The following is a 193,211-nucleotide window of genomic DNA, read 5'->3' as shown; positions in this document are numbered from 1 at the left end:
CAACAACACGGTGTCGCTGGACGACTATCCGTTCTATTTCACCGGCCACAGCCTGGCCGCCGAGGCCTGCGACAACTGGATCGAGGAATTCGAGGCGCTGCGCCAGGCCGAGGGCTACATCCATTTCACCGTGCACCCCAAGGCCGCCGGCGGTTCCGGCACGCCGGCGCGCGCCGCCGCCATGGACCGCTTCCTGGCCCATGTCGCCGCCCAGCCGGACGTGCACTGCATGACGCTGGAAGCCCTGGCCCGCCATTGCCTGGCCCACCCCGCCGCCTGGAGAATCGCATGACGGGCCCCAAGACCGTACTGGTCACCCTCAACGTGCAGGGCATCGGCCCCGAAGCCGCCACCCGCCCGGAACACGAACTGCACGGCCGCGACGGCCATGGCCGCTATACCTATGGCGGCGGCCTGGCGCGGGTGCTGGACATGCTGCGGCGCCAGGAGATCCGCGCCACGCTGTTCTGGCCGGCCTTCGAGGCCGAGCGCTGCCGCGACCTGCTGGAACAGAGCCTGCGCGACGGCCACGAGGCCGCCTCGCAGGGCAACGCCTTCGAGGACCTGGCCACGCTCGGCGAGCGCGAGGCCGAGGTGCTGCAACGCGGCCGCGACCGCCTGGCGGCGCTGACCGGCCAGGCGCCGCGGGGCTTTCGCTGGACCGGCGGCGGCTTCAGCCCGCGCACCCTGCCGCTGCTGCGCGAGCTGGGCTACCGCTACGACAGCAGCGCCATCGACGACGACGCGCCCTACGCGCTGGACGCGGACGGCGCGCCCGGCATGGTCGAACTGCCGTGGAGCGAAGGCCTGTGCGACGCCAGCCATTTCGGCCGCCGCGTCACGCAGGACCGCGCCTATGCGCACCTGGCCGAACAGGGCGACGCCCTGCTGGCGGCCGAGGGCTACGCCTGCCTGACGCTGCACCCGCGCGCCGACAACGGCGTGGGACGCGCCGCCCGGTTGCAGATGATCGAGCGGCTGCTCGACCGCCTGCGCGCGGCCGGCGCCCGCTACGCGCGCTGCGACGACCTGGCGCGCGAACACGCGGCCGCCGCCTGACCGGTGCGCCGCCCCTGCCGGGGCGGCCGGACCGCTATCCCCGGGCAAACCCTCGGTAATATTGGCGCCAAAATAAGCTAATATTTTTGCAACATTCCCTCCTCTCCCCCGACCTCACGGCGCCTGGCGCCGCTATCCGTCCATGACCCAGATCACCCAATTCCCGTTCGTATCGGTCTCCGGTACTCCCGAGGCCCGCGGCCGCGCCTATGGCCAGCAAGCCGCCGATCGCGTGCGCAAGAGCGCCGCCATGTACGGCCAGACGCTGGTCGACCTGGGTTACGACGCCATGGCGCGCACCCGCCTGATCGAGAGCTTCGCCCGCGAGATCGAGAACTTCGCGCCGCACTACCTCGAGGAAATGCGCGGCATCGCCGCCGGCGCCAACGTGCCGTTCGAAGACATCGTGATGGTCAACGCCCGCACCGAGGTCATCGCCAAGGCCCGCGCCGAAAAGAAGAAGGCCGCCGAGCTCGAACCGGGCGACGGCTGCACCGGCGCCCTGATCCTGCCGACCCGCTCGGCCAATGGCCGCCTGATCCATGGCCAGAACTGGGACTGGCGCGCCGAGTGCGCCGACACCGCCATCGTGCTGCGCGTGCGCAACGACAACGGCCCGGACATCCTGACCTTCGTCGAGGCCGGCGGCCTGGCCCGCAGCGGCCTGAACAGCGCCGGCGTGTCGATCACCGCCAACTACCTTGAATCCGACCGCGACTTCCGCCAGCTCGGCGTGCCGCTGTCGCTGATCCGCCGCAAGGTGCTGGAACAGGAACACTTCGCGCTGGCGATCAAGGCGGTCAGCACCACCCAGAAGTCCTGCTCCAACAACATCATGATCGGCATGGCTGCGGGCTTCGGCGTCGATTACGAATGCACCACCGATGAAGCCTTCCCGATCTACCCGGGCGCCGACGACCTGATCGTGCACGCCAACCACTGGGTCAGCGAAGTCGCCCTGGGCAAGCTGCGCGACACCGGCCGCGCCAGCACTCCGGAAAGCGCCTACCGCGACTGGCGCGTGCGCCGCCTGTTGAACGAAAAGGACAAGCTGACCCGCGAAGACCTCAAGCGCGCGCTGTTCGACGACTTCGGCGCGCCCTACTCGGTCTGCCGCCCGCCGCGCCCCGGCAGCCACGACAACCTGTCGGCCACCGTCGCCATGGTCGTCATGGAACCGGCCGCCGGCCTGATGGAAGTGGCGCCCCTGCCGGCGCTGAACCGCACCTTCACCCGTTACAGCCTGGACGCCGAGCCCGAGCTGCTGGCCGCGGCCTGAGCTTTCCCGGTCCCATGACCGCCGGCGGCGGCCGGATCCCCCGGCCGCCCGCGCAACCCCTGGAAACGCATCGATGAAAACAAAACTCCTGAATACCGCGGTTGCCCTGGCGCTGGGCACGCTGGCCGGCTCCGCCCTGGCCCAGGCGCCGGCGCCGCTGCGCATCTCGTTCACCGCCGACATCCGCTCGACCGAGCCCGGCGTCAACCGCGACAGCAACAGCGACGCGGTCGTGCTGCACATCGTCGAAGGCCTGGTGGCCTACGGCGAGGACGCCGAAGTCCGCCCGCTGCTGGCCGAATCCATCGACATCAGCCCCGACGGCAAGACCTACACCTTCAAGCTGCGCCAGGGCGTCAAGTTCCACAACGGCGCGCCGCTGACCTCGGCCGACGTGCTCTGGACCTGGCAGCACTACACCGCCGCCAACTCCGGCTGGCGCTGCGCCAGCGAATTCGATGGCCGCGGCACCGTCAAGGTCACCGGCGTCGAGGCGCCCGACGCCCAGACCGTGGTCTATCACCTGGAAAAACCCAGCAGCCTGTTCCTGGCCTCGCTGGCGCGCGCCGACTGTGGCGGCACGGGCATCCTGCAGAAGGCCTCGGTCAAGGCCGACGGCAGCTGGGACAAGCCCATCGGCACCGGCCCCTTCGTCTTCGCCGAATGGAAGCGCGGCGAGTACGTGCGTCTGACCAAATTCGCCGACTACGCCAACCGCGACGGCAAGCGCGACGGCTACACCGGCTCCAAGCGCCCCCTGGTCGATGAAGTGCGCTTCGTCATCGTGCCCGACGACTCCACCGCCAAGGCCGCCCTGCAACGCGGCAACATCGACATCATCGAGGACGTCTCCAACAACGACGTGCCGGTGCTGCAAGGCACCCCCAACGTCAAGGTCGCCTACGCGCCCGTCATGAGCATGACCGCGCTGCTGCTGCAGACCAAGGACCCGCTGCTGTCCAATCCCAAGATCCGCCAGGCCCTGGCCCACGCCATCGACTACGACCAGCTCGCCGCCGCCGTCACCGAAGGCCTGGCCAAGCCCAACAACTCCATCGTCCCGCTGGTCTCGCCGTACAACGACGCCACCCAGAAGGAAGGCTGGAAATACGACCCCGCGCTGTCCCAGAAGCTGCTCAAGGAAGCCGGCTACAAGGGCCAGGAACTGGAGCTGATCACGACCAAGCGCTACCCGCAGTCGTACAACTCCGCCGTCATCATCCAGGCCATGCTGCAGGCCGTCGGCATCAACGCCAAGCTGTCCGTGTCCGAATGGGCCACCCAGCTCGACCGCTACAACGCCGGCACCTACCAGATGATGACCTTCCCGTATTCCGCCCGCCTGGACGCGGCGCTGAACTACGAAATGGTCACCGGCGACAAGGCCAAGCAACCGCGCAAGGTCTGGGACAACCCCGAAGCCCAGAAACTCCTGGACGCCGCCTCGGTCGACACCGACCACGCCAAGCGCCAGGCCTCCTTCGACCAGCTGCACAAGCTGTTCCTGGCCGACGTCCCCAGCATCCCGCTCTACAACGGCCTGGACATCGGCGCCTTCCGCACGGACATCAAGGGCTACACCCCCTGGGCCGTGAAGAAGCCGCGCGCCTGGGAAGTCGAACGCGTGGCGAAGTAAAACCACAGCAACCCGCCCCAAAACAAAGAGGCCGCGAAAGCGGCCTCTTTGCATTACAGGCATGGTGAAAGAAAGCCCGGCGGCAATCCAGCATGAAAACCTAAACCCGCCCCACACCGTCCAACCAAAGCCACAACAAGCAGCGCCCGCCACCCGCGCGCAGCGCCAACCTCAACCGCAAGCCACCACGTAAGCTCAAAAAGGCCGCCCGCGCGGCCGCCTTTGAGCGGGCCCCGCAAGCCCCTCCCCCGCCCCCCCGTTGCAGCCAGGAACCCAAGCAAAAAAAAACCGCCCCGGCAACCGTCAAGTTTCAACGGTCGAGTCCGGGGCGGCGTTGGCCTGCCGTGCGCGGGGCGTGTAGATGCGCCCGAGGGAAACCGTAGGGAAGGCCGTAGGCCTGGACGAGGTTGACAACGGGGCAGTCCGGAGCGAACGCTCCGGACCGCAATCGTAGCCCCGCGCACGGCAGGCCAACGCCGCCCCGGACGGCCCCCCAAAAAAACCGTCCGACAAAAAACCTACGAACTACTTACTTGCCAACGACCTTAGTCTCCCAAGCCCGCGGCTTCCCCTCCCAAACCGAAAACCCCTCGACCCGCTTATTCGTCGCCCAAGCATCCGCCCCGTTATAAAGCACCAGCAACGGCGTCTGCTCCAACATCAACGTATGCAGCTGGTCGAACAGCTTCTGCCGCTTGGCCGGATCCGATTCCAGGAAACTCTCGTCGATCAGCTTCTGCGCCTCGGGATCATCCCAGACCTTGCGCGGCTGCTTGGACTTGTCGCCCGCGAACTGCTCGAAGCTCAGCGCCGGATCGATCCGCGAAGAGAACGTGAACGAACTGATCTGGTACTTGCCCGTGTTGTAGCGGTCCAGCTGCGTGGCCCACTCCAGCACCTCGATCTTGGCATTGATGCCCACCGCCTGCATCATCGCCTGCGCGATCACCGCCACCTGGTAGCTCGGCACGTGCGCGCGCTTGTTGGCGTAGATCACGATCGGCTCGCCCTTGTAGCCCGCTTCCTTCAGCAGCTGCTGCGCGCGCGCCGGATCGTACTTGTAGGTGCGCTTCTCGGTCTCCTGGTAATAGGCCGACCCGGCGTACACCGCCGAGTTGTTCAACTGGCCCAGGCCTTCGGAGGCCGCCGCCACCACCTGCGGAATGTCCAGCGCCGCCGCGATCGCCTGGCGCAGCTTGACGTTCTTGAGCACCGGATCCTGCGTCTGGAACAGCAGCGTGTGCTTGGTGGCGTCATGCGGGCTCATCACCGACACGGTCGCGCTCTTCTTCAGTTCGGCCACGTCCGTGATGGTGATCTGGCTGGCGTCGATCGCGCCCGACACCAGGCCGGCCTTGGCGGTCGAGGGGTCCGGCACCACCAGGAACTTGACCTCGTCGGCCAGCGGGCGCTTGGCGCCGACGTAGCCGTCCGGCTTGTCGCCGGCGCTGGGCGAGACGTAGTCCTTGAACGCGGTCAGCAGCACGTATTCGCCGCGCTTCCATTCCTTGAACTGGTACGGACCCGTGCCGACCGGCGCCTTCCATGAGCCATCGGCGTTGACCGAGTCCTTGCTCAGGATCGCCGTCATGCCGCAGTCGGTGCGGGCCAGCGAATCGAGGAACACGGCCGACTTGCGGTCGATCTTCATGATGACGGTCTGCGCGTCGGGCGCGGACACGTCCGTGACCTTCAGGCCGTTGCGGCCGTCGAAGTCGCTGCGGCAGCGCCAGTCCGTCTTCGCGTCCATGTAGCGCTGCCAGCTCCAGATCACGTCGGCCGACGTCAGCGTGGCGCCGTTGTGGAACTTGACGCCGTCGCGCAGCTTGAAGGTATAGGTCAGGCCGTCTTCCGACAGGTCGACCGACTTGGCCAGCAGCGGCGCCACCGTGCCGTTCTCCCGGTAGCCGACCAGGCCTTCCACCATGTTCAGCACCACGCCGTCGGTGGTGTTGTCGCGGTTGACGCCCGGATTGGTCGAGCGGATGTCGGCCGGCTGGGCGATGGTCAGGGTGGCGGCCTGGGCCGCGCCTGCGGCGGCCAGGGCCAGGCTGAGCGCGAGCGCTCGGGATACAGGAAGGTGGTGCATTGTAAAAACTCCCCCGGGGGCATGCGACGCCGGATTCATAACTATATTGGCGCCAAAAATAGCTGCCCATTATGAAGACTAATGGCCGATGCGGTATCCGGGGTATCCCTGAAAGCGGCCCCGAAATGACCGCGGCGGCCTCCTTTTTCAAGGAAGGCCGCCGCGAATGGGGCAGCGATCAGGCGGCGCGGGTCAGGAAATGTCCTGGCCGACGTGCTGGGCGATGATCTTCTGCAGGCGCTTGACGTCGCGCGCCTCGAGCGCCTCGACCATGTCGAAGTGCTCGCGGGCCGAGATCTCGATGCGCGAGCGCGTCACCCATTCCTTGGCGGGGGCCGCCGGCCCGCGCGCGCGGGTTTCCTGGATCAGGGCCGCCAGTTCGCGGTTGGCGCACATGTCGTACATCCCGGCGTGGAACGCCAGGTTGACCTCGTACTGCTCCAGCAGCGTGCCATCCTGCAGCAGCTTGGAGAAACGCTCGGCCAGCGTGCGCAGGGCGCGCACCTTGGCCGCCGTGACATTGGGCATCAGGTCGGCCGCGGCGCCGGTTTCCAGCAGCACGCGGATATCGCGGATCTGCACGTGCTGGTCCGGGTCCATCGTGTAGACGTGGTACCCGCGGTTGGGGATATGCGCGATCAACCGCTTGGCGGTCAATTGGTCGAGCGCCCGCCGCACGTCCAGGCGCTTGGCGCCGTAACGTTCCTGCAGGTCGATCTGTTTCAGCCACGCGCCGGGGCCGTATACCCCCGACTGAATATCCAGGGCAATACGGTCAACCAGGCCCGGCTGTGTCGCCGCCGCTTTCGGCATGGACCACTCCCGTGAATCAAATCCAAACCGCGTATTTTATGCATAAGTCCGCGCCGGGACGGCAAGCCCGGCCGGCGCGGACCCGTCCCCTCAGGCCGTGGCCCGCGACGGCTCCTGCTGGTCCAGGCGCCAGCGCAGGCGCACGCCGCCGGTTTCGGTCGATTCCAGGGCTGGAATCGCCGACAGCAGGCTGCGGGTGTATTCCTCGCGCGGCTGGTCGAACACCGCGTCGCGCGAACCCTGCTCGACGATGCCACCGTCGCGCATCACCACCACCCGGTCGGCCACCTGCTCCACCACGCCCAGGTCGTGGCTGATGAACAGGCAGGAGAAGCCGTGGCGTTCCTGCAGGTCGGCGAACAGGTCCAGCACCTGCGCCCGCACCGTCACGTCCAGCGCCGACACCGGTTCATCGGCGATGACGAAGGACGGCCGGCGCACCACCGCGCGGGCGATGGCCACGCGCTGGCGCTGGCCACCGGACAGTTCGTGCGGAAAGCGCTTGGCGTATTCCGAGCCCAGGCCGACTTCGGCCAGCACTTCGTCGACGCGGCGGCGCTTGTCGGCGGCGGGCATGTCGACCAGCATGCGCAGGCCTTCGCCCACCAGCTCGCCGATCGTCATGCGCGGGTCGAGCGACGAATACGGGTCCTGGAACACCATCTGGCAATTCAGGCGGTAGTCGCGCCAGGCCGGCGAACGGCGGTTGACCTGCTGGTTGCGGAACAGGATCTGGCCGGAGGTCGGCGACAGCAGGCCGGCGATGGCGCGGCCCAGCGTGGTCTTGCCCGACCCCGAGCCGCCCACCACCGCCACCACTTCGCGCGGCTTGACGTGCAAGTCGATGCCGTTGAGCGCGCGCTTGGCGCTGGTGCGCGAGAACAGGCGCTGGTGGCCGGCGTAGTCGACCACCAGGTTCCTGACCTCGACGATCGGCGCTTCCTGGATCGGCGCGCGCGCCGGCTGGCGGCGCGGCATGGCGTCCAGCAACTTGCGGGTGTAGGGATGCTGCGGGCGTTCCAGGATGCCGGCGGTGGTGCCGGTTTCCAGCACCTTGCCGTGCTGCATCACCACCATGCGCTCGGTATAGCGCGCGACCATCGGCAGGTCGTGGCTGATCATCAGCACGGCCGTGTTGTGCTCGCGCGTCAGGTCGACCATCAATTCCAGCACGTCGCGCTGCACCACCGCGTCGAGCGCGGTGGTGGGCTCGTCGGCGATCAGCAGCGCCGGCTCCAGCAGCATCACCGAGGCCAGCATCATGCGCTGGCGCATGCCGCCCGAGAATTCGTGCGGCCAGGCCTCGATCGCGGCCTTGGGGTCGCGGATGCCGACCCGGCGCAGCATCTCCAGGATGCGTTCGCGGCGCTGCGCCGTCGACAGGTCGCGGCGATGCAGCTTGAGCCCTTCGTCCAGCTGGCGTCCGATGGACATGGACGGGTTGAGCGAGGTCATGGGTTCCTGGAACACCATGCCGATGCGCGCGCCGCGCAGCTTGCGCAGCGCGGCCGGGCTGGCCTGCGTGACTTCCACGCCCTCGAAGCGGATCGAGCCGCCGGCCACCACCAGCGGCGGCGGCGTCAGGCCCATGATGGCGCGCGCCGCCTGGGTCTTGCCGCTGCCGGACTCGCCGACGATGCCGACCATTTCGCCCGGCGCCACCTCGAAGGACACGCCGCCGACGATTTCGCGGCCACCGCGGCCGACGGTCAGGGACAGATTCGATACGGTTACCAGTGCGCTCATTGCACGCCCCTCATGCGGGGATCGAAGCGGTCTCGCACCGCGTCGCCCAGCAGGTTGATCCCGAGCAGCGCGAGCGCGATGGCCAGGCCGGGAAGAATGGAAAGATAGGACGCCTGCGCCATGAACGGACGGGCGGCGGCCAGCATGTTGCCCCAGGTCGGCGCGGGCGGCGGCACGCCCAGGCCCAGGAAGGACAGCGCGCTTTCCGCCAGGATGACCCAGCCGAACATCGAGGTCGCCAGCACCGTCAACGGCGCGACGCAGTTGGGCAGCACGTGGCGCACCATGGTGTAGAGCTCGGAGTTGCCCAGCACGCGCGAGGATTCGATGAACTCCTTCTCGCGCAGCGACAGCACCGTGCCGCGCACGATGCGGGTCACCGACGGCGTGTAGGCCAGGCCCAGCGCCAGGATGATGCCGTACTTGTTGGCGCCGACCACGGCCAGCAGGCCCAGCGCCAGCAGCAGGCCGGGAAAGGCCAGCAGGGCGTTGTTGAAGGCCATGATGATGCGGTCGGTCCAGCCGCGCACGAAGCCGGTCAGGGTGCCGATGATGGTGCCCGCCACGATGGAGAAGCCCACCGTCAGCAGGCTGATCCAGACGCTGCTGGAGGCGCCGGCCAGCAGGCGCGACAGCTCGTCGCGGCCAAACTCGTCGGTGCCCAGCAGGAATTCGCCGCCGGGCGGCTTCAGGCGCGCCACGAAGTTGATCTTGAGCGGGTCGTGCGGCGTCCAGAAGGCGCCCATGATCGCCGCGACGATCATCGCCGCCACGATCACGCCGCCTATCAGCGCGTTAGCTGCAATTCGCTTTTTCATTCGGCGGTCACTCTCGGGTCAAAGATGGGATAGCAGAGGTCGATCAGCAGGTTCACGATCACGTAGATCACGCCGACGAACAGCAGGCAGCCCTGGATCACGGGATAGTCGCGGGCGAAGATCGAATCCACCAGCAGCCGGCCCAGGCCGGGAATGGTGAACACGGTTTCGACCACGGCGATGCCGCCGAGCAGGTTGCCCAGCACCAGGCCGATCAGCGTCCAGGTGGGGCCGAAGGCGTTGCGGAAGGCGTGGCGCATCAGCACCGCGGATTCCGACAGGCCCTTGGCGCGGGCGTGGGTGATGTAGTCCAGCCGCAGCACTTCCAGGGTGCTGGCGCGCGCCATGCGCATCAGCACGCCGATCTCGTGCAGGAACAGCGTCAGGATCGGCATGGCCAGGTACAGCAGGCCGGCCTTCCAGTCTTCGCCGATGGACACGTAGCCCACCACCGGCAGCCATTGCAGCTTCAGGCCGAAGAAGATCAGCAGCAGCAGGCCGAGCCAGAACGTGGGGATGGACACCAGCAGCGTGGCGGTGCCAACCAGGATCAGGTCGGGCGCCTTGTTCTGCTTCCAGGCGGCGATCATGCCGGCCGGCACGGCCACCAGCGCGGCGAACAGCACGGCCACCAGCACCACGCGACCGCTGATCAGGAAGCGGTCCCACACCAGCGGCAGCACGGGCTGGCCGGTGTTGATGGACGAACCCAGGTCGCCATGCAGCATGTTGCCGAACCAGATGCCGAACTGGGTGGGCCAGGTCTGGTCCAGCCCCAGTCGCGCGCGCAGGTCGGCCAGCGCCGCCGGCGTGGCCAGGTCGCCCAGCAGCAGCTGCGCGGGATCGCCCGGAATCAGGCGGATCATGACGAACACCGCCACTGCCACGATCAGCAGTGTCGGAATGGCCATGACGATACGGGATAGCGCGAAACGCAGCATGGCCCTCTCCTATCGCGGCAGACAGGCGCTCGCGCGCCCGCTGCCGATCTTGTTTTTGATGTTATTCATTTCGCAGTTTGCGCAGTTCGGCGGCCAGGAAGTCCTGCACCTGGCCGACGCACTTGAGGCCGTCGTGCGGCACGTTCTCGACCACGTCCAGTACCGCCTTGACGCCGGCCGCCTCGAACGAGCGGCGCAGCGATTCCAGGCGTTCCGGGCGGGTGGCGCCGGCCGAGTTGGCGCCGGGCATGAAGAACTTGCCGCCTTCGCGGTGGGTGATTTCCCAGGTTTCCAGGTCGGCCTTGCCGACGATCATGTGCACCGCGACCTGGCGCAGGGCCTCGATGTCGACGGCCTTGCCGAAGCGGGCCTCGGCGCCGCGCACGCCGACCCACCAGTCCTGGCTGGGATCGAGCAGCGTGACCGAGCCGGGCGCGCCGATCGAGGCGGCCCACAGGGTTTCGGGGTGCAGCAGGGTGTAGCGGTTGACGAACTGGCCGCCGCCCGAATAGCCGAACAGGGCGAAGCGGCTGAAGTCACGGCCGAATTTCTCGCCGACTTCGGCGACCATGCCTTGCAGGATGTGGTCGTAGCGGATGTCGCCTTCGATCAGCTGCTTGAAGCCGTCGCGGTTGCCGTCGCCCAGCGGGCTGACGGGGAACAGCGGGCACAGCACGATGCAGTCGTTCCAGCGGGCGAATTCGGCGAAGGCGTCGCGGTATTCGACGAAGGCGCGGCCGGTGCCGTGCATGATCACGACCAGCTCCATGGGGTGCTTGGCCTGGTCGATGTGCGGGGGGACGTACATGCAGTACGAGAAACGCGGGTCGATGCGCGAGGCGAAGACGGTGCTGTGGCCAAGGTCGTACATGGCGCGGGCGCGGGCGGCGTCGGGGGCCAGGGCGGGTGCTGCGGTGGACTGCATGATTTCCTCGATTCCCGGGGGCTTGTGGGCCGGGGTGTTGCTGGCGGGGGGATGTTTACCTAAATTGGCGCCAATTTTAGGAACAGGGTGGGTTGGGGGCAACTGGGGGGAATCCCTAACGGAGGGGTGTTACGGGGGGGTGATGGGCCGCTTTTTTGGGGGGCCGGGTGGGTTCTTTTGACGCGTGGCGGACGGGCCGGGCGGAGGGCGGGGCTACGATTGCGGTCCGGAGCGTTCGCTCCGGACTGCCCCATCCTCATCCTCGTCCGCCTTCGGCTCCCTTCGGATTCCGTCGGGCGCATCTACACGCCCCGCCCTCCGCCCGGCCCGTCCGCCACGCTGCGTCAGCGCGGGTTGGGGCGTCGCTGGGGGGGGCTGGTGTGCTTGGGCGTTGTGGGGTGGGTGGATGCAGGAGGGAATATCTTGCGGGGTCGCCCCGAAAGGCCGCGCGGGCGGCCGTTCGGGGCATTTGGGTATTTGGCGCGGGGGGTGTGCTTGGTTGTCTGCGTTGTTCTTACTTCGCTGTTTGTACCTGTGGCGGTGTGGAGGTCGGTCCGTCAGGGGTGGCGAGGGGGGATACGCATTGGGGGGCGTGCGGCAACGCTGGGGATGGCGCGGCGGGGGCGTGCCGTCGCCGGTGGGATGCGGGCGGGTCAGTCCAGTTTGTAGCTTTTGAGGTGGATGCTGGTTTCGGTGGCGGAGATGGCCTTGATGAGGCGGACGCGGTCCAGGACGCGGGACATTTCCTCGATGTTGGAGACGCGCAGTTCGGCCAGCAGGTCCCAGCGGCCATTGGTGTCGTGCAGGGCGACGACGGCGGGGTCGCCCAGGAGGATGCTGACGACGCGGCGGGTTTCGTTGCCGTCGACGGCGATGTTCATCCAGGCGCCGATCTGGTCGGGCTCGGATTCCGGGCGCAGCCTGACGGTGTAGCCGACGATGACGCCCTCGTCTTCCATCCGCGCGATGCGGTTGTTGATGGTGCCCCGTGAAACGTCGAGCTTTTTAGCCAGGGTGGCGACGGTCGCGCGTGCGTCGGCGCGCAACAGCCCCAGCAATTGCTGATCTAGTGTGTCCATGATTGTTCCCGCTTGTTCCCGCGTAAAAATTGGCGCCAATTTCGCATCTTATACGGATTCGGCACGATACAGGAGCGGGATGACCGGCTGGCCGGCGTGCCCGCGCCTGGGGCGCTTTTGCCACGGCCCCAATTTACCGCGTTTGGCAGGGTATTGATTTCTGGCGGTTTTTTGCCCTACTTGCCCACGATGCGCCGGGCCGCCCCGACCACCGCCAGCGTCAGCGCGCCGGCGGCGATGCCGAAGACGGCGCTGAGCAGGGTCGACAGCAACATCGACAGGACGCCGCCGCCGGCGACCGCGGCCACGTGCTCGATGGCCGCGCCCAGCGGCGCGATGCCATGCGTCAGGATGCCGCCGCCCACCATGAACATGGCGGCGGTGCCGACGACCGACAGGGTCTTCATCAGGTAGGGCGCGGCCACCACGATACGCTGGCCGAACCAGGCCGCCACGCGCGCGCGCCGCTGGCTCAGATACAGGCCCAGGTCGTCGAGCTTGACGATGCCCGCCACCAGGCCGTAGACGCCGACCGTCATGATGAGCGCGATGCCGGCCAGCACCACCGACTGGCGCAGCATGTCGGCGCCGGCCACGGCGCCCAGGGTGATGGCGATGATCTCCGCCGACAGGATGAAGTCGGTGCGCACCGCCCCCTTGATCTTGTCGCGCTCGAACGCCACCATGTCCACCGACGCATCCTGCAGCGCCTCGGCGCGGGCAGCGTGATTGCCTTGGGCTGAGTCGCCGTGCGGCAGGAATTTGTGGGCCAGCTTCTCGACCCCTTCGAAGCACAGGAACAACCCGCCCGCCATCAGCAGCGGCGTCACGGCCCAGGGCGCGAAGGCGCTGATCACCAGCGCCGACGGCACCAGGATCAACTTGTTGATGAATGATCCCTTGGCCACCGCCCACACCACGGGCAGTTCGCGATTGACCGGCACGCCCGAGACCTGCTGCGCGTTCAGCGCCAGGTCGTCGCCCAGCACGCCGGCCGTCTTCTTGGCCGCGACTTTGGTCATGACGGAGACATCGTCCAGGATGGTGGCGATATCGTCGAACAATGCAAAAAAGCTGCTGCCGGCCATATTGGCCCCCATGCCGAGGAGATGCCTGAGTGTACAGGCGGCCGGCTGCCCGGCAAGGCCGGAGCGCCCCCGGTTCCTGGCCGTTTGCGGCCGCCGGTTGTCCGTCCATGGCCGCCGCGTGGCGACGGCCCCCGGTATGCTGGGCGGATGACCTGCCGAGGAATCCGCCATGCTTGAACTACGCCCCAGCTGTGAGCACTGCGACGCCGACCTGCCGCCGGCCAGCGCCGACGCGCGGATCTGCAGTTTCGAATGCACGTTCTGCGTGCGTTGCGCCGACGAGGTGCTGGGCAATGTCTGCCCCAACTGCGGCGGCGGCTTCGCGCCGCGGCCGGTCAGGCCGGCCGCTGACCGGCGCAACGGCAACTTCCTGGGCAACTATCCGGCCAAGACGGCGCGCAAGCACCGCCCGGCCGACCTGGCCGCGCACGCCGCCTTGCTGCGCCAGTTGCGGGACGTTCCCGCGCGGGAACGCTAGCCCCGCGGCCGCACCGCCTCGGCCTCGGCGTTCTCGAACAGGATGTTGTTCTCCAGGTGGATGTGGGCCATCAGGTCCTGCTTGAACGTGCCGATCCCCAGGTACAGCGCGCGCCAGGTGTTGCAGGCGGCGCGCGGCAGCGTCAGGTCGTGCGTCAGCGCCATCAGGCGCTCGACCGCCACGCCATGGTCGTCGTGTTCCATGCGCATCATGGTGATCGGCATGACCGCCATGGCGCCATGGCCGCGCGCCAGCATCGGGAACAGCACCTGTTCCTCTTTCTGCATATGGCTTTCCAGTTCCTGGCGCATGTCGCGCAGGTGGTCGGCCAGGCCGGTCGGGCAATCGGGGCTGTCCGCGTGCACCTGCTCGACCTTCATCGCCAGCCGGATCAGTTCGGGCAACTGCTGGCGATGGACCTCGTGGTAGCGCGCCAGGATGTGGTCGATCAGGTCACCCGGACTCGCTTGACCCCAATCGCGCTCGTCCGACGCCGTGCCCGCCAGGGCCTGCAGGCGCGCCTCGATCTGGGCCGCGTCCAGCGAGCGCTGCGCCGCCGCCTCGGCCAGGCTTTTCTTGCCGCCACAGCAGAAGTCCAGCTGGTACTCGTGGAACACCTGGGTGGCGCCGGGAATGCTGCGGGCCAACTGGCCCAGGGATTGCTCAACCATGCTCATTGCGTTTCTCCATGCTTCATGAGGGTGCCATAGCAGTAGCGAGATCCGTGCCAGGAAAAGCTTGCGCCAAATCAAGGGTTTGCAAATTAAAGGGTAAAAACCACCCGGCGTCGGTACGGTATTAATGACCCGCAAGGGTACGATCAACCCATGCAAAACCTGTTGCTTACCGACCTGGTCGTGGACCTGCCCGCCGCCGTGCGATTGCAACGGCTGGCGGCCGGGCTGCGCGCCCATTTCCGCTGCGGCGCCGTCGCCCTGCTGCAGCTGGAGGCCGACCACCTGCGTCCGATCGCCGTGGACGGCCTGACCCAGGACGCGCTCGGCCGCCGCTTCGCGGTCCAGCAGCACCCGCGGCTGGCGGCCATCCTGGCGCGCCGCGGCGTCACCTGTTTCCACCATGACAGCACCCTGCCCGATCCGTACGACGGCCTGATCAACGGCATGGCGGGCGAGCCGCTGCCGGTGCACGACTGCATGGGCACCAGCCTGCACATCGAGGGCCAGCCCTGGGGCGTGCTGACGCTGGACGCGCTGGAGGTCGGCACCTTCGATGCCGAGGCGCAGTCGGACCTGCGCGAGATGATCGTGCTGGTCGAGGCGGCGCTGCGCGTGACGCGCCTGGAGGCCGAAACCCGCGCCCTGCGGCTGGCGCGCGGCGCGGCGCCGACGGACAGCGCGGTGGCCGACGACAGCGACATCCTCGGCCAGAGCGAGGCCATCGGCCGGCTGCTGCACGAGATCGAGGTGGTGGCCGATTCCGAGCTGCCGATCCTGTTGCTGGGCGAGACCGGCGTCGGCAAGGAATTGTTCGCGCATCGCGTGCATCGCCAGTCGCGCCGCCGCGGCAAGCCGCTGGTGCACGTGAACTGCGCGGCGCTGCCGGAGTCGCTGGCGGAAAGCGAACTGTTCGGCCATGCCAAGGGCGCGTTCTCGGGCGCGATGACCGAGCGGCCCGGGCGCTTCGAGGCCGCCAACGGCGGCACGCTGTTCCTGGATGAGGTGGGCGAGTTGCCGCTGGCGGTGCAGGCCAAGCTGCTGCGCACGCTGCAAAACGGCGAAATCCAGCGGCTCGGCGACGACCGCCCGCGCACCGTGGACGTGCGCATCGTCGCCGCCACCAATCGCGACCTGCGTGCCCTGGTGCGCCAGGGCGACTTCCGCGCCGACCTGTATCACCGGCTGTCGGTCTATCCGGTGCCGATCCCGCCGCTGCGCGAACGCGGCCGCGACGTGCTGCTGCTGGCCGGCCGCTATCTGGAACTGAACCGCGCCCGCCTGGGGCTGCGCAGCCTGCGGCTGTCACCCGAGGCCGAGGACATGCTGAGCCGCTACCGCTGGCCCGGCAACGTGCGCGAGCTGGAACACGTCATCAGCCGCGCCGCCATCAAGGCCGTCAGCCACGGCGCCCCGCGCAACGAGATCGTCACGCTGGGCGCGGGCCTGCTGGATCTGGAGGACGGCGCCCTGCCGGCGCCGCCGCCCGAGGAGCCGGCGCTGCCAGCGGGCGCCACGCAGACGCTGCGCGGCGCGGTCGACGCCTGCCAGCGCCAGGCGATCCGCCGCGCGCTGGACGCGCACCAGGGCAGCTGGGCCGGCGCCGCGCGCGCGCTCGAGATCGACGCCAGCAACCTGCACAAGCTGGCTCGACGGCTCGGTTTGAAGGGCTGAGGCGGCTACATGGCGTAGCGCAGCGTCAGCATGGCGCTGCGCGGTTCGCCGTAGAGGTTGTAGAAAATGCCATAGCCCGGCGTGCGCAGATAGGTGCGGTTGAACAGGTTGTTGACCGACAGCGCCATGTCCCAGTGTTTGTCGATCTGGTAGCCGACCCGCGTCGAGACCGTGGCATAGCCGCCCTGGCGCTGATCGGACGTGTACACATCGCTCTGGGCCTGGACGCCGACGCCAAACCGCCAGCCGCGCAGCGCGCCGCCGAAGTCCTCGGCGCCGAAGCGGTACTGGGTCCACAGCTTGAACAGGTGCTTGGGCAGGACATCGGCGCCGAAACGCTGGCCGACGTTGGCGGGATCGGAGTCCTGCAGGTACTTGGCCTGGGTATAGGTGTAGCCCGCCGACACGTCCCAGCCGGGCGCCGGGCTGCCGCTGATCTCGGCCTCCCAGCCCTGGCTCTGCACCAGGCCCGCGGAGCGATAGCACGACCCGGTGGGCGTGCCGTCGCAGCCGACGTGCTCCGGGTCGGTCATGGCGCGGTTCTTGTCACGGATGCGGAAGAACGCCAGCGAGGCATTCAGGCGGCCGTCCAGGAATTCCCCCTTCAGGCCCGTCTCCATCTGCCAGCCCACGCGCGGCTTGAGCGCCTGGTTGCTGAAGTCCTTCTGGGATTGCGGCACGAAGATGTCGGCGTAGCTGCCGTACAGCGAGACATCCCGGGTCACGTCCAGGATCACGCCGCCGAACGGCGTGAATTCCTTGTCGGCCTTGTTGGCGCCGGTCTCCCACGCCGTGACGTCGGGAGCCACGGCGCGGCTTTTCTCCCGGTAGTCGGTCCAGCGTCCGCCCAGCACCAGCGTCAGCGGATCGGCCAGCCGGAAGCGGCCGGAGGCATACAGGCCGGATTGCGTCGTCAGGCTCTCGTTGCGGTTGCGCACCGGCGCGGCGTAGATCTCGTTGAAATCATGGTCGTTCAGCGGATCGACGTCGGTCAGCGTGGCGAAACGGCTGCCGGTGATCGAATCGTAGCGGGCGTAGTTGTACCCAACCGTCAGGATATGTTCGCGGCCCAGCAGCGGGACCGGCCCCGACAGGTGCACGTCGCCCTGGTCCCATTCGAAATCGTTGGCGATCCTGCCGACCATCATGCCGCTGCGGCCCGTCGCCACATCCAGCGGCGCCGACGCGAACGCGGAATAGCCGCGATAGCGCGTCTCGCGGTGCAGATAAGCGGCCTTGAACTCCCAGCCGCCGGCCAGGCGCTGGGTCAGGTCGGCGCCGTAGTCATAGGTGCTGTCCTTGGACATCTTGTCCGGTCCCACATAGGACGAGCGGCCCGGCACGCTGCCATCGGCATACAGCGGCAGGCCGTTGAAGTTGCGGAAACGGCGCTCGTTGTAGGTCGCCGTCAACCCCAGCGTGGTCCGCGGCGTCAGGTCGTATTCCAGCACGCCATAGAAGGTGCGAGGCTCGAGGCGGCCCTCGTCGTAGAACTTGTCCTCGTCCTGGTAGGCGCCCACCAGGCGCCCGCGCAGCGTGCCGGCCGCGTTCAACGGACCGCCGCCGTCCGCTTCCACCCGCCGGTGATGCCACGACCCGGCCGAGATCGACGAGGCGAAATGGGCCTCGTCGCGCGGACGCTTGCGCACGTAGTTGATGACGCCGCCCGGCTCGCCGGTGCCGGTCAGCAGGCCCGACGGGCCGCGCAGGATCTCGACGCGGTCATAGATGGCCAAGTCCAGGTGCGGACTGTAGTCCTGCTGCGGAATGCCGTCGTACTGCACGCTGGTGGAAAAGCCGCGCGCGTTGAATTTCTCGGTGCCCTCGTAGTCGGAACGCGTCATGCCGGTCACGTAGGTCAGCGCCTGGGCCACGGTGGTGCTGCCCTGGTCGTCCATCTGCTGGCGCGTCATGACCGAGACCGACTGCGGGATCTCGCGCAGGGACTGCGCGTCCTTGGTCAGGGTGACGGCGCGCGCGGCGTACGATCCCGATCCCTCGGTCGTGGCAATGCCGCGCCCGTCGACCGTGACGGCTTCCAGCACGGTCGCGCCGCGCGGCGCCGGCACCAGGGTGTAGCCCGCTTCGCTCCTGGCCGCCCGGTAGCCGGTGCCGCGCAGCAGGACGTCGAATCCTTCGTCGACGCCATAGGCGCCCTTGAGCCCGCCGCTGACCACGCCCGCCAGGCTGCGCACGTCGAAGGCGATTTCGGCGCCGGACTGCTGCGCGTAGCGGCTGAGCGCCGGCGCCAGCGGGCCGGCGGGAATGTCGTAGTGCATGGCCTGCGCGGCCGCGCCTTCGGCGCGCAGCGGCGCGGCCTCGGCCAGCATCAGGCCGGCCGCCACCATCAGGGGCAGCCCGCGGACCAGGGGAAGGAATCCGGCTTGCCGGCGCGCGTTCGAACCCGCACGCGCGGCGCGGCGGCGTAGTGAAACCATGTCATTGCATCCTGTTCGGTTGTTCTCTTTGTTTGACGAACAGGAATCCGGAAGTGGAACCAGCGCCGCAAAATATTTCCGCGCGCTTGCTACGGCGACGGCGCCATGTCGACCTGCAACAGGTAAGGCGTATAGCTGCGGACGCGCAGGCCGGGCAGGCTCGCGGCCAGCAGCCTCAAGGCCCGATCCGTATCGTCCAGCGGCAGCACCGCCGAAATCCGCACCCGCGACAGCGCGGCGGCGTCGTACCCGATGTACCCGCTGCGATAGCGCTCCAGGGTCCGCAGCACATCCGAGAGCGGTTGGTCTTCGACGAACAACCGATGATGGTTCCAGGCGTCCTCGACGGCGCGCGCGTCGATCGCCTCCAGCGCGCCGGCCCCCGCCGCAGTGAAGCGCAGCTGCTGCCCCGCCGCGACCGTGATGCCGTCGGCACTGGCGGCGCGCTGCTGCGCGGCCGTCTGCACCCGGACGCTGGATTCCAGCACCTTGAGCAGCGTCGACGATTCGCCGCGGCTGACGATGAAGCGCGTGCCCAGCGCGCGCATGCTGCCGTCGCGCGTCTCGACCAGGAACGGCCGGCTGGCGTCCTTGGCCACTTCCACCAGGATTTCCCCCTGGATCAATTCGATGGCCCGGCGCGCGGCGTCATAGCGCAGGTTCACCGCACTGGCACTGTTGAGCATGATGCGGGTGCCGTCCGGCAGGGTCTGCGTCTGCCATTGACCGGTGCCGGCCCGCAGGTCGGCCATGAGGTAGGCCGGCGGATAGGCCTGCAACGCCAGCCAGGCCGGCACCGCCAGCGCCAGGGCCAGCAGCAGCGCCACCGCGTGCGCCCTGGCACGCCGCAGCCTGCCAGGCCGGGCCAGGACCGTTCCCAGCGCCGCCGCGCCCTGCGCGCTGGTGCCCGTGCCGCGGACTGCGTCGGCATGGCCGATCAGGCGCTCCATGCGCGCGGCGGCGGCCGCGTGGCGCGGGTCCGCGCGCTTCCAGGCCTCCAGGTTCGCGCGAGCGCGGCGCCGCTGGGATTCGTCGTCGGACGACAGCAGCACGATCCATTCGGCCGCCTGGGCGGCCAGCGATTCGGTGTCGGTGGCGGTCACGGGAGGCGGGCCGTTCAGGCGTCGAGGCTGTTGCAGTGGAGCAGCACCTGGATCAGGTACTTCTGCACCATCTTGGTCGAGACCGCCAGGTGGCTGGCGATGGCGGCATGGGTCTGCCCTTCGAGGTAGTGCAGCAGGAAGGCCGCGCGCGCCTTGGCGGACACGCCTTCGAGCACGCGGCAGATGTGTTCCAGCGCCTGCGCCGCGACCAGCAATTGTTCGGGCGAGGGATAGACCGGCAGCGCCTGGGCCGCGCTTTCGAGTTCGGCCAGGTAGGCGCGTTCGAGGTTGTCGCGCCGCGCCCGGTCCACCAGCAGGCGCTTGGCCGTGGTGGTCAGGTAGGCGCGCGGTTCGTTGATCGGCAGGCAATGGCCCTGCAGGGCGTCGCGCGAGGCCAGCAGGCGCTCGAAGGTGTCATGCGCCACGTCCGCCGCGTTGTGCGCGCATCCCAGGCGCCGGCGCAGCCAGTTGAACAGCCAGGAATGATGGTCGCGGTACAGCCCGTGCAGCTGCTGCCGCACCCCCGATTCTGCCGCCACCATGTCCCCCGTGTCCCGCCGATTGATTGCAAATGAGAATTTTTATCAATTTAGAATAAAAAAACGGCGCGCGCAAACCTGCGCGCGCCTTTGCGTGGCCCGCTCAGGCCTTGACGTACACCCAGGCCTGCGCGCCGGACTTGAGCCGCACCGAGACCCGCTTGTAGTCGGACACCTCGTAGCGGTCGGCGGCTTCGAGTTCCTGCGCGGTGATCTCGAACACCATGCCCGGCACCTCGTCTTGCGGGTCGTCGCTGGCGCTGACGATGGGATGGCGCGCCAGGCCGCTGGTCTTGATGACCTCGGGATCGGTGATCTCGACCCAGCGCTGCACATAGCCGGTCATGGCATCCGCCCTGCCGTTGAGTTCGCGGCCGAAGTTGGCGCGTTGCACGGCCTTGTCCTGCAGGGTTCCGTAGGAGAAAAGCAGAACCCCGGTTTCGTTCGAGTCAGGCACCTTTGTGTCCTTTAGGAAAATTTGTATACCTGACTGTACACCAGCCGCGCGCCGGCGCGGCCATCCCGGACACCCGGGAGCATGCGCCGTGCGCCGGCGGGCGCCGGGCTCACGACCTCGGGATCTTCTTCAGGCAAACATCGACCACGGCCATCACCTGCGCGCCCAGCCGTTCGCGCTCGGCGTTGTTGGTATTGGTCGCCAGCAGTTCGTCGTAGCGCAGGAAATCCTTCACCGGCACCTTGGACTGCAGGCCGTCCATCACGCACTGGCAATAGCCCTTGGCCTTGGCGTCCACGTCGCTGGCGGCGATGGCGGGCGGCGCCTTGGCCTTGAAGCCTTCCAGGCAGGAACCGTAGGTGGCGCGTTGCACCTCGGGCGGATATTCCGTCTTCTTGCCGCAAGCGGCCAACAGCAACAAAGCCATTGCGCCCGCGCCCAGGGCGGCGCGGCGGGACCGGACTGTCATGGCGTTCCTCGGTATTCGATCGACCAGCGCCGATTGTGGCATGGCCGTGGCCGCGCCGCATCCCGGCGCGGGAGCCGGCCCCGGCCAGCCTGGCGTGGTCCTTACTTACGGGCGTGCGCCCCGCCGGACCGTCCGGCCCAGGGAAAGAGGCGCAAGAAGCGGATAGCCCGGCCGGCCCGGCATGCCTATCGTCGGGGATCACTCCCCCAACGGAAAGGAACGATCATGCAGCAACTGACCGGCAAAGTCGCGATCATCACCGGCGCCAGCTCGGGCATCGGCTACGAGGCGGCAAGACTGTTCGCCCGCGAAGGCGCCCGCCTCGTGGTGGTGGCGCGGCGCCAGGCCGAACTGGAACACCTGGTCGCGGCCATCGAGGCCGATGGCGGCCTGGCCGTGCCACTGGCCGGCGACGTGCGTGACGAGGCCGTGGCCGAGGCCGCCGTCACCCTCGCCGAACGCCGCTTCGGCGGACTGGACATCGCCTTCAATAACGCCGGCATGACCGGCGACGCCCTGCCCCTGCACCAGGTTCCGCCCGACGCGTGGCGCCAGATCCTGGACACCAACCTGAGCAGCGCCTTCTTTGGCGCGCGCCACCAGATCCCGGCGATGCTGCGGCGAGGCGGCGGTTCGCTGGTCTTCACATCCACCTTCGTCGGCCACACGGCGGGCTTTCCCGGCATGGGCGCCTATGCCGCCAGCAAGGCCGGCCTGATCGGCCTGACCCAGGCGATCGCCGCCGAATATGGCGCCCAGGGCATCCGCGCCAACGCCCTGCTGCCGGGCGGCACCGACACGCCGATGGGCCGCGCCTCGATGGATTCGCCCGAGGCGCGCCGCTACGTCGAGAGCCTGCATGCGCTCAAGCGCCTGGCCAGCCCCGCCGAGATCGCGCGCTCGGCCCTGTACCTGGCGTCGGACGCGTCCAGCTTCACCACTGGCACGGCATTGCTGGTGGATGGCGGGGTGTCGATCAATCGGGGGTAATGGCGCCGCCGTGGACATTCTCGCGCCGCAGACGCTCGGCAAAGAATCAGTCGATTGTCCTAGAAACGCGCAACAAGCTTGATACGTGTGGGCAGGAACCTTAGAAAGTCCCAGGTTCCTGCATCTTTTTGCTTTGGCAGGCCGTAAACCTTCCCAGCCGTACACAACGTCAAGGTGCTCAGCCAGCATCAATATGGCTTTCGTCTGCGGATCGGTGCGTACCGCGTCCTGTTCGATATCGCAAACACCGTCCGCATCATTGACGTTCAAGAAGTAAAGCGGCGCGACGACAATACCTATTGATACAGACCGGGAAAATTCCATGCGCCTGCACCCCACCATACTTGAGTCCGACGGCAAGCCCGCCTTTGTCGTCCTTCCCTACGCGGAATACCTGGCGCTGACCCGCACGAGGGCGCGACCGGCTCGACGCCCTGCGCGGGTGCCCTCGGATGGCTCGATTCCCCATGAGGTCGTTGCGTTGATGAGCGGCAATGGATGGAGCATCGTACGCGCCTGGCGAGAATACCTGGATATCACCCAGATCGACATCGCTACCCGGCTGGGCATACGTCAACCCAGCTACGCGGCGATGGAAGCCCCCGATGCCAATCCTCGAAAGAGCACGCGTGAGCGCATCGCGGCAGCCCTCGGCATCCAGTTCGACCAGCTCGACGTGTAGCTCGGGAAAAGGAATGGCCCTTCAGGCGCGCCATTCCCCCGCAGTGATCACCGATTGCCTTAGGTCCGGACGACACCATCGATAGCAAACCGGCCAAGCCCCACTCAACTCATGTACACGCCGCCGTTGATCGCATAGTTCGCGCCGGTCACGAATGCCGCCTCGTCCGATGCCAGCCAGGCGCACAGGCCGGCCAGGTCCTTGGCGGTGCCCAGGCGGCCCACCGGCACGCTTTCGATGATGCGGTCCAGCAGCGCCGGCGGGAACGCCTTGACGGTGTCATCGGCGATGAAGCCCGGCGACACCAGGTTGACGGTGACGCCGCGCGCGGCCACTTCCTGCGCCAGCGAGCGCGTGAAGCCGATGACCGCGCCCTTGGCGGTGGCGTAGTTGATCTGGCCGATCTGGCCTTTCTCGGCGGCGACCGAACCGATGTTGATGATGCGGCCCCAGCCGCGCTCGGCCATGCCGTCGACCACCTGCTTGGTGCTGTTGAACAGCGTGTCCAGGTTGCTGCGCAGCACCGCCGACCAGTCGGCGTGGCTCATCTGGCGAAAGCGCATGTCGAGCATGGCGCCGGCGTTGTTGACCAGCACGTCGATCTCGCCGACCTCGCGCCGCACCTTGGCGAAGGCGGCCTCGGTCGAGGCCCAGTCGGTGGCGTCGCCTTCCGAGGCGATGAAGTCGTAGCCCAGCGACTTCTGTTCCTTCAGCCAGTGGTCCTTGCGCGACGAGCGCGGCCCGCAGCCGGCGATGACGCGGTGGCCCGCGTGGTGCAGCGCCTGGCAGATCGCGGTGCCCGTGTGGCCCATCCCGCTGGTGACGTAAGCAATGCGCAAAGCCATGAACGTGCTCCTTTCAAGAAACGTGGGAAGGCGCCGCCGTCAGGCGACGGCGCCGACCAGGGGGAACAGACCGAACGCCAGCGCGGCCACCAGCATCACCAGGCACACCATCGTGGCCCACTTGAGCGAATAGCGCTGGTGGTCGCCGAACTCGACGCCGGCCAGGCCCACCAGCAGGTAGGTCGACGGCACCAGCGGGCTGAGCAAGTGCACCGGCTGGCCGATCAGCGAGGCGCGCGCCATCTCCACCGGCGAGATGCCGTAACCCTGCGCGGCTTCGCTCAGGATCGGCAGCACGCCGAAGTAGAAGGCGTCGTTCGACATGAAGAAGGTGAACGGCAGGCTGACCAGCGCGGTGATGCCGGCCAGGTACGGCCCGAGCGCGTCGGGGATCACCGCCAGCAGGCTGCGCGACATGGCTTCCACCATGCCCGTGCCCGACAGGATGCCGGTGAAGATGCCCGCCGCGAAGATCAGCGACACCACCGACAGCACGTTGCCGGCGTGTTGCGCCACGCGGCGGCGCTGCTCGGCCAGGTTCGGGTAGTTGATGATCAGCGCGATCGCGAAGGCGATCATGAACAGCACCGGCAGCGGCAGCACGCCCATCACCAAGCTCACCATCAGCGCCAGCGTCAGGCCGGCGTTGACCCACAGCAGCCTGGGGCGGCGCAGGTCGTGGTCGACCTCGATCTCGGGCAGGTTCTTGGGACCGTCCTCGTCATAGCCGGCGTGCAGCGAAGCGCCGTCGGGCAGCGACAGCACGCCCAGGCGGCGGCGTTCACGCAGGCCCAGGAAGAAGGCCAGCATCAGGATCGCGACGATGGCCACGCCCATCACCGGCACCAGCGGCACGAAGATGTCGCCGGCGTCCACGTGCAGCGCGCTGGCGGCGCGCGCGGTCGGCCCGCCCCACGGCGTCAGGTTCATGACGCCGCTGGCCAGCATCGCCAGACAGGTCATGGACAGCGCGTTCATCTTCAGGCGGCGGTACAGCGGCAGCATCGACGCCACCACGATCATGTAGGTGGTGGAGCCGTCGCCGTCCAGCGAGATCACCAGCGCCAGCACGGTGGTGCCGACCACGATCTTGAGCGGGTCGCCCTTCACGGCGCGCAGGATGCGGCCGACGATGGGGTCGAACAGGCCGGCGTCGATCATCACGCCGAAGTAGAGGATGGCGAACATCAGCATGACGCCGGTTGGCGCGATCTTGCGGATGCCGTCGAGCATCATCTTGTCGATGCCGGCGCCGAAGCCGCCGAGCAGGGCGAAGATGATGGGGACGAGGATCAGCGCCACCAGGGGCGACAGGCGCTTGGTCATGATCAGCGTCATGAACGTGATCACCATGCCGAAGCCAAGCAGGGTCAAAAGCATGAGGGGTATCTCCGGACTCGTTGTTATTTGCACGCCGGTGGGGCGCTGGGGGGGAAGACTAGGAAGAAAAGCTGTCTGGAACCTGTCGTTTTTTGGGGGGTCGGGGTCGGATGGGGGGTGTTGAGCAAAGAAGGGGTGTAGGCCGTCCGGGGCGGGGTGGGTGTGGCGGAGCGCGCCTACGATTGCGGTCCGGAGCGTTCGCTCCGGACTGCCCCTTCCTCATCCTCGTCTTCGCCTTCGGCGACTCCTTCGGATTCCGTCGGGCGCATCTGACGGCGCGCTCCGCCACACCCACCCCGCCCCGGACTACCGGTTTCTTGGTTTGATGCGTTGCTGGACCTCGACGGCATGGGGCGGGTTTGGGGGGCCGCCTTTTTGGGCCGCGCGGGCGGCCCAAACGGCATTCGCGGTGGGGGATGCGGGGCGGTGTGCGCTGTGCGCTGGTGGAGAGGAAAGGGCTTTATGACAGGGGGTTACAGGGGGACGGATGTCGTGACGGAGGTGTGGAACGCTATGCGACAATTCGCGCATGCGAATTCTGGTGATCGAGGATGATGAGGATCTGGCCGACGCGCTTGTGCGTCGGCTGCGTCGTCTTGGGCATGCGGTCGATTGCCAGAGTGATGGGTTGAGCGCGGATGGGGTGTTGCAGTACGAGACCTTTGACTTGGTGATATTGGATATCGGGCTGCCGCGCATGTCGGGGTTCGAGATCCTGCATCGGTTGCGGGATCGGGGCAGCAAGACGCCGGTGCTGGCGTTGACGGCGCGGATCGATATCGAGGATCGGGTCCATGCGCTGGATACGGGGGCCGATGATTACCTGGCCAAGCCGTTCGACTTTCGTGAGCTGGAGGCGCGTTGCCGGGCGTTGTTGCGCAGGCCCAGCGTGCAGGCGGCGGGGGTGTTGCGGTTTGGCGAACTGGTGATCGACAGCGCGGCGCGGCAGGTCAGCCTGGCGGGGCAGCGCATCGATCTGCCCAAGCGCGAGTACAGCCTGCTCGAGATCCTGCTGGCCGGCATGAACCGCGCGGTCAGCAAGGCCGAGATCGCCAACAAGCTGTTCGCGTTCGATGATGATGCCGCGCCCAATGCCATCGAGGTCTATATCGCGCGGCTGCGCAAGAAGCTGGAAGGGTCGCCGCTGCGCATCGAGACGCAGCGCGGCACCGGCTATCTGCTGACGGCGGTCGAGGATGCCGACGCCGCCGCGGCGCCGCGGGACTGAGGCGGTGCGGTCCCGCCGCATTTCCGTGCGCCGGCGCCTGCTGGCGATGCTGCTGGCGCTGTTCGTGGCGGGGCTGGGCACGCTGTACCTGCTGGTGCGCGGCTATGCGCAGCAGACCGCCGACACCACCTACGATCAACTGCTGCGCGCCTCGGTCCTGTCGATGGCCGACAGCCTGCAGCTGGTGCAGGGCGAATGGCAGATGGACATGCCCTACGCCGCCCTGGCGCTGCTGGAACAGGCGCCGCGCGACCGCGTGTTCTACCGCGTGGCGGCCGCCGACGGCGCGCTGATCTCCGGCTACGCCGACCTGTCCGCCCCGCCCGGCCACGGCGCCGACGCCGGCGCCGCGCCGCAGCTGTTCACCACCGACTACCAGGGCCAGCCCGTGCGCGTGGCCTGGATGGAACGCAAGATCGCCGGCCCGCGCGCCACCGAGAGCGCGCTGATCCAGGTGGCGCAGACGCGCGAAGCCCGCAACGCGCTGGCCGAGAGCATCCTGTGGCAGGGCACGCTGACGCTGATCGGCTTCACCGCGGCGGCGCTGGCGCTGGCCTACTGGGGCCTGCAGCGCTCGCTGTCGCCGATCCGGCGCATCGAGCGCGAACTGGCCGCGCGCAGCGCCGCCGACCTGCATCCGATCGCCGCGCCCGTGCCCGAGGAACTGGACACGCTGGTGCATTCGCTCGACGGCTTCATGGCGCGGCTGTCGGAAAACCTGGACACCCTGCGCCTGTTCATCGCCGAGGCCGCGCACCAGCTGCGCACGCCGCTGGCCGCGCTGCACGCGCAGATGGAAGTGGCGCTGGACGAGGAAGACCCGGCCGAGCAGCGCCGCAGCCTGCTGGCGGTGCTGCGCAATGCCGAGAAGCTGTCGCGGCTGGTGAACCAGCTGCTCAGCGACGCCAGCGTCATCCACCGCAGCAACGTGCGCAAGTTCGCCCCGGTGGACCTGGCCGAACTGCTGTCCCAGGCCGTCTACGACACCGTGCCGCAGGCCGACCCGCAGCCCGACGTGCGGCTGCACCTGCCCGACGCGGAAGATGGCGCGCCGCCCCGCATCGCGGGCGACAGCCTGATGCTGCGCGAGGCCTTCAAGAACCTGATCGACAACGCCCTGCGCCATGGCGCCTCGGCCGATGGCCACATCGACGTCCGGCTCGAGCGCCAGGACGCCGGCTGGCGCATCACCGTGGCCGACCAGGGGCCGGGCATCCCGCCCGCGCTGGCGCAAAGCGCCTTCGAGCGCTTCTCGCGCGGCCCCAATCCGCGCACGCCCGGCGCAGGCCTGGGGCTGTCCATCATCAAGCGCGTGGTCGACATCCACCAGGGCCGCCTCAGTCTCAGCAACCGCCCCGGCGGCGGCCTCGAAGCCTCCGTCCTCCTCCCCGCCAACGCCCATGACGCCTAGACTTGCGCTGCTCTCACGCCTGGCCGCGGCCGGCGCCGCCCTGCTCCTGGCCAGCGCCAGCCTTGCCGCCGAGACCAGCGCCGACGGCCTGTCGCTGGGTCCGGCGGACAGCAGGAACGTGCTGGTGCTGCACGCATCCAACAGCGTGCAGGTGTTTCGCGGCGTGCTGGAAGACTTCAGCCAGCTCAATCCCGGCGTGCGCCTCGAATACACCGAGCTGTCGACCCAGGCCCTATATGCCGAAGTGGTGAGCCGCGCCGCGCAGGCGCCGGGCGAGAAGGCCGGGCCCGACCTGGTCATCAGCAGCGCCATGGACCTGCAGACCAAGCTGGTCAACGACGGCCACGCGCAGCCGCATGTGTCGCCGGACACCCGCGCCCTGCCCGCCTGGGCCAATTGGCGCGACGAGGTCTTCAGCATCGGCACCGACCCCATCGTGATGGTCTACGACACCCGCAAGCTCGACGCCGCGCGCGCGCCGCGCACCCGCCGCGAACTGCTGGCGTTGCTGCAGGCGCCCGACCAGCCGCTGGCCGGCCGGATCTCGACCTACGACGTCGAAGGCAGCGGCATCGGCTACCTGGCCGCCACCCAGGACGCGCGCCTGGACAGCCTGGCCGGCGCGCTGCTGGCCGCCTTCGGCCGCAACGGCGTCAGCGTGCACGAATCGACCGAACACGCGCTCGACAAGCTGCAGCGCGGCGACACCACGCTGGCCTACAACCTGCTGGAATCCTATACCCGCCACCGCATCGACCAGGGCGCGCCGCTGGCCATCATCTACCCGCAGGACTACACCCTGATGCTGTCGCGCTCGGCCATCATTCCACGGCAGGCGCCGCGCGCCGACCTGGGCGCGCGCTTCCTCGACTACCTGCTGTCGCCTCGCGGCCAGGACATGCTCGCGCGCCAGTCCGGCATGCGGCCCGTCAGCGCCTCGGTGGTGCCGGCGGCGGGCGTGCGTCCCGTGGCGCTGGGCGTGGGCTTGCTGGTGTACCTGGACCCGCTCAAGAAGCGCCACTTCCTCGACCTGTGGCGCGCCGCGGCGCAGCCGCCGGGCAAGCCGGACTGAGGCGGGCCGACCGCCCACGCGCGGCGCGGGGTTCCCTGCCGGTGGCGGGCGCACCCGCCGCCGCCAGGCATTGCGACACGACGAACGCTAGCCGCCCAACTGCCCGCCCGCGCGCACCAGGTCCGCCAGCGTGCGCACCTGCATCTTGCGCATGACGCGCCCGCGCCGCACCTTGACCGTGATCTCGCTGACATTGAGCTCGGCCGCGATCTGCTTGTTCAGCATGCCGCGCACCACCCGCTCCATCACCGCCTTCTCGCCGTCGGTCAAGGTGTCCCAGCGGGCCTGGACCTCGTCCGAACCCGACGCGTTGGCCAGTTGCGCTCGATCCTTTTCCACCGCGGCGTGGATCGTGTCCAGCAGATCCTGGTCGCGAAACGGCTTGGTCAGGAAATCCACCGCGCCCAGCTTCATCGCCGCGACCGACATGGGAATGTCGCCGTGGCCGGTGATCATCACCACCGGCATGCGCCGCCGCGCCTGCTGCAGGCGGCGCAGCAGATCCATGCCACTCTGCCCCGGCAAGCGCACATCCAGCACCAGGCAGGCGGGGCCGGCGCCCGGATCGGCGTCCAGGAATTCCTGCGCCGAGCCGTAGCCGCGCACCGGCAGGCCGACCGAATGCATCAGGTCTTCCAGCGACTCGCGCAGCGAGGCGTCGTCATCGACGATGTGGATGGTGGCCGGCTCGGGCCGCGTGCTTGCGATCATGAAGACTCATCCTCGGCCGCCGCCGGCAGCATGAAACAGAACACCGCGCCCTCGCGCGCGGCCGGCTCGGCCCACAACCGGCCGCCATGGCTTTCGATGATGCCGCGGCTGATGGTCAGGCCCAGGCCGGTGCCCTCGGGCTTGGTGCTCCAGAAAGTATCGAACAGGCGTTCGCGCGCCTGCGGCGTCAGGCCCGGACCGGTATCGGTCAACGAACACTGCACCTGCCCCGCCTCCTGGCTCGACAGGCGCAGCGTCAGCTGGCGCGCGCCGGCCGGCGTCTGCTGCATCGCCTCGATGGCGTTGAGCACCAGGTTGACGAGCACCTGCCCCAGCTGCACGCGGTCGCCCAGCACCGCCGGCACGCGCTCCTGGATGCGGGTGGACACCACCACTTCGTTGCTCGCCAGCTCGCCGCCGGCCAGTTCCAGCACCTCGCCGATGACCTCGGCCAGGTCCAGCCGCTCGCGTTGCGGCGCGGCATTGCGCGCATCGCGGCGGATGCGCGCCACCACCTCGCTGGCGCGGTGCACGTCGCCGGTCATGCGCTGCAGGGCGCGCAAGGCCCGTTCGATGTTGGGCGGATCGTGCTCCAGCCAGCGTTGGCAGGCGCTGCCGCTGGTGGCGATGGCCGCCAGCGGCTGGTTGATCTCGTGGGCGATCGAGGCGGTCAGCTCGCCCAGGCTGTGGATGCGCGCCATGCGCGCCAGCTGCGTGCGCGCCTCGAATGCCGCGTCCTCGGCCGCCGCCCGCTTGAGCGCCAGGTAGGTGGTCACGCCGATGGCGGCAATGCTGATGAGCGCATTGATCAGCCCCAGTTCGCGCAGCACGCCGCCGTTGGGCGTGAGGTACAGGCTGAGCAGCGTCAACGCCGCGCACGCCACCGCGACGAGGGTGACGCCGCGCCGCGGCAGGAAGCTCAACGCCGCCAGGATCACGGCCACGTAGAACACCGCCACGGCGATTTCCAGGCGGGTGAAGGTATCCGCCAGGAATATCACGGCCATCAGCGCCACCAGCAGCGCGACGCCCGCGCCGGGGCGTTGCTTCAGATACCTGGCCGGCTTGAGGAACATGGCGCTGCGACCCCGTTGAATGGACGCCGGCGCCTGGCCCCGATGGCCGCACGCCGCGAGATGCCATTGTAGAGACAGGCGCGGGCCCCGGCGCGCTTTCGGAAAGCCGGCATATACCAAGGTATATGCCCGCCATCCCAACGGCATCTCGCCCGCGCGGAGGCCGGTTCCTATAATTTTCGGGTCCCCCCACGGCGCGCCCCCAGGCCGCGCCGCCCCGCCAACGCCTACCGGCAGCCCCCCCATGAAACCGTCCATCAAGACCCTCTGGATCGTCCGCGGCGCCGTGCTCGTCGGCATCTGGATCGCGCTCGGCGTGATCCAGGCGCTGCACGGCATCGCCTGACGCAATCGGGCGGCGCCCGGCCGCCCGATTCTCCGTTGCGTCGTCAGGGCAGGAAACACAGGATCCCGCCCACGCCCAAGGTCCACGCCAACAGCATCGGCAATAACAGCCGCAGCGGGATCAGCGGGCCATCCGGCAGGTCCGGCGCCTGCCCCGACTGGCGGAAGGCGGCCCGTTCGATCTCGTAGGCGTGCATGTCACGCGAGAACTTGCGCATTTCCTCGAAAGCCTTTTCCATGTCGTCTCTCCCGGCATGTCAGTACCACCGGCCGTAGCGGCGGATGTAGAGGGTCTTGACCTGCTGCGTCAGCGCGATGTAGGCCAGGATGGTCAGCGCCAGCCAGCCGAAGTAGATCGGCGGCAGGGCCACGAACCCGATGGACTCGGCGATCGGCGAGAACGGCAGCCAGCACGCCAGCGCGATCGCGGCGGTGGTGGACAACAGCACCGGCAGCGACGCCGTGCTCTGCAGGAAGGGGATCTTGCGGGTACGCAGCATGTGCACCACGAAAGTCTGCGACACCAGGCCCTCGATGAACCAGCCCGAGTTCATGATGGTCTGGCCGCCGTCGCCGCCATGCAGGGCATAGGCCGCGCCCGCGCCGAACACCGTCCACATCAGGAAATACGTGGTGATATCGAACACCGACGAGGTGGGTCCCAGCCACAGCATGAAGCGCTGGATGTTGCCCGCTTCCCACTTGCGCGGCTTCTTCAGGAACTCGTCGTCCATGCGGTCCCACGGCAGCGTCAGCTGCGAGATGTCGTACACCAGGTTCTGGATCAGCAGCTGCAGCGACAGCATCGGTTCCCACGGCAGCCAGGCCGACGCCACCAGCACCGAGAACACGTTGCCGAAGTTCGAGCTGGCGGTCATGTTCAGGTACTTGAGGATGTTGCCGAAGGTCTCGCGGCCCTTGATGACGCCTTGCTCCAGCACCATCAAGTCCTTTTCCAGGAGCACGATGTCGGCGGTTTCCTTGGCGATGTCGGCGCCGCTGTCCACCGAGATACCGACGTCGGCGTCGCGCAGCGCGGGGGCATCGTTGATGCCGTCGCCCAGGAAGCCCACGGTATGGCCGTTGGCCTGCAGCGCCTTGACCACCCGCGACTTCTGCAGCGGCGTCAGCTTGGCGAACAGCACCGCGGTCTCGGCGCGGCGGCACAGCGTCACGTCGTCCATCTGCTCGATGTCGGCGCCCAGCAGCACCCGCGCATCGTCGTCGCCCAGATCCAGGCCCACTTCGCGGCAGACCTTGGCCGCCACGATGGGGTTGTCGCCGGTCAGCACCTTCACCGCCACGCCGTAGTCATTGAGCGCGCGGATCGCGGCCCGCGCCGAATCCTTGGGCGGATCCAGGAACGTCAGGAAGCCGCGCACCACCAGCCCGCTTTCATCGCTGGCCTGGAACTGCGTGCGGCCGCTGTCCTCGAGGCGGCGCGACGCCACCACCAGCACCCGGAAGCCGTCGCGGTTGTAGGCCTCGGCGCTGCGCAGCAGACGCTTGCGCATGGCGGCGTCCAGCGGACGCTCCTGCCCGTCGATCATCACGCCCGAGCTCACCGCCAGCATTTCCTCGACCGCGCCCTTGGTGATCATCTCCAGGCCGCCATCGACGCTGCGCACCACCACCGACAGGCGCCGGCGCACGAAGTCGAACGGAATCTCGTCGACCTTCTCGTGGTGCGCGCTGCGGTCCCAGCCGCGCAGCTCGCGCGCCCGGGCCAGGATGGCGCGGTCCATCAGGTTGCGCTGGCCGCTCTGGTTGGCGCTGTTCAGCCAACCCAGGCGCAGCACCTGGTCGTCGATGTCGCCGTCGACGTTGAAGTGGTGCTCCAAGATGATGCGGTCCTGCGTCAGCGTGCCGGTCTTGTCGGTGCACAGCACATCCATCGCGCCGAAGTTCTGCACCGAGTTGAGCCGCTTGACCACCACCTTGCGCCGCGCCATCGCCACCGCGCCCTTGGCCAGGTTGGCCGAGACGATCATCGGCAGCATTTCCGGCGTCAGCCCCACCGCCACCGCCAGCGCGAAGGTCAGCGCGGTGACCCAGTCGCCCTTGGTGACGCCGTTGATGACGAACACGATCGGCACCATCACCAGCATGAACTTGATGAGCAGCCACGACACGCTGTTGACGCCGCGGTCGAAGCTGGTCTCGACCCGCTTGGTCGACACCACGTTCTTGGCCAGCGAGCCGAAATACGTGTTCGGCCCGATGCCCACCACCACCGCGGTAGCGGTGCCGCTGACCACGTTGGTGCCCATGAAGCAGATGTTGGCCAGGTCCAGCAGGTCGGCGTTCTCGCCCGCTTGCGCCTCGGCGCGCTTGGCGCTGACGTTGCCCAGCGTGTCGTACTTCTCGACCGGCAGCGCTTCGCCCGTCAGGATCGCCTGGCTGATGAACAGGTCGCGCGATTGCAGCAGGCGGATGTCGGCCGGGATCATGTCGCCGGCCTGCAGTTCGACGATGTCGCCCGGCACCAGTTCGTTCATCGGCAGTTCGCGCCGCACCGGCTCGCTGGAGTGGCTGTCGCGGCGGACCACCGTGGCGGTGCTGCGCACCATCGACTTGAGTTTCTCGGCGGCGCGGCCCGAGCGGTATTCCTGGATGAAGCGCAGCAGGCCGCTGATCGTCACCATCGTCAGCATGATGGTGATGCCGGTCCAGTCGCGGTCGGCGGGCGCGGCGAACTGGATGTCGGTGAAGTAAGACACCGCCGCCAGGCCCAGCAGCACCAGGATGAAGGGATTGCGGAAGGCGCGCAGCAATTGCAGCCACGCGGGCGCCGGCTTGTCGTGCGCGACCTCGTTCAGGCCATCGACGGCGCGCCGGGCGGCGACCTCGGCATCGCTCAGGCCGGCGCGCTGCGTCTGCAGCGTCTGCAGGCTTTCGTGCACCGACAGGCCGGCATGGCGCGCCACCGGCATCGTGCGGTTCTTGCCCTGCGCGGCGCCGGCCGCGGAGGTCTTCTCGCTGCGTGGCCCGCGCGGGGCCGGCAACGAGGCTTCTTGGACTTGCTTCATGTTCGCTGCTCCCACCCGCGCACCGCCGGTGGGAGCCCGCCATTTTCAAGGCGCGAGCGTCCCCCGTCCACGGCCCGCGCGGGCTTGGTGGATATTGAGAATCGGGTAAGGCGGAATCAATGCGGGACGGGAACGGCCGGCGCCTGCGCGCGCGGCGCCGGCGCCACGCCGACACGCAGCGTATGCACACCGAGCTCGCGGCACAGATCGCTGAGCCACGTGATCACGGGCCAGGGATTGCCGCTGTCGCTGCGCAGGCTGATGGCGGTGCAGGCCTGTTCGCCGTCGGTCGAATAACGCACGTCGGCCACGGTTTCCGACCGCTGACGCAGCTCTTCGTAGAGGCGCTTGCGGATCAGGGCCAGCACCGCGGGGCTGCCGTAGAACGTCAGGTTGATGAAGGCCGGCGCGGGGGCCGCGCGGCGCTCGGGGTTGGGGGACAGGATATGGGACAGCATGCGCGTCTCCTGGAAACAGGCGATTTCGCCCGCTAGGGATTCAGGTGGCGCATGCAAGCCGTCGCGGCTCCGGTACGATCCGGGTGGGCGTGGCGGCTGGCAAAATAAAGACGTGCAGACCCGCTATACCCGGCATGCGCCGTAGGTTCTGGTACTTCCGTCGTCTTCCACGGCGGGCTCCTTAGGGTTGCAACAGGCGGCAGTGTAGGTCCGGGACGGCGTTCCGAACAGGTCATGTGGCGTATACGTTGGTATAGCAATGGAGCAGCCGGCCAGGCCAATACCGGGCGGCCGGGCAACCGCCCGCCACGACGGCCGGCGGTCGATCACGCCAGGAACGCCGCCACCTCATCCGCCGTCAGGTAGCGCGTGAACGTCATCGACGGCTGCTGCGCATCATGGATCGCGCCATTGAAGCCCGACCAGTTGCGCTTCAGGCCTTCATCGCTCTCCAGCGCGATCAGCACCCGCTTGCCGCCCTTGGCCTGGTTGTCGCGCAGCGCCGCCTCGCCCCACGACAGGCGCATGTCGTTCAGCAGCTTGCCGCCGGCGTAGGCATCAGCCTGCAGCCACTGGAAATCGGCGCTGTCGCGTTCGGCGTCGGGCTCGCGCGCGGCGATCTCGCGCCGCACGCCCAGGGCTTGGACATGATCGCGCATCAGGTTCTGCAGCAGCGTGAAGGCATGGAAGTTGTTGTTGATGCCATGCGCCCGCGCCACGAACCCCGTTCCCGACGTCGGCAGCACCACCACCAGCTCGTCCTCGTAGCTGATGCGCGAGGCCAGCCACAGGTAGTGCAGCTGCTCGAACGGCACGCTGTCATTGAGCGTCGTCATGGCGTAGAGCAGGTCCATCAGCTCGGCATCGGCGACGAACGCCTGGTGATTGCGCTGGTCGCGCATCAGCATCGCCATCATCGGCAGCACCAGCGTGTCGATGGCCGCGACCTGCGCATCGAACGCCCAGCGCTGGTCCGCGGGGATGGCTTCGAGCCGCGCCACCGCATCGTTCCAGGCCTGGCGGTCGGCCTCCTCCACCTCGGTGTCGTCTTCCTCGACCTCCAGCGCGCAGCAGGGCCGCAACGCTTGCAGCCAGGGGCGCAGCAGCGCCTGCAGCGTGGGGAAAAGGATGACGGGATCAGCGCCGTCCTCCACCAGAGAACCGCACATCAGCGCCAGCGCCGACGCGCGGCTGGGATGCAGGGACGGCAACAGCTCGGCGCAGAACCGCAGGCTGGCTTCGGTATGCGCCGGGTCCTCGGCATCCTGGTAGAACGCGCGCACCTCGGGGCGCTTGAAGAACGCCTCGAGGGTTTCCACGTATTCGGCGGAGGTGACCGGGGAACGGAGCGCGGCGGCAAGCGTGGCGTGGGAAGCGGACATGGAGCGGGAACCGGAAATGATCGTTGTCGGAAAGGCGGCGTACGACTGCCGCCCGCGCGGCGACGACGCCGCGCACGATGCGATCGCAACCGTCCGGGCAACGTCCCGCGGGCCAGTGTACCGAACCGCGGCGCGGCGTTCTGCGGGCCAACGGCGGCAGAACGCCGCATTGCCTCGGCGCAATCGATACCATAAAATGCGAAACACTCTTATTTGCATTTAGGCTGCCACCTCAGCCCCCGGGAGACGCCCATGGAGGCTGACCACTGCGATCCGCGGCAGCAAGTCCACACCCTCTACCGCGACCACCATGCCTGGCTGCAGCATTGGCTGCGCCGGCGGCTCGGCAATGTCGGCGACGCGGCCGACCTGGCCCACGACACTTTCGCGCGCATCCTCGATTCCCGCCTGCCAGCGGTCCTGCATGAACCGCGCGCCTACCTCACCACGGTGGCCCGCGGCATCCTGGTCAACTGGTATCAGCGCCGCGCGCTGGAGCAGGCCTATCTTGACGCGCTGGCCAGGGTGCCCGAAGACCAGGCACCCTCGCCCGAACGCCAGCTCATCATCCTGCAGACCCTGCACGAGATCGACGCCATGCTCGATGCCCTGCCGGCGCCCGTGCGGCGCGCCTTCCTGCTGTCGCAGATCGAGGGCCTGACGTATGAAGCCATCGCGCGCGAGATCGGCGTATCGCTCATCACCGTCAAGCGCTACATGGCGCGCGCCTTCCGGCAATGCCTGGCATGCATGGACGACGCATGAGCGCCGCGAACAACCCCATCCTCGATGAAGCCGCCGAATGGCTGGTCGTGCTGCATGCCGGCACGGTCTCGGCCGACGATCACCGCGCCTGGATGGCCTGGCGCGCGCGCAGTCCGGCTCATGAACACGCCTGGCAACGCGCCGAGCGCCTGATGGGCCAGCTGGGGAACATGCCGGCCGCGCTCGCGATGCCGGCGCTGGATCGTCCGCGCGCGCGCCGGGCGGCGCTGGCCAAGCTGGCGGCGCTGCTGGTCGCGGCCCCGGCGGCCTGGGGTGCGTGGCGCTGGTCCGATGCCGAAGGCTGGACCGCCGACTATCGCAGCGCCACCGGCGAACGCCGCGACCTGCGCCTGGACGACGGCACCCGGCTGACGCTGAACACCGGCTCGGCCGTCGACATCCGCTACGACGCCGGCCAGCGCACCGTGCTGTTGCGCAGCGGCGAGATCCATATCGAGACCGCGGCCGACCCGCGCCCCTTCGAGGTCCGGACCCGCGACGGCACGCTGCGTGCACTGGGCACGCGCTTCACCGTGCGGCAGCAGGACGACCATACCCAGCTCGCGGTGCAGGAAGGCGCGGTACGCATCACCACCGGCCAGGACCAGCGCGTGCTGCCGGCGGGCGAGCAGGCAGACTTCTCGGCGCGCGGCATCGACAGCGCGCCGCTCAGTCCCGCCAGCGGCGCCTGGCTCCAGGGCATGTTGCTGGCCGATGCCATGCCGCTAGGCGAGGTGGTGGCCGAACTGGCCCGCTACCGCAAGGGCGTCACGCGCTGCGATCCGGCGGTCGCCCACCTGCGGGTATCCGGCACCTTCCCGCTGGCGGACACCGACCGCGCTCTGGCGATGCTGGCCGCCACCTATCCCGTGGCGGTCGCCTCCCGGCTGGGCGGCTACTGGGTCACGCTGGGGCCGGCCTGAGACGCCGGCCCGGCCGGCCTGCGCCCTACCATTTGTAGGTCACGTTGGCCACCACGCTACGCCCCGCGCCCAGCAGGCAAGCGCTGTTCAGGAAGCAGCCCGCCACGTAATACCTGTCCGTCAGGTTGCGCACGTTGAGCGAGGCGCTCAAGCCCTTCAACGACGGCGTCGCGCGGCCGAAGTCATAGCCCACCATGGCGTCCACCAGCGTGTAAGCCGGCACCTTGAAGGTGTTCTGCGCGTCGCCGAAGGTGCTGCCCGTATAGCGCACGCCAGCGCCCAGCGTCAGGCCGTCCAGCGCCCCGCTGGACAGGGTGTAATCGGTCCACAGCGACAGCAGGTGGCGCGGCACGCGAACCGGCGCCTTGCCCTTGTTGCTCAGACCCGCGAAGTTGGGATTGTCCTTGGTGACTTCGACGTCGTTGTAGGTGTAGGACGCGATCACGTTCCAGCCGCGCAGCGGCCGCAGCACGCCTTCCAGTTCGATGCCACGCGAGGTCACCTCGCCTTCCTGCACGCTGAACGAGGTGTTCTGCGGGTTGGGCGTCAACACGTTCTGGCGCCGCAGGTCGAACGCCGCCAACGTCACGTAGCTGTCGGAGCCCGGCGCCTGATACTTCACGCCCACTTCGTACTGCCTGGCCGTCTCCGGCTTGAACTGCGCGCCGTTGATGTCCGACCCCGTCAGCGGCGAGAAGGACTCGCTGTAGCTGACATAAGGGAAGAAACCACTGTCGAACGCGTAGCCGAGCCCGGCGCGGCCGGTGAAGTCTTCGGCCGCGGAATCGGCGCGGGTGCCCAGCAGGAGATTGCGGCTGCGCTGGTTGACCCAGTCATAGCGCCCGGCCAACGTCGCCACCCAGCGGTCCAGCCTGACCTGATCCTGCAGGTAGACGCCCAGCTGGCGCGTGCTGTCCTCGGTGCTGAGCAGCGAGGTGTAGCGCGACGTGTCGATGCTGACCCGCACCGGGTGGTAGATATTGATCGCCGGCGCGTTGCCGGTCTGCGTGTCGGCGTTGCGCTTGTTGTATTGATAGTCCAGGCCCGCCAGCAGCGTATGGTCCAGCGCGCCCGTGGCGAACTTGCCCACCAGGCGGTTGTCGGTGGAATAGGTATCGCTGTCGTACGTACGCAGCTGGTAGTAGCGCGCGATCATGGTGTCGTTGATGACGCCGCTGTTGCGGAACAACTGGTCTTCGAAGCCCTTGAAGTGACCGTAGCGGAAATTCTGCTGGAAGGTCCAGGTATCCGAGAACGCATGGCTCAGTTCATAGCCGATATTGGTCAGTTCGCCCTGCTCCTTGTCGAACCCCGGTTCGTTCAGCGAGCGATGGCGCGGCACGCGGCCGTTGGGGTTGGAGCCGTCCAGCACCGAATACGGCAGATTGCTGGTGAACAGGTTGCGGTTCTTCTGGTACGAAGTCAGCAGCGTCACCGAGGTGCGCGCGCTCGGCGCCCAGGTCAGGCTCGGCGCCACGTAGATGCGGTCGTCGGCAATGCCGTCGATGCCGCTGTCGGCATTGCGGCCCAGCGCCACCAGGCGGTACGCCAGCGTGCCCTGCGCGTCGATGACGTCGCCAATGTCCATGGTTCCCTGCAACCGGTCGTGGCTGCCGGTCGACAAGCCCACTTCCCGGTGCGACTCGAACAAGGGCCGCTTCGATACGACATTGATGATGCCCCCCGGCGACCCCTGGCCATACATGACCGACGACGGCCCTTTCAGCACCTCGATCCGGTCCATGCCATAGGGCTCCGGCGCGAAGTAGCCGGTGTTGTTGTTGCGCAGGCCGTCGGTGAAAGCGTTGGTGGTGAGCTGCTGGAAGCCGCGCACCATCAGCGTGTTGTCGGTGGGATTGTCGCCCGCCACGTTGGCGTGCACGCCGGCCGTGTAGCTCAACGCGTCGGTGACGGTCTGCACGCCCTGCGTTGCCATGCGCTCCTGCGTCACCACCGAGATCGACTGCGTGGTTTCCATCAACGGGGTCGCCGTCTTGGTCGCGGTGGTGGCGCCACCGACCAGATAGGGATTGGCGCCGGAATAGCCCGACGCGCCTGTCACGGTGATGGCCGGCAGCGTGGTGGCGTCGGCGACCGATTTGCGCAGGGTATAGGTGCCATCGGCGCGGGCCGTCATTTCCAGCCCGCTGCCCGCCAGCAATCGCCGCGCCGCCTCGGCCCGGCTCAATTCGCCCGACACGCCGGGGCTGTGCAGGCCATCGGTCCAGGACGGCTCGAACGCCAACGAAATGCCCGATGCCAACGCAAAGCTGGCGATGGTCTTGCCCAACGGGCCGGGCGGGATGTCATAGGCCTGGCGGGCCTGGATATCGACCGGCGCGGACGTGGCGGGAGCCTGGGCCTGCGCCGCGGCACCCGCGGTCAGGCTGCCGGCCAGCAAGGCAAGGGAAAGCACGCGGCGGCTGGCGGAAGGGGAACGCATGGAAAAGCCTCTCGGACTGGGGAAGATAGCCTGTATGCCAGCCGAGAAAGCAAAAGGTATCAGGGGGGAGACGACTTTTTTTCATCAGCGCCGGAATTACAATGGCCGCGCCCCTTCCCGTCCGAGCTACGCCATGCCTGCCGCCCCCGATATCGCCACCGCCCTGGACGCCCCGCCCGAGGTGCTGGATGCCGACGAACGGCGCTTCGTCGGCCAGATCCGTGAACACGGCTGGTTCCGCACCGAGATTTTCGAGTCGGAAGGCCAGCCCGGTTTCTCGTTCACCACCGGTTTCTGGGTCGGACACGGATTTCCCGAAATCATCGTGTTCTCGCTGCCGCCGCAGGTCACGCATGACGTGCTGTGGAGCCTCTACCGCGCGGTGGCGGCCGGCGAGCCGCCGCCGATCGGCGTGCCCACCGCGGGCATCTTCGGCGGCTTCGACGCCCTGCTGGCGCCGGTCGACAAGTCCCATTACCCCGAGCACCTGGGCTGGAACCGCTGGTTCCACGGCGGCGATGACTTCCCCTGCGTGCAGCTGTTCTGGCCGGACAAGTCCGGCCGCTTTCCGGGGCAGGCCGGCGCGCAGGCGGCGTTCCAGGCGCTGCAACCGGATCTGTAGGCCAGCGACTGGAGCTGGCCGGCCGCCAAGCCGGGGCCATAGTTCCCGCGCGGGACGCTGTCAGCAAGGCGTCACCGAAGCTGTGTAAAATCCGTGCCGTCGCATCTGCAATGGATGCGCATCGCTGCGACAGCGATCTTCGTGGACCCGGCACCGCCGGGTGGCTCGGCCGGGCGCCTATCCCTCGGACAATTCCAAGCGACTTTCGGCTCGCTCCAACACTTCCCCCTTCGTAGCGACGCCGCGCTTGCTGACTTCAGGTTGGCCAAATCATGTCTTTTCTTTCCACACTGCGCCGCGACTGGCTGGCCCGTCCGCGCGCCGACATCCTCGCGGGCATCGTCGTCGCCCTCGCGCTCATTCCGGAAGCCATCGGCTTTTCCCTCATCGCGGGCGTCGACCCCAAAGTGGGCCTGTACGCTTCGTTCTCGATCGCCGTCATCATTTCGCTGGTCGGCGGCCGGCCCGGCATGATCTCGGCGGCCACGGCGGCCGTCGCGGTGCTGGTCGCGCCATTGGTACGTGACCACGGCGTCGACTACCTGTTTGCCGCCACCGTTCTGATGGGCGTCATCCAGGTCCTGGCCGGCTTCCTGCGGCTGGATCTGCTGATGCAGTACGTGTCCCGGTCGGTCGTCACCGGGTTCGTCAACGCGCTCGCCATCCTGATCTTCATGGCGCAGCTGCCCCAACTGACCAATGTCACCTGGGTCACCTATGCCATGGTGGCGGGCGGACTCGCCATCATCTATCTTTTTCCGCGCGTGACGCGGGCGGTCCCTTCGCCGCTGGTCGCGATCATCGTGCTCACCACCCTCAGCATCCTGGCCGGCTTGCATGTCAATACCGTCGGCGACATGGGCAAACTGCCCTCCACCCTGCCCGTCTTCCGGCTGCCCGAGGTGCCCTTCACCCTGGACACCCTGCGCATCATCCTGCCCTACTCGCTGACGATGGCGGCGGTGGGCCTGCTCGAATCGATGATGACCGCCCGGATCGTCGATGACATGACCGACACACCCAGCGACAAGCGGCGCGAATGCAAAGGCCAGGGCATCGCCAACTTCGCCACCGGCTTCTTCGGCGGCATGGGAGGCTGCGCGATGATCGGCCAGTCGGTCATCAACGTGAAATCCGGCGGCTCGACCCGGCTGTCCACGTTCGTCGCCGGCGCGTTCCTGCTGTTCCTGATCGTGGCGCTGGGGCCGCTGGTGGCCCGGATACCCATGCCGGCGCTGGTCGCGGTGATGATCATGGTCTCCATCGGCACGTTCAGCTGGCGCTCATTGCGTGACCTGCGCACCCATCCCTGGCAGTCGTCCGTCGTCATGCTCGCCACCGTGGTCGTGGTGGTGTGGACCCACGACCTGGCCCGCGGCGTGCTGGTCGGCGTGCTGCTCAGCGGCGTGTTCTTCGCCGCCAAGGTCAAGCGCCTGCTGACGGTCGAATCGCGCCTGTCCGAAGACGGCACGACCCGCACGTATGCCTTCGCGGGGCAGGTGTTCTTCGCGTCGACCGACCGGTTCGCGGAAATGGTCGACTTCAAGGAGCCGGTGGCGCACGTGGTGCTGGACGTGGTTGCCGCGCACTTCTGGGACATCTCCGCCGTCGGCGCGCTGGACCGGGTGGTGGTCAAGCTGCGGCGCGCCGGCGCGCGGGTCGAGGTGCGTGGGCTGAACGAGGCCAGCGCCACGCTGATCGGCCGCTTCGGCGAGCACGGCAAGCCGATCAATAGCGGTAATTCACCCCCAGCATCGCACTGAACGGCGCCCCGTAGTAGTTGCTGTAGACGTTGGTGCTGGCGTAGTACTTCTTGTCCAGCACGTTGTTCAGGTTCAGCGTGGCCGACCACTGGCGGTTGAACTGGTAGCGCGCCATCAGGTCCAGCAGGGCATAGCTGCCCTGCGACGACTCGAACTCGCGGCCGCCCGGGCCGCGGCTGGTGAAGCCGCTGGCGCTTTCCCAGCGCACCCCGCCGCCCACCGTCAGGGCGCTCCAGTCGCCAGGCAGGCGGTAGGTGGTGTAGAACTTGGCGATGTGGCGCGGCAGGCCGACCTGGGTCGAGAAGCCCGTCGGCAGGCGGCGATCCACGTACGCATACGACAGCTGCATCTGCCAGCCGGGCATGAGTTCGCCGCTGAGCTCGGCTTCCACCCCGCGCAGCACCGCGCCATTGGCGGCGACGTAGGCGCTGTCGCCATTGGGCGCGAGCTTGTCGCCGTCGAGCATGGCGTAGTTGTCCTGGCGGGTGCGGAACAGCGCCAACGCGCCGTTCAGGCGGCCGTCCAGCCAGGCGGACTTCAGGCCGATCTCGTAGGTATTGCCCTTGATCGGCGCGATGCCGCTGCCCGACACGGTCTGCGCCTGCTGCGGCAGGAAGATGCTGGTGTAGCTGGCGTAGGCGGACAGCGTCGGCGTCAGGTCATAGACCACGCCGGCATACGGGGTGTACACGCCCTGCTCGCGCATGTTGTCCGGATAGGCCGAACCGTCGGTGTAGGTATAGGACGCCTGCTGGTCCCACCAGGTGACGCGCGAGCCCAGCACCACCGACAGCGCGTCGGTCGGGCGCAGGCGCAGCGCGCCATAGATCGCGTTCTGCTTCTCGGTGTAGTAGCGCTTGCCGTTGACCTGCCACTGCGGTTCCGGCATGTCACCATCCCAGGCGCGGATGTCCGGAATGACCGGGTCGTAGCCCGGCGCGGTCCACAGCCGGTAGGTGTCGTAGTCGGCCTTGGTGCGGGAAAGGCTCACGCCCAGCACCACGTCATGGCGGCGGCCCAGCGCGTCGAAGGCGCCGCTCAGGCTGGCGTCGAGCGCATTCTGGGTCTTCGGGATCGGCCACTTGGCGACCCACACGGACGCCCCCTGCCCGGTCTGCGGATTGGCCCAGCCATTGCTGCTGAACCAGCCATAGGTGCGGTCGTTGTCGTCGCCGGTGCGTGATAGCGTCAGCGACCCTTTCCATGATGACGAGAATTCATGGTCGAGCGTGGCGAAGACGTTGTAGCGCGTGCGTTCCTGGCGGCTCCAGTTGGTGGCGGAATTGAAGCGCTGGCGGAAATCGGTCTGGGAACCGTCGGCGTAATAGGCGGGAAAGCCGAAGTACGAGCACGCCGTGCATTTCTTGCGCTGGTATTCCGCGCCCAGCGTCAGCAGGGTGCGTTCGGTCAGGTCCGCCTCGACGACGCCGTACAGCAATTGCGAATCCTGCTTGACGCGGTCGATGAAGGATCCGCCCTCCTGCCAGGCGCCCACCAGGCGCCCGCGCAGCTTGCCGGCTTCGTCCAGCGGGCTGCCCAGGTCGAACTCGGTGCGCCGGTAGTCCCACGATCCCACGCTGGCGCCGACGCCGGCTTCGAATTCGCGGGTCGGCCGCTTGCGCACCAGGTTGATGGAGGCGGCGGGATTGCCCGCTCCGCTGAGCAGGCCGGTGGAGCCGCGCACCACCTCGATGCGGTCATACAGCGCGGTATCCAGCCCCAGTGCGTTGAAATCCTTGTGGGTCGGCACGCCGTCGACCTGCATGTTGGTGATTTCCATGCCGCGGGCATACAGGCCCTTTTCGTTGTCGTCGGCCGAGCCCTTCTTCTTGAAGATCAGGCCCGGCGTATTGACGATGGCATCCTCCAGAGTGTTCAGGCCCTGGTCGGTGAGGCGCTGGCGCGTCATCACCGAGACCGACTGCGGCGTCTCGCGCAGCGTCATCGGCAACCGCGTGGCGCTGGTCGAAACGCCCACCGTGTAGGAATCCGTGCCCTCGCTGGGCACGGGTTCGCGCGCGCCCAGCACCTCGACCGGCGCCAGTGTCTGGGTATTGGCGCTACGCAGGCCGTAGCGGTTGCCGCCCTGGCTGACGGCCTCCAGGCCGGTGCCGGCCAGCATCGCCGCCAGGCCCGGCGCCACGCCGTAATCGCCTTGCAGGCCGGCGCTCTGCTTGCCCTGGGTAAGCTTGGCGTCGAACGACAGCACCACGCCCGCCTGGGCGGCAAAGCGGCCCAGCGCCAGCCCCAGCGGACCGGGCGGCACGTCGTAACGGCGAGTGGCCTGGGTGGCCGCGGCGTCCTGGGCCAATGCGGGCGGGACGGCGCTGATGGCCGTCAACGCGATGAAGACGGCGCGCGCCAGGGGCGCGAGCAGGGGAAGATGGCGGTGAGGCAAGGAAGAAGAAGGCATGGACTCAGGTTTCCGTGAAGCAAATCCGACGTAATCTCAGCTAAGTCGGATGAGCGCGGAAAAAGGACAATGCCTGCGAGAAAAAAAATCAGCCGCGGGCGACGACCCGGACGTAATAACGGGTGAAGCGCGAGACGCGCACCGGCAAGGCGCGTGCCACCGCGGCCAGGGCTTCGTCGGTATCGTCGACGGGAAACGCGCCCGACAGGCGCAACGCCGCCACCTCATCATCACATCGCAACAGCCCCGGCCGGTAGCGGTCGAGCCGGGCAATGAAATCGTCCAGCCGCCAGTTATCCACCACCAGCAGCCCGCGGGTCCAGGCGTCCGGTTCGCCGGTGAAGGCGCCCGCCACGTGCGCCCCCGAAGGCGCCAGCGTGCCCTCCTCGCCCACGTTCAGGATCACCGTGGGGCCGCCCGCGGCCGGCTCCAGCGCCACGGCATGGCGCAGCACCGCCACGCGCGTCAGGTCGTCCTGGCGGGTCACGGTGAAGCGCGTGCCGAGCGGCCGCACCGTGCCATGCGACGTGACCACGCGCAGCGGCGGCAGGCCGGGCCTGGCGTTTTCGGTATCGACCAGGATTTCTCCGGCATGCACGAAGATGCGGCGATCACCGGCGCTGACGTCCACCGCGCTGGCACTGTCGAGCCAGAGCAGCGTGCCGTCCGCCAGCCGCAGTTCGCGGCGGTCGCCCGCGCCGGTGCGATAGTCCGCCAGCATCCGGTCCAGCGGCATGCCGCGCCAGGCGACCAGGCCGCCGGCGCCCAGCAGCGCCACCGCGCCCAGCCCGTTGCGCAGCGCGGCGCGACGGCGCGAGAAATGCTGGTCGGCGCGGTTGAGGGTGTCAGCGGCCAGGCGCGCCGGCGCCGCTCCCAACGTGCCGCGCAGATTCTCGACCTGGCGCCAGATGCGCGCGTGTTCCGGATCGGCCGCCAGCCAGCGCCCATGCGCCGCCACGTCGGCCGCGCTGACGTCGTCCGCACAGAGGCGCGCGTACCACTGCGCCGCCGCGGAGATGGTCTTGTCCGCCATGGCCGCCTACTGCCTGGCCAGCGCGTACACCAGGCAATGCTCGGTGGCGCGCGCCATGTACTTCTTGACGGAACTGACCGTCACGCCCAGGCGGGCGGCGATCTCGGCGTAGCTGGCCCCTTCCAGCTGGGACATCAGGAAAGCGCGCCGCACCTTGTCGCCCAGGCCGTGCAGCATGGCGTCGATCTCGCGGATGGTCTCGAGCAGGATGGCCTGAGTCTCGGGCGAAATGGCGCTGGCCTCGGGCTGCTGCGCCAGGGTCTCGAGCCAGGCGCGCTCCAGCACCTGGCGGCGGATGTGGTCGACCAGCGTGCGCTGCGCCACCGTCGCCAGGAAGCTGCGCGGCTGCCGCACGCCCTGCAGTTGCGCCATGGAAGCGGGCGACGCCAGCAACCGCAGGAACGTGTCCTGGGCCAGGTCGGCCGCCTCGGCCGGCACGTTCAGGCGCCGCAGCAGCCAGCCGCGCAGCCAGCCGTGGTGGTCGCGATACAGCCTGCCGAGCTCGCGGTGCTCCAGGGATTCCGTGGACGACATGGCCGTGACGAATGCGTTTTGAGGATTTCGGGAATGGGAATTGTAATCATTATTGATGGAGGCGTTAAATCCCCCCTTTCCCGTCCTCACTGCGCGAGCCGGCCACACCCTTGCGGCCGGCCCCTGACCGATCCACCTAGAACTTGTAGCTGACCTTCATCCAGACGTTGCGCGGCGTGCCATAGTTGTAGCCGTTGTAGCCCCCCAGCCCGCTGTAGTAGCGCTTGTCGGTCAGGTTGTCGATGTTGATCGACGCCGCCACCTGCTTGCTGAACTCGTAGCGCGCCATCAGCCCCAGCAGCGTCACGCCGCCTTGCGAGGCACGGCCCAGGCCGCTGGACTCGTCGTAGTAGATGCCGCTCTGGTAATTGACGCTGCCGCCGACCGTCAGCTTGTTCCACGCCCCCGGCAACCGGTAGCTGGCCGCCAGCCGGAACAGGCGCTCCGGGTAATTGGGCAACAGCAAGGCGCCCTCGTTGTCGCGCTTGGCGAAGTAGGTGTAGCCGCCCATCACCTGCAGGCCGCGCGCCACCTCGCCCGCCACCGTCACCTCGAAGCCCTTGCTGCGCGCGCCGGCCACCGACCGGTACGGCGTGCTGCCATCGGGCAGCGGCGGCGCGCTGGGGTCCTCGACCGGCACGTTCGCTTCCTGCGTGCGAAAGAGAGCGAAGCTGGTGTTGAGCTTGCCGTCCAGGTGCTCGCCCTTCAGGCCCAGTTCGTAGTTCTTGCCGGTCTGCGGCGGCAACAGCGCGTTGGACGAATCGCGTTCCGATCGCGGAATGAAGATGCGGGTGTAGCTCGCATAGGCCGAGAAATTGTCGTTCAGGTCCACCACCGTGCCGGCATACGGCGTGAATTCGCCGTTGACCTTGGCGGTGGGGTTGGTGGTCCAGAGATTGGCGGGGCCGTTGTAGGACGAGGACTTTTCCTCGTACCAGGTGGCGCGCCCGCCCAGCACCAGCGACACCGGCTCGGCCAGTTTCAGGCGGGTGGAACCGTAGACGGCGGTTTCCTTGGCGTCCAGGAAAGTATTGAAGTACGTGTAGTAACGGCTTGGCTTCGGGAAATTCTGCAGCTGGTAGAAATTCAGCGGGCGCCGGTCCCAGCCATTCGGATTGGCCGAATTCAGGTTCAGCTCGCTGGTGTAGTCATTGACGCTGACGCCCAGCGCCGCCTGGTGCTCCATGCCGAAGGCCTGGAACGGGCCGGTGGCGTACAGGTCGAACGACTTGTTGGTGGAGGTGGCCGGGTTCTGGCGGATCTCGATGGTCGAATCGCCATTCTGCTCGACCGGGAAATACTCGAACAGGTAGCCCCAGAGGGCCTTGCGTTCGTTCTTGAGCCGGCTGGCATCCATCTTGACGCGCCAGCCGTTGGCGAAGCGGTGGTCCAGCGTGACGAAGATCTTGTCGCTGTACATGTCCCACTGGCTCCACGGCGTGCCGGGGTTGAACGAGCGCGAGAAATTGGTGCGGCTGCCGTCGCTGTAGAACAGGGGCGCCTGGCCGAAGTTGGCGCCGTCGATGGCGGTCTTCTGGTGTTCGAAGCCCAGGCTCAGCGTGGTGTTGGACGCAATATCCGCTTCCAGGATGCCGTAGAAGACATCGTCGGAACGCTTCTTGTCGTCGATGAAACTGTCGCCCGCGGTGCGCGAGCCGATGACGCGCCCGCGCAGGCTGCCGCTGGCGTTCAACGGACCGCCGACGTCCAGTTCCAGGTTGTAGTTGTTCCAGCGCCCCACGCCCGCGGTGGCATGGCCGGCGAACTCGCTGGTGGGCCGCTTGCGCACCAGGTTGACCGAGCCGCCCGGCTCGCCCACGCCGTTGAGCAGCCCGGCCGCGCCGCGCACCACCTCGATGCGATCGTAGATCACGGTGTTGATCATGCCGATCTCGGCCGCCGGCGTCTTGAACGCGAACGTCGGCACGCCGTCGATCATGGTACTCAGGGCGAAGCCGCGCGAAGTGAAGGTGACGCGCTCGTCGAGCTTGTCGGCGACCACGCCGGGCGTCTGCCGCAGCACGTCGTCAAGCGTCACGAGATTCTGGTCGTCCATCTGCTGGCGCGTGACGACGCTGACCGATTGCGGGGTTTCGCGCAGGGACAGGTCCATGCGCGTGGCGGAAGTGGCCACGCGGGTGGTGTACGAGCCCGTGCCTTCGCTCGGCGCGTCGCCATCGCGGCTGCCGGTCACGGTGACGGCCGGCAGCGCGGTCACGTCCGTCGCCGGCATGCGCCGCAGCGTGTAGCCGCCATCCGCGCGCCGCACGGGTTCCAGGCCGCTGCCCTGCAGCAGCTGGCGCAAACCCTCCTCAAACCCGTAGCTGCCGTCCAGGCCCTGGGTGGTCAGGTCCCGCGTCAGCGCCGGATCGAACGACAGCAACACGCCGGCGCGCGCGGCATAGGCCGACAACGCGGCGCTGAGCGGGCCGGGCGCGATCGCCACGGCGGAGGTCTGCGCCTGCAGGGGCGCGGCCAGGGCGGCCAACGGCAACGCGAACAGGCGGGCGCCGCGCAGGACGCGGCGGGACGCGCTTGCGCGCAGGCGGGGGAAACGCGGGGGCATGACGGGGTAACTCCTCACGGTGGGTCTTACCCTCGTAGCCAGTCGAGACGCGAAAAGTGCTAATCGCGTTACAAATTCGTTCCGCTGGCGCCGCGCGGCAGCACCGATACCCAGTAGCGCGTGCGGTAGCGCAAGCGCAGCGGCAGCGTGTCGGCCACCGTGGCCAGGACACGGTCGGTGTCGTCCAGCGGAAAGGCGCCGGAGATCGGCAAGTGCGCCACTTCCGGCGCGCAGTCGATCCAGCCGCTGCGATAGCGCTGCAATTCCGCCAGGAAAGTCCGCAGCGGCATGCCGTCCACCTGCAGCATGCCGCGCTGCCAGGCCGACGGGTCGCCGGACACCGGTTCGAGGCCGGCGCCGATGCCGTCGCCGAAACTCAGACGCATCCCGGCCGGCACCTGCCGCGCGTCATTGGCCGCCACCCCGCTGGGCAGCACCCGGACCGCGCCTTCCAGCACCTGCACGGTCGACACGCCATCGTCGCGCCGCACCACGAAACGCGTGCCCAGCGCGGTGATGCTGCCTTCGCGGGTACGCACGATGAAGGGCCGCGCGATCCGCTCGGGATCGCGCGCGGTCTCGACCAGGATCTCGCCGGCATGCAACGCGATCAGGCGCTGATGGGCGTCGAACAACACGTCCATCGCGGTGGCGGCATTGAGCACCACGCGGCTGTGATCGGCCAGCACCACTTCGCGGCGCGCGCCGGACGGCGTGCGGTATTGCGCCACCCAGCCACGCCAGGCCTCGTCGCGGCAGGCCAGCCAGCCGGCGCCTCCGGCGCTGGCCAGCAGCGCCAGCTTGCCCAGCGCGCGTCGGCGGCCCGCCGAGCGCGGCCGCTCCAGCACCGGCAGCACCCCTTTGGGCAGCGCCTCGAAGCGTCGGGTCAGGGCTTCGGTGCGCAGCCAGGCGCGTTCGTGTTCGGGATCAGCCCGCCGCCAGGCCTGCCAGGCCTCGTGGTCGGCCGCGCTGGCGGTGCCCGAGGTCAGCCGCAGGAACCACTCCACCGCGCCGTCCAGCGCGCGCGGATCGATGCCCCCCGCCCCGCCGGCGCTCACGGCGCCAGTTCCAGGCACTGGCGCAACGCGCGCGCAATATACAGCCGCACCGATCCCACGGAGACCCGCAGCGTGCGGGCGATTTCGGCATGCGTCATGCCCTCGAGCTGGCAAAGCAGGAATGCGCGCCGCGCCGCCACCGGCAAGCCATCGAGCATGGTGTCGATCTCGACCAGGGCCTCCAGCGCCAGCGCGCGCGCCTCGGGGGACGGCGCCAATGGTTCAGGCAATTGCGCCAGCGTTTCCAGGTAGGCGCGCTCCAGGTCCTTGCGCCGCAGGTGATTCACCATCAGCCCATGGGCGATGGTGGCCAGATAGGGACGGGGCTCGCGGATCTCGCCAGGCTCGCGCCGGCTCAGTACCCGCAGGTAGGTGTCGTGCACCAGATCGGCGGCATCCAGCGCGCAGCCGAGCTTCTTGCGCAGCCAGCCTTGCAGCCAACCCTGGTGATCCTGGTAGAGCGCATGCAAGGGATGCTGCGGGGAAGGGTCGGAGGCAGCCATGGGGGTCGCGCGGGCAGAGATGAGAATGACTACAATTTACAATACTGCGCCCACCCGTGGGGAAATCCAGCCATCACCGTGGTATCCGCGCCGCACCCGCCAAGCCCCGTCCTGGGCGTCGACGGCGTCGCCCTCCCCTCACCACGTCACATAGAACATCGCCTTGGCCAGCACCACGATGCCGACCATGTGACAGAAGACACTGATATGTATGCGCCGCTGCAACGCCGGCGCCAGCCGCCGCTTGCGGGCCAACACCAGCGCCGAGACGACGTGGAGCGCCACGCTCACGGCCAGCGCGATCTTGACCGATAGCAGGATGCCCAGCGGCGAGCCGGCCGGGTGCGCCAGCATGCCGCGGTATTGCCACGCCAGGCCCAGGCCGGCCAGGTACAGCACCAGCACCGCCCACGGCACCGTCCCGCGCACGCGCGGGCCGAGCTGCGCGCCAAGCGCCTTGCGCACCTCGGGCGGCAGGCGCCGATGCACCGGTTCCAGGAACAGCACCTCGAAGGTCACCGTGCCAACGAAGACGAAGGCGGCCAGCAGGTGCAGGATCAACAGCAAGGGATAGGTGTTCATGGCGGTGCCCGGATAAGTCATCAGAACCGGTAGGTCACGCCCGCGCTGAACGCCCGGCCGTTGCCCGGCAGGAAGATCGGCATGGCCGCCGTCGCGCTGTTGCGGATGGCGTAGCTGCTGGCGTAGGTCTTGTCGGTCAGGTTGTCGGCCTGTGCGTAGGCGCTCCAATGCGCATCGTGTTCGTAGGCGATCTTGAAACCCAGCAGCGCGTAGGCATTTTGCTGCGTGCCCGGCGCGTTGGCGTGGTTGGTCTCAGTGTCGCTCATCAGCCAGCGCAGGTTGGGCCCCACTCGCCAACCGCCTTTGCGGTACATCAACTCGGCGCTCAGCAGGTGGCGCGGGACGCCGGCGATGCGGTTGCCCTGGAACTCGCCCTCGCGGAAGCGGAAATCGCTGAAGGTGTAGGCAACGCGGTAGTCCAGCAGGCCATCGCCCGGCGCCGGCAGACTGCCCGACAAGCCGGCCTCGATGCCCTGGTGGCGGGTGCGGCCGCGGTAGTTGTAGGTGCCGGCCGGCGTGCCGTTGGCGTTGGTGACGGACATGAGTTCATCCTGCACCCGGCTGCGATAGAGCGACACGGTCCAGCGCAGGTCGCGGCCGGCCACATCGAAAGTGCCATCGCCGCCGATCTCATAGGTCAATGCGCGTTGCAGGTCGAGCTTGCTCATGGAGGTCACGGCGGTGGCCGGGTTCATGGGCGCGGGCACCTCGCCGTTGACAATCTCCCAGAAGGTCGGTGCCTCGTTGCTGCGGCTGACGTTGGCGTACCAGCGCTGCGTCTGCGCCGGCTGCCAGACGATGCCCAGGCGCGGGGTAGCGTAATTCCAGTCCTGGTCCAGAGTCTTGCCGCTGCCACGCTCGCGCGCATCGCGCACGGCCTGGGTGTACTTCAGGTCGCCGACCAGGCTGAGCTGTCCAGTAAGGTGCCAATCCAGGCCGACCAGCGCGCTGCGGTTCTCGGCCGTCAAGGCATAGTTGCCGAAGCGTTGCAGGCGGCGGCCATCGGCCGGACGGATGGCGTAGAGGTCGCGGTCCATGTTGCTGCGCTGCCAGTCCAGCGCCACGCGGTAGTCGACGCTGCCGGCCTTGCCGGCCAGTTGCCACGCCAGGCCGTAGGTATCGCCGTCGGTGACATTGGCGACCTGCGGGTTGGTGAAGTCGTCGTTGGTGCGCTGCCAATAGAGGCCGGCGGTCTGGTTCAGGTCATCGCTGCCCCAATAACTGCGGTTGGCGATGCGGAACTGGCTGGTGTCGCGGTGCGGATCACGGTTGTAGACGTTGTTGGCCAGGTCCTGCGGCGAATTGCCGTCGCCCAGCACGCCGCGCGGATCCGCGTACATGCGGGCCTTGGGCACCGGCTGGGGAATGTCGAACTTGAGGTCGGTGTATGACAGATAGGTGCGGTTCTCGAAGGTCCCGCGACGAAAGCCCAGGTTGCCCTGGAAGCTGGAGCGTTCGGACGCGGAATGATGGCGGTAGCCATCCGACTTGTCGTAGCCGAAGCTGAAGCGGCCATCCAGGCGCTCGTCCTCGAAACCCTTGGACAGCGTGACCGAACGCGTGCCGAAGCTGCCCGTGCCGAGCCGGACCAGGTCGCTCTGGGTGCCCGTGAGCGACTGGAAGTCGACCTCGCCGCCCAGCGTCGTGGCCCCGGGCGACAGCGCGTTGGCGCCGCGCCGCACGGCAACCAGGCCTGCATTGCGGGGTTCGAGCAGGCTGATGACGAAAGAGCCGTCGGCATCGTTCAGCGGCAGGCCGTCCTGCATCAACAGGATGCCGCGGCTGAGCGGATTGCTCTGGATGCCGGAACCGCGGATATTCAGCCGCGGCTGGTCCAGTCCGCCGAAGAATTCCTGCACCACCACGCCCGGCTGGTAGTCGAGCGCGTCGCGCAGCGTGACCAGGCGCACCTCCTGTTGCGGCAGGATCAGGTTGGTGCCGCCCGGCACGGCCTGCTGCTCGGCCTGGACCCGCTGGGGACCGGGATCGAGCCCGCGCGTGGCGGACTCGCCGGACACGACCACCGGCGACAGCGAGGGCACGGCCCGGTCGGCCGTGGCGGGAGGCAGCGATTGGGCATGGGCCGCGGACAGGCCGAGCACACCCAGGGTAAGGCTGGACGCCAACTGGCGCAGGAGGGGGGACGTCATGCGAGTACTTCCACGTGGCAAGGAAAGAAAACGTTCATGGCAAGGCCGGCGAACGGGGAAAAGGCAGGAAACCTTGGGAACATCCGTGTCAGGGTGCGGCGCCGGCCTCCAGCAGCAGCGCGCGCAAGCGAGCGGCGGACAAGGCGCCGGTGGCATCCGGTTCGATCGGGATGACCTCTCCCTGCCGCACCAGCACGCAGCGGTCGACCAGGCCCAGCAGTTCCTCGGGGTCGTGGCTGATGCACAGCAGGGCCGCGCCGCTGCGCGCCAATTCCTCGCGGCAGCAAGCGGCCAGCTGGCGACGCAGCGCTGGATCCAGCGCGCTGAAGGGTTCGTCCAGCATCAACAGGTCGGGGCCCGGCGCCAGGGCGCGGGCCAGGGCCACGCGCTGCGCCATGCCGCCCGACAGCTCGCCGGGCCATGACTGCATCGCCGCGTCCAGGCCCACCCGGCCCAGCCATTGCGCCGCCAGTGCCCGCGCCCCGGCTGGCGCGTGGCCGGCCGCGCGCAGCGGCAACGCCACGTTGTCCAGCGCATGGCGCCAAGGCAGCAGCCGCGGCTCCTGGAACATCAGCACGGCGTGACGGAAATCGTTGCGCAAGACGCCGGCGCTGGGCCGCGCCAGGCCGGCGGCCAGGCGCAACAGGCTGCTCTTGCCGGCGCCGCTGGGGCCGATCAGCCCCAGCCGCTCGCCCGGCCGCAGGCGCAGGTCGACATCGCGCAGCACGGATTGCGCGCCGTAGCGCAGGGACAGGCCGCGCAACTCAAGCATGGCTCGGCTCCATCCAGCGCCCCAGGCGCCGCTGCAGGGGTTGCAGGAACACGAATTCCAGCAAAGCCACCAGGCCCAGAATCAACAGCACCCAGGCGTACAGCTCGGCCGTGTCGAAGGTGCTGCGGGCATTGGCCAGCGCATAGCCCACGCCGTTCTCGGCGCCCAGCACTTCGGCCATGACCACCAGCCGCACGCCGCCGCAGGCGGCGATCAGCAGGGCCGCCAGCAGCGGCGCGCTGAGCGCGGGCAGGTACAGGTGCCGCAGGCGCAACCACGGGCCATAACGGTAGACCTGCGCCATCTCGATCAGCTTGCGGTCCACGTGCAGCATGCCCTTGACGGTGTTGACGTACATGCCGGGCGCCATCATCAGCGTGGTGATGAAGATCACCATCGACGAGCCCAGGCCGAACCACAGCATCGCCAGCACCACCACGACCACCGGCGGCATCGCCATCAGCAGCCAGCGCAACGGCTCGATCAGGCCACGCAAGCGGGCGCTGTGGCCGGCCAGCATGCCCAGCGCGAAGCCCAGCGATGCGCCGGCCAGCACGCCCACGCCGATGCGCATCAGGCTGACGCCGGCATTGGCGAAGAACTGCGGACTGCTCACCAGCGGACCGATGGCGCGCAGCGCGTCCCAAGGCGTCGCCATGAGCAGCGGCCCAAGCTGGCGGGCGGCCAGGTGCCAGGCCAGCAACAGCAGCAGCACGCCGGCCACGCTCCAGGCGCGCGAGGTGCGCAGGACAGGCGCGCCCAGGCGCGAAGCGGATGGGCCGCTCATGGTCCGTAGAAGCCGGCGGGCGGCAGGCCGCCGCCGATGGCTTGGGGATAGCGGTTGGCCAGCAACTGGTACAGGGCTTCGAGGTCGGGCCGCGCGTCACGCGCGCTGCGACTCTGCAGGCGCGTCTGGCGGATGGCGGCTTCGAGCGCGGCCTGCGGCATGTGCGGCAGATGCTCCCGCACCAGCGCCGCGCATTCGGCGGGGTGATCCATGCACCAGCGCGCCGAGGCCGCGTAGGCGCTGTCCACCGCCTGGCACAGTGCCGCGTCGTCGGCCACGCCGACAGCGGCCATGATGCCCGCCTGCGGCAGGGAGGGCTGGGCGGGAAACGCGGCGCGCCAGGCCTGCTCCAGGCTGGGGCCGCGATGCAGCGCGGGCGCGCCGGCCTGCTGCCGTGCCCGCCACAGCAGCAGCGACGCCATGGGTTCCACCAGCAGCGCGTGTTCCGCCTGGCCGTCGAGCATCAGCGCGATCGCGTCCTGGCCGTCGCGTGTGCGGCGCAGCTTGACGGGCGCCAGGCCGCGCGCGGCCTGGGCTTCGAGCAGCGTGTCCAGCAACACCGCCGGCAGGTCGCGCTGAAACGGCACCGCCAGCTCGCGGCCGGCCAGATCCTCGAACGACGTGATGGACGCATCGCGGCTGACCAGCCAGAGAATGCCCCAGACCGAGATGTTCAACAGCCGCACCGGCAAGCCGCGGTTGCGCAGCAACGCCGGCAGCGTGCTGGGCGTGGCGCTGAAGTCGACCTCGCCGTTCACCAGCAGCGCGCGCAACTGATCGGCGCTTTGCCACAGGCGGAAGCGCACGCTGTCCGCCTGCGCGGCCAGGGCGCCGGTCGCGGCCATGTGCATCAATGGGTAGCTGACCACGGCGCCAGGCCCGGCCTGCGTCAGCGTGGCGCGAGGGCGGGCGCGGGCCACGCCCCAGCCTGGCAGCAGCGCCGCCGCGGTGATCGCGGCGCAGAAGCGGCGGCGCGTCGGGGGAATCTTCATGGAATTTCAAATGGGAATTGTTATCGTTTAAAATTTTCCCATTCACGCGGAAAGACCCAGAATGACAAATATCAATCTGCCCGATCCGGTCGCGGCGGACCTGCTCGCCCGCCATGCGCTGCTACGCGGCCTGCCGCCGCTGGCCGCCGCCGAAGTCGCGGCGTACTTGGTGGGCGACGCCGTGCCGCTGCGCGCCGAGGCCGGGCAGACCCTGTTCGGCGAAGGCGACGTCGCGCGCCACTACCTGCTGGTCGGCCAGGGCCAGGCCGAGGTCATGCGCTATGGCTTCAACGGCGACGAACGTGTCTTCCGCGTATTCGAGCCGGGCACGCTGATCGCCCATGCCGCCATGTTCATGCCGCACGGCCGCTATCCGATGCAGGCGCGGGCGCGCACCGCCTTCCAGGGGTGGCGGCTGTGCCGGCGCCGGCTGCATGAGGCCTGCCGCCAATGGCCCGACCTGGCGCTGGCGCTGCTGGCGGGACTGAGCAAGAACCTGTATGACCAGGTCAACAAGGTCGACTGGATGACGTCCAGCTCGGCGCCGGAACGACTGGCCAACTACCTGATGGGGCTGCGCGAACGCCAGGGCGACGTGGTGACGCTGCCGCTGAACCAGCGCCAGCTGGCCGCGCATCTGGGCATCCGCGCCGAAACCCTGAGCCGGTTGTTGAACGATTGGCAGACGCAGGGCCACGTCAGCGGCAAGCGCCGCGAATGGGTGCTGCACACGCCGGCCTACCTGGAAAAACTGGCGACGACGGCAAAACGGCCGTTCTGAGGGGCCGGCCCATCACGCCCATGACGGCGCGCGGGCCACGATGCGGCGGCCGCCAATGACATTCGTCATCGGCGCGGCCTCCCGGCGCGCGGACAATGGGATGGATCCTTTTCCTCCCCTCCGTCATGCCCTCCACGCCCCCCGACCTGCCCGAAGCCCCGATCAGCGAGCACGACATCCATCGCCTGGTGCACCGGTTCTACGCCCGCGTGCGCCAGGACGCCACGCTGGGCCCGATCTTCGAGGCGCGCGTGACCGACTGGGATGCCCACCTGGCCATGCTGTGCGACTTCTGGTCCGCGCTGCTGCTTGGCACACGCCGCTTCAAGGGCGCGCCGATTCCGGCGCACGCGCGCATCCCTGATCTGTCATGGCCGTTGTTCCAGCGCTGGCTGGCGCTGTTCCATCAGGTCACCGCGGAACTCGGCCCGCCGGCATTGCAGGCGCAGGCCGACGCCACGGCCGAACGCATCGCCGCCAAGCTGTGGCATGTCTGGCAGCACCGGCAGACCGCGCCCAGCCTGCCGGACACCCTGCCCGCGGGCGTGCGGCCCTACCGGGACAGCCCGATGTTCACGCCCGACAACCTGCCGGCCGCGCTGCGCGCCGCACATACGACCAAGGCGGGAACCTGGGGATTGTTGACCGTGCACAGCGGCGTGCTGCGCTACGCACTGGACGATCCACCGCATACCGAGGTGGTGCTGGCCGCCGGGCAACGCGTGCTGATCGCGCCGCAAGTGCGGCACCACGTGGCGTTCGAACTGCCGGGGAGTTTCCAGATCACGTTCTGCCGGGCGGAGCCGGGGGACGGGAACGGCCCGGCGGAGACCCCGCCGGCCGCATGAAGCGTCGCGCCCGCCCGGGGCGCGACCGCCTTACTTCTTCTTGCCCGAGGCGTCCTGCTCGACCACCATGTCCAGCACGTACACCTTCGACGGCGCATCGGCGGGCGGGTTCTTCCAGTCGTAGCGCTTCACACGCAGCACGGTACGCACGCCGTCGCGATGATCGTAGCCTTCGATCGACTGGTACAGCGGATGCCAATCCTCCTGCGGCGGCAATTGCACGCCGGCGTCGTTGTAGCGGCGCTCGCGCACCATCAGGCACTGGTAGCGCGGAATCATGGGATGGCTGCAATCGGCGCGCTTGGGCGCCACTTCCAAGAACATGGTTTCGCCGGCGCTGCCATACAGGGTTTCAGGCGTCGGCTCGCCGACGAACTTCAGCACGCTGCCATCCTGCGCCACCAGTTCCAGGGCCGGTTCGGTCGACTCGCCGCTGAGCGTGGCGCGCAGGTCGCCCTTCAGGCGCTGGCCGATCTCGGCGTCCAGTTTCATCAGGCCGGGCTCGCACGCCTTCATGGTCGAGGCGAGGTTGGCCACGCGCAGCACGCCGTCCTTGTAGGTGTAGCCGCCGAATTGCGTGTTGCAGCCGCCACGGATATTCATGCCGTCAGCCGAGAACGACAGGCGCAGCGGTTGCTCGATGCCCTTTTGCAGCGCGGGAATGGCCTTGCCCGAGGCATCGGTGGCCGCAGCCAGACGCCAGTAATAGGCCGGCAGGCTCAGGGCGGACCGGGACGACGACGCGGTGGTGGACATGGTGGATGATCCTTCGCCAGGAGAGGAAACCGGCGCGCAAGCCTGCAGCAGCGCGGCGCAGACGGACGCCAGGAGAATTGTTTTTTTCATGGTGGGTTCCTATCAGCCGTGTGGCACTGATGAAAACCCGGATTCTACGTCCGCGCCATGGACGAAAAAGGCGGATCGCGCCCTGGGACGTATCCAAATCTTGCCACGCGGCTGAACGCAGGCTGACAGCGGCAATGGCGCCCAGGCCCCTCGTGCCGCAGTGACACCGCCCGAATTGCGGCACGCGCCACGCGCGGATCGCGGCCGCATGCCCGATTACAGTCTGACACTCACGCGCGCCGGCGCCATGAAAAAGTCTGCACATCTGTGCAGATCTTTGCAGTGGCGCAAGCGGCCGCGCGGCCCGGGCGGCGCGCGCCGGGCCGGCCTCACGCCACGCGCAACAGGCCCGCGTCTTCTTGCACCCGGCCTTGCGCCACCAGGGCCGCGACCGCCAATCCCAGCCGCGCCTCGGCATCCGCCAGCGTGCGCGACAACCCGAGCATGCGGCATACCGACTTGATCACGTCCGCCCGGGGCGCGCTGCCGGTCATGGCCAGCACCTGCAGGATGCCATTGGCCAGCTCTTCCAGGCAGACATCGTCCAGCCGGCGGCGGGAGGCCTCGTCTTCGGCCGCGCCGCGGAACCCGGTCCAGGCCGCCGGGTGCACGCCAGCCGGCCAATAGAACGTGACCTCGCCTTCCTGCGTGCGGCCCGAGGCGGCGGGCGCCAGCATGCGCAATCGTTCGACAATGCGCACGCCGGTACGCTCCAACCCCCAGGCGCGCGCCACGCGGCGGTGCAATACCGTCTCGGGCAGCGGGCCTTCGGTCTCGATCACCTGCCGCAGCGCCTCGGCCAGCGGCGCATTGCTGGCGCGGTCGTGGAACGCCGCGGCATCGCCGCGCGGCAGGTCGGCGACCCGGTACGTGGAGAAACCATCCGCCAGGCCCGCCGCGCCGCCGGCGGACGCGTCAGCCGCCGGCGCCCCCTCTTCCGTGACGATCGTGAAGGTGACCTCATCCTCGGCGTGCGCGGAGGCGTCCTCGGCAGTCGGCTGCGCCGCCGGGGTGTCCTCCTCCCGCGCCAGTTCCGCCTCCAGGCGGACCAGCAGCTTTTCGACTTCGCGCTCGGGGTTGATCCACCAATCGGTCGACCAGATCCGGTGCAGGCGCCATCCCAGGCCTTCCAGCACCACCTGGCGCAGGCGGTCGCGGTCGCGCGCCGTCGCGCCGGAGTGATAGGCGCGGCCGTCGCATTCGATGCCCAGCAGGTATCGGCCCGGCGCGCGCGGATCGACCACGCCCATGTCGATGCGGTAGCCCGAGCAGCCGACCTGCGGATGCACCACCCAGCCCCGTTCGCGCAGCACCTTGATGACCTGCGTCTCGAACGGACTGTCGGGCTCACGCCCGGTCGGCAGCGACTGCTCGACCAGCGCGCGCGGCCCCTTCAGGGCGAATTCCAGGTAATGCTTCAGATCGCGGACGCCGGCGGCGCGCACGCGCGACAGGTCGATCTGCTCCGGCGCCAGGGTGCTGTAGATCACCACCCCCTCGCGGGCCCGCGAGATCGCCACGTTGAGCCGGCGGTGCCCGCCTTCGCCGTTGAGCGGACCGAAGTTCATCGTCATCTTGCCGGCGGCGTCCGGCCCGTAGGTGATCGAGAAATAGATCACGTCGCGCTCGTCGCCCTGCACGTTCTCCAGGTTCTTGATGAACAGCGGCTCGCGCGACTGCGCGGAAATGGCCTTGTCCAGATCGGCGTTGGCCCGGCGCCGCGCATCCAGCAGCGTCTCGATGAGCGACTGCTGCGGCTGATTGAACGTCACCACGCCCAGGCTCTGGCGGCGGCGCGCCGGATCCAGGTAATGCTGCTCGATGCCCCTGACGATGGCGTCGGCCTCGGCGCGATTGCTGCGGCTGCCGCCGCGGTCGTAGACGCCCGCCACGCGCTCCAGCCGCACCGCGACGTCGTCGGTGACCGGCGACGGGAAGGTGATGAGCTGCGAATCGTAGTAGGTCACGTTGCTGAACGTGATCAGGCTTTCATGCCGGCTGCGGTAGTGCCATTGCAGGCGCAGGCGGTTCATGTCGGCGCCCAGGCATTCGTCCAGGATGCTCTCCAGGTCTTCGACCTGGCCGTCGTCGCCGGCGCCGTCATCGTCGTTGGCGGACTTGCTGAAAAAGCTGGTGGGCGGCAACTGCCTGGTGTCGCCCACCACCACCAGTTGCTGCCCACGGGCGATGGCGCCGACCGAATCCCATACCGGAATCTGCGAGGCTTCGTCGAACACCACCACGTCGAACTGCGAATGGCCCGCGTCCAGGTATTGCGCGACCGACAACGGCGACATCAGCAGGCATGGCTTGAGCTTGGGCAGCAGCGAGGGCAGGCGCTGCATCAGCTGGCGCACCGGCACGTGGCGGGTCTTCTTCTGCAATTCACGGCGCAGCAGGCCCAGTTCGCTGTCGGGGCTGACCAGGATGGCGTTGTTGGCCGGCACCTTGCCCGCCAACAACGCGCCGATATAGGCCGAAGTCAGTTGCTGGAAGCGGTCATCGGCCTGGCGGAACTCGCGGATCTTGCGCTCATGATCGGCGCTGGAGAATGATCGCAGCAACGGCGAACGGTCGATGACCTTCTTGACCCACCAGTTGCGATAACTGAAGTCGAAATGGGCCTCGACCTGGGCCAGCGGCACACGGCCTTGTTCCAGCGAGGCCACCAGCCCCTGCAACTGCATGCCAATGGCCTGCTCGCGCGCCTGGCGCCACACGCACCACGGCATCAGGCTCTGCTTGTGGCCGCGCCACTCGGCCAGCACCCCCTGGATGCGCGCCAGCGCGCCGGCCTCGTCCTCCTGGCCATGCAACGGCGCGGTGGGCCGGGCCTGCGCGTCGACGGCCGCAAGCCGGTCGCGCAGCGCTCGCCAGGCATCGCGCGTCTCGAGCAGGCGCTTGCCCAACGTCGCGCCAGGCGACAGGAAGGCGCGATTCTCGGCCACCAGCGGTTGCAAGTGCGTGCGCAGCGCGATCGCCGCGGCGGGGTCGCCGGCCATCAACGTGACCGCCTCGGCGAAACGCCCGGCCCATTCTTCATGGCGCCCGACCTGATCCCAGTCGGTATCCAGGCCGGCATAATCGTTCAACAGCAAACGCTGGGCGTCGGCCTTCAAGGAAGCCAGCTCGCGGTCCTCGGCGTTGACCCGCGCCAGCGGCGCCAGCATGGCGGCAACGGCCGCCTCGTCCGGACGCGCGCCATCGACGCGGAACGCGGCCAGCCGCTTGCGCAGGCCGCGCTTGGCGAAGACGGCCTTGGGCCACCAGGTGGCGCAGGCGGCTTGCCACTCGACAGCCAACGCCGTCGCATCCAGGTCCGCCAGCCGCGCCTGCCAGGACGGGCCGACATCGGCCCAGTGCGCGTTGCGCGCCAGGCCGTGGCGCGCCATGGCCTGCACCTGTTGGCGCGCGGCCGGATCGTGCGCCTGCGCGGCCAGACCCGCCGGCACCCGCGGCGCCGCCAGCAACACGTCGACCAGCGCGTCCAGCCGGGCATACGCCGCCAGGCTCAGCCCGTCGACCGGCAGGCCCAGCCCCTCGCCCGCCGCGCCGGCGCATTGCTTGAAGGCGTCCACCGCCTGGTCCAGCGCCTGCGCCGCCGCCAGCAGCGCGTCCTGCCAGCTCGGGCTCCATTCGGTCATGCCGATGTGCGCCAGCGGGTGGCCGTGCAGCCTGCCCAGTTCGGCGGACAGCGTCGACATGCGCCGCGCCGTCTCGCGCAGTTGCGCCAGTTCCTTTTCGCCATGGGCCTGGGCATCGGGCCAGAACATGGGCGACGGCTCCTGGCCGGCATGCTGGATGCTGGTGCCGATGGCGTCATAGACCGTCAGGCCATTGTCATGCCGCTGGTGCAGGGCTTCGACCAGTCCGTTCAGTTCCTGGCGCAGCACGCCCAGCCGCTCGGCCTCGCGGCTCCATTCCTCGCTGGTGCGCTGGCTGCCGAGTTCCAGCGCCTTGCCCAGCTGTTGCAACACCTCGGATTTACGCGCCTTGGAGGAATGCAGTTCCAGGCAGAACGGCCCCAGGCCGATGCTGGCCAGGCGGCGATGCACCACCTCCAGCGCGGCCATTTTCTCCGAGACGAACAGCACCGTCTTGCCGCGCGCCAGCAGATGCGCGATCAGGTTGGTGATGGTCTGGCTCTTGCCGGTGCCCGGCGGCCCTTCCAGCACCAGGTCGCGGCCCGCATCGACGGCGCAGATCGCCTTCAATTGCGACGAATCGGACAACAGCGGCGTCAGCAGGTCCTCCGGCCGGTAGTGCTCGTCCAACCGATCGAAGCGGGGATCCCAGGGCGCTTGCGCGAAGGCCTGGCCCGGATGGTCGATCAGGTGCTGCACGACGCGGTTGGCCTTGAGCTGGCCGGTGCGGTCCTGCAGGTCTTTCCACATCAGGTATTTGGTGAACGAGAAGATGCCCAGGTGCACCTGCTCCAGCACTTCCCAACCGGGGATCTCGCGCACCGCCAGGCGGAACGCCTGCAACACCCGCGCCACGTCCACGCCCTTGTCGTCGGTGGGCAGCACGTCCAGGCCGGGAATGCGCAACTCGTAGTTGTTGCGCAGCATCTGCAGCAAGGTCGGATTGATGATGGTTTCGTCGTCGTGACGCACCAGCCGGAAACCGCTGCGCACGGATTGGCGCTGCAGCGATACGGGCATCAGGATCAGCGGCGCCAGGTGTGCGCTTTCGGCGGTGGGGTGCTCGGTCCAGCGCAGCATGCCCATGGCCAGGTACAGCGTGTTGGCGCCGCCCTCCTCCAGGCCGGTGCGCGCGGCGCCGAAGATCGCCAGCAGGTTCGCGTCCAGCGCCTCCTGCGGCACGCGGGCGATCAGTTCCCGGTTGGCCAGCGCTTCCAGCGCCATATCGTCCAACGGCGCGCGGCCGCCCCGATCGACGTGCACCTGCGCCACGCGCGGGTCGTTGCCTTCCATCAGCGCCGCCGGCAAGGGGCGGACGCGGAACTCGCTGCCGTCGGCAATCGCGTCTTCCAGCCGGCCCAGGTCCGGCACCACCAGCGGCAACGTCGATTTGGTGTTCTTGAAATTCAGCAGGCGGTTGCGCAGCGTCAGGTCCAGCAGGCGCGACTTCCATTTGGCCAGCCGGCCTTCGGGGGTATCGTCGGCCGGTTCCAGGCTGATGACGAACTCGGGATCCAGCGGCGGCAGCGCGGGCGTCGGCTCGATCGCGGCCGGCGCTTCGGTGGCGTCGGCCCCTGCGGGCGCCATGCCGACGGCGCGCGAGGGCAAGGGCTTGATCTGCAATTCGCGCGCGCGGTGCACGTCGATGGCATAACGGAACGATCCCTCTTCGCGCAGGTGCGCCGCGCCCTGCTCCAACGCCAGCCGCAGCGACGGACGGAAATTCGGGTGCTGGGCAATGCCGGTGGCTTCGAACGCCAGGAACTCGCCACTGTCCACGCGCTTGCGCACGGCCTGCACGTCATCGGTCAGCGGATCCGCGAAACAGGCCGAATGCAGCCATACCCCGACCCATGCATGGCCCTCCTTCATCAGGATCACGGGGCGCAGCCCGGCCTGCTCCAGGCACGACGAGAACAGCATCGCGAGATCGAGGCAGGTCGCCACGCGGGCGTCCAGGATGCGATCGGGCGTGCGGATCTTCTGGCCGTCCACGCCGAACGAGGCGGGCGGCTCGGCGTAGTGCAGCGTTTCGGCCGCCAGCGTGCTGTAAATGGCCGATACCTGCTTCCAGACCACGTCGCGGCTCTTGGACTGGTAGCCGTTCATCGTCAGGTCGCTGTGCTGGCCGCGCAGCAGCCGGGCCGCCTTGCCGATCAGCGCGTCCACGGCGGGATTGTTGGGCATCGAGAAAGCGGCCAACAATTCCGGCAGCGCGCGCGTGCCGGCCCACTGGTCGTAGGCCAGCACCGACACGGGCCGCGAGGCGCGTCCCACTTCCTGGCCGGCGGCCAGCGCCGTCACGTCGATGGTGGCGCGCTGCGATTCCTGCAGCTCGGCCAGATAGGCATGGTCGGGGGTCAGGTCCAGCGGCGCGATCCGGCGGATCTCGCCCGGCACCAACGCGTCGAACCGCAACCGGACGCCCTGCGCGAAGGCCGGATTGCAGCGGATGTGGACCTCGACGTTCTCGAACGTGCGCGACGAGCGGTTGGTCAACCGCAACGACCGCACGATCGGCACCGCGTTCTGGATGGAGGCGTAGCCCAGGGTCGGATCGGCTTCGATGTCGATGGCGATGGCGTCCAGCGCCTCCGGCGCCGGACCGGCGGTCGCGCCGGCCTGCGCCGCGCCCTCCTGGATGGCCGGGGGTTCCAGGTCTTGTCGCTTATCCATCGCTCTCTCTCTGTTCGGTTCATCGCCCGCGGGCCGCGGCGGCGCACGATGTGCGGCCATGCTGGCCGCGCAGGCGCCGGACCCGGGGAGCCGTCGGGCGGGCAGTCTACGCGTTGCGCGGGCGTTGTGGAACAGGCCGCGGCGGCAACGGGTTTCGCCCAGCGACTATAGACTGAAATATCGCCTTCTCCGGGCGGGCAGCGGCTTTTTTCAGGGCCCGGACGGCCGAGTGCCAGCGAATCATGTCGCACTTGCGGCCGGCGTCCGGCGCCGGCATCCGCCGCGATGGAATATTCACGCCGGCCGCCGTGTCTACAGCCAGGAGGACTCGCGCCCCCCAGGCGCCGGGTCACGCCCGCCCCATCGCCTGTCGGTGCGCCGTCCGCGCGCCGACAGGCCTTACCGGAGAACCCCCATATGCAGTCGCATCCGCCGAAGTTGATCCCGCGTGTCGCCAGCGCCCTGCTGGCGCTTGCGTGCCTGGCCTCGCCCGCCGCCTGGGCCGCGCAGGACCTGAACGTCTACGGTCCGGGCGGCCCCGCCCCCGCCATGAAGGAGGCCGCCGAAGCGTTCGGCAAGCAGCACGGCATCCAGGTCAAGGTCACCGCCGGCCCCACGCCGGCCTGGGCCGAACAGGCCAGGCAGGACGCCGACGTGCTGTTCAGCGGCGCCGAGAACATGATGAGCGGCTTCGCCACCGCCCTGCCCGGCGTGTTCGACCTGCGCGACGCGCGCACGCTCTACCTGCGCCCCTCGGCGATCCTGGTGCGGCCGGGCAACCCCAAGGGCATCCAGGGTTTCAAGGATCTGCTCAAGCCCGGCATCAAGGTGATGGCGGTATCCGGCGCCGGCCAGACCGGCCTGTGGGAAGACGTGGCCGGCCGCCTTGGCGACATCGAGACCGTGCGCGCCTTCCGCGCCAACCTGGTGCTGCCCGAGGCCGGCAACAGCGCGCAGGCGCGCAGCCAGTGGACCGAGGACAAGGGCATCGACGCGTGGCTGATCTGGAACATCTGGCAGGTGTCCAACCCGACGCTGGCCGACGTGGTGCCGGTGGAAGAGCCCTACCGCATCTACCGCGACGCGGGCGCGGTCGTGACCCGGCATGGCAAATCCAATCCGCAGGCGCAGGCCTTTGTCGACTTCCTGACCTCGGCCGACGGCCGCGCGATCTTCAAGAAGTGGGGCTGGAAGACGGACTGACCCGACGGGAACGCGTCAGCGGCGTTCAGCGATAATCAGGCAACTCCACTACCGCCTGGTTCATCGCCAGGCCACGCCGATGCGTATCCGCGCCGCTTTGCTGCTTTGCCCGCTGGTCCTCGCCCTGCACGCGCCGGCCGCCCTGGCCGACACCCGGGTGCAATCGCTGGACCAGGTTCCCGGCGCCATCAAGACGCAGGACGCCCGCAAGATGTACGACAGCCAGATGAGCGGCGCGCCCCGGCCCGACGGCCTGGGCACGCAGTTGCCGGCCGGCTTCAGCAGCGACTTCCTGCTCCAGCAACTGGCTCCCGGCCAGAACCCCAAGCGCCTGCTGGTGGCCGGCGCCAAGGCCTGGCCGCAGCGCCCCGGCGCCTACGTGGCGCTGGTGTGCCTGGCGGCCAGCGCCGAGCGCGCCGAACGGCTCAAGAAGTTCGGCGACGGCGACTGCAGCAGCCTGTCGCACGACGAGGACCGGACCGACGTCTGGGTCGGCGTCTTCGACTCGGCGCCCGGCGCCGCGCCCAGGCTGGTGGCGCGCACCGAATCTCCCGTGACCACGCCGACCGATTGGAGCGACACCGACATCGATCCGCCGATCGACCTGGCGATGCAGGACGCCGGCGCCCCGATGCTGTCCACCCCGGCCAGCTGGAAACGCTTCGACCTGGCGCCCTACAGAATTGCGCCCGACAACACCGCGTTCGGCCTGCGCGCCGGCTGGAGCGAGGGCTACTCGGGCGGCGGCGCCGACTTCGAGGCCCTGTATCTGTTCCGCATCGACGGCGCGACGCTGCGCGTCGCCTTCGCCCGACCCATGTCGTTCGTCAAATCCATCGCCGGCGACTGGAATCCCGATGGCACGCGCGAGCATGACGAATCCGACGCCAGCAATTCGCTGGTGATCCTGCCGGGCAAGACCGGCGGCTATTTCGACATCCAGCTGCGCCAGCAGGGCGGCAAGTGGAAGCGCACGTTCAAGTGGTCGGCGCAGAAGCAGGCCTACGAATAGGCGCCGCTTGCCGCGCCGCCCGGATCAGCCCAGCACCTGGCGGCGCGGACGCCCCTGCACCGCGGCCATGCCGATCGGGTGCCCGGAGGCAGGCACGGCGCGCTCCCGGCCCCAGGCCCGGATGCTCTCGATCTGCTCCGGCGCGGTCTTGGACAGCGGCACCACATTGCGGAAACTCTGGCGGAACAAGTCCGGCGTCGCCGCCGCGTCGCCATTGAGATAGGCCTCTTTGACCACCTCGCGCACCGCCGCCTCCAGGTCGGAGCCGGCGAAGCCGTCGGACGCCTCGACCAGTTCATCCATCAGGTCATCGGACTGTGCCTGTTTCAGGCCGCGCTTGACGTAGATGTCGATGATCTCGCGCCGCTCGACCGGGGTGGGCAGATCGACAAAGAACAGCTCGTCGAAGCGGCCCCGGCGCAACAGCTCCGGCGGCAGCTTGGACACGTCGTTGGCGGTCGCCACCACGAACACGCGGGCGCGCGCCTCCTGCAACCAGTACAGGAACTGGCCCACCAGCCGGGTGGACGTGCCGCCATCGCTCGAACCGCCGGTCGCGCCGGCCAGCCCCTTCTCGATTTCGTCGATCCACAGGATGCAGGGCGACACGTGATCGGCGGTGGCCAGGGCATCCTTCAGGCGTGACTCGCTCTGGCCCAGGTATTGGCCGTGGATGGTGGACAGGTCCAGGCGGTAGAGCGGCAGGCTCCAGCTGGCGGCGATGGCCTTGGCCGAAAGCGACTTGCCGCAGCCCGGCACGCCCACCAGCAACACGCCGCGCGGCGGCCGGATGCCGCGTTCGCGCAGGTCGGCCGTCAACAGCGGGCGCTCCTTGTCGAGCCAGGCCTTGAGGCCGCCCAATCCGCCGACACTCAGTTCATTGCCGCGCACCGACACACGCTCGATGCCGCTGATGTCGGCGAAGATGCGGTCCTTCGCATGCATCAGCTCGACCATGTCGGCCTTGGTGATGCGGCCGTTTGCCAGCAGCGTGGCAATGATGTTCTCGGCCTCGATGCGCGAGATTCCCGCCAGGATGGCGGCAGCGCGACGCTCGTCGTCGGCATCCCATTCGATCGGGAAATGACCGCGGTAGGCATCCAGGTTCTCGCGGATGATGGCCTGCATCTCGTCTTCGGTGGGCGCCGACAGCGTCAACGCCATGCCCGCCCGCTGCAGCTGCCCCCAGACCGGCTTGGTGGTGATGACCACCACCACGCCACTGTGCTCGGCCGCCAGCATCACCACGTCCAGCAGATGACGGGCGGACGCGGTGTCGTCCTCGATATCGGAAACTTCGGTCAGGACGCACGACAGGTTCTGGCGCTGCGCGAACTGCTGGCTGGCGAAATCCACCGCGCCCGTCACCGAACGGTCTTCGTTGACCGAGCGTCCGCCCACCAGCTCGCGCGTGCCTTGGGAGAGCGTGTGGACATACACCGGCGCGTTCAGCGGCGCCACGACCTCACGCAGCAGATCCAGCACGCGGCTGCGCTCGGCGCTGCGGATCGAAATGAAGGGAATGCGCGCCTTGAGATAGCGCGTCAGCGTGGCCTTGAATTCGGTGGTGTCGCTCATGGATCGCTCAACTGAGAATGTTTCGACGGCGCATGCCCGTGGCCGGAGCCTCCGGCATCGGCGCCATGCCGGGACGCGCATCGGCCAGGACAGGCGGCGCCGTCAAGGCCTCATATCGTGACAACGGGTTATTGCGCAGCAGCACCGCGAGGCGGCCGCTGCGATCGGTACGCGCGCTGTTCTCCAGCGATTCCTGCGCGCGCTGGACGAACTTGCGGACCTCATCCGTCAAATGCGTGCGCAAGGTGTCGGGAAAGGACTCGACGCCCGCGAGCCGATGCAGAAAATGCAGCGCATGGCGCGCGTTGAGAATGGCGCGCACGATCAGGCTCTCGTCCATGCCCACGCGCAGATCGCGCGTCAGGTGTTCGGAGCAACGGGTCAGGCGCGTGTTGAACTCGGCCACCATGCGTTGCGAGAACAGCGTCGCGACCCCGCCGGCCCACGACAACTCGCCGCGCCGCATCCGATCCAGGCAGGCTTCGTCCTCGGTGCCCACAGCCAGGCGGTCCAGGCAGGCGCTCCATTGCGCATAGGTGCGCGGGACGTCCGTGTCGGGCGGCACCATCAGCGGACACGGCGGATGAAAGGCGCGGCGGGCAACAAGTCCCAGGCCGGCAGCGCGCCCGCCAGGGCGTCGCAATGCTCCGCCGTCGTGACGATGGTCGCGGGCACGGGTTCGGGCGCGGCGGACGCTGCGGCCGAGGCCGATTCGACCGGGGTATCAGGCGCCGCCTGCGCGGCGCCGTGGATCTGACGGGTCATCGCTACGTCCTCAGGGCTGGATCATGACTCGGCGCACCGAATCGCGCGACGAGAGAATGTGCTGCTCGGGGCTGATGCCCTCGAGATAGGCCGTCACGTGAGTGGCCACGCCGTCACGCTCGGCGATTTCGCGCCGCACTTCCACCACTTCCGCCAGGCAGGCCTTCAGCGCCTCGGTGGTTTGCGTGCACAGTTTGGCGAAATCAGCCTGGACGGCCTTGCGCGCATCCAGGTACTGGATGCGGCTGCCCCAACACACCAACAGCAGGAACACGCCCACCGCCGGCAGGAACCAGCCGGAGGAAAGACCATGAATGATCAGGAACACCCCGCCCGCCAGCACCAGCCAATTCCACAGGGGCCACCGCATCTCGCTCAACCTGAGGGTTGCCCGCGCGGCGATTTCCTGCTCGAGGCTCTGCACCAGTTCGGTTTCATTGTCCCCATCCCGCGTCACGCCCTGCCAATCCTCGATGCTCAAGGACACATCGGCGGGCACCGACAGGCGGGTCTTGGCGGTCACGTCGCCATAGCCATCCAGGATCCAGTCGCGCGAATGCGCCACCGCGAAGCGCTGCGTGGCCCGGGTCACGTGCGAAACGTCCGGATGCATGGCCGCGTTGGTCAGCAATTGCGTGAAATCCACGCCCTCATCCAGCACTGACGCCTGCAGGTCGTAGCGCGCCTGCGCGGCGCGGCGGTTGCCGCCCTCTTCGATCACCAGGCGGCACAGCTCCTCCTGGCGGCGCAAGGGCAGTTCCTCGTCATCGAAACTGGTCACCAGCTTGCTCAACAGTTCGTCCACCGCCGCCAGCACGCTGGCGGCAGGCCGGATCTCGCCCTGGAACATGGACTGGAAGTGCGCCAGCACCATTTCGTGCGTGGCGGCGCTGTTGATCGCCTGGTTCAACGTCGGCCAGGTCGGGCTGAAGCGATACAGATTGGGATAGCGGGCCGAATGATCCTTGGTCGGCGTCTTCGACAGCAAGGCCTTGCCCCATTGCACGCGCTGCGCCTCGATGAAGCCGGCCTGCTCGGACAGCTCGGCGATCCAGTCCGCGATCCGCTTGCCGCAATGCAGCGTCACGTCGACCCCGAACACGCCGTTGGCCAGGGCGTCCACCATGACAACCGTCTGACGGTTCAGCTTGTACGGGTTCTGCATGCCGAAGTAACGATCCAGCCAGGTCCGGTTGACCTCGTTGCGGCCGGCGCGGCGCGCGATCAGGGCGAAGAACAGCGAGGTCTTTTCATCGTCGCGGCGGATGGCCTCGGCCAGCGCGCGCTCGGCCAGCTCGCGGTTGTCGCCCAGCCAGGCCGACAGCGCCACCAATGCCGGCGCCAGCCAATAACGCGGCGCCGAAATCATCAGTTCCTCGGTCGCGCCGCGCAGGGTTTCCTTGCGCACCAGCTGGATATCGGACGCCTGCAGGATGCCCGTGGCGTGGCGGCGCACGATGCCGTAGTACTCGTACTTGGTTTCCAGTTCCTGGCGTACCTTCACCTGGCGCGTCTCGGCCAGGGCCAGTTCCTTGGCCTTCACGTCCGACTCGACAAAGTCGGCAAACGCCCGCTCCAGCCGTGACAGATCGGCGCGGGTCTGGTTCAGTTCGGCGCCCATCACGCCGACCCGGTTCGACATCGTGGAAATCGTGTCGTTCAGGTTGCGCAACGAACCCAGGATGCCGCTCAGGTCGGCGGGTCTTACGGTATTGGTGGTCGCCATGATTATGAAGGTTCAACCATCGATAATGGCGGTCTGCCCCGTCGGACTGACCGTGATCAGTTTGTCGGCATAGACCTCGATAAATGCATACTGGCCGCCCCGCGCCAATGCGCGCGCGCGATCCATGCCGTTCGGCACGGGCTGGCCACGCCGGAAATGCTGAATGATGCTGCCGGTGCGGTCGAGGGTATGGACCTCGAAATCATCGCCCAGGAAACACTTGGCCAATATTCCGATCGGCAGGTTGTCGATATGGATATCGGGAAACTCCTGGCGCAGCGCTTCCATCAACGCTTCGGTGGCGGCCACGCTGTGCACGTGCCCGCCGGCATCCAGGCGGGTCATCGCTTCGACATACGCGCTTGAACGCTTCTGGCGCAGACGCGCCTGCAATTCAGCGCCGGCCAGCCGCGTCCTCGGGCCCGCGGGCGCCGCATCGACCCGCAGGGCCGCGGCGACCTCGGTTTGCGGGGGTTTCACTCCCAGGATGAAACGAGCCATGGCTACCGACGAAACCGGTGAGGTTTCGTCCCTGAAATCGTAAAGAGGTGAATCTTATACCGATCTCCGTTCCATTCAGATTAATGACAGCGCATCGCGCGCCAAAAAATCAGGCTGCATCCACATAATTCGGTTTGCCGCCCAGGAACTTCAGCAATTCCTCGGGCTGGCTGACCTGCGCCAGCGGAATGAAATACACCTCGTCCGGCACGTCCTGGCGCTGCACCGGAATGATCTGCAGATAATCCGGCGTCAGCGCCATCAGTTCGATCTTGTCGTTTTCATATTCGGATTCGAAATGGCTGCCATTCTGGTCCAGCACGAAGCGGTCCGGATAGAAGCGCGCCGATCCCTTCAGGCTCGCGGCGCCCTTGAAAATGGTCTTGCGGATCATGCGCTTGAGCACCCATTTCGGCGTCGGCTGGCCATTGCCCAGGCCCTTGATGATGCGGCGGGTCTTGGCGGCGGCGATGAAGCTCAGCGCCATCAGCAGCATCACGCTGGCGAAGACCGCGGTGTGCGCGCCGACCTTGCCGGTGGTCAGCTTCTCGATGCCGACGATGACGATGGACGCCAGGAACGACCCGTGGCGTATCCAGGTCCAGGTGCGCGTGGCCGCGTTGACCACATCGGCGGCGCGCTGGCGCTGCGCCAGCAGATGGGCTTCCAGCGTCTCGAGGGGCAGGTCGTAGTCGGCTTGGCTGATGGGTACGGCGTCGGTCACGGCAGGGCCTTCTTGGATACGGACAAAACCCCGGATTATGCCTGCCCGCCGTGCGCCCGGCCCCTGGCCCTGCCCGCGCACCCACGGCCCGCGGGTTTTCCCGTCCCGTGCCAGGGGGATACTCGCCATGAAAAAACCCGCAGGTCCCATGATGGGGACGTGCGGGTTTTTCGATCCGGGCGCCAGGCGCCCGCCGGATCAGCCGATCACGCGGAAGCGTTCGGCGTCGTCCATGAAGCCCTTGTCGCCGAAGCCGTTTTCGTTCGAGCCGAACGGCATCTGCGCGCGCAGCTTCCAGCTGGCGGGGATGTTCCACTCGCGCGCCACGGCGGCGTCGATCAGCGGGTTGTAGTGCTGCAGGCTGGCGCCCACGCCGGCGTTGGCCAGCGCGGTCCAGACCGACAGCTGGGCCATGCCGCCCGCCTGCTCCGACCACACGGGGAAGTTGTCGGCGTACAGCGCGAATTTCTCTTGCAGGCTGCGCACCACGTCCTGGTCTTCGAAGAACAGCACGGTGCCGACGCCAGCGGCAAAGCTCTTGAGCTTGGCTTCGGTCTTGTCGAAGCCTTCGGCCGGGGCGACCTTGCGCACTTCCTCGATGGCCAGGTTCCACAGCTTGTCGCTTTCAGCGCCAAACAGGACCACGGCACGCGAGCTCTGCGAATTGAACGACGAGGGGCTGTGCTTGATCGCTTCCTGGATCAGGGACGCCAGTTCCTCTTTCGAGGCGGACAGGTTGCGGCCCAGCGAATATTGCGTACGGCGCTTCTTCAGTGCGTCGAGGTATGCGTTGCTCATGAGGATATGCCTTTCGACTGGTAGATAGAGGGTAAGGAGTGAGCAAATTCTACTGGCCGATGCCGCGAGCGGCCACCTTTCCGGGCCATAAAACGGCGCTTTTTCCCGGAACAAACTGTTCCAGTTTTGTAGCGAATGGCTCTCGACACAGAGGATGGCGCATCGATTCGCCTGGCGCGCCTCGTGCCCTCAAGCCCCTTCCGCACCGCGTCGATCTTCAAGGCCTGCTTGAAGATCGGTTGAAAATCATTCGTTTCCCAGGCCCGCCGCGAACGGGGATAGTGCCTGCACCGAACAGGCCCTGCGCCTCGCCCCCGATCCTTCGCCCCCGCCGGCAATCCGCGGCGCGGCGGCCTTTCCTGGAGATTTCCCATGCCGGCAGACGCCGATTCCTTTGTCGTTCAACTAGATGGCCAGGCCGCCACCCAGGCGGACCTGGCGCCGCTGGCGTTCGCCGGCTACGCGCACTTCACGGCGCTGCAGGTGCGCGATCGCCGCGTGCGTGGCCTGGACCTGCACCTGCGGCGGTTGCGGACCGCCTCGCAAACCCTCTTCGGCCAGGCCTTGCCGGACGGGGAGATCCGCGCCCGCCTGCGCGCGGCGATCCAGGCCGGACCGGCCGACCAGTCGCTGACCGCCACGCTCTATTCACCCGCGGGCGAATTCACCGTGGCCGGCCCGGACGCGCGGCCGCGGGTATTGGTGCGCACCGGTCCGCCCGCTGGCGGGCCGGCCGGTCCGCTGGCGCTGGCCACGGTCGCGCACGAACGCCTGGTGCCGGCGATCAAGCACGTCGGCGAAGCCGCCAAGACCTATTACCTGCGGCAGGCCGCCGAGGCCGGCTACGACGATGTCGCGTTCGTCGACCGCCAGGGCCGCCTGAGCGAGGCGTCGATCTGGAACCTGGCGTTCTGGGATGGCGAAGCGGTGGTGTGGCCCGAGGCCGACATGCTCATCGGCACCACCATGGGCATGGTGCAACGGCAATTGGCGCGGATGGGCGTGCCGCAGCGAACCCGCCCGATCGCCCCCGCCGACGTCGCCGGACTGCAAGGCGCGGCGGTCATGAACTCGTGGACGCCGGGCATCGCGGTCAGCCGGGTGGCCGACATCGCCCTGCCCCCGGCGCACGCCTTCATCGAACAGCTGCACCGCGCCTACCAGGCCGAGCCGCTGGCAGACGTGTAGCGCGCCCGGCCAGGCATCGTTGCCGCCACGCGCCGGTGGCGGCGATGCAATCAGGCCGGCAACAGCCGTCCGTTGCCCGCGGGCGCGATACGCCCAACCGCCATGGCGCCCGCGCCGCCGACGCGGAACGCCGAGACCGCCTGCCGCAGGTCCGCGGCCTGCTCGCGCAGCGCCTCGGCGCCGGCCGAGGCTTCCTCGACGCGTTGCGCGTTCTTCTGCGTGTCCTCGTCCAGTTGCGCGATGACCCGCGCCACGTGCTCGATGCGCCCGGTCTGCTCGACCGAGGCCTGCACGATGCCGTGCATGGTCGCCGTGGTCTGGGTGATCGAGTCCAGGATCAGGTCCATGGTCTGCCCCGCGGCGCCGACGCGCTCGACGCCCTGGCGCACGGTTTCGGCCGACTGGCTGATCAGCGTGTTGATCTCCTTGGCCGCCGTGGCCGAGCGCTGCGCCAGCGAGCGCACTTCGCTCGCGACCACGGCGAAGCCCTTGCCCTGCTCGCCCGCCCGCGCCGCCTCGACCGCCGCGTTCAACGCCAGGATGTTGGTCTGGAACGCGATGCCTTCGATCACCGACGTGATCTCGGAAATCTGCGCCGACGCCTTCGACAGGTGCTCCATGGTGTCGACAACGGCATGCATGGTCTGGCTGCCCTGGCGCGCGGCGTCCATGGCCTGGCCCGCCATCACGCCGGCCTCTTGCGCCTCGTGCGCGTTGCGCTTGACCGCGCCGGTCAGTTCTTCCATCGAGTCCGCCGTCTGGCGCAGGGCGCGCGCCTCGTCGCTGGTGCGGGCCGACAGGTCGGCATTGCCTTCGGCCAGCTGCACGCTCACCACCGACACCGCGTCGGCATGCTGGCGCACGCCGCCAACCACCGAGGCCAGGTTGCGCTGCATCCCCGCCAAGGTAGCCAGGATGCTGCTCTCGTCACCCGGTTTGACCGCGATCGGGCTGGCCAGGTCGCCGGCGCTGACCGATTGCGCGATGCGCTTGAGCGCCGCCGGTTCCGCGCCCAGCGCGCGGGTGATACGGCGGGCGATCAGCCAGGCCAGGCCCGCGCCCAGCAGGATGGCCACGCCGGTCAAGGCCAGCATCAGCTGCTGGAAGTCGATCCCCACGCGCCGCGCCATGTCGCTCTGGTCCTTCATCAGGCGCTCTTCCAGGTCGATCATGCGGTTGATGGCCGCCAGCCACTGCACGAACAGCGGCCGCGCCTGGTCCAGCAAGGGCCGCGCCTGCGCCGCGTCGCCCCGCTCCAGCGCCGCCAGCAGGCGCTGCACCACGGGCAGCGTGCGCGCCTCGACGTCCTTGATGCCGGCCAGCGTCTCGCGTTCCTGGTCCGACACCTCGGCACCCTGGACGAACAGGGCATCCATCGGCACGGCCGCCTCGTCGTACTGGCGCTTCAGGCGCTCGATGTCGGCCACCAGCGCGCGCAGCTCGGCGGGATTGGCCAGCACGGCGTCGCGCAGCGCGATGGAACGGTCATGGACGCTGCCGCGGAAGGTGATGGCGTAGCGCTGCTTGACGCCATGACCTTCGTTGATGGCGCTGAGCGCGCCGTTCATGCGGTTCACCTGGGTGATGCCGACCACGGTCAGCAGCACCATCAGGCAGAGAACCACGGTGAATCCGAGCATGATCAGGCCGCCCGTGCTGCGCAGGGTGCGTGAGGGGGAATGGGAGTCCTGCATGAAACCTCCTGCGGCAGCCGGCCGGGCCGGGCAATGCCTATTTGATTAATTAAATATAACTATTAAATACGTATTGTTAATTATATATAACTATTGTTGCAAGGGAACACTCTCGTCCATGGCGTGAACGCCCTTGCTGCCGGCGGTGTACGTGCAGGGTGGACGAAGCAGATGGGGCGGATATTCCCGCCGGCGCGCGTGGCGAGCCCGCGAAGGCCGACACCTTCGATGCGGGACAGGCAGATTTCGGACTGGGCGCATCGATGTCAGACTAGACGCGTGCCCACCCGGAGATTCCCCCGATGCTGAAAGACCGACGATTCCAGATCTGGCTTGCCGTGTTCGCCGTCATCGTGGGCTGGCACATCGCCCTGCTCTGGCCCAGGAGCGCCGAGTATCCGTCCATCGGCGGCGGCGGCTACGATCTCTCGAACTTCGTCTACACGCTGACCTTGCTGGCGTTCACGGGGCTATGGTCGCTGATCGCGGTGCTCATCGGCATGGCGCGGCGCGATGCCCTGGCGGCCAGGCGCGCGAACTGGCTGGCGGCGGTGGGCGCGGTCACCTTCGTGCTGGCGGCCATCGCCTACGGCGGCCATCTGCGATAGCGGTAGCGCGGCTCGCACGCCATCCCCAGCCCCGCGGGCAGGCCTGGCACGCATAAAAAAGCCGGCGCACAAGGCGCCGGCCAATGCATCACACCGGTATCCGGCGGCCACGGGACGAGCCCGGGACCGCCGGCCGATCAGGCGGCATCAGGTGCCGACCGGGGTACCGTCCTGCTTCCAGATCACCACCGTGGCCGGACGCGGCCGGCTGGCGGTGGCGTCGTCGGGCCACTTCGAGGCCATCAGCGGATTGTTCTGCGCATCCGTCACGCTCGGGCCTTCGCCCGGGTGCTGGATGTTGATGAACAGGAACTTCTGGTCGGGCGTCCAGGTCAGGCCGGTCACTTCGCAACCGATCGGGCCGGTCATGAAGCGGCGGATCTCCTTGGTGGCCGGGTTGGCAACCAGCATCTGGTTGTTGCCCTGGCCGGCGTAGACGCCGGTGTTGGAGTAGTTGCCGTCCGTCTCGATCCACAGCAGGCCGCGCTTGTCGAAGGCCAGGCCGTCCGGGCTGTTGAAGGTGTTGTCCGCGGTGATGTTGGCCGAACCGCTGCGCAGGTCGGTGCGCGGATACAGCGTCGGGTTGCCGGCCAGCACGAAGATGTCCCACTCGAAGGTCAGCGACGCCGGATCGCCGTTCTTCTCGCGCCAGCGCACGATCTGGCCGTACTGGTTGCCGGTGCGGGGGTTGGCGTCGTTGGCGCCCGGATGCACGGGGCCGCCGGGATAGCGGGCGCTGCCGCTGCCGCGCGAGCTGTTGTTGGTCAGCGTGACGTAGGCTTCGCGGGTGGTCGGGTGGGTGGTGATCCACTCGGGCCGGTCCATCGGCGTCGCGCCCACCGCGTCGGCGGCCTGGCGCGTCTTGACCAGCAGTTCGCCCATGTCCTGGTTGAACAGCGCGCCCAGCGTGCCGCCGGCCTGCGCCGGCGTGTCGAGCTTGAGCGGGATCCATTCGCCCACGCCCATGGCATCGCCCTGCGCGGCGCCGTCCAGGAAACGCGCGACGTACAGCGTGCCCCGGTCCAGCAACAGGCGGTTCAGCGCCGGGCGAGCCGGATCGTACTTGCCGTCGGACACGAACTTGTAGATGTATTCGCTGACCTGGTCGTCGCCCATGTAGACCACCACGCGCTTGTCGTCGGCCAGCGTCATCGCGGCGTTCTCGTGCTTGAAGCGGCCCAGCGCGGTCAGCTTCTTGGGCGTGGAGTTCGGATCGAACGGATCGATCTCGACCACCCAGCCGCAGCGGTTGTATTCATTGGGCTCCTGCGCCCAGTTGAAGCGGTTGTCGTAGTGATCCCAGCGGTACGAGCTGCTGGAGGTCTTGCCCGAGCCCTTGTAGCGCTCCATGTGCGCCTGGTATTCGGCATCGGGGTAGTTCACCGTGGCCGGGTCGGCCGTGCCGACGCCGAAGTAATCGGTGAAGTTCTCTTCGCACGTCAGGTACGTGTTCCACAGCGTGTAGCCGTTGCCGCAGTTGCCGAAGGTACCGAAGCAGCGCGTGCCCGACGGGTCGGCGTTGGTGCGCACCAGACGGTTGCCCGCGGCGGGGCCCACCAGCTGCATGGCGACGTTGGCGTTGACGCTGCGGTTGAACGGCGAATCCAGCACCGCTTCCCACTTGCCGTTGGCCAGGCGCAGGTGGCGCACCGATACGCCGTGCGCGTGCTGCGATTTGCGCACCCAGTCCAGGTTCCACTGCGCGTTGCCGGGCTGCACGCCGACGGGGTAGAAGTATTCCGGCGTGGTGTATTCGTGGTTGGTGACCATCAGGCCTTCCACGCTGCTGCCGTTGACGCTGTCGCTGCCGTCGATCGGGAAGAAGTGCAGGCCGTCATGGTTGTAGCCCAGCTGGCGGGCCTGGTCGTCGCCGCCGTTGCTGGCGTCGGCCTTGAACGCCGGCGCGCCGGTGAAGAGCGGATCGCCCCAGCGGCTGATCACGGCGAACTGGTAGCCCTCGGGGACCACCACGGTGTCGGCGGTGCTGATGGGCACGGCCTTGAAATTGAGCTCGACCGGCTTGGCGGGCGTCTCGCCGCCCGGGTTGGTGCCCGGATTGCCATTGGACGAATCATCATCGTCATCGCCGCCACAGGCCGTCAGGCCCGCGCCCATGAAACCGACCGCGCCGGCGCCCAGGCCAGCCTTGAGGAAGCCGCGGCGCGACACCGCGCGTCGCACCACTTCGTTGAAATGCGGTGCCGTGGAGGGGTTGGACGGGATGTCGTCCTGGTCCGAAGAACTCATCAGTTTTCCTGTCATTGTCACTGTTGTTGACTGGCTCACCCGCGACCCAGCCTGCCGGCATGATCGCTGTCGAAGATGACGGGGCAATAACAGCTAAATGAAAGGTTTGATGCGGACGTGGAAATCGTTCCGCCCGAAGTCGCGCGCGGGCGACTGACGCGGCACAAGCGAAAGCAAAAGGCCCGCTGGAACTTGCGTTCCAGCGGGCCTTTTACGAGGAATTCCTGGTGCCGACGGCGAGACTCGAACTCGCACAGCTTTCGCCACTACCCCCTCAAGATAGCGTGTCTACCAATTTCACCACGTCGGCTAACTTTTGCCAGAAAAGCCATGCTTTCCTGGAAAGTCGAACATTCTATCACGCAATTGGCGCTTCGCGTCAATTCATGCCGCGCCACCGGACACCCACGCTACCCGGCATGCCATCGCCAGTCCTGACGTCCGCGCCGGCCGCCTTACCGCCTGGGCAACAAGCCCTTACAAGCCGCGCCGCGCCTGGCATCAATCTGTCATGTCGGCCGGCAATACTGGCGTCGCCGTGCGCACACCCGGGACCATTCCCGGGGAATTCCCCCCGGATATTCATATGAAAGGGAATTCGTTGGCGCGCATGCCTGGCCGGCTTACGATGCCAGCCATACACAACAGGGCCTCAGGCCCGTAGAAAGGCTCCACCATGCAACGTCTGATATCCCCGATCCTGACCCGCCGTCCCACACTGCTCGCCGGCCCGCGCAGCTCCCGCCGCTACGATGCCGTCGTGTCTCTGCGGGCCTACCGCGAAGCGCGCCAGCTGCGCGAATCCGCCGAGCGCATCCTCGCCGTCTCGGCGCGCCACATGCTGCCCGGCGCCTGAGCGCACTGCAGGCAAGACCCTCGGCGATCCAAGGCGGAACGCCATAGAAAAAGGCCGGCGATAGCCGGCCTTTTGCATGGGGTCGGGACGCTTACTTGGCGGGCGTCTCGGCCGGCTTGTCGCCAGCGGCGGGGGCCGGAGCCGACGGCACCGAGGCGTCCGGCTTGGCGGCCGGCGCCGAACCGGCGCCAGGAACCGACGAGGCGGCGCCCGGCACGGACGACGCGCCCGGCACCGACGATGCGCCGGCGCCTTGCGGGGCGGGCGCGGCGCCCGGCACCTGCGGCACGGAACGGTCGGCCGGGAAGTTCTGCATCACGCCGGACTCGACGGCCGGGCCGCTGGTGCCCTTGTGGCTGACGTAGGCCAAGCCGGCCGTGGAAGCGAAGAAGACCACCGCGGCCCACTTGGTGGCGCGCGACAGGAAGTTGGCCGCGCCGGTGGCGCCGAACAGGCTGCCCGACGAGCCGCTGCCGAAAGCGGACCCCATGTCGGCGCCTTTGCCCTGCTGCAGCAGGACCAGCACGATGATAGCCAGCGCCGAGATCACTTGGACGGCCAGCAGAAGTTTGAGCATCAAGGGCATTACAGACTCCGGAACGGAAACTTAGATGGCGGCGATTCGCAAAAATTCTTCGGCCACGAGCGACGCGCCGCCGACCAGGGCTCCGTCGATATCAGTCATGGCGAACAAACTGGCGGCATTGGCAGCTTTGACGCTGCCGCCGTACAAAACCTGCACCTGGGCCGCGCCCAGCGCGGCCAGGGCGGCGCGGATGGCGCCGTGGACTTCCTGCGCCTGCTCGGGGCTGGCGGTGCGGCCGGTGCCGATGGCCCAGACGGGCTCGTAGGCCAGCACCATGCGCGACACGGCCTCGGCGCCCAGCGCCAGCACCGGCTTGAGCTGGCGCTCGATCACGGCCAGCGTGTTACCGCCTTCGCGGTCGGCCAGGGACTCGCCCACGCAGACCACCGGGGTCAGGCCGGCGGCCAGGGCCGCGCGGGCCTTGTCGGCGACCATCTGGTCGGTTTCACCGTGCAGCACGCGGCGCTCGGAGTGGCCGGCCAGCGCATAGCGGCAGCCGAATTCCTTGAGCATGGCGCCCGAGACTTCGCCCGTGTAGGCTCCCTTGTCGTGGGCGCTGACGTCCTGCGCGCCCCAGGACACGGCGCTGCCGGTCAGGGCCGAGGCGGCCTGCGCCAGGTACGGAAACGGAACGCAGACGCCGATTTCACAATGGCTGGCGGCATCCGCGGCGCGCAGTTCGGTCAGCAACGCGGCGTTCTCGGCCAGGTTGCCGTGCATCTTCCAGTTGCCCAGCACGAGGCGGGAGCGGTGTTCGACTGAAGTCATGGCGCAAATGTCAGAGTGGGTGAACCCGGGGGAAAAGCACCCGCCCACGGGCTGGCCTGGAAATAATTCCAGGCGAAACCCGTGATTGTATCCTGTTGCGCGGCGCCGCGCCGAACACCGCGCGTTTCTTACATGGTCAGGATGATTTTGCCGATGTTCTCGCCGCTTTCCATCATGGCGTGGGCCTGGGCGGCCTGGGCCAGCGGGAAGGTGGCGTGCACGATCGGCTTGATGGCGCCCTGCTCCAGCAGCGGCCAGGCGTGCTCGCGCAGCGCCCGGGCGATGGCGCCCTTGAAGTCGACCGGACGCGGCCGCAGGGTCGAGCCGGTGATGGTCAGGCGGCGGCGCATGACCTGGCTGGTATCGACATTGGCCTGCGCCCCGCCCAGCTGGGCGATGATGACGATGCGGCCGTCGTCGGCCAGGCATTGCATGTCGCGGGCGATGTAGTCGCCGGCCACCATGTCCAGGATCACGTCGACGCCGCGGCCGCCGGTGGCGTCCTTCACTTCCTTGACGAAGTCCTGCGTCTTGTAATTGATGCCGCGCGTGGCGCCCAGGGCCTCGACCGCGCGGGCGCGGTCATCGCTGCCGACGGTGGCGTAGACCGTGTGGCCCATGGCGCGGGCCAGCTGGATGGCCGTGGTGCCGATGCCGCTGGCGCCGCCGTGGACCAGCAGGATCTCGCCATCGGCCAGGCGGCCGCGGTCGAACACGTTGCTCCAGACGGTGAAGTAGGTTTCCGGCAGGCCGGCCGCCTCGATGTCGGACAGGCCCTTGGGGATCGGCAGGCACTGCGCCGTCGGCGCGACGCAGTATTCGGCATAGCCGCCGCCCGCGACCAGGGCGCAGACCTTGTCGCCCACCGCGAAGCCGCTGCCGGCCAGGTCGCCGCCGACGATCTCGCCGGCCACTTCCAGGCCCGGCAGGTCGGACGCGCCGGGAGGCGGCGCGTAGTTGCCCTTGCGCTGGAACACGTCGGGGCGGTTGACGCCCGCGGCGCTGACCTTGATCAGGACTTCGCCCTTGCCAGCCTCGGGCGTGGGGCGTTCGGCGGGAACCAGGACCTCGGGGCCGCCCGGGCGGGAGATTTCTACAGCGTGCATCGCGTGCCTCCTTCGCAGCAAATGGATTATTATTGCGCCCTTTACGGCAAGTCGCGTTTTCGCCAGGTAGAGTGTTTGCCTGGCGGCCGGATTGCCGCTTGCGCAGTACATTGCGCATCAGGAAGCGTGGCAGAGTGGTCGATTGCACCGGTCTTGAAAACCGGCAAGGGGTTAAACCCTTCGTGGGTTCGAATCCCACCGCTTCCGCCAGAAGACCGCCCACAGCCCCCCAAATCCCCTCGGCTTGCCCACGTCGCCTGCTTGCGCCAGGCCGGGACGGCGCGCGTCCGTTCTCGCGCATGTGGCGCAAATATCATTAACACCTGAACAAGCCCTGAATAGAAACGATTTCGTCTACTATCTGGCGCATTCCGGGTGGCTCGCGGTGGCGAACCCGGTCAAGAACCGGCGACACAGCCAGGTGCGATCCGTATGCCCAAATTCAAAGACGCATTCAAGTCAGGCTTGTTCCGGCTGTCCCCCGCTTTGGCCGCGCGCTGCGGCGTGCAGTTTCCGCTGCGGGCGCCGAACCGGGCCTTCCTGGAACAGCAGATTTTCGACTATCTCAACCAGCAGGCGGACGGCCCGCAAGGCCCGGGGCGCTGCCTCTTCCTGGGCATGGGCGAATACACCTGGCACTATCCGCGGCTGCTGAAGCCGGAATTCCATTCGCTCGACATGGATCCGGAACAGGCCCGCTACGGCGTGCCTGGCCGCCACCTGACCGGCAGCGCCACCGAGATGGCGGCGCTCTACGAGCCGGGCTATTTCGACGTGGTGATCGCCAACGGCCTGATCGGCTACGGCCTGAACGAGCAGGCCGGCTACGAGCGCATGCTGGAGCAATGCCACGCCGTGCTCAAGCCCGGCGGCCTGCTCATCCTGGGCTACAACGACACGCCCGAACGCGCGCCCTTCCCCGTGCACATCGACGCGCTCGGCCTGTTCGCCCCCTTCGTGCCGCCGATCGCCGGCGTCGAACAGTCGCGCCATCCGATGCGCGACAAATACCACCACGTGTTCCTCTTCGCCCGCCGGCGGGAACGCGACGCCGTCGCGGCCTGAACAAGCGTCAGACGAACGGCGACCTGTCCTATTTGTTGATGACGGCGCCGTCGCCGCGATGCTCGCGGCTGCCCGCCCTGGCGGGCGCCTCGGGCTGGGCCGTGGGCACGGCCTCCGGCCGCTGGCGCTGGATCTGCTCCAGCCGCTGCGCCGCCTCGTCGCCCTTCATCTCCGCCACCCGGCCGCGCACCACCGCGTCCATGTACTGGCGCGTGAAGGGTTCGCCCACGCGCCAGGCGTCGCCCTCCTGCAAGAACTCGAAATCGCCTTCGAACACCTGCCAGTCGGCGCGGCCGATGGCCGACATCAGCCGGTCGCGATACTCGGCCTGCAGGCGGCATGACCACCTGCCACCGCCAAGATCCTTGCAGTCGCCCAGCGGCTGCACATTGCGCACGGTGCGCGTATCGGTCTCCGGCGGCAGGCCCCTGCGCTCGCGCTGCCGGTCATACGCTGCCTTGCGCGCCGCGCCCCGGGTCAGCTCGTCGAACGCCGCCGCGCCCTGCTCGAAAGCGGCGGCCAGCCGCGCCGCGCCAGCCGGCTGGCCGACGGCGCGCGGCTTGCCATCGGCATCCAGCTGGCCGTAGCGGGCGCGCACCACGCGCGGATCCGCGCCGGCGATCATCATCTCGCCCTTGTCGTTCGGGCCGATGGTGTAGGCCAGGGAGGACGTGGCCTCGCCGGCCTTGAGCGTGGCGATGCAGCCACGCGACCGTTCGGGCTTGATGTAGCCGACTTCCTTCACATCCGAAAACGTCGCCAGGTACAGGTCGGCGGGCGCCACGCCCCCGACCAGCGGGTTGCGGGACATCTGCTGGATGCGCGAGGTGAACATGCTGGCGCGCAGGGTCTTCTGCACGTCGGCGTCATCGCACCGCGGCGGCGTGGCCGGCGCGAACAGATACCAGGCCGCCGCGGCCACGGCGATCACGCCACCGCCCAGCCAGGCCCAGCGCGGGCCGGGAAAGGCGCTCTTGAGCGCGACCTGGCGTATCTGCCGTTCGTATTCCTCGAGCTTGCGCTGCATCAGCGCGTCCATCTCGGCCAGCGCCTGGCGGCGCGTGGCATTGCCGGCGAAGGCGGCCTCGGTCACGGACAGCTCGCCGATGGCGGCCAGGTCCTCGTCGGACACGATGTGCTCGTCCACCAGCCAGAACAGCGCCTCGCCCAGCGAGGCCCAGGGTTCCGTGGTGGCGTCGCCCAGCCGCTGGCGAGCGGCGTCGTGGTGGTCCTGGCGGATGACGCCGTCGGTCAGCAGGCGGTCGAGCAACGGAGTGGAGACGATAGCCATGGGCGCGCGGCGGCGGGCCGCCTGAATGAGGACGGCACATGATACCGCCGCCGCATTGCCGTCCGCCGCGCGGCGCCGGCTCAGGCGGCCAGGGCCGCCGGGTACGTCCTGGGAATGCCCGCCGCCGCCACGCCGCTGCGCAAGGTCTCCTGCGGCAGCGATGCCGCCAGCAAGGCGCGCGCGGCCAGCAGCCGCGGCAGGTCCACGCCGGTGCGATAGCCCATGCTCTCCAGCATGAACACCAGGTCCTCGGTGACGATGTTGCCCGACGCCCCCGGCGCGAACGGGCAGCCGCCCAGCCCGCCAAGGCAGGCGTCGAAAGCGCGAATGCCTTCGTCCAGGCCGGCCAGCGCGTTGGCCAGCCCCAGCCCCATGGTGTCGTGCAGGTGCAGCTTCACCAGCCGCGCGCCAACCGCGTCCTGCGCTGCCCGCACGGCTTCGCGCACGCCCGCCGGATGGGCGTAGCCGACGGTATCGGCCAGCGCGATCTCGTCGACGCCTGCGCGCATCACCGCCGCGGCCACCTGGGCCACGCGGCGCACCGGCACCGCGCCTTCCATCGAGCAGCCGAAGGCCGTGGCGACCGCCACGTCCAGCCGCACCGGCCGCGCCTGCGCCCGCAGCCAGTCGGCGATGGCGGCCACGGCCTCGACCTGCGCGTCGGTGCCTTTACCGACGTTGGCATGGCTATGCGTGTCGCTGACCGACACGGGGATGGCGATGACGTGCGCGCCCGCTTCGTAGGCGGCGATAGCGCCCTTCAGGTTGCAGGCCAGCGCGCACACCGTCACGCCGTCGATGGCCAGCGCTTGCGGCAGCACCTGCCCGGTATCGGCCATCTGCGGCACCAGCCGCGGCGACACGAAGCTGCCCACCTCGATCTCGCGCAGCCCGGCCGCCGCCAGCTGCCGGATCCAGCGCAGCTTGTCGTCGGCGGCCATCATGCCGCGCGCCATCTGCAGGCCGTCACGCGGCCCGACCTCGCACAACCTCACTTGCTGTTCCATGGCGTTTCCCTGGTCGAATGCCCCGGCCGCTACTGCTGCACCACGATGCCGGCGGTGGCGATGGTCTGGCGCGCCTTGCCAATGTCCGAACGGATCAGCGCGGCGAACTGTTCCGACGACACCGGATCGGCTTCCAGCCCCTGCGCGGCGAGCGCATCGCGCACGTCCTGGCGCGCCAGCAGCTTGTTGAAGTCGGCGTTCAGCCGCGCCACCACGGCGGCGGGCGTCTTGGCCGGCGCCAGCACGCCGTAGTAGGTCACCACGCTGAAATCCTTGTAGCCCAGCTCGGCCACGGTCGGCACGTCGGGCAGCGCAGGATTGCGCTTGGGCGACGTCACCGCCAGCGCGCGCACCTTGCCGGCCTTGATCAACGAGGCCGCCGACGAGATCGACGAACCGGCGAACTGCAGGTGGCCGCCCATCAGGTCGGCCAGCGCCGGCGCCGAGCCCTTGTACGGCACGTGCTGCATCTTGAAGCCGGCCTCGTGCTGCAGCATCTCCATGGCGATGTGCACGCCGCCCCCCGTGCCCGAGGTGCCGTAGGACAGCGTATTGGGCGCCTTGCGGGCCGCCTCGATCACCTCCGGCAAGGTCTTGTAGGGCGAGCTATCGGACACCAGCAGCACCATCGGCGTGGTCGCCACCAGCGCCACCGGCACCAGGTCCTTGACCGGGTCGTAGGCGACCTTCATCAGCAGCGGAATCAGCGTGACGTTGTCGGACTGCCCGATCACCAGGTCATAGCCCTGCGCCGGCGCGCGCGCGGCCTCGGCCAGCCCCAGCGCCGTGCCGGCGCCCGGCTTGTTCTCGGGCACCACGGACCAGCCATTCAGTTCATGCAGCTTGTTGCCCATCAGGCGCCCGATGTAATCGGTGCCGCCGCCCGGCGTGGATGGGATGATGATGCGGATGGGCTTGCTGGGATAGTCCTGCGCGTGCGCCACGCATGCGACGGCCATCGCGGCCACCGCCAAGAGTCTGCGGATCATCGGATTGTCTCCTCTTTGATGGATGTCTTGGCGGTCTGGCGCCGCCTCGACGGGGGACCGGCTCTACGGCCGGTTCATGTCTTGTCCTCGCAATGCACCACGCCCGCCGCGCGCAGGGCGTCGATGCGCGCGGCATCCAGCCCCAACCCTCGCAGGATGGCTTCGGTATCGCGGCCCTGGGCCGGCGGATCGAACCGCTTGCCGGCCTTCAGGCCATCGAATTCGATCGGCAACGCCGCCGCCGCGATTTCGCCGCCGTCGGGCAGCGCGGTGGCCAGCAGCGCACCGCCGGCGTTCAGGTGCTCGTCGTGCAGCAGGTCGTGCGGCTGGCGGATCGGCCCGTACGACAGATTGGCGGCTTCCAGCGCCGCGCACAATGCGTCGGTCTTCCAGGTCTTGAGGATCGCGCCCACGCCCGGCACCAGCCACGAACGCGCCGCCTCGCGGTCCACCGCGGTGGCCAGGCGCGGATCGGCGGCCCATTCCGGCGGCAGGAATTTCCGCGCGAAATTACGCCATTGGGCATCGCCCACCACGGCCACGAACACCCGTCCGTCGGCGGTCTCGAAGACGTCGTACACGCCCCATGGCGGCTTGCGCTCCGCGCCGAAAGGCTTGGGCGCGGTGCCGGTCAATTGGTATTGCGCGATGAACTGTGCCACCAGCAGCAGGTTGTTCTCGAACAGGCCCGAGCGCACGTGGCGGCCGCGGCCGGTGACGTGGCGGTCGTGCAGCGCGGCCAGCGCGCCCACCACGCCGAAGGTGCCGCCCAGGATGTCGTTGACCGACGCCGCCACCCGCTGCGGCGTGTCGGCGCCGCCGTTGATGTAGGCCAGCCCGCCCATCATCTGCACCACTTCATCCAGCGCGGTGCGGTGCTTGTAGGGGCCCGACAGGAAGCCCTTGAGCGACACGTAGATCAGCCGCGGGTTCTCGGCCGACAGCGAGGCGTAGTCCAGCCCGTACTGCGCCAGGCCGCCGTCGCGGAAGTTCTCCACCACCATGTCGGCCTGCAGCGCCAGCTGCCGCGCCAGCGCCTGCCCCTCGGCCGATTTCAGGTCGATCGACAGGCTCTGCTTGTTGCGGTTGAAGACGGGAAAGTAGCCGCTGCCCGAGCCCTTCAGGCGCCGCGTGCGGTCGCCGTCGATCGGTTCCAGCTTGATCACTTCGGCGCCCAGGTCGGCCAGCGCGAGGCCGGCGGCCGGCCCCATGATCATGTGGGACAGCTCCAGCACCTTGATGCCGCGCAAGGGCAATTCGCTGTGGTCCATGAAGGGTGAAGCCGGTGCTGCGCTCATCGACATTTCCTCTGCCTGCGGCGTGAGGGCCCGGGCGCATGCCCCAGGGCCGGTACGCAGCCATCATCGCGGGCGCGGCGACATCGTGAAAGCGGTCTTTCATCACCGGGGCATTCTCGTTTCGGAACGTCCGGGTAAGCCCTAAGCCTGGTCCACACGACAAGGAACTGCGCACGGAACCCCTAGGACACGGCGCCCAGGTGCGCCAGCAGCGCGCGCGCCGCGGGCGGCAGCGCGTCGAGTTCGCGCACGGCGATGCACAGCGGCGTGCCCGACCAGGGGCCGGACAGGGCGATGAAACGGATATCCTGGCTGGCATGGCGCGGCTTCAGGTACATCGGCACCACCGCCACGCCCATGCCGCGCGCCACCAGGTTGCAGATGGTCTCGTGCGAGCTGACGCGGGCGCTGATGCGGCGCGTCACGCCGGCCTCGCGCGCGGCCTGTTCGAACACCGCGCTGATGCCGTTGTCGCGGTTCAGCTCGATCTGCTCATAAGGCAGCAACTGCGCGTAGTCCAGGATCTCGCTGTCGGCCAGCAGGTGCTGGCCCGGCACCACCGCCGCCAGTTCGCAATAGCCACAGGGAAACACCTGCAAGCCATCGTGGCCGAAGTCCGAGCCCACGGCCACATCGGCGCGGCCCTGCAACACCTCCTGGAACACCTGCTGCGTGGTGCTCTCCTCCAGCGCGATCTCGATCTGCGGATGGGCGCCGCGAAACGACTGGATCTGCGCCGGCAGGTCGCCCGACAGCGCCGCCACGCTGACGGCCAGCCGGATGCGGCCGCGCACCCCGGTGGCGAAACCCGCCATCTCGCGCCGCATGCGCTCCATCTGCTGCAGCACCCGCCGGGCATGATCCGCCAGCGCCTGGCCCGCCGGCGTGGCCTGCACGCCCTTGACGTCGCGCGCCAGCAGCGGCACGCCCAGGGCCTCCTCCATCTCGATCATGCGCTTGCTGACCGCGGACGGCACGATGTTCTCGCGCGCCGCGGCGCGGGCCAGGCTGCCCTCTTCCAGCGCCGCCAGGAACAGGCGCAGGGAAACCGGGTCGATATCGCGGGGATGGGCGGGGGTGGGCAACGGACGCTTCATGGCGGCAAGTGTCCCGCGTTGGCGGCTCGGGCCGGGATCGGGGTTTTCCCGAGCCGGCCATCCGGCGCGTCCGATACACTGCGCCTGGCCATTGCGCGGCGCACCCGCGCGACGCAGGACACTCCCCGTTTGATCGGCAACCAGAATAAGACTCGCATCATGCAGTGCCCCAAATGCAATTGGCAGAACCCGGCCTCCCACACCCAGTGCTTCAGCTGCCACGCGCCCTTGCCCGCGCCGGCGGCCCCGCGCGCGCCCGCCGCCAACGTGCCGGCCCTCCCCGGCATCTGGCCGCGGCTGGCCGCGAGCGTGATCGACGCGGCCAGCATGATCGCCGCCATGTTCGCGTTCTCCGCCGCCGCGTCCCTCAGCTATGAAGCGTTGCTGGAGCGGCCCCGCCCCCTGGCGCTCGTGCTGGCCGCCGGCCTGCTCGGCCTGCTCTTGCCCGCCTTGATGGACGCCTGGGGTTCCGGTTCGCCCGGCAAGCAGCTGTTCAAGCAACGCGTGGTCACGCGCGACGGGCAGAGTCCCGGCCTGCTGCGGTCCCTCTGGCGGCATTTGATGAAGTTCCCCCTGAACCTGGCCCTGCCCGGCGTGTTCCATCATATCCAGCAGGCCATGTTCGGCGAACGCGCCATGCACAACTGGGCCGCGGGGACTTACGTCGTCTCCAGCCGGGCCGATCCGCGGGCGATCCAGGCGGCCCTGGGCCAGACGCGTTCGATCACCGGCGCCGGCAAGTTCCTGTTGTTCGCCGCGGGCGCGGTGGTGCTGGTCCTGGCCGGCTTCGTGCTGGCCGCGTTGACGCTCGGTCCGCGCGACGCCGACAACCCCGTGGTGGCGGACGTGCGACGCCTGGACCTGGTGTCGCAGCCGGTCCGGATGCTGGCGGAAAACCACTACCGCGGCACCGGCAAGTTCGCCGCGACCGCGCAGGACCTGGGCGTGACGCGCGAATCGCTGGCCTCCAGCGGCTTTTCCAATCTGGAGCTGAATCCGGTCAATGGCGTGCTCCGCTTCACCATTGCCGGCCCCGCCGATGCCGATGACGCCTCGCCCCTGGCGGGCAAGCACCTGGTCTACCTGCCCGAGTTGCGCGCCGAACGCAAAGGCGGCGGCATCCGCCGCTGGCAATGCGGCAGCGACGATATCGCCGTGAGCGACCGCCCTTACGGCTGCCGCCACGCCGCCGCCCCCTGATGCCCGCTTGCCGCCCGAGAATTCCCCATGTCCAATCTGATCGAATCCATCCTGCGCGCCGATGACGGCGGCGACACGCCGCGCATGCTCGCGCTATGCGAACAAGGGCTGCGGGAACAGCCGAGGATGCCGGACCGGCTCCGGCGCCGCGGATCGCTCAGGCCGCGGCGGGCGAAGGCGCCCAGCCGTAGCCTTGCAGCAGGTCCAGCAGGCAACGGCGCGCAACCGCCACCGCCTCGTCGCGCAGCGCATCGGCGCGCCAGCCCATCTCGATGGCATAGCCCGGCATGGCAATCGGGCACGGCAACAGGCGCAGGCCCGCCACCGCCGCCAGACCGCGCGCGGCATGCGTCGGCAAGGTCGCCAGCGCCTCTCCGCCTTGCAGCAGGAACGCCAGCGCCGAGAAATGCGTGGTGGCCGCCAGCACCCGCCGCTTCAATCCCTGGCCGTGCAGCACTTCATCGACCACCCCGATGAACCCGCCCGACGACACCAGCACGTGCGGACGCCGGGTGAACTCCTCCACGGACAGCGCGTCCTGCCCCGGCGCCAGGCTGGCCGGATCGACCAGGCAGGCATAGCCGCCCTGCCCCACGGTCACGCGCTGCAACGCCGGCGCGGTCAGGCCGCCGGAGGCGATCACCAGGTCGACCTCGCGCGCCATCAGCATGTCGGCCACCAGGCGGCTGTGGGTCTGGCGGAAGATCAGCCGCAGCCCCGGCGCCGCCACGGCCAGCGCCGCGATCGCCTCGCGCCCCAGCGCGATCTCGAAATCGTCCGACAGGCCCAGCGTGACGGACCGCCCGCCGAATCCCGCCGCGCCCGGCCGCGCCAGCGACAGGCTCTGCCGGCACTTGTCCAGCGCCTCGCCGATGATCGGCCGCAGTTCGCGCGCCCGCAGGCTGGGCGACAGGCCGCGTCCGGTGCGCACGAACAGCGGGTCGGCGTACAGCACGCGCAGCCGCGCCAGCGCCGCGCTGACCGCCGACTGGGTCACGCCCAGGCGCAGCGCGGCGCGGCCCGCGCCGCCCTCGTCGTAGATCGCCTCGAACACCTTGAGCAGGTTCAGGTCGGTCGACTCGATATCGATTTGGTTCATATCATTTATCGCCAGGCGGGATTGATTGATTTTAGGCCGCCCCCGACACTAGGCCACACCTCCTCTCTCCCCTCAAAAAGGAACCCCCATGACCGCCACCACCGTCGCCGCGCTGCAGATCGGCGCCTCGCCCGAAGGAAAGGAAGCCACCCTGGAACGGATCCTGGCCTTCGAGGGCGAGATCGCCGCCTCGGGCGCCACGCTGGTGGTCATGCCCGAAGCCCTGCTGGGCGGCTACCCCAAGGGCGAGATCTTCGGCACCCGCCTGGGCTATCGCCTGCCCGAAGGCCGCGAAGCCTACGCCCGCTATCACCAGAACGCCATCGACGTGCCCGGCCCCGAGACCGACGCGCTGGCCGCGCTGTCGCAACGCACCGGCGCCAGCCTGGTGATCGGCGTGATCGAACGCGCCGGCAGCACGCTCTATTGCACCGCGCTGTACTTCGATCCCGCCACCGGCCTGGCCGCGAAACACCGCAAGCTGATGCCCACCGGCACCGAACGGCTGATCTGGGGCCAGGGCGACGGCTCCACCCTGCCCGTGCTGGAGACCGCGGCGGGCCGCATCGGCGGCGCCATCTGCTGGGAAAACCACATGCCGCTGCTGCGCACCGCCATGTATGCCAAGGGCGTGCAGATCTGGTGCGCGCCCACCGTCGACGAACGCGACATCTGGCAATGTTCGATGCGCCACATCGCCCACGAGGGCCGCTGCTTCGTCATCAGCGCCTGCCAGGTGCAGCCCGCGCCCGCCGAGCTGGGCGTGGACGTGCCCGGCTGGGATCCGCAACGCCCGCTCATCAACGGCGGCTCGCTCATCGTCGGCCCGCTGGGCGACGTCCTGGCCGGCCCGCTGCATGGCCAGACCGGCCTGCTGACGGCAACCATCGATATCGACGAATTGGTGCGGGCGCGCTATGACTTCGACGTGGTCGGCCACTATGCGCGCCCCGATGTCTTCACCCTGGAAGTGGACGAACGCGCCCGGCAGACCGTGCGTTTCATCGGCTGAGTTTTCCACATGGGCGGCTTTGCATGACGGGCCGCCCGCCTGCTGATGGTATAGTCACGCCCGCCGGATACCGCAGCGCGCTCGCGCCGCACACCAGGTATCCCATTGCGGCTTCCTGTCGGAATCCCAATGCCCGAGTGGTGAAATTGGTAGACACAAGGGACTTGAATCCATTTGAGCCCTCCGGAGGAAACTCCAGAGGTGTAGCCCGTCAAACTCGGCGAATGCCCTGGACCTGTTCCGAGCCAACGCCGAGCCAAGCCCGGTTCGAAAGAACCGGGAAGGTGTAGAGAGCAGACGGCGGGCACCTAAGGCCGCAAGGCTATGGTGAAGGCGTGCTCCAGACCACGAACGGCGCTTGACGCGCCGGCGGCGAAAGCCGAAGTGGTACGAAAATCCCTCGGCCGCAAGGCCGTACCGGTTCGATTCCGGTCTCGGGCACCATTGCCGTCCCCTTGATCCGGAGACCTGCGTGAAAGCTGCCGCATTGTTCACCCTGTTGTTGCTGTCCGTGGCCTGCTGGCCGCAGGACGCGTCGGCGAAAGACTCCCCGGCCGCCAAGCCCGCCTTCTGGCAACGCGGCGCGGGCCAGCCCTACGAGGTCGCCGACAGCACGGTGTGGGACGTGCCCGATCCCGTCTCCGGGCGCGCCTACCAGGTGTTCGTCGCGCTGCCGCCCTCCTACGCCGATCAACCGCAGCGCCGCTATCCGGTGCTCTACGTCACCGACGCCGACTATGCCTTCCCGATCGTGCGGCAGATCGCCCGGCGCCTGAACGGCGAAGGGCCCGCGGTGGAGGAATTCATCCTGGTCGGTCTTTCCTACGCGAAGGGCGACGGCGGCATGCACAGCCGGCGGCGCGACTACACGCCGACGCCGGCCGGCACCAAGGACGCCCCGGCCGGCGATATCCACGGCGAATCCGCGTCCTATATCGCCTATCTGCGCGATGGCGTCGTGCCGTTCATCGCCAGCCGTTACCGCACCGACGAGCAACGGCGCCTGTTCCTCGGGCATTCCTACGGCGGCCTGCTCGGCGCCGAGATCCTGCTGAGCGATCCGCGCCTGTTCAATGGCTACATCCTGGGCAGCCCGTCCCTGTGGTACGACAAGCGCTACATGCTCGGCCGGGAGGTCGCCTATTCCACCCGCCACAAGGACCTGCCGGCGCGGGTCTACATGTATATCGGCGAATACGAGGAAGTCCGCAAGGGCGATCCCCGCTATGCCAGGACCTACAACATGGTGTCGGACACGAAGGCACTGGAATCGGCGCTGAAATCCCGCCACTATCCGTCGCTCAAGATGCGCGTCGACATCCTGAACAACGAAAACCACCTGACCGTCGCGCCTCGCGGCTTCACGCAGGGCCTTCTTTACCTGCTTCCCGATCCCCGCCGATCTTGACCACCCTGCCCGCTCCCCCGCCCTTCATCGTCCTGGACGCCTGCGTCCTCATGTCCGGCATCCTGCGCCGGCTGTTGCTGCGCCTGGCCGAGGCCGGCGTGTTCCAACCCGTCTGGACCGAACGCATCGGCGAGGAATGGCGCCGCAACGCCTGCCGCATCTGGGACATCCCGCCCGAGGTGATGGCCGAGTTCTGGGCCGAGATGAACGCCCGCTTCCCGCAGGCCAGCGAGCACGACACCCAGGTCTACGAGGCTTCGCTGCGCTATAGCGACCCCAAAGACTTCCACGTCATCGCCGCCGGGCTGGCGCGCCGCGCCCGCTGCGGCCTGGCGCAGACGCCCGTGGTGCAGGTGCTGACCTGGAACCTGAAGGATTTCAACCGCTCGGAACTGCGCCGGCAAGGCCTGGACGTCTACAACCCGGACCGCATGCTGGCGCAGTGGTGGCAGGACGGCGCCGACCGCATGCGCGACGCGATCGCGCGGATCCCGGCGGATTATGTGGCGCTGGGGCGCGAGCCCGAGCCGCTGGCCGCGACCTTGCATCGCGAGCGGCTTTACCGACTGAAGAACCAGGTGGGCCGGGATCCCGGGCTGGCCGGTCTCACAACGCATTCCAACGCGTGATCACCGTGTACAACGACGCGATCCGCTCCAGCAAATCGCCAGCCTGCCCGAAGCAAGCGTCGAAATCATAGGCCGCGTTGACAAAGCGCCGTGCGATCTCGACTTTTGCAGTGGTGTTGCACTGCTTGAGGCGACCATTTTCCTGCGTCACGAAATAGTTATCCCGGAAAACCGCCGGCAGGTAGTTCTCGATCGTGTATCCCTGGGTCACCCAGCATCCGCAGGAAGGCGACTCCAACTGCTTGATGGCCGTGCGAACCCGCTCCTTTGCATGGTCAGCCTTGGCGGATTGGGGCACCCCGGCGGCATCCAGCCTGTAATCCAGGTCGCTATCCATCAGCACAAAGGCATTGCGGTTCAATTGCAGCAAAGCGCGCAGGATCTCGTCGCGTTCGCCCGCTAAATGGCTCAACACCGAGCCTCCGTACCAGAAAATGGAATACGAAAGACCGCGCTCAAACAACGGCTTTCCTTCCTTGACGCAGTACAACCGCAACCAATATTCAAGATAAATTGCGTCGGACGGCCCCTCGACCCAAACAACGCCGTTGGCTTGCAGGAAATCGCTCTGGCGCACCCCCAGGTCTTCCATCAACCGGAGCGCGTGGCCGTCGGCCAGGGTCTCTCGCAAGCAATGCGTGTCGGCCTGGAATATCTTGGGCGTAATTTCCTGCCATGACCGGGAATCGATTAACGCGGCGGAATGCGTCGAGATAAACAGCTGCAGGCTCCGTTGGCGCGCAATCGAACTCAAGCGCCGTGCCAGCAAGTGCTGAAGGCGGGGATGCAGGTGCGTCTCCGGCTCTTCGATCAGGCAGATGCTGCCCTCCGGACGGCGCTTGATCCAGCCAAGCAATGACGCGAGCGCGCGCCAGCCGGATGGCAACTGCGCAAGATTGACGTGATTGGTCTGCGACAGGTCGTCCGACAGCCACATACTCACCCGCGCACCGCTCATCGGCTCGACCGGCCTTGCCCGTTGCCTGGGCCACAACTCCGCCAGAAACGAGGGCTGGCTCAACGCGTGCGCTTCGTCCATGCTGGATGCCAGACCATTCAAGTAGGGACCGATTTCACTTAACTCGGCCGCGATCGACTCGATATCCAGCGCCTGCAAGTCTGCATCGTAGAACTCGATGTCCTTGTCCAAAAGCTGCATCAACTCCGCAATGGGATTCAGCGATTCGACGTCCGGATCGAACTTCTTCAGATCGGCTTGCCTCTCTGTCAGTTCACCCTCTGGCGATACCACCGCGAGCGCCAGGGATTGCCAATCCAGCGCATCATCGACCTCGCGCGATATTCGTTGGGAAAAACGGCCGATCACGCGCCAACCATTGCGCAACGCCACATCGAAACCCGCCTGCGTATCGCTCTTTGTGTTCTCACGCTGCATCGTCGCCAATCTGGTCGGATCGGCCAGGCAAGCAATCAGATCCAGCACGGTGGACTTGCCTGCACCGTTGACACCGATGAACAGATTGATTTGGGCGGCCTCAAATTTCTCCAGGCTCCCCAGCCAGTGCAGAAAGTCCTTCTGCGTCCTGATCGGGCCACCGGAAATGGTGTTGAGACGGCGCAATGACGAGAATCCGAAATAGGCGACATGCCGGTCAGCCTTGCCCGATCCAATATCAATGAAGGGATTGAGGGAAAACACGGGCACAGGCGGGGCGTGCGTGCCAAGCACGCGGTACTCGAAATAGGGTTGCCTGCCTTGCCGAATCCGCTCGGGCGGCGTCGGCCGTTGCAGCACGATCATGTCCGTACTCATCAACGGGAGCGCATGCAGCAACGCCTGCACTTCGTCGATAAGGTCATTGCCCAAGGCCGCCCCCCCTCCCGCCTCGCCTGGTGACGTTTCCCTGGAGCCCGGCACTCCGGGCAGCAACGGCATGAAGACGACGTCCTTCAGTGTCCGGACGCCATGGCTTGCCTGCCGCGTCGAGGCGCCCTCTTTCGCGTGGGGCAGGAACAGCGCACCTGGCACACAGTGCCATTCCCGCGCTCGATCCTGCCAGACCAGTGACAACACACAAACGCCATCACGGCCCGCGACCAGATCAGGCACCACCGCCAGGGGGAAATGGCGCCGATAGGCGTCAATGTCCAGGCCCAGCGCCATGCGCCGCGAGCTGGAATTGCCACCAGGCGACAAGGAGGGGACCGGAAACTCGATGCAAACCACCGGCGCCGGCATCCTGGCCAGGGCCGGCAAGCTCAGGTTTCCGGTATTGGCCGAGTCAATGGTGAGTTTGGCGTTGAGAAAAAGGTATTTTTCGCTTGCGCGCAAGGCGTTCGCCACGCCGTCCCGGAAAGCTAGTGCTTCGTCTTGAAATGACGTGCCGGTCGCCAAGCGAGCATGCGAAAACTCGTCCAGGAATTGAGCCGCATAGTCCAGCGTGCCTTCCGGTGACAAAAAAATAGCCTGCATGAGTGCGACAACCGCCCGCCCCTGACTCAATGGTCGTGGTTGCTGGCCGCGAAACCGGCCGCGTTCAGGATGTCGATCACTTCCTGGATGTGCTCCGGCCCGCGCGTCTGCAGCACGAAATCGACTTCCACGTTGCGCACCGGCAGTGAGGTGAACGCGCGCTGGTGATGCACTTCGGTGATGTTGGCCTGCGCATCGGCGATCAGCTTGGTGGCGTGCGCCAGCGCCCCGGGCAGGTCGCGCAGGTCGACGCGGATGCGGGCCAGGCGGCCGGCGCGCACCATGCCGCGCTCGATCAGTTCGCCCAGCATCAGCGGGTCGATGTTGCCGCCGGTCAGCACCAGGCCGATGCGCTTGCCCTTGAACCGCTCGCTGCCCGCTTCCTGCGCCCGCAGCAGGGCCGCCAGGCCGGCCGCGCCGGCGCCTTCGACCACGGTCTTCTCGATTTCCAGCAGCACCACGATGGCGTGCTCGATGTCGGCCTCGCTGACCAGTTCGATGTCATCGACCAGCCGGCTGACGATGGGCTGCGTCAGCCCGCCCGGCGATTTCACCGCGATGCCTTCGGCGATGGTGTACTGGCCCTGCGGCATCGACACGCCCTTGACCGCGGCGTACATGGCGGGAAAACGCTCGGTCTGCACCCCGATGATCTCGATGCCGGGCTTGAGCGCCTTGGCCGCGGTGGAGATGCCCGAGATCAGGCCGCCGCCGCCGATGGCGATCACCAGCATGTCCAGCTGCGGCTGGTCTTCCAGCATTTCCAGCGCCACCGTGCCCTGCCCCGCGATCACGGCTTCGTCGTCGTAGGGATGGATCATGATCAGCCCGCGCTGCCTGGCCAGCTCGTAGCCATGCGCCTTGGCGTCATCGAAGGTATCGCCGGCCAGCACCACCTCGGCGCCGAAGCGGCGCGTGTTGGCGACCTTCACCGTGGGCGTGAAGCGCGGCATCACGATCACGGCCGGCACGCCCATGCGCTGCGCATGGTAGGCCACGCCCTGCGCGTGGTTGCCGGCCGACACGGCGATCACGCCCGCGCGGCGCTCCTCGTCCGACAGCGTCAGCATGCGGTTGAGCGCGCCGCGCTCCTTGAAGCTGGCGGTGAACTGCAGGTTCTCGAATTTCAGCCAGATCTCGGCGCCGAAGATGTCGGACAGCGTGCGCGACAGCGTGAACGGGGTCTTGAGCACCTGGCCGCGCAGGTTCTCGCGGGCGGTCTGGATGGAAGCGATATCGATCACGATGGAAATCCCGTTAGCGCACCGGCAGGAAATTGAAGAGTAAAAGGCCTTGCGCGTAGTTGATGCCGATACGGCGTGAATTCTCGCCGAGCAGGTTGGCGATCAGGTCGAGTCGGCCGATGATGGCGCCGAATTCGCGCTCGAAACTGAGGTTGGTGGCCTGCGGCGACATTTCATTGGCCAGCAGCAGCGGCTCGCCCTGGTTGTTGCGGCGCGACGCCAGCAGCCAGGCCGCCGCCTCGACGTTCCGTGCGGCATTGTAGACCCGCTGTCCGTCGAGCGCGTCGGTGGCGTACAGGCGGGTCTTGCCGTTGTGGGCGGCGATGATGGTGTCGGCCAGCCCGTAGATGAAGGCGCCGACCCGGTCGCCGGTGTAGTTGGGGTCGAGCGAGACCGCCAGGATCTGGATGTCGTGCAGGCCGCTCAGGTCGGCCGGCGGGATGCGCACCTCGACCGCATGCCGTACCCGCGCCACCGCGGTCGCGTGGTCGGGCGCGCCGGTCTTGCGCCATTCGCGCGGATTGCGGCGATAGAGCTTGTCCAGCAGGCTGTAGAGGCTGGCCAGGTTGTCGCGCACCTCAAGCGTGACGGTGCGGTTGAAATCGGTCTGGACCAGCTGGTCGGCCGACATCCCCTCGCCCTTGGGCGACCCCTGGCCCGGCCCCGGCGGCGACATGCAGCCCGCCAGCAACGGCCCGAGCAGCAGCATCGCGGCCGCCGGCGCTCGCCATCGCGTCATGCTCGATCCATCCGTATCCCCCTGTCTGGCGCCTGGCCGGCTCATGCCGCGCCGGCGCTCGTGTCACGCGCAAGACTTTACCGTAAGGGACGCAAAGATGGGAGATGCGGGGGATTCGAAGACGAAAGAAGATGAATCAGCCCGGGACCGCGCCAAAGAAAAACGGCGCCTCGCGGCGCCGTTCTTCAGCAGGGAAAGGCAGGCCTTATTCGGCTTGCGGTTCCGCTTGCGGGGCGGCTTCGGCAGCGGCTTGCTGCTGCTCGATGCCACCGATTGCCTTGATGGACAGGCGCAGGCGGCCCTTGTCGTCGGCCTCGATGACCTTGACGCGGACTTGCTGGCCGACCTTCAGCACATCGTTGATGTTGGCGATGCGGTAGTTGGCGATTTCCGAGATGTGCAGCAGGCCGTCGCGGCCCGGCAGCACTTGCACGATGGCGCCGAAGTCCAGCAGGCGCAGGACCGAGCCGTCGTAGACCTGGCCCACTTCGACGTCGGCGGTCAGCTCGACGATGCGGCGCTGGGCTTCCTTGGCCTGCGCTTCGTCGACGCTGGCGATCACGATCGTGCCGTCGTCGGAGATGTCGATCTGGGTGCCGGTTTCTTCGGTCAGCGCGCGGATGGTGGCGCCGCCCTTGCCGATCACGTCGCGGATCTTCTCGGGGTTGATCTTGATGGTCAGCATGCGCGGGGCGAAAGCCGACAGCTCGCCGCGCGAACCGTCCAGCGCTTCCTTCATCTTGCCCAGGATGTGCAGGCGGCCTTCGCGAGCTTGCGCCAGCGCCACTTGCATGATTTCCTTGGTGATGCCCTGGATCTTGATGTCCATCTGCAGCGCGGTGACGCCGTTTTCGGTGCCCGCGACCTTGAAGTCCATGTCACCCAGGTGATCTTCGTCACCCAGGATGTCGGTCAGCACGGCGAACTTGCCGCCGTCCAGAATCAGGCCCATGGCCACGCCGGCCACGTGATCCTTGACCGGCACGCCGGCGTCCATCATGGCCAGCGAGCCGCCGCAGACCGAAGCCATCGACGACGAGCCGTTGGACTCGGTGATTTCCGACACGATGCGGATGGTGTACTGGAAGTCTTCCGGAGCCGGCAGCAGCGGAATCAGCGAGCGCTTGGCCAGGCGGCCGTGGCCGATTTCGCGGCGCTTGGGCACGCCGATGCGACCGGTTTCGCCGGTGGCGAACGGAGGCATGTTGTAGTGCATCATGAAGCGGTCACGGTACTCGCCCATGAGCGCGTCGATGATCTGCTCGTCCTGCTTGGTGCCCAGCGTGGCCACGACCAGCGCCTGGGTTTCACCGCGGGTGAACAGGGCGCTGCCGTGCGCGCGGGGCAGCACGCCCAGGCGCACGCTGATGGGGCGCACGGTGCGGGTGTCGCGACCGTCGATACGCGGTTCGCCGTTCAGGATCTGGCCGCGGACGATGGCCGATTCCAGCGAGAACATGATGTTGTCGACGGTCACGGCGTCAGGCAGCGCCTCGCCCTTTTCGGCGGCGGCGGCGGCCAGCTTGGCCGACACGTCGGCCGACACTTCGCGCAGCTTGGTGGTGCGAGCCTGCTTTTCGCGGATCTGGTAGGCGGCGTTCAGGCCTTCCTGGGCGGCCGCGGTCACGGCGGCGATCAGGGCCTCGTCCTTGGCGGGCGCTTGCCAGTCCCAATCGGGCTTGCCGGCGTCCTTGACCAGTTCGTGGATGGCGTTGATGACGGCCTGCATCTGCTCGTGGCCGTAGACCACGCCGCCCAGCATGATTTCTTCGGACAGCTGGTCGGCTTCCGATTCCACCATCAGCACGGCGTTTTCGGTACCGGCGACCACCAGGTCCAGCTTCGACGACTTCAGCTGCGACGCGGTCGGGTTGATGGCGTACTGGCCATCGATGTAACCCACGCGGGCGGCGCCGATCGGGCCGTTGAAGGGGATGCCGGAGATGGCCAGGGCGGCCGACGCGCCGATCATGGCGGCGATGTCCGGATCGATTTCGGGGTTGACCGACAGCGTGTGGATGACCACCTGGACTTCGTTGTAGAAGTCTTCGGGGAACAGCGGACGCAGGGGACGGTCGATCAGGCGCGAGGTCAGCGTTTCCTTCTCGGACGGCTTGCCTTCACGCTTGAAGAAGCCACCGGGGATGCGGCCCGCGGCGTAGGTCTTCTCGATGTAGTCGACGGTCAGGGGGAAGAACGTCTGGCCGGGCTTGGCCTTCTTGGACGCCACGACAGTGGCCAGGACGACGGTGTCCTCGATCGACACCACAACGGCGCCGGAGGCCTGGCGAGCGATTTCGCCAGTTTCCAGGACGACCGTGTGCTGGCCGTACTGGAACGATTTTGTCACTTTATTGAACATGACGATTATTCCTTACAAATGAAAAACCGTGGCCGTCGCGACATGCGTCGCACCGACCACGGTTGCGTCATGGGGAGCCAGCCCCGTCGATCACTTGCGCAGACCGAGTTTTTCGATCAGTGCGCGGTACGAATCGGGATTGCGGCCCTTGAGATAGTCGAGCAGCTTGCGGCGACGGCTGACCATACGCAGCAGACCGCGGCGCGAGTGATGGTCCTTCATGTGTTCTTTGAAGTGACCGGTCAGCTCGTTGATACGGGCGGTGAGCAGAGCCACCTGAACTTCGGGGGAGCCGGTATCGCCTTGAGCGCGTTGGAACTGCGCAACGATATCGGATTTCTTGATGTCAGCTACGGACATTGATGACCTCTTCGGACATGCGACAGGGCCGAGGCGCCCTGACGTGGTTTGGAAAAAATCGCTGCCGGCGGTAAGCGTTGTTGCGTTCTCACTGCTGCTTCGAGACTGCCCTGGCAATGCCGGAAAACAAGGCCAGGGCCCCATTTCGATCCGATCCAGTCCAGCCCCGTTGCCGGCGCAAAGCATCGTGCAAAATCAATACACTTGATAAAGCCTGCTGATTATAGCCGATTCGCTAGAATTACCCCAGTGACACCGCCAACTCGCCGCCGGATGCCGCATCGCCATCCCGGCGGGAGGCCACAGGAGCAATAATATGTCGAATTATTACAAACTTGCCCGCACCACCCTGGCCGCCGCGGCCCTCGCCAGCCTGGCCGCCTGCGCCAACCTGGCCCAGGTTGCCCCCGGCACGCCCCTGGCCGACGTCCAGGCCCAGTTCGGCCGGCCCAACTTCGAATGCCCGCAGGCCAACGGCGGCCGCCGCGTGATCTGGACGCAACAGCCCATGGGCCAGTATGCCTGGGGCGCCAATGTCGGCACCGACGGCCGTGTCGACCGCGTCATGCCGCTGCTGACCGATGCCCACTTCAAGGTGCTCGAACAGGGCCAGTGGAGCCCCGAGCGCGTGCGCTGCGAATTCGGGCCGCCCGCCCGCATCGAGGAAGCTGGCCTGGGCGAAAAGCGCGAAGTCGTGTGGTCGTACCGCTACAAGGAAAACAGCGTCTGGAATTCGCTGATGTACGTCTACATGGGCCGCGACGGCAACTCGCTGACCCACTTCCATCCCGGCCCGGACCCGATGTACGACGATGACCGCTTCATGTGGCGCTGAGCTCCACCCGGTCCGCCAATGAAAAACCCGCCGGAAGGCGGGTTTTTCATTGCCAGGGCCAGGTCAGGAAGACTGGCCGCGGCGCTCCTGCTGCAGCCGGCGGGCGCGGTTCCAGCGCCAGGCCCAGATGACCCAGCCCGAAAAGCCGTACAGCACGAACAGGCCGAACAGCACCACCGGGGGATCGCTGGAGACGAACACGAACACCGCCACCACCAGCAGGATGCCCCAGAACGGCACGCTGCGGCCCAGGGCGAAGCTCTTGCCGCTGAAGAACGGGGCGTTGGACACCATGGTGATGCCGGCGTACATGGTCAGCGTGAACGCGACCCAGGCCATCACGCTGTCGTGGATCGGCAGCTTGTTGTCGACCGCCAGCCACACGAAGCCGGCCACCAGCGCCGCCGCCGCCGGGCTCGGCAAGCCCTGGAAGTAGCGTTTGTCGACCACCGCGATATTGGTGTTGAAGCGCGCCAGGCGCAGCGCGGCCCCGGCCACGTAGACGAACGCCGCCAGCCAGCCCCAGCGGCCCAGGTCGTTCAGGATCCATTCGTACATCACCAGCGCCGGCGCCACGCCGAACGAGGTCATGTCGGACAGCGAGTCGTATTGCTCGCCGAAGGCCGACTGGGTATTGGTCAGGCGGGCCACCCGGCCGTCCATGCCGTCCAGCACCATGGCCACGAAAATGGCGATGGCGGCGACCTCGAAGCGGTTGTTCATGGCCTGCACCACGGCATAGAACCCCGCGAACAACGCCGCGGTGGTGAATGCGTTGGGCAGCAGGTAGATGCTTCGGTGGCGGTTCTCGGAATCGCGCATGGAAAAATTGGGCATGGTCTCAATTACTTACGACAGACATTGAAAGGTTAACTCATCTGGCCCCGCAACGGGCCGCAGCAAGGGCCATGCCCGCCGCGATCCGGCCCCGCCGGCGCGAAAAGCGCCGCCCGCGCCCCGGTGGCGCGCCCGCCTCGGGCACTTTCCGCGCAAATAAAAACGGCATGCCCTCGCGAGGCATGCCGCTTTCGGCCGGCGCGCGCGGGGCGCAAGCCCCGCGCGGAAACCGGAATCAGTTCTTGGACTTGTCCACCAGCTTGTTGGCGGCGATCCAGGGCATCATGGCGCGCAGCTTGCCGCCCACCACTTCGATCTGCGATTCCGCGTTGATGCGGCGGCGCGAGGTCAGCGTCGGGGCGCCGGCGGTGTTTTCCAGGATGAACTTCTTGGCGTATTCGCCGGTCTGGATGTCCGTCAGGCACTGGCGCATGGCCTTGCGGGTTTCGTCGGTGACGATCTTCGGGCCGGTTTCGTACTCGCCGAACTCGGCGTTGTTCGAGATCGAGTAGTTCATGTTGGCGATGCCGCCTTCATAGATCAGGTCGACGATCAGCTTCAGTTCGTGCAGGCACTCGAAGTACGCCATTTCGGGCGCGTAGCCGGCTTCCACCAGCGTGTCGAAACCGGCCTTGATCAGTTCGACGGTACCGCCGCACAGCACGGCCTGTTCGCCGAACAGGTCGGTTTCGGTTTCTTCGCGGAAGTTGGTTTCGATGATGCCGGCACGGCCGCCGCCGTTGGCGCTGGCGTACGACAGGGCCACGTCACGCGCGGCGCCCGACTTGTCCTGGTAGACCGCGACCAGGTGGGGCACGCCGCCGCCTTGCTTGTAGGTGTTGCGCACCGTGTGGCCGGGGGCCTTCGGGGCGATCATGATGACGTCGATGTCTTCACGCGGCACGACCTGGCCGTAGTGGACGTTGAAGCCGTGGGCGAAGGCCAGGGCGGCGCCCGCCTTGATGTTGGCGTGCACTTCCTTGTTGTAGACCGAGGCGATGTTCTCGTCGGGCAGCAGCATCATGACGATGTCGGCCGACTTGACGGCTTCCGCCACTTCCTTGACTTCCAGGCCGGCGTTGGCGGCCTTGTTCCACGAGGCGCCGCCCTTGCGCAGGCCGACGATGACCTTCACGCCCGACTCATGCAGGTTCTGCGCGTGCGCGTGGCCTTGCGAGCCATAGCCGATGATGGCAACGGTCTTGCCTTTGATGAGGGAGAGATCGCAGTCTTTGTCGTAGAAAACTTTCATGGGGTGCTCCAGATATCTTGGATATTCGTTGGTTCGTATGTAGGGTGCGGCTTGGCCTGGAAGGCCGGTCAAATCTTCAGAATCCGTTCACCGCGGCCGATGCCGGACACGCCGGTGCGTACGGTTTCAAGGATGGCACTGCGGTCCAGGGCCTCCAGGAAGGCCTGTACTTTTTCCTGCACCCCGGTCAATTCGATGGTGTAGGACTTGTCGGTCACATCGATGATGCGCCCGCGGAAGATGTCCGCCATGCGCTTCATTTCCTCGCGTTCCTTGCCGACCGCGCGCACCTTCACGAGCATCAGCTCGCGCTCGATGTGCGCGCCTTCGGTCAGGTCCACGACCTTGACCACGTCCACCAGGCGGTTCAGGTGCTTGGTGATCTGCTCGATGACTTCATCCGAGCCGGTCGTGACGATGGTCATGCGCGACAGCGTGGCATCCTCGGTCGGCGCCACGGTCAGGGTCTCGATGTTGTAGCCCCGCGCCGAGAACAGGCCGACCACGCGCGACAGCGCGCCGGGCTCGTTTTCGAGGAGGACGGAAATCACGTGCTTCATGGTGGCCTCCTTACAGGTCTTCAGAGCCGAGCAGCATTTCGGTCAGCCCGCGGCCGGCCTTGACCATCGGCCACACGTTTTCGGTGCGGTCGGTGATGAAGTCCAGGAAGACCAGGCGCTCCTTGTGCTTCTTGAACGCTTCGCGCAGCGCCGGCTCGACGTCGGCCGGGCGCTCGATGCGCAGGCCCACGTGGCCGTAGGCCTCGGCCACCTTGACGAAGTCGGGCAGCGAATCCATGTACGACTCGGAGTAGCGCGAGCCGTAGTCGATCTGCTGCCACTGCCGGACCATGCCCAGGAAGCGGTTGTTCAGGCAGACGATCTTGGGCGTCAGGCGGTACTGCGCGCAGGTCGACAGTTCCTGGATGTTCATCTGGATCGAGGCCTCGCCGGTGATCACGGCGATGTCATGACCCGGATTGGCCATCTGCACGCCCATGGCGTACGGCAGGCCCACCCCCATGGTGCCCAGGCCGCCGGAGTTGATCCAGCGGCGCGGCTTGTCGAACTTGTAGTACTGCGCCGCCCACATCTGGTGCTGGCCCACGTCTGAGGTGACGAAGGCGTCGCCGCCGGTCACTTCCCAGAGCTTTTCCACCACGTACTGCGGCTTGATGACTTCGTCCGAGTTGGCGAACTTGAGGCATTCCTTGCCACGCCAAGTCTCGACCTGCTCCCACCACTTGGCGATGGAAGCCGGCTTGTGCTCGGCGGCGGCGGCCTCGTACTGCGCGCTCAGGTCGGCCAGCACATCCTTGACGTTGCCGACGATCGGGACGTCCACGCGCACGCGCTTGGAAATCGACGACGGGTCGATATCGATATGGATGATCTTGCGGGCGTTCTGGGCGAAGTGCTTGGGGTTGCCGATCACGCGGTCGTCGAAACGGGCGCCGATGGCCAGCAGCACGTCGCAGTGCTGCATCGCCATGTTGGCCTCGTAGGTGCCGTGCATGCCGGGCATGCCCACGAACTGGCCGCTGCTGGCGGGGAAGCCGCCCAGGCCCATCAGGGTGCTGGTGCAGGGCGCGCCCAGTTGCGACACGAGCTTGTTCAGCTCGGGCGCGGCGTTCGACAGGATGACCCCGCCGCCGGTGTAGATCATCGGCCGCTCGGCGGCCAGCAGCATCTGCACGGCTTTCTTGATCTGCCCCTGGTGGCCCTTGTTGACGGGCGCGTAGGAACGCATCGAGATCTCGCCCTTGGGCGGGGTGTACTTGCACTGCGCGACGGTGATGTCCTTGGGGATATCCACCAGCACCGGGCCGGGACGGCCGGTGCGCGCGATGTAGAACGCGCGGCGCATGGTTTCGGCCAGGTCCTTGACGTCACGCACCAGGAAGTTGTGCTTGACGCAGGGACGGGTGATGCCGACGGTGTCGCATTCCTGGAAGGCGTCCTCGCCAATGGCCGCAGTGGGCACCTGCCCGCTGATGATGACCATCGGGATGGAGTCCATGTAGGCGGTGGCGATGCCGGTGACGGCATTGGTCACGCCCGGACCGCTGGTCACGATGCAGACGCCGACCTTCTGCGACGAGCGCGAGTAGGCATCGGCCGCGTGCACGGCGGCTTGCTCGTGACGAACCAGGATATGCTGGAATTTGTCCTGCTTGAAAATCGCGTCGTAGATGTAGAGCACCGCGCCGCCAGGGTAGCCGAAAACGTGTTCCACGCCTTCATCGGCCAGGCAGCGCACGACGATATCGGCGCCATTCATTTCCATGTTGTCATTCCTTTCAAAACCGGCCCTGCAACCCTGACTGCTGCGCGCCCGGATACGGCGGCAACTGAACCCATACCGGCTACGGCAACATGATCCGGCGCTTAGCGGCTCACGGAGCCACGCCACCCGGACACCCTGCCGACCCGGCACACGCTCGACAGAACGCAGTGCTAACGCCCCTTGGGGACGCTGGAGGTCGAAATGGAAGCCTTGGCAACACACGCTTGTGGCGCGGCCAACGGCAAATGTATCTGCTGCGGGATGGCTGGGAGGTGACCCTGGCCATCCGCCTCATCGCACCGGTTTCGGATAGGCAGACCGGCGCAAGTGGAGCAATTTACCGCGTTGCGTCAAAGCTAGCAAATCGAGGTTTCGCGGACGTTGCACGGAAGTCGCGCCGGACCCCGCGGGAAAGTCCGGTAACCATCCGACCCCTAAAAGGCCGCCAGCCTCTCTATACTTGACGCGTCACCCGGAACCGAGTCCCGCCGCCCATGGATCTGCGCATTGCCAGCATTCGCCGCTTCCTCTACAGCCACTACTTCTTCGGAGGGGTGCGCCAGGGGGTGGGCATGCTGTTGCCGGTGCTGGTGCTGGGCGGGCTGTTCGGCCACTACGCGACCGGCCTGGTCGCCACCTTCGGCGCGCAATGCCTGGCCATCATCGACCAGCCCGGCGGCCCGCAGCGGCACCGCACCAACGAGATGCTGGGCGGCGCGGCGCTGGGCACGCTGACCGTCATCATCACCGGCCTGGCCTCGACCCACCCCGTGCTGATCTGGCTGGTGGTCATCGCGCAGTGCTTCGTCTATTCGATGCTCACCGTGTTCGGCAAGCGCGGCGGCCTGATCGGCTTCGCTGGCCTGCTGCTGATGACGCTGACCATGCATTCGCCGCTGGAACCGCACGAGGTGCTGGCGCACGCCGCCGCGACGCTGGGCGGGGCGCTGTTCTACGTGGCGTTCAGTCTGGGATTTTCACGGCTGTTCTGGCTGCGCGAGGAGCAGCAGGCGATGTCGGTGGCGCTGTTCGCCACCGCCGACTACGTCGCCGCGCGCGCCGCCTTCTACGACGAGACCGCCGACCTGGACGAGGCCTACCGCAACGTCATCCAGCGCCAGTCCATCATGACCGAAAAGCACCAGGCCGCGCGCGACATGGTGCTGCGCGCCCTGCCCCGCGGCAAGGGCCTGGGCGACCGCCGGCGCGTGATGATCTGGAACATGTTCGTCGACATGCTGCAGTTGCTGGATACGCTGGTGGCCACCCACACCGACTACGCCGCGCTGCGCCGCGCGCTGGCCGGCAACGACTGCCTGATGTTCATGCGCGACGCGCTGGTGAAGATGTCGCTGGAGCTGAACCGCATCGCGCTGGACGTGTCGCGCGGCCGCAAGGTGCAGTACCGCAGCAGCGCCAAGGCCGAGCTGCGCGCCATCGAATACGAGATCGAACAGCTCAAGCAGCAAGGCCTGGGCGAGCGCGAGCCCGAGATGCTGGCGCTGATCGTGCAGGTGCTGCGCCGGCTGCGCAACTCGGCCCGCATCGTCGACCGGCTGGCCGATCACACCGCCGCTTCGCCGCACGCCAAGCCCACCGACGTGCTGCGCATCAACAAGTCGCTGACGCGCTTCATCTCGCGCCAGGAATTCCGCGTCGGCCTGCTGACCAGCAACCTGCGGCTGGACTCGCCGCACTTTCGCTACGCGCTGCGCGTGACGGCCGCCGCCGCCATCGCCATGACGCTGGCCAGCCGCTGGCTGTCGCCGGCGTTCTCGGCGCACAACTACTGGATCATGCTGACCATCGTCATCATCATGAAGCCGGGCTTCGCGCTGACCCGCCAGCGCAACGGCTGGCGCCTGATGGGCACGCTGATCGGCTGCATCTGCGCGCTGCTGCTGTTCAACGTCACCGACAAGCCCGCCATCCTGTTCGCGGTCCTGCTGGGCGCCTGCATCATGGGCAACAGCATGGTGCAGCTGAACTACATGGCCAGCGCCATCTTCAACACGCTGTTCGTGGTGCTGGTGTTCCACTTCGTCTCGCCCGGCACGGTGTCGATGTCGGTGATCGGCGAACGCGCCATCGACACCCTGATCGGCTGCGCGCTGGCGCTGGTGTGCAGCTACATCCTGCCGTGGTGGGAGGCGCGCTACCTCAAGCCGCTGGCGGCGGCCGCCACCCGCGCCAACCGCGAATACCTGGTGGCCGGCATGCGCTACGTGGAAGCGATGCAGGCGCACGGCGCGCCGGTGGGCGCGGCCGCCGACGCGACGCCCGCGGTCACCGACGCCGACCTGGCCTGGCGCCTGGCGCGCAAGAACGTGCACATCGCCTTCAGCAATTTCGCCGAGGCCTTCTACCGCATGATGAGCGAGCCCAAGTCGCACCAGGTCAGCGTGCCCGAGCTGAACAACCTGCTGATCCAGAACCATGTGCTGGCCTCGCAGATCACCGCGGCCATTCCCATCCTGGCCGCCCTGCCCGCCACGCCCGAGGCGGTGCAGCGGGCGCTGGCCGGCATGGTCGACCTGCTGGACGAGAACCGCGCGCAGGCGCCCGCCGACCTGCCCACCCAGTTCGACACCGAAGGCGAGCAGGCGGCGCTGGTCTATCCGGTCAAGCAGATGCTCAAGGCCACCCACATGATCCGCCAGGAACTGCACGCCCTGGCCGATCCACAACATGCGCCGCCGGTGGCGGCGCCGGCCTGACGCGTCCCTCTCGCCGCGTGCAACGAAAAAAGCCGGCCCCTCGCGGAGCCGGCTTTTTCAATGGCGCGTCCGGGCCGCTCAGAGCTTGCGGCGGAACACCAGCTTGTTTTCGGTGGAGGCCGAGGCGTCGTACTGGTAGCCTTCCAGGTCGAAGCCGTGCAGGCCTTCGGGCTTGGACACCTTGTGCAGGATGGCGTAGCGCGCCATCAGGCCGCGCGCGCGCTTGGCGTGGAAGCTGATGATCTTCCAGGCGCCGTTCTTCCAGTCCTGGAACACGCACTGCACCACGCGCGCCTTGAGCGCCTTCAGGTCGACCGACTTGAAATACTCTTCCGACGCCAGGTTGACGATGACCGGCGCCTTCTGGCCGGCCTGGCGCTCGTTGAGGTAGTCGGCGATGCCGCTGCCCCAGTACTCGTACAGGTTCTTGCCCTTGGGCGTTTCCAGGCGCGTGCCCATTTCCAGGCGGTACGGCTGCATCAGGTCCAGCGGCCGCAGCACGCCGTACAGGCCGCTGAGGATGGCCACGTGTTCCTGGGCCCAGTCCAGCTGCTTGGCCGACAGCGTGGAGGCCTCCAGGCCTTCGTACACATCGCCGTTGAAGGCCAGCACCGCCTGGCGCGAATTGGCCTGGGTGAAGGTGCGCTTCCAGTGGCCATAGCGCTGCACGTTGAGTTCGGACAGCGCCGGGCTCAGGCTCATCAGTTCGGAAATGTCGTCCGCGGTCTTGGTCTTCAGGACCTTGATCAGGCCGGCGGCCTGGTCCACGAACAACGGCTGGGTGTGCGTCTCGACGTGCACCGGCGAGTCGTAGTCCAGCTTCTTGGCGGGGGAAAGCAGAAACAGCATTCGAAGATTCCTTTGATCAGCGCGCCGTCCAGCCGCCATCGACGGAGACGGTGGTGCCGGTGATTTGCGCGGCGGCATCGGAGGCCAGGAAAACGGCCGTGCCGCCCAATTGTTCGGGCGTGACGAACTGCAGCGACGGCTGCTTTTCGCTGAGCAGTTCGCGCGCGGCGGTTTCCTGGTCGACGCCATTCTTTTCGGCCAGCGCCGAGATCTGCTTTTCAACCAGCGGGGTGCGCACCCAGCCCGGGCAGATGGCGTTGGCGGTAATGCCCTGGCCGGCGGCTTCCAGCGCGGTCACCTTGGTGAAGCCCACCACGCCGTGCTTGGCGGCAACATAGGCCGACTTGTTGGCCGAGGCCACCAGGCCGTGCGCCGAGGCGATGTTGATGATGCGGCCGAAGCCCTGCTTCTTCATGTGCGGCAGCGCGGCGGCGGTGCCATGGAACACGGCCGACAGGTTCAGCGCCAGGATCGCATCCCATTTTTCCGTGGGAAAGTCCTCGATCAGCGCGGTGTGCTGGATGCCGGCGTTGTTGACCAGGATGTCGATGCGGCCCATCTGGCGCACCGCGTTGTCGATCAGGCCGCGCACGGCGTCGCCCTTGGACAGGTCGGCGCCGTCGTACAGCACCTTGACGCCATGCTGGGCGGCCAGGCCGGCGCGCACCTTTTCGATCTCGGCGGCGTCGCCGAAGCCGTTCAGGACGATATCGGCGCCCTGCGCGGCCAGCGCGGTGGCGATACCCAGGCCGATCCCGCTGGTGGAACCGGTGACGACTGCGACTTTTCCTTTGAGCATAGATGTTCTCCTGTGGCGGGGCGCGGAAGGCGGGCGACGGCCAAGACACACCGGCCGGCGCCGTGGGCGAAACACGGGCTGAAAAACAGCGTCAAGTGTAGCTGCCCGGCAAGGCGCCCATCATGCCATGTCCCCACGCGCCGCGGGGTCAAGGGCGCGGCGGCGGATCGGGCCGCGCCGCCGAGGGCGCCGGCGGCGCGGCATCCTGCCGTTCCGGCGCCGAGCCAGCGGCCGCTGGCGGCGCCGGCTCGGGCAGGTCGGCCATGCCGCCAAACCGTTCGGGAACGCGCTCGAGCAGCTTGATCAGGATCGGCACCACGCCCATCGACACCGCCACCACCACCGCCAGCACGTCGCGCTGGTCCAGGTCCATCAGGTGGTTGTCCCAGGCCTCGTTGAAGATCGCGAAGCTGAACTCGCCGCCCTGCGCCAGCACCATGGCGAACAGCAGGCGGTGATAGCGCGGCAGGCCCAGGACGCGCGCGAAGCCGTACAGCACCACCGCCTTGACCAGCAGCAGCGCCGTCACGCCGCCCAGGATGAAGCCCCAGCGCTCCGCCACCACATGCAGGTTCACGGACATGCCGATGGCCACGAAGAACAGGCCCAGCAGCAGGCCCTTGAACGGCTCGATGGCGTTTTCCAGTTCATCGCGATAACGCGACTCGGCCATCAGCACTCCCACCAGGAAGCCGCCCAGGCCGGCCGACAGGCCCGCGTAGTTGAACAGCTGGGCCGTGCCGATCACCATCAGCAGCGCCGCCGCGGTGAACAGTTCCTTCAACTGCGCCTTGGCCGCCCAGCCCAGCAGCCGCAGCCGGTAGGCCACGGCCACCACCGTGACCGCGATCAGCGCTTCTTTGAAAGACGGCTCGGCGGCGCCGCCCGATCCCAGCAGGCCGGCCGCCACCAGCATCGGGATCGCCGCCATGTCCTGGAACAACAGCACGCCCAGTGCCGAACGTCCCATCGGCGCGCGCGTCAGGCCGCGCTCTTCCAGCAGCCGCATGGCCACCGCGGTCGACGACAAGGCCAGCGACAGCCCGCACAGCACCGCCGCCTGCCAGCCCATCCCGGCCAGATGGCGCAGGGCCGCGCCGAACACCAGCCCCAGCAGCAGTCCGCAGGCCAGCATCTGCATCGCGCCCAGCGCGAAGACCTCGCGGCGCATCGCCCACAGGCGCCGGGGCGCCAGTTCCAGGCCGATGATGAACAGCATCATCACCACGCCCCATTGCGACACATTGACCATGTCGCCCACGTCGGTCACCAGCTTCAGGCACGACGGCCCCACCAGTACGCCGGCCAGCAGGTAGCCCGGGATCGCGCCCAGCCCCAGCCGCTGGGTCAGCGGCACGCACAGGACGGCGGCAAGCAACAGGATGAGGATCAGATTCATCGGCGCGATGCGTGCGGATCGAGACAGTCCGATTCTGCGCAAAGAATGCCCAATGGGGAAGTCGGGGAAACCGTCTGAAGCGCCCGACATCGAAAGGCTTTACACAAAAGTTTTTTTTGCTGTAGAATTGCGGGCTTCGCTGCTCCGACAACGCAGATTCTTCCGACCAGGAATCTGATCGTGGGAAACCAGGAACCGCTGATGGACTAACCCCCAGCACCGGCCACTGGAATTTCACCGTTGCGGAACCCAGCCACGGAGAGGTGGCAGAGTGGTCGAATGTACCTGACTCGAAATCAGGCGTACGGTATCCCCGTACCGTGGGTTCGAATCCCACCCTCTCCGCCAGTATTCAAAAAAGGCCAATCCCCCGGGATTGGCCTTTTTCTTTGCGTCTTTTGCTACCGCCCGGTCCCGCCCCCTACCCTTCGGCCACGATCTTCGCGTCCAGGATGGTCTTGGCGTACTTGCGCTGCTCGTCGCGCATGAAGTCGGCGAAGCGCTGCACGCTGCCGCCGCCGTCTTCGGCGCCGACCTGGGCCAGCTTTTCCTGCACGTCGGCCATGGCCAGGACGCGGTCGATGTCCTGGTTCATGCGCGCGATCATGTCGGCCGGCATCTTCGCCGGGCCGACCATGCCGAACCAGATGCTGGCCTCGAACCCGGGATAGCCCTGTTCGGCCACCGTCGGCACGTCGGGCTGGCTCTTGGAGCGCTGCTGCAGCGTCTGCGCCAGGGCCAACACCTTGCCGGACTGGATCAGCGGCGTGGCCGTGGTCATGCCCTCGAAGCAATACTGCACGTGGCCGCCCAGCAGGTCGTTCATCAGCGGCGCCGATCCCTTGTAGGGCACGTGCAGCACGTCGATGCCGGCGCGGGCCTTGAAGATCTCCAGCGCCAGGTGCTGCGCCGAGCCGCTGCCGGCCGAGCCGAAGATGATCTTGCCGGGCTGCGCGCGGCACAGCGCCACCAGGTCGGGCAGGGTCTTGGCCGGCTGCGCCGCGCCGCCGATCAGCAGGGTCGGCGTCTTGCCCACCAGCGCGATGGGCGAGAAATCCCGTTCGGCCGAATAGGCCAGCTTGGGCTGCAGGCCGGGCGCGATGCCGTGGCTGTTGACGTGCGCCATCAGCAGGGTGTTGCCGTCGGGCGGCTGGCGCGCCACCTGTTCGGCGGCGATGATGCCGGCCGCGCCGGCGCGGTTCTCGACGATCACCGGGATGCCCCACATCACGCCCAGCTTCTGGCCCAGCAGGCGCGCCAGCACATCGGTGCCGCCGCCCGCCGGAAAGCCCACCACGATCTTGACCGGGCCAGGCGGCAGCGGTGGCTGCGCCCTGGCCGATGGCAGGACGAGCGCCGCCCCCAGCGCCGCGGCGCCGGTAATGAATTCCCTACGTTGCATGGTTGTCTCCTCGCGCGCCGGGTCCATGCCCGGCGACTGTTGGTAAGCCTTGCCCGCCGCGGCCGGCTGGGGCCACGGCGTCCTGCGGGTGCTGCGATCGCGGTCAGGCCGCGGGCGCCGCCAGCCGCTGCGCCAGTTGCGCCGATTGCGCGGCGTCCAGTTCCACCAGGGGCGGCCTGACCGTGGCCCAGGCCGGATCGTTGCGCCGCTGCGCGATCGCGGCCTTCATCGCCGGGATCATCGGGTACGACTGGAAGATGGCGCGGGTCTCGTTCAGGGCGCGCTGGCGGTCCTCGGCGCCCGCCTCGCGCCACGAGCGGTACAGCGCGACGATCGGCGCGGCATTGACGTTGCCGGTGGCGGTGATGCAGCCCGCGCCGCCCGCCCGCATCGTGTCGAGCAACACCGTTTCGGTGCCGGCGAACACATCGAAGCCGCGTGGCTGGAAGTCGCGCAGCATGGCCTGGGTGTTGGCCCAGTCGCCGGAACTATCCTTGATGCCGGCGATGATGCCGGGGAACTCGCCCAGCAGCCGGTCGATCAGCCCCAGGCTGATCGGCACGCCCGACACCGGCGGGATGTGATACAGGTAGATGCGCAAGCGCTCGTCGGCCACCCGTTCGATCACATGGGCGAAGGCGCGGAACAGGCCCTCGTCGCTGACGCCCTTGTAGTAAAACGGCGGCAGCATGAGCACGCCGCCGCAACCGGCGCCGACCGCGTGGCGCGTCAGCTCCACCGCGTCGGGCAGCGCGCAGGCGCCGGTGCCGGGCATCATGCGCGCGGCCGGCAGGCCGGCCTCGAGCAAGGCGTCCAACAGATGGCGCTTTTCCGCCACGCTGAGCGAATTGGCCTCGGAGTTGGTGCCGAAGATCGCCAGCCCCGCGCCCTGTTCCAGCAGCGCGCGGCAATGCCCGACGAAGCGCGGCGCGCTCGGCGACAGATCCGCATTGAAGGGCGTGAGGACCGGGGAATAGACGCCTTGCGGCCGGTCCGCGGCTCGTGTGCTCATGAAGACTCTCCTGTCAGCGGCCGATACGGGTCCACTTGCCGTAGCGTTCGACCATGCGTTCATCGAAACCGAATCCCAGCCCCGGCTCCTGGTGCAGCACCACGCGGCCCTGTTTGTGAGTCAGTTGGCGGTCCACCAGCTTGCGGAAATTCAGGACCTGATCGTCCCAGAAAAACTCAACATAGCGCGCATTGGGCGTGGCGGCCACCAGCGGCGCGTGCACGTCGTGGAACCAGTGCGGGCACACCACCACGCCGTAGCTGGCGGCGGTGGCGGCAATGCGCTTCCATTCGGTGATGCCGCCGCACACCGCGGCGTCGGTCTGCAAAATGCCGGCCGCGCCCTTGTCCAGCAGCTCCTTGTGGTACCAGCGGCCATAGCCGATCTCGGCGGTGGCGATGGGCAGGTGCGTCAGGCGCGCCAGCTTGGCGTGGCTGTCGATGTCATCGGGACCGAAGGGCTCTTCGATGAAGTACGGCTCGTACTGCTCGAAGCGGCGGATGTACTGCATGGCCTGGGTCACGTCCTGCCAGGCGTTGTTGCAGTCCATCATCAGCTCGACGTCCGGCCCCACGGCCTCGCGCGCCGCCTTCAACCGCGCCTCTTCCTCGCGCGGCGACAGGCGGCCGGTCTTCATCTTGACGGCGGCAAAGCCCTTGGCGACGTAGCTCGCCATTTCCTCGCCCAGGTGCTGCGGCGTCTTGCCATCCAGGTAGTAGCCGCCGCTGGCGTAGGCCGGCACCGACTCCAGTTCGACCGCGCCCAGGAACTTGTGCAGCGGCAGCCCCGCCGTCTTGGCGTTGAGGTCCCACAGCGCGATGTCGAGCGCGCTGAGCGCGCGCATCACCGTGCCCTGCCGCCCTTGCAGCAACGCTTCCTGGTACATGGACTGCCACAGCCCTTCGACCGCGTGCGAGTCCTTGCCCAGCAGCACCGGCGCCAGCAGGCTCTGCACCGCGGCCTCGAAGATCGCGCCGCCGGCGCTGCCGACGTAGCAAAAGCCGATGCCTTCGACGCCATCGGTGCTGCGGACCTTGACCAGTCCGTAGTGGCGGGTGGAGACGGTGCGGTTCGAAAACGAGGTGACCTTGTCCAAGGGCACCGCGGCGGCGCAAACGTCGATGGATTCAATGATGGGCACGGCTGGCTCCTGATAACGGGAATGGTGCGGGTTGCGCTGCCGGCGCGCCTTGCGCCGGCGCAACGCTCAAGCGCATTCTTGCCGCCGCCAAAGAAACAAACAATTATCTTGATCCATATTTAGAATATGAAAAAAACATCTTCCCGAGGCGCCAGACGATGGATTCGCGATTCCTGCAGACCTATGTGCACGTGGTGGAACTGGGCTCCATCGCGCAGGCCGCGCGCCACCAGGGGCTGACACCGGCCACCGTGCAACAGCGCCTGCGCGCGCTGGAGGCCGACATGGGCAGCGCGCTGATCGCGCGCTCGGGCCGCACGGTCAAGCCAACCGCGGCCGGCACCCGGATCCTGGAACGCGCCCGCAACGTGCTGCGCGATCTGCGCGACCTGCGTTCGGCGGCCACCGAGTCCGACCTGCCGGCCGGCCCCTTGCGCCTGGGCGCCACGCCCACGGCGCTGACCGGCATCATGCCGCCCGTGCTGCGCACCTGGGCGGCGCGCCATCCCCATATCGAGATCTATATCGAGCCCGCGCCCACCACCCTGCTCTACGGCAAGGTGCTGGCCGGTGAACTGGACGGCGCGCTGCTGGTGCATCCGCTGTTCGCGCTGCCCAAGTCCTGCGTCTGGCGCGACCTGCGACGCGAGCCGCTGGTGCTGGTGACGCCCGCCGACATGGCGGTGTCCGACCCGCTGGCGGTGATCGCGCGCGAGCCCTACATCCGCTATGACCGCAGCGTGGTGGGCGGCCGCATGGCCGACGACTACCTGCGCGCCCGCGACCTGCGGCCGCACGTGCGCTTCGAGCTGGACGGCATCGACTCGATCGCCAAGCTGGTGTCGGAGGGGTTGGGGGTGGCGCTGCTGCCGGACTGGGCCACCACGGGCGCGTCCGCGCCAGTCAGGCGCTGGCCGCTGCCGGCCCCCTGTCCGGCGCGCAGTGTCGGCGCGATCTGGCCGCGCTCGGGCGTGCGATCCGAATTGATGCGGGTGTTCGTGGAGATGGCGGAACGCCAGGCGGCGGCGGAGCGCTGAACCACCGCGCGCGGCGGCCGCCTGACGGCCGGCGAACGAGGCTGCTGCCGCGCGCCGCGGCCTAGGCCGCCACGCCGGCCAGCAATTGGCCGTTGCGCGCCACCACCTTGCCGCCGGCGATCACCAGGCGGCGCGGCGCGCGCTGCGCCACCGCCTCGGCCACGCCGCTGGCCGCCACCAGCACCAGATCGGCGCGGGCGCCAGGCGCCAGGCCGTAGTCCGCGAAGCCACAGGCGCGGGCCGCGGCGGCGCTGACGCAGTCGAAGGCCCAGCCGATCTCGTCATCGCGGCGCAGGTCGTTGCGCAGGCCGATCATCATGGCGCGCGCCAGCATGTCGGGGCTGCCGTAGGGCGTCCAGGTATCGCGGATGCCGTCGTTGCCGCCGAACAGCGTCACGCCGGCTTCGCGACAGGCGCGCAGCGCCGGCACCGGGCGCGATGGCGGCGCCGTGGTCAGCAGCGCCACATCCAGCGCGGCCAGGCGCTTGAGCAGGCCGTCCAGGCGCCTGGCGTCCACGCCGCCCAGGCAGAACGCGTGGCTGATGACCACGCGGCCGCGCATGTCCAGCGCCTGCACGCGGTCCAGGATCAGGTCGAGCGAAAAGGCGCCCAGGTCGCCCGGCTCGTGCAGATGGATATCGATGGGCTTGCCGTGCTTTTCCGCCAGATCGAACAGCACGTCCAGCGATTGCGCCGGATCGCGGTCGATGGCACAGGGGTCCAGTCCGCCCAGCACGTCGGCGCCCGCGGCCAGGCCCGCATCCAGCAATGCGGCGGTGCCCGGCCGGATCAGCAGGCCCGATTGCGGAAACGCCACGGTCTGGATCTCGACCAGGCCGGCCAGCGCCTCGCGGGTGGCGTGCACGCCGTCAAGGTGGCGCAGCCCGGCATCAGTGTCGACATCGACGTGGCTGCGGATGCGGGTGGTGCCTTCGCGCAGGAAAGCCAGCGCCAGCGCGCGCGCATGGCTGGCCGCGTCATGGCCGCTGGCGGCACGCCAGGCGCGCTCGTTGTCGATGCGGTCGGTCAGCGCCGGCCCCACCTGGTTCACGTACCAGGGGGAATCCCAGGTGGTCTTGTCCAGATGGGTGTGGCCTTCCACCAGGCCGGGCAACAGCAACGCGCCGCCGCCCTGCTCGCGCGCCACGTCGGGCGGCGCCTGCAGGTCGGGGCCGATGCCCGCGATGCGGCCATGGCTCATCAGTACGTCGGCGGCCGCGCCATCGGGCAGGCGGACGTCTTGCAGCAGCATGTCGGTCATTGCGGCGTCCTAGGGGCGGGACGCGGCCGCCAGGCGGCCGCGCGGCGACGCCGGGTCAAGCCTGTTGCGGCGGTTCGATCCAGAAGAAACGCTGGCCCTGGCGCAGCATGTCGGCCACGCCTTCGGCGCCCAGGCGATAGTCGGTGCCCATCAATGTGGCGCCACCGTCGTCGTGAATATGGATGACGGCCAGCGGGTCATTGGCCATGGTGTACCAGTAGTAACCGGGCTTGAGATCGTGCAGGTCTGTATTCATGCGTCGAGTATACAAACAACCTTGCGACGTATTCAAAAAGACACACAAGTAACCCTTTGCCTGACACGGCGCCTGCGACGCGTCATACTGTTCCAGGCGAGGCTCCGGGAGCCCGCCATGTTGGCACGCGTCGACTCGGCCGCAGCATTTCTGGTGTAAGTGCGTCGATCGTGAGGGGAACAACACAGGTATGAAAAGGCAAGCACTCCAATTCAGCGAGCCGCTCAAGCAAGCCATCCTGAATGGCTCCAAAGTGCAGACCCGGCGCATCGTCAAGCCTCAGCCCACCAAGCCGACGACTGCCTGGTACGCCGACGCGGCGGACTCCGGCAAATGGGTCGCCATGGGGCCGGCGCGCGACGGCGCGAGCGAACTGCGCAAGACCTCACCCTGGGTCAGCTGCCCCTATGGCAAGTCGGGCGAGAGCATCACGCTCGAAGACGAGAGCGGCAAGCCGTTCGCCACCGCGGTCGTGGTGGGCGTGCGCATCCAGCGCCTGCAAAAACTGTCTGAAGCCGACGCGCGCGCCGAAGGCACGCAGGCGCTCTATCACGCGTCCGCGCTGTTGCCGGGCGTGCCGCTGCAAACAGCGTTTGCCTTGACCTGGTGCGAACGCTATGGGGCGCACGCCTGGGCCGCCAATCCGTGGGTCTGGGTGGTCGAATTCCGCTGCCAGCAACCGGGCGAGGAATAGCAACGCGGCCGCGGGCCGGGCCATCGCGCGCGGATCGACGCCTGGCGCGGGCATACCGGTGTTGTTGCCAGGGATCACCCAACGCCGTGATGGTGACGACCTGTAACCCCCCTGCCTGACTTCACCGCATTCCACCTTATTTCAGTCGATTTCAGACGAGGGTTTACCAGAGCGGGATTCGCCTGCCGCGCCGCAGCACGCGGGTCCGCGGCGCGCCCGCAACCGTTGCGGATTGTCGCTATTGAGGGACGGTCGTTTACCCATGCCGATCCGAAAAGATCGAAAATAGCCTCAACGGAATACTCAACTTTGCTGCATAACGCAGTAGGCAGGTGCAACATGAAAAAATGGCTAATCGCTGGGGCCGGTGTCGCCGGCCTGCTGATCTCCAGCGTCGCGTTGGCCCGCGTCGACGTCGGCATCTCGATCGGCGTCCCCGGGGTCGTGTACCCGGCGCCGGTCTATGTGGCACCCGCGCCCGTCTACGTGGCGCCGGCGCCCGTCTACGCCCCGCCGCCCCCGGTCTACTACCGCCCGGCGCCCGTCTACGTCGCGCCCCCGGTGGTGTACCCGGCGCCGGTCTACATCCGCGGCGGCGGCTACTGGGGCCACCGTGGCGGCTACTATCGCGGCCCCGGCCCGGGCTATTACCACGGCCGCGGCGGCTGGCACCGCTGATCGATCCGCGCCGGCCGGTGACGCGGCGCCCAGAAAGACAAAGGCCACTCCTGGGAGTGGCCTTTTTTTCTGCGGCGTAATTTCCGGTACGCCGCGGAAAGCAGGTCAGGCCGCGGGGGCCTGAACGGGTTTGCCGGCCGTGGCGGCCGGCGCTTGTTGCGACGCCGGGGTGGGCTTGCCCGCGGCCCAACGCGACGATTCCTGAACGAGGTCAATCCAGCGGCGCGGGGCGCTGGAGGCCCGCCACCAGCCATTATGCGGACGCATGTGCAAACTCCGGTTCACCGTTGAAACGAACACCATTGATTTCTTCAAACAACTGCCGACTTTCCTGCTCGGCTTCGTGCAAGCTTGTGAACGGCGCCTGTCCTGGCACGGTCCAGCATTTTTCCGGTGCGGTTCCGCCTACGCGACGGGTCCATATCTGCACGCGAAAGCCCTGCTCGTCTTCCTGAGCCACAGAGCATCTCACACGAAAATCTCCAATCATTCTTGAAGTCATGGACAACTCCTTGTTATATAAGTGAATGATGCGTGTCGAACGCAGGTGTATTGTGCCGCAACTATCCGGCCCTTTTATTGAAAATACACAATTGCTCACATCAAAATCAAGCACTCGTGTCGTCAAGATAATCTCCCGAGACGACAGAATTATGTCTCGATCATAAATAAGGCGGGTTTTCCCGCCATCCGCCGTGTGGCCGACTTGCGCTAACAGCAAGCGGCGTGCCGGACCCGATGAGGAAAATAAAAAACGGAGCCCTTGGGCTCCGTTTTTTATTGCGCGCGCGATTTCGGCGTCAGGGCTTCAATACCGTCAGGCCGCCCATGTAGGGTTGCAGCGCCTCGGGCACCAGGATGCTGCCGTCGGCCTGCTGGTGGTTTTCCAGCACGGCCACCAGCGCGCGGCCCACGGCCAGGCCGGAACCGTTCAGCGTGTGCACGTATTCCGGCTTGCCCTGGGCATTGCGGAAACGCGCCTGCATGCGGCGGGCCTGGAAGGTTTCGCAATTGGACACCGACGAGATTTCGCGCCAGGTGTTCTGCGCCGGCAACCAGACTTCCAGGTCGTAGGTCTTGGCCGAGCCGAAGCCCATGTCGCCGGTGCACAGCAGCACCACGCGGTACGGCAGCCCCAGCAGTTGCAGGACGCGTTCGGCGTGGCCGACCATGTCTTCCAGCGCCTCGTAGGACTGGTCGGGCTGCGTGATCTGCACCATTTCGACCTTGTCGAACTGGTGCTGGCGGATCATGCCGCGCGTGTCGCGGCCGCCGCTGCCGGCTTCGGAACGGAAGCACGGCGTGTGGGCGGTGAGCTTGAGCGGCAGGTCGGCGGCGGCCTGGATGGTGTCGCGGGCGACGCTGGTCAGCGTGATTTCCGAAGTGGAGATCAGATACTGGTCTTCGCGCACGAACGGCTTGCCGTGCTCGTCGACCTTGGGATCGTCATCGCCGCCACCCTTGGACACGGCGAACATGTCGTCCTTGAACTTGGGCAGCTGGCCAGTGCCGTAGAGCGTCGAGGCGTTGACGATGTACGGGGTGTAGCACTCGGTGTAGCCGTGCGTGCCGGTCTGCAGGTCGAGCATGAACTGCGACAGCGCGCGGTGCAGGCGGGCGATCGGACCGCGCATGAACGAGAAGCGCGCGCCCGACAGCTTGGCCGCCATGTCGAAGTCCAGGCCCAGCGGTTCGCCCAGGGCGACGTGGTCGCGGGCCTCGAACGGCAGCGCCGGCGGATTGCCGTCGGCGCCGGCCGCGGCGGGCAGCCAGCGGCGCACTTCGACGTTGTCGTCGGCGGATTCGCCCAGCGGCACGCTGGCGTGCGGCAGGTTCGGCACCGACATGAGCAGCTCGTTGAGCGGCTGCTGCAGGGCGGCCAGCTCTTCTTCCAGCTGCTTCAGGCGCTCGGGCACGGCCTGCGATTCGGCCATGACGGCGCTGGCGTCCTCGCCCTTGGCCTTGAGCTGACCGATCTGCTTGGCCAGCGCGTTGCGGCGGGCTTGCAGGGATTCGGTTTCGGTCTGGACCGCCTTGCGGCGAGACTCCAGCTCGTTGAACCGTTCCGTGTCGAAGGACACGCCACGGCTCTTGAGGCGGTCTACGACGGTTTGCAGGTCTTTGCGCAGCAGTATCGGGTCTAGCATGGTGATGTCGGTGAGATTGCGGGAAGCAACGGGCGGCGCCCGTTACCGTTTCTTGGCACGTTCTTGCGCGTCCAGCTCGCGCAGAAATGCCAACTTCTGCTGGATTTTAGCCTCCAGGCCGCGATCGGTCGGCCGATAGAAGGAAGGCTTGAGCCCATCGGGGAAATATTGCTCGCCCGCGGCATAGCCATGCGGCTCGTCGTGGGCATAGCGGTAGGCCTTGCCATGGCCCAATTGTTTCATCAACTTGGTGGGCGCGTTGCGCAGGTGGATCGGCACCGGCGCGCTGCCATGTTCGGCGGCGAATTTACGGGCCTGGTTGTAGGCGTTGTAGACGGCGTTGGACTTGGCCGCGCAGGCCATGTAGACCACCGCCTGGGCCAGCGCCAGCTCGCCCTCGGGCGAGCCCAGCCGCTCGTAGATATCGGCGCCATTCACGGCCAGGTCGGTGGCGCGCGGATCGGCCAGGCCGATGTCCTCGACCGCCATGCGCACCAGCCGGCGCGACAGGTACTTGGGATCGGCGCCGCCGTCGATCATGCGGCAGAACCAGTACAGCGCGGCGTCGGGGTTGGAGCCGCGCACCGACTTGTGCAGCGCGCTGATCTGGTCGTAGAAGGCGTCGCCGCCCTTGTCGAAGCGCCGCAGGTTCTGCGACAGCGAGATCTCGAGCCAGGCCGCGTCGACCGTGTCGCGGCCGGCCGCCTGCGCCGATTCGGCCACCACCTCGACCGCGCTGATCAGGCGGCGCGCGTCGCCATCGGCCCAGGCCGCCAGCTGTTCGCGCGCGTCGGCGTCGATCAGGATGCGGGCCCCCTCGTCGTGGCCTTCGTTGAACGCGGTGATGGCGCGGTCGACCAGCTGCTGCAGTTCCTCGGGCGTGAGCGACTGCAGCACGTAGACGCGGGCGCGCGACAGCAGCGCCGAGTTGACCTCGAACGAGGGATTCTCGGTGGTGGCGCCGATGAAGGTGAACAGCCCGCTTTCGACGTAGGGCAGGAACGCGTCCTGCTGCGCCTTGTTGAAGCGGTGCACCTCGTCGACGAACAGGATGGTGCGGCGGCCCTGCCCCTGCGCCACCTGCGCCACGGTGACGGCGTCGCGGATGTCCTTGACGCCGCCCAGGACGGCGGAGATGGCGATGAACTGGGCGTCGAAACCGTCGGCCATGAGGCGCGCCAGCGTGGTCTTGCCCACGCCCGGCGGCCCCCAGAAGATCATGGAATGCGGACGGCCCGATTCGAACGCCACGCGCAGCGGCTTGTCCGGCCCCAGCAGGTGCGACTGGCCGACGACGTCGGCCAGCGTGCGCGGACGCAGGCGCTCGGCCAGGGGCACGTAGGGCCGATGGGCGGGATCGGCCGCGAAGAGATCGTTGCTCATTGGCAGCAGATGAGGGAATACGGCAAGGAAATCAAGCCAGTATTACAACATGTCCGGCCGCCCTTCGCCCCTGGCGGCCGGGCCGGCGAGCGGCGTGCGGCGCCCCAGCCGGCGGGCCGGCGCGAAACCGCCGTTTCAGGCCAGTTCCGGCGTGGAAAACCGGCGGTTGGCCAGCACCGGCAGCACCTTGCGGGCATGCGCCAGGCGCTCGGGATCGATGTCGGCGAACACCAGCGCGGGCGCCTCGCCGGCCTGCGCCGTGACCACGCCCAGCGGATCCACCACCATGCTGCAGCCGATGTTGCGTTCGCCGCACTCGCCGGTGGCGGCGACGTAGCAGGTGTTTTCCAGCGCGCGCGCCGTGACCAGCACTTCCCAGTGCTTTTCCTTCAACGGGCCGCGCACCCAGGCCGCCGGCAGCGCCAGCAGGTCGGCGCCGTCCAGCGCCAGGCGGCGCGCCAGTTCGGGGAAACGCACGTCGTAGCAGGTCATCAGGCCGACCTTCAGGCCGCCGATCTCCAGCAGCGGCGGGATGTCGTTGCCGGGCGTGACGTTGGTCGATTCCTTCATGGTGAAGGCGTCGTACAGGTGCAGCTTGCGGTACTGCGACACGATGCGGCCATCCTGCAGCGTGACCAGCGTGTTCCAGACCCGGCCGTCGCCCGTCGGCACGTGCACGCACATCATGGTGGCCAGCGACGAGCCGCGGCTGGCCTCGAGCAGGCGCGTGATGAAGGGGCCGTCCAGCGGCTGGGCGGCCTTCAGCACGATCTGCGGGTCGGTGATGTCGCGCGCCAGGATGCCCTCGGGCAGCACCAGCAGGCCGGCGCCGCCCTCGCGGGCGCGCGCCATGAGATCGACGCAGACCTGGGCGTTCTCTTCCCAGACGCGGCTGACGGCGAACTGGCCCAAAGCGACTTTCAGCATGACTCTTCCTTGTGTGGGGCGGCAAACAGGCATCGCCGCGGATTTCCTATTGTCGCGCCAATGGCCGCGAGCGGGCGGCGGCCTGTCGGGTCGCCCGGGTGGCGACGGCCAGCGGCCGCCATCGCAGGCAACAACTACGGGTAACTCCCAACTGCCGCTTGTAAATTTCTTTCACGATAATGAAAAAAAACGGATTTGCCGTAAATATTTTCCAGACACGAGCGCCCACCATGCCCCAATCCTCGATCACCGCAGCCCCCCTGGACGTCAACGGCAAGGGCCTGGGCGCGTTTCCGGCGTCCTGTACCAACGCCGACGTGGCGGCGCTGAACTGGGACCTGCTGGCCGAGGACGTCAGCCTGCCGGTGGCGGTGCTGTACGAGACCCGCGTGCGCCACAACCTGCAGTGGATGCAACGCTTCATGGAAGCGTACCGCGTCAAGCTGGCGCCGCACGGCAAGACCACCATGAGCCCGGCGCTGTTCCAGCGCCAGATCGACAACGGCGCCTGGGGCATCACCCTGGCGACCGCGCCGCAGGTGGTGGCGGCCTACCACCACGGCATCCGCCGGGTGCTGATGGCCAACCAGCTGGTCGGCCGCGCCAACATGGCGCTGATCGCCAACCTGCTGCGCGATCCGGCTTTCACCTATTTCTGCATCGTCGACTCGGCCGCCAACGCCGCCCAGCTGGGCCGCTACTTCGGCGAGCAGGGCCTGGTGCTGCCGGTCCTGATCGAACTGGGCCCGGCCGGCGGCCGCACCGGCGTGCGCGACGACGCACAATTGCAGGCCGTGGTCGAGGAAATCGGCCGCTGGCCCGGCCTGGCGCTGGCCGGCATCGAAGTCTACGAAGGCGTGCTGCAGGAGGAAAGCGCCATCCGCGCCTTCCTGCGCCGCGCCACCGACGCGCTGCGCGGCCTGGCGACCGCCGGCCGCCTGCGCAAGAACGGCCCCGCCCTGATCTCCGGCGCCGGCTCGGCCTGGTTCGACGTGGTGGCCGAGGAATTCTCGCAACTGGACATCGGCGCGCCGCTGGAAGTCGTGCTGCGCCCGGGCTGCTACCTGTCGCACGACGTCGGCGTCTACCGCTCGGCCGCCGAGCGCATCAATGCCCACAACCCGGTCGCCCACAAGATGGAGCCGGGCCTGCAGCCCGCGCTGCAAGTCTGGGCCTACGTGCAGTCGCTGCCGGAACCGGGCCGCGCCATCGTCGCCCTGGGCAAGCGCGACGCCGCCTTCGACGCCGGCCTGCCGACGCCGTCGCTGCGCCATCGCCCCGGCCAGAACGCCGCCCCCGGGGCCGCGCCGGCGCACTGGAAGCTCACCGCGATGATGGACCAGCATGCCTTCATGCAGATCGACGACGCGGACGACATCCAGGTCGGCGACATGATCGCTTTCGACATCTCCCACCCCTGCCTGACGTTCGACAAGTGGCGCCAGGTGCTGCTGGTGGACGACCAGTACCGCGTCATCGACGTGGCCGACACCTTCTTCTGACCGCCGCACCCGCGCGCCTCGCGCGCGGCTCCCTTGCGATACGAACAAGCCCCACGCCCCGGGGGGGCAAGACAGCACTCGGGCACCCGGCGCCTTTTCCGAATTACGCGACAACCTGTTTTTGAACCTCTGGAGAGAGAATCATGAACTTCCGTACCTCCCGGCGAGGCGGTGGGCTGAAGAGCCTGCTCGCGGCCGGCGCAATTGGCTTGACCGCATTGTCGACCCCCGCCCTCTGTGCCACGCCGGTCAAGGGAGGCACGATTTCCGTCGCCACCATCGGCGAGCCGCCGACGCTCGACCCGATGACCAGCACCGCCGACCTGGTCGGCATCCTGACGCAGCACTTCTTCGAGACGCTGTACACCTTCGACGCCAAGTGGAACCTGACGCCGCTGCTGGCCGACAAGATGCCCGAGGTGACGCCGGACGGCCTGGTCTACACCATCGCGCTGCGCCAGGGCATCACCTTCCATGACGGCTCCAAGATGGATTCGTCGGACGTGCTGGCCTCGCTCAAGCGCTGGACCGAGACCGCCACGCGCGGCAAGATGGCCGCCAAGGTCATCGCCAACATCGAGGCGCCCGACGCCAACACCATCCGCATCACGCTCAAGCAGCCGTACGCGCCGCTGACCGCGCTGCTGGCGATGAACAACGCCGCCGCCGTGATCATGCCCAAAGGCAAGATCGCGCCGGTGCTGACCGAGATCGTCGGCACCGGCCCCTACCAGCTCAAGGCGCGCGTGCCGGACCAGTACATCCAGCTGACCCGCTTCGACGGCTACAAGCAGCGCGAAGGCGAGCCCGACGGCTACGGCGGCGCGCGCAAGCAATACCTGGACGAGATCCGCTTCGTGCCGGTCGGCAATGCCAACACCCGTTCCGAAGCCGCCGCCGCCGGCCAGTTCGACTACGTCGACTCGCTGCCGGTGGAAGCGCTGGACAAGCTCAAGGGCGGCCGCTCCGACCCGGTGATGCTCAAGCCCTTCGGCTGGCCGCGCCTGGTGCTCAACACCAAGCAGGGCATCATGTCCAACCTGGCGGTGCGCCAGGCCGTGCAGCTGGCGCTGAACGAAGAGGACATGCTGTACGCCGCCTTCGGCAACAAGGACTTCTACAAGCTCAACGGCGACCTCTATCCGGAAGGCTACCCGTGGGCCACGTCGCTGGGCGGCAAGGTCTACAACAAGGGCGATGCCGCCGCGGCCAAGAAGCTGCTGGACAGCGCCAACGTCGCCGACAAGAAGATCCGCATCCTGACCAGCCAGCAATACGAGTTCCACTACAAGATGGCGCTGGTGGCCGCGGAATACCTCAAGGCCGCCGGCTTCACGGTGGACATGCAGGTGGTGGACTGGGCCACGCTGACGCAGCGCCGCCAGGATCCGGCCGTGTGGGACATCTTCATCACGCACAGCGTGTTCCTGCCCGAACCCGCGCTGATCGACTTCCCGTCCAAGGACGCGCCGGGCTGGTGGGACACGCCGCGCCGCGCGCAGGTGATGGATGCCTTCAACCAGGCCCGCACCCAGGAAGAACGCGTCAAGCGCTGGGCCGACGTGCAGCAGGCCGTGTATGACGAAGTGCCGTTCGTGAAGGTCGGCGACTTCAATGCCCAGGCGGCCCGCTCGCCGTCGCTGCAAGGCGTCAAGCCGGCGCCGTGGCCGTTCTTCTGGAACGCCTGGAAGGCGCCGAAGTAAGCCGCGCCACGGGGCGGGCCGAGCCGGCCTGCCCCGCGGCAATCCCAGCGCCCGCGTCGGCGCGCCGATTTTTAGGATGCCACTGTGTTGCGTTATCTCTTGAACCGGCTGGTCGGGCTGGTGGCCGTGATGTTCATCGTCGCGACCATCGTGTTCGTCATCATCCGCGTCACGCCCGGCAACCCCGCCGCCGTGATGCTCGGCCCCCAGGCCAGCCAGGCCGACATCGCCGCGCTGGAACACCAGCTGGGGCTGGACCGCCCCCTGCCCGTGCAATACGTGTCGTGGCTGGGCAAGCTGGTGCAGGGCGACCTGGGCCAATCCATCTTCATGAACAAGCCGGTGCTGGCGGCGCTGGCCGACCGGGCCGAGCCGACCCTGCTGCTGACGCTGATGTCGCTGTTCATCGCCACGCTCATCGCGCTGCCGGTGGGCATCCTGTCGGCGGTCAAGCGCGGCACCACGCTGGACCAGTCGGTGCTGTCGTTCTCGATGTTCACCTCCAGCGTGCCGAGCTTCTGGCTGGGCCTGCTGCTGATGCAGCTGTTCTCGGTCAAGCTGGGCTGGCTGCCGGTGTCGGGCTATGGCGGCCCCGACGCCTCGTTCGCCACGCGCCTGTCGCACCTGGTGCTGCCGGCGGTGGTGCTGGGGCTGGTGAACTCGGCGCTGATCACCCGCTTCATCCGCGCCAGCATGCTGGACGTGCTGCGCGACGACTACGTGCGCACCGCCCGCGCCAAGGGCCTGACGGAAACCCGCGTGATCCTGAAGCACGCCGTGCGCAACGCGCTGATCCCGATCCTGACGGTGCTGGGCCTGACCACCGCCCTGTTGATCAGCGGCGCCGTGGTGACCGAGACCGTGTTCGGCCTGCCCGGCGTGGGCAGCCTGGTGGTGTCGGCCGTGCTGCGCCGCGACTATCCCGTCATCCAGGGTGCGCTGCTCATCATCGCGGCCATCTACGTGCTGATCAATCTGTTCATCGACCTGCTGTACCTGCTTGTCGATCCGCGCGTCCGTTACTGAAGCCACTGACATGACGACTCCAACTACAGTTAACGCCGGCGCCGACCGCTGGCAGGTGTTGCGCCTGCTGGTGGCCCGCAAGACCGTGCTGATCAGCCTGATCGTGCTGGTCGTGCTGGTGGCCGCGGCGCTGCTGGCGCCGTGGGTCAGCCCCTACGACCCGTTCAAGCTCTCCATCATGAACCGGCTCAAGGCGCCCGGCGCCGTGCACTGGTTCGGCACCGACGACTTCGGCCGCGACGTGTTCAGCCGCGTCATCTACGGCGGCCGGCTGTCGCTGATGGTGGGCTTCTCGGTGGTGATCCTGTCCAGCGTGCTGGGCATCGCGCTGGGGCTGATCGCCGGCTTCTTCCGCTCGGCCGACAAGTTCGTGTCGCGCCTGATCGACGCCATGATGGCCTTTCCCGACATCCTGCTGGCGATCTCGCTGGTGGCCGCGCTGGGCCCATCGCTGGTGAACGTGGTGATCGCGCTGGGCATCGTCTACACGCCGCGCCTGGCCCGCATCGTGCGCGCCTCGACCCTGGTGATCCGCGAGCTGCCGTTCGTCGAGGCCGCCCGCGCGCTGGGCGTGTCGACCTGGCGCATCGTCACCGTGCACGTGCTGCGCAACCTGCTGTCGCCGATCCTGGTGCAAGGCACCTTCATCTTCGCCTACGCGATCCTGGCCGAAGCCGGCCTGTCGTTCCTGGGCGTGGGCGTCTCGCCCGACATTCCCACCTGGGGCACCATGATCAACGCCGGCCAGCAGTACATGGGCTCGGCCGACTGGATCATGATCTTCCCCGGCATCGCCATCGTCCTGTCGGTGCTGTCGCTGCAACTGGTCGGCGACGGCCTGCGCGACGTGCTCGATCCGCGCCTGCGCAAGGAGCTGTAATCATGACCGCAAGCACCCGAGACATCGTGCTGTCGGTGGAAGGCCTGAAGACCTGGTTCCACAGCCGCGACGGCATCGCCAAATCGGTGGACGGCGTCACCTTCGACCTGGCCCGCGGCGAGACGCTGGCCATCGTCGGCGAATCCGGCTCCGGAAAATCGGTCACCAGCCTGTCCATCATGGGCCTGCTGCCCAAGCCGGCCGGCCGCATCGAAGCGGGCAAGATCCGCTTCCGCGACCGCCGCGGGCAGGAACACGACCTGGCCCACGCCTCGCCCGCCACGCTGCGCCGCATCCGCGGCGCCGAGATCGCCATGATCTTCCAGGAGCCGATGACCAGCCTGAACCCGCTGTACACGGTGGGCGACCAGATCGCCGAGGCCGTGCTGCAGCACGAGGGCGGCTCGCACGCGGCGGCCATGAAGCGCGCCCGCGACATGCTCGACCGCGTCGAGATCCCCGCGGCCGACCGGCGCGTCAACGAATATCCGCACCAGATGTCGGGCGGCATGCGCCAGCGCGTCATGATCGCCCTGGCGCTGGCCTGCAACCCCGCCGTGCTGATCGCCGACGAACCCACCACCGCGCTGGACGTGACGGTGCAGGCCCAGATCCTGGACCTGCTGCGCCGGCTGCAGGCCGAGATGAACATGAGCATCCTGTTCATCACCCACAACCTGGGCGTGGTGGCCGAGATCGCGCATCGCGTCGCGGTGATGTACGCCGGCCGCGTGGTCGAGGACGCCGGCGTCTATGACCTGTTCGAGAAGCCCACCCATCCGTACACCCGCGGCCTGCTGTCCTGTCTGCCGACCGCCGCGCTGCTGGCCTCGGGCGAGCGCCTGCGCGCCATCCCCGGCAACGTGCCGAGCGTGCTGTCGCTGCCCGCCGGCTGCACCTTCGCGCCGCGCTGCGCGCTGGCCGACGACGCGTGCCGCCGCGACGTGCCCGAACTGGTGGCGGTGCAGGACCAGCACCGCGCCCGCTGCATCAAGGTGACCCCGCTATGACCGCAAGCCCCCAACCCGCGCGCGCCGCCGAACCGCTGGTGCGCATCGAGGACCTGAAGGTCCACTTCCCCACCTCGCAGGCGCGCAACGCGCCGGTGGTGCGGGCGGTCGACGGCGTCAGCTTCGACGTGCCGCGCAACACCATCGTCGGCCTGGTGGGCGAGTCCGGCTCGGGCAAGACCACCACCGGCCGCGCCCTGCTGCGCCTGTTCGCGCCCACCGCCGGCCGCCTGCTGTTCGACGGCCAGGACCTGACCAAGCTGAACGAACAGCAGATGCTGCCGTGGCGCCGCCGCATGCAGATCGTGTTCCAGGATCCCTACGCCAGCCTCAACCCGCGCATGACGGTGGCAGAGATCCTGGGCGAGGCGCTCGACACCCATAAACTCGCGCAGCACCGCCGCGCCGCCCGCATCGGCGAACTGCTCGAGCGCGTCGGCCTGAACGCCGACCACAGCCGCCGCTATCCGCACGAATTCTCCGGCGGCCAGCGCCAGCGCATCGGCATCGCCCGCGCCCTGGCGGTGGAGCCGGACTTCATCGTGGCCGACGAACCGGTGTCGGCGCTGGACGTGTCGGTGCAGGCGCAGGTGCTGAACCTGCTGCAGGACCTGCAGCGCGACCTGGGCCTGACCATGCTGTTCGTGGCGCACGACCTGGCGGTGGTCGACTACCTGTGCGACGAAGTGGTGGTGATGTACCTGGGCCGCGTCATGGAACGCGGTCCGACCAGCGAGGTCTACGCGCGGCCGCGCCATCCGTACACCCGCGCGCTGCTGTCGGCCGCGCCGGTGCCGGATCCGCGCGCGCCGCGTTCGCGTATCCTGCTCAAGGGCGACATCCCCAGCCCGGTCAACCCGCCGTCGGGTTGCGTCTTCCGCACCCGCTGCCCGCACGCCATCGAGGCCTGCGCCTCGACCGAGGCGCGCGACGTCAACGTCGGCCCGGGCCATTTCGCCGCCTGTTCGCGCCTCGGCGATCCCGAACTGGCCGCGTAGCGCCTCGCCCGCATTGACCCAGGAACACCACATGAACATCATCCGCGACATCGTCTTCCAGATACGCAGCCGCCGGGACGACCTGAGCGTGACCGAGCGCAAGGTCGCCGACGCCATCCTGGACAACATCATCTGGAGCGCCAGCGCCACCGTGGACCAGCTGGCGGCCAAGGCCGGCGTCAGCATCGCCACCATCTCGCGCTTTGCCCGCACCGTGGGCTGCGACGACACCCGCGACCTGAAGATGAAGCTGGCCCAGGCCAGCACCGTGGGCAGCCGCTTCCTGGACCAGAGCACCCCGGCCGAGGAAAGCACGTTCTACGCGCGCATCTACGCCGACATCGAAAGCACCCTGCGCGCCCACCTGCCGACCTTCACCGAGCCGCTTTTTGAAGCGGCCGCCGGCATCGTCGACGGCGCCCGCATGGTCTACGTATTCGGCATGGGCGGCGCGTCCGCCGTGCTGGCGCAGGAAGTGCAGTCGCGCCTGGTGCGCCTGGGCTACCCGATCGCGGTCTACAGCGACGCCGTGCTGCTGCGCATGGTGGCCGCCACGCTCGACGAGCGCGACGCGGTGGTGATCCTGTCGGCCTCCGGCCTGACGCCGGAAATCGTCGGCGCGGCCCGCATCGTCAAGCAGTACCGCGCCCGCATCGTCGCGGTCACCGACGCGACCTCGGAACTGGCCAAACTGGCCGACGTGGTGCTGCCGATCCGCACCGACGAGACCGACTTCATCTACAAGCCCTCGGCCTCGCGCTACGCCATGATGCTGGCGATCGACCTGCTGTCGACCGAGCTGGCGATGCTGAACCAAGAAGAGAACCGCGAACGCCTGCGCCGCATCAAGCTGGCGCTGGACGAACACCGCGGCGGCCCCAACCGGCTGCCGCTGGGCGACTGAACCTGGAAACCAAGATGTACGACACCCTCATCGGCAATGTCCGCGTGCTCGACGGCTCGGGCGGCGCCGAATACATCGCCGACGTCGCGCTGTCCGGCGGCCGCATCGCGGCCATCGGCGACCTGTCCGGCCAGCCGGCGGGGCAGATCATCAACGGCGCCGGCCTGGCGCTCGCGCCCGGCTTCATCGACGTCCACACCCACGACGACACCAACGTCATCCGCACCCCCGGCATGCTGCCCAAGCTGTCGCAGGGCGTGACCACGGTGGTGGTGGGCAACTGCGGCATCAGCGCCTCGCCGGTATCGCTGCGCGGCGAACCGCCCGACCCGATGAACCTGCTGGGCCAGCGCGACGACTTCGCCTACCCGACCTTCGCCGACTACACCCGCGCCATCGAGGCCGCGCATCCCGCCGTCAACGTCGCCGCGCTGGTCGGCCACACCGCCCTGCGCAACAACCACATGGACCGCCTCGACCGCAGCGCCACGCGCGACGAAGTGATGGCCATGCGCGAGCAACTGCGCGAAGCCCTGGCCCACGGCGCCATCGGCCTGAGCACCGGCCTGGCCTACGGCTCGGCAATCGAAGCCGACACCGCCGAGGTCAAGTTGCTGGCCGAAGTCCTGGACGAATTCGGCGCGCTCTACACCACCCACCTGCGCTCGGAATTCGCCGCCATCCTGGAAGCCATGCAGGAAGCCTTCGACATCGCCCTGCACGCCCGCGTGCCGGTGGTGGTGTCGCACCTGAAGTGCGCCGGCGCCGGCAACTGGGGCCGCACCAAGGAAGTGCTGTTCAAACTGGAGAACGCCGGCCGCATGCAGCACGTGGGCTGCGACTGCTACCCGTACTCGGCCAGCTCGTCCACCCTCGACCTCAAGCAGGTCACCGACGAATTCGACATCGACATCACTTGGTCGGTGCCGCACCCCGAACAGGCCCGCCGCAAACTGTCCGCCATCGCCGCCGACTGGAACGTGTCCCTGCTCGACGCCGCCAGGCGCCTGCAACCGGCCGGCGCGGTCTATCACAACATGCACGAAGACGACGTGCGCCGCGTGCTGTCGAACCGGCTCACCATGGTCGGCTCCGACGGCCTGCCCAACGACCCCATGCCGCACCCGCGCCTGTGGGGCGCCTTCCCGCGCGTGCTGGGCCACTACAGCCGCGACGTCGGCCTGTTCCCGCTGCCCGAAGCCGTCCACAAGATGACCGGCCTGTCCGCCGCCCGCTTCGGCCTGGCCGAACGCGGCCTGGTGCGCGAAGGCTTCCACGCCGACCTGGTGCTGTTCGACCCCGCCACCGTCATCGACCGCGCCACCTTCGCCGCCCCGGTCCAGACCGCCGCCGGCATCGAGGCCGTCTGGGTCAACGGCGTCCTGTCCTACCGCCACGGCCAACCCACCGGCGACCGCGCCGGCCGCTGGCTGCCCCGCAACGGCGACCTGCGCGCCAGCTTCGCCGCCTCAACCCCCGCCCTTCAGGAGCCCTGACATGAGCACCACCCCCACCGCCGACAACAACGGCATCACCCGCTACGGCGTCGCCGGCGGCACCGGCCAAGGCGGCTCCCACATGCCCTTCGCCCGCGCCGTCGCCGCCGACGGCTGGCTCTACGTCTCGGGCCAGGTCCCCATGGAAAACGGCGAAGTCATCGAAGGCGGCACCGTGGCCCAATCCCACAAGGCCATCCAGCAAGTCCTCGCCATCCTCAAGGAAGCCGGCTACGGCCCCGAACACGTCGTGCGCTGCGGCGTCTGGCTCGACGACGCCCGCGACTTCCCCTCGTTCAACAAAGTCTTCAAGGAATACTTCGGCGCAAATCCCCCGGCCCGCGCCTGCGTGCAGTCGCCGCTGATGGTGGATGCAAAGGTGGAAATCGACTGCGTGGCGTATAAGCGCCCGTAATTCGCAACGGGCCCCCACGCACCATCAAATCGTCAGGCGAAAAAAAGCGGTTCCAGCGAACCGCTTCATCAGCGCGCAGCGCCCCCCGCCCCGCCGCAAGACATCACGTATGCCGGAATCGGCCGCCCGCGCGGCCGATTCCGGCGGGCGACGCAAACCTCTCACATGCCCCCTAGGCCTAGCAGCGCCACAAATCTCGAAACCGGTAGCCCGGCGCGGGGCGCGCAGGCGGTGAGCGCGCCGTCGATGCGCCCGACGGAATCTGAAGGGAAGGCCAAAGGCCTGGACGAAGATGAGGAAGGGGGGGCCGCCTAGGCAAGTCCGGAGCGAACGCTTCGGACCGCAATCGTTGGCGCGCTCACCGCCTGCGCGCCCCGTGACGGGCGGCCTACGAAGCAAGCCCCGCCGCCCACCTACATCTTGACCACATCCACGCCCTTAGGCGCCACAAACCGAAACTCCCCCTCCCCCAGCTTGGGATTGGGAACGATCCCGGAAAGATCCACCCGCGTCGTCTGCCCGAAAGAATCGAGCAACTCCACCCGCACCGGCAAATTGTCCTTCATCCCGATATCCACCCGGGAGAACCCCGCATCCGCCGTCCGCGGCTTCGCCCGCAGCCAGTCGACGCCATCCTTGGAAGGCAGCGCCGACACATCGAACGACTGCTCCAGCGACCCCGACCCGAACAGGATCGCCGCCGGCGACGTCCCGATCGCCGCATCCACCTTGCGCTCGGTCACCTGTGCCAGATCCGGATCGAACTGGAACACCTGCCGCCCATCGGAAATCACCAGCTGTTCATAAGGCTTCTGCACCGCCCACTTGAACTTGCCCGGCCGCTGGAACGAAAACACGCCCGTCTGCGCCGGCTGCGTGCGCCCCTGCGGATTCACGGTGTACTGCGAAAACGACCCCGTCGCCGCCGTCACCGTGTTCACGAACGCGCGCAACTGCTCCTGCGCCGTGGCGGCCATGGCCGAAGCCGGCGCCAACGCGGGGGCCACGCAAAATGCCAGGGCGGCGGCCAGGCCGCGAAACGTCTTCATCATGCTTCCTCTCGAGCGGCGGCGGGCACCAGGATCTCCCGGTTGCCATTGGACTGCATCGCCGAAACGATACCCGATTGCTCCATCTGTTCCAGTAACCGCGCCGCACGGTTGTAACCAATGCGCAGGTGGCGCTGCACCAGCGAAATCGAGGCGCGGCGATGCTTGAGCACCACCTCGCAGGCCTGGTCGTACATCGGGTCCGACTCGGCGTCGCCGCCGATGCCGGTGACGCTGCTGGCGCCTTCGCCGCTGTCGCCATCCAGGCCGCCTTCCAGCAGGCCTTCGATGTAGTTCGGCTCGCCTTGCGCCTTCAGGCTTTCGACCACGCGGTGGACCTCATCGTCGCCCACGAAGGCGCCGTGCACGCGCACCGGCAGGCCGGTGCCCGGCGGCATGTAGAGCATGTCGCCCTGGCCCAGCAGGGTCTCGGCGCCCATCTGGTCGAGAATGGTGCGCGAGTCGATCTTGGACGACACCTGGAACGCGATGCGGGTCGGGATGTTGGCCTTGATCAGGCCGGTGATGACGTCGACGCTGGGTCGCTGCGTCGCCAGGATCAGGTGGATGCCGGCCGCGCGCGCCTTCTGCGCCAGGCGGGCGATCAGCTCTTCGATCTTCTTGCCCACCACCATCATCAGGTCGGCCAGCTCGTCGATCACCACCACGATCGTCGGCAGCGGCGTCAGGGGCTCGGGCTGGTCCGGCGTCAGCGAGAACGGATTCGGGATCGGTTCCTCGCGCTTGATGGCGTCGCGGATCTTGGTGTTGTAGCCAGCCAGGTTGCGCACGCCCATCTTGCTCATCAGGCGGTAGCGCTTCTCCATTTCGCCCACGCACCAGTTCAGCGCGTTGGCGGCATGGCGCATGTCCGTGACCACCGGCGCCAGCAGGTGCGGGATGCCTTCGTAGACGCTCATTTCGAGCATCTTCGGGTCGATCAGGATCAGGCGGGTGTGCGAGGCGTCGGCCTTGTACAGCAGCGACAGGATCATGGCATTGATCCCGACCGACTTGCCCGACCCGGTCGTGCCCGCCACCAGCAGGTGCGGCATCTTGGCCAGGTCGGCCACCACCGGATTGCCGGCGATATCCTTGCCCAGCGCCATGGTCACGACCGAATGGCTGGCGTGATAGGTCTGCGAGCCCAGGATCTCGGACAGCTTGACCATCTGGCGACGCGGGTTGGGCAGTTCCAGGCCCATCAGGTTCTTGCCGGGAATGGTTTCCACCACCCGGATGCTGACCAGGCTGAGCGCCCGCGCCAGGTCCTTGGCCAGGTTGACGATCTGGCTGCCCTTGACGCCGGTGGCCGGCTCGATTTCGTAACGCGTGATGACCGGACCGGCCTGCGCCGCCACCACGGTGACGGACACGCCGAAGTCGGCCAGCTTCTTTTCGATCAGGCGCGAGGTGAATTCGATGGTCTCGGCCGACACGGTTTCCTGGTTGGCCACCGGCGGATCCAGCAGGCTGATGGCCGGCAGGTCGCCCTCGCCGCCCGGCGGCGGCGCGAAGAACAGCGACTGCTGCTTTTCCTTTTCGACGCGTTCGGACTTGGGCACCACGGTGATCGCCGGCTCGATGCGCACCGGCTGTTCATGCACCAGCTTTTCCTGCTTGGCCACCACCTGCTCGGTACGCACGGCCTTGGCCACTTCGCCGACCTTGCGGTCTTCGCGCGCGGCGTAGGAATTGCGCATGCGGCGCACCAGGCCTTCGAGCCAGGAGCCGACGCGCTCGGCCACGGTCAGCCACGAGAACGAGAAAAACAGGCTAAGACCGATCGCCAGCATCACCAGGAAGGCCAGCGTGCTGCCGGTGAAACCGATGCTGCGGCCCATCAGGTCGGCCAGGGTGTGGCCGATGACGCCGCCGGCGCCGCTGGCGCTTTCCGAGGCGCCCGGCAGGTGGGTGCCGCGGCTGGCCAGGCGCAGGGCTTCCATGCCCAGCGAGCCGATCAGCAGCAGGAAGAAGCCGATGCCCTCTTCCCAGTGGACGCGCGGCAACACTTCCGGCTGCTTACCATTGGTAACGCGAAGATGGCTGGCAAGGCGGCGGTAACCCGCCCGCACCCGGTGCAGCAGCAGGATGACCCACCACCAGGCGGAGAAACCGAACAGGTACAGCAGGATGTCCGCCAGGTAGGCGCCGAGGGTTCCGCCCCTATTATGGATGGTCCCGGCGGGGACGGAATGGGACCAGCCCGGGTCGGCGGCGCTCCAGGTGGCCAGCACCAGGGTGAGCCAGGCGGCCAGGGCGGCGAAGAGGATCCAGCGGGCCTCGCGCAGCAACGCGGAAATACGCGTCTGCAGCGGCGAGGGCCCGTTGCGGGTGTTGCGCGAAGCGCGCGGAGAAGCAGTCGAGATACGCGGCATGCGGCTCATTATAATTGGGCGTTAACCTAAAGATACCCGCCCATGTCCACGCCTACGCACGCTAAAGTTTTGATACTCGGATCCGGCCCTGCCGGTTACACGGCGGCCGTCTATGCGGCACGCGCCAATCTGAGCCCCGTCCTTGTTACAGGTTTGGCCCAAGGTGGCCAGCTGATGACCACCACGGACGTCGACAACTGGCCGGCCGACGCCGACGGCGTGCAGGGTCCTGACCTGATGCAGCGCTTCCAGAAGCACGCCGAGCGCTTCAACACCGAAATGCTGTTCGACCACATCGCCAAGGTCGACCTGTCCAAGCCTCCGTTCACCCTAACCGGCGACACCGGCAAGGTCTACACCTGCGACGCCCTGATCATCGCCACCGGCGCCTCGGCCAAGTACCTGGGCCTGCCTTCGGAAGAGGCCTTCATGGGCCGTGGCGTGTCCGGCTGCGCCACCTGCGACGGTTTCTTCTACCGCAACCAGGACGTGGTCGTGGTCGGCGGCGGCAACACCGCCGTCGAGGAAGCCCTGTACCTGTCCAACATCTGCCGCAAGGTCACCCTGATCCACCGCCGCGACAAGTTCCGCGCCGAGCCGATCCTGGTCGACAAGCTGATGAGCAAGGTCGAGAACGGCAACATGGAACTGAAGGTGTTCCATACGCTGGAAGAAGTGCTGGGCGACGACAGCGGCGTCACCGGCGTGCGCGTGCGCCACGTCGACACCGGCGCCACCGAAGACCTGAAGGCCACCGGCGCCTTCATCGCCATCGGCCACCAGCCCAATACCGACATCTTCAAGGGCCAGCTCGAGATGAAGGACGGCTACATCGTCACCAAGAGCGGCCTGTCCGGCATGGCCACCATGACCTCGGTCCCGGGCGTGTTCGCCGCCGGCGACGTGCAGGACCACGTCTACCGCCAGGCCATCACCAGCGCCGGCACGGGCTGCATGGCCGCCCTGGACGCACAACGGTGGCTGGAGAATGCGGGGCAATAAGGTCGGCGCGGCCGACCTGAAACGCCTCAAGAAAGACCTGCAGGCCGAGCAAGAGCGCGCCGCCCTCGCCCAGCGGGTGGCGGCGCTGAAGAAGACCGCGCCGGCGCCCGGCGCGGACACCGATCCGGCCGACGACATGGCCGCGTTCCGCCGCACCATGCAGACGGTCAAGCCGATCAGGCAGGTCGCGCGCGCCGAGCACAAGCCGGCGCCGCAGCCGGCCCCGGCCCTACGCCGCGCCAACGCGCTGGGCGAAACGTCCCCGCGCGCGGACGTTGGCGTCTCGGACGGCGGCGAAATCACGCACCTGCTGTCCGAAGGCGGCACCGCCTTCGTGCGCAGCGATGCCGCGCCCGACACCGCGCGCAACCTGCGCCGCGGCCAGTGGCGCGCCGGCGCCGAACTCGACCTGCATGGCCTGCGCGTGGAACAGGCGCGCCACGCCATGCTGTCGTTCCTGGACGAGTGCCAGGAACACGGCATCCGCTGCGTGCGCATCGTGCACGGCAAGGGCTATGGCTCCGAAGGGCTGGAGCCGGTGCTCAAGGACAAGGCCCGCACCTGGCTGGTGCAGAAGACCGAAGTCCTGGCGTTTTCCGAGGCGCCCGAACGCGAAGGCGGCGCTGGCGCCCTGCTGGTGCTGCTGCGCCAATCCGAAGGACCGCGCAAATGAAGTGGCTCTACCTGGGCATCGCCATCATCGCCGAGATCTTCGCCACCAGCGCCCTGAAAAGCTCCGACGGCTTTTCGCGCCTGCTGCCGTCGGTGGTGACGGTGTTCGGCTACATGATCTCGTTCTATTTCCTGTCGCTGACGCTGCGCGAGGTGCCGGTCGGCATCGCCTACGCCATCTGGTCGGGCGTGGGCATCGTGCTGATCTCCATCGTCGGCGCGCTGGTCTTCAAGCAGCACCTGGACACCCCCGCGCTGATCGGCATCGGCCTGATCATCGCCGGCGTGGTGGTCATGAACGTCTTCTCGAAGTCCGTGTCGCACTGAGCCGCCCCGGGCGCAAGCCCGGGTCCGGCCGCCCGATGCCAGCCCGCACGATCAGGCCGTGCCGTTTTCGGCGGGCGGCTTGGGCGCGCCCGGATGGCGCAGGTAATCCACCAGCGCCAGCGTGGCGCGGTCCGGCGGCGGCGTCAGCAGCGACACCACGATGATCGTCAGGAACGCCACCGGCGCGCCGAACACGCCAGCCGCGATCGGCTGGATGCCCCACCACAGGTCCACCGGCTGGGTTCGCGAAATCCCCAGCACCCATTCCCGCAACCACGGATGCGTGTGCGTCATGTAGGCGAAGGTCACCAGCAGCCCCGCCGCCATGCCGAGCGTGGCGCCCCATTTGTTGGCGCGGCGCCAGAACACCCCCATCACCAGCGCCGGGAAGAACGACGAGGCCGCGAACGAGAACGCCGCCGACACCATGAACAGGATGTCGGCCGGCTTGCGCGCCGCCACCCAGGCCGCGCCGAACGCCACCACCAGCAACAGGATCTTGGACACCATCACCCGCCGCGCCGCCGACATGCGCGGCGATACCATGCGATACCACATGTCGTGCGACAGCGAATTGGACAGGGTCAGCAGCAGGCCGTCGGCGGTCGACAGCGCTGCCGCCAGGCCGCCCGCCGCGACCAACCCCGAAATCACATAGGGCAGCCCGCCGATTTCAGGCATCGCCAGCACCACCACGTCGGCGCCGATGCTGATCTCGCTGAGCTGCACCACGCCGTCGCGATTGATGTCGGTGACATCCAGCAGGTTGCTGTCGACCGCGCTCCAGGCATGCACCCAATTCGGCAGGCTGAGGAAATTCGACCCCACCACCTGCGTATAGACCTCGTACTTCACCAGCAGCGCCAGCGCCGGCGCCATGAAATACAGCAGCAGGATGAACAGCAGCGACCAGCACACCGAGCGGCGCGCCTCGATCACCGACGAGGTCGTGTATGACCGCATCAGGATGTGCGGCATGCCCGCCGTGCCCAGCATCAGGCACAGCACCAGCGCCAGGAAATTGATGCGCATGTTGCGCCGTTCCTCCGGGTCTTCCGACGGAAATGGCTCGGCATGCGGGGTCAGCGGCGCGGCGCGCGCCTCGAAGGTGGCCTTGGCCTGCGACCAGGCGATCCTGGCCTCCTCCTCGTTGGGCGGAAAGGCCGCCAGTTCGCGCTCGACCGAGCGGATCTCGACCATCGGCGCATCGCTGGCGTTGAGCTGGGCCAGGCGGCTGCGCAGCTTGTCTTTTTCCAGCGCCCAGGACTCGGGCAGGTCGCGCACCCGTTGCGCCATCTCGTCGGCGCGTTCCTGCCACAGGCGGCGCACCTCGATCTCGGCCGGATCGTTCCGCAGATAGACCTCTTTTTCCGTCACCTGCTGCAGCACCGCGCCGGCCGACAGCTGCGGCACCGGCATGTCGGTGTGCTTGATCGACAGCCACACCACCGGCACCAGATAGGCGATGACCAGGATGATGTACTGCCCCACCTGGGTCCAGGTGACGGCGCGCATGCCGCCCAGGAACGAACAGACCAGCATGCCGCCCAGCGCCACGAAGATGCCCAGCTCGAACGAAATGCCGGTCATGCGCGTGGTGATGATGCCCACGCCGTAGATCTGCGCCACCAGGTAGGTGAACGAACACAGGATGGCGCAGGCCACGCCCGCCAGCCGCGGCAGGTTGCCGCCGTAGCGCGCGCCCATGAAGTCGGGAATGGTGTATTGGCCGAAGCGGCGCAGGTAGGGCGCCAGCAGCATCGCCACCAGCACGTAGCCGCCGGTCCAGCCCATGATGTAGGCCAGGCCGCCGTAACCCGTCAGGTACAGCGTGCCCGCGACCCCGATGAAGGAGGCCACCGACATCCAGTCGGCGGCGGTGGCCATGCCGTTGTAGAAGGCCGGCACCCGCCGGCCGGCCACGTAGTATTCAACCTGGTCCGAGGTGCGGCAGACGATGCCGATGCCCGCGTACAGGCTGACCGTGACCAGCAGGAACACATAGCCGATCCAGTTGCGCGGCAGGCCCAGGATCTCGGCCAGCGCCATCAGCAGGATCATCAGCGCGAAGCCGGCTGTGTACAGCACGTAGATGCGGCGCAGCCGGATGCTGAATTGCTGCGGGGTATCTCCGCCGAAAGGCATCAGGAGTCCCCCTTGGCCTCTTCCGAGCGCTGGTCGGCGCGGTTCATGATCCGCGCATAGATGCCGATGAGGATGAGATAGGCCAGCGGCGCCCCGTAGGCCGCCATCCAGAACGAGAACGGCCAGCCGATGAAGTCGAACGACAGGCTGCGGGCGAAATAGGAAGGAATGAACGTCAGCGCGGCCCAGACGACCAGCAACAGCACGATCAGCCGCACATTGCGGCGCCAGTAGCGTGTAGGGACGGGCTTGGAGGAAACGCGGGATTCCGGCATAGCTAGCGTGAGCGAAACCTGGGGAATATCGCGAAACGCGACGCTGGAAAAAACCCTGGCGTGCGGAATACGGGCTTTTTATGCGACAACGGCCGGCACTGCCTGGTGCCAGCCGTTGTGCGTTTTGCTTTTCTTGAGTACTGCTACTTTTTTATGTACCGGTGCCGCCGGTAATTGCCCATGCAGGGCTTTGTCTCCTCACCTGCATGGGAAGAGATTCTGCACCAGATGCGGGAATGCCACACTAGGGGAATGCCCTAATTCGGCGCATTCATTTACATATTCCATGCACCACAGTAGTGCATTTTGGTGGTCGTGTTCTAAATATTGGGATTTTTTCGGTCCAGACCCGCTTTCCGGAGGCTGCCGACCGCCCCGATTTTGAGCCAGCCTCAACTACCGTCCGCCCCGCCGCCCGGTTCCGGGCACCCGCGCCGCGCCATGGCGGCGCATCCGCTGGCCGGAATGATAGCGGCGCGTCTTTACGTTCCGTTTACACCCCCCCGCCAAAGCTATACCCCGTTTTTACCCCCTGCTCCGTAACCTGCCGGTGTCCTGATTGGTCACTTCGCCCGCGCGGTCCGCATCCCCTTTTGCCGCCCGGGCCCGTCGTTCGAAGGGAGCCCGCTCCCGGGAGGAAAAACGTGGATGCCATCTATATCGCGATCTTCGCCGTCATGGCCGGGCTGACCTACGCCCTGGTCTCGTTCTGCGAAGCCTTGTCCTCGGGAGAGCAACCATGAGCTGGCTCTATTGGCTGAGCGGCATCACGTCCGCGCTGCTGTTCGTGTACCTGCTGGTTGCCTTGTTCAAACCGGAGAAGTTCTGATGACTGCCGAATTCGTCGGACTGCTGGTCGTGTACCTGGTGGTCCTGCTCGCGATCGCGCCCTTTCTCGGGCGCTATATCCGCATCGCCATGGAAAACGGGCAATCCCGGCTGACCGCCTGGGGCCGCCCGCTGGAACGTGGCATCTACCGGCTGGCGGGCATCGACCCGCAAGCCGAAATGGGCTGGAAGCGCTATGCGCTGGCCGTGCTCGCCTTCAACATCCTGGGCATCGTGGCGGTCTACGCGCTGCAACGCCTGCAGGGCCTGCTGCCGCTGAACCCGGCCGGCATGGGCGCCGTCTCGCCCGATTCCTCGCTCAACACCGCCATCAGCTTCGTGGCCAACACCAACTGGCAAGGCTACGGCGGCGAATCGACGATGAGCTACCTGACGCAGATGCTGGCGCTGACGGTGCAGAACTTCGTCTCGGCCGCCACCGGCATCGCGGTGCTGTTCGCGCTGATCCGCGGGCTGGCGCGCCATTGCTCGGCGACGGTGGGCAACTTCTGGGCCGACATGGTGCGCAGCACGCTGTATGTGCTGCTGCCCCTGTCGCTGGTGCTGGCGCTGGCGCTGGTCAGCCAGGGCGTGATCCAGAACTTCAGCCCCTACCAGGACGTGCAGACGGTCGAAGCCCTGCACTATGACCAGCCGCGCGTTGACGCCCAGGGGCAGCCGGTGCTGGACGCCAAGGGCCAGCCCGTGACCGATCCCGCAGTCACGCAGACGCAGACGCTGGCGATGGGCCCGGTCGCCTCGCAGGAGGCGATCAAGATGCTGGGCACCAACGGCGGCGGTTTCTTCAACGCCAACTCGGCCCATCCCTTTGAAAACCCGACGGCCGTGTCGAATTTCCTGGAGATGCTGGCGATCCTGGTGATCCCGGCGGCGCTGTGCTTCACCTTCGGCGAGATGGTCGGCAACCGGCGCCAGGGCATCGCCATCCTGGCGGCCATGACCCTGCTGTTCGTGGTGTTCGCGCTGCTCACCGCCTATTCCGAGCAGCAGGCCAACCCGATGACGGCGCAGGCCGGCGTCGACACCACCATGAGCGCGCTCTCGCCCGGCGGCAACATGGAAGGCAAGGAGACCCGCTTCGGCATCGCCGCCACGTCGCTGTTCGCCACCATCACCACGGCGGCCTCGTGCGGCGCGGTCAACGGCATGCACGACTCGCTCAGCGCGCTGGGCGGCCTGTCGCCGATGCTGCTGATGCAGCTGGGCGAGGTGGTCTACGGCGGCGTCGGTTCCGGGCTTTACGGCATGCTGGCGTTCGCGATCCTGGGCGTCTTCATCGCCGGGCTGATGATCGGCCGCACGCCGGAATACCTGGGCAAGAAGATCGAGGCCTACGACATGAAGATGGTCTCGATCGTGATCCTGGCGACGCCGCTGCTGGTGCTGGGCGGCACGGCGCTGGCGGTGTCGGTGACGGCCGGCCAGGCCGGCGTGCTGAACCCGGGCATCCACGGTTTCTCCGAGATCCTGTACGGACTGTCCTCGGCCGCCAACAACAACGGCAGCGCCTTCGCCGGCCTGTCCGCCAACACGCCCTTCTACAACGTGTTGCTGGGCATCGCCATGTGGTTCGGCCGCTTCGCCATCATCGTCGCGGTGCTGGCGATGGCCGGCTCGCTGGCGGCCAAGCGCCGCCTGCCCGCCGGCCCCGGCAGCATGCCCACCACCGGCCCGCTCTTCGTGGTGCTGCTGATCGGCGCGGTGCTGCTGGTGGGCGCCCTGACTTATGTGCCCGCGCTGGCCCTGGGCCCGGTCGCGGAACACCTGCAACCCTGAATGCAACAGGCTAGGAAAGAAAATGGCCAAGATTGATATGCCAACCCAAGGCGCCGGCGGCGGCGCCGCCCGCGCGCCGTCGGCCGCGCCGCTCGAACGCAAGTTCGGCATGTGGTCGGGCGCGCTGGTCGGCCCCGCGCTGGTCGACAGCCTGCGCAAGCTCTCGCCCGCCGCGCAGCTCAAGAACCCCGTGATGTTCGTGGTCTACGTGGGCAGCATCCTGACCACGATCCTGTGGATCATGGCGCTGCGTGGCCAGGCCGAGGCGCCCGCGGGCTTCATCCTCGCGATCTCCGTGTGGCTCTGGTTCACCGTGCTGTTCGCCAACTTCGCCGAAGCGCTGGCCGAAGGCCGCGGCAAGCAGCAGGCCGCCACCCTGCGCGGCCTGCGCACCACCATCGACGCGCGCCTGCTCAAGGGCTTTCGCGACGAGGATGCCGCCCGCGCCGAACCGGCGTTGTGGCGTGACCAGGCCATCAAGCAAGCCTCCGGCCTGCTGCGCCGCAATGACGTGGTGCTGGTGGAAGCCGGCGAAACCATCCCGGGCGACGGCCAGGTCATCGCCGGCGTGGCCTCGGTGGACGAAAGCGCCATCACCGGCGAATCGGCCCCGGTCATCCGCGAATCCGGCGGCGACTTCTCGTCCGTCACCGGCGGCACGCGGGTGCTGTCAGACTGGATCTTCGTGCGCATCGCCGCCGATCCGGGCGAAAGCTTCCTGGACCGCATGATCGCAATGGTCGAAGGCGCCAAGCGCCAGAAGACGCCCAACGAACTGGCGCTGACCATCCTGCTGGTCGGCCTGACGGTGGTGTTCCTGCTGGTGGTCGCGACGCTGATGCCTTTCTCGATCTACTCCGTCAGCGCGGCCGGCGGCGGCAGCGCCGTCACCGTCACGGTGCTGGTGGCGCTGCTGGTCTGCCTGATCCCCACCACCATCGGCGGCCTGCTGTCGGCCATCGGCGTGGCGGGCATGAGCCGCATGATGGGCGCCAACGTCATCGCCACCTCGGGCCGCGCGGTGGAAGCCGCCGGCGACGTCGACGTGCTGCTGCTGGACAAGACCGGCACCATCACCTTCGGCAACCGCCAGGCCTCGACCTTCCTGCCCGCGCCCGGCGTGTCGCCGCGCGAACTGGCGGACGCCGCGCGCCTGGCCTCGCTGGCCGACGAAACGCCGGAAGGCCGCAGTATCGTGGCGCTGGCCGACAAGGCCATCCACGCCCCGGCCGTGCGCGCCCCGGACGCCGAGTACGTGCCGTTCACCGCGCAGACCCGCATGAGCGGCGTCAACCTGAAGGACCGCATCATCCGCAAGGGCGCGGTCGACGCGGTGCGCGCCTGGCTGGCCGAGCAGGACGCCGTGGTGCCCGAGCAGGTGCTGCGCCTGGCCGAGGACGTCGCGCGCCGCGGCAGCACGCCGCTGATGGTCAGCGACGGCAACCGCGCCCTGGGCGTGGTCGAGCTGAAGGACATCGTCAAGCCCGACATCCAGTCGCGCTTCGCCGAACTGCGCCGCATGGGCATCAAGACCGTGATGATCACCGGCGACAACAAGCTCACCGCCGCCTCCATCGCCGCCGAAGCCGGGGTCGACGACTTCCTGGCCGAAGCCACGCCGGAAGCCAAGCTCAAGCTGATCCGCGCCTACCAGGGCGAAGGCCGCCTGGTGGCGATGACCGGCGACGGCACCAACGACGCGCCGGCGCTGGCCCAGGCCGACGTCGCGGTGGCGATGAACTCGGGCACCCAGGCCGCCAAGGAGGCCGGCAACATGGTGGACCTGGATTCCAACCCCACCAAGCTCATCGAGATCGTCGAGATCGGCAAGCAGATGCTGATGACACGCGGCGCGCTCACCACCTTCAGCATCGCCAACGACGTGGCCAAGTATTTCGCCATCATCCCGGCGGCGTTCGCCACGGTGTATCCGCAGCTGAACGTGCTGAACATCATGGGCCTGACCACGCCGGCCTCGGCCATCCTGTCGGCCGTGATCTTCAACGCGCTCATCATCATCGTGCTGATCCCGCTGGCGCTCAAGGGCGTGCGCTACCGCCCGCTGGGCGCCTCGGTCCTGCTGCGCCGCAATCTGCTGATCTATGGGCTGGGCGGCCTGCTGGTGCCGTTCGCCGGCATCAAGCTGGTCGACATGGTGCTGGCCGCCCTGGGCTGGGTCTGACCCGCGCCCGTCACTGGAAAGGAACTCATCATGAAACAAGCTCTTCCCCTGCCGCGCCAAGGCGGCATCCTGCGCCCCGCGCTGGTCGTGTTCGCCGCCCTGTCGCTGGTGACCGGCCTGGCCTACCCCTTCCTGACCACCGGTATCGCCGCCGCCGTGTTCCCGCACGAAGCGTCGGGTTCGCTGATCCGCCAGGGCGACAAGGTGGTCGGCTCGGAATGGATCGGCCAGTCGTTCAGCGCGCCGCAGTACTTCTGGGGCCGGCCGTCGGCCACCTCGCCGATGCCGTACAACGGCGCCAACTCCGGCGGCTCGAACCTCGGCCCGCGCAACCCGGCGCTGGCCGAGGCCGTCCAGGCGCGGATTGCCGCCCTCAAGGCGGCCGATCCGGACAACCCCACGCCGGTGCCGGTGGACCTGGTCACCGCCTCGGGCAGCGGCCTGGATCCGCACATCAGCCCCGCCGCCGCGGCCTACCAGGCCGCGCGCGTGGCCCGCGCCCGCCACCTGCCGCGTGAAAAGGTCGACGCCCTGATCGAGGCCAACACCTCCAAGCCCTGGCTGGGCGTGCTGGGCGACCCGGTCGTCAACGTGCTCAAGCTCAATCTGGCGCTGGACCAACTGGCGCCGGTGAAATGACACGCCGGCGTATAGTATTGCCAGCCGTTCCCCCACTTCACTTGCGCGTTCATGGCTGACAATGCTGGCGAGCGTCCCGATCCGGACGCGCTCTTGAAAGACCTCGACGACGCCGCGCGCCAGGCGGTGCGCGGCAAGTTGCGGGTCTACTTCGGGTCGTCCGCCGGCGTCGGCAAGACCTACGCCATGCTGGTGGCCGCCCGCGCCCATGCCGCGCAGGGCGCCCGCGTGCTGGCCGGCATCGTCGAAACGCACGGCCGGCGCGAGACCGCCGCGCTGCTCGAGGGCGTGGCCGTCCTGCCGCTCAAGGACGTCGCCTACCGCGGCCACGCGCTCAAGGAATTCGACCTCGACGGCGCGCTGGCGGCCCACCCCGACCTGGTGCTGGTCGACGAGCTGGCCCACTCCAACGCGCCAGGCTCGCGCCACGCCAAGCGCTGGCAGGACATCCAGGAACTGCTGGCGGCCGGCATCGACGTCTGGACCACGCTCAACGTGCAGCACCTGGACAGCCTGAACGAGGCCGTCGGCAGCATCACCGGCGTGCGGGTCTGGGAAACCGTGCCCGACGAGGTCTTCGACGCCGCCGACGAAGTCATCCTGGTGGACCTGTCGGCCGACGAACTGCTGCGCCGCCTGCGCGAAGGCAAGGTCTACCTGCCCGAGCAGGCGCGCCACGCCACCCGCAATTTTTTCCGCAAGGGCAACCTGATCGCGCTGCGCGAACTGGCGCTGCGCCGCACCGCCGACCATGTCGACGACGACGTGCAAGCCTATCGCCGCGACCGCGCCATCGAACCGGTCTGGCGCACGCGCGAGGCGGTGGTGGCCTGCATCGGCCCCGACGCCGATGCCGAATACGTGATCCGCAGCGCCCATCGCCTGAGCCAGCAGCTCGAATGCGACCTGCACGTGGTCACCATCGACGTGCCGCGCGTCGCGCCGCCGCCGCAGGCCGAGCAGGAACGGCTGCAACGCAGCCTGGCGCTGGCCGACTCCCTGGGCGCGCGCTGCGAAACCCTGGCCGGCGGCGACATGGTCGACGCGGTGGTGCGCTACGTGCGCCGCCACAACATCACCAAGGCCATCGTCGGCCGCACCCGCGCCAGCGGCCTGCAGCGCCTGCGCCTGTCGCTGTCGGCATTGCTGACCGCGGCCATCAGCCCCGGCTGGCTGTGGCGCCGCCACAGCTTCGCCGACATGCTGGCCGCCGGCTGCCCCGAGATCGACATCATCCGCCTGGGCGCGCCGCCGCTGCCCGCCGCCAGCGTGCCGGGCCGCGACCCGCTGACGCTCGGCCGCCGCGGCCGCCTGCCCGGCGACGAACGCAGCCCGCTGGCGCTGGCCGGCTATGCCTGGGCGCTGTGCTATTGCGCGGTGGCCACCGCGCTGTCGGCGCTGGCGTTCCCGGCGCTGCACCAGACCAACATCGTCATGCTGTTCCTGCTGGCGGTGGTGGTGGTGGCGCTGCGCCATGGCCGCGGCCCCGCCGCGCTGGCCTCGATCGTCAGCGTGGGGCTGTTCGACTTTTTCTTCGTGCAGCCGCTGGCTTCGTTCGCGGTGTCCGACGTGCAGTACCTGCTGACCTTCGGCGTGCTGCTGGCCGTGGGCCTGCTGATCGGCCAGCTCACCGCCGGCCTGCGCTTGCAGGCGCAGGCCTCGGTCAAGCGCGAGGCCGATGCGCGCAGCCTGTATGAGTTCGCGCGCGAACTGTCGTCGGCGCTGCTGCCCGAGCAGATCGTCGCGTCCGCCGGCGCCTTCGTGCACGCCACCTTCGGCTCGCGCTGCGCGCTCTACATCCTGGGCCTGGACGACCGCCTCAAGCTGGCCTCCCCCGCCGCCGACGACATGCCGCCGCTGGAATCGGCGCTGGCCCAATGGGTCTACGACCACGGCCAGCCGGCAGGCGCCGGCACCGCCACACTGTCCAACAGCGACCTGCTGTACCTGCCGCTGAAGGCGCCGATGCGCACCCGCGGCGTGCTGGCGCTGGCGGCGCCGCGCCGCAGCCTGTTCTCGCAACCCGACTCGCGCCGCCAGATCGAAGCCTACGCCACGCTCATCGCCATCGCCCTGGAACGCCTGCACTACGTCGAAGTGGCGCAGCAGGCGCTGGTCAGCATGGAATCCGAAAAGCTGCGCAACTCGCTGCTGGCCGCGGTCTCGCACGACCTGCGCACGCCGCTCACCAGCCTGGTCGGCATGACCGACACGCTGATGCGGCGCCAGGACTCGCTGCCGGCCGACATCCAGGACACCATCCGCGCCATGCGCGACCAGGCGCAGCGCATGCACGCGCTGGTTGCCAACCTGCTCGACATGGCGCGGCTGCAGAGCCGCGACACGCCGCTGCGGCTGGAGTGGCAGTCGATCGAGGAACTGGTCGGCGCCTCGCTGGCCGCCATGCGCGAGCCGCTGGCGGCGCACCAGGTCGCGGTCGACAGCCTGTCCGGCCTGCCGCTGGTCGAATGCGACGGCGTGCTGATCGAGCGGGTGCTGTGCAACCTGCTGGAGAATGCCGCCAAGTACACGCCGGCCGGCAGCGTCATCCGCCTGCATGCCGCGGCGCAGGACGGCGAGCTGCGCGTCGCGGTGTGCGACAACGGCCCCGGCGTCGCACCCGGCGCCGAGCGCCGCATCTTCGAGAAATTCACCCGCGGCGAACGCGAATCCGCCACCCCCGGCGTCGGCCTCGGCCTGGCGGTGTGCGAAGCCATCGTCAGCGCGCACCACGGCCGCATCTGGGTCGAGCATGCGCCGGGCCAGCCCAGCGGCGCGCAGTTCGTCTTCACCCTGCCTCTGGGCACGCCGCCTCCGATCCACCCCGAAATCGCCTGAGTCCATCGCATGTTCGACTTTCAGCCCACCGTCCTCATCATCGAGGACGACGCCAATATCCGCCGCTTCGTGCGCCAGGCCCTGGAAGACGAAGGCTGCGCCGTGTTCGAAGCCGACACCGTCAAGCGCGGTCTGATCGAGGCCGGCACCCGCCAGCCCGACGCCGTGGTGCTCGACCTGGGCCTGCCGGACGAGGACGGCATGACCCTGATCCGCGAACTGCGCGGCTGGACCGAAGTGCCGGTGCTGGTGTTGTCCGCGCGCACCGCCGAGGCCGACAAGGTGGCGGCGCTGGACGCCGGCGCCGACGACTACCTGACCAAGCCGTTCGGCGTCAGCGAACTGCTGGCGCGGCTGCGCGTGCTGCTGCGGCGCCATGCCCGCGGCGGCGCCGGCAGCGCCGCCGAGATCAGCTTCGGCGAGGTGCGCGTGGACTTCGCCAAGCGCGTGGTCGAGCGCGGCGGCCAGCACGTGCACCTGACCGCCATGGAATACCGCCTGCTGGCCGCGCTGCTGGCCCATCGCGGCAAGGTCATGACCCACCGCGAACTGCTGCGCGAGGTCTGGGGGCCGTCGCACGTGGAAAGCAACCACTACCTGCGGATCTACATGGGCCACCTGAGGCAGAAGCTCGAGGCCGATCCGGCGCAGCCGGTCTACCTGCTGACCGAGATCGGCGTGGGCTATCGCTTCGCGGGCTGAACGCGAGCGCGAGGCGCATCCGCATTGATGCGCCTTTTACGCGGGCCGCGCGAGTCTTGTCTCGCCGTTTATGCCGCTTCTCCTATCGTGGCGATCCCGTCCAACACAGGAGAATTCCATGTCCCGCAATACCCTGGCCGCGCTCGCGCTGCTGGCCCTGGCCGCCCCCGCGCACGCCGCCGATGCGCCCGCCGCCGGTGAACCGCCCCCCGAGTACTCGCTGACCGCCAACGTCACCCTGGCCAGCCAGTACCGCTACCGCGGCCTGATGCAGACCAACAACCAGCCCGCCATCCAGGGCGGCTTCGATTTCACCCACGCCAGCGGCCTGTACCTGGGCAACTGGAACTCCAGCATCAGCTGGCTCAACGACGGCAACAGCAAGGTCTCGGCGCCGGTGGAAATGGACTTCTACGGCGGCTACAAGGGCAACCTGGCGCCGAACGTGCCGTTCGACCTGGGCGCGCTGCAGTACTACTATCCCGGCGACTACCCGTCGGGCTACACCAGCCCCGACACCACCGAGCTGTACGCTGGCCTGGGCTACGGCCCGGTGCTGTTCAAGTACTCGATCGCCATGACCAACCTGTTCGGCTTCGCCGACAGCAAATACAGCCAGTATTTCGACCTGAGCGGCAACTTCGACACCGGCTTCTGGGGCCTGACGGTCAACGCCCACGTCGGCCGCCAGACGGTCCGCAACGTCACCGACGGCGCCTACACCGACTGGAAACTGGGATTGACCAAGGACTTCGGCCAGGGCCTGGCGGTCTCGATCGCCTACATCGACACCAACGCCGACCGCGCCGTCTACACCAACAGCCGCGGCCGCTACATGGGCCGCGCCACCGGCCTGCTGTCGCTGACCAAGACTTTCTGAAGCGCCCGGGCGTTGACGCGCTTTTTACGCGTCGCGCCCGCATTTATCGGCAGGTTTTACGGCCCGCTTTCTATAGTGGAATCGTCATCAACCAACCGGATACGCGCCAGCCCGCCCCCGCGGCTGCGCCCCCCGACCGCCATGATTCCCCGCCAAGAACGCAGCACGTACGCCTCGTTTGACCGTCCCGCTCCGGCCCATGCGCCGCAACCCGCGGAAATGGTTTCCCTGACCGTCAGGATCGACACGCTGGACGCCTTGAAGGTCCGGCTGGCCCTGCACCGCGAACTGGGCGAACGCATCGGCGTCTACGTGCTGTCGGTGGATCACGCCCATGGCCAGAGCGTCCTGCAGCTGCATTGCGACCGCGACCAGGTCGACGCCCTGATGCACGCGGTGATGTGCGGCCTGCCCCAAGCCGAATTCGGCCCGCTGCGCCCCGCTGCCGCCATTACGGTGCAGTGAGCCATGGATACCCCGCTCACCCCCGCTTTCGACGGTCTCTGGCTGCCGATGGTCACGCCGATGCGCGGCGGCTACGTCGATTGCGAGGCCGCCCAGGCGCTGGCGCGCTACTACCGCAACGCCGGCGTGGCCGGCCTGGTGCTGTTCGGTTCCACCGGCGAAGGCAACCTGCTGTCCATCCCCGAGAAGATCGAGATGATCGAGGCCATCCGCCGCGATCCGCACGCCCTGCCGCTGGTGTTCGGCGCGGGCGGCGTCGACACGCGTGGCGTGGCCACCGCCATCCGCCGCCTGGACAAGTACGCGCCCGCCGGCTACCTGGTGCCGCCGCCCTATTACCTGGGCCCGTCGCAGCAGGGCATCCTGTGGCACTACCGGCAGATCGCCTGGGCCACCGAGCGCCCCATCATCCTCTACAACATCCCCAAGCGCGCCGGCGTCACCATGACGGTCGAAACCATGGAATCGCTGGCGTTGCTGCCCAACTTCCGCGCGGTCAAGGAATGCAATCCGCCGGTACTGATGGCGTTGAACGCGCGCGGGCACCTGGCGGCCCTCTGCGGCGAGGACATGGCGCTGCTCGATCATTTCCTGGCGGGCGGGCGTGGCGCCATTCCGGCGGCCGCGCACCTGTTTCCCGAGCGCTTCGTCGAAGTGATGCAGCTGGCGCGCGATGGCCACGCCGAAGCGGCGCGCGAATTGTTCGAGCCGCTGCGCGGCCTGATCCGCGTGCTGTTCGCCGAATCCAACCCGGCGCCGATCAAGCGCGCGCTGGCCCTGCAAGGCCTGATCGCCGACGAACTGCGCCTGCCCATGACCAGCGCCAGCCGCGAGCTGACCCCGCGCCTGCAGCGGGCCATGAGCGTGGTGCAGGGCTCGCCTAGTAGGCTGCAGACAGCTTGAACACCGCCACCGCGCGCGCCAGGTCGTCGGCCTGGTCGTGCAAGGTGGAGGCCGATGCCGCGAACTCCTCGACCAGCGCCGCGTTCTGCTGCGTCACGCTGTCCAGGTGCGTCACCGCCTGATTGATCTGCTCGATGCCGACGCTCTGCTCGGACGACGCGGTGGCGATCTCGCCCATCAACGGCGCGCTGCTCGCCGCCGACTGCAGCACGCTGCTCATGGTGGCGCTGGCCTGCTCCACCCTCTGGCTGCCGCGTTCGACCGAATCCGACGACGCCTCGATCAGCGTCTTGATTTCCTTGGCGGCGGTGGCCGAGCGCTGCGCCAGCGCCCGCACCTCGCCCGCCACCACCGCGAACCCGCGGCCCTGCTCGCCGGCGCGGGCGGCTTCCACCGCGGCATTGAGCGCCAGGATATTGGTCTGGAACGCGATCTCGTCGATCAGCCGGATGATCTCGTCGATGCGCTGCGAGCTCTGCGAGATCTCGCGCATCGCGTCGATCGCATGCTGGGTCTCTTCGCTGCCCTGCCGCGCCAGCTGCGCCGACTGGCCCGCCAGCGAACTGACCTCGCGCACGTGGTCGGCGCTCTGCTTGGCGGTGGCCGTGATCTGCTCGACGCTGGCCGCGGTCTGCTCCAGCGCGGCCGCCTGCTTCTCGGTGCGGTCGTGCAGGTCCATGCTGCCCGCGGCGATCTGGCGCGAGGCCGCCGCGATCGAACCGGTGGAGTGCACGATGGTGCGCACCGCCACGTCCAGCCGCTCCTGCATCAAGGCCATGGCGTCGAACAGCCGGCCGATCTCGCCGCGATGGTGGCGCGAAATGATGCTGGACAGGTCACCCTGCGCCACCCGCTCACAGACCGCCACCGCCTCGTCCAGCGGCCGGATGATGTGGGAACGGAAGAACCGCAGCGCCGCCGCCAGCAGTACCACCAGCAGCGCCAGCGTCACGCCGCCCTGGCGCCACAGCGTCGCGCGGAAGGCGGCGTCGACGTCATCGACGTACAGGCCGGTGAACATCAGCCAGCCCCATTCGGGGTCGTAGACGGCGTAGCTGGCCTTGGGCAGCGCCTCTTCGGCCCCCGGCCGCGGAAAGTGGTATTGGACGAAACCGCCGCCCGCCTTGCCCTGCGCGTAGAGATTCTCGAAGATCGGCAGGCCGTCGCTGTCCTTGACCGCGCGCACGTTGGTGCCGGTCATCTTGCCGTCGGGATGCACCAGCAGCGTGTAGCTGTCGTCGAACACGCCGACATAGCCATCCGCGCCGTAGCGCAGTTGCGCCAGGCGCTGCGCCACGTTGCGCTTGGCCTGCTCGGGCGACAGGCGCTCGTCGATGGCGCGCTGCTTGCCATTACGCACGATGCCGGCGGCCAGGTCCAGCACGTTGCGCAGTTCCGTCTTGCGCTCGGCCAGCATCTCGGCGCGCCGCTCCCAGGCATCCCATCCCCCCAAGGCCAGCACCGCGACCCCGATCGCGAGCACGAACCACAGCAACTCCCTGCGCAAGCTTGAATTCTTCATAGACCCTTTTTCTCCATGCCCACCGCCGCCAGAAACCAAAGACAGCGAAATGTGACGATTTATCTGTTGCGTCTGATCAGAATAAGGGGGAGCGGCAGGGTTTTCACCAACGAGAGGGGGCCGGCTTGATCTACGTCAAGCCTGACAGGCATTTGGATGCGCCACGCGCGCGCGAAAAAAAAGCAAGGCCGCCAGGGCCTTGCTTTTCAGGATGACGAGGCGGCCGCGACGGGCCGCCCGGATCCGCTATCGCTTCGCCGCGAGGCGCTGCTGCGCCAGCCCGGTCCGGGCCGAGGTCAGGGCATACAGCACTACCACCGTCAGCGCGTAGATCGGCACGCTGCGCATGTTGCGGAACATCATCTCCGACAGGCTGAAGACGAAATAGCCCAGGCAGAACAACATGCCGATCTGCGAACCCACGTGCACCACCGGGTCATCGCTGGCGGATCGCCGCCAGAAGACCGCGGCGGGGATCAGGTACAGCGCCAGCATGCTGAGCAGCCCCAGCAGCCCGTAGCCGGCGAGTGCCGCCAGCATGTCGTTGTGGGGCTCGCCGTAATCGGTCGAGACCAGCTCGGTGACGATGCCCTGCTTCTGCAACTTGACCAGTTCCGGCCGGAAGTTGGGCACGCCCACGCCGACCAGCGGGCTTTCCTTGAACATCAGCCAGGAAGCCTTCCAGAGCTGAATGCGGATGCCGACGGAGGTGTCGCGGTCATGGTGCTCGTAGCGGTTCACGTCCGTGGCCACGCTCTTCCAGCGGCTTTCCTTGCTGTTCCACGACACCGCGGCCACCACCGCCATGATCACCACCAGGGCCGCCAGGAAGGCGAACTTGGTGCGGCGGCGCCACTGGCGCTTGGTCAACAGGTAGACCAGCCCGAAAACCAGCAGCAGCGCCCAGCTGCTGCGCGTCTGCGAGGCCCAGACGCCATATACGCTGATCGGGACCGCCGCGATCTTCAAGCCGGCTTCCAGGCGCGGCCAGGGCGACAGGCGCCAGGGCAGCGTCAGCACCTAAGCCAGGCCAAAGAAGATGATCAGATCGGCGAATGCCACCGCGTTGTAGCGCCCACCATAGTCGGACACCGCCACCCGGCCCAGGCCGGGCGCGTGAATGATGTACACCACCATCAGCGAGCCGACGATGGCGCCGAACAGCAGGCTCCATTGCACCTGTTGCAACCAGTTGCGGGGGGCCCGCAGCAATACCCAGCAAACCGGCACCGCCAGCGCGAAGCGCAGCAGTTTCTCGATTTCGGAGGAGCTCCAGACGCCCAGATACGTACTGCTGATCAGCATGGCCAGCAGCGGCGCCATCAGCGCGATCGCCATCGGCGTAAGCTCGTTCAGCGCGAACGGCTCCCAGCGGCGGACGAGGTTGACCGCCATCGTCACCAAGGCGATCAACGCGGTCAGGTAGATGATGGCGGGGCCGCCCACGGCGCTGGTCAGGGCCAAGGCGGGAATCAGCAGCGCCAGGAATACGACACTGCGCAAACATAGGGTGGACATCATGGATTCAGCTCGGCCCCTGGCGGGACCAATCGATGCTTCGTGAAAAAGGGTTGGACAACGCGCAGTCGCAACTATGGACATGGAATGCGCATGTCCGTTCCGCAAGAAACCGCCGTTTGAGGATCAAGACCGGACGGCCTTCGTGGCCGCGACGGATTTTTTGTAGTCCCGTGTCAGGCTTTCGAAAGCCGACATGACGCTGCCCGGCCGCAGCCATTCGCGCCACAGGCGGTCGCGCCAGCGGCCACCGGGAATATAGACGGGATACGCGATGCGCGACATCGACCAGCCCGGACGCCAGGCCTTGGTCCGGGTGGGCCGGCCAGTCAGCGTCAGCGTCGGTACGCCCACGCTGGACGCCAGATGACCGATTCCGGACTCATTGCCGATGAACCAGCCGCATTCATGGATGAATGCGGCGACATCGGCCAGGGAGGGAGACTGCTGGATCGCCAGGCCGGCATCGGTCAGGCAGGTCCATTCGGCGCGCTCATGCGGCGCCAGGATGAAAACGGGTTCGTAGCCCTGGCGCTGCAGGCGCAACCCCAGCTCGACGAAGTGGCGCGGCGCCCAGCAGCGCTGGGCGCCCGTGGACGACGGATGCACGGCCACCCGCTTCTCGAACGCACGGTGCCTTCCGGCCACGGGCGGGCGCAGGCCGATATCGGTACCCGCCAACGACAGCCCCAACGCATCGCGGCAATAATCCCGGATCTGGTTGAGTTTGATGAACCCCTTGCCGGTGATCACCACGTGGGCGTCGTAATAGAAATAGGACGCAGCGCAATCATGCAAGGCGTATGGCCAGCCCACGTGCATCTGCGCCGCGCAATCGTAGTCGGCCAGCGCCGCCGGCGCCTGCTCCTGCGACAGCGACGGCCGGATGTCCATGCCGGGGAACCAGCTGCGCAGGCCGTAGGCGAAATCGCCAAAGACCGTGACCTGGCGTCCGTGCGCGGCCAGGTTGAACGCCATCGTCATCATCAACAGCGTGTCGCCCAGCCTGGGAGCCATCAATAGCGCAACCCGCCTGGCGTCACGCAGATTGCGGACGCACGCCGGAGCATCGTAGGGCGGCATATTGGGAGCGGGTTGGGCCATGTGTCGGGAATATCAGCGAACCGGGTCAGTCAAACTGAGCCAAGAATATCAGCGCAGGTAGGGAAAATGCAGCATTGCTGAACATATAAATTATACTGCTGTAACAATCACAATCTGATTCGTTTTGTCTTGATTTGGTATATCGACACATAAGGACTTCCCTTATTTCGATATACATCTTCACACCGGCACGGCCTCAAAAAAGCCCGCAGGCCTTGCGGCGCGCGGGCTTCGGGGTTGTGTACCGATAATCCCGGTCACATGTTTTCGATCATGACCTGACCAAAACCGGAGCACGATACCTGCGTCGCGCCCTCCAGCAGGCGGGCGAAGTCATACGTGACCTTCTTGGACAGGATCGACTTCTCCATGCTGGAGATGATCAGGTCGGCCGCTTCGGTCCAGCCCATGTGGCGCAGCATCATTTCCGCCGACAGGATTTCCGAACCCGGGTTGACGTAGTCCTTGCCCGCGTACTTCGGCGCCGTACCGTGGGTGGCCTCGAACATGGCGACCGAATCGGACAGGTTGGCGCCCGGGGCGATGCCGATGCCGCCCACTTGCGCGGCCAGCGCGTCGGAGATGTAGTCGCCGTTCAGGTTCAGGGTGGCGATGACGTCGTATTCGGCCGGGCGCAGCAGGATCTGCTGCAGGAACGCGTCGGCGATGACGTCCTTGACGATGATCTCGCGGCCGGTCTTGGGGTTCTTGAACTTGCACCACGGGCCGCCATCGATCAGCTGCGCGCCGAATTCCTTCTGCAGCAGCGCATAGCCCCAGTCGCGGAAGCCGCCTTCCGTGAACTTCATGATGTTGCCCTTGTGCACCAGGGTCAGCGACGTGCGGTCATTGTCGATGACGTACTGCGCCGCCTTGCGCACCAGGCGCTCGGTGCCCTCGCGCGACACCGGCTTGATGCCGATCGACGAGGTGTTCGGGAAACGGATCTTCTTGACGCCGAGCTTGGTCTGCAGGAACTGGATCAGTTCCTTGGCCTGCTCGCTGTCCGCCATGTATTCGATGCCGGCGTAGATGTCTTCCGAGTTCTCGCGGAAGATCACCATGTTGGTCTTTTCGGGTTCACGCACCGGCGAGGGCACGCCCTTGAAATACGCCACCGGGCGCAGGCAGACGTACAGGTCCAGCTGCTGGCGCAACGCCACGTTCAGCGAACGGATGCCGCCGCCCACGGGCGTGGTCAGCGGGCCCTTGATCGAGACCACGTAGTCCTTGACCACGTCCAGGGTCTCGTCGGGCAGCCAGACGTCCGGGCCGTAGACCTTGGTGGCCTTTTCACCGGCGTAGACCTCCATCCAGTGGATCTTGCGCTTGCCGCCATAGGCTTTCTGCACGGCGGCATCCACCACCTTGATCATGACGGGCGTGATGTCGGCGCCGGTGCCGTCACCCTCGATGTAGGGCACGATGGGCTGATCCGGCACATTCAGCGAGAAATCAGCGTTGACCGTGATCTTCTGGCCCCCAGCGGGCACCTTGATATGTTGATAGGACATGAATGCTCCATTTGCTCCGAGTGGTTTTTCTGCACGCGCGCCGCATCGGCTGGCGTGTGGTCCGCGGGCCGCGCGGCCCTGGCGAAACGCACACTGGATAGCGGATAGCAACCAATTCTATATCGCATTGCGGCCCGCGGGCGGGCGGCGCCCCGGCGGGCGGTAAAATAAAGCCCTCTCTGGCCAGCATGGCATCCGTCTGACAATGTTCAACCCTTCCCGCGACCAAGTCCGCGAATTCTTCATCGAAACCTGGCGCAAGCACCGCGCCAACGAGGTCCTGACCCCGCTGGAGGCCATGGCCCTGGACTGGATCATCGAGCATCCGGAATACCACGCCGATCTCGAAAGCCCCGAGGCCATGACCGCCGAATACGCGGTGGAAAAGGGCCGCACCAACCCGTTCCTGCACCTGTCGATGCACCTGGCCATCGCCGAGCAGCTGTCGATCGACCATCCGCCCGGCATCCGCAACGCCTACCAGCGCCTGGTGGCGCGCAGCGACGCGCACCAGGCCGCGCACGAGATCATGGAATGCCTGGGCCGGGTGGTCTGGGAAGCGCAACGCCTGGGCACCCCGCTGGACAGCGATACCTACATCGACCTGATCCGCCAGCGCGCCGAACGCTAGCCCCGCGCAGCGCGAACGCCCAAGAAAAAACCCTCGGTCTCCCGAGGGTTTTTTGCATGCGGCCGGAGCGTCGGGCTATTTGCGCACGCCCAGGTCGCTGGGCTGGGCCGACAGCCAGGCCGCCACGTTGCTGATGTCCTGGTCGGACAGCTGGGTGGCGAAGGCGCCCATGATGGGGTTCTTGCGCACGTTGGCGGTGGCAGCGCTGCCCGAGGCGCCGCGGCGGTAGGCCTTGAGCGCATGCACCAGGTAGTCGGCGTGCTGGCCGGCCAGCGTCGGATAGGCCGGGTCCACCGCCGTCTTGGCGTCGGCGCCGTGGCACGAGGCGCAATTGAATTTGTCGAAGACGGCCTTGCCGGCCGCCAGGTCCTGGGCCTGGGCAGTCGCGCCCGAAATGGCCAGCGTCGCGCCCGCGAGGGCAAGCATGATGCGGTTCATGTGATTGCCCCCGGGTTATTTCAGGTTCGAGTAGTAAGCGGCCAGGTCGGCGATGTCCTGGTCGGACAGGCTGCCGGCAATGGCATCCATCGTGGGATGGCTGCGCGCGCCTTTCTTGTACTCGTTGAGGGCGGTCTCGATGTACTTGGCGTTCTGGCCAGCGATCATCGGTACGTGATAAAGCTCGGGGAACGTCGCCTTGTAGCCTTCGATGCCATGGCAACCGATGCACATGGACACCTTGTCACGGGCGTTCTGGACATTACCGACCGGCGCTGCATCCGCAGCAACTGCCTGGCCGGCGATCGCACAGGATGCCAATGCGGCCAGCAGGGAAACCGAGTACTTCAGAGAGAATCGCAACTTCATTGGGATGGCTCTTCTTGGTATGGCTTGAGGACTAGGGCCTGCTCACACGGAAAGGCCCCCGGCAAACACGTTGCGGGTCGAACCCAACTGCAAAACCGCCTGATTGTACGATAATTGTCTAGGATTAATACCCGAAAATGGCCTTGATCCCCATCAACCCTGAGAAGTCCGCTCATCCATGTCCGCTGCCCAGACCGCTCCTTCCGCACCGCACGCACGCTTCGATGGCACCGACCGATACGTCGCCACCGATGACCTCAAGCTCGCCGTCAACGCCGCGCTGACACTGCAGCGCCCGCTGCTGATCAAGGGCGAACCCGGCACCGGCAAGACCATGCTGGCCGAGGAAGTGGCGCGCGCGCTGGACCGTCCTTTGCTGCAGTGGCACATCAAGTCCACCACCAAGGCGCATCAGGGTCTTTACGAATACGACGCGGTGTCGCGCCTGCGCGACTCGCAGCTCGGCGACGAAAAGGTCCGCGACATCCGCAACTACATCGTGCAGGGCACGCTGTGGCAGGCCTTCGACGCCGAACAGCCGGTGGTGGTGCTGATCGACGAGATCGACAAGGCCGACATCGAGTTCCCCAACGACCTGCTGCGCGAACTCGACCGCATGGAATTCCATGTGTACGAAACGCGCCAGACCATCGCCGCGCGCCACCGGCCGCTGGTCATCATCACCTCCAACAACGAGAAGGACCTGCCCGACGCCTTCCTGCGCCGCTGCTTCTTCCACTACATCCGCTTCCCCGACCGCGACACCATGCGCGACATCGTCGCGGTGCACTTCCCCGAACTCAAGCAGGACGTGCTGCGCGCGGCGCTCGACACGTTCTTCAGCCTGCGCGACGCGCCCGGCCTGAAGAAAAAACCGTCGACCTCCGAACTGCTGGACTGGCTGCGCCTGCTGCTGGCCGAGGACGTCAGCGCGGCGCAGATCGATGCGCACACCGCCACCGCGGTGCCGCTGATGGCCGGCGCGCTGCTCAAGAACGAACAGGACGTGCACCTGCTCGAACGGCTCGCCGCCATGACCCGCGGCACGCCGCGCCGCTGACGCTTCCTTCACGGCGCCTGCCATGCTGATCGACTTCTTCTACCACCTGCGGGCCCACAAGCTGCCGGTCTCGGTGCAGGAATACCTGACGCTGGTGGACGCGCTGCGTCGGGACGTGATGACGCCCACGCTGGACGACTTCTACTTCCTGGCGCGCACCGCGCTGGTCAAGGACGAATCGCTCTACGACCGCTACGACAAGGCCTTCGGCGCCTACTACAAGGGCATCGAGGCCGCGCTGCCCGCGGGCAAGGACATCCCGCTGGACTGGCTCATCAAGCAGTTCGAGAAGAGCCTGACGCCGGAAGAAAAAGCCGCCATCGAGAAGCACGGCTGGGACAAGCTGATGGAGCTCTTCAAGGAGCGCATGGAAGAGCAGAAGGAACGCCATGCCGGCGGCAGCAAATGGATCGGCACCGGCGGCACCTCGCCCTTCGGCAACGGCGGCTACCACCCCGAAGGCATCCGCGTCGGCGGCCAGTCGGCCGGCAACCGCAGCGCGGTCAAGGTCTGGGACATGCGCCAGTTCAAGGACTACGACGACCAGGTCGAGCTGGGGACGCGCAACTTCAAGGTCGCGTTGCGCCGCCTGCGGCGCTTCGCGCGCGAAGGCGCCGAGCTCGAGCTGGACCTGGACGACACCATCGCCAGCACCGCGCGCAACGCCGGCCACCTGGACCTGCGCATGGTCCCGGAGCGCCACAACACGGTCAAGGTGCTGATGCTACTGGACGTCGGCGGCAGCATGGACGACCACATCGGCCGCGTCGAGGAACTGTTCTCCGCGGCCCGCAGCGAGTTCCGCAATCTCGAGGTCTACTACTTCCACAACTGCCCCTACGAGAGCCTGTGGCAGAGCAACCGCCGGCGCCAGAACGAACGCTTCGACACCTGGGACGTGCTGCGCAAATACAACCCCGACTGGCGCCTGATCATCGTCGGCGACGCCACCATGAGCCCCTACGAGATCCTGCAACCGGGCGGCTCGGTCGAGCACTACAACAAGGAACCCGGCGCGCAGTGGATGCGCCGGCTGCTGGACGCCTGGCCCAAATCGGTGTGGCTCAATCCCGAGCCCACCGCGTCGTGGCAGTACCGCCAGTCGATCGCGCTGATGCGCGACATCATGCAGGACCGCATGTACCCCGTGACGGTCGCGGGGCTGGAACAGGCGATGCGGGTGCTGTCGAAGTAAGGCGACGACCGCGCGCCGCCGCGCCCCCTCGGCGACGCGCGTCAGCCATCCACCGGCCGCGCCGGCGTGTCCAGCGTCAGCTGGTAGAACGCCAGGTCGAGCCAGCGGCCGAACTTGAAACCCGCCTCGCGAATAGTGCCGGCATGCGCGAAGCCCAGCTTCTCATGCAGCTTGATGCTGCCCTGGTTGGCCGCGTCGATGCCGCCGATCATCAGGTGCACCTGGTTGGCGCGGGCGCGCGCGATCAGCACGCGCATCAGCGCCTCGCCCAGCCCCTGCCCACGGAAACGGCCGTCGACATACACGGAATGCTCGACCGAATACTTGTAGGCCGGCCAGGCGCGGAACGTGCCGTAGCTGGCAAACGCCATCAGCTCGCCCGCCGCGTTCTCGAACCCCACCACCGGAAAGCCGCCGTTGGCCTTGGCCTGGAACCAGCCCTGCATCGCCTCGCGCGGGCGCGGCTTGTAGTCGTACAGCGCGGTCGAGGTGACGATGGCCTCGTTGAAGATGGCCAGGATCTGGTCCGCATGGCGCTCATGCGTGCAATCGACCAGGAGGGCGCCGTCCGGAGCGGCGTTGTCTGCGTGCGTAGTCATGGCGCGGATTGTAGCGGGCCGCCCTGACCGCCAGATAAAAAAAACCGGCGATGTCGCCGGTTCAGTGAGGGGACTGCCGCTTCTGGCCACTCTCAGGCGGCGCGGCTCTCCACAGATCGGTTGGCGCTGCCGGCCATGCTGCGCATCCCCGGACACTGGCGCCAGGACAGTTCGTCCGCATCCATGTCCAGGTCGAACAGGTCGTTGGCCGCGGGCCACGGATGCTGGCGCGCCTCGGCGCCTTCCATCTCGAGCACATGCCCGGCAAAGCCACGCGGCGATCCTCCGCACTCGGCGAAATAGCGCTGGGCGCGCAGGTCCACCACATAGGTGGTCATGTCATGGGTCAGTATGGCCACGAATTGGCCGTCATCACTGGCATAAGCGTACTGAAACTGTCCTTTGATGCGGTCGCCGCTCATGGGGCTGCCGGTCAGTTGGGACAAGGCACGCGTGACGATCTCGGTCAGCATGGGTCGTTCCTCCGAAAGATGCGCCGGCAGGATGCCGGCGGCGAAGGCGCGAACAACAAGCACCGTCGTCGCCCGTGGGGCGCGAGGCGCAATCCGGCATGCGGCCGGTCTGCGACCCGGCGGGGCGGCGGCTGGCGTTGGACGGGAAGCCTGTAGACGGCTGTCGCGCATCCCGTCGACAACAGCAACTACGTTCTGCAAAGCTTACACCCGCGCCCGCCCCGATCTCAAATCGACCGCGCCAAGCCAGGGTGTTGCGGCGCAACATCCTGGCGTGACAGGGCCTGCCGGCGCTTATGCCGCCGCGAACGGCTCCGTGCCTGTGCCTGCGTCACCATTTTTCTGCGCATGCCACGCCTCGCGCGCCAGCCGGTACAGCACGTGCGTCTTCAAGGGATGGCCGTCCGGCACGGCCGGATGCTCGAAGCGCTGCGCATCTTCACGCATGCCAAGACGCCGCATCACGGCGCGTGATGGCTCATTTTCCGGCACCGTGAACGCCACGATCTCGGGCACGCCGATCTGCTCGAACCCCACCCGCAGCGCGGCCTGCGCGGCCTCGCTGGCGTAGCCCCTGCCCCAATAGGGCGCCGCCAGGCGCCAGCCGATTTCCACGCCCGGCGCGAACGGCAGCGTCGGCGCCAGCGCCTTGATGCCGACGAAACCGATGAACGGCGCGACGCCCGGCGCCTCGACGGCCCAGAAGCCCCAGCCGTACTCGTCGATGCCCGCGGCCAGCCGGTCGGCCAGCGCATCGCTTTCCGGCGCGGTCATCGGCAACAGGTAGCGGGTCACGCGCGCGTCGGTGTTCATGTCGGCGAACGGCTTGCGGTCGGCCGCCAGCCATTGCCGCAGCACCAGGCGGGGAGTCTCGATTTCAAGGGATAGCGACATGCACGGTTTTCCAGACAGAACGACGGGCCGGCGCGCCAGGGGCGGGCCCCTGAACCATTCACACCGTATACACTCCAACGGATTCTGCCATGCCAAAGGAATAGTCCGCCATGCGCCTGTCCATATCGAAGCTGCCGCGTCCGCTGGGCGCGCTGCTGTTCTCATCCTTCCTGGCCTTCCAGGCCGGAGCCGCCAGCCTGCCGGCTGGCGTCACGGAGGCCGCCTCGATCGAGGGCATCACCGAATACCGCCTCAGCAACGGCCTGCGCGTCCTGCTGGTTCCCGACGAATCCAAGCCCTCGACCACGGTCAACATGACCTACCTGGTCGGCTCGCGCAACGAGAACTACGGCCAGACAGGCATGGCCCACCTGCTCGAACACATGCTGTTCAAGGGCACCTCCACCACGCGCAACGCCATGGGCGAGTTCTCGCGCCGCGGCCTGCAGGCCAACGGCTCGACCTCCAGCGACCGCACCAACTATTTCGCCAGCTTCGCCGCCAACCCCGACACCCTCAAGTGGTACCTGGGCTGGCAGGCCGACGCCATGGTCAATTCCCTGATCGCCAAGGAAGACCTCGATTCCGAAATGACCGTCGTGCGCAACGAGATGGAAAGCGGCGAGAACAGCCCCTTCCGCATCCTCATGCAGAAGATGCAGGCGGCCGCCTTCCAATGGCACAGCTACGGCAAGAACACCATCGGCGCCCGCTCCGACGTCGAGAACGTCGACATCGGCCAGCTGCGCGCCTTCTATCACGAGTACTACCAGCCCGACAACGCGGTGCTGATCGTGGCCGGCAAGTTCGATCCGCAGGCTACGCTGGCCGACATCGAGGCCACGCTGGGCAAGCTGCCCAAGCCCGACCGCAAGCTGCCGCCGGAATACACCGTCGAACCGGCCCAGGACGGCGAGCGCGCCGTCACGCTGCGCCGCGCCGGCGGCACGCCGCTGGTCGCCGCGATGTACCACATCCCCGCCGCCGGCAGCACCGACTTCGTGCCGTTCGACCTGGCCACCACCATCCTGGCCGACACGCCTTCGGGCCGTCTCTACCACGCGCTGGTGCCGACCAAGCTGGCCTCGGGCGTGTTCGGCTTCACCATGGAAAACCTGGATCCGGGCCTGGCGATGTTCGCCGCCCAGCTGACCCCGGGCAAAAGCCAGGACGCCGCCATGAAGGCGCTGACCGGCACGCTCGAAGCGCTCGGCAAGAAGCCCTTCACCCAGCAGGAACTGGACCGCGCGCGCAGCAAGTGGCTGACCTCGTGGGAACAGACCTACAGCGATCCCGAGCAGGTCGGCGTGGCGCTGTCCGAAGCCATTGCCGCCGGCGACTGGCGCCTGTTCTTCCTGCAACGCGACCGCGCCCGCAAGGCCACGCTGGCCGAAGTGCAGCAGGCCGCCACCACCTACCTGGTGCAGAGCAACCGCATCGAAGGCCGCTACATCCCGACCGAAAAGCCGGTGCGCGCGCCGCAGACGCAACGCGTCGACCTGACCGCGGTGTTCAAGGACTACAAGGGCGACCCCGACTTCAAGGCCGCGTCCGCCTTCGATCCCACGCCGCAGAATATCGACCGCATGACCCAGCGCAAGACGCTCGACCTGCCCAACGGTCCGGTGCAACTGGCGCTGCTGCCCAAGGCCACGCGCGGCAACCGCGTGCAGGCGCAGATGCTGATCCAGTTCGGCAACGAGAAAGACCTGCTGGGCCAGCGCGTGAATTCCAGCGCCGTGGCCGACCTGCTGACGCGCGGCACCGCCAAGCTGTCGCGCCAGGACATCCAGGACCGCCTCGACAAGCTGCAGGCCGAGCTCGGCTTCAGCGGCGGCGGCACCACGCTCAAGATCGCCATGTCGACCAAGCGTGAAAACCTGCCCGAGCTGACCCGCCTGGCGCTGGACATCGTGCGCAACGCCAACTTCCCCAAGGAGCAGCTCGAGGAATACCAGCGCCAGCTCGAGACCTCGATCCAGAACGCCATGACCGAGCCGCAGGCCCTGGCCGGACGCGCCCTGGCGCGCCAGGACAATCCGTGGCCCGCCGATGACCTGCGCTACGTGCCCACGTTCGACGAATCGCTGGCCAGCATCCGCGCGCTGAACCGCGACGCGCTGGTCAAGTTCCACGCCAAGTTCTACGGTGCCGGCAAGATCGAGTACTCGGCGGTCGGCGATTTCGAGCCCGAGGCCGTCGAAAAGGCCGTCAAGGATGGCCTGGCCGGCTGGAAGCGCGCCCCCGCCTACACCCGTGTCGGCAATCCGTACCGCGACATCCCCGCCAAGCAGTTCGACATCGAGACCCCGGACAAGGCCAACGCGTTCTACATCTCGCGCATGCCCCTGAAGTTGCAGGACAGCGATGCCGACTACGCGGCGCTGTACCTGGCCAACTACCTGTTCGGCGCCTCGGAAACCTCGCGCCTGTGGAACCGCGTGCGTGAAACCGAGGGCCTGTCCTACAACGTGCGCAGCTCGCTGTCGGTCTCGTCGTTCGAACCCAGCGCCAGCTGGACCATGTACGCCATCTACGCGCCGCAGAACCGCGAGCGCCTGGAAAAGGCCATCGGCGAGGAACTGGCACGCGTGCTCAAGGACGGTTTCAGCGACAAGGAGATCTCCGACGGCATCACCGCCCTGCTGAACTACCGCAACCTGGCCCGCGCCCAGGACGACGTGCTGGCCGGCACCTGGCTCGACTACCTGCAGCGCGGCCGCACCTTCGAATGGTCGGCCGAGATGGACAAGAAGATCAGCGCCCTCACGCCCGACACGGTCAACGCGGCGCTGCGCAAGTACCTGCGCCCCGACGGCTTCAGCACCGCCGTCGCCGGCGACTTCAAGAAAAAGGCGCCCTGAGCGCCACGCCCCTCCCGGCGTCCCAGCCCCTGCCCCGGCAGGGGCTTTTTTTTGCCCACACGTTCCGGCCTCGCCCGTCGGTTCCCCACCCAGAAATGAAAAGACCATGCCAAAAGTGGGTAGATATCCCTATGCGGCATTTATTACATGGCTATTTGGAAAGATGTTTTCAAGATATCAGGGTTTATCCCAAGTGGAATGACGCGCACAATTCAGTCATCGGGAACAAACAACGAACCACGACGGAGGGCCGCCGGATTCGGCCCCGTTTAAAACGAATTGGAGGTCATTATGAAAACCCTGACAACTACCCTGCTGATTTCCCTAGCCCTGGTGGGCGCTGGCGCCCAAGCCGCCGGCGTCGAGCAGGCCAAGTCGAGCGCCCAGGTGGCGACCGAATTGCAACAGGCCAAGATCAGCGGCCAATACACCTTCGGCGAGCTGGACTATCCGCCCGCCCTGCCCCAGGCCGCCAGCCTGAGCGCGCAGGAAGTGCAAGCCCAGCTGCAACAAGCCAAGACCAGCGGCGAATACACCTTCGGCGAACTGCAATACCCGCCCGTCAAGGCGGCGGCCAGCGTCAAGACGCGCGCCGATGTGCAGCAGGAACTCGCCCAGGCCAAGGCCAGCGGCCAGTACACGTTCGGCGAACTCGAATACCCGCCGATCACCCGGTGAGCTGCTTGCTGTAGCCCGGCCGGCCCCGGGCGGCATCATGGTTCGGGGTCGGTTTTTTCAGGCCACAGCGGCGGATCTAGCAGTGGAAGTAGCAGTACCTGTAGTTAGGCAGTACGCAGTCTGTTTTGGAAGTAGCAGTACCTGTAGTTAGCAGTACGAAGTCTGTTTTGGAAGAGGCAGCACCTGTAGTTAGCGGTACGAAGTCTGAAGCAAGAAGTTGCAGTACCTGCAGTGAAACCGCGGCGCAAGCCGCGGTTTTTTTTCGCCCCGGCGATTGCCCCGCCCAATGAAATCGGCCCAGGATCCGGATGCCTCCAGACCCTGGGCCGCGTGCCGCCGCTACGGCGGGATTCAGCTCAGCGGATTCAGCTGAAGAACTCCTTGACGCGATCGGTCCAGGACTTGCTTTGCGGCGAGTGGCGGTCGCCCCCGTCGTTCAGCGAGGCCTCGAACTGGCGCAGGATGTTCTTCTGGTCGTCGCTCAGGCGCACCGGCGTCTCGACCACCACGTGGCAGTACAGATCGCCCGGATAGCTGCCGCGCACGCCGCGGATGCCCTTGCCGCGCAGGCGGAAGGTCTTGCCGGACTGCGTGCCTTCGGGAATCGAGATCTCGGCCTTGCCGCCCAGCGTCGGCACCTGCAGTTCGCCGCCCAGCGCCGCCGTGGTGAACGGGATGGTCAGCTCGCAGTGCAGGTCGTCTCCGTCGCGCTGGAAGATCTTGTGCTGCTTGATGTGGATTTCCACATACAGGTCGCCCGGAGGGCCGCCGTTGATGCCGGGCTCGCCATTGCCGCTGGAGCGGATGCGCATGCCGTCGTCGATGCCGGCCGGAATCTTGACCTGCAGGGTCTTGTTGCGGCGGATGCGGCCGACGCCATCGCAGGCCGCGCACGGATCGGTGATTTCCTTGCCATTGCCATGGCAGGTCGGGCAGGTCTGCTGGACGCTGAAGAAACCCTGCTGCATGCGCACCGCGCCGGAGCCGCCGCAGGTACGGCAGGTCTTGGGCGAGGTGCCGGGCTTGGCGCCGGAACCGTGGCAGGTGTCGCAGTTTTCCCAGCTGGGCACGCGGATCTCGGTGTCGAAGCCGGCCGCGGCCTGCTCCAGCGTGATCTCCAGCGCGTACTTCAGGTCGGCGCCGCGATAGACCTGCGGACCGCCGCCGCGACGGCCACCGCCGCCGCCGCCAAAGATCTCGCCGAAGATGTCGCCAAAGGCGTCGGCGAATCCGCCGCCCATGCCGCCAGCGCCCATGCCCGCGGCGTTGGGGTCGACGCCCGCGTGGCCGTAGCGGTCGTACGCGGCGCGCTTCTGTTCATCGCCCAGGACCTCGTAGGCCTCCTTGGCTTCCTTGAACTTCTCTTCGGCTTCCTTGCTGTCCGGATTGCGGTCCGGATGGTACTTCATGGCCAGCTTTCGATAGGCCTTCTTGAGTTCGTCGTCCGAGGCGTTTTTCGCCACGCCCAGGACTTCGTAATAGTCGCGTTTTGCCATGATCGGTGGGCTCGGGGGAGAGCCTTCTTTTCAGTGCTACAGAATGAGTTCGCCCGGTAGGCGGATTTCTCCGGCTACCGGGCGGCAGAGGCAGGTCAGCGCCCGGCCATTATTGGTCGCGCTTGACTTCCTTGAAGTCGGCGTCGACGACATTGTCGTCCACCGGCTTCGCGTTGTCGGCGGCCTGCTGCTGGCCGGCGGCTTGCTGCGCCTGCATGTCGGCGTACATCTTTTCGCCGAGCTTCTGCGAGGCGGTCGACAGGGCTTCGACCTTGGCGTCGATGGCGGCCTTGTCGCCGTCCTTCAACGTTTCTTCCAGCGCCTTGATGGCCGCCTCGATGCCTTCCTTCTCGGACGCCTCGAGCTTGTCGCCGTATTCGGTCAGCGACTTGCGGGTGGCGTGCACCAGGGCATCGGCCTGGTTGCGCGACTGGGCCAGCTCGGCGACGCGGTGATCTTCCTCGGCGTTGGCCTCGGCATCCTTGACCATGCGCTGGATCTCGTCTTCCGACAGACCCGAGTTGGCCTTGATGGTGATCTTGTTTTCCTTGCCGGTGCCCTTGTCCTTGGCCGACACGTGCAGGATGCCGTTGGCGTCGATGTCGAACGTGACTTCGATCTGCGGCATGCCACGCGGCGACGGCGGGATCCCTTCGAGGTTGAACTCGCCCAGGGCCTTGTTGCCCGCGGCGATCTCACGCTCGCCCTGGAACACCTTGATCGTCACGGCCGGCTGGTTGTCGTCGGCGGTCGAGAAGGTCTGCGAGAAGCGGGTCGGGATGGTCGTGTTCTTCTGGATCATCTTGGTCATCACGCCGCCCAGGGTTTCAATACCCAGGGACAGGGGGGTGACGTCCAGCAGCAGCACGTCCTTGCGATCGCCCGACAGCACGGAACCCTGGATGGCGGCGCCAGCGGCGACGGCTTCGTCGGGGTTCACGTCCTTGCGCGGATCCTTGCCGAAGAATTCCTTCACCTTTTCCTGAACCTTGGGCATGCGGGTCATGCCGCCGACCAGGATCACGTCGTCGATGTCGGAAACCTTCACGCCGGCGTCCTTGATGGCCACGCGGCAGGGTTCGATGGTGCGTTCGATCAGTTCCTCGACCAGCGCTTCCAGCTTGGCGCGCGTGATCTTCAGGTTCAGGTGCTTCGGACCCGAGGCGTCGGCCGTGATGTACGGCAGGTTGATCTCGGTCTGCTGCGCCGACGACAGTTCGATCTTGGCCTTTTCAGCGGCTTCCTTCAGGCGCTGCAGGGCCAGCACGTCCTTGGACAGATCAACGCCTTGTTCCTTCTTGAACTCGGAGATGATGTAGTCGATGATGCGCTGGTCGAAGTCTTCGCCGCCCAGGAAGGTGTCGCCGTTGGTCGACAGCACTTCGAACTGCTTTTCGCCATCGACGTCGGCGATTTCGATGATCGACACGTCGAACGTGCCGCCACCCAGGTCATACACGGCGATCTTGCGGTCGCCCTTTTCGGTCTTGTCCAGGCCGAAGGCCAGCGCGGCCGCGGTCGGCTCGTTGATGATGCGCTTGACTTCCAGGCCGGCGATGCGGCCGGCGTCCTTGGTGGCCTGGCGCTGGCTGTCGTTGAAGTACGCCGGCACCGTGATGACGGCCTCGGTCACTTCCTCGCCCAGGTAGTCCTCGGCGGTCTTCTTCATCTTGCGCAGCACGTCGGCCGACACTTGGGGAGGCGCCATCTTCTTGCCGCGCACTTCCACCCAAGCGTCGCCGTTGTCGGCCTTGACGATGGCATAGGGCATCAGGTTGATGTCCTTCTGCACCGCCTTTTCCTCGAACTTGCGGCCGATCAGGCGCTTCACCGCGTACAGCGTGTTGCGCGGGTTGGTCACGGCCTGGCGCTTGGCGGGCGCGCCAACCAGCGTCTCGCCGTCGTCCATGTAGGCGACGATCGACGGGGTGGTGCGGGCGCCTTCGGCGTTTTCGATGATCTTGACCTGACCGCCGTCCATGACAGCCACGCAGCTGTTGGTCGTGCCCAGGTCGATGCCAATAATTTTGCTCATGGTCGGGTTACCTTGGATAAATCTGTGAAATTGGAGAGAAATTTCCTGTCCCCACATAACTGGGGCTGCCCGCAGGGTTTTTCAAGACGCCTGGCTGGAATTTTCCGCCGGCGTTTCCTGCAGGCGCCGGATCGCCGCCGTGAACTGGGGCAATCCGGGCCAACCGGTGATGCGGCCGAGCCGTTTTCCGGCCCGGTAAAGCACAAAAGTGGGGACGCCATGCAAGGAAAAGCGGCGGCCCAGCGGCTCGTCGGCGTACACATCCGCCTCGAACCAGCTCAGCCCCAGGCCCAGCAGGGTTTCCTGGTGCAGCAGCGCCGCCTGCTTGAAGAGATTGCAGTTATAGCAATCCTGGCCCCACAGGAACACGCAGCGCAGGTCCGATCCCGGCGCCTGGACCACGGCGGCGTCGAATCCCGCGGTATCGACATGACGCATGCCGAACACCGCGAAGACCTGGGCCGGGTCGAACCTGGGATCGGTCATGGCGCGCCGTCCGTTCAGCCTTGGCCGGCGGACACCACCACCAGGGCCGGACGCAGCGTGCGGTCGGCGATGGCGTAACCTTTCTGCAGCACCTGCACCACCGTGTTGGCGGGCTGGTCGGTCGGGATCGACGAAATCGCCTGGTGCTGGTGCGGATCGAACTTGTCGCCCTGGACCGGCGCGATTTCCTTGAGCATGTTGCGCTCGAAGGCGGCGGTCAGCTGCTTGAGCGTGACTTCGACGCCTTCACGCAGCGTGTCCACGGTCTGGTCGGCCTGGGCCAGCGCGGCCTCGAGGCTGTCCTTGACCGGTACCAGGCTTTCCGCGAACGACTCGATGCCGAACTTGCGTGCCTTGGACACTTCTTCCTGGGCACGGCGGCGCACGTTCTCGGCCTCGGCGCGGATGCGCAGAAGCTGGTCCTGCTGCTCATTGACGGTGGCCTGGGCGGCGTCCAGCTGGGCGCGCAACTCGTTCAGCTCGGCCTGCGCGGCGTCCTGGGCGGCGGGGGCCGCATCGGCATCGCTGCCGAATCCGGGCGTCTGATCTACAGGCTCGTTGGGTGCCGTCATGGGGAATCCTCCAAAAAGAATGGCTTTCGCAGACATGAATGGGGGCCAATACCCCTATTTCAAGCCCGGGAAAGCAAATATTCCCCGTCGCGCGCCGCCACCGCGGCAACCGGCAGTCACCCAGGAAAATCCGGAAAAACCCGCCAAGACCCCGGCTTCAACCGCAAACCGCACGGAAAACCGGCATCTCGGCAAACCCGCCGATATCAGGGACAGGTCATTTCTTGTGCGGCTGCGCCGGCGCGACGGCGTCACTGGCGGGAAAGCTCTCTTTCAGGGCGCGGTCGACGCGCGGATCGTCGTCCGGCTCCGGATTGATTGCGATGGGATCGCTGGCGGGAAAGGTCTCGGCCAGCGCCTCGTCCAGCTCGTGCTCGACCTGATCCTCGTCCACCGGGGTGCTGACGTTCCCCTTTTTCACAATCTTGCCCGTCTTGGGATCATGGTGCATGCGCCCTCTCCTTCAAGTCCGTGAATGTGTGGGCCACCCCTGCAAGTGTCGTGCCGTCAGGGTGGCCAACCCCGCGATCCAGGCCGGATCGTCATTGAGCGCCGGGATGTAACGGAACTGCTTGCCGCCGGCGCCGAGAAAGGCGTCGCGGCACTCCAGGCTGATCTCTTCCAGGGTTTCCAGACAGTCTGCCACAAATCCCGGACACACCACATCCACCTCGGTGACGCCCGAGGCGGCCAGCGCCTTGAGGGTCGGCTCGGTATAGGGCTCGAGCCAGCGGGCGGTGCCGAAGCGGCTCTGGAAGGTCACCTCGATCTGCTCGCGCGGCAGCGACAGGCGCTGCGACAGCAGCCGCGCGGTTTCCATGCAGTCGCGGTAGTACGGATCGCCCAGTTCGATGGAATAGCGCGGCAGGCCATGGAAGCTCATGACCAGCTTCTGCGGCTTGCCATGCTCGCGCCAGTACGCCTCGATACGGGCGGCCAGCGGGTCGAGATAGATGGGGTCCTCGTGGAACCGCTTGATGAAGCGCATTTCCGGCTGGTCGCGCAGCCGGCCGGCGTGGCGCGTGACGGCATCGACCACGGTGGCCGACGTGCTGGCGGCGTATTGCGGATACAGCGGCACGGTCAGGATGCGTTCGCAGCCCTGCGCCCGCAGCCGCGAGATGGCGTCGGGAATCGACGGATTGCCATAGCGCATGCCCAGTTCCACCACCGCCTCGACCCCGGCCGCGGTCAACGCGGCCTGCACGCCCTCGGCCTGGCGGCGGCTGTAGACCATCAGCGGCGAGCCGCCCTTGAGCCAGACGCCGGCGTAGCGCGGTTCCAGTTTCTTCGGGCGCATCGTCAGCACCAGGCCGTGCAGGATCGGCTTCCACAGATAGCGCGGGATCTCGATCACGCGCGGGTCCGACAGGAATTCGCCCAGGTACTTGCGGATGTCCTTCTTGCCCGGGGTGTCGGGCGTGCCCAGGTTCACCAGCAGCACGCCGACCTTGCCCGGCGCGCGCGGCGGCGGGTCTTCATTGAAGGGGTCGTCCTGCTCGGCTTCGGGCAGGTAGCGTTCAGGCCAGAGATACTTGAACAGGCGAAGAAACACAAAAACTCCCCTTCCTCCGCAAGGAGGATGTCGGTTCGAATGGAACTACTGGTTGTGGCTGAGGGCGTTGGACAGCAGGCGCGCCGTGATGTCCACGATGGGAATCACGCGTTCGTAGGCCATGCGGGTCGGACCGATCACGCCGAGCGTGCCGACCACCTTGCCGTCCACGCCATAGGGCGCGGTGATCACCGAGACTTCTTCCATCGGCACCAGCTGCGAATCGCCGCCGATGTAGATCTGCACGCCTTGCGCGCGGCTCGACACGTCGAGCAGCTGCAGCAGGTCGGTCTTCTTTTCAAACAGCGAGAACATCTTGCGCAGGCGGTCCATGTCGGAGGCGATGTCGGTGACGTCGAGCAGCTTGCGCTCGCCCGAAATGACCACCGCGTCGCCATCCTCGGCCGCTTCGGCGCTGGCCTCGACCGCCGCCTGCATCAGCCGCGAGATGTCTTCGCGCAGCTGGGCCAGCTCGGTCGACAGGGTGCGCCGCACCGCGTCGAAGGACTTGCCGGCGAAATGGATGTTGAAGAAGTTGCCGGCCTCCAGCAGCTCGGCCTCGGCGTAGTCGCGCTGCACGAACAGGATGCGGTTCTGCACGTCGCCATCCGGGGTGACGATGATCAGCAGGACTCGCTTGTCGGACAGGCGGATGAATTCGATCTGGCGGAACACCTGGGCGCGCTTGGGCGTCAGCACCACGCCGGCGAACTGCGTCAGGTTCGACAGCAGCGCCGCCGCGGCATTGACCGCGCGGGTGGGTTCGGCCGCCGCCAGCATGTCGCCCATGTTGTGCGGTTCGAGCTGGTAGGACTGCACCGCCAGCAGCGAATCGACGAACATGCGATAGCCGCGCGGCGTCGGAATGCGCCCCGCGGAGGTGTGCGGACTGTGGATCAGGCCCAGTTCTTCCAGGTCCGCCATGACGTTGCGGATGGTGGCGGGCGACAGGTCGAAGACCTTCGATAGCGTCCGCGAGCCGACTGGTTGCCCATCGGCGATGTAGCGTTCGATCAACGCTTTCAGTAATGCGCGTGCGCGGTCATCCATAGCGGGTATTTTAGGGAATCTTTTCCAATTAAGGCGATTTTTGTCCCGCAAGCCGATATGCGGCCCCATATAATCGGTTAACGGGCCCGATTCCGGACCAATTTCGCTTTTTCTGATTCGCCTCGCCACCATGCACTTTCCTACCGTCGCGCTGATCGGCAGATACCAGGACGCCGGCCTGGCCACTCCGCTAAGGGCGCTCGCGCACGCGCTCACGCAGGCCGGGCGGCAGGTGCTCGTCGACGCCGACACGGCCCGCAACACCGGACTCACGGAATACCCGGTCGCCACCTACGAGCAGATCGGCCAGGACGCCTCGCTGGCGGTGGTCATGGGCGGCGACGGCACGGTGCTGGGCGCGGCGCGCCACCTGGCGCCCTTCGGCGTGCCGCTGGTCGGCATCAACCACGGCCACCTCGGCTTCATCACCGACATCCCGGTGCAGGACGCGCACGACGCGCTGGCGCGCGTGCTGGAAGGCAACTTCCAGATCGAGGAACGCATGCTGCTCGAAGGCAGCGTTTGGCGCGGCGACCAGCAGATGTACGCGGCCTCGGCGCTCAACGACGTGGTGCTGAACCGCGCCGGACGCGGCGGCATGATCGAAGTGCGCGTCGAACTCGACGGCGCCTTCATGTACACGCAGCGCGCCGACGGCCTGATCATCGCCACGCCCACCGGCTCGACCGCCTACGCGCTGTCGGCCAACGGTCCGATCCTGCACCCCGGCATGAACGCCATGGTGCTGGTGCCGGTGGCGCCGCAGACACTGTCGAACCGCCCCATCGTGATCCCCGACAGCGGCGTGCTCAACATGACGCTCACCGCCATGGGCCGGGTCGAGGTCGGCGCCAGCGTGCATTTCGACATGCAGACCTGGTCCGACCTGCAGCCTGGCGACCGCATCGTCGTGCAGCGCGCGCCCTACACCATCCGCTTCGTGCATCCGGAAGGCTACAGCTTCTTTTCCACCCTGCGCCGCAAGCTGCACTGGAACCTGATGCCGCAAGCCACCGACAACGTAGAGTAGTAAGCGCCCCGACATGCTGCGCACCCTGCACATCCGCGACTTCGTCATCGTCGAGCAGACCGAGATCCATTTCGGTCCCGGCTTCACCGTCTTCTCCGGCGAGACCGGCGCGGGCAAATCCATTCTCATCGACGCGCTGGCGCTGGCGCTGGGCGAACGCGGCGACGTCAGCGTGCTGCGCGAAGGCGCCGCGCGCGCCGACATCACCGCCGTCTTCGACACGCCGCCGGCGCTGAACGCCTGGCTGGCCGAACGCGAGATCGACGCCGACGAGGAACTGTCGCTGCGCCGCGTGATCGACGCGCAGGGCCGCAGCCGCGCCTACATCAACGGCACGCCGGCCACGGTCGCGCAACTGCGCGAACTGGGCGACAGCCTGGTCGACATCCACGGCCAGCACGCGCACCAGAGCCTGATGCGCCCCGAGGCCCAGCGCGACCTGCTGGACGCCCATGGCGGCCATGGCGACCTGCGCCAGGCCGTCGGCCAGGCCTGGAAGCAATGGCGCGCGCTGGCGCGCCAGCTCGAATCCGCCGAAAAGGACGCTGCCGGCCTGGCGACCGAACGCGAACGGCTGCAATGGCAGGTCGACGAACTCGACCGCCTGGGCCTGGCGCCGGACGAATGGGAATCGCTGCAGTCCGAGCACACCCGCCTGTCGCATTCGCAATCGCTGCTGGACGGCGCCACGCAGATCCTCGACGCGCTCGACGGCGAAGGCGACTCGGCCCACCATCGGCTGACCGCGGCCAATCACCGCATCCAGCAGATGCTGCGGCACGACACCGGCCTGCAGGGCATCTACGACGAACTCGAATCGGCCCGCATCGCCATCAGCGAAGCCGTGTCCGACCTGAACAACTACGTCAGCCGCGTCGATCTCGATCCGCGCCGGCTGGCCGACCTCGAGGCGCGCCTGAGCGCGGTGTTCGAGACGGCGCGCAAGTTCCGCGTCGAACCCGAAGGGCTGTGCGCGCTGCGCGACAGCCTGCACGCCGAACTCTCGGCCCTGCAGGCCGCCGCCGACATCGACGCGCTGCGCGCCCAGGCGCAGGCGGCGCAGGCGCAGTACGACGCCGCCGCCGCCAAGCTCACCACGGCGCGCCGCAAGATCGCCAAGGACCTCGGCAAGCAGGTCACCCAGGCGATGCAGACGCTGGCCATGCAAGGCGGCAAATTCGAACCCACGCTGGCCGCGGCCGCGCCGTCGGCGCATGGCAACGAGCAGGTCGAATTCCTGGTGGCCGGCCACGCCGGCACCACGCCGCGGCCGCTGGCCAAGATCGCTTCGGGCGGCGAACTGTCGCGCATCTCGCTGGCGCTATCCGTCATCGCCAGCCGCGCCGCGCGCGTGCCCACGCTGATCTTCGACGAAGTCGACAGCGGCGTCGGCGGCGCGGTGGCCGAAGCCGTCGGCAAGCTGCTGCGCGAACTGGGCGAGCGTCACCAGGTGCTGTGCGTCACCCACCTGCCGCAGGTCGCGGCCTGCGGCAACAACCAGTTCCTGGTCAGCAAGACCGAATCGCGCGGCACCACCCGCTCGCGCATCGAGGAACTCGACGACGACGCCCGGGTCGAGGAAATCGCCCGCATGCTGGGCGGCATCAAGCTCACCGCCACCACCCGCGAACACGCCCGCGAAATGCTGGCCGGCATCGGCCGCGCGCCGGCCTGAGCCCCGCCGTCCCGTCCTGCGGCTCGTTGGCGCGCGCCATTCGCCCGCCGGCACTCCGGGCGCGATGGAACATCGCCCGACTCCGTCCGGGAATAAAAAAAGCCCCTTCTTTGAGAAGGGGCTTTTGCTTTCACTGAACCACGGCGAGCGCGGCCGTGGTCAGGTCGAACGCGGAAAAGCTCAGCGGCCTTTCAGGCAGCTGCCGCAGATGCCGTACAGCACCATGGCGTGGCTTTCCAGCGCGAAGCCATTGTCCTTGGCGATCTTCTGCTGGCGCTTTTCGATGTCCGGGTCCGAGAATTCGACCACTTTGCCGCAGTTCGTGCAGATCAGGTGATCGTGGTGATCGCCGTCGTTGAGCTCGAACACGGCCTTGCCGCTGTCGAACTGGCTGCGGGCAAGGATGCCGGCCTGTTCGAACTGGGTCAGCACGCGATAGACGGTGGCCAGGCCGATCTCGACGTTTTCGCCGATCAGGGCACGATAGACGTCTTCGGCGCTGAGGTGGCGCTGGTCAGACTTACGGAAGATATCAAGAATTTTCAGGCGCGGGAAAGTCGCCTTCAAACCCATGTTTTTCAGTTCGCTTTGGTCGCTCATGGTGTAATCGCTCTCCGTCCGCGTTGGCATGGGCAAGGATACCGGGTAACCGCGAGCCGGCTTCCCAGAATTCCTGCCGCCCCGCAGAACTATCCTTATGAAACCTTTATGATAACGGTTTTGTCTGCTTCCAAATAATAGGGGCGCGTAGTGTCCATGATTGCACGAATTCCTTCCCGCTCGCTCAAGACCGGATTGGCCATCGCCGCCCTGGCCGTCGCCCTTGCCGGCTGCACGGGGGACAAGTGGGGCTTCCCCTATAAAGCCGGCGTCCAGCAAGGCAACTGGATCACCCAGGAGCAGGTCGCGCTGCTGCAACCGGGCATGACGCGCGAGCAGGTGCGCTTCGCCCTGGGCAGCCCCACCCTGACCAGCGTGCTGCACGCCAACCGCTGGGACTACCCCTACTACTACAAGCCCGGCTACGGCGACGCCCAGGAACGCAAGTTCACGGTCTGGTTCGAGAACGACCGGCTGACCCGCTGGGAAGGCGACAAGCAGCCCGACCTGCAACCCTACCAGCTGAACACCCCCAGCGCCACGGCCGACGAAAAGGCCGACAAGCGCCTGAGCGAGGACGAGGCCCGCCTCAAGCAGGAAGAAGAGCAGAAAAAGCGCGACGCCGCCGCTCCCACCAGCCCGATGAACCAGTACCCCGGCCAGCCTGGCAACGCCCCCGAGCCGCTGCGCTAACCCCAAGGATTTTCTTCATGCGTATTGCTATCGCCGGCGCCAGCGGCCGTATGGGCCAGATGCTGATCGACGCCGTCCTGAAGGCCGACGGCCTGCAACTCGCGGTCGCGCTCGACCGCCAGGGCTCGCCCTCGCTGGGCCAGGACGCGGGCGCGCCGCTGGGCCAGCAGACCGGCGTCGCCATCACCGACGACCTGGCCGCGCTGGCCAACGCCGACTGCCTGATCGACTTCACCCGCCCCGAAGGCACGCTGGAACACCTGCAGGCCTGCGCCAAGCTGGGCGTGAAGGCCGTCATCGGCACCACCGGCTTCGACGACAACGGCCGCGCCGCCATCGAAGTGGCCGCGCAGAAAACCGCCATCGTGTTCGCGCCCAACATGAGCGTGGGCGTCAACGCCACGCTCAAGCTGCTGGACATGGCCGCCCGCATCCTGAATTCGGGCTATGACGTCGAAGTGTTCGAGGCGCATCACCGCAACAAGGTCGACGCGCCCTCGGGCACCGCGCTCAAGATGGGCGAGACCATCGCCTCGGCCTGGGACGTCGCCCTGCCCGACGTGGCCACCTGGAGCCGCCACGGCGACACCGGCGTGCGCAAGCCCGGCACCATCGGCTTCTCGGTGCTGCGCGGCGGCGATATCGTCGGCGATCACACCGTGTCGTTCTGCGGCATCGGCGAACGCATCGAGATCACGCACCGCTCGGCCAGCCGCGCCACCTACGCCGAAGGCGCCTTGCGCGCGGCCCGCTTCCTGGAAGGCAAGCACAACGGCCTGTACGACATGCAGGCAGTGCTGGGACTCTGATCCCGCCGCGCCCACAAAAAAAGGACCCGCCAGGGTCCTTTTTTTGTGGGGCATCCGTTCACACCACCACGGGCTCCGGCTCCAGCGCCACGCCGTAGCGCTCGGCGACCGCGTCCTGGATCGCACGCGCCAGCGCCAGGATGTCGGCGGCGGTGGCGCCCCCCCGGTTCACCAGCACCAATGCCTGCCGGTCGTGCACGCCGGCCGCGCCCAGGTCGCGGCCCTTCCAGCCGCACTGGTCGATCAGCCAGCCGGCCGCCAGCTTGTAGCCGCCGTCCGGCTGCGGGTACGACACCAGCCCGGGATAGCGGGCGACAAGCGCCTCGCGCTGCGCCGCGGACACAATGGGATTCTTGAAAAAGCTGCCGGCGTTGCCGGTGACCGCCGGATCCGGCAGCTTGGCGCGCCGGATCTCGCAGACCGCCTCGAAAATGGCGCGCGCCGAAGGCTCGCCCGCCAACCCGGGATGGCGCTGCAGGTCCGGATACGACAGCACCGGCCGCCACGGCCGCGGCAGGCGCAAGCGCACCGCCACGATCACCCAGCGTCCGGGCGGCTGATGCTTGAAGACGCTGTCGCGATAGGCGAAGCGGCAATCGGCCGCGCTCATCTCGACATACCTGCCGGCCTGCACGTCCCAGGCGGTCAGGCTGTCGAAGCGGTCGGCCAGCTCGACGCCGTAGGCGCCGATGTTCTGCACCGGCGCCGCGCCGACCGTGCCCGGGATCAACGCCAGGTTTTCCAGGCCGTCCCACCCCTGCCTCACGCATTCGGCGACAAAGCCATGCCAGGTCTCGCCGGCGGCCGCCTCCACCCGCCACGCATCGGCCTCGGCCCGCAACAGGCGCACGCCGCGCAGCGCCACGCGCGCCACCAGGCCCGGCACGGTCTCGGGCAGCACCACATTGCTGCCGCCGCCCAGCACCAGCAGCCGGTCGTGCCGCGCGGCCAGGGCCGACAGCGCCGGCAATTGCGCCACATCGTCGAGCGTCACGCAGGCCTGCGCCGTGGACGCCAGGCCCAGGGTGTTCAGGGCGGAAAGATCGCGCGTCGCGGGGGTCAAGGCAGGCGTGGTGGCAGAGGAATTTGACATGGATACTACCGGGTGTGCTATATTTTCTGTCTTCGCTCATATTACTTGATTGAGCTTGGCAGCCAGGTTTCACGTCGTGCACGCGCTTAGTGCACACCCAGTGCGACCTTGGCCACGCGAAGTTCAGCGCGATCCGCCTGCCCCGGCAATCAGCCAGCGGCAAGCACGATCGAAAAAAATCATGTAGAATGCGCGCCTTCTGATCGATAACCAAGTTGATCAGGCAACCGCGAAAGTGGTTGGCAATAAGAAATGGTTTGCACTGGCACTGCGTGGAATTTTCACCAAGCCAGAGATTGCGGACCCATGCGGGAGTAGCTCAGTTGGTAGAGCGCAACCTTGCCAAGGTTGAGGTCGCGAGTTCGAGACTCGTCTCCCGCTCCAGATTTTATGGGCAGTGTCTTCACACTGCGCATGTTGCAAGAAAGGGCCTGCGGGCCCTTTTTTCATTTCCGCGGCGACAATAACGCGCACAACAACCGGAAATGACCTGCATGACGACACCTTCGCAAACCGCTGCACGGGACGAGATCTGCGAGATCTGCGCCAGATACGGCATGCAAGGCATGGCGCCGGAAGAGATGGTCGCGGTCGCCCTGCATACCCTGGACATCATGCCGATTCACGGCACGCGCATCGCATTGCCGCCCGGCGGCACCGTCAGCTGGTTCATCCACGGCGGCGAACACTCGGACGCCGACGACTTCTACCAACCCATCCACACCGCGCACCTGGCGACGCTGCTGCCGCGGGTCGTCGACTACCTGCGCCTGCCGCCAGGCGCGAAGTTCATCATCGACGACCAGGGCTACGAAGACGTGTGGATGGACGCCTGAAAGGCCTGTCCGCCTTGGCAGGCGCCCGCACAGCGCCTAGACGACGCCCTCGGCCAGGGCGTCAGCCGCATCGGCGAAATACGCCGCGATCTCCGCCTGGGTCCGCAAGCGGGCCGCCTCCAGCGCCTGCCCGCCCATCGCGGTGCCTTCCACCGAAAAGAACGTCAACTGCTTCAGGCCGATGGTGGCCAGCGCCACCTTCAGGTAGGGCGTCAGGAAATCCGGCTGGCGCGCCTCGCTCCCGGAGAACAGGCCACCCGACGACACCGCCACGAAAACCGGCTTGTCGGCCAGCACGCCGACCTTGCCTTCACGCGTCACGGTGAACGTGCTGCGAACCCGTACCACGTGATCGATCCACACCTTCAGCGCCGACGGCACGGTGTAGTTGTGCATCGGCGTGGCGATGACGACGTAGTCGGCATCGGCCAGGGATTGGATCAAGCGGTCGGACTGGCGCAACGATCCGGCGGGATCGCCATCCGGATCAGAGGGCGATCCCAGCGCCCAGGCGTATTCGGCATCCACATGGGGCAGCCGGTTGGCGTCGATCTCGACGAGGTCGCGGCCACGCGCGGCATCGGCCCGCGCCAGGCCATCGACGATGAACTGCGACAGCCGATGGCTTTCCGATTCCGCGCCGCGCGGGCTGCAAATCAAACGCAGGACGCTCATGCCGCTTGCTCCCCCAGCGCCTTGCTGAAGCGCATCGCGCCCGTCAGCAGGCCTTGCCGGAAGTAGAAGCGCTGCGCCAGCGCGTTGGCCAGCCCGGTGTCCAGCACCAGCTTGGCGCAGCCGGCCTCGCGCGCCATGCGTTCGAGCGCCTGCAACAGGGCGGCGCCATGGCGCCCGCCGCGGCTGCGCTCGGTGACGACCAGGTCGTCGACATAGAGGAAACGGCCGTAGATCAGGTTTTCCTGGAAGCGGTAGCCGGCCAGCGCGACGGGCGCGCCGCCCTCCCACACCGCCAGCAAGGCGTAATTCTCGGCGCGCATGCGCGCCACGCGTTCGACGAAGTCGTGCTCGTCGGCCAGGTGCGGGCGCAATTCCCGCATGACCGGGAAGCAGGCGCGCAGCGCCTCGGCGGACTCGATAGGGCGGATGTCCTGTTGACTCATGAGGATCCTGTCTTGAAAGAAACCACCCGCCGCCAGGGCGGGCACAACCATGATGCTAAGGAAGCCATGCCATAATTTGAAGGACCATAAATTGACCTTCCGACTAGGCCATGACACTCGCTTCCCTTGCCAGCCTGCCACCCGCCGCCTCCGGCGACGAACCGCTGTACCGGCAGGTCTACGAGCGCTTTCGCGGCGCGATTGCCCAGGGCACGCTCAAGCCGGGCGACCGCATTCCGTCCGCGCGCGCGCTGGCCAAGGACCTGGGCGTGGCGCGCGGCACCATCGAGATGGCCTACTCGCTGCTGCACGCCGAAGGCTATGTGCAACCGCGCGGCCAGGCCGGCACCGTGGTCACCCCCGGCCTGCATGCGCAGGCCGCGCCCCGGCCGCTGCCGCCGCCCGCCAAGCCGGACCCCGACACTTGGCGCCAGCCGCCGACGCTGCTGCCGTTCCAGATGGGCCTGCCGGCGCTGGACGCCTTTCCGCGCAAGATCTGGGCGCGGCTCGGCGCCCGCCACCTGCGCGCCACGCAGGCGGCAGACCTGTCCTACCCGCCCGCCGACGGCCTGCCCGCGCTGCGCACCGCGATCGCCGCGCACCTGCAGGTCGCGCGCGGCATCCACTGCGCGCCGGCGCAAGTGTTCATCACGTCCGGCTATCGCGAGAGCCTGAACCTGGTGATCCAGGCGCTGCTGCAGCCCGGCGACGAAGTCTGGGTGGAAGACCCCGGCTATCCGCCGACGCGCGAACTGTTGAAGCACTCGGGCCTGGCGCTGGCGCCGGTGGAAGTCGATGCCGAAGGCATCATGGTGTCGCGGGGTATCGCGCAGGCGCCGCGGGCGAGCGCCGCGATCGTCACGCCCGCGCACCAGAGTCCGCTGAGCGTGACGCTGTCATTGACGCGCCGCCAGGCGCTGCTGGAATGGGCCGAGCGCAACCAGCGCTGGATCGTGGAAGACGACTACGACGGCGAATACCGCTACGTCAGCCGGCCGCTGCCGGCGCTCAAGAGCCTGGACCGCCATGGCCGCGTGCTCTACGCCGGCACGTTCAGCAAGGTCATGTTTCCCGGCATCCGCCTGGCCTACCTGGTGGTGCCCGAGGCCCAGGTGCGGCGCTTCGAGGACGTGAACCGGGTGCTCGGCAACGGCATTCCGGGCCTGACCCAGGCGCTGGTCAGCACCTTCATGCTGGAAGGCCATTTCGCGCGGCACATCCAGCGCATGCGGCGGCTCTATTCCGAGCGCCGCGACGCCACCGCCGCGGGCCTGGCCAAGGTGTTCGGTCCCACCATGCCGATCAATCCGCAGCCGGGCGGCATGCATCTGCTGGTGCGGATGCAGGGCCACCAGACGGATCGCCCGCTGGCGCAGCGCATGGTCGAGCACGGCATCTATGCGCACGCCCTGTCGCGCTGGACGACCGCCGCACCCTGCGGCGCCGGCCTCTTGATGAGCTTCACCAACATCGAATCGCAGGAGCGCGCCGAGCAACTCGGCCGCCGCATCCTGGAACTGATGTAGCGATGGCAAGCGCGGCGTCATCCGGGCGGGGCGCGCCACCGCCGGCCTGGACCCCGCTTACTTCAACCCGGCCTTGTCAAGGCCGAACGCCTCGTCGGCCGAACCCGGCTCGGTGCGGAAGGCCACGTTCAGGCGATTCCAGCCGTTGATGCCCACCACCAGGAAGGTGAGGTCCGAGATTTCCGCTTCGGACAACTGGCCGCGGACCTGCTCGTACACCGCGTCGGACACGCCGTGCGGGTGCAGCGTGGTCAACGCCTCGGTCCATTCCAGCGCGGCGCGCTCGCGCGGGCTGAACAGGGTGGATTCACGCCAGATGGCGATGTGGTGCAGGCGCAGTTCGCGCTCGCCGCCGATCTTGGCCTGCTTGACGTGCATGTCCAGGCAGAAGCCGCAACCGTTGATCTGCGAGGCGCGGATCGTCACGAGATCATTGAATTCGCGGATGACGGCCTTTTTTTTCAGCGCGGTGCTGAAGTCGAGGTAATGCTTGGACAGTTCGGCGGAAACCTGGAAGTAATTCAGACGCTGGGTCATGTCACGGACACCTTTGTGTAAGGGATTGCGGACGACATCGCCGCATACCCACATGGTGCCGTCAGCGGCCGCCGCGACAAAGCGCCAAGAATCGCCATTTAGTCTGGGCCATGCGGCCTGGCGCCGCACCCGCTTGCCCCGCTTTCAAATTACGGTATACTCTCGCCTCTTCGCAGTACAGCAGTATCCGCGCGGGAGTAGCTCAGTTGGTAGAGCGCAACCTTGCCAAGGTTGAGGTCGCGAGTTCGAGACTCGTCTCCCGCTCCAAATTTTGATCCACAGACTTCTACTGGGGTCTGTAGGTCATTGAAAAAAGGAGCTTCGGCTCCTTTTTTCATTCCAGCGAGTGCCACGGAAATCCACCCACAGCTACCGTTTTTGAGTGACCAAATAAGGCACAAGAATACGGGTGGGGCGGCTACCGGATAGTTGCTGGGGCTGAGCGGGAACCATGACGAGCATAGGGCCTAAGTCATTACTTAGGAGTCTCGAAATGGCGCTCTCTGATCTGACCGTCCGGCAGGCGAAGACCACCGGAAAACGCTACACCCTCTCCGACAACGACTGCCTGGGCCTGATGGTCTCAGCCGCAGGCGGCAAGTCATGGCAATTCCGCTACTACTGGCTGGGCAAGCAAAAGCGCCTGTGCCTGGGCGGCTATCCTGCCCTCAGCCTGCGTGAAGCCCGGACCGAGCGAGACAAGGCCCAGGCCCTGCTTGCCAGGGGGATCGATCCCCAGGTCGAGCGCGACCAGAAACGGCACGCGGCCAAGCTGGCGGGCGAATACACCTTCAAGACCGTCTTCGATGCTTGGGTCGAGCATCGCCGTAAGGAACTCAAGGAAGGCCGTCAGAGCACGCTTTCCCAGATCCTGCGCATCTTTAACAAAGACGTGCTGCCCACTCTGGGGAAGATGTCGATCTATGACATTCGCCGCCCTCAGCTTCTGGGCGTCCTGGCGGCGATCGAGAAGCGCAAGGCGTTCACTACTGCGGAAAAGGTCCGCACCTGGTTCAACCAGATGTTCCGTTATGCCCTGGTCATCGCCGAGGGGCTGGAGGTCAACCCGGCCGCAGACCTGGACGTGGTAGCCGAACCCAAGCCCCCGGTAGCCCACAACCCCTACTTGCACCTGCCCGAGATGCCCGAGTTCCTCCAGAAGCTCCGGCTCTACAACCCCCGTGGCTGGCAGACCCAGCTTGGCGTCCGGCTGCTGTTCCTGACCGGGGTGCGCACCGGCGAACTGCGGTTGGCCGAACCCGAACAGTTCGACCTCGACAGGGGCTTGTGGATCATCCCGCCGCAGATCGTCAAGCAGCTCCAGGATGAAATGCGCAAGGCAGGGAAGCGGCCGCAGGATGTGCCCCCCTATATCGTGCCGCTATCCCTGCAGGCCATCGAGATCGTGCGCTATCTTCTGGGGGTGATGCGGCCGGCGCAGAGGTACCTGCTGTCACACCGCAGCGAACTCAAGAAGCGCATCAGCGAGAACACCCTCAACAAGGCCGTGCAGCTCATGGGCTATGAGGGGCGCCTGACCGGCCACGGCATCCGCGGCACCATCTCGACGGCGCTCAACGAGATTGGCTACCCGAAGATTTGGGTGGACGCGCAGCTTTCCCATTCCGACCCCAATAAGGTGAGTTCGTCCTACAACCACGCCAAGTACGTTGAGCCGCGCCGTCGGATGATGCAGGACTGGGCCGATCGGCTCGACCTGCTCGAACAGGGCGAAGTGGAAGCCGCGAGCGCGCACCTGACCATCCGTATCGACGGGGTGCCGGCAATGGCAGAAGTGGAGGAAACGATGGATGCGACCCTCACGATGGCCGAGCCCACTCCTCCCGGCGTCCCGCCCGTCGTGGCCACGCCTATTGTCGTAACCCCGAGCAGCGGCGGGATCACGTTCCAGCGGCTGTCTCAGGTGCCGCCGCCTCCGACGCATGCCCCAGAGCCGGAAGTGTCCGCGATCCAGCGCGAGCGCGAGGAAATGCTGACCATCTACGAGTCTCCAAGCAGCTTGCCGGTCCCGCTGTTCGGCAAGCTGGCTGGAAAGTCCAAGGACCAGATCAACCGCGAACTGAAAGCGGGCAAGTTGCTGTCCATCAGTTTGGGTAATCGGGGGCAGCGTGTTCCCGATTGGCAACTGGTGCCGCTCAAGCACAAGCTGGCCCAGGTGCTCATGAACCAGTGCCTGCACGCGGATTCGTGGGATCTGTACCGCATGCTGACCCAGCCGCACCCTGACCTGGGGGACCGCGCGGCCATTGATGCGGTCACGCCGACCAACGTGCCGGCGATCATCCGGGTCATCATGGGCGACTACCAGCACCATGCGGATATGCCCGAGGCCATTGCCCCTTACCCCATCCCCGAGGATGTGCGGCAAAGCGTTCGTCGGCTGGTGGATAGCGCAGTAGTTCTAGACGGAGCATAGGGCTCTCAAACCTTGCAGGGGCCTTGTGGCCCCTGCATTACGCTTGCACCGCCTCCACGAGTTCGCTCAGCGTGCGCGGTGCGGGAGCGAAGAACACGGCGCCGGTGTGCGCCGTCGAGAAATCGAGCAGGCGGTCGTGCATGCCTGGCGGATCGCCGAGGAACATGCGCTCCAGCATCTTCTGCGTCACCCACAGATGCCTGGAGTAGCCGATGAAGTAGGTGCCATATTCGCCCTGGCCGGGGCGGCCGAAGGGCATGTTGTCGCGCAGGATGTCGTGCTCGGTGCCGTCGTCGTCCACGATTGTGGCGAGGGTCTTGTGCGATTTCTGGCCGCTCGTCGCGTCGGGCAATTCGACATTGCTGACGATCTCCCGGCCGATGATCCGCTCTTGCTCGTCCTTGGCGAGCCGAGCCCACGGCTGCATTTGGTGCAGATACTTCTGCACCACCAAGTAGCTACCGCCGGCGAACGCCTGATCTTCACTGCCGACCAGCGTCGAGGCGCCGATGTCGTGCCCGGTCGGGTTGGCCGTGCCATCGACAAAGCCAAGCAGGTCGCGGGAGTCGAAGTAGCGAAAACCGACCACCTCGTCGGCCACCGTCACGCTGCTGCCCAGTTGGTCCAGCAGCAGGCGCTCGAATTCAAAACAGAGATCCTCACGTTCGGCACGGATGTGAAAGAACAGGTCGCCGGGCGTGGCAGGCGCGGTGTGCTTGGCACCCTCGATGGGCACGAAGGGCCGTAGTTCCTTCGGGCGCTTCCCGGTCTGGAAACGGTCCCATAGCGCCGATCCCAGCGCAGTGATGCACGACAGCCGGCCGTTGAGATCGCGGAAGCCCACCGTTTTGATCAGGTCGTCCAGCCCGTCCAAGATGCCGGCGACCGCCTGAAGGGCCTCGTGGCCCTCGGCGACCGTCAACGTGAGAAACACCGCCGCGCGCGACAGCGGCGCATCGATGCTTTGCGAGTCAATTGGTACTCGGTCCCAACCACTTCCAACCATTCGTGCCTCCAAAGACCATGTTAATTCATCATATTGCCAAAGATGGAAGCGCTATCACTGGCGCGCTAACAGGTGCGTGCCGCGGTAATTACCCGAACGCAGCCTCGGCGAGAGCGGGCTATGGGATATTCGAGCAAGCCGCCCTATCCCTGGCAACCAGCATTGCCCTGTGCTCGAACCGCTCAGAAACAGCATTGGCTCGTCCGTGGGGCCGCTGCAGGTATGTCACGATCTCGTAGGGGCCGTCTGAAAGCGGTCGCATAGTGATCCCCCACGCATGGGCACGCTCCATGCGCGATTGCGCCGAGAGCCCCACACCGTAGCCAGCGGTGACCCAAAGCGCCATCATCTCGAACGAAGTCACATGCTGCACGCTCTGTTGGCTCAACGGAAGGGAAGACAGTCGCTGATCGAGCAGTAGGCATGCCTCCGCCGGCCAGCGAAACACCGGATAGTCCAGAAGCTCGGCAAGCGTGATCTTCGCCTGGGCAAGTAAGGGGGACCCCAGCGGCATTGCAACGGCCACGTTCTCGACCCAGAGCGGCTGGCTTTTCACGGCTGGAGCACCAGCGTTCCGAAGCGAGATTCCGGCGTCGTAGCGGCCTTCCTCAAGGCCCGTCATCAGGTCGTCGCCCGAGGTCTCAAAGAACGCGATGGTGACTTCAGGCTCCTCTGCGCGCTGAAGGGCAAGAAGCGTTATGAGGCAAGAGGATGGCACTCCAGGTGCGATAGCAAGCCTGAAATGGGAAAACTGGCTGGTGGCGTCATGCATGAGGGCCCCCAATAAGCGATCTGTCCAGAAAGGCAAACCAGCGTCGCAGTAAAGAGTGAAGTTTAACGTCGTTATCTTTAACGTGGTTAATTGTGGCAGATTGTTTGACGCTTCTGCTAATGCAGAAATCAACAATTCAGCCAGGCCGTCCTTCTGGCACATCGACGTATGAATCCGAGTCGGCGTTAGCCTTCGGACAGGCCGTGCGCGCTGCGCGCGTCGCTCAAGGAGTCGCGCAAGACGAGTTCGCATCTCGGGCAAGCATTTCGCGTTCTCACATGGGTAAGATCGAGCGTGGTGAGCACGTGCCCACGCTTCCGCTCATACTGAAAATTTCTACGGCACTCGGAATAAGCGCGGCTGACCTGATGACGGCGACCGAACGCAATCTGCGTGCCGACACCGATCCCTGAGTGTCTGGCTTGCCAGGCTCCGTCAACCGTCCGATGAGTCGCGTAGGCGAACGACAAATCGCTCTACCGAAGCCGATAAATTGCTGCCGTCGGGCCGAAGCAGGTAGGTCGTGATCACGGCAGAATCCATCGCCAAGGGGCGGATCACCACATCCGGCCGTTGAGAGATGGGAATCTTGGTCGCCGTCATGAAGCCGATGCCGTAGCCGGCGCCGACCAAGGTGAGCATCATGTCCAGTGAGGATACTTCCTCGACAACATTCAGCTTGTGCTCCAACGTGTTGAGCAGCCGCTTGAGTTCGCGGCAATAACCCTCGCATACCTGCGGGTCGCACAGGACAAGTGGATGGCCTTGGAGTTCTTGAAGTGGCACCTCCTTGTAGGTGAGCAATGAGTGCCGAGCTGGCACAGCAATCACCAGCGGGTCGTGCCAGATTGCCTCGGCAGCGATACCGTCGCCGACATCGGCCGTGTGCGCGAACCCGATCATGAAGTCGCCCGAGCGCAAACCGCGCACTTGCTCTGCCAGAGGCACTTCTGACAAGCGTATTTCGATCTCCGGCTCCTCGGCGCGACAACGAGCCAGAAATGCCGACAGTCGTGGATCGATAGCTCCATCTGATACTGCGATGCGCAGGCTACCGCGCAAGCCCGATGCCACAGCCTTGGCATTTTCACGAGCCTGTTCCAGCACAGTGAATAGACGGCGTACATCTTGCAAGAAGACCGCACCCGCCGCCGTCAGAACTGTTCCTCGTCGGTTTCGGTCGAAGAGCACTACGCCCAACTCGTCCTCAAGTTCCTTGATGGCTCGTGATAGCGGTGGTTGTTCGATATGCAAGCGCTCAGCCGCCCGCGTGAAATGTAGCTCCTCAGCAAGAACTACGAAGCAGCGAAGATGGCGCAGCTCCATAGGCCACCCTCCCGTTCCGACTTATCCAACACTGTGCTATCTCCCTATAGAAGTGACTGCCATTTCGGCGGCGGCGAGTTCGGCCACGTCTTTGGAAACTTCTGGCTAAATGAGCCAGGGCTGGGCTGATCGTGCGATGGCCCGAGGCCGGCACAACACCAGGCGAGACTGATCAAGTCCGTGGGGTGGTCAGGATCAGGCGAAGGCTATGTTCAGCCACGCACATCAATGGATGCCGCGCATCTTCTCCGTCCGACCCTTGACCGATTGCGAACCAGGCGCTCGAACACGCCTGCGGTTGATCATCACCTGCGGATTGCTGAGGTTCTGCTCCTGGCCCGAGCCAAGGCAAGCACCCCGTCAAAATCACAACGCCTTGGGGCAGCAGACAAATGCCGGCGAAAATATTCGCCGGCTTCAGTTGCTGGCCGGAGACTAGAGGAGCCAGAATGTCTCTCACCAGAAAGTGTGAGACATCCTGATGCGTAGCCCGCGCCGGATACTTACTGCCGCACTGAACCATGCGGGTCGATGACGTACTTGTATGCAGAACCCGCGTCGAACTCTTTGTACGCGGCGGGCGCGTCTTCGAGCTTGATGAACTTAGTGTTCATCATCGGCGAAAGGTAAGGCATGCGATCGTTCAGTATCGCCCGCATTAACGCGTGGTTGTAATTGGCCGTCGGGGATTGACCAGCCGACATTCGCGGCGACTTGATCCAGGCGTTGGACCATTCCAGATCCATATGGCCTTTCTTGGCTTTCGGGTCTTTCGAGATCGGGTTTGCGCAGTACACACCGACCGTGCTGGTCATTCCGCCGAAGCGGACATATTTGAGCATTGCGTTGGTAACAGCGCTCTCCACGATCTTGTCAGCCTCCGCGCCAAACCCGCGGCAGTCCACACCAACATAGTCGATGACGCGATCCACCTCCCTGTGCCCGGTAATGCGTTCGAGATGTTCCTCGATCGGCACGCCGTCGGAAAGGTTGATGGTTTCCACGCCGTGTGGCTTGAGAAGGTCCAGCCGCTCTTGAATGTAATCGGCAACGATGATGGCGCCTGCACCCAGAAGTCTGGCGCAGGCGGCACCCGCTCTGCCGACCGGCCCGGCACCGAAGATCAGGATGTTTTCGCCGACGACGTAGGCCGGTGCGGCTGGCCAATCAGGGCCAGCGAACCCATGGAAAGCTGTGGGTAGTACGTCAGAGAGAAGGGTCAGGTCGCGGATCTTTTCCATGGCGGCATCCTTGTCAGGAAAGCGCAGGAGATTGAAATCCGCATACGGTACGAAGAGATAATCACCTTGGCCCCCCGTCCAGCCACCGAGGTTGAACCCGTAGGCTCCGCAGTCGATTTCGGGGTTGGTGTTCTCGCATACATCGGAGCGCATATGCTTGCAGTTGTAGCAACGCCCACAACCCACATTGAAGGGGACGGAAACGATGTCGCCCTTCTTCACGACTTCGACGTCTGATCCCACTTCGATCACTTCGCCGGTCATTTCATGGCCCATGGTCATTCCCTTGGGAACAGCAAACGAACCGCGATAAATGTGAAGGTCGCTGCCACAGATATTTGTGGTAACTATTTTGAGGATAGCGCCGTGGGGTGCACTTTTCCCTTGAGGGGTTATCAGCTCTGGAAATTTGAAGGTGTTGACCTTCATTTCCAAGGGCTTCTCGAAAGTCACGATTCGGTTACCGGTCGGAGTCATTTCGTCACCTCTGTGCGTTAATGTTTCCATCTTCTAAATCGAAGTGGGAAACGAGACTTACCGCTGTCAAGAAGAACGATCGTGGTACTGCCTAGCCGTTGGCCGCGTCTCCTTCTGCGGTCTTGACAGCATCGGATCAAGCTCAGAAGTGGTCAAACTGGAATAATCTATGTGCAGATAGACACGATCTATCTACACGGGCTCGTCGAGCCGTGCTCGTCTCCTAGCTGGGAGAGGACAACGATCATCACTACATCGCGCCTCCTAGCTTGATCTAGGAATAGTCAGCTTGACCCAGCGAGACATGAGGAGGCCGCATGCAGCAGGTACTCCTGTCGCCCGTGTTGCCCCTAGACCTGGTGGCCTTCGATGGGTTGCTCAGCACGTGGCGCCTGTTAGCGGCGCACACGGCGTGCCTGCCATCTTTGCCTGGTTGAAGCAATACAGCGTTGCTCTTCGAGACTCGCTATTTCAAGGGGCTTTGGGATGAGTCTGCTTTGGGCTGGAACCGACGATGGATCGATATAACGGATTGAAGAGCGGCGGCCAGTTCTGGGGTGTGCACCATTTCGAGCAATGCGTGCGATGACGGTGCCTCGAACGCATTTTTCCCAGCAACGAATCCGACATTTGAGTGTGACATTGGTCCACTGATACCGATTGCGTGGAGATTCGGAATGTGTGCGAGTTGGCCGGCGAGAGATTGCGGAAGAACTGCCGAATATTTTCCTGTCGCCACGTGTGCCGATAGCACGTCAATTGAATCAGTGCGAATAGTCTGTGCGGTACATTGCGTCAGTCTATCTTGAATGGATTCAGGTACTGCCGAGTTCAGCAGGCACAGT

General features: G+C 67.3%; 169 protein-coding genes, 5 tRNA genes, 2 pseudogenes and 1 other annotated feature (1 of these 177 cut by a window edge). Of the genes and pseudogenes, 70 read left to right on the top strand and 106 right to left on the bottom strand.

The genetic code is table 11. From position 1 onward, the window contains the following. The 4 genes and pseudogenes from AC1HFW_RS31575 to AC1HFW_RS31560 all read left to right on the top strand — a co-directional run. Positions 1-292: pseudogene (locus AC1HFW_RS31575) on the top strand (polysaccharide deacetylase family protein); the annotation flags it as partial. Further along, positions 289-1,059, top strand: coding sequence for a polysaccharide deacetylase family protein (locus AC1HFW_RS31570; RefSeq protein ID WP_479286440.1), 771 nt, complete (start codon positions 289-291; stop codon positions 1,057-1,059). The pseudogene AC1HFW_RS31575 and the gene AC1HFW_RS31570, both read left to right, overlap by 4 nt. A gap of 142 nt (positions 1,060-1,201) precedes the next feature. Continuing rightward, positions 1,202-2,338 (top strand): C45 family autoproteolytic acyltransferase/hydolase, encoded by a 1,137-nt coding sequence (locus AC1HFW_RS31565; protein WP_241070058.1) that lies wholly within the window; start codon positions 1,202-1,204, stop codon positions 2,336-2,338. A gap of 73 nt (positions 2,339-2,411) precedes the next feature. Then, the gene (locus AC1HFW_RS31560; RefSeq protein WP_479286439.1) at positions 2,412-3,974 is read left to right on the top strand and encodes an ABC transporter substrate-binding protein; all 1,563 of its coding nucleotides are present in this window, start codon (positions 2,412-2,414) and stop codon (positions 3,972-3,974) included. Between the two features lie 529 nt (positions 3,975-4,503). Here AC1HFW_RS31560 and AC1HFW_RS31555 read toward each other — a convergent pair. The 8 genes from AC1HFW_RS31555 to AC1HFW_RS31520 all read right to left on the bottom strand — a co-directional run bounded on the left by AC1HFW_RS31555 (position 4,504) and on the right by AC1HFW_RS31520 (position 13,473). Then, positions 4,504-6,063: an ABC transporter substrate-binding protein gene (locus tag AC1HFW_RS31555; protein ID WP_061072218.1), complete on the bottom strand. Its 1,560-nt coding sequence runs from the start codon at positions 6,061-6,063 to the stop codon at positions 4,504-4,506. Between the two features lie 192 nt (positions 6,064-6,255). Then, a complete protein-coding gene (locus tag AC1HFW_RS31550) occupies positions 6,256-6,876 on the bottom strand; it encodes a GntR family transcriptional regulator (RefSeq protein WP_006393370.1) in 621 nt (206 codons plus the stop codon). 90 nt (positions 6,877-6,966) lie between these two features. Beyond that, positions 6,967-8,622 carry an ABC transporter ATP-binding protein gene (locus AC1HFW_RS31545; RefSeq protein ID WP_061072219.1) on the bottom strand — a complete coding sequence of 552 codons (1,656 nt, stop codon included), beginning with the start codon at positions 8,620-8,622 and terminating at the stop codon, positions 6,967-6,969. Then, positions 8,619-9,440: an ABC transporter permease gene (locus tag AC1HFW_RS31540; RefSeq protein ID WP_035360057.1), complete on the bottom strand. Its 822-nt coding sequence runs from the start codon at positions 9,438-9,440 to the stop codon at positions 8,619-8,621. Before AC1HFW_RS31540 ends, AC1HFW_RS31545 begins: the two co-directional genes overlap by 4 nt. Continuing rightward, positions 9,437-10,381, bottom strand: coding sequence for an ABC transporter permease (locus AC1HFW_RS31535; RefSeq protein WP_006393367.1), 945 nt, complete (start codon positions 10,379-10,381; stop codon positions 9,437-9,439). The genes AC1HFW_RS31540 and AC1HFW_RS31535 overlap by 4 nt, the downstream gene beginning before the upstream one ends. Positions 10,382-10,442: 61 nt before the next feature. Next, positions 10,443-11,306, bottom strand: coding sequence for an alpha/beta hydrolase family protein (locus AC1HFW_RS31530; RefSeq protein WP_006393366.1), 864 nt, complete (start codon positions 11,304-11,306; stop codon positions 10,443-10,445). A 653-nt stretch (positions 11,307-11,959) separates the two neighbouring features. Further along, positions 11,960-12,385 (bottom strand): Lrp/AsnC family transcriptional regulator, encoded by a 426-nt coding sequence (locus AC1HFW_RS31525; protein WP_035360056.1) that lies wholly within the window; start codon positions 12,383-12,385, stop codon positions 11,960-11,962. Positions 12,386-12,561: 176 nt separating this feature from the next. After that, positions 12,562-13,473 carry a DUF808 domain-containing protein gene (locus AC1HFW_RS31520; RefSeq protein WP_006393364.1) on the bottom strand — a complete coding sequence of 304 codons (912 nt, stop codon included), beginning with the start codon at positions 13,471-13,473 and terminating at the stop codon, positions 12,562-12,564. A 169-nt stretch (positions 13,474-13,642) separates the two neighbouring features. Between AC1HFW_RS31520 and AC1HFW_RS31515 the strand changes: the two genes are divergently transcribed. Then, positions 13,643-13,951, top strand: a complete 309-nt coding sequence (locus tag AC1HFW_RS31515) for a DUF1272 domain-containing protein (protein WP_479286437.1) — start codon at positions 13,643-13,645, stop codon at positions 13,949-13,951. Here the strand turns inward: AC1HFW_RS31515 and ytfE are convergent. Next, positions 13,948-14,628 (bottom strand): iron-sulfur cluster repair protein YtfE, encoded by a 681-nt coding sequence (ytfE, locus tag AC1HFW_RS31510; protein ID WP_006393362.1) that lies wholly within the window; start codon positions 14,626-14,628, stop codon positions 13,948-13,950. The genes AC1HFW_RS31515 and ytfE overlap by 4 nt on opposite strands. Positions 14,629-14,778: 150 nt before the next feature. Between ytfE and norR the strand changes: the two genes are divergently transcribed. Beyond that, entirely contained in the window at positions 14,779-16,299 is a 1,521-nt protein-coding gene (gene norR / locus AC1HFW_RS31505) for a nitric oxide reductase transcriptional regulator NorR (RefSeq protein WP_241074972.1), read from the top strand. Positions 16,300-16,304: 5 nt separating this feature from the next. Here the strand turns inward: norR and AC1HFW_RS31500 are convergent, their stop codons facing one another. From AC1HFW_RS31500 to AC1HFW_RS31480, 5 genes are all read right to left on the bottom strand, one after another. Then, on the bottom strand, positions 16,305-18,737 hold the full coding sequence (locus AC1HFW_RS31500; RefSeq protein WP_479286434.1) for a TonB-dependent siderophore receptor: 2,433 nt from the start codon (positions 18,735-18,737) through the stop codon (positions 16,305-16,307). A gap of 89 nt (positions 18,738-18,826) precedes the next feature. Continuing rightward, positions 18,827-19,840: a FecR family protein gene (locus AC1HFW_RS31495; protein ID WP_241074974.1), complete on the bottom strand. Its 1,014-nt coding sequence runs from the start codon at positions 19,838-19,840 to the stop codon at positions 18,827-18,829. A 14-nt stretch (positions 19,841-19,854) separates the two neighbouring features. Then, a complete protein-coding gene (locus tag AC1HFW_RS31490) occupies positions 19,855-20,382 on the bottom strand; it encodes a sigma-70 family RNA polymerase sigma factor (RefSeq protein WP_479286433.1) in 528 nt (175 codons plus the stop codon). Positions 20,383-20,482: 100 nt separating this feature from the next. Beyond that, entirely contained in the window at positions 20,483-20,836 is a 354-nt protein-coding gene (locus tag AC1HFW_RS31485) for a gamma-glutamylcyclotransferase family protein (protein ID WP_061072224.1), read from the bottom strand. A 109-nt stretch (positions 20,837-20,945) separates the two neighbouring features. Beyond that, positions 20,946-21,305 (bottom strand): hypothetical protein, encoded by a 360-nt coding sequence (locus tag AC1HFW_RS31480; protein ID WP_104021598.1) that lies wholly within the window; start codon positions 21,303-21,305, stop codon positions 20,946-20,948. A gap of 225 nt (positions 21,306-21,530) precedes the next feature. Here AC1HFW_RS31480 and AC1HFW_RS31475 point away from each other — a divergent pair, with 225 nt between their 5' ends. Continuing rightward, the gene (locus tag AC1HFW_RS31475; protein ID WP_479286431.1) at positions 21,531-22,295 is read left to right on the top strand and encodes an SDR family oxidoreductase; all 765 of its coding nucleotides are present in this window, start codon (positions 21,531-21,533) and stop codon (positions 22,293-22,295) included. A gap of 322 nt (positions 22,296-22,617) precedes the next feature. Then, positions 22,618-22,977: a helix-turn-helix domain-containing protein gene (locus AC1HFW_RS31470; protein ID WP_479286429.1), complete on the top strand. Its 360-nt coding sequence runs from the start codon at positions 22,618-22,620 to the stop codon at positions 22,975-22,977. Positions 22,978-23,081: 104 nt separating this feature from the next. Here the strand turns inward: AC1HFW_RS31470 and phbB are convergent, their stop codons facing one another. Both phbB and AC1HFW_RS31460 read right to left on the bottom strand, forming a co-directional pair. Beyond that, positions 23,082-23,822 (bottom strand): acetoacetyl-CoA reductase, encoded by a 741-nt coding sequence (gene phbB / locus AC1HFW_RS31465; protein ID WP_006393355.1) that lies wholly within the window; start codon positions 23,820-23,822, stop codon positions 23,082-23,084. A gap of 39 nt (positions 23,823-23,861) precedes the next feature. Further along, the gene (locus AC1HFW_RS31460) at positions 23,862-25,202 is read right to left on the bottom strand and encodes a CitMHS family transporter (protein WP_479286428.1); all 1,341 of its coding nucleotides are present in this window, start codon (positions 25,200-25,202) and stop codon (positions 23,862-23,864) included. A gap of 529 nt (positions 25,203-25,731) precedes the next feature. Between AC1HFW_RS31460 and AC1HFW_RS31455 the strand changes: the two genes are divergently transcribed. From AC1HFW_RS31455 to AC1HFW_RS31445, 3 genes are read left to right on the top strand one after another with little or no spacing between them, the layout of a single operon-like run. Beyond that, positions 25,732-26,430 (top strand): response regulator transcription factor, encoded by a 699-nt coding sequence (locus tag AC1HFW_RS31455; protein WP_061072227.1) that lies wholly within the window; start codon positions 25,732-25,734, stop codon positions 26,428-26,430. A 4-nt stretch (positions 26,431-26,434) separates the two neighbouring features. Beyond that, positions 26,435-27,841: a sensor histidine kinase N-terminal domain-containing protein gene (locus AC1HFW_RS31450; protein ID WP_479286425.1), complete on the top strand. Its 1,407-nt coding sequence runs from the start codon at positions 26,435-26,437 to the stop codon at positions 27,839-27,841. Continuing rightward, the gene (locus AC1HFW_RS31445) at positions 27,831-28,913 is read left to right on the top strand and encodes an ABC transporter substrate-binding protein (RefSeq protein ID WP_479286424.1); all 1,083 of its coding nucleotides are present in this window, start codon (positions 27,831-27,833) and stop codon (positions 28,911-28,913) included. The genes AC1HFW_RS31450 and AC1HFW_RS31445 overlap by 11 nt, the downstream gene beginning before the upstream one ends. Positions 28,914-29,000: 87 nt before the next feature. Here AC1HFW_RS31445 and AC1HFW_RS31440 read toward each other — a convergent pair whose 3' ends face one another. The 6 genes from AC1HFW_RS31440 to AC1HFW_RS31415 all read right to left on the bottom strand — a co-directional run bounded on the left by AC1HFW_RS31440 (position 29,001) and on the right by AC1HFW_RS31415 (position 35,914). Beyond that, entirely contained in the window at positions 29,001-29,624 is a 624-nt protein-coding gene (locus tag AC1HFW_RS31440) for a response regulator transcription factor (RefSeq protein WP_006393350.1), read from the bottom strand. Next, entirely contained in the window at positions 29,621-30,700 is a 1,080-nt protein-coding gene (locus AC1HFW_RS31435; protein WP_006393349.1) for a sensor histidine kinase, read from the bottom strand. Before AC1HFW_RS31435 ends, AC1HFW_RS31440 begins: the two co-directional genes overlap by 4 nt. Before the next feature lie 389 nt (positions 30,701-31,089). Continuing rightward, on the bottom strand, positions 31,090-31,284 hold the full coding sequence (locus AC1HFW_RS31430; RefSeq protein ID WP_061072232.1) for a hypothetical protein: 195 nt from the start codon (positions 31,282-31,284) through the stop codon (positions 31,090-31,092). A gap of 18 nt (positions 31,285-31,302) precedes the next feature. Beyond that, complete coding sequence (gene mgtA, locus AC1HFW_RS31425; protein ID WP_479286423.1) at positions 31,303-34,074, bottom strand: magnesium-translocating P-type ATPase; 2,772 nt, start codon at positions 34,072-34,074, stop codon at positions 31,303-31,305. Positions 34,075-34,190: 116 nt separating this feature from the next. Beyond that, entirely contained in the window at positions 34,191-34,532 is a 342-nt protein-coding gene (locus AC1HFW_RS31420; protein ID WP_479286422.1) for a hypothetical protein, read from the bottom strand. A gap of 326 nt (positions 34,533-34,858) precedes the next feature. Continuing rightward, positions 34,859-35,914 carry a hypothetical protein gene (locus AC1HFW_RS31415; RefSeq protein ID WP_479286420.1) on the bottom strand — a complete coding sequence of 352 codons (1,056 nt, stop codon included), beginning with the start codon at positions 35,912-35,914 and terminating at the stop codon, positions 34,859-34,861. 252 nt (positions 35,915-36,166) lie between these two features. Here AC1HFW_RS31415 and AC1HFW_RS31410 point away from each other — a divergent pair, with 252 nt between their 5' ends. Further along, positions 36,167-36,679, top strand: coding sequence for a sigma-70 family RNA polymerase sigma factor (locus AC1HFW_RS31410; RefSeq protein ID WP_241072915.1), 513 nt, complete (start codon positions 36,167-36,169; stop codon positions 36,677-36,679). Further along, positions 36,676-37,602 (top strand): FecR domain-containing protein, encoded by a 927-nt coding sequence (locus AC1HFW_RS31405; RefSeq protein ID WP_479286418.1) that lies wholly within the window; start codon positions 36,676-36,678, stop codon positions 37,600-37,602. The genes AC1HFW_RS31410 and AC1HFW_RS31405 overlap by 4 nt, the downstream gene beginning before the upstream one ends. 25 nt (positions 37,603-37,627) lie before the next feature. On the opposite strand, the gene AC1HFW_RS31400 is transcribed toward AC1HFW_RS31405, so the two are convergent. Further along, positions 37,628-40,045: a TonB-dependent siderophore receptor gene (locus AC1HFW_RS31400; RefSeq protein ID WP_479286417.1), complete on the bottom strand. Its 2,418-nt coding sequence runs from the start codon at positions 40,043-40,045 to the stop codon at positions 37,628-37,630. Between the two features lie 133 nt (positions 40,046-40,178). Between AC1HFW_RS31400 and AC1HFW_RS31395 the strand changes: the two genes are divergently transcribed. Both AC1HFW_RS31395 and AC1HFW_RS31390 read left to right on the top strand, forming a co-directional pair. Then, on the top strand, positions 40,179-40,667 hold the full coding sequence (locus AC1HFW_RS31395) for a DUF4262 domain-containing protein (protein ID WP_479286416.1): 489 nt from the start codon (positions 40,179-40,181) through the stop codon (positions 40,665-40,667). Between the two features lie 140 nt (positions 40,668-40,807). Continuing rightward, positions 40,808-40,861, top strand: a sequence feature (sul1 is cis-regulatory element that is thought to sense ions involved in sulfur or methionine metabolism; They are found in Alphaproteobacteria). A 78-nt stretch (positions 40,862-40,939) separates the two neighbouring features. Further along, complete coding sequence (locus AC1HFW_RS31390; protein ID WP_479286414.1) at positions 40,940-42,430, top strand: SulP family inorganic anion transporter; 1,491 nt, start codon at positions 40,940-40,942, stop codon at positions 42,428-42,430. On the opposite strand, the gene AC1HFW_RS31385 is transcribed toward AC1HFW_RS31390, so the two are convergent. From AC1HFW_RS31385 to AC1HFW_RS31335, 11 genes are all read right to left on the bottom strand, one after another. Then, on the bottom strand, positions 42,396-44,843 hold the full coding sequence (locus AC1HFW_RS31385) for a TonB-dependent siderophore receptor (RefSeq protein WP_479286412.1): 2,448 nt from the start codon (positions 44,841-44,843) through the stop codon (positions 42,396-42,398). The genes AC1HFW_RS31390 and AC1HFW_RS31385 overlap by 35 nt on opposite strands. Positions 44,844-44,931: 88 nt before the next feature. Next, positions 44,932-45,876: a FecR domain-containing protein gene (locus AC1HFW_RS31380; RefSeq protein WP_479286411.1), complete on the bottom strand. Its 945-nt coding sequence runs from the start codon at positions 45,874-45,876 to the stop codon at positions 44,932-44,934. Positions 45,877-45,882: 6 nt separating this feature from the next. Beyond that, a complete protein-coding gene (locus AC1HFW_RS31375; protein WP_061072238.1) occupies positions 45,883-46,410 on the bottom strand; it encodes a sigma-70 family RNA polymerase sigma factor in 528 nt (175 codons plus the stop codon). 136 nt (positions 46,411-46,546) lie between these two features. Then, on the bottom strand, positions 46,547-48,976 hold the full coding sequence (locus AC1HFW_RS31370; RefSeq protein WP_479286410.1) for a TonB-dependent siderophore receptor: 2,430 nt from the start codon (positions 48,974-48,976) through the stop codon (positions 46,547-46,549). Positions 48,977-49,044: 68 nt separating this feature from the next. Beyond that, complete coding sequence (locus AC1HFW_RS31365; protein WP_479286408.1) at positions 49,045-50,034, bottom strand: FecR domain-containing protein; 990 nt, start codon at positions 50,032-50,034, stop codon at positions 49,045-49,047. After that, positions 50,031-50,537: a sigma-70 family RNA polymerase sigma factor gene (locus AC1HFW_RS31360; RefSeq protein ID WP_035360049.1), complete on the bottom strand. Its 507-nt coding sequence runs from the start codon at positions 50,535-50,537 to the stop codon at positions 50,031-50,033. Before AC1HFW_RS31360 ends, AC1HFW_RS31365 begins: the two co-directional genes overlap by 4 nt. Positions 50,538-50,675: 138 nt before the next feature. Then, positions 50,676-51,119, bottom strand: coding sequence for a CopD family copper resistance protein (locus AC1HFW_RS31355; protein WP_035361283.1), 444 nt, complete (start codon positions 51,117-51,119; stop codon positions 50,676-50,678). Positions 51,120-51,139: 20 nt separating this feature from the next. Beyond that, positions 51,140-53,269: a TonB-dependent receptor family protein gene (locus tag AC1HFW_RS31350; RefSeq protein ID WP_479286406.1), complete on the bottom strand. Its 2,130-nt coding sequence runs from the start codon at positions 53,267-53,269 to the stop codon at positions 51,140-51,142. Between the two features lie 88 nt (positions 53,270-53,357). Beyond that, positions 53,358-54,041 carry an ABC transporter ATP-binding protein gene (locus AC1HFW_RS31345; RefSeq protein ID WP_479286405.1) on the bottom strand — a complete coding sequence of 228 codons (684 nt, stop codon included), beginning with the start codon at positions 54,039-54,041 and terminating at the stop codon, positions 53,358-53,360. Beyond that, a complete protein-coding gene (locus AC1HFW_RS31340; RefSeq protein WP_061072243.1) occupies positions 54,034-54,828 on the bottom strand; it encodes an ABC transporter permease in 795 nt (264 codons plus the stop codon). The genes AC1HFW_RS31345 and AC1HFW_RS31340 overlap by 8 nt, the downstream gene beginning before the upstream one ends. Continuing rightward, positions 54,825-55,820, bottom strand: a complete 996-nt coding sequence (locus tag AC1HFW_RS31335; protein ID WP_479286403.1) for an ABC transporter substrate-binding protein — start codon at positions 55,818-55,820, stop codon at positions 54,825-54,827. Before AC1HFW_RS31335 ends, AC1HFW_RS31340 begins: the two co-directional genes overlap by 4 nt. A 61-nt stretch (positions 55,821-55,881) precedes the next feature. Between AC1HFW_RS31335 and AC1HFW_RS31330 the strand changes: the two genes are divergently transcribed. Both AC1HFW_RS31330 and AC1HFW_RS31325 read left to right on the top strand, forming a co-directional pair. After that, positions 55,882-56,601: a Crp/Fnr family transcriptional regulator gene (locus tag AC1HFW_RS31330; protein WP_198485346.1), complete on the top strand. Its 720-nt coding sequence runs from the start codon at positions 55,882-55,884 to the stop codon at positions 56,599-56,601. Positions 56,602-56,726: 125 nt separating this feature from the next. Next, positions 56,727-57,449 carry a TehB-like domain-containing protein gene (locus tag AC1HFW_RS31325; protein ID WP_479286401.1) on the top strand — a complete coding sequence of 241 codons (723 nt, stop codon included), beginning with the start codon at positions 56,727-56,729 and terminating at the stop codon, positions 57,447-57,449. A gap of 30 nt (positions 57,450-57,479) precedes the next feature. Here the strand turns inward: AC1HFW_RS31325 and AC1HFW_RS31320 are convergent, their stop codons facing one another. Next, positions 57,480-58,295 (bottom strand): DUF4377 domain-containing protein, encoded by an 816-nt coding sequence (locus AC1HFW_RS31320; RefSeq protein ID WP_479286399.1) that lies wholly within the window; start codon positions 58,293-58,295, stop codon positions 57,480-57,482. Positions 58,296-58,624: 329 nt separating this feature from the next. After that, a complete protein-coding gene (locus AC1HFW_RS31315) occupies positions 58,625-64,615 on the bottom strand; it encodes a DUF3320 domain-containing protein (RefSeq protein ID WP_479286398.1) in 5,991 nt (1,996 codons plus the stop codon). Positions 64,616-65,032: 417 nt separating this feature from the next. On the opposite strand from AC1HFW_RS31315, the gene AC1HFW_RS31310 reads away from it, so the two are divergent. Next, complete coding sequence (locus AC1HFW_RS31310; protein WP_479286396.1) at positions 65,033-65,818, top strand: extracellular solute-binding protein; 786 nt, start codon at positions 65,033-65,035, stop codon at positions 65,816-65,818. Positions 65,819-65,897: 79 nt separating this feature from the next. After that, entirely contained in the window at positions 65,898-66,830 is a 933-nt protein-coding gene (locus AC1HFW_RS31305; protein ID WP_241075225.1) for a hypothetical protein, read from the top strand. A 24-nt stretch (positions 66,831-66,854) separates the two neighbouring features. Here AC1HFW_RS31305 and AC1HFW_RS31300 read toward each other — a convergent pair whose 3' ends face one another. The 7 genes from AC1HFW_RS31300 to AC1HFW_RS31270 form a co-directional block, all read right to left on the bottom strand. Next, positions 66,855-68,408: an AAA family ATPase gene (locus AC1HFW_RS31300; protein ID WP_061072251.1), complete on the bottom strand. Its 1,554-nt coding sequence runs from the start codon at positions 68,406-68,408 to the stop codon at positions 66,855-66,857. A 7-nt stretch (positions 68,409-68,415) separates the two neighbouring features. Further along, a complete protein-coding gene (locus AC1HFW_RS31295) occupies positions 68,416-68,976 on the bottom strand; it encodes a hypothetical protein (protein WP_479286394.1) in 561 nt (186 codons plus the stop codon). Then, positions 68,976-69,173 (bottom strand): hypothetical protein, encoded by a 198-nt coding sequence (locus AC1HFW_RS31290; protein WP_241075228.1) that lies wholly within the window; start codon positions 69,171-69,173, stop codon positions 68,976-68,978. Before AC1HFW_RS31290 ends, AC1HFW_RS31295 begins: the two co-directional genes overlap by 1 nt. A gap of 10 nt (positions 69,174-69,183) precedes the next feature. Next, positions 69,184-70,899: a hypothetical protein gene (locus AC1HFW_RS31285; protein WP_241075229.1), complete on the bottom strand. Its 1,716-nt coding sequence runs from the start codon at positions 70,897-70,899 to the stop codon at positions 69,184-69,186. Positions 70,900-70,911: 12 nt separating this feature from the next. Further along, on the bottom strand, positions 70,912-71,400 hold the full coding sequence (locus tag AC1HFW_RS31280) for a hypothetical protein (RefSeq protein ID WP_061072255.1): 489 nt from the start codon (positions 71,398-71,400) through the stop codon (positions 70,912-70,914). A 109-nt stretch (positions 71,401-71,509) separates the two neighbouring features. Beyond that, on the bottom strand, positions 71,510-72,124 hold the full coding sequence (locus tag AC1HFW_RS31275) for a hypothetical protein (RefSeq protein WP_006393324.1): 615 nt from the start codon (positions 72,122-72,124) through the stop codon (positions 71,510-71,512). 198 nt (positions 72,125-72,322) lie between these two features. Then, a complete protein-coding gene (locus AC1HFW_RS31270; RefSeq protein ID WP_198485353.1) occupies positions 72,323-72,922 on the bottom strand; it encodes a nitroreductase family protein in 600 nt (199 codons plus the stop codon). Positions 72,923-73,294: 372 nt separating this feature from the next. Here AC1HFW_RS31270 and AC1HFW_RS31265 point away from each other — a divergent pair, with 372 nt between their 5' ends. Further along, a complete protein-coding gene (locus AC1HFW_RS31265) occupies positions 73,295-74,110 on the top strand; it encodes an aminotransferase class IV family protein (protein ID WP_479286391.1) in 816 nt (271 codons plus the stop codon). Positions 74,111-74,160: 50 nt separating this feature from the next. Here AC1HFW_RS31265 and AC1HFW_RS31260 read toward each other — a convergent pair whose 3' ends face one another. Further along, positions 74,161-75,804 carry a methyl-accepting chemotaxis protein gene (locus AC1HFW_RS31260; RefSeq protein ID WP_479286390.1) on the bottom strand — a complete coding sequence of 548 codons (1,644 nt, stop codon included), beginning with the start codon at positions 75,802-75,804 and terminating at the stop codon, positions 74,161-74,163. Positions 75,805-76,106: 302 nt separating this feature from the next. Between AC1HFW_RS31260 and AC1HFW_RS31255 the strand changes: the two genes are divergently transcribed. Then, positions 76,107-76,412, top strand: a complete 306-nt coding sequence (locus AC1HFW_RS31255) for a hypothetical protein (RefSeq protein WP_479286389.1) — start codon at positions 76,107-76,109, stop codon at positions 76,410-76,412. Between the two features lie 147 nt (positions 76,413-76,559). Here AC1HFW_RS31255 and AC1HFW_RS31250 read toward each other — a convergent pair whose 3' ends face one another. Both AC1HFW_RS31250 and AC1HFW_RS31245 read right to left on the bottom strand, forming a co-directional pair. After that, positions 76,560-78,659, bottom strand: a complete 2,100-nt coding sequence (locus AC1HFW_RS31250) for a PhoX family protein (protein ID WP_479286387.1) — start codon at positions 78,657-78,659, stop codon at positions 76,560-76,562. Positions 78,660-78,884: 225 nt separating this feature from the next. After that, a tRNA-Leu gene (locus AC1HFW_RS31245) sits at positions 78,885-78,969 on the bottom strand. A 366-nt stretch (positions 78,970-79,335) separates the two neighbouring features. On the opposite strand from AC1HFW_RS31245, the gene AC1HFW_RS31240 reads away from it, so the two are divergent. Next, a complete protein-coding gene (locus tag AC1HFW_RS31240) occupies positions 79,336-79,515 on the top strand; it encodes a hypothetical protein (protein WP_054479589.1) in 180 nt (59 codons plus the stop codon). 91 nt (positions 79,516-79,606) lie between these two features. Here AC1HFW_RS31240 and secG read toward each other — a convergent pair whose 3' ends face one another. The 3 genes from secG to AC1HFW_RS31225 form a co-directional block, all read right to left on the bottom strand. Further along, complete coding sequence (gene secG, locus AC1HFW_RS31235; protein WP_006393306.1) at positions 79,607-80,101, bottom strand: preprotein translocase subunit SecG; 495 nt, start codon at positions 80,099-80,101, stop codon at positions 79,607-79,609. Between the two features lie 21 nt (positions 80,102-80,122). Further along, positions 80,123-80,869, bottom strand: a complete 747-nt coding sequence (gene tpiA / locus AC1HFW_RS31230) for a triose-phosphate isomerase (protein WP_479286385.1) — start codon at positions 80,867-80,869, stop codon at positions 80,123-80,125. Positions 80,870-80,997: 128 nt separating this feature from the next. Continuing rightward, the gene (locus AC1HFW_RS31225; protein WP_116520985.1) at positions 80,998-81,975 is read right to left on the bottom strand and encodes an NAD(P)H-quinone oxidoreductase; all 978 of its coding nucleotides are present in this window, start codon (positions 81,973-81,975) and stop codon (positions 80,998-81,000) included. Positions 81,976-82,095: 120 nt separating this feature from the next. On the opposite strand from AC1HFW_RS31225, the gene AC1HFW_RS31220 reads away from it, so the two are divergent. Together AC1HFW_RS31220 and AC1HFW_RS31215 are read left to right on the top strand one after the other, a co-directional pair. Beyond that, positions 82,096-82,185, top strand: a tRNA-Ser gene (locus AC1HFW_RS31220). 222 nt (positions 82,186-82,407) lie between these two features. Beyond that, entirely contained in the window at positions 82,408-83,040 is a 633-nt protein-coding gene (locus AC1HFW_RS31215; RefSeq protein ID WP_479286384.1) for a class I SAM-dependent methyltransferase, read from the top strand. A gap of 28 nt (positions 83,041-83,068) precedes the next feature. On the opposite strand, the gene AC1HFW_RS31210 is transcribed toward AC1HFW_RS31215, so the two are convergent. From AC1HFW_RS31210 to AC1HFW_RS31190, 5 genes are all read right to left on the bottom strand, one after another. Then, entirely contained in the window at positions 83,069-84,331 is a 1,263-nt protein-coding gene (locus tag AC1HFW_RS31210) for a hypothetical protein (protein WP_061072263.1), read from the bottom strand. Between the two features lie 80 nt (positions 84,332-84,411). Then, positions 84,412-85,338, bottom strand: coding sequence for a hydroxymethylglutaryl-CoA lyase (locus tag AC1HFW_RS31205; RefSeq protein WP_479286382.1), 927 nt, complete (start codon positions 85,336-85,338; stop codon positions 84,412-84,414). A gap of 29 nt (positions 85,339-85,367) precedes the next feature. After that, on the bottom strand, positions 85,368-86,327 hold the full coding sequence (locus tag AC1HFW_RS31200) for a Bug family tripartite tricarboxylate transporter substrate binding protein (protein ID WP_061072265.1): 960 nt from the start codon (positions 86,325-86,327) through the stop codon (positions 85,368-85,370). Positions 86,328-86,401: 74 nt separating this feature from the next. Continuing rightward, entirely contained in the window at positions 86,402-87,625 is a 1,224-nt protein-coding gene (locus AC1HFW_RS31195; RefSeq protein WP_116520987.1) for a CaiB/BaiF CoA transferase family protein, read from the bottom strand. A 182-nt stretch (positions 87,626-87,807) separates the two neighbouring features. After that, complete coding sequence (locus AC1HFW_RS31190; protein WP_479286380.1) at positions 87,808-88,722, bottom strand: LysR family transcriptional regulator; 915 nt, start codon at positions 88,720-88,722, stop codon at positions 87,808-87,810. 159 nt (positions 88,723-88,881) lie between these two features. Here AC1HFW_RS31190 and AC1HFW_RS31185 point away from each other — a divergent pair, with 159 nt between their 5' ends. Then, entirely contained in the window at positions 88,882-89,922 is a 1,041-nt protein-coding gene (locus AC1HFW_RS31185) for an RDD family protein (RefSeq protein WP_061072267.1), read from the top strand. A 157-nt stretch (positions 89,923-90,079) separates the two neighbouring features. Here AC1HFW_RS31185 and AC1HFW_RS31180 read toward each other — a convergent pair whose 3' ends face one another. After that, the gene (locus AC1HFW_RS31180) at positions 90,080-91,021 is read right to left on the bottom strand and encodes a LysR substrate-binding domain-containing protein (protein ID WP_006393291.1); all 942 of its coding nucleotides are present in this window, start codon (positions 91,019-91,021) and stop codon (positions 90,080-90,082) included. Positions 91,022-91,109: 88 nt separating this feature from the next. Between AC1HFW_RS31180 and AC1HFW_RS31175 the strand changes: the two genes are divergently transcribed. From AC1HFW_RS31175 to AC1HFW_RS31165, 3 genes are all read left to right on the top strand, one after another. Next, a complete protein-coding gene (locus AC1HFW_RS31175; RefSeq protein ID WP_479286378.1) occupies positions 91,110-92,033 on the top strand; it encodes a carbon-nitrogen hydrolase family protein in 924 nt (307 codons plus the stop codon). Between the two features lie 472 nt (positions 92,034-92,505). Next, on the top strand, positions 92,506-93,441 hold the full coding sequence (locus AC1HFW_RS31170) for an alpha/beta hydrolase (protein ID WP_479286376.1): 936 nt from the start codon (positions 92,506-92,508) through the stop codon (positions 93,439-93,441). 50 nt (positions 93,442-93,491) lie between these two features. Then, positions 93,492-94,070, top strand: coding sequence for a PIN domain-containing protein (locus AC1HFW_RS31165; RefSeq protein WP_479286576.1), 579 nt, complete (start codon positions 93,492-93,494; stop codon positions 94,068-94,070). Here the strand turns inward: AC1HFW_RS31165 and AC1HFW_RS31160 are convergent. The 5 genes from AC1HFW_RS31160 to rpsO form a co-directional block, all read right to left on the bottom strand. Then, positions 94,048-96,504, bottom strand: a complete 2,457-nt coding sequence (locus tag AC1HFW_RS31160) for an ATP-dependent nuclease (protein ID WP_479286374.1) — start codon at positions 96,502-96,504, stop codon at positions 94,048-94,050. The two genes, AC1HFW_RS31165 and AC1HFW_RS31160, sit on opposite strands and share 23 nt — an antisense overlap. A gap of 26 nt (positions 96,505-96,530) precedes the next feature. Then, the gene (locus tag AC1HFW_RS31155; protein ID WP_061072272.1) at positions 96,531-97,748 is read right to left on the bottom strand and encodes a threonine ammonia-lyase; all 1,218 of its coding nucleotides are present in this window, start codon (positions 97,746-97,748) and stop codon (positions 96,531-96,533) included. A gap of 13 nt (positions 97,749-97,761) precedes the next feature. Continuing rightward, a complete protein-coding gene (locus tag AC1HFW_RS31150) occupies positions 97,762-98,487 on the bottom strand; it encodes a hypothetical protein (protein WP_035360042.1) in 726 nt (241 codons plus the stop codon). A 205-nt stretch (positions 98,488-98,692) separates the two neighbouring features. Then, positions 98,693-100,849, bottom strand: coding sequence for a polyribonucleotide nucleotidyltransferase (gene pnp / locus AC1HFW_RS31145; RefSeq protein WP_241075207.1), 2,157 nt, complete (start codon positions 100,847-100,849; stop codon positions 98,693-98,695). A gap of 90 nt (positions 100,850-100,939) precedes the next feature. Further along, on the bottom strand, positions 100,940-101,209 hold the full coding sequence (gene rpsO / locus AC1HFW_RS31140) for a 30S ribosomal protein S15 (RefSeq protein ID WP_006223612.1): 270 nt from the start codon (positions 101,207-101,209) through the stop codon (positions 100,940-100,942). A 316-nt stretch (positions 101,210-101,525) separates the two neighbouring features. On the opposite strand from rpsO, the gene AC1HFW_RS31135 reads away from it, so the two are divergent. Further along, positions 101,526-102,044 carry a hypothetical protein gene (locus AC1HFW_RS31135; protein WP_479286373.1) on the top strand — a complete coding sequence of 173 codons (519 nt, stop codon included), beginning with the start codon at positions 101,526-101,528 and terminating at the stop codon, positions 102,042-102,044. A gap of 63 nt (positions 102,045-102,107) precedes the next feature. On the opposite strand, the gene pssA is transcribed toward AC1HFW_RS31135, so the two are convergent. The 4 genes from pssA to AC1HFW_RS31115 form a co-directional block, all read right to left on the bottom strand. Then, positions 102,108-102,881, bottom strand: a complete 774-nt coding sequence (pssA, locus tag AC1HFW_RS31130) for a CDP-diacylglycerol--serine O-phosphatidyltransferase (protein ID WP_006389119.1) — start codon at positions 102,879-102,881, stop codon at positions 102,108-102,110. A 235-nt stretch (positions 102,882-103,116) separates the two neighbouring features. Further along, positions 103,117-104,133, bottom strand: coding sequence for a ketol-acid reductoisomerase (gene ilvC / locus AC1HFW_RS31125; protein WP_006393281.1), 1,017 nt, complete (start codon positions 104,131-104,133; stop codon positions 103,117-103,119). A 68-nt stretch (positions 104,134-104,201) separates the two neighbouring features. Next, positions 104,202-104,693 carry an acetolactate synthase small subunit gene (gene ilvN, locus AC1HFW_RS31120; protein ID WP_006217868.1) on the bottom strand — a complete coding sequence of 164 codons (492 nt, stop codon included), beginning with the start codon at positions 104,691-104,693 and terminating at the stop codon, positions 104,202-104,204. A gap of 10 nt (positions 104,694-104,703) precedes the next feature. Then, entirely contained in the window at positions 104,704-106,473 is a 1,770-nt protein-coding gene (locus tag AC1HFW_RS31115; protein ID WP_346780045.1) for an acetolactate synthase 3 catalytic subunit, read from the bottom strand. A gap of 440 nt (positions 106,474-106,913) precedes the next feature. On the opposite strand from AC1HFW_RS31115, the gene AC1HFW_RS31110 reads away from it, so the two are divergent. After that, on the top strand, positions 106,914-109,136 hold the full coding sequence (locus AC1HFW_RS31110) for an FUSC family protein (RefSeq protein ID WP_198485385.1): 2,223 nt from the start codon (positions 106,914-106,916) through the stop codon (positions 109,134-109,136). A 78-nt stretch (positions 109,137-109,214) separates the two neighbouring features. Here AC1HFW_RS31110 and yaaA read toward each other — a convergent pair whose 3' ends face one another. The 3 genes from yaaA to AC1HFW_RS31095 all read right to left on the bottom strand — a co-directional run bounded on the left by yaaA (position 109,215) and on the right by AC1HFW_RS31095 (position 112,183). Next, positions 109,215-109,985: a peroxide stress protein YaaA gene (gene yaaA, locus AC1HFW_RS31105; RefSeq protein WP_479286371.1), complete on the bottom strand. Its 771-nt coding sequence runs from the start codon at positions 109,983-109,985 to the stop codon at positions 109,215-109,217. 16 nt (positions 109,986-110,001) lie between these two features. Then, positions 110,002-110,784, bottom strand: coding sequence for a 3-hydroxybutyrate dehydrogenase (locus AC1HFW_RS31100; protein ID WP_006393277.1), 783 nt, complete (start codon positions 110,782-110,784; stop codon positions 110,002-110,004). 148 nt (positions 110,785-110,932) lie between these two features. Further along, positions 110,933-112,183, bottom strand: a complete 1,251-nt coding sequence (locus AC1HFW_RS31095) for a cation:proton antiporter domain-containing protein (protein ID WP_006393276.1) — start codon at positions 112,181-112,183, stop codon at positions 110,933-110,935. Between the two features lie 257 nt (positions 112,184-112,440). Here AC1HFW_RS31095 and AC1HFW_RS31090 point away from each other — a divergent pair. Beyond that, positions 112,441-112,531 (top strand) — tRNA-Ser (locus AC1HFW_RS31090). 73 nt (positions 112,532-112,604) lie between these two features. Here the strand turns inward: AC1HFW_RS31090 and AC1HFW_RS31085 are convergent. From AC1HFW_RS31085 to AC1HFW_RS31075, 3 genes are all read right to left on the bottom strand, one after another. Beyond that, positions 112,605-113,585 (bottom strand): Bug family tripartite tricarboxylate transporter substrate binding protein, encoded by a 981-nt coding sequence (locus AC1HFW_RS31085; RefSeq protein ID WP_479286370.1) that lies wholly within the window; start codon positions 113,583-113,585, stop codon positions 112,605-112,607. 103 nt (positions 113,586-113,688) lie between these two features. After that, the gene (locus AC1HFW_RS31080; RefSeq protein ID WP_061072274.1) at positions 113,689-114,597 is read right to left on the bottom strand and encodes a dihydrodipicolinate synthase family protein; all 909 of its coding nucleotides are present in this window, start codon (positions 114,595-114,597) and stop codon (positions 113,689-113,691) included. 13 nt (positions 114,598-114,610) lie between these two features. Further along, the gene (locus tag AC1HFW_RS31075) at positions 114,611-115,738 is read right to left on the bottom strand and encodes a mandelate racemase/muconate lactonizing enzyme family protein (RefSeq protein ID WP_006393273.1); all 1,128 of its coding nucleotides are present in this window, start codon (positions 115,736-115,738) and stop codon (positions 114,611-114,613) included. 158 nt (positions 115,739-115,896) lie between these two features. On the opposite strand from AC1HFW_RS31075, the gene AC1HFW_RS31070 reads away from it, so the two are divergent. Continuing rightward, a complete protein-coding gene (locus AC1HFW_RS31070) occupies positions 115,897-116,775 on the top strand; it encodes a LysR family transcriptional regulator (RefSeq protein WP_061072275.1) in 879 nt (292 codons plus the stop codon). A 61-nt stretch (positions 116,776-116,836) separates the two neighbouring features. On the opposite strand, the gene AC1HFW_RS31065 is transcribed toward AC1HFW_RS31070, so the two are convergent. Together AC1HFW_RS31065 and AC1HFW_RS31060 are read right to left on the bottom strand one after the other, a co-directional pair. Further along, on the bottom strand, positions 116,837-118,036 hold the full coding sequence (locus tag AC1HFW_RS31065) for an amidohydrolase family protein (protein ID WP_479286368.1): 1,200 nt from the start codon (positions 118,034-118,036) through the stop codon (positions 116,837-116,839). A 55-nt stretch (positions 118,037-118,091) separates the two neighbouring features. After that, the gene (locus tag AC1HFW_RS31060) at positions 118,092-118,292 is read right to left on the bottom strand and encodes a hypothetical protein (protein WP_006393270.1); all 201 of its coding nucleotides are present in this window, start codon (positions 118,290-118,292) and stop codon (positions 118,092-118,094) included. 190 nt (positions 118,293-118,482) lie between these two features. Here AC1HFW_RS31060 and AC1HFW_RS31055 point away from each other — a divergent pair, with 190 nt between their 5' ends. Next, on the top strand, positions 118,483-118,986 hold the full coding sequence (locus AC1HFW_RS31055; protein WP_006393269.1) for an ASCH domain-containing protein: 504 nt from the start codon (positions 118,483-118,485) through the stop codon (positions 118,984-118,986). Positions 118,987-119,325: 339 nt separating this feature from the next. Then, complete coding sequence (locus AC1HFW_RS31050) at positions 119,326-119,664, top strand: virulence factor (protein WP_104021603.1); 339 nt, start codon at positions 119,326-119,328, stop codon at positions 119,662-119,664. 253 nt (positions 119,665-119,917) lie between these two features. Here AC1HFW_RS31050 and AC1HFW_RS31045 read toward each other — a convergent pair whose 3' ends face one another. From AC1HFW_RS31045 to AC1HFW_RS31030, 4 genes are all read right to left on the bottom strand, one after another. Next, complete coding sequence (locus tag AC1HFW_RS31045) at positions 119,918-120,166, bottom strand: hypothetical protein (protein ID WP_081105067.1); 249 nt, start codon at positions 120,164-120,166, stop codon at positions 119,918-119,920. Positions 120,167-120,464: 298 nt separating this feature from the next. Next, on the bottom strand, positions 120,465-121,811 hold the full coding sequence (gene serS / locus AC1HFW_RS31040; RefSeq protein ID WP_238891633.1) for a serine--tRNA ligase: 1,347 nt from the start codon (positions 121,809-121,811) through the stop codon (positions 120,465-120,467). A gap of 42 nt (positions 121,812-121,853) precedes the next feature. Then, positions 121,854-123,194 carry a replication-associated recombination protein A gene (locus AC1HFW_RS31035; RefSeq protein WP_061072278.1) on the bottom strand — a complete coding sequence of 447 codons (1,341 nt, stop codon included), beginning with the start codon at positions 123,192-123,194 and terminating at the stop codon, positions 121,854-121,856. Positions 123,195-123,329: 135 nt separating this feature from the next. Further along, on the bottom strand, positions 123,330-124,121 hold the full coding sequence (locus AC1HFW_RS31030; RefSeq protein ID WP_006393265.1) for a deaminated glutathione amidase: 792 nt from the start codon (positions 124,119-124,121) through the stop codon (positions 123,330-123,332). A gap of 230 nt (positions 124,122-124,351) precedes the next feature. Between AC1HFW_RS31030 and AC1HFW_RS31025 the strand changes: the two genes are divergently transcribed. The 9 genes from AC1HFW_RS31025 to AC1HFW_RS30985 all read left to right on the top strand — a co-directional run bounded on the left by AC1HFW_RS31025 (position 124,352) and on the right by AC1HFW_RS30985 (position 134,055). Continuing rightward, the gene (locus AC1HFW_RS31025) at positions 124,352-125,623 is read left to right on the top strand and encodes an amino acid deaminase (protein WP_479286366.1); all 1,272 of its coding nucleotides are present in this window, start codon (positions 124,352-124,354) and stop codon (positions 125,621-125,623) included. 143 nt (positions 125,624-125,766) lie between these two features. Beyond that, positions 125,767-127,326: an ABC transporter substrate-binding protein gene (locus tag AC1HFW_RS31020; RefSeq protein WP_479286364.1), complete on the top strand. Its 1,560-nt coding sequence runs from the start codon at positions 125,767-125,769 to the stop codon at positions 127,324-127,326. A gap of 84 nt (positions 127,327-127,410) precedes the next feature. Continuing rightward, positions 127,411-128,352: an ABC transporter permease gene (locus AC1HFW_RS31015; RefSeq protein WP_006393261.1), complete on the top strand. Its 942-nt coding sequence runs from the start codon at positions 127,411-127,413 to the stop codon at positions 128,350-128,352. Positions 128,353-128,362: 10 nt separating this feature from the next. Then, positions 128,363-129,232: an ABC transporter permease gene (locus tag AC1HFW_RS31010; RefSeq protein ID WP_035360039.1), complete on the top strand. Its 870-nt coding sequence runs from the start codon at positions 128,363-128,365 to the stop codon at positions 129,230-129,232. A gap of 2 nt (positions 129,233-129,234) precedes the next feature. Then, positions 129,235-130,242, top strand: coding sequence for an ABC transporter ATP-binding protein (locus AC1HFW_RS31005; protein ID WP_006393259.1), 1,008 nt, complete (start codon positions 129,235-129,237; stop codon positions 130,240-130,242). Next, positions 130,239-131,240, top strand: a complete 1,002-nt coding sequence (locus AC1HFW_RS31000; RefSeq protein WP_061072281.1) for an ABC transporter ATP-binding protein — start codon at positions 130,239-130,241, stop codon at positions 131,238-131,240. The genes AC1HFW_RS31005 and AC1HFW_RS31000 overlap by 4 nt, the downstream gene beginning before the upstream one ends. A 31-nt stretch (positions 131,241-131,271) precedes the next feature. After that, positions 131,272-132,144, top strand: a complete 873-nt coding sequence (locus tag AC1HFW_RS30995) for a MurR/RpiR family transcriptional regulator (RefSeq protein ID WP_006393257.1) — start codon at positions 131,272-131,274, stop codon at positions 132,142-132,144. 14 nt (positions 132,145-132,158) lie between these two features. Further along, entirely contained in the window at positions 132,159-133,640 is a 1,482-nt protein-coding gene (locus AC1HFW_RS30990) for an N-acyl-D-amino-acid deacylase family protein (protein WP_479286362.1), read from the top strand. 1 nt (position 133,641) lies between these two features. Continuing rightward, positions 133,642-134,055 (top strand): RidA family protein, encoded by a 414-nt coding sequence (locus AC1HFW_RS30985; RefSeq protein WP_006393255.1) that lies wholly within the window; start codon positions 133,642-133,644, stop codon positions 134,053-134,055. Positions 134,056-134,468: 413 nt separating this feature from the next. On the opposite strand, the gene lolA is transcribed toward AC1HFW_RS30985, so the two are convergent. Next, on the bottom strand, positions 134,469-135,104 hold the full coding sequence (lolA, locus tag AC1HFW_RS30980) for an outer membrane lipoprotein chaperone LolA (RefSeq protein ID WP_061072284.1): 636 nt from the start codon (positions 135,102-135,104) through the stop codon (positions 134,469-134,471). Continuing rightward, a complete protein-coding gene (locus tag AC1HFW_RS30975) occupies positions 135,104-137,482 on the bottom strand; it encodes a DNA translocase FtsK (protein ID WP_104021606.1) in 2,379 nt (792 codons plus the stop codon). The genes lolA and AC1HFW_RS30975 overlap by 1 nt, the downstream gene beginning before the upstream one ends. A gap of 42 nt (positions 137,483-137,524) precedes the next feature. Here AC1HFW_RS30975 and trxB point away from each other — a divergent pair, with 42 nt between their 5' ends. The 3 genes from trxB to AC1HFW_RS30960 are packed head-to-tail and all read left to right on the top strand — an operon-like array spanning position 137,525 to position 139,483. Beyond that, complete coding sequence (gene trxB, locus AC1HFW_RS30970) at positions 137,525-138,484, top strand: thioredoxin-disulfide reductase (RefSeq protein WP_479286360.1); 960 nt, start codon at positions 137,525-137,527, stop codon at positions 138,482-138,484. Continuing rightward, complete coding sequence (locus AC1HFW_RS30965; RefSeq protein ID WP_006393251.1) at positions 138,471-139,157, top strand: Smr/MutS family protein; 687 nt, start codon at positions 138,471-138,473, stop codon at positions 139,155-139,157. The genes trxB and AC1HFW_RS30965 overlap by 14 nt, the downstream gene beginning before the upstream one ends. Then, a complete protein-coding gene (locus AC1HFW_RS30960) occupies positions 139,154-139,483 on the top strand; it encodes a DMT family transporter (RefSeq protein ID WP_061072288.1) in 330 nt (109 codons plus the stop codon). Before AC1HFW_RS30965 ends, AC1HFW_RS30960 begins: the two co-directional genes overlap by 4 nt. 51 nt (positions 139,484-139,534) lie before the next feature. Here AC1HFW_RS30960 and AC1HFW_RS30955 read toward each other — a convergent pair whose 3' ends face one another. Beyond that, complete coding sequence (locus AC1HFW_RS30955; RefSeq protein WP_006393249.1) at positions 139,535-141,628, bottom strand: sodium:solute symporter family protein; 2,094 nt, start codon at positions 141,626-141,628, stop codon at positions 139,535-139,537. Then, positions 141,628-141,903, bottom strand: coding sequence for a DUF4212 domain-containing protein (locus AC1HFW_RS30950; protein ID WP_035360037.1), 276 nt, complete (start codon positions 141,901-141,903; stop codon positions 141,628-141,630). The genes AC1HFW_RS30955 and AC1HFW_RS30950 overlap by 1 nt, the downstream gene beginning before the upstream one ends. 739 nt (positions 141,904-142,642) lie before the next feature. On the opposite strand from AC1HFW_RS30950, the gene kdpF reads away from it, so the two are divergent. The 9 genes from kdpF (at position 142,643) to dapA (ending at position 153,137) form a co-directional block, all read left to right on the top strand. Continuing rightward, complete coding sequence (gene kdpF, locus AC1HFW_RS30945; RefSeq protein ID WP_035360036.1) at positions 142,643-142,732, top strand: K(+)-transporting ATPase subunit F; 90 nt, start codon at positions 142,643-142,645, stop codon at positions 142,730-142,732. After that, on the top strand, positions 142,732-144,528 hold the full coding sequence (gene kdpA, locus AC1HFW_RS30940; RefSeq protein WP_479286357.1) for a potassium-transporting ATPase subunit KdpA: 1,797 nt from the start codon (positions 142,732-142,734) through the stop codon (positions 144,526-144,528). The genes kdpF and kdpA overlap by 1 nt, the downstream gene beginning before the upstream one ends. Positions 144,529-144,550: 22 nt before the next feature. Then, entirely contained in the window at positions 144,551-146,710 is a 2,160-nt protein-coding gene (gene kdpB, locus AC1HFW_RS30935; RefSeq protein ID WP_277403169.1) for a potassium-transporting ATPase subunit KdpB, read from the top strand. A 30-nt stretch (positions 146,711-146,740) separates the two neighbouring features. Continuing rightward, positions 146,741-147,349 carry a potassium-transporting ATPase subunit KdpC gene (gene kdpC, locus AC1HFW_RS30930; protein ID WP_006393244.1) on the top strand — a complete coding sequence of 203 codons (609 nt, stop codon included), beginning with the start codon at positions 146,741-146,743 and terminating at the stop codon, positions 147,347-147,349. A gap of 51 nt (positions 147,350-147,400) precedes the next feature. Next, positions 147,401-150,187 carry a DUF4118 domain-containing protein gene (locus tag AC1HFW_RS30925; RefSeq protein WP_479286355.1) on the top strand — a complete coding sequence of 929 codons (2,787 nt, stop codon included), beginning with the start codon at positions 147,401-147,403 and terminating at the stop codon, positions 150,185-150,187. A gap of 9 nt (positions 150,188-150,196) precedes the next feature. Next, positions 150,197-150,889 (top strand): two-component system response regulator KdpE, encoded by a 693-nt coding sequence (gene kdpE, locus AC1HFW_RS30920; RefSeq protein WP_035360034.1) that lies wholly within the window; start codon positions 150,197-150,199, stop codon positions 150,887-150,889. 118 nt (positions 150,890-151,007) lie between these two features. Then, on the top strand, positions 151,008-151,769 hold the full coding sequence (locus AC1HFW_RS30915; RefSeq protein WP_479286353.1) for a TorF family putative porin: 762 nt from the start codon (positions 151,008-151,010) through the stop codon (positions 151,767-151,769). Positions 151,770-151,988: 219 nt separating this feature from the next. Continuing rightward, a complete protein-coding gene (locus AC1HFW_RS30910) occupies positions 151,989-152,234 on the top strand; it encodes a hypothetical protein (protein WP_241074495.1) in 246 nt (81 codons plus the stop codon). A 3-nt stretch (positions 152,235-152,237) separates the two neighbouring features. Further along, a complete protein-coding gene (gene dapA / locus AC1HFW_RS30905; RefSeq protein WP_479286351.1) occupies positions 152,238-153,137 on the top strand; it encodes a 4-hydroxy-tetrahydrodipicolinate synthase in 900 nt (299 codons plus the stop codon). On the opposite strand, the gene AC1HFW_RS30900 is transcribed toward dapA, so the two are convergent. The 4 genes and pseudogenes from AC1HFW_RS30900 to icd all read right to left on the bottom strand — a co-directional run bounded on the left by AC1HFW_RS30900 (position 153,115) and on the right by icd (position 158,795). Further along, positions 153,115-154,659, bottom strand: a complete 1,545-nt coding sequence (locus AC1HFW_RS30900) for a methyl-accepting chemotaxis protein (protein WP_035360033.1) — start codon at positions 154,657-154,659, stop codon at positions 153,115-153,117. The genes dapA and AC1HFW_RS30900 overlap by 23 nt on opposite strands. Positions 154,660-154,905: 246 nt before the next feature. Further along, positions 154,906-156,177, bottom strand: a pseudogene (locus AC1HFW_RS30895) (O-antigen ligase family protein). 126 nt (positions 156,178-156,303) lie between these two features. Continuing rightward, the gene (locus AC1HFW_RS30890; RefSeq protein WP_479286349.1) at positions 156,304-157,281 is read right to left on the bottom strand and encodes a glycosyltransferase family 9 protein; all 978 of its coding nucleotides are present in this window, start codon (positions 157,279-157,281) and stop codon (positions 156,304-156,306) included. A 257-nt stretch (positions 157,282-157,538) separates the two neighbouring features. After that, a complete protein-coding gene (icd, locus tag AC1HFW_RS30885; protein WP_006393232.1) occupies positions 157,539-158,795 on the bottom strand; it encodes an NADP-dependent isocitrate dehydrogenase in 1,257 nt (418 codons plus the stop codon). A 205-nt stretch (positions 158,796-159,000) separates the two neighbouring features. On the opposite strand from icd, the gene AC1HFW_RS30880 reads away from it, so the two are divergent. After that, positions 159,001-159,426, top strand: a complete 426-nt coding sequence (locus AC1HFW_RS30880) for a DUF1841 family protein (RefSeq protein ID WP_006393231.1) — start codon at positions 159,001-159,003, stop codon at positions 159,424-159,426. Positions 159,427-159,501: 75 nt separating this feature from the next. On the opposite strand, the gene AC1HFW_RS30875 is transcribed toward AC1HFW_RS30880, so the two are convergent. Both AC1HFW_RS30875 and AC1HFW_RS30870 read right to left on the bottom strand, forming a co-directional pair. Beyond that, the gene (locus AC1HFW_RS30875; RefSeq protein WP_006393230.1) at positions 159,502-159,864 is read right to left on the bottom strand and encodes a c-type cytochrome; all 363 of its coding nucleotides are present in this window, start codon (positions 159,862-159,864) and stop codon (positions 159,502-159,504) included. Between the two features lie 15 nt (positions 159,865-159,879). Then, entirely contained in the window at positions 159,880-160,233 is a 354-nt protein-coding gene (locus AC1HFW_RS30870) for a c-type cytochrome (protein ID WP_035360031.1), read from the bottom strand. A gap of 178 nt (positions 160,234-160,411) precedes the next feature. On the opposite strand from AC1HFW_RS30870, the gene AC1HFW_RS30865 reads away from it, so the two are divergent. Both AC1HFW_RS30865 and AC1HFW_RS30860 read left to right on the top strand, forming a co-directional pair. After that, entirely contained in the window at positions 160,412-161,293 is an 882-nt protein-coding gene (locus AC1HFW_RS30865; RefSeq protein WP_006393228.1) for an AAA family ATPase, read from the top strand. Positions 161,294-161,315: 22 nt separating this feature from the next. Then, positions 161,316-162,488 carry a vWA domain-containing protein gene (locus AC1HFW_RS30860; RefSeq protein WP_479286347.1) on the top strand — a complete coding sequence of 391 codons (1,173 nt, stop codon included), beginning with the start codon at positions 161,316-161,318 and terminating at the stop codon, positions 162,486-162,488. Positions 162,489-162,529: 41 nt separating this feature from the next. Here the strand turns inward: AC1HFW_RS30860 and AC1HFW_RS30855 are convergent, their stop codons facing one another. The 3 genes from AC1HFW_RS30855 to AC1HFW_RS30845 all read right to left on the bottom strand — a co-directional run bounded on the left by AC1HFW_RS30855 (position 162,530) and on the right by AC1HFW_RS30845 (position 164,454). Beyond that, the gene (locus AC1HFW_RS30855) at positions 162,530-163,087 is read right to left on the bottom strand and encodes an N-acetyltransferase family protein (RefSeq protein ID WP_479286346.1); all 558 of its coding nucleotides are present in this window, start codon (positions 163,085-163,087) and stop codon (positions 162,530-162,532) included. A 92-nt stretch (positions 163,088-163,179) separates the two neighbouring features. Next, positions 163,180-163,560, bottom strand: coding sequence for a hypothetical protein (locus AC1HFW_RS30850; protein WP_006393225.1), 381 nt, complete (start codon positions 163,558-163,560; stop codon positions 163,180-163,182). A 294-nt stretch (positions 163,561-163,854) separates the two neighbouring features. Further along, positions 163,855-164,454 (bottom strand): GNAT family N-acetyltransferase, encoded by a 600-nt coding sequence (locus tag AC1HFW_RS30845; RefSeq protein WP_061072296.1) that lies wholly within the window; start codon positions 164,452-164,454, stop codon positions 163,855-163,857. A gap of 110 nt (positions 164,455-164,564) precedes the next feature. Here AC1HFW_RS30845 and AC1HFW_RS30840 point away from each other — a divergent pair, with 110 nt between their 5' ends. Both AC1HFW_RS30840 and AC1HFW_RS30835 read left to right on the top strand, forming a co-directional pair. Then, positions 164,565-167,318 (top strand): M16 family metallopeptidase, encoded by a 2,754-nt coding sequence (locus tag AC1HFW_RS30840; RefSeq protein ID WP_061072297.1) that lies wholly within the window; start codon positions 164,565-164,567, stop codon positions 167,316-167,318. 291 nt (positions 167,319-167,609) lie between these two features. Further along, complete coding sequence (locus tag AC1HFW_RS30835; RefSeq protein WP_061072298.1) at positions 167,610-167,996, top strand: DUF4148 domain-containing protein; 387 nt, start codon at positions 167,610-167,612, stop codon at positions 167,994-167,996. A gap of 365 nt (positions 167,997-168,361) precedes the next feature. Here AC1HFW_RS30835 and dnaJ read toward each other — a convergent pair whose 3' ends face one another. The 7 genes from dnaJ to hrcA form a co-directional block, all read right to left on the bottom strand. Further along, the gene (gene dnaJ / locus AC1HFW_RS30830; RefSeq protein WP_006393221.1) at positions 168,362-169,492 is read right to left on the bottom strand and encodes a molecular chaperone DnaJ; all 1,131 of its coding nucleotides are present in this window, start codon (positions 169,490-169,492) and stop codon (positions 168,362-168,364) included. Positions 169,493-169,601: 109 nt separating this feature from the next. Next, complete coding sequence (gene dnaK / locus AC1HFW_RS30825) at positions 169,602-171,527, bottom strand: molecular chaperone DnaK (RefSeq protein ID WP_006393220.1); 1,926 nt, start codon at positions 171,525-171,527, stop codon at positions 169,602-169,604. 81 nt (positions 171,528-171,608) lie between these two features. Further along, positions 171,609-172,013, bottom strand: coding sequence for a thioredoxin family protein (locus tag AC1HFW_RS30820; RefSeq protein WP_054432974.1), 405 nt, complete (start codon positions 172,011-172,013; stop codon positions 171,609-171,611). A gap of 14 nt (positions 172,014-172,027) precedes the next feature. Next, complete coding sequence (gene grpE / locus AC1HFW_RS30815) at positions 172,028-172,585, bottom strand: nucleotide exchange factor GrpE (protein WP_006393218.1); 558 nt, start codon at positions 172,583-172,585, stop codon at positions 172,028-172,030. 217 nt (positions 172,586-172,802) lie between these two features. Continuing rightward, positions 172,803-173,036 carry a hypothetical protein gene (locus AC1HFW_RS30810; protein ID WP_006393217.1) on the bottom strand — a complete coding sequence of 78 codons (234 nt, stop codon included), beginning with the start codon at positions 173,034-173,036 and terminating at the stop codon, positions 172,803-172,805. A 12-nt stretch (positions 173,037-173,048) separates the two neighbouring features. Beyond that, positions 173,049-174,140, bottom strand: a complete 1,092-nt coding sequence (gene hemH, locus AC1HFW_RS30805) for a ferrochelatase (protein ID WP_479286343.1) — start codon at positions 174,138-174,140, stop codon at positions 173,049-173,051. Positions 174,141-174,185: 45 nt separating this feature from the next. Continuing rightward, positions 174,186-175,190, bottom strand: a complete 1,005-nt coding sequence (gene hrcA, locus AC1HFW_RS30800; RefSeq protein ID WP_006393215.1) for a heat-inducible transcriptional repressor HrcA — start codon at positions 175,188-175,190, stop codon at positions 174,186-174,188. A 130-nt stretch (positions 175,191-175,320) separates the two neighbouring features. On the opposite strand from hrcA, the gene AC1HFW_RS30795 reads away from it, so the two are divergent. Both AC1HFW_RS30795 and recN read left to right on the top strand, forming a co-directional pair. Next, positions 175,321-176,220 (top strand): NAD kinase, encoded by a 900-nt coding sequence (locus AC1HFW_RS30795; protein ID WP_054432966.1) that lies wholly within the window; start codon positions 175,321-175,323, stop codon positions 176,218-176,220. 13 nt (positions 176,221-176,233) lie between these two features. Beyond that, positions 176,234-177,895 (top strand): DNA repair protein RecN, encoded by a 1,662-nt coding sequence (gene recN / locus AC1HFW_RS30790; protein ID WP_479286340.1) that lies wholly within the window; start codon positions 176,234-176,236, stop codon positions 177,893-177,895. A 180-nt stretch (positions 177,896-178,075) separates the two neighbouring features. Here the strand turns inward: recN and fur are convergent, their stop codons facing one another. Further along, positions 178,076-178,495 carry a ferric iron uptake transcriptional regulator gene (fur, locus tag AC1HFW_RS30785; protein ID WP_006223539.1) on the bottom strand — a complete coding sequence of 140 codons (420 nt, stop codon included), beginning with the start codon at positions 178,493-178,495 and terminating at the stop codon, positions 178,076-178,078. 156 nt (positions 178,496-178,651) lie between these two features. Here fur and AC1HFW_RS30780 point away from each other — a divergent pair, with 156 nt between their 5' ends. Together AC1HFW_RS30780 and dapB are read left to right on the top strand one after the other, a co-directional pair. Then, entirely contained in the window at positions 178,652-179,188 is a 537-nt protein-coding gene (locus AC1HFW_RS30780; RefSeq protein WP_035360029.1) for an outer membrane protein assembly factor BamE, read from the top strand. Positions 179,189-179,205: 17 nt separating this feature from the next. Beyond that, entirely contained in the window at positions 179,206-179,997 is a 792-nt protein-coding gene (gene dapB / locus AC1HFW_RS30775; RefSeq protein WP_006393211.1) for a 4-hydroxy-tetrahydrodipicolinate reductase, read from the top strand. Between the two features lie 58 nt (positions 179,998-180,055). On the opposite strand, the gene murB is transcribed toward dapB, so the two are convergent. Then, complete coding sequence (gene murB / locus AC1HFW_RS30770; protein ID WP_479286338.1) at positions 180,056-181,090, bottom strand: UDP-N-acetylmuramate dehydrogenase; 1,035 nt, start codon at positions 181,088-181,090, stop codon at positions 180,056-180,058. A 308-nt stretch (positions 181,091-181,398) separates the two neighbouring features. On the opposite strand from murB, the gene AC1HFW_RS30765 reads away from it, so the two are divergent. Further along, a tRNA-Gly gene (locus tag AC1HFW_RS30765) sits at positions 181,399-181,474 on the top strand. A gap of 110 nt (positions 181,475-181,584) precedes the next feature. After that, a complete protein-coding gene (locus tag AC1HFW_RS30760; protein WP_479286336.1) occupies positions 181,585-181,926 on the top strand; it encodes an immunity protein Imm33 domain-containing protein in 342 nt (113 codons plus the stop codon). Positions 181,927-181,962: 36 nt separating this feature from the next. On the opposite strand, the gene AC1HFW_RS30755 is transcribed toward AC1HFW_RS30760, so the two are convergent. Together AC1HFW_RS30755 and AC1HFW_RS30750 are read right to left on the bottom strand one after the other, a co-directional pair. After that, the gene (locus AC1HFW_RS30755; protein ID WP_479286334.1) at positions 181,963-182,601 is read right to left on the bottom strand and encodes an FMN-dependent NADH-azoreductase; all 639 of its coding nucleotides are present in this window, start codon (positions 182,599-182,601) and stop codon (positions 181,963-181,965) included. Continuing rightward, positions 182,598-183,044, bottom strand: a complete 447-nt coding sequence (locus AC1HFW_RS30750) for a GNAT family N-acetyltransferase (protein WP_479286333.1) — start codon at positions 183,042-183,044, stop codon at positions 182,598-182,600. The genes AC1HFW_RS30755 and AC1HFW_RS30750 overlap by 4 nt, the downstream gene beginning before the upstream one ends. A gap of 110 nt (positions 183,045-183,154) precedes the next feature. Here AC1HFW_RS30750 and pdxR point away from each other — a divergent pair, with 110 nt between their 5' ends. Then, positions 183,155-184,570 (top strand): MocR-like pyridoxine biosynthesis transcription factor PdxR, encoded by a 1,416-nt coding sequence (gene pdxR / locus AC1HFW_RS30745; protein ID WP_479286331.1) that lies wholly within the window; start codon positions 183,155-183,157, stop codon positions 184,568-184,570. A gap of 57 nt (positions 184,571-184,627) precedes the next feature. Here pdxR and AC1HFW_RS30740 read toward each other — a convergent pair whose 3' ends face one another. Beyond that, entirely contained in the window at positions 184,628-185,107 is a 480-nt protein-coding gene (locus tag AC1HFW_RS30740; RefSeq protein ID WP_006393205.1) for a carboxymuconolactone decarboxylase family protein, read from the bottom strand. A gap of 191 nt (positions 185,108-185,298) precedes the next feature. On the opposite strand from AC1HFW_RS30740, the gene AC1HFW_RS30735 reads away from it, so the two are divergent. Together AC1HFW_RS30735 and AC1HFW_RS30730 are read left to right on the top strand one after the other, a co-directional pair. Further along, positions 185,299-185,374: transfer RNA gene (locus AC1HFW_RS30735), tRNA-Gly, on the top strand. Positions 185,375-185,600: 226 nt separating this feature from the next. Further along, positions 185,601-187,544, top strand: a complete 1,944-nt coding sequence (locus tag AC1HFW_RS30730) for a tyrosine-type recombinase/integrase (protein WP_009459572.1) — start codon at positions 185,601-185,603, stop codon at positions 187,542-187,544. Positions 187,545-187,581: 37 nt separating this feature from the next. Here AC1HFW_RS30730 and AC1HFW_RS30725 read toward each other — a convergent pair whose 3' ends face one another. Next, positions 187,582-188,550, bottom strand: coding sequence for a Dyp-type peroxidase (locus AC1HFW_RS30725; protein WP_009459580.1), 969 nt, complete (start codon positions 188,548-188,550; stop codon positions 187,582-187,584). Positions 188,551-188,668: 118 nt separating this feature from the next. Beyond that, positions 188,669-189,484 carry a substrate-binding domain-containing protein gene (locus AC1HFW_RS30720; protein WP_023095485.1) on the bottom strand — a complete coding sequence of 272 codons (816 nt, stop codon included), beginning with the start codon at positions 189,482-189,484 and terminating at the stop codon, positions 188,669-188,671. Here AC1HFW_RS30720 and AC1HFW_RS30715 point away from each other — a divergent pair. Then, entirely contained in the window at positions 189,442-189,735 is a 294-nt protein-coding gene (locus AC1HFW_RS30715) for a helix-turn-helix domain-containing protein (RefSeq protein ID WP_009459591.1), read from the top strand. The genes AC1HFW_RS30720 and AC1HFW_RS30715 overlap by 43 nt on opposite strands. A gap of 22 nt (positions 189,736-189,757) precedes the next feature. Here AC1HFW_RS30715 and AC1HFW_RS30710 read toward each other — a convergent pair whose 3' ends face one another. From AC1HFW_RS30710 to AC1HFW_RS30700, 3 genes are all read right to left on the bottom strand, one after another. After that, entirely contained in the window at positions 189,758-190,648 is an 891-nt protein-coding gene (locus tag AC1HFW_RS30710; RefSeq protein WP_019726376.1) for a LysR family transcriptional regulator, read from the bottom strand. Positions 190,649-191,151: 503 nt separating this feature from the next. After that, complete coding sequence (locus tag AC1HFW_RS30705; RefSeq protein WP_229295629.1) at positions 191,152-192,342, bottom strand: glutathione-independent formaldehyde dehydrogenase; 1,191 nt, start codon at positions 192,340-192,342, stop codon at positions 191,152-191,154. A gap of 490 nt (positions 192,343-192,832) precedes the next feature. Then, positions 192,833-193,211 carry the end of a LysR family transcriptional regulator gene (locus AC1HFW_RS30700; protein ID WP_009459599.1) on the bottom strand. Its footprint extends 563 nt past the window's final position, so the window shows 379 of its 942 coding nt (coding positions 564-942); its start codon lies beyond the right edge, outside the window; the stop codon is at positions 192,833-192,835.

This window comes from Achromobacter sp. ISS7 (assembly GCF_056523125.1).
Note: the sequence above shows the minus strand (reverse complement) of the source record. Positions and strands in the feature narration are given on the sequence as shown.

Bases quoted from the DNA above. Each gene is read 5' to 3' on its own strand.
- hrcA (WP_006393215.1), bottom strand. From the start codon at position 175,190: ATGGATGACCGCGCACGCGCATTACTGAAAGCGTTGATCGAACGCTAC.
- AC1HFW_RS31370 (WP_479286410.1), bottom strand. From the start codon at position 48,976: ATGCCCCCGCGTTTCCCCCGCCTGCGCGCAAGCGCGTCCCGCCGCGTC.
- AC1HFW_RS31295 (WP_479286394.1), bottom strand. From the start codon at position 68,976: ATGGTGCCGCCCGACACGGACGTCCCGCGCACCTATGCGCAATGGAGC.
- AC1HFW_RS30730 (WP_009459572.1), top strand. From the start codon at position 185,601: ATGGCGCTCTCTGATCTGACCGTCCGGCAGGCGAAGACCACCGGAAAA.
- AC1HFW_RS30740 (WP_006393205.1), bottom strand. From the start codon at position 185,107: ATGACCCAGCGTCTGAATTACTTCCAGGTTTCCGCCGAACTGTCCAAG.
- AC1HFW_RS31285 (WP_241075229.1), bottom strand. From the start codon at position 70,899: ATGGCGACCACCAATACCGTAAGACCCGCCGACCTGAGCGGCATCCTG.
- AC1HFW_RS31490 (WP_479286433.1), bottom strand. From the start codon at position 20,382: ATGGTGGCGGCAGAATCGGGGGTGCGGCAGCAGCTGCACGGGCTGTAC.
- AC1HFW_RS31010 (WP_035360039.1), top strand. From the start codon at position 128,363: ATGACGACTCCAACTACAGTTAACGCCGGCGCCGACCGCTGGCAGGTG.
- AC1HFW_RS30720 (WP_023095485.1), bottom strand. From the start codon at position 189,484: ATGTGCCAGAAGGACGGCCTGGCTGAATTGTTGATTTCTGCATTAGCA.
- AC1HFW_RS31445 (WP_479286424.1), top strand. From the start codon at position 27,831: ATGACGCCTAGACTTGCGCTGCTCTCACGCCTGGCCGCGGCCGGCGCC.
- AC1HFW_RS31395 (WP_479286416.1), top strand. From the start codon at position 40,179: ATGCCTGCCGCCCCCGATATCGCCACCGCCCTGGACGCCCCGCCCGAG.
- kdpC (WP_006393244.1), top strand. From the start codon at position 146,741: ATGAAACAAGCTCTTCCCCTGCCGCGCCAAGGCGGCATCCTGCGCCCC.
- AC1HFW_RS31360 (WP_035360049.1), bottom strand. From the start codon at position 50,537: ATGGCTGCCTCCGACCCTTCCCCGCAGCATCCCTTGCATGCGCTCTAC.
- AC1HFW_RS31050 (WP_104021603.1), top strand. From the start codon at position 119,326: ATGAAAAAATGGCTAATCGCTGGGGCCGGTGTCGCCGGCCTGCTGATC.
- AC1HFW_RS31345 (WP_479286405.1), bottom strand. From the start codon at position 54,041: ATGCTTGAGTTGCGCGGCCTGTCCCTGCGCTACGGCGCGCAATCCGTG.
- dnaJ (WP_006393221.1), bottom strand. From the start codon at position 169,492: ATGGCAAAACGCGACTATTACGAAGTCCTGGGCGTGGCGAAAAACGCC.
- AC1HFW_RS31305 (WP_241075225.1), top strand. From the start codon at position 65,898: ATGCGTATCCGCGCCGCTTTGCTGCTTTGCCCGCTGGTCCTCGCCCTG.
- AC1HFW_RS31265 (WP_479286391.1), top strand. From the start codon at position 73,295: ATGCCGGCAGACGCCGATTCCTTTGTCGTTCAACTAGATGGCCAGGCC.
- AC1HFW_RS31290 (WP_241075228.1), bottom strand. From the start codon at position 69,173: ATGACCCGTCAGATCCACGGCGCCGCGCAGGCGGCGCCTGATACCCCG.
- AC1HFW_RS31545 (WP_061072219.1), bottom strand. From the start codon at position 8,622: ATGAGCGCACTGGTAACCGTATCGAATCTGTCCCTGACCGTCGGCCGC.
- kdpF (WP_035360036.1), top strand. From the start codon at position 142,643: ATGAGCTGGCTCTATTGGCTGAGCGGCATCACGTCCGCGCTGCTGTTC.
- AC1HFW_RS31095 (WP_006393276.1), bottom strand. From the start codon at position 112,183: ATGAATCTGATCCTCATCCTGTTGCTTGCCGCCGTCCTGTGCGTGCCG.
- AC1HFW_RS31315 (WP_479286398.1), bottom strand. From the start codon at position 64,615: ATGGATAAGCGACAAGACCTGGAACCCCCGGCCATCCAGGAGGGCGCG.
- ilvN (WP_006217868.1), bottom strand. From the start codon at position 104,693: ATGAAGCACGTGATTTCCGTCCTCCTCGAAAACGAGCCCGGCGCGCTG.
- AC1HFW_RS30880 (WP_006393231.1), top strand. From the start codon at position 159,001: ATGTTCAACCCTTCCCGCGACCAAGTCCGCGAATTCTTCATCGAAACC.
- AC1HFW_RS31555 (WP_061072218.1), bottom strand. From the start codon at position 6,063: ATGCACCACCTTCCTGTATCCCGAGCGCTCGCGCTCAGCCTGGCCCTG.
- AC1HFW_RS31190 (WP_479286380.1), bottom strand. From the start codon at position 88,722: ATGAAGCGTCCGTTGCCCACCCCCGCCCATCCCCGCGATATCGACCCG.
- AC1HFW_RS30875 (WP_006393230.1), bottom strand. From the start codon at position 159,864: ATGAACCGCATCATGCTTGCCCTCGCGGGCGCGACGCTGGCCATTTCG.
- AC1HFW_RS31470 (WP_479286429.1), top strand. From the start codon at position 22,618: ATGCGCCTGCACCCCACCATACTTGAGTCCGACGGCAAGCCCGCCTTT.
- trxB (WP_479286360.1), top strand. From the start codon at position 137,525: ATGTCCACGCCTACGCACGCTAAAGTTTTGATACTCGGATCCGGCCCT.
- AC1HFW_RS30925 (WP_479286355.1), top strand. From the start codon at position 147,401: ATGGCTGACAATGCTGGCGAGCGTCCCGATCCGGACGCGCTCTTGAAA.
- AC1HFW_RS30750 (WP_479286333.1), bottom strand. From the start codon at position 183,044: ATGAGTCAACAGGACATCCGCCCTATCGAGTCCGCCGAGGCGCTGCGC.
- AC1HFW_RS30835 (WP_061072298.1), top strand. From the start codon at position 167,610: ATGAAAACCCTGACAACTACCCTGCTGATTTCCCTAGCCCTGGTGGGC.
- AC1HFW_RS31520 (WP_006393364.1), bottom strand. From the start codon at position 13,473: ATGGCCGGCAGCAGCTTTTTTGCATTGTTCGACGATATCGCCACCATC.
- AC1HFW_RS31165 (WP_479286576.1), top strand. From the start codon at position 93,492: ATGTCCGGCATCCTGCGCCGGCTGTTGCTGCGCCTGGCCGAGGCCGGC.
- dnaK (WP_006393220.1), bottom strand. From the start codon at position 171,527: ATGAGCAAAATTATTGGCATCGACCTGGGCACGACCAACAGCTGCGTG.
- AC1HFW_RS30795 (WP_054432966.1), top strand. From the start codon at position 175,321: ATGCACTTTCCTACCGTCGCGCTGATCGGCAGATACCAGGACGCCGGC.
- AC1HFW_RS31070 (WP_061072275.1), top strand. From the start codon at position 115,897: ATGGATTCGCGATTCCTGCAGACCTATGTGCACGTGGTGGAACTGGGC.
- AC1HFW_RS31500 (WP_479286434.1), bottom strand. From the start codon at position 18,737: ATGGTTTCACTACGCCGCCGCGCCGCGCGTGCGGGTTCGAACGCGCGC.
- AC1HFW_RS31185 (WP_061072267.1), top strand. From the start codon at position 88,882: ATGCAGTGCCCCAAATGCAATTGGCAGAACCCGGCCTCCCACACCCAG.
- AC1HFW_RS31060 (WP_006393270.1), bottom strand. From the start codon at position 118,292: ATGAATACAGACCTGCACGATCTCAAGCCCGGTTACTACTGGTACACC.
- AC1HFW_RS31400 (WP_479286417.1), bottom strand. From the start codon at position 40,045: ATGCGTTCCCCTTCCGCCAGCCGCCGCGTGCTTTCCCTTGCCTTGCTG.
- AC1HFW_RS31065 (WP_479286368.1), bottom strand. From the start codon at position 118,036: ATGACCGACATGCTGCTGCAAGACGTCCGCCTGCCCGATGGCGCGGCC.
- AC1HFW_RS31045 (WP_081105067.1), bottom strand. From the start codon at position 120,166: ATGACTTCAAGAATGATTGGAGATTTTCGTGTGAGATGCTCTGTGGCT.
- AC1HFW_RS31100 (WP_006393277.1), bottom strand. From the start codon at position 110,784: ATGCTCAAAGGAAAAGTCGCAGTCGTCACCGGTTCCACCAGCGGGATC.
- AC1HFW_RS31195 (WP_116520987.1), bottom strand. From the start codon at position 87,625: ATGAGCGCAGCACCGGCTTCACCCTTCATGGACCACAGCGAATTGCCC.
- AC1HFW_RS30975 (WP_104021606.1), bottom strand. From the start codon at position 137,482: ATGCCGCGTATCTCGACTGCTTCTCCGCGCGCTTCGCGCAACACCCGC.
- AC1HFW_RS30855 (WP_479286346.1), bottom strand. From the start codon at position 163,087: ATGACTACGCACGCAGACAACGCCGCTCCGGACGGCGCCCTCCTGGTC.
- AC1HFW_RS31225 (WP_116520985.1), bottom strand. From the start codon at position 81,975: ATGCACGCTGTAGAAATCTCCCGCCCGGGCGGCCCCGAGGTCCTGGTT.
- ilvC (WP_006393281.1), bottom strand. From the start codon at position 104,133: ATGAAAGTTTTCTACGACAAAGACTGCGATCTCTCCCTCATCAAAGGC.
- AC1HFW_RS31565 (WP_241070058.1), top strand. From the start codon at position 1,202: ATGACCCAGATCACCCAATTCCCGTTCGTATCGGTCTCCGGTACTCCC.
- AC1HFW_RS31550 (WP_006393370.1), bottom strand. From the start codon at position 6,876: ATGCCGAAAGCGGCGGCGACACAGCCGGGCCTGGTTGACCGTATTGCC.
- AC1HFW_RS30820 (WP_054432974.1), bottom strand. From the start codon at position 172,013: ATGACCGATCCCAGGTTCGACCCGGCCCAGGTCTTCGCGGTGTTCGGC.
- AC1HFW_RS30810 (WP_006393217.1), bottom strand. From the start codon at position 173,036: ATGCACCATGATCCCAAGACGGGCAAGATTGTGAAAAAGGGGAACGTC.
- AC1HFW_RS31250 (WP_479286387.1), bottom strand. From the start codon at position 78,659: ATGAGTTCTTCGGACCAGGACGACATCCCGTCCAACCCCTCCACGGCA.
- AC1HFW_RS31300 (WP_061072251.1), bottom strand. From the start codon at position 68,408: ATGAGCGACACCACCGAATTCAAGGCCACGCTGACGCGCTATCTCAAG.
- AC1HFW_RS31350 (WP_479286406.1), bottom strand. From the start codon at position 53,269: ATGACGTCCCCCCTCCTGCGCCAGTTGGCGTCCAGCCTTACCCTGGGT.
- kdpA (WP_479286357.1), top strand. From the start codon at position 142,732: ATGACTGCCGAATTCGTCGGACTGCTGGTCGTGTACCTGGTGGTCCTG.
- AC1HFW_RS31080 (WP_061072274.1), bottom strand. From the start codon at position 114,597: ATGAGCACACGAGCCGCGGACCGGCCGCAAGGCGTCTATTCCCCGGTC.
- AC1HFW_RS30860 (WP_479286347.1), top strand. From the start codon at position 161,316: ATGCTGATCGACTTCTTCTACCACCTGCGGGCCCACAAGCTGCCGGTC.
- AC1HFW_RS31430 (WP_061072232.1), bottom strand. From the start codon at position 31,284: ATGGAAAAGGCTTTCGAGGAAATGCGCAAGTTCTCGCGTGACATGCAC.
- AC1HFW_RS30995 (WP_006393257.1), top strand. From the start codon at position 131,272: ATGAACATCATCCGCGACATCGTCTTCCAGATACGCAGCCGCCGGGAC.
- dapA (WP_479286351.1), top strand. From the start codon at position 152,238: ATGGATACCCCGCTCACCCCCGCTTTCGACGGTCTCTGGCTGCCGATG.
- AC1HFW_RS31385 (WP_479286412.1), bottom strand. From the start codon at position 44,843: ATGCCTTCTTCTTCCTTGCCTCACCGCCATCTTCCCCTGCTCGCGCCC.
- AC1HFW_RS30890 (WP_479286349.1), bottom strand. From the start codon at position 157,281: ATGGCCCAACCCGCTCCCAATATGCCGCCCTACGATGCTCCGGCGTGC.
- AC1HFW_RS31410 (WP_241072915.1), top strand. From the start codon at position 36,167: ATGGAGGCTGACCACTGCGATCCGCGGCAGCAAGTCCACACCCTCTAC.
- AC1HFW_RS31280 (WP_061072255.1), bottom strand. From the start codon at position 71,400: ATGGCTCGTTTCATCCTGGGAGTGAAACCCCCGCAAACCGAGGTCGCC.
- AC1HFW_RS31200 (WP_061072265.1), bottom strand. From the start codon at position 86,327: ATGATCCGCAGACTCTTGGCGGTGGCCGCGATGGCCGTCGCATGCGTG.
- dapB (WP_006393211.1), top strand. From the start codon at position 179,206: ATGCGTATTGCTATCGCCGGCGCCAGCGGCCGTATGGGCCAGATGCTG.
- AC1HFW_RS31020 (WP_479286364.1), top strand. From the start codon at position 125,767: ATGAACTTCCGTACCTCCCGGCGAGGCGGTGGGCTGAAGAGCCTGCTC.
- AC1HFW_RS30990 (WP_479286362.1), top strand. From the start codon at position 132,159: ATGTACGACACCCTCATCGGCAATGTCCGCGTGCTCGACGGCTCGGGC.
- AC1HFW_RS31150 (WP_035360042.1), bottom strand. From the start codon at position 98,487: ATGACGCGATGGCGAGCGCCGGCGGCCGCGATGCTGCTGCTCGGGCCG.
- AC1HFW_RS30870 (WP_035360031.1), bottom strand. From the start codon at position 160,233: ATGAAGTTGCGATTCTCTCTGAAGTACTCGGTTTCCCTGCTGGCCGCA.
- AC1HFW_RS31055 (WP_006393269.1), top strand. From the start codon at position 118,483: ATGAAAAGGCAAGCACTCCAATTCAGCGAGCCGCTCAAGCAAGCCATC.
- mgtA (WP_479286423.1), bottom strand. From the start codon at position 34,074: ATGAAGCAAGTCCAAGAAGCCTCGTTGCCGGCCCCGCGCGGGCCACGC.
- AC1HFW_RS30715 (WP_009459591.1), top strand. From the start codon at position 189,442: ATGCAGAAATCAACAATTCAGCCAGGCCGTCCTTCTGGCACATCGACG.
- rpsO (WP_006223612.1), bottom strand. From the start codon at position 101,209: ATGTCCGTAGCTGACATCAAGAAATCCGATATCGTTGCGCAGTTCCAA.
- murB (WP_479286338.1), bottom strand. From the start codon at position 181,090: ATGTCAAATTCCTCTGCCACCACGCCTGCCTTGACCCCCGCGACGCGC.
- AC1HFW_RS31335 (WP_479286403.1), bottom strand. From the start codon at position 55,820: ATGAAGATTCCCCCGACGCGCCGCCGCTTCTGCGCCGCGATCACCGCG.
- AC1HFW_RS30950 (WP_035360037.1), bottom strand. From the start codon at position 141,903: ATGCCGGAATCCCGCGTTTCCTCCAAGCCCGTCCCTACACGCTACTGG.
- AC1HFW_RS31530 (WP_006393366.1), bottom strand. From the start codon at position 11,306: ATGCAGTCCACCGCAGCACCCGCCCTGGCCCCCGACGCCGCCCGCGCC.
- tpiA (WP_479286385.1), bottom strand. From the start codon at position 80,869: ATGACTTCAGTCGAACACCGCTCCCGCCTCGTGCTGGGCAACTGGAAG.
- AC1HFW_RS31135 (WP_479286373.1), top strand. From the start codon at position 101,526: ATGTCGAATTATTACAAACTTGCCCGCACCACCCTGGCCGCCGCGGCC.
- AC1HFW_RS30840 (WP_061072297.1), top strand. From the start codon at position 164,565: ATGCGCCTGTCCATATCGAAGCTGCCGCGTCCGCTGGGCGCGCTGCTG.
- AC1HFW_RS31215 (WP_479286384.1), top strand. From the start codon at position 82,408: ATGCCCAAATTCAAAGACGCATTCAAGTCAGGCTTGTTCCGGCTGTCC.
- secG (WP_006393306.1), bottom strand. From the start codon at position 80,101: ATGCCCTTGATGCTCAAACTTCTGCTGGCCGTCCAAGTGATCTCGGCG.
- AC1HFW_RS30755 (WP_479286334.1), bottom strand. From the start codon at position 182,601: ATGAGCGTCCTGCGTTTGATTTGCAGCCCGCGCGGCGCGGAATCGGAA.
- AC1HFW_RS31455 (WP_061072227.1), top strand. From the start codon at position 25,732: ATGCGAATTCTGGTGATCGAGGATGATGAGGATCTGGCCGACGCGCTT.
- AC1HFW_RS30760 (WP_479286336.1), top strand. From the start codon at position 181,585: ATGACGACACCTTCGCAAACCGCTGCACGGGACGAGATCTGCGAGATC.
- AC1HFW_RS31415 (WP_479286420.1), bottom strand. From the start codon at position 35,914: ATGTCCGCTTCCCACGCCACGCTTGCCGCCGCGCTCCGTTCCCCGGTC.
- AC1HFW_RS31375 (WP_061072238.1), bottom strand. From the start codon at position 46,410: ATGTCGTCCACGGAATCCCTGGAGCACCGCGAGCTCGGCAGGCTGTAT.
- AC1HFW_RS31255 (WP_479286389.1), top strand. From the start codon at position 76,107: ATGCTGAAAGACCGACGATTCCAGATCTGGCTTGCCGTGTTCGCCGTC.
- AC1HFW_RS30710 (WP_019726376.1), bottom strand. From the start codon at position 190,648: ATGGAGCTGCGCCATCTTCGCTGCTTCGTAGTTCTTGCTGAGGAGCTA.
- lolA (WP_061072284.1), bottom strand. From the start codon at position 135,104: ATGAAGACGTTTCGCGGCCTGGCCGCCGCCCTGGCATTTTGCGTGGCC.
- kdpB (WP_277403169.1), top strand. From the start codon at position 144,551: ATGGCCAAGATTGATATGCCAACCCAAGGCGCCGGCGGCGGCGCCGCC.
- AC1HFW_RS31330 (WP_198485346.1), top strand. From the start codon at position 55,882: ATGACAAATATCAATCTGCCCGATCCGGTCGCGGCGGACCTGCTCGCC.
- AC1HFW_RS31260 (WP_479286390.1), bottom strand. From the start codon at position 75,804: ATGCAGGACTCCCATTCCCCCTCACGCACCCTGCGCAGCACGGGCGGC.
- AC1HFW_RS30725 (WP_009459580.1), bottom strand. From the start codon at position 188,550: ATGGTTGGAAGTGGTTGGGACCGAGTACCAATTGACTCGCAAAGCATC.
- AC1HFW_RS30865 (WP_006393228.1), top strand. From the start codon at position 160,412: ATGTCCGCTGCCCAGACCGCTCCTTCCGCACCGCACGCACGCTTCGAT.
- AC1HFW_RS31025 (WP_479286366.1), top strand. From the start codon at position 124,352: ATGCCCCAATCCTCGATCACCGCAGCCCCCCTGGACGTCAACGGCAAG.
- ytfE (WP_006393362.1), bottom strand. From the start codon at position 14,628: ATGAGCATGGTTGAGCAATCCCTGGGCCAGTTGGCCCGCAGCATTCCC.
- AC1HFW_RS31000 (WP_061072281.1), top strand. From the start codon at position 130,239: ATGACCGCAAGCCCCCAACCCGCGCGCGCCGCCGAACCGCTGGTGCGC.
- AC1HFW_RS31030 (WP_006393265.1), bottom strand. From the start codon at position 124,121: ATGCTGAAAGTCGCTTTGGGCCAGTTCGCCGTCAGCCGCGTCTGGGAA.
- AC1HFW_RS31180 (WP_006393291.1), bottom strand. From the start codon at position 91,021: ATGAACCAAATCGATATCGAGTCGACCGACCTGAACCTGCTCAAGGTG.
- AC1HFW_RS30910 (WP_241074495.1), top strand. From the start codon at position 151,989: ATGGTTTCCCTGACCGTCAGGATCGACACGCTGGACGCCTTGAAGGTC.
- AC1HFW_RS30960 (WP_061072288.1), top strand. From the start codon at position 139,154: ATGAAGTGGCTCTACCTGGGCATCGCCATCATCGCCGAGATCTTCGCC.
- AC1HFW_RS31440 (WP_006393350.1), bottom strand. From the start codon at position 29,624: ATGATCGCAAGCACGCGGCCCGAGCCGGCCACCATCCACATCGTCGAT.
- AC1HFW_RS31175 (WP_479286378.1), top strand. From the start codon at position 91,110: ATGACCGCCACCACCGTCGCCGCGCTGCAGATCGGCGCCTCGCCCGAA.
- recN (WP_479286340.1), top strand. From the start codon at position 176,234: ATGCTGCGCACCCTGCACATCCGCGACTTCGTCATCGTCGAGCAGACC.
- norR (WP_241074972.1), top strand. From the start codon at position 14,779: ATGCAAAACCTGTTGCTTACCGACCTGGTCGTGGACCTGCCCGCCGCC.
- AC1HFW_RS31380 (WP_479286411.1), bottom strand. From the start codon at position 45,876: ATGGCGGACAAGACCATCTCCGCGGCGGCGCAGTGGTACGCGCGCCTC.
- AC1HFW_RS30915 (WP_479286353.1), top strand. From the start codon at position 151,008: ATGTCCCGCAATACCCTGGCCGCGCTCGCGCTGCTGGCCCTGGCCGCC.
- AC1HFW_RS31480 (WP_104021598.1), bottom strand. From the start codon at position 21,305: ATGACAGTCCGGTCCCGCCGCGCCGCCCTGGGCGCGGGCGCAATGGCT.
- AC1HFW_RS31355 (WP_035361283.1), bottom strand. From the start codon at position 51,119: ATGAACACCTATCCCTTGCTGTTGATCCTGCACCTGCTGGCCGCCTTC.
- AC1HFW_RS31205 (WP_479286382.1), bottom strand. From the start codon at position 85,338: ATGGAACAGCAAGTGAGGTTGTGCGAGGTCGGGCCGCGTGACGGCCTG.
- AC1HFW_RS31435 (WP_006393349.1), bottom strand. From the start codon at position 30,700: ATGTTCCTCAAGCCGGCCAGGTATCTGAAGCAACGCCCCGGCGCGGGC.
- AC1HFW_RS30985 (WP_006393255.1), top strand. From the start codon at position 133,642: ATGAGCACCACCCCCACCGCCGACAACAACGGCATCACCCGCTACGGC.
- AC1HFW_RS31325 (WP_479286401.1), top strand. From the start codon at position 56,727: ATGCCCTCCACGCCCCCCGACCTGCCCGAAGCCCCGATCAGCGAGCAC.
- AC1HFW_RS31085 (WP_479286370.1), bottom strand. From the start codon at position 113,585: ATGCAACGTAGGGAATTCATTACCGGCGCCGCGGCGCTGGGGGCGGCG.
- AC1HFW_RS31110 (WP_198485385.1), top strand. From the start codon at position 106,914: ATGGATCTGCGCATTGCCAGCATTCGCCGCTTCCTCTACAGCCACTAC.
- AC1HFW_RS31420 (WP_479286422.1), bottom strand. From the start codon at position 34,532: ATGCTGTCCCATATCCTGTCCCCCAACCCCGAGCGCCGCGCGGCCCCC.
- AC1HFW_RS30900 (WP_035360033.1), bottom strand. From the start codon at position 154,659: ATGAAGAATTCAAGCTTGCGCAGGGAGTTGCTGTGGTTCGTGCTCGCG.
- AC1HFW_RS31320 (WP_479286399.1), bottom strand. From the start codon at position 58,295: ATGAAAAAAACAATTCTCCTGGCGTCCGTCTGCGCCGCGCTGCTGCAG.
- AC1HFW_RS31310 (WP_479286396.1), top strand. From the start codon at position 65,033: ATGCAGTCGCATCCGCCGAAGTTGATCCCGCGTGTCGCCAGCGCCCTG.
- pdxR (WP_479286331.1), top strand. From the start codon at position 183,155: ATGACACTCGCTTCCCTTGCCAGCCTGCCACCCGCCGCCTCCGGCGAC.
- AC1HFW_RS31160 (WP_479286374.1), bottom strand. From the start codon at position 96,504: ATGCAGGCTATTTTTTTGTCACCGGAAGGCACGCTGGACTATGCGGCT.
- AC1HFW_RS31560 (WP_479286439.1), top strand. From the start codon at position 2,412: ATGAAAACAAAACTCCTGAATACCGCGGTTGCCCTGGCGCTGGGCACG.
- kdpE (WP_035360034.1), top strand. From the start codon at position 150,197: ATGTTCGACTTTCAGCCCACCGTCCTCATCATCGAGGACGACGCCAAT.
- AC1HFW_RS30780 (WP_035360029.1), top strand. From the start codon at position 178,652: ATGATTGCACGAATTCCTTCCCGCTCGCTCAAGACCGGATTGGCCATC.
- fur (WP_006223539.1), bottom strand. From the start codon at position 178,495: ATGAGCGACCAAAGCGAACTGAAAAACATGGGTTTGAAGGCGACTTTC.
- AC1HFW_RS30845 (WP_061072296.1), bottom strand. From the start codon at position 164,454: ATGTCGCTATCCCTTGAAATCGAGACTCCCCGCCTGGTGCTGCGGCAA.
- AC1HFW_RS31270 (WP_198485353.1), bottom strand. From the start codon at position 72,922: ATGAGCAACGCATACCTCGACGCACTGAAGAAGCGCCGTACGCAATAT.
- pnp (WP_241075207.1), bottom strand. From the start codon at position 100,849: ATGTTCAATAAAGTGACAAAATCGTTCCAGTACGGCCAGCACACGGTC.
- AC1HFW_RS31540 (WP_035360057.1), bottom strand. From the start codon at position 9,440: ATGAAAAAGCGAATTGCAGCTAACGCGCTGATAGGCGGCGTGATCGTG.
- AC1HFW_RS30965 (WP_006393251.1), top strand. From the start codon at position 138,471: ATGCGGGGCAATAAGGTCGGCGCGGCCGACCTGAAACGCCTCAAGAAA.
- AC1HFW_RS31240 (WP_054479589.1), top strand. From the start codon at position 79,336: ATGCAACGTCTGATATCCCCGATCCTGACCCGCCGTCCCACACTGCTC.
- phbB (WP_006393355.1), bottom strand. From the start codon at position 23,822: ATGGCTTTGCGCATTGCTTACGTCACCAGCGGGATGGGCCACACGGGC.
- AC1HFW_RS31005 (WP_006393259.1), top strand. From the start codon at position 129,235: ATGACCGCAAGCACCCGAGACATCGTGCTGTCGGTGGAAGGCCTGAAG.
- AC1HFW_RS30955 (WP_006393249.1), bottom strand. From the start codon at position 141,628: ATGCCTTTCGGCGGAGATACCCCGCAGCAATTCAGCATCCGGCTGCGC.
- AC1HFW_RS31515 (WP_479286437.1), top strand. From the start codon at position 13,643: ATGCTTGAACTACGCCCCAGCTGTGAGCACTGCGACGCCGACCTGCCG.
- AC1HFW_RS31405 (WP_479286418.1), top strand. From the start codon at position 36,676: ATGAGCGCCGCGAACAACCCCATCCTCGATGAAGCCGCCGAATGGCTG.
- AC1HFW_RS31210 (WP_061072263.1), bottom strand. From the start codon at position 84,331: ATGGCTATCGTCTCCACTCCGTTGCTCGACCGCCTGCTGACCGACGGC.
- serS (WP_238891633.1), bottom strand. From the start codon at position 121,811: ATGCTAGACCCGATACTGCTGCGCAAAGACCTGCAAACCGTCGTAGAC.
- grpE (WP_006393218.1), bottom strand. From the start codon at position 172,585: ATGACGGCACCCAACGAGCCTGTAGATCAGACGCCCGGATTCGGCAGC.
- AC1HFW_RS31525 (WP_035360056.1), bottom strand. From the start codon at position 12,385: ATGGACACACTAGATCAGCAATTGCTGGGGCTGTTGCGCGCCGACGCA.
- AC1HFW_RS31390 (WP_479286414.1), top strand. From the start codon at position 40,940: ATGTCTTTTCTTTCCACACTGCGCCGCGACTGGCTGGCCCGTCCGCGC.
- AC1HFW_RS30850 (WP_006393225.1), bottom strand. From the start codon at position 163,560: ATGCTGACCGAGATCGTCACGCGTGCCTTGTCCCAACTGACCGGCAGC.
- AC1HFW_RS31535 (WP_006393367.1), bottom strand. From the start codon at position 10,381: ATGCTGCGTTTCGCGCTATCCCGTATCGTCATGGCCATTCCGACACTG.
- pssA (WP_006389119.1), bottom strand. From the start codon at position 102,881: ATGCCCAATTTTTCCATGCGCGATTCCGAGAACCGCCACCGAAGCATC.
- AC1HFW_RS31460 (WP_479286428.1), bottom strand. From the start codon at position 25,202: ATGCTTTTGACCCTGCTTGGCTTCGGCATGGTGATCACGTTCATGACG.
- AC1HFW_RS31340 (WP_061072243.1), bottom strand. From the start codon at position 54,828: ATGAGCGGCCCATCCGCTTCGCGCCTGGGCGCGCCTGTCCTGCGCACC.
- AC1HFW_RS31475 (WP_479286431.1), top strand. From the start codon at position 21,531: ATGCAGCAACTGACCGGCAAAGTCGCGATCATCACCGGCGCCAGCTCG.
- yaaA (WP_479286371.1), bottom strand. From the start codon at position 109,985: ATGCTGTTTCTGCTTTCCCCCGCCAAGAAGCTGGACTACGACTCGCCG.
- AC1HFW_RS31570 (WP_479286440.1), top strand. From the start codon at position 289: ATGACGGGCCCCAAGACCGTACTGGTCACCCTCAACGTGCAGGGCATC.
- icd (WP_006393232.1), bottom strand. From the start codon at position 158,795: ATGTCCTATCAACATATCAAGGTGCCCGCTGGGGGCCAGAAGATCACG.
- AC1HFW_RS31035 (WP_061072278.1), bottom strand. From the start codon at position 123,194: ATGAGCAACGATCTCTTCGCGGCCGATCCCGCCCATCGGCCCTACGTG.